Here is a 225,701-nt window from a genome sequence, read left to right on the forward strand (position 1 = left end):
AGGCGGTGGCCGACTACCTGAACTTCAATGACCCGGCCAATTTCCGTCGCTCGTTCAAGCGCTGGACCGGCAGCACCCCGACCTTGATCCGGCAGTTGCTGGGCAGCGGCTGAAACGTTTAATCTCAAACCGCCAGCCACCGCACCCCGATCCCCCGCCAGGGCTGATCCGGGCCCCTCGCGCCCTGGCGCCAGACGCAAAAACCACTAAAGCGCCGGGCCATTCAGGCGTATAAACCCTGGAGCGATGTCGCCACCTGTCATCCGCGCCGGAGCCATTTCCAACACGGGGTAGAGTCATGACCACAGCCACGCTGCTCGACAACCTGTTTCCCGCCGCTGCCCAGATTCCCGAAGCCTATCGCCTGCCCGACCCGGTGCAGCAGCGCGACTACCTGGTGGACGGCGAACTGCGCACCTGGAACGGCCCCCTGGCCCAGGTCCGCAGCCCGATCTACCTGGACACCGCCGACGGCGACCAGCAAGTGATCCTCGGCAGCACCCCGCTGCTGGACGCCGACACCGCCCTCACCGCCCTGGACGCCGCGGTGCGCGCCTACGACCGTGGCCAGGGTGCCTGGCCAACCATGCGCGTGGCCGAACGCATCCAGCACGTGGAAGCCTTCCTGGCGCGCATGCGCGAGCAGCGCACGGCGGTGGTCAAGCTGCTGATGTGGGAGATCGGCAAGAACCTCAAGGACTCGGAAAAGGAATTCGACCGCACCTGCGACTACATCGTCGACACCATCGGCGCGCTGAAGGAGCTGGACCGGCGCTCCAGCCGCTTCGAACTGGAACAGGACACCCTCGGCCAGATCCGCCGCGTACCCCTGGGGGTGGCCCTGTGCATGGGCCCCTATAACTACCCGCTGAACGAGACCTTCACCACCCTGATCCCGGCGCTGATCATGGGCAACACCGTGGTGTTCAAGCCGGCCAAGCTCGGCGTGCTGCTGATCCGGCCGTTGCTCGAAGCCTTCCGCGACAGCTTCCCGGCCGGGGTGATCAACGTCATCTACGGCAGCGGCCGCGAGACCGTCAGCGCGCTGATGGCCAGCGGCAAGATCGACATCTTCGCCTTCATCGGCACCAACAAGGCCGCCAGCGACCTGAAGAAACTCCACCCCAAGCCGCACCGCCTGCGCGCGGCCCTGGGCCTGGACGCGAAGAACCCGGGGATCGTGCTGCCCGACGCCGACCTGGACAACGCGGTCAGCGAGGCCCTCACCGGCTCGCTGTCGTTCAACGGCCAGCGCTGCACGGCGCTGAAGATCCTGTTCGTCCATGAAAGCGTGGCCGAGCGCTTTATCCAGCAGTTCAACGCCAAGCTGCAGGCCCTCAAGCCGGGCATGCCCTGGGAGCCGGGGGTGGCCCTGACGCCGCTGCCGGAGAACACCAAGGTCGACTACCTGCATGCCCTGGTGGCCGACGCCCAGGCCCACGGCGCCAAGGTGGTGAACGCCCACGGCGGCGAGGCTCGGGCTTCGTTCTTCTACCCGGCGGTGCTGTACCCGGTGAACCCGCAGATGCGCGTCTACCACGAAGAGCAGTTCGGCCCGGTGGTGCCCATCGTGCCCTACCGCGACCTGGACACGGTGATCGACTATGTCCTGGATTCGGACTTCGGCCAGCAGTTGAGCCTGTTCGGCAGCGACCCGGCGCAGATCGGCCGGCTGGTGGACTGCTTTGCCAATCAGGTCGGGCGGATCAATATCAACGCCCAGTGCCAGCGCGGCCCGGACACCTTCCCCTTCAACGGCCGCAAGAACTCCGCCGAAGGCACGCTGTCGGTACATGACGCGCTGCGCACCTTCTCGATCCGCACCCTGGTGGCGACCAAGTTCCAGGAGCGCAACAAAGCGCTGATCAGTGACATCATCCGCAATCGCGAGTCGAGCTTCTTGACCACCGACTACATTTTCTAAGGCACATGCCACAGCACCCCGGCAGCCGCGCGACCCGCGGCTGCCAGTTGCCCCAAGGCCAACCGGAGGACCCGACCTGGACCTGTTCAAACCCCTGCGCAACCTCCACCTGCCGCCCTGGCTGCGGCGCCTGCTGCGCCCCGTGCTCGACCCCTACCGGCGCTACCGCCACGCCCGGCTGATCCATGCCGTGCGCGTCGCCCTGGGCCTGATCGCCACCATCCTCCTGACCACCGGGCTCAACCTGCCCCATGGCGAATGGGCCTCGGTGACCATGCTGGTGGTGATCGGCGGCCTGCAGCACCACGGCAACATCGGCAAGAAAGCCACCGAGCGGGCCATCGGCACCCTGGTGGGCGCCGGGGTCGGCCTGGTGCTGGTGGTGCAGCAAGCGTATTTCGGCCACCCCTGGATCACCTACCTGGCGATGTCGGCGGTCTGCGGCTACTTCTCCTACCACGCCATCGGCAAGGGCGGCTACACCGCGCTGCTGGCGGCGATCACCGTGTTCATCGTTGCCGGCCACGGCGACAACCAGATCAGCGACGGCCTGTGGCGCGCCGTGGACATCCTCATCGGCATCGCCCTGGCCCTGGCGTTTTCCTTCGCCATCCCGCTGTACGCGGTGTACTCCTGGCGCTACAACCTGGCCAGTGCCCTGCGTGACTGCGCGCAGTTGTACGGGCGGATCATCCGGGGCCAGTCGGTGACCGACGACGAGCACCTCAAGCTTCTGGGCCGGGTCAACAGTGCCATGCTGCAACTGCGCTCGCTGATGCCTTCGGTGTCCAAGGAAGTGCGCATCTCCATGACCGAACTGGACGCCATCCAGCGCAACCTGCGGATGTGCATCAGCACCCTGGAGATTCTCGGCAACACCCGTCCCGACGCCAGCGACCGACAAGCCATGGCGCAGATGCAACTGACGCTCAAGAGCGAGCACCGGCAGATCCGCGTGCAGTTGATCGGCATGGCGCGAGCCTTGCAGTCGGGGGTGACCCAGCGCCTGGACAAGCCCCTGGAAGGCGGCGCCGAGAACGCCCTGGAGGCACCGGTGTATTCCGCCCTGGACGGTTACCGGCTGCTGACCCGGCAACTGGCGGCCACCCTTGGGGAAATGCGCCAGCGCCTGGCCAAGAGCGCCCGCCACTGGCGGATCTGATATGACCGCAGCCCTCCAGCGTACTTGTCCAGAGTGAACTCTGGACAGTGCCTATAGAGTCACTCCCTCTGCCCCGCCCCCATCGTTTTCCAATCGTCATAGCGCCGACTATTCACACCCTGGAAAACAACTTAATAGCCTTATCCACACAAAATCCAATGATATATGAATAGCCTTCACTGCTCTAAGCGCAGGGTAGTCTTTGATAAATCTAAGAATTTTCCTATTTCCCCAAAGATGTGAAATAGCGATCATTATCGCGGAAACCTTAATGGCTCCCCAGCCACCAAAGTAACCTCGATAATTAAAACACTCTTCGCTCAACTCATTTTCAGCATGGAAGTAATCATGAAGCTTAAACACATCCTCATCGCCATGGGCTTGAGTGGTGCACTTATTGGCATGGCGCAGGCCGCACCCGCTTCGTCAAATACCGTTTCCAAGAAAATCACCCTCACCGCACAAATCAACGATGCCATGTTCGTTTCCAAGGCCGATGGTTCGACCTGGTATGAGACTGAAGAACTTGAGCCGGTGGATTACACCCAGAAAGCGTTCTCCAAGACCCTGCCAATTCGTGTCTGGACCAAGAACAGCGAGTTCAATGTTTCATTGGCACAACCGTTGAAACTGTCCAACGGCAGTTATGAAATGACCAACACTACCGTGAGTATTTCGCACTCCGGTGGCGAAGCTGCGGTGACCTTCGGCACCCCACTGAAAGTGACCCAGACCGTGGTCGCCAACGGCGGCTATGACGAAGTCCATAGCCTGAAGATAGGCGCCAAGGCACCGATCAAGACTGCAACCGGCCCTAGCACCAACGGCAGTTACAGTGGCGAGTTGGTGATGCTGTTCGAACCTGTTGCCGCAACTGGTACATAAGTAGCACCTGTCTCTCGAGCCCTCTTTGAGGGCTCTTCCCGGCTGTCACTGGAAACACTTAGGCATGCGCCCGCATCCCCCCTTCTTTCAACTACACAGATTGTTTGTGTGCGTCATTTCGCTTGTCTCGACCCAAGTACTCGCTCAAGTAAAGATTACCTACGGGGTTCCTGAAGGTTTTAGCGCGATTGAAATGGAAAACACTGCACGCTATGTCGCCAACTATAACGGCCAGACCTTGCCCGGCTTTATCAGTTATTCGATGGAACAGCGTGGCTTGGTATTCGATTCGGCCCAGTACAGGGAAAATGGCATCACACTTGAAGACCTGCAAACCATCAGGCGCGTATTGGCAGGAGTCAACTACAAACAATGCAGCAATGGCTGCGACCTGCGCGTTGCCGAGCATTATGTAACCCTCGATAAAACCCGGCGCACGCTGAACATACGCAGCGCCCAGGAAGACTATCTTGCACCGACAACTTCCTGGGGCTTGATCAACAATCAATCGTTGGACCTGCGCAGTTCTTCCGAGCGTTATCACGCCATGAACTTGAACGGTAATACCTGGCTCGGGCTACCGGGGCGCAGTTTTGGCTACATGAACTGGTATGCCAACCGCAGCAGTAGCGAGGGTCGGCGCAGCAGCGACCAGGGAATATCGTCCTACTACCTGCAAAAGAACTTTGCCGGCACCTATGTGCGTGCCGGCAAGCAGAACAGTATCGACTACAGCTCAAGCTCGGTCAGCACGGTGCTGTCGCCAAGCTTCGACCAGTTCTTCACGTTCGGCAGCCAGGGCAACCTGCGCACTCACCAGGACGCGGGGGCGCTGGTGCTGTTCTCCACGGCCGAAGGCAACTACGAGTTCTACCGCAACGGGCGGTTGGTGCTCAAACGCCCCGCTGCGCTGGGCCGCAACGAAATCAGCTTCCTTGATCTGCCCGGTGGCTACTACCCCATCGAGATTCGCCTGGTGGATCGCAACGGCAACCTGGTGACCCGGGAAACCCAGGACGTCAACAACCTCAACTTCACTGGCGAAGCGGCCAACGCCTGGCGCGTTACCGCAGGCAAGGACATGGAGGCAGGCGGACAACTGTTCGAAGCCGCCCTGAGCCGCAACCTCAGCCAGCTCTACTTGAATGCCGCCGCCGTGACCGGTGACCGTTCGGACTGGGCCTCGGAGGTCAATATCTCCCGGCCTTCCACCCTAGGCCCCCTGGACCTGTCGCCCACCCTGGGCGTATTGGCTGGTGAGCGCGGCTCAGGCGGCTATCTGAACCTGAACCTGAACAATGAAGTGCTGGGCAGCCTCATGCTCAGCCGCTATCAGAGCAACGAGGTCTCGCGTTTCTACTGGGGCATGCCAAGCACCAGCCTGTCGTACAGCAAGAACCTGGGCAACCTACTGTTTGCCTACAACTATCGAAGCTCCAGCCACGCAGAAACCCAACAAGCCGAAGTGCGCTGGAACTACCGGCCCAACGGGCTTTGGTCGACCTTTTCCCTGGGCGTGCAAAAAGGCGGTGCCACTGCGAGCAACAGCGATTACACCCTCTACCTGAACATGTCATGGATGCTCGACCGATCCCAGGCGAGTGTGCGGGCGGCCCAGTTTGGCGGCCAGACACAGGTGACCGGGGACTACCGCCAGACCTTCGAGGACAGCTATGGCACCACCACCGGCGGCGTGACCGTCAATCGCAGCAATGGCCTGAACAACCTCAATGCCTATGGCAGCCGCTCCGGTACACGTGGCGACGCCTCGCTGAACCTTGGTCACAGCGCCGACGCCAACAACCTCGATTTCAACTACCGCGGCATGCTCGCGGCCAATCGCCAGGGAATCGCCCTGGGACGCTACAGCAGCAGTGGCAGCGCCATGTTGCTGGAAACCCCCGACCTCCAGGGCACTCCCTACGGCTTCAGCGTGGAAGGCCACCCCGTGGCGGGCGGCAGCACCTACGCCGTGCCCCTGAACAGCTACGGGGATGTGCCGTTTGCCCGCGTGATCAGCGACAGCCAGGACATGGACATGAACATCGAGGTGCCGGCGAACATCATCCGCGCCCATCCCGGGCAGGTGTACAACGCCCAGGCCAAGGTCGATATCAACAGGGTCTACAGCGGCCTTTTGATGGACGCCAACGGCCGCCCGGTGGGCGGCAGGATCCTGGAGACCGGTGATACCGCCTACCCCAACGGCCTGTTCTCGATCGCCCACAAGACCCTGTTGACCCACATCACCGTGGAACAGCCGGGACGCCAATACCGCTGCGACCTCACCCGCGCCGTCAACGGCAGCTACTACCCGTGCCAGTGACGAAGCCCCCACTACAGGAACCCACCATGATATTGCGTACCACGCTGCTGGCACTGCTGAGCTGGACGGCACTGGCCCAGGCCGAAGGCGAATTGATGGTCATGCCCGCCAGCCTCAAGGTCTATAACAACCACGAGCATTCGGTGACCGTGAGAAACGTCGGCGATGCCCCCCTTTACCTGTCGATCAACCTGCTCAAGGTGATGAACCCGGGGCAGGAGCCGGAGCGCAAGCTGGCGCTGCAGGAGCTTGATCACCCCGGCATCCTCGCCAGCCCGGACAAGCTCACCCTGGGCCCGGGACAGAGCCGCGCCATCAGCCTCAAGTCCCTTGCCGAGCCTGCGGCCGAAGCGCTGTTTCGCCTGTACATCGTCCCGGTGCGATCAATGCAGGTTGAGCAGGCGTCGCCCGACAAGATCAGCGCCCCGATGTCGGTCGCGGTCGGCTACGGCGTGCTGGTGCGCCATATGCCGCCGCCGGCCAAACAGCACTCGGCCTGGGCAAAGCGCTGTGATGCCGCGGGCATGACCCTGGAGAACACCGGCAACGTGCGCACGGTGCTGTCGCAAGTCGAGGTGGCGCCAGGCGCGCCCAGGCTCAAGGTGGCCCTGTTCCCTGGAACACCCCAGCACTTCGACAGCAAGCGCCTGAGCCTGGTCGCCGATGATCAGCCTCAGACCCTGGAATGCCCCTGATGACCAGGACTCGACAGGGGCCGGCCCGGATCGCCCCGACCACCGCGATGCGCCGCAAGAGACGCTGCTGGACAGTTCCAGCCTCACTGTTGCTGGCCTACCTGACACTCGGCGCGGACGAGGCGTCTGCCTGGGTCCTGAAATACAGCAACCTGAGCAACGGCTACAGCAGTTGCAGCTTCAAGGACAACGGCAATGGCACCAGCACGCTCCAACTGACCATCGACTACAAGTCGAGCAGTGGTCACACCGACGGCTCATCGTTTAATTCACGGGGCATTCTGATCTACACCTATGACGCCAATGGCAAGCTGAAAACCAGCTCCAGCAGTGCCAAGAACCTGTCGATCAACGGAGTCAAATACTCGAATACCTTCGCGGGCGAGGGCTACGTGATGTATTACGGCAGCGCCAGCCCATGGAAAACCACCAGCGCCTTTACCGCTGCCGTTGAGTTCCAGGTCGACAACTCGAGCATTGCCGCCTGGCCTGCCGTGGGCATCCGCGCGGGTAACTTCACGGGGGGCAACGACGTGGGCGAGAGCACCGGGCTGGCCTACCTGTCCTCGACCACCAAGGGCGGTGCCTGTCGCGTACTGACCAACCCGGACCTTCCGCCGCCGCCCGTGGATACGACCATCACCATGACCGCACCGGACTGGGACCTGGGCGAACTGCTGCGGGGCGAGGAAACCCTGAAGACCTTCAGCGCCACCAACCAGCAACTCTGCTTCACCTATGACGGCTCGAAGTTCATCACCTATCAAAAGTTCATCATCAACGCGAGCAACGAAAATGGCCTCTCGGCCAACGGGCGCTACCAGCTCAAGCACCTCGAGGACAGCTCGCAGACGGTGCCCTACAGCCTGAGCCTGAACAGTGGCAGCACCCTGGTGCCCTTGCCCAACACTCAAAATGCCCTGTTGTCCCTGAGTTCGGATGGCCGCATGTGCTTTGTTCCAACCTTCCGGGCCCTGGCGCAAAAGTGGGCCAAGGGCGGCGCCTACAGCGATGTGCTGACCTTCACCATTGTGGCCAAGCCCTAGGAACACCTGCCCCGATGAACGATCCGATTGTCATGCTTCTGGCCTTGATCGCGCTCTGGTCACCTGCGGGCCTGGCTGCCGGGGTGTTGAAACTCTCGAGCACCGAGCTGCGCTTCGCCCCCGACCAGCCTCAAGGCGAACTCTATGCGCAGAACACCGGCGACAGCCCCTTGTACCTGGACGTGGCCCAGCAACTGGTGGTGGCCCCGGGGCAGCCCGATGAACACCTGGTGCCCATTCATGAGGTGCGGCGCCCCAGTTTGCTGGTTACCCCCAATCGCCTGGTACTGGCACCGGGACAGAAGTACCGGATGACCCTGAAAGCACTGCAGGTGCCTCTCCACAACCAGGTCTGGCGCATCACCTTCAGGCCCCGCGAGCGAGTGATCGTCGAAACCGGCCCGGCCGCCGGGCAGCCGGCGCCCCTGGCCGTGAGCGTGGGCTATGGGGTGGTGATCTATCAACGGGCGGCGCAGCAGCAGCCCCCTGCTCATCAGGAGTAGCACATGAACAAAACCGCACAGGCGTGCCTGCTGCTGGCCCTGGGGGCACTGCCGCCCCTGGTGTCGGCGGATGTGATCCTGCTGGGCAAGACCAGCAGCAAGATCAGCGCCTACCTCAAGCCCAACAACAATCTGTTCGTCACCGACGACACCGGTGGCTGGTTCGCCCAGGGCCTGGAAATGGCGCAACTGGGGGGGTGGGACACGCCCTATGAAGTGCGGGCGCGGTTGCGGATTGTCTCGTCCACCGGAGTCTTCCAGGTACGCCTGGATGAGCCGCTGCAGATGCGCAACGCCAGCAATGCCGCGCAGGTGTTCCGGCAACCCAGGGTGGACCTGGGGGCGGAAGGCGAAATGCCCAAGACCCTTGCCGTTGGCCAGGGCACCTCATTCAACAACCCGCCCCGACCGGCGCCCGGAGAAGACTCCACCGGCTATTACGGCCTGACGGTCTCGGCCTACCCGCCCGATGGCAGCTTCAAGGAAACCAGCGGCGCCTACAGCGGGGTCCTGTCGCTGACCTTCGAGCCGGTGATTACCGACCCATGATCCAGCCCGCTCGCGGCCATGCCTGCCCAGAGCCATCGGCCAGGTCCCACCCATCCCATGGAAAACTCATGACACGCCTCACCCTGCACACCCTCGCGCTGTCGTCGTGGCTGGCCGTGGCCTCGCCGGCCTTTGCCCTGATCGATGTCCAACCCAAGATCACCGAGGTGCGCGAGCGGCCGATGACCGTCGAAATCGCCAACCACGGCGATCGCCCGGAATACATCTCGATCTCCCTGTCGCATCTGAGCAACCCCGGGGTCGAGCTGGCCGAGGAACGCCTTGAGCCCATCACTCAAGCGCAACGGCCCAAGCTCTACGCCACGCCCTTTCGACTCGAGCTCGCGCCCGGCCAGAGCAAGACCGTCACCTTGAGGCCCCTGGAGCCGGTGCAGCAGGAACAGGTGTACCGCCTGGACATCAAGCCGGTGATGAACCTTTTGGACCCAAAGCAGGCGAACATCGCCGGCCACGTGGTGATCAATCTCGCCTTCAGTGCACTGGTACGCCAATTGCCGCCGCGGCAAGTATCGGCGCTTGAGGTGCGCTGCGAGGTCGGGGGCGCGCGCTTCATTGCGACCGGCAACACCCGCTATCTGGTTGAGAACGCCCGGGTGGACGGCACACTGAGCGAGCCGTTCAACGTGTACCCAGGTGTGCCGCTGCGGGTCGAAGGCGCGAAGATTCAAACACCCGGGCACCCTCCGTGCCCCGTTGCCGGCTAAGGCCAGGCGCTGCGCCTGGGCAGCGATGCGCAAGGCCCCGCAGCCGAGTTCACCGGCCTGCCCTTCTGCCACCGGCGCACCGGGCACCCTGGGCGCCGGCCAAGGGACATCACGCGCGGCAGCCCGCTCGTTGCGCCAGCGCCGATGAGGCCATCGATCAGCCGGATCAATCGACCATTCGACACCTGTGATTGGACGTCATCGAAGGACAATGAGATGGTTTGCGCCCCACAGTCTCCGTTGCGCCTGACCATGACCCCGACCCGACCCGCCACCGCCCTCTCCCTGCCCTGCTCGATCCTGCTGCTGGCGGGTGGCCGCGGCGCGCGCATGGGCGGGCGCGACAAGGGCCTGCTGCCCTGGCAGGGCCGGCCGCTGATTGCCCATGTGCACCAGGTGGTCCGGCCGTTCAGCGATGACCTGATCATTTCCTGCAACCGCAATGCCGAGCAGTACCAGGCCTATGCCGACCGTTTGGTGGAGGATTCTCAGCAGGGCTTTCCCGGTCCCCTGGCCGGGGTCCTCGCGGGCCTGGCAGCGGCCCGTCATCCCTGGTTGCTGGTATTGGCCTGCGATGCGCCGAAAATCGACAGCGCGCTGATCCAGGCCTTGCTGGCGGCACGAGCGAACCCGCCGGCGCCGCTGATGGTGCAACAGGCCGGGCAATGGCAACCCATGTTCAGCCTGCTTCCCACAACCCTGCTGGCCAGCCTGCACCAGGCCTGGGATGCCGGTGAGCGCAGCCTGCTGCGGGTCCTCGAGCGGCATGGGTTGACGCCTCTGCCGTGTGCCGTGGACGACCCGCGACTGAGCAACTTCAACACCCCTGAACGCCTGTCTGAAACGGACCTTGCCCCCTTGGCCCCGGTAGGCAACAAGCGCTGCGCAGACGCTCCCCCCGGGGAGTGACCCCCTTCACAGGGGCAGGACTGTTGCGTTAATACTGACCCGACCCTTTTCCGCCAGGTGCCGCTGTGGACATCAAGCAACTCAAGTTTCTGATCGCCCTGGAGCAGACCCGGCACTTCGGCCAGGCCGCCGTACGCTGCCACATCACCCAGCCGACCCTGTCCATGCGCCTGCGCAACCTCGAGGATGAACTGGACCTGGTCCTGGTGACGCGAAGCCAGCGCTTCGAAGGTTTCACCGAGGCCGGCGAGCGGGTGCTGGCCTGGGCCAAGACCCTGCTGGCGGCCCATGACGGCTTGTATGCCGAGGCCGCCGCGTGCCGCGGGCAACTGGTGGGCAAGCTGCGCCTGGGGCTGGTGCCCCTCAGTGGCTTCAACCCCATTCGCTACGTCCAGAACCTGTCCGCCAGCTTTCCCGAACTCCAGTTCAGCCTGTCGTCCATGAGCTCCGACCGGATCATCGAAGACATCGGCAATAACCAGCTGGACCTGGGGGTTTGCTACCTGGATCGGGTGAACGCCCACTACCTGGACTTCTTCGAGATCGGCCAGACCCAGGTCGGCCTGCTCTACGACACCCGGCACTTTCATTTCGAAGGCCCCGAGATGGGCTGGGAAGATGCCGCCCAACTGCCCCTGGGCATGCTCAGCAGCGGCATGCATTATCGCAAGTCCATCGACCTGAGTTTCCGCAGCCGTGGCCTGAACCCGACGCCGATCTTCGAGAGCGATTCCACCCACCAGCTGTACCAGGCGATCCACGCAGGCTTCTGCTGCTCCATCATGCCCCTGGACAGCGGCCTGGATTCGCCGATCGACACCCTGGCCTTCATCCGCCTGCCGGATGCCAGCGTGCTGGCGCCCCTGGGCCTGGTGATGCGCAAGACCGAACCGCGCTCGGTGATCGCCGAGCAGTGTTTTGCCGAAGCCAGGAAGCTGTTTGCAGGCAACAATGAATGAACGCCCAGCGGGCTTTTTCTACCACGCCCTGGCCCCATGGCCGGGAGCGAATTGAGTGTATCGAGGTATCGTCATGGTGTGCCGGATCGAACCAGCGGATCAACAGCCCGAGGCCAACGCCCCCGCTCCCGCGCCACAGCAGGTCAGCTACCGGGAATACGACGCCCGGGGCCAGGTGGCCCAGGCACCGCTGGCGGCGGAAATTGCCCTGGCCATTACCTACAACGGCCTGAGCCAGGCGGTGATGATGGTGTCTCCGGGCAATCTCGAGGATTTCATTCGCGGTTTCAGCATCACCAACGACATCGTCAGCGACCTCGATGAGATCTACGACATCCGCCTCAGCCATTTCCCCCAGGCCTGCCAGGCCGATGTGGAGATTTCCAGCCGCGCCTTCTGGGCCCTCAAGGACCACCGCCGGCAAATGGCCGGGACCAGCGGCTGCGGCCTGTGCGGCGTGGAGGCCCTGGACCAGGCATTGCCGCAGTTGCAGATCCTTGAGCCGACGCCACTGCCGCCGGCCGCACACCTGCAGGGCCTGCGCGACCGCATCGAACAGGCCCAGCACATGGCCCGCAGCAGCGGCGCGCTGCACGCCGCGCTGTACTTCGATGAGCAGGGTGAAGTGCGCCTGTGCCAGGAGGACATCGGTCGCCACAACGCCCTGGACAAGCTGATCGGCGCCCTGCTTCACGCCGGCATCGACGGCCGCCAAGGGTTCACCGTGGTCACCAGCCGCTGCAGCCTGGAGCTGATCCACAAGGCCGTGCGGGCCCGGCTCGGGACCCTGGTGAGCCTGTCTGCACCCACGGCGCTGACCGTGCAATGGGCCAACAAGCACCGCCTCAACCTGATCCACGTGCCCCAGCGCAATGCCCCGCGGATCTACAGCCCGGTGTAACCTCGACGCGGCCTCGCCACAACGGCAACAGCCGGTTCAACCACCGCTGCTGCGCGAATCCTCAGGCGCCCGTCGGTGCGGGCATGCCCGCGCCGCCAGCCGAACGTGGCTCGGGGGTCGGTATTGTCCCGGACCTCAGGGCTGCTGGGGCGAGCGCTCGGCCAACGCTTCCAGGAGGTCGGCCGAAGGCACGAAGAACAGGCCGCCGGTGACCGCGGTGCTGAAGTCCAGCAAGCGATCGTAGTTGCCCGCCGGGCGCCCGACGAACATGTTCTCCAGCATCTGTTCCACCGGCCGTGGCGAACGGGCGTAGCCGATGAAATAGGTGCCGAATTCCCCGGCGCCGGGGCGCCCGAACGGCATGTTGTCGCGCAGGATCTTCACCTCCTCGCCGTTCTCTTCCAGGGTGGTCAGGGAGCTGTGGGAGCAGCTGGGCTTCACCGAGTCGTCCAGCTCGATGTCCGCCAGCTTGGTGCGGCCGATGATGCGTTCCTGGGCCTCCACGGTCAGTGCGTTCCAGGCATCCATCTTGTGCAGGTACTTCTGCACCAGCACATAGCCGCCGTTGACGAATGCCGGATCCTCGCTGCCCACCAGGGTGAAATCCAGCGCCTCGCGGCCCACCGGGTTTTCGGTGCCGTCGACAAAGCCGACCATGCTGCGCATGTCGAAATAGCGAAAGCCCTGGACCTCGTCCACCACCTGGACCGCCTGCCCCAGGGGCTTGAGCAGTTGGGTGGCCAACTCGAAGCACAGGTCCATCTGCTCGGCGCGGATGTGCAGCAGCAGGTCACCGGGGGTGGACGGCGCCAGGCGCCCTGCCACGCCGACTTCGCGAAACTCGTGCAGGGAGGCCGGGCGCGGTCCGCCGAACAGCCGGTCCCAGGCACTGGAGCCGAAACCGCAGACACAAGACAGGTTGCCCGCCGGCACCCGCTTGCCCACCGAACGGGTCAGGGCCGCGACATCGGCGCACCAGTTGCGCAGGGTGTCGGCGGCCGCGGCGCCAGGGGCCAGGGTGGCGACGATAAAGATGGCACTGCCGGTGATGGGGCTGCAGATGGCTTGCGGCTCGGGTCGCTGCTCGGCCATGGAGGGATAGGTGGTCATGATGGGTTCCACAGGCTGCGGGAGAAAAAACACAGAGCGGAAATTAGCAGATTATGCCGCGCAAGCGGCACTGCCAGTCACCTTCGACCCGCCAGCCAAGGCTGGGCTGCCGAGGCTGGAGCAGGCGGTCTCGTCCGGGCCTGGGCGTTCGACGCTTCGATGCGCAGCCGGCCCAGGCGCCTCACACCCGCCCCGCCGGCGGCCCGGGACGATCGCCATTGCCGCCTGCAGCGGTTATTGCAAGGTCGAGCGTACCACCCGCACCGGCACCGACTTGTAGGACGGCGTGCCGCTGTCGACGTCCAGGTAATCCAGGGGCACCAGGCAATTGGCCTCGGGGTAGTAGGCGCCCACGGTGCCCGGGGCGATCTTGTACTCGATGGCGGTGATGCGTTCGTAGCGCAGGCGGCGCTCGCCGATCACCGTCTCGATGTCCACCAGGTCGCCGTGGGCCAGGCCCCGGGCATCCAGGTCGGCCTGGCTGATGAACAGCACGTCGCGCCGGCCGAACACCCCGCGATAGCGGTCGTCCAGGGCGTAGATGGTGGTGTTGTACTGGTCATGGCTGCGCAAGGTGATCAACCGCAGCACCTCGGCGCCGTCCACTTCCTTGTCTTCGTGCAGCCCGGGAAAGACGAAGAATTCGGCCTTGCCCGAAGGCGTCAGCCACTGGCGTTCGGTCGCCGCCAGCGGCATGCGGAAACCGCCGGGAACACGGATCCGCGCGTTGTAGTCGTCAAACCCGGGCACGGTCCGCTCGATCAGTTCGCGAATCTTGTCGTAGTCGGCCACCAGTTCCAGCCAGGGCACGCGGCTGTCCGGCAGCGTGGCCCGGGCCATGCCGGCAACGATGGCCGGCTCGGAAAGCAGGGCCTGCGAGGCCGGGGCCAGCTTGCCGGCGGAGGCATGCACCATGGACATCGAGTCTTCGACGGTGATTGCCTGGCGCAGGCCGTCCTGCACATCCAGTTCCGTGCGCCCCAGGCAGGGAAACAGGTAGGTTTCCCGGGCCACCAGCAGGTGGCTGCGGTTGAGCTTGGTGGCCACGTGCACGCTCAGGTCGAGCTTGCCCATGGCCGCAAAACACTGGCCCGGATCAGGCAGGGCCACGGCAAAATTGCCCCCCAGGCACAGCAGCGCCTTGGCACTGCCGGCGATCATCGCCTGCATGGCCTGTACCGCATCGTGGCCATGGGCCGAGGGCGGTTTGAAACCGAACACCTGTTCCAGCCGGGCGAGAAAGGCCGGCGAAGGTTTTTCGGTGATGCCCACGGTGCGGTTGCCTTGCACATTGGAATGCCCGCGCAACGGGCAGATGCCGGCCCCCGGTTTGCCCAGGTTGCCGCGCAGCATCAGCAGGTCGCAGATCAGCCGGACATTGGCCGTGCCCTCGTTGTGCTGGGTGATGCCCATGCCATAGGTGACGATGGTGGCGTTGGACTTGGCATAGGCCGCCGCGACCATCTCCAGGTCCGCCTGGTGCAGGCCGCTGGCCTGTTCGATGTCTGCCCACAAGGTGGCGTGCAGGTCCGCCATCAGGGCCTCGATGCCGCGGGTGTGCTCGGCAATAAAGGCATGGTCGAGAACTTGCCCCAGGCTGTCCTCCAGGGCCAGCAACGCCTTCATCACGCCCTTGAGCGCCGCGGCGTCGCCACCGGCCTTGACCTGGAAGTACGACGAGGCGATGCGAGTGGAACCGTAGGTGGCCATTTCCACCATGTTCTGCGGGTCGGCGAAACGCTCCAGGGCCCGCTCGCGCAGGGGGTTGAAGACCATGATCGGCACCTTGCGCCGTGACGCTTCATGCAGGGTCCCCATCATCCGCGGGTGGTTGGTACCCGGGTTGTGGCCGATGGAGATGATCAGCTCGCAGACGTCGAAATCCTCCAGGGACACCGTGCCCTTGCCGATCCCGATGGACCGCGGCAAGCCGACGCTGGTGGGTTCGTGGCACATGTTCGAGCAGTCGGGAAAGTTGTTGCAGCCGTACTCCCGGGCGAACAACTGGTACAGGTAGGCGGCTTCGTTGGAGGCCCGGCCGGAGGTGTAGAACTCCACCTGCTCGGGCGCCAGGCCACGGAGGATTTCGCCGATGCGGGCGAAGGCCGCCTGCCACTCCACGGGCTTGAAGGTGTCACTGGCACGGTCATAGACCAGCGGCTCGGTGAGGCGGCCGAGGTCTTCGAGCTGATAGTCCGAACGCTGCAGCAGGGAACTCACCGGGTGCTGGGCGAAGAACTCCGGGGTCACCCGCTTGTTGGTGGCTTCCCAGGTCACCGCCTTGGCGCCGTTCTCACAGAACTGGAAGGTCGACTTGTGCTCCTTGTCCGGCCAGGCACAGCCCGGGCAATCGAAGCCGTCGGGCTGGTTGGTGCGCATCAGGGTCAGCGGCGCCTTGAGGGTGTCCATCTGTTCGCGCACGGCCGTCGCCGTGGCCTTGAGCGCCCCCCAACCGCCGGCGGGCCCCTCGTAGTTGCGGATGCCGGGAACCTTGCGTCGAGTGCTCATGATCGCTCCAGGGCCGGTTCGGCCCTGCACGGCGCGAGTCGGCGGTTGCAGATGATCGACCGCCGAGGCGGCATCGGAAAAACCGCGCAGCCCGGGATGACTCAAGGGCCGGATGGGCGGGCTGCCAGGTGCTCGAGCCAGTGGCAAAGCTGCAGCGCAAAGCCTGAGGCGCATGCTGAAATCTAGCGCTGCGCCTTGGCCTGTCAAGGCCAGGCGCCGACCGGTAGAGCCACGCTACGGCGCCTCAAGTCCAGGCCCTGGCGCCTTGCCAACGGCCGCCTGCGCTCACTGCAGGACGCTGCGCCGGCGCTTCAGGGTCCAGCCCTGTTGCATGCCGGCGGCCGCCAGCAGGATTGCCCCGACACCCAGCCATTGCAGGAGCTCGAGGCGATGCCCGAAGGCCAGCCAGTCGACGAAGATCGCCGCGATCGGGTAGATGAAGGACAAGGCGCCAGTCAGGGCTGTGGGCAATTTCTGGATCGCCCCGTACAGAAACACGTACATCAGCCCGGTGTGGACGATGCCCAGGGTCAGCAGGCTGGCCCAGGCGCCGGCCTGCTGGGGCGGCTCGCCGAGGTTGGCCCAGGGTGCCAGCAACAGCACGCCAGTGCAGACCTGGATCAGGGCGATCAAGTGCGGCGGAGTCCCGCTCAGGCGCTTGATCAGCAAGGCGGCGAAGGCATAGAGCGCGGCGGCCCCCAGGGCCAGGGCGATGCCGCTCAGGTAGTCGCCACCGGCCTCGCCCCGGGAGCCGTGGGCACTGACGATGGCCAGCATTCCGGCAAACGCCAGGCACAGCCAGAACAGTTTCTGCGGGGTGATCTTCTCCCCCAGGAACAACGCGCCCAACGCCACCAGGATAAACGGCTGCACGTTGTACACCGCCGTGCCGATGGCGATCGAAGCACGGGAGTAGGAGGCGAACAGCAGCACCCAGTTGCCGACGATCGCCACGCCACTGAGGACCGCCAGAAGCAGCACGCGCCTGGTCAGAATGTTCTTACGCAAGAAACCGAATACGCCGCAAATCAGCAGCAGGGTCGCGGCACCGAACAGGCAACGCCAGAACACCACATCCAGCACCGGTTGCCCGGACACCAGGACGAACCAGCCAATGGTTCCGGAAATCAGCATCGCGACGGTCATTTCCAGCGATCCGCGACGGGTCAGCGCATCCATGATTCAGCTCCTCTGCAAGTGGCCAAATTATGCCGAGGGAGCACCCGCCATCGCCAGTTCATAACCTAGGCTAGAATCAATCCAGACCTTTTTTATCAAGGCAAAAAAGCCAATCCACCTATCGAGAACAGCATGCTTGATGCCATCGACCAGGCGCTGATCAGCGCCCTGATGCAAGACTCCCGACGCTCCCTCAAGGCCCTGGCGCAGATCAGCGGGCTGTCCGCCCCCAGCGTGGCCGAGCGTCTGCGCCGCCTCGAAGATCGCGGCGTGATCAGCGCCTATACCCTGGAGGTCGACGCCAGGCTGCTGGGTTACCAGTTGCAGGCCATCGTGCGGATTCGCCCGTTGCCGGGCAAATTGCAGGAAGTCGAACGACAGATCCTGGCCATTGCCGAGTTCACCGAGTGCGACAAGGTCACCGGCGACGACTGCTTTATCGCTCGCCTCCAGGTGCGCTCCATGGAACAACTGGACACCCTGCTGGACCGCCTCAATCACTTCGCCGAGACCAACACCGCGATCGTCAAGAAATCGCCGATCAAGCGGCGTTTGCCGCCCCTGGAATGAGCGCGTGATGCAGGGGCGTTCCGAGGTGCCGAGCGGGGAAAAAAACCGCCATCAAACGCCTCGAGAACGCCTGACCTAGAGGTATTTTCACAAGAAAGAAGCCAATATCCTTACAACATTTAAGGATTTTTCTCACATGGCATAAGACAATTCTTAAAGTGGCCAGGGGCGGCTTTTTGGCGCCAATTTCAGTGCTACCCTGCGAATCTTCTGACGAACCCACAAGCAAAATACCTGCTCCTTTGAAGGAAGCCGCGCATTGCAGTGCGCTACTGCCTGTCAAAAACCCGAGTAATAAAGACGATGCCGATCCGCGTCCAGATAGCCGATGACCATCCCCTGACCCTGATTGGGATACACACCCTGCTGGAGAACCACGCCGACCTGGAGGTCGTTGCCCAAGCCCACAGTGTGGAAATCCTCCTGGAGAACCTGCAGCGCCAGCCCTGTGACCTGCTGTTGACCGACCTGATGATGCCCGGTGGCGACCAGGTCGACGGGATTCGCCTGATCCGTCGCCTGCGTGGGCTGTATCCGCAATTGGCGATCGTGGTGATCACCATGCTCGACAACCCGGCGTTGATCAGCAGTGTGCTCAAGCTCGGGGTCCAGGGCCTGGTGAGCAAGCGCGGCCTGCTCAACGACCTGCCCAAGGCGGTGGCCGCCAGCGCCCGTGCGCCCTTCGTCTCGTCATCGATCCAGCACCTGCTGGACACCAGCACCGCGCTGCACGGCAAGCCACTGTTGCAGCCCGAGCAGCTGTCCGCGCGGGAGATCGAAGTGCTGCGCCTGTACGGCAGCGGCATGAGCATCGGTGCCATTGCCCTGCACCTGTGCCGCAGCAAGCAGACCATCAGCACGCAAAAAAGCAGCGCCATGCGCAAACTCGGCCTGGACACCTCGGCCAGCCTGTTTCTCTACATCCAGGAACATGGCCTTTCCTGAGTCGCCGAGTGCGGCAGATCCCGGAGCTTCCCCCTTATGCCCCTGATTTCGCTTTCCTTCGTGCGCCGGAGGATGCAGCGCTTTTGCCTGCTGATCATTCCCCTGGCCAGCCTCGGCCTGGCGCCAACCTCCGACGCCGATGAGCGCGCCTCGGCAACGGACTGCAACCTGCCCCTGAACAAGCTGCTGTCGATGCGCAACAGCCTGCCCCGCAAGACCCTCAAAGTGGCCCGCATCGTCCCCCCCGAACGCCCCCTGGAAAGCGCCGGCAACCAGGTCCTGAAGTCGATCTCCGATGAATACCTGAAGCTGATCGGCGAACAGCTCGACCTGCATTTCCAGAACGTCGAGGTGCCCTCCCCCCAGGCCGCCATCGATGCCCTGCGCGAACACCGGGTCGACCTGCTGTCACGCGCCAGTGACTTCGAGGCGGCCAACCCGGACCTGCGCCTGAGCCAGCCCTATCTGCGCAACCAATCGATCATCGTCGGCCGCATCAACGATCAGAGCCTGCCCCTGGACCTCAAGGGCAAGCAGGTCCTGGTCCTGGACAACTACCTGCAAGCCGATCGGGTCCGCGCGGCGTACCCCCAGGCGACGGTACGCCGGGTGCGCACCACGGCGCTGGGCTTCGAGCAACTGGCCCAGGGCGAGGCGGATGCCTTCATCGGCGATCAGTTCCGCTCCAATCTCTACCTTCGTGCGCGCCCGGACCTGGCCCTGCACAACAAGTTTTCCGCACTCCTGCCCAACACCGGCTTCGGCTTTGCCGTACGCAGCGACCAGGCCACCCTGCTGGCCCTGCTCAACCATGTGCTGCACACCGTGCCCGAAGCGCAGAAGCTCAAGGTCCAGCAACAGGCCAGCCACGGCCCGTTTCCCTATTCGCCCACCGATGCCTTCATGCTCAGCCCCCAGGAGACCGCCTGGCTCAAGGACCACCCGCAGATCAACCTGCTGGCCCACGAGGCCCCGCCGTACCTGTACCGCAGCGGCGACGGCCAGTGGGCCGGGCTGAGCATCGACCTGCTGCAAACCCTGGCCGATGCCTTTCGCCTGAAACTGAGCATTCAGCCGAGCCTGTCGCGCACCAACGACCTGGAACAACTGAGCAAAGGCAGCGCCGACCTGAGCAGCCGTGCCCTGGGGATCGGCGAAGGCGCGCGCAGGGTGCTGCTCAGCCAGCCCTACGGCACCCGCAACTGGACCTTCATCATCCGTAATGGCGACAGCTCCCCCAGCTCCCTGGAGGCCATGGAAGGCCGGCGCCTGGCCCTGTCGCGCTTTCATCCGCTGTACGAGCATCTGCGCACGCGCTACCCGCGGATCCAGCTGCTGCTCACCGAGAACTACCAACAATCCCTGGACCTGGTGCTCCAGCGCCAGGTCGATGCCACCCTGGACAGCCCCAGTGCCGGCCAGACCCAACCCGGGCCGGGCCTGAAATACGGCCTGTCGATCAAGGCCACGCCTACCCCCCATCAGTTTTCCGTGAGCGCCGATGCCGGCGAACTGCTGAGTATTCTCGACAAGCTGCTGGACTCGCTGTCGCGCACGCCCCAGAGCGACATCCAGGTGATCGCCGAGCGCCCCCGGGACAACTTCTGGAAATGGGCCGCCGAGCAGGCCTGGCATGTCGGCGTGGTGGTGCTGGTGATCTTCGGCCTGTCCCTGGTGTGGAACTGGCGGTTGAAGATCCAGGTCAAGGAGCGGCTCATCGCCCAGACCCGGCTGCAGGACCGCCTGGCGTTCCAGTTTTCCCTGCTCAACGGTCTGCCGACCCCGTTGTACGTGTGCGACCTGGCGGGGCGATTGAGCACCTGCAACCGCGCCTATGAAGAGTTCTTCACCACTTCCGAGGACCAGGTTACTGGCTGCCTGCCCACCGAGCAGCTCAACATGCCCGCGGAATTCGCGCGGATCCTGCAGGACGAACACCAGCAACTCTTGCACAACCACCGGCCGCGTTTTCTCGATACCAGCTTGATGATCAAGGGCGAGCAGCACTACCTGTATCAGTGGCTGGTGCCGTTCTACAGCGCCCGCGGCCAGTTGCAGGGCCTGCTGGGGGGCTGGCTGGACATCTCCGAACGCAAGCACCTGGAAATCAAGCTGCGCGAAGCCAAGCAGGTCGCGCTCAAGGCCAGCGCCGCCAAAAGCGAGTTCCTCGCCTCCATGAGCCACGAGCTGCGCACCCCGCTCAATGCCCTGGTGGGGCTGCTGGAACTGGAAACCAGCGGCCGCAGCACGCCTTCGCACAACCTGAGGGTGGCCCAGCAGTCGGCGACCTCGATGATCGACCTGGTCGGCAATATCCTCGACATGGACAAGATCGAGAGCGGCCTGATGCAGCTGGCCCCTCACCCCACCGCGCTGGAACCGCTGCTCAACAACAGCCTCGGCCTGTTCGCCGTCCAGGCTCGGGAAAAGAACCTGCAGTTGCATTTCGACTACCAGGCCGACCGCCAGCGGGTGTACTGGGTCGACTCGCTGCGCCTGCAGCAGATTTTCCACAACCTGATCAGCAACGCGCTGAAATTCACCGACCAGGGCAGCATACACGCTCGGGTCAAGGAAACTGCCCTGCGCGAAGGCGTCAGCCTGCTGACCCTGACGGTCCGCGACAGCGGCATCGGCATCCCCCAGGCCCTGCAGCCGTTGATCTTCGAGCCCTATCGCCAGGCCAGCGCGCGCACCGCCCACCTGTACGGCGGCTCCGGCCTGGGGCTGAGCATCTGCAGCCAGCTGACCCAGTTGATGGATGGCCATATCTGGCTGGAAAGCGAGCCCGGCCAGGGCTGCAGCGTGCATGTGGAACTGCCCCTGAGCTGGCAGTTGCCGCTGGTGCAGGCACCCGAGCCCCTGGCGCCGGAGCAGCAGGCGGCCAAGGCCCTGCGGGTCCTGGTGGTGGACGATGTGTCCACCAACGGCCTGGTGCTGACCCTGCAACTGGCCCGCCTGGGCCACCAGGCGCAACACGTGTGCAGCGGCGAAGAGGCACTGCTGGCCTTGGCCGAAGAACCGTATGACGTGCTGATCAGCGACTGCAACATGCCGGAGATGGACGGCTACGCCCTGACCCGTGCCGTTCGCGAAGACGAGCAGCGCCGGGGCTGCACGCCGCGCTTGATCATCGGCTACACCGCCAGCGCCCTGAGCAACGAGGCCACCCAGTGCTCCAACGCCGGGATGAACGACCTGATGATCAAGCCGGTGACCCTGGCACGCCTGCAGGAAGTCCTGAGCAACCCGCTGGCGCCAGAGGAAGAACCGGAGCAGGACCGTGCGTTCAGCCTCGACCACCTGGACGAAGTGGGCCGTAACAGCTCGATCCTGCGGCGGCGAATTCTGCTGGAACTGACCAAGAACCTGCAGCAGGAAATCCAGCAGCTGCGCGAGGCCGACCTGGTCGCCGCCTCCCACACCCTCGGCGACCTGAGCCATCGCCTGAGCGGCGTGGCCTGCCTGATCGATGCCGGCGAAATGGCTGCCGCCTGCCACGGATTGCGTCAGGTCAACGTGCTCCAGCCAGAGGCCATTCGCCGCTGCCAGGCCACCTTGCTGGCCGCCATGGAGCGGATCTTCGAGCAGGCCAAGGCCGACCTCGCCGCCTTGCGCCAGCCGCTCAAGCCCTGGTCGCGAGGCATCGCCCGGGCCCCGCTGCTGCACTCTCGTACTGGTCCGATGTGATCCACAGGCGGTTCTTCCTACTCTGGCGCCTGCTTTCGGGGGGCGCCAGACAGGGATGCCAGTCTCAACTTGAGCCATGACCTCCTTCCCCACGATCGCCTGTTGAATCCAATAATTTCCAACTAAGGATCAATCGATGATCACGTTGCACCGAGCCCGTTCATTCCTCAAACTTCCGGCGGCCATGGCGATTGGCATGGCCGCGCTTGCTGCCCAGCAAGCCAGCGCCCACGGCTACATCGAAAGCCCGAAAGCCCGTTCGTTCATGTGCAGCTCAGGCGGTGGCGGCCAGAACGCCAACTGCGGCCCGGTCATGTACGAACCGCAGAGCGTCGAATACTTCGGCACCCCTGGCGGTGGCCGCGAGCACTTCCCCAGCAATGCCCAGGCCTGCACCGGCGACTTTCGTGTCTGTGGCCCGGCCAATGGCACCATCGCCGCCGGCGGCATGATCGGCTTCGCCAAGCTCAACGAGCAGTCCAGCACCCGCTGGGCCAAGAACACCATCAAGCCCGGCCTGCAGACCTTCACCTGGAAATACACCGCCGGGCACGCCACTCGTTACTGGCAGTTCTACATCACCAAGAAAGACTGGAACCCGAACCAGCCGCTGACCCGCGACTCCTTCGAGATGACCCCGCTGCTGGATGAGAAGTGGAACGGCAGCATGCCGGCCAAGGGTGGCGAGACCACCAAGCACCAGGTCAACATTCCGGCCGACCGCAGCGGCTACCACGTGCTGCTGGCCACCTGGAAGGTCCACGACAACTCCAACACCTTCTACTCGGTGGTCGACCTGAACATCGACAACGCCAATGCCGTGCCATCGCAATGGAACGACATCGGCGCCGTGCAGCCCGAGCCATTGAAGGTCGGCGACAAGGTCATGACCCGGGTCTTCACCAGCTCCGAGCAGAGCGCCAAGCAGGTAGTGCTGAGCATCGATTCGCCCGAGCTGGCCAACGAAAACGTCTGGCCGTTCGAACTGGCGAAGAAGGTCAACGCCGCCAAGCTCGGCTATCAGATGGGCATCCTCGACGACCAGGACCAGATCAAGCCCAACCTGGGCAAGAACAGCATCTTCGTCAAGAAAGGCAGTGACATCAGTAACGTGATCATCGCCAAGGAACTGGCCGGCCAGCCAAGCGAACTCAGCGTCACCGGCCTGCAGCCCGAATACACCGCGAACAACGGCCAGGTCGATCTGCACTTCAATGCCATCGTCAAGGCCAACGACCCGAAAGACGAGTTCATGGTCTACGCCAAGGTGTTCGACAGCGCCGGCCAGACCCTGGCCTACGAGCACGCGCCGGTCGGCAACCTGACCCCGCATTTCTCGATTTCGCTCAAAGGCATCAAGTCCGGCAAGTACGACCTGGTGGTGGTCTCCAGCTCGAAGAAAGGCCAATTGATGCAGCAGACCCACAGCTTCTCCGTCAAGGTCGAAGGCAACACCGGTGGCGGCACCCCGCCGGGCGAAGGCGGCGGCAAGCCGGGCGAAGGCGCCAAGTACGACCACGTGTTCCCCGAGGGCCTGAGCAGCTACAAGGCCGGCACCCTGGTGCTGCAACCCAAGGACGGCAAGACCTACAAGTGCAAGCCCTTCCCCTACGGCGGCTACTGCCTGCAGTGGAAAGCCGGAGCGACCCAGTACGAGCCCGGCACCGGCAGCCACTGGACCATGGCCTGGGATCGCCAATGACCACTAGCACCCAGGCTTGACCCTTGAGCGTGGCACGCAAGTGCCACGCTTTTTTTTGCCTGGCAATCCCCGGCCCCGGCGTGCCGCACGGCTCCCTCGAAGGCTGTCGTGCAATGACCTGAAACATCTGCTCCATCGGACTCTAGTACTCGTCCGATGGGCCCCCTGCACCCCGCCACGTAGCCTGTGATTGTTCCCGGGGATGTGCGGGCAAGGATGCCAGCGCTGTACATCGGCCCCCCGTCCCCCCCTGGGATCTTTTGTATCTTTTTAATTGCTCAAGGCTTTTTCAATGATCAACACCACACAAGCCCGCTCGTTCCTCAAACTGCCCCTGGTCCTGGCCATGAGCGTTGCCGGCCTCGCCGCGCAACAGGCATCCGCTCACGGCTACATCGAGAGCCCGAAATCCCGCGCCTTCATGTGCCACTCCGATGGCGGCAAGCTGAACGCCAACTGCGGCGCGGTAACCTACGAACCGCAAAGCACCGAGTACATCGGTCGTCCGGGCGAAGGCGCCATCTCCCACTACCCGAGCAGCGCCCAGGCCTGCACCGGTGACTTCACCAAGTGCGGCCCGGCCAACGGCACCATTCCTGCCGGTGGCCTGGCGCGTTTCTCCGAACTCAACGAACAGTCGGCCACACGCTGGACCAAAAACACCATCAAGCCGGGCCCACAGACGTTCACCTGGCTCTACAAGGCCGGTCACGCCACCCGCTACTGGCAGTTCTACATCACCAAGAAAGACTGGAACCCGAACCAGCCCCTGACCCGTGATTCCTTCGAAAAGACCCCACTGCTCGACGAGCCATGGCCAGCCCTGAACGTCCCTGCGCCAGCCGGTGGCCGCACCCAGCACACCGTGAACATCCCGTCTGACCGCAGCGGTTATCACGTCCTGCTGGCGACCTGGAAAGTCCACGACACCGACGCAACCTTCTACCAGGTGGTCGACCTGAACATCGACAACGGCGCGGTGATTCCTTCGACCTGGACCACCGTCGGCGCGGTACAGCCCGAAGCCCTGAGCATCGGCGACAAGGTCAAGACCCGGGTGTTCAACGCCCAGGGCGAGATCAACGCCAAGCAAGTGGTGCTGGAGATCAACTCCGCCGAGCTGGCCAAGGCCGATGTCTGGCCGCACGAACTGGCGAAGAAGGTCAACGCCGCCAAGCAGGGCTACCAGATGGGCCTGCTCAACGACAAGGACGAAGTGGTGCCGAACTTCGGCAAGAACGACATCCTGGTCAAGAAGGGCAGCGACATCAACAACGTGATGATCGACAAGGAACAGGCCGCCAAGCCAGGCGAGCTGACCATCACCGGCATGCAGCCCGAGTACACCCTGAAGGATGGCAAGGCCGACCTGCACTTCAACGCCATCGCCAAGGGCGGCGACTACACCGTGAAGGCCACGGTGTTCAACGCCAAGGGTGAAAGCGTCGCCTTCCAGCAAGCGCCTCCGGACAACACCCCGCACTTCTCCATGCCCCTCATCGGTCAGAGCGCCGGCAAGTACGACCTGACCGTCGTGGCCACCTCGAAGAAAGGCGAGCTGCTGCAACAAGGCGCCAGCTTCCTGCTCAAGGATGAAGACACCGGTGGTGGCGAAGGCAAGTACGACTACGTGTTCCCCAACGGACTGAAAGCCTACAAGGCCGGCACCGTGGTGCTGCAACCCAAGACCGGCAAGACCTACGAGTGCAAACCCCACCCGTACAGCGGTTGGTGCACCCAGTGGACCAGCGCCAACAACGCCTATGAGCCCGGTGTAGGTTGGGCATGGGACAACGCCTGGATCGCCAAGTAAGTCTCGACCTCGTCAACCCGAACGTGGCGCTCCGGCGCCACGTTCCCTTTGCCGGAACAGCCCCCATGAGTTCAATCACTTACTCGAAGCTTCAGGTACTGCTGCACTGGACGTTCGCCGCCATCATTCTCTGGGCGACGGTCACCGGTTTCGGCAACGCCCTGCTCACCCTGCCCACCGCCATCGCCGAAGGCCTCAACTTCATCAACGTGTCGTTGACCTTCCTGCTGATTCCGCTGTTCGGCCTGCGAATTCTCTGTGCCCTGGATCGTCACCCGCCGGCCCAGGCCCACCGGATCCTCGGCCTGCTGGCCAAGGCCGGCCACCTGGCACTCTACGTCATGACCGGCCTGGTGCTGGTCACCGGGGTGCTGATGATGGAGCGACCGATCAATGTCTTCGGCCTCATGCACCTGCCCCAACCGCTGCAGGAACCGCTGCTCACCGATTTTTTCAACAGGGTGCACAAATACGCCTGCGTCGCCCTGGCCCTGCTGGTGATCGGCCATGTCGCCGCCGTGGCCGTGCATCATTGGCGCGGTGAAAAGCTGCTGCAGCGCATGTCGCTGTGAACCGCTTGCGCCTTCCTCCACGCGCCGGCCTCTGGGCCGGCGCTTTGCTGCTCCTGGCCGGCTGGTTCGGCTGGCTGGGCCATGGCACCTGGCAGTTCAGCCAACGCCTGCACAGCGTCCAGCAACCAATGCCGGTGCAGACGCCCACGGCGCCTCCCGCGGTGCTGGACAGCGCCGCCATCGCCCGCCTGTTCGGGGTACTGCCGGCCGAGGCCAGCGGCAACCAGCCGCGGGTGCCCCTGAACCTGTTGGCCAGCCTGGTGGAGCGCCACCCCGAGCAATCCCGGGCCTTGATCGAGTCGCCTGAAGGCAGCCGTTTCTACCGGATCGGCGAAGCCCTTCCGGGGGGCGGCAGCCTGCGCCGGATCGGCCCCCAGGAAGTCTCGATCCAGCGTTTCGGTGAAGAGCAGTCACTGTCGCTGGCCCCCACTTCGACCTTGCTGGTCCCCCTGCCGCCGGACGGCCGCGACCCGACGAGCCGTACCGCCAATGCCGGCGGCGCTCTCCAATCCCCCTCATCCTTGTGAACCCTGACCCCATGAAACGAGCATTTATCGCCGGCTCCCTGCTGGCCCTCGGCACCTTGATCAGCCCCTTGCAGGCGGCGGAAAAGAACACTGCCGAGCAGCAGTGGACCTTGAACATGAAAGACGCCGAGCTGCGCGACCTGGTCAACGAGGTGGGCCAGATCACCGGCAAGACGATGATTCTCGACCCGCGCCTGAGCGGCAAGGTCACGGTGCAATCGAGCACCGCGATGGACCAGAAGGGCATCTACTCGCTGTTCCTCACCGCCCTGCGCAGCCAGGGCTATGCGGCCATGGACCAGGGCGACCGGGTGCTGATCCTGCCGGTGGCCGAGGCCAAGACCAAGGCCCATGCCGAACCCAGCGGTGGCAGCGATGAGTTCGTCACCCAGGTCATCGAACTGAGCAACTCCAATGCCAGCGAAGTGGCGGCGGCCGTGCGCCCGCTGGTGGCCGCGGACGCCTACATGGCGCCGTCCACCACCGCCAACGCGCTGGTGGTGTCCGACAGCGCCAACAACGTGCAGCGGGTGCGCCAGGTGATCCAGGAACTGGATAACGCCGGTGGCCGCCAGTTCAATATCCTCCAGCTCAAGCACGCCTGGGCTGGCGACGTGGCCAAGACCCTGAGCGACAGCCTGACCGACAACAACGGCGCCATGAGCAGTGCCAAGGCCATCGGCGATGCCCGCAGCAACCGTCTGATCCTGGTGGGCCCGGCGCCGGTCCGCCTGCAGATGCAACGCCTGGCCCAGAGCCTGGATGTGCCGAACAATGCCGGCGAGAACGCCCGGGTGCGGCGCATCAACCACGGCGACGCGAAGAAGCTCGAAGAGCTGCTCAGCGGCATCGGCAAGCGCATGGAATCCGGTGGTCGCAGTGACGGCCAGAAGCAGGAGAACCCGGTGCTGGTCAGCGCCGACGAAAGCCAGAACGCCCTGGTGCTGATGGCTTCCCCGGCGCAGCTGGCGACCTTCGAAAGCATCATCGACGAACTCGACCAACCCCGCGCCCAGGTGCTGGTGGAAGCGGCCATCGTCGAAGTCAGCGGCGACATCAACCAGGCCCTCGGCGTGCAGTGGGCCGGGGCTCGGGGCAACTGGGCCGGGGCCAGCAACTTCAACAGCGCCGCAATGTCCATCGGCACCCTGCTGGGCAATCTGGAGGACGGCAAGAGCCCGACCCTGCCGGACGGCGCGATCATCGGCATCGGCAGCCGCAACTTCGGTGCGCTGATCACCGCCCTGTCCAGCGACTCCAACAACAACCTGCTGTCGACCCCCAGCCTGCTGACCCTGGACAACGAACAGGCGGAGATCCTGGTGGGCCAGAACGTGCCGTTCCAGACCGGCTCCTACACCACCGACACCGCCGGCGCCAGCAACCCCTTCACCACCGTGGAGCGCAAGGATGTGGGGATCACCCTCAAGGTCACCCCGCACATCAACGAGGGCAACTTCCTGCGCCTCAAGGTCGAGCAGGAAAGCTCCGAGCTGGCCGCCGCGCCACCGGGCATCAGCACCAGCGACGTGATCACCAACAAGCGCTCGGTCAAGAGCACCATCCTGGCCAACGACGGGCAGATCATCGTCCTCGGCGGCCTGATCAAGGACAACGTCAAGGTGCAGGTGAGCAAGGTGCCATTGCTGGGGGATATCCCCTGGGTCGGCAAGCTGTTCAGCAGCAGCAAGGAGGTCAACGAGAAGACCAACCTGATGGTGTTCCTGCGCCCTACCCTGCTGCGCAATACGGCCAACGCCGACAAGCTCAGCACCCAGAAGTACAACAACCTGCGTTCGCTGCGCACCCTGGACGGCAAGCCCCGCGGCCAGCTACCGCAGAACCCGCACCAGCTGTTCGACGCCAACAGCGAGGGCGACCAGGGCCTGATCGACATGCGCACCGGCGCCGCGCAGCCATGATCACGCCAGTCGCCAGCCCGCGCCTGGCCTTTGCCTATGCCCGGCGCCACGGCGTGGTGCTGGAGCACCAGGCCCAGGGCCCGGTGCTGTATTGCCGGGTCGATACCCCCTGGTCGGTGATTGCCGAGGTGCGCCGTTTCAACGGTGCGCCGTTGCGCAGCGAAGTGCTCGACGAGCAGGCGTTCGCCCAGCGCATGGCGGCCCACTACCGCGATGGCCAGGACGGCGCCAAGCAGGTGGCCGACGGCCTGGGCGAGCAGTTCGATGAGGAGTTCGACCTCTGCAGCCTGGCCGACCAGTTGCCGAAAACAACCGACCTGTTGGAGCAGGAAGACGACGCGCCAATCATCCGCCTGATCAACGCGATCCTCAGCGAGGCGGTGAAGAGCAAGGCTTCCGACGTGCACCTGGAAGCCTTCGAGGAACACCTCTCGGTGCGCCTGCGGGTCGACGGCCTGCTGCGTGAAGTGCTGCGCCCGCGGCGCGAACTGGCGACCCTGCTGGTGTCGCGGATCAAGGTCATGGCCAAGCTCGACATCGCCGAGAAACGCATCCCCCAGGACGGCCGCATCGCCTTGCGCATCGCCGGCCACGAAGTGGACGTGCGGGTCTCGACCCTGCCTTCGAGCCACGGTGAACGGGTGGTGATGCGCCTGTTGGACAAACAGGCCGGACGCCTGGACCTGGGTCACCTGGGGATGAACCCGGTGCTGCGCCAGCGCCTGGAAACGGCCTTGCACAAACCCCACGGCATTCTCCTGGTGACCGGCCCTACCGGCTCCGGCAAGACCACCACGCTGTACGCCGGCCTGGCCAGCCTGAACAGCCTGGAACGCAACATCCTGACCATCGAGGACCCGGTGGAATACCACCTCACCGGGATCGGCCAGACCCAGGTCAACGCCAAGGTCGACATGACCTTCGCCCGTGGCCTGCGGGCGATCCTGCGCCAGGACCCGGACGTGGTCATGGTGGGCGAGATCCGCGACCGCGAGACCGCGGAAATCGCCGTGCAGGCCTCCCTCACCGGGCACCTGGTGCTCTCGACCCTGCACACCAACAGCGCCATCGGCGCGGTGACCCGCCTGGTGGACATGGGCATCGAGCCGTTCCTGCTCTGCACCTCGTTGCTGGGGGTGCTGGCCCAGCGCCTGGTGCGCCTGCTGTGCATCGACTGCAAGGAAGCCCACAGCGCCGATGCCACCGCCTGCGAGCGCCTGGGCCTGGGCCCGGACGCCGCGCCGCTGCTGTACCGGCCAGTGGGCTGCCCGGCCTGCCAGCAGTCGGGCTACCGCGGCCGCCAGGGGATCTACGAGCTGGTGCTGTTCGACGACACCCTGCGCCAGTTGATCCATACCGGCGCCGGCGAACACCAACTGCTGGGCCATGCCCGCCTGCACAGCCCGAGCCTGTTCGATGACGGCCAGGCCATGGTGCTGCAGGGGCTGACCAGCCTGGAAGAACTGCTACGGGTTACCCAGAGGGACTGAACATGGCCGCCTACGAATACCTGGCCATGTGCGCCGCCGGGAAAAAATCCAGCGGCGTGCTGGAAGCCGACAGCCCGCGCCAGGCCCGGCAACTGTTGCGCGAACGCCAGTTGATCGCCCTGAAGGTCAGCGCCAGCCACGGCAAGCGCAAGCCTGGCGCAGGGGCCAGCCAGACCTTCGGCGGCAGCCTGAGCAGTGCCGAGCTGGCCTTGATGACCCGCCAGCTGGCGACCCTGGTGCAGGCCTCGCTGCCCCTGGAGGAAGTGCTCGCGGCGGTGGCCGCCCAGTGCGCCAAGCAGCGCCTGAAAAGCATGCTGCTGGCGATCCGGGCCCGGGTCCTGGAAGGCTACAGCCTGGCGGTGGCCCTGGGCGGCTACCCTCGGGCCTTTCCCGATCTGTACCGGGCCACGGTGGCCGCCGGCGAGCGTTCCGGGCACCTGGACCAGGTGTTGATGAACCTCGCCGACTACACCGAGGCCAGCCAGGCGGCGCGCCAGCAGATCCAGCTGGCCATGCTCTACCCAAGCATCCTCATGGTGGCGGCCATCAGCATCGTCGGTTTTCTCCTGGGGTTCGTGGTGCCGGATGTGATCAAGGTGTTCATCGACAGCGGCCAGGAACTGCCCCTGCTGACCCGGGGCCTGATCGCCAGCAGCGGCGTGCTGCGCGACTACGGCCTGGCGTTGCTGATCCTGATCGGCATCGCTGTAGCGGGGTCACGGGCGGCCTTGCGCCAACCGGCCAACCGCGAGCGCTGGCACGCCCTGGTGCTGCGCCTGCCATTGATCGGCGGGCTGGTACGGGCCAGCAACTGCACGCGCTTCGTCAGCACCCTGGCGATTCTCGGGCGCAGCGGCGTGCCGCTGCTGGATGCCCTGGGCATTGCCAGCGAAGTGGTGGCCAACCAGAAAATTCGTACCGGTCTGAAAGACATCGTCCGTGGCGTGCGCGAAGGTATCAGCTTGACCCGGGCACTTGAGCTCAACGGCAGTTTCCCTCCGATGATGCTGTACATGATCGCCAGCGGTGAACGCTCCGGCGAGCTGGACAGCATGCTCGAACGCGCCTCCAGGCAGCAGGAAGAACAACTGGCCAACCGCATCGCCTTGCTGGTGGGCCTGTTCGAGCCGGCGATGCTGGTGTTCATGGGTGCGTCCGTGCTGGTCATCGTGCTGGCGATCCTCATGCCGATCCTCAGCCTGAACCAATTGATTACTTGAATGTGGAATCCCCCGACGTGCACACAGCGAACAAACAACGCGGTTTTACCCTGATCGAAATCATGGTGGTGGTGGTCATCCTCGGCGTCCTCGCCGCCCTGGTGGTGCCGCAGATCATGAGCCGCCCCGACCAGGCCAAGGCCTCCGCCGCGCAAAGCGACATCAAGGCGATCGCCATGGCCCTGGACATCTACAAGCTCGACAACCACCAATACCCCAGCAGCCAGCAAGGCCTGCAGGCCCTGGTGAGCAAGCCCAGCGGCAACCCGCCAGCGCGCAACTGGAACCCCGACGGCTACCTCAAGCGCCTGCCGATCGACCCCTGGGGCAACGGCTACCAGTTCCGCGCGCCGGGTTCCCGGGGGGGCGCCTACGACCTGTTTTCCTTCGGTGCCGACGGCAAGCCCGGCGGCGAAGGCCTGAACGCCGAGATCGGCAACTGGGACCGCTAAGCGGTGCAACGACGCCAGGCCCGGGGCTTCACTCTGCTGGAGCTGTTGGTGGTGATCTTGCTGATCGCCCTGACGGCCGGCCTGGTGGGCCTGGTCAACCCCGACTCCGGCCCGCGCCAGGCGCGCCAGGAAGCCCAGCGCCTGCTGGGCCTGTTGCAGTTGCTGCGCCAGGAAGCCGTGCTCGGCTACCAGGACTTTGGCCTGCGCATCGAGCCTGACGGCTACGAGGTGCTGCGCCTGGATGACCGGGGCCGCTGGATCGCGGCCAGGGATTTTCGCACTCACCGCTTGCCCGAGACGCTGCGCCTGCGCCTGGAAGTCCCCGAGGCCGGCCCGGCCCTGGGCGCCAGCGGCAACCGCAACGGCCTGCCGCAGTTGCTGCTGCTCTCCAGTGATGAAACCAGCGCCTACACCCTGTGGATCGACTACCGCCAGCAGGCGCTGCTGAGCCTTTCCAGCGACGGCATACAGGATGCGCAACTTGAAACCCAGGACTGATCAGGGCTTCACCCTGCTGGAAGTGATGGTCGCCCTGGCGATCTTCGCCACCTTGTCCATCGCCCTGTTCAGCGCGGTGCAGCATATCGCGCTGAACAGCGCCAACCTCGCCGAGCGCACCCAGGCACTGTGGATCGCCGACAACCGGATGAATGAACTGCGGGCCGGAATGCGTGAAGCCGACTTGCGGCGCACCGAGGAGCGCATCGAATTCGGCGGCCGCAGTTGGTGGCTGTTCAGCGAGATTGAAAGCGCTCCGGACCCTCGCCTGCTGAAGATCCAGCTACGGGTCTCCGCCGAGTCCAACCTGCAACGCGCCCGCCAATACAGTCGCGCGCAATTGCTCGGCTACCTGGAGGCTAGCCCATGAAGCAGCGCGGTTTCACCCTGCTCGAGGTGGTGATAGCCATCGCCATCTTCAGCCTGCTGGGACTGGCCACCTATCAGTTGCTCGACCGGGTGCTGCGCAGCGACCAGCGCATCGGCCTGCATGAACAGCAACTGCGGGCGCTGCAGCGGGCCATGAGTGTGCTCGAACGCGACCTGGTCCAGGCCCGTCGCCAGCCGCTGGTGGACGACCCCAGCCATAGCCAGGCGCTGATCAGCCAGCCCGACGGCATCCGCCTGGTGCGCGGCGGCTGGAACAACCCCCTGGAATATCCACGCAGCAACCTGCTGCAAGTCAGCCACCGCTGGCAGGACGGCACCTGGCTGCGGGAAACCCGTGCCCTGTCCCAGCCCCCGGCCGACCCGGACGCCCGGCAGCGCCCCATCGGTCCCAGCAGCCAGCAACAGCAACTGCTCACGGGGGTGCAACTGACCCGCCTGCGCTTGATCGACGGCCTCGGCCAGGCCCATGAATCCTGGCCAGTGGGCAGCGAAAGCCTGAGCCTGCCGGCGGCGCTGGAGATCGAACTGGACGCGCCGGGCTACCCGCAGGTGCGCCGGGTGATCCTGCTGCCCGGCGGCATTGAACCAGAGGCGCAGCCCGGCAATGAGTAACCCCGGCCGGCAACGGGGCGTGGCCCTGCTCAGCGTGCTGCTGATCACCGCGCTGGTGACCCTGGTGGTGAGCAACATGCTCGCCCGCCAGCGCCTGAGCCTGCACAGCAGCAGCAACCTGGTGCAACAGCAGCAACTTTGGCAACTGGCCCTGAGCGGTGAAAGCTGGGCCCGCCGGCAACTGCTGGAGGATGCCCGCAGCGAAGGCGGCCTGCTGGTGACCCATCTGGGGCAGCACTGGGCGCAACCGGCGCCGGTGTTCGAGCTCGATGGCGCGCGCATCCACATTCAGTTGGAAGACCTCAGCGCCCGGCTCAATCTCAACAGCCTGCGCCAGGGCAACAACCTCAACCTGCGGGCCCGCTACCAGCGCCTGCTGGCCCTGCAAGGCATCAAGGCCCATGACCCGGCGCGGCTGATCGGCCAGAACAATCGCGAGGGCGTGCCGTTGCCCTTGAGCGACCTCAGCCAGCTGCGCCAACTGCCCGAAGTGGACAGCCAGGGGCTGCGCCAGCTCGAACCGCTGGTGGGGGCGTTCGACAACAGCACGATCAACGTCAACACCACCCGCGCCGAAGTACTGGCCAGCGTCGAAGGTATCGACCTGCCCACTGCCCGCACCCTGGTCGACTCGCGCCCGGCCAAGGGCTACCCCAACCTGGCCGCCTTTCTCTCCAACCCGATGCTCCAGGGCCGAGACATCAACCCCCAGGGCCTGGGGGTCAGCAGCCGGCAGTTTCGCGCCACCATCGATGTCGAACAGGGCTCGCGACGGCTGCGCCTGGTCAGCGACCTGCGGCTGATGGACACCAAGAAAGTCCGGGTGCAGCAGCGCACGTTGCTGCCCAGCCCGCCCCCCGATCAATCGAAAACCGAGTGAACCGACATGAGCCAGTGGCTTTACCTTTCCCCTCACGCCAGCGGCGCGGCGCCCTGGCGCTGCTGCTGGTGGCAAGCGGGTGGCCCGTTGCACCAGGGCGACCTGCAACAGGCCGCGGCCGAGCTCGGCCCGCAGCCGCTGACCCTGCTGCTGCCCATGGAAATGGCCAGCCATCACCAGGTCAGCGTGCCGGCGCGCAGCGGCCGCTGGCTGCGCCAGGCGCTGCACAGTGCCCTGGAAGAACAGCTGATCGATGAACTGGAGAGCCTGCACCTGGCCCACGGTCCGCTCAAGGACAAGCGCCATTGCCCAGTCCTGGTGCTCAATCGCCAACGCCTGAGCCACTGCCTGGGGCAGTTGGCGGAGCTGGGCTTGCACCCCTCGCGCATTCATGTCGACGCCGACTGCCTGCCCCAGGATCAGCCTCGGGCCCTGGCCTGGGATGGCCGCTGGCTGCTGGGGGGCAGCGCGCCCCTGCGCCTGGCCCTCGCCGTGGACGAGTTGGGAGCACTGGGCCCAAGACTGCCGGCCGAGCTGATCTGGCAGGGGCCACAACCGCCAGCGCTGGAACGCGCTGGCGCCCTTCACTGGCAAGCCGAAGAACGCCCCTGGGACTGCCTGAGCCAGGGCTCGCAACAGGCCATCGACCTGTGCCAGGGTGAATTCCAGCGGCGCCCCCGGCAGGCCTCGCCCTGGCGCCTGGCCCTGGTGGTCCTGCTGCTGGCCGGGGGCGCGCAGTTGCTGCAGAACGTTGGCCATCGCTGGTACCTGGAACACCAGAGCGAGCAGCTCCAGGCCCGCAGCCTGGCGCTGTGGCAGCAACGTTTTGCCGATGAGGGCCCGGTCACCGACCTGGCGGCGCAGATCCACGCCAAGCAACAGCAGGAGGTGGAGGAACAACCCGGCAGCGCCCACAAACTCTCGCGGCTGGCCGAGCAGTGGAGCCTCAGCCACGGCGCCCTGGCCCTGGTCCACCGCCTGGACTACCAAGCGGGTGAAGGCTGGAGCCTGCAAGTCAGCGCGCCGGCCTTCGCCGACCTTCAACAACTGCGCGAAGGCCTGATTGCCCAGGGCCTGGACGCCAGCACCGACTCCTCCGTACGCGACACCGCCGGGGTCAGCGCACGGTTGCAGATCAAGGAGTGAGGCATGACCCCGCCCGCACTGAAAAGACCTTCCCTGTCCACCCTGCTGGGCCTTGGCCGGCTGCACTGGCAGCGCCTGGCCAAACGCGAACAACGGGCCCTGCAGGGCCTTGGCCTGTTCGGCCTGGTCACCACGTTCTATCTACTGCTCTGGCAACCGCAACTTCAAGCCTTGAAGGATGCCGAGCAACGCTTTATCGAGGTCACGCATTTGTACCAGCAACTTCAGCAACTGCCCGCCATCAGCGCCTCCAGCCCGGCGCCGGCGATTTCCATCGAAGCCTTGCCCGGGCTCCTGGCCCGTTCCAGCAGCCAGGCAGGCCTGAACCTGGAGCGCATGGACCATGAGGCTCCGGGGCGAGTGAGCCTGGCCCTGGAAGGACCGCTGGGCGGCCTGATCGGTTGGGTCGATCAACTGGAGCAGAAGCAGGTGGAGGTGCTGTCGTTTTCCATCGAGGTCAACCAGGACGCCGTGGCCACGGCGCAATTGCAGGTCCAGACCCGCTGAAGCCGGGGCCATCAGCCGAAACCCACGCAACAAAAAGCCCGCCGAAGCGGGCTTTTCTACAGGGGGTTTAATCCCTGTGATCAGTCATCACGACCCAAGATGCCGAACAGCTGCAACAGGCTGACGAACAGGTTGTAGATCGATACATACAGGCTGATGGTCGCCATGATGTAGTTGCGCTCGCCGCCGTGGATGATGGCGCTGGTCTGGAACAGGATGCACACCGAGGAGAACAGCACGAAACCTGCGCTGATCGCCAATTGCAGGCCGCTGATCTGGAAGAACAAGCTGGCCAGCACCGCACCCATCAGGACAAAGAAGCCGGCGGTGATGAAGCCACCGAGGAAGCTCATGTCCTTGCGCGTGATCAGCACGTAGGCCGAGAGGCCGCCGAACACCAGGGCGGTCATGGCGAAGGCCGAACTGACCACTTCGGCGCCGCCCTGCATGCCCAGGTAGCGGTTGAGGATCGGGCCGAGCAAGAAGCCCATGAAGCCGGTCAGGGCGAAAGCCGACACCAGGCCCCAGGCCGAGTCACGGAGTTTGTTGGTGAGGAAGAACAGACCGTAGAAGCCGATCAGCACCACGAAGATGTTCGGATAGCCGACGCGCATCTGCTGCGCGACATAGGCCATCACACCGCTGAACGCGAGGGTAAGGGCCAGCAGGCCGTAAGTGTTGCGCAGGACGCGGCTAACCTCTAGCTGCTCGGCCTGCACGCCGTTGTTAACTGCGTAATCCTGTTCGCGCATGGCGACACTCCTGTTGGGGGAAACATTTAGTGGCAAGGATGATAACAGAGGCTCTGTAAGTCGCGACGCAGAGAGTTTGACAGTGTGTTTCATTCGGGTATTATGGCGCCCGCAACGCGATCTGGAGGTGTGGCCGAGTGGTTTAAGGCAGCGGTCTTGAAAACCGCCGACTGTAACAGGTCCTAGAGTTCGAATCTCTACGCCTCCGCCAAATCTCAACGAGAAAGCCCTGATTTTTCAGGGCTTTTTTGTGTCTGGGGTATTTTTCAGGAAGCACTCCACAAGCGTCGTTACAAAACCATTTAACAACCGTTATAAAACTTCCTTCCTTTGGCGTCCTGCCGAACGAACAACCACCCTCCCCACATACAGTTCGTCGGCTTCCGCTAGCCGGAGCACTCAATCGAAATACTGTATGCACACAGAACGATCTCCCCGCTTTCCCTTAATCAATGCGTAACAGACGATTGACTTGCGCCCACTGGACAGAATAATCAGTCCGCTATAGTTTTGCGCTCCCACCAAGGAGGAAGCAAATGGCCATCGAAATTGGAGCAGCTGCACTCGAGGCACTCAAGATCTTCAATAGCCCCACCGGATACCTCATTGACGCATTCGAAAAATCGGTGAGTGATCGCCTTGAGCCAGTTGAGATCGAGGAGCTGCGCATCGAGGCCGAGCGCAGGGAGCTAGAAATGCGCATGTCCGAGGCTGAGGCGCGAGTAGCCCAAGAGCTGGCTATCGCGCGGCGTATCGAAACAGCCCATGAAGTGGAAATGACAGAATATTTCGATTATTCGGGCAAGGGTCACGCCGGGGTGAGAGCCGACGGAGAAGGCTTCAGCGCCGGAATAGGAGCCTCTGGCCGAAAAGTGAGCAAACGCAAATTCGTTTTCAAAGGCGGCCCAGCATTTGCTGAAGTTGAAAAAAATCTCGAGCAGACTCAGGTTACTGCGGACGCTTAGACTCGCGCGTCTTTGAAAAACAAGCTCCAGTAATGCAGCAGTAGCGTTCAAATCAACCTAAGGGCCGTGCAATCAGCGGCCTTCTCCTAAAATTTCGTCTAATACAGTTCATCGAGCTCCGTCCATAAAGACAGGAAGCTTTCGAGCAGTATCAGCCCCCCATACTCCATACATCTCGTCGCCTCAAATCGCAGGCCTGCGAAACCTCGATTACTGTATGTACATACAGCACTGGATTTGAGGTAGTACCGTGCACACCGAAGACGACACAGCCGATTGGCTGGGCATCCCCACGCCCCTGGAAACCTGCAAACAGCACATCCTGCTGCTGGAAAATGAAGTGGCGGAACTGAACCTGCAGTTGCGCGTCGCTCGGGAAAACATTTTCAAGCTAGTCAACATGCAGGCGCAGACAGAGAAAGACCGCGACGAGGCCCTAGCCCGGCTGCGGGAAAAGGCCGGAGAAGCTGCAAGGTTACGAAAGCAAGTCAGCGACCTTGAACTGAGTGTTCGGAGCAAGGACCTAACAAATGAGGATCTTCGTCGACAGATCCCCCACGAAGGCCGTAGAAAGCTAAGCTCAGAGCAACCGAGGACAAAGCCATGTGCGGAAGACTTTCACAATACCGCGGCATCCATGACTTCGTCGTAGCCCTGAGCATGCCCGGGGCTCTAATCAATAACGCAGGCGATCAGCCCCTGGGGCGCTACAACGCTGCGCCGACAATGCAGCTAGCCCTCTTCCACGTCGCCGACAACACACTGACGCCGTGCGCTGGGGATGGAGGCCGCATGGGCCACTGATCGCGCCGCGCCGATCAATGGCCGGGTCGAGAAAGTCGCGCACGGGCCCTTCTTCCGCCAGATCTGGCCGCACCGGGCCATATGCCCGATCGACAACTGGTTTGGGTGGGCAGATGAAGGCGGCCCAAAAAGCAGCCCTATCTGATCCGCCACCGCGACGGCGACGGCTCTCCGATTCTCTGCGCTTCGATCGGAGAGCTTCCGGCCCCAGACCGGAGTGAACACGACGGCTTTGTGATTATCACCGCTGACGCACAGGGCGGCATGGTCGATATTCACGACTGCCGCCCGGTGGTCCTGGCGCCGGACCTGACCCGGGAATGGCTCGACCCTACGACGCCGAAGGAGCGCGCCGAGCAGATTGCTTTGCACCAAGGAAAGCCCGCCGATGCCTTTGAGTGGTTCAGGGTTAACGCCGCCGTCGGGAATGTAAGGAATCAGACAGCAGAACTGATCGAGCCCGCGCGGCAATAATGACAGGTTAACATCCAAAGCGGATACGGGTTTTCTATAACATACACCCTAATTAATATACTGCATCTACAGGGTAGTTCCTTAGTCGCTTAGACACATAGCAAGCAGTAATTTCGAAACCATGTTTCAATTATACAATTGCTCCCGGCCAAGCTTTCGATATAGTAAGAATTTCATCTCTGGCTTTTGAGAATTGCTTGGACTCTTCAAAGGCACGAGCAAACAAAACTAGCTTATCTTTAGCACCAAGGATAAGTGGTCCGGTTTGCGCCACAAACTCTGGGCAGGATTCCGGATAGATCTTCACAACCAACCCCTGCATATAAAGACGATAATATGCAATTTTTATTCTCCCTCCAGCCAGTGGAACCTCATCCTCATCATAGGTTGGAGAATAATTGTGAGTCACCCCAGAGTCACTCATTTGATCAAGTATCATCGGATGATAATCAAAACTACCCGAATCCCCATTTAATATCATCTGACCGATCCGATCCAAATCCACTCCTTCGCGAGGCAGAAATGCAAACTCTTTAATTTTACTTTTCAAGCACCTCCACAGTATGCTCAAGAAAAAGAGCCTTAGCGCCTTAGAGTCAACACCTTCAAGCCCTCGAAAACCAAAGCCAGATCCAGACAGAGGTGGAATATCATAGTCTGAAGCTTCAAGACTCGGAAGACCATTCCATCCACTCCATACCAACTTATGCTTTCTCAACTCATCGATTCCACGAGTGTCAATTCTCGAAAGAATTGACTCACCATCATCAATAACCATTTGGTGATCAAACCAGCTCGTGAATCTTCTAATTGGCCTTTGACCTCGCCCCGCCTCTATAAACCTATCTCCTTTCTTATCAGGAGAAGTCAACGCGAGTGGTATAAGATGAGACTTTGCGAATTTACCTTCAACTCCCAACAGAGCACATACACCTGTTTTGGGTACTGGATTGGCACGCTGGTGTTTGCGTTTTTTACTGGCCATAAACTTCTCCATGTCATGATGGCCGTAGCATAAAATGCGCCCCCTCAAAAACGCTAGTCCCCTCTTTCACAGCAGTACTCATATTTCGCCGCCAGCTTTCGCCACCTCACTTTTCTAGAGTGCCATATACCTGCTCACACATCATTCCTCTGTTCCGGCGTTGATCAGCATCTGCTGCCAAGTCTCCCACTCGTTGGTCAGAGCGCTTGAACAGGTCGGCAAGCACCAAGACTGTGCGGGTTGCTGCCTGGCTTGCGGCGGCAGTGCAGGAGTTACTGCGGCCCTGGGCAGCGAGACGACTGGCGAGGTCGTCGACTGTACGCTGCAAGCTCCCAGCAGCAGCGCGAGCGATAACAGCGTCAGCGATTGCACTATCGATTTTCCGTTGTCCATCTTGTACCGCCTTATTGATTGAGTTCTGCCTGGCCAGCTCCTTGCCGCGCTCCTCAGCTTCAGCCAGGCCCCAGGCCTGTTGGTCGCCAGCATTCCGGTTGCTCCAGCGCATTTGCCATTCGGCACCCTTCACCGCCTTGCCGTGGTCGTAGGCGCGGAACAGAGCCCAGGCTTCCAGACCGGCCAGCAGTAAGGCAGCCAGAGCAATTCCGCCAATCTTCAGCGCCAGGGTGTTCATGCCAACACTTTCAGCGCCAGGTCATAGAGGGCCTTGCGATCAGCCGCGCCATTCGGCACCCGGCCCGGCTGCCCGGTGTTGATGATGCTGGCGATATCCTGGTTTCGGCCGGCGTCGGCCAGTTCGTTCAGGCCATGGGTGACCACCACCAGGCTGCGGACTGGCCAGCAGCGCGGTAGTTGTCACGACCGGTGAGCTGGATCAGGCCACGACCACGAAACCGCCAGCCATCACCTAGCTGCAGGTTGCCATTCCGGCCGGCATAGGCGTCGTTTGCAATTGCTTCTGGCTTCCTAGCCAGGGCAATGGCCTTGGCATTCGGCTTTCCGTCGGTACCGCGGTATCGACTCTTTCAGGTGTTCGCCATGGCCTCGGCGCTGTAGTTCAGGTTCTCGACCATCCGCGTCAACTGACCCGATTCATGCCCGACCTGGGCGATGAACGCAGCCCTCCGCACCGGGGAGTTGATCTTGAAGCGCGTCATTGCTGCATTTAGCGCAGGTACAAAAAAGCCCGCGACTTGGCGGGCTTGGGGGAGGTTCTGCAGCAGTAGCTGTTCTGTGAATGGCATGGAGTTTCCTCAGGCAAAAAACCCGCTCGGCGGCGTGTGGTTACTCGCTCTTGGGTGCTGGCGGTGCAGGCGGCTCATCAACTTTCGGCATGTTCAAGCGCACGTCGATCCAGCTATTGAGAGGAACATCCAGCGGAACCCAGCGACCGAGGATCACTTCGCCGTCATCAGAAAGGGCCCAGCGTTGCTTGAAAAGCTTCACCGTGATAACGCCGTGCTCGTCCTGCTCACTTACAGCTCCAACTTATCGACCATACGGGGTTTTATACGCTTACCCAGGCCAAAGCGGTTTTCAGTGCAGATGCCGTAGGTAATTCAGGCTGGGTTGTTGGTCCAGGCCTGTTTCATCGTCCCATCCCAGATTCTCGAGTAGGTCCTGGTCACCGGGTCGTAGTTGCTGGGCGCCTGCCACTTGCGAGCCCTACATCTCACCGTTACAGCAGGAATGTTGCTGAACTAGTTGGTGTTCTGATTCGGGGGAATGCGGCGTACTCGAATCTGCCAACCTGACGATGCAGGCGGCAGGCCAATTCGCCGAGAACGCTCGTGGCATATAGGAGTCTTGCCGCTCACAGCCTTGACCAAGATTTGCTGATAGGCGCCGCCATCGGTGGCTACATCGATCGTGCACTCAATTCGATAGCCGTTGACGTTACCTTCGTTATCCTGAGCCTGCAGCGCCGGCCAGGCCATGCGCGCCCGTACCGCGGATAGCTGAGTGTTGTTGATCGACAGCACCCAGGGTGCACCGCTGCGCAGTTCGATGTTCAGCGAGGTTTAATTCTCAACTGATGGGATACCTGGTAAGTAGTCCTGATCAGCAGTCCCCGGCCGCCATTCCCACTTCACGGTGGTGAAGTTGTAGGAGCGGCTGGCATCCTGGATTGGTGTGTTATCCAAGTAGATGTCGCGTGCTGTTGGCGTGCCTTCGAACTCGCCCTCACCTACTGCAATTAGTATCTTGGCCAGGTTGGTCGAGCGCGGCCTGTCAGCAGCCTCATAAGACATTTTCGGCTTTTTCTGGTCGCCCTTGGCGCCATGAATTTCGATGGTTTGTACTGCACCCATACTTTCCTCCAGGCAAAAAAAAGCCCGCGGATGCGGGCTTAACGATTGACTGTACGTGAGTCTGGTCGTGAACAATAAGTATGAAAGTATTTCGAAAAATTGAGCGTGAAGACAGAAATATCCAATGCCGCTTGGTCCCCAAAAGTCAACGCAAGATCACCTGCGAGATCTGCATCACGAAGCAGAGTGCGCTTCGTAACTGAACAGGAGATATCCCGTTCGCTTTCGACTACTAAGCCCTCGATTTCCAGAAGACTGTCGATGATGAATGTCCCTTCCCTATCCGTTAGAAGCACCACAAAACGGCAGTCACGAGCCTCTTTTGCACTCAAAATTTGACTCTTTAGCTGCCAGTTTTCTAGTTGAGAATCGATTTCTGGAGACTTGCGAACATAGAATGCGCGCTCAAACAACTGATTTGGCATGATGACCCTCCGAGTAAGAGTCTATCTAAACGCCCCGAGCCTAAGCATTCAAGCCTTATCTTCCGCATAGATCGATGCCGAGATGATCGCCCCACCCCACCGGCGCTCACTGACTCAGATCGGGACCGGATTACCGCTGGCCGTGGTGTTCTTAGCGCTGCCGAAGGCGTAGGAAGGAATGTTCTCAGGAGAGGCACGTTGCTTGAGACCGCCCTGCTGGGGGCTAAGCATCTGGATTACGCCGCCAGCGATAAGTCCAATGCCGGCCAGGGTCAGATAAAGCGCAGTGCCCGGGAATACGTAGGAGATTGCCAGCAACACCACACCCACCGCGGTCTGCAAGACACCGCCACGCTTACTTCCTTCGACAACTGGGACTATTCGAATCTCACGAGTGCCACCCGGATCAAAACCTTCCTCGCCATCATTTTTGCGATTGCGGAACACTGCAAAGCGCATACCCAAGGCTGTGGGGCGCTTACGGCGATGAGCTGCTAAAGGCTATCTGGGCGAAATCTTTTCCTGAGGCACCACTGCCTATCGCCCTCTCTCCAGAGGAGTATTCTAAGAGGTTTGGCGGCACCGACACTTAATCTGCATTGAAATTACAGCATCTTTGACTGCATGAGCGGAGATAAAGATGTTGCCATCCAGCGCCATCACCCAGAGTGGTAATCCGTTTTTATCGTTTGCGTCACTACAAATCGCTTTATTCATAACTTTTTCCTGCGGCCCTGCCGCGCCATGTTGATTACTGTGCATCTTTGTGCCGGAGGACCAAGCACACTCGGTCCAGCCAAGGCCCGCCGAACAAGATGATCTCACTCGGGCGCCCGTACAAATGGTGCAGCAGGAAAGGTCCAGGGCCAAACACCTCCGCACCCTCGTCCGGTAGCGCTGGATCTGTGCCGAGGTAAATCCCGGCATGATTCGGGCGTGCAGTCCGGTCCACAGCCATAACCATCATGCCCCTGCGTTGAGGCTAGTCCACTCGGTAAAAAACGGCTGCCTCATAGGCCCGCTCGTAGAGGCTGGGCCCGTCAGCCTTCTCCCACCAGCCGCCCTCCCGCTTGAAAGCTTCGAACTCAAGCCCCCCATTCCCGCTTGTACCAGTCGGCACAGACCTGCCAGCAATCCCAGGCACCGTGCACAAATGGCCGGCCCAGCAGAGGCGTTCAGCACCATCCGTAAGTCGCCCTCAGGCCATGACAGGATGTGCCACGGCAAGCCCATGGCCTCGCACATAGCCAGATCCCGCGGGGTCGACCTACAAGCTCACCGGGCAGCTTGCCGAACTTGAAGCGATGCTCGACACCGACGATGAAAGCTTCAAGAAGGCTCTGCACAACACAATTGGTGCGATCCAGGGAGAGTTTGGAATAAAGGCCGAAGGCATAGTGAAGCGTCGGCGAAACGTGGAAAGCGACATCCCCGCAATCGACGCCGAGATCGATCGTCTAAACGAACTAAAGCGGATCAAAAACAACAAGGTCGAGACACTGAATGAACTGCTGCGTCGAAACATGGAGGCCGCCGAAATCAAATCAATTAAGTGGCCGCTGTTCACCATTACGCTCGCCTTGGCACCAGAAAAGGTAATCATGGATAAGGAAGAAGATATTCCACACGACTTCCTCAGTACTAAGACGGTATTCACGCCGGACAAGAAAGCCATTGCTGCCAGCCTCAAGGATATCCGCGATCACAACGAGGTCGTACGCAAGCGAATAGCCGCCGGCGAGGGCGCAGTGGCGGAACTCCTGGAAGAACCAATCTGGTCCCACTTGGAGCGCGGCGAAAGCTCCATACGCATCAAGTGAGCCTCCACAGCTCTGTAGGAAAAGTGGCGATATGGCGGCGGCCATACGCATCGGGCCAGTTCAGCCCGCACTCAAGCACGCACTTCACTTAAGGATGAGCATCATGAACGATGATTTGAAGCAGTCAGGCTCTACTACAACCTCTCAGACCACCACCTCGCTGGAGCAGGTGAAAACCGGAAGGGTCTTGGATTTCACCTGGGCACCTAACGCCAACACCACGACCACCACAGTTTCGGCGGATTTTATCGACTACCGGGTCGATACCGCCCAGGGCAGTCCCACGGGAGACAGCCACTCCATTGCGCGCTTTACCTATGTCCAGGGCAAAGGTGGCGGCCAGATCAGCCAGCTGTTTCTCGAGGAGATGCGTGCCGGTGTACGGGCCAACACCCAGATCGGGCTGATGGTCGGACGCAAGTGGGTTCTGGACCCCAACGGCGAGGTCTCGGGCAGCATCGGCACCTATGTGGTCGAACAATTCGATGACATGCGCGCCAGTGTCAATTATGTCGGTTCCTTCGCCCGGGTCTTCGCCGACCCCAGGATGGTCAGCTACCACGCCGGGGGCCATGTGCACCCCAATGTTTCGATCACCGGCAGCAGGCCTCTGACCATGGCGGATTCAGGCAAGTCGATCCTGGTCATTAGTGACACCGACGTCACGCTGACGATTGGTGACGATGTGACTGAAGGGTTCAAGGCCACGCTAATCCAGGCCGCCGCCGGCAAGATCAACATCGCGGTGTCGAGCAGCCACATGATCTACAGCAACGCAGGGGGCCGCACGCGCACGCTCAACCCCCTGGATGAATTGGAAGTCAGCACCTTCCCATTCGGCCCGGTGTACCTGGCCTTTCGTGTCAGACCTACTGCATAACGATCTGTCGCGCGCCGGCTGAGCCTTCACTCAATGCCGGCGTCGTACTCACATCCGAGCCACCGACAAACCTGGTCGACGATACCGGCCAGCTGCATCGAAGATTCTAGGCCATGGCCAAGACCAACGCGGAATTGCAACAGCAGAAACGCGCCAAGGAGAGGGCGTTGCTCGAGCGGATCGGCGCTAAGCAGCCTACAGCAACGACTGAGCAGCCGAGGTAGCAGAGGTAGTGGATGAATTCGATAACGCTCCACGGTTGCCACTAGCAACACTGCCAAGATCAGCCATAGGCGCCAAGCAAGTGTTGTGGGCCACAACACTTCCCCAGGACCGGAATCTGCTGAGCGCTCCGGCTTCGAGATAACTACGTCTATTGACAGGTACCGAAGTAGTTCTTGTTGCCCTGTTTCTTATATGAGAAAGCGTGGCATGACTTAGAGGGCCTCGCGTTGGTGGGTTTATCATAAATATAAACAGTCACATGCACATCCTCCGAAAAAGGAACTGAACCCCCTTTATGCCATAGGTCTTTCTTGAGGTAGAGATTTTTACCTTTCGGATCCTTAGTCTTGTAAGCACTGGAAATTTCTGTCTTTACTGAGTTCTCCAGGGTCGCCTTAATAGTGGTTTTATTGCTATCTGGAGACTTTATATTACGTTGATCTTCTGTGAGTGGAGTCGGCTCCCAAGTATTACAAGGATCGGATGTACAAAGGTATACATCCGCTAGAGCATAACTAGAAAGAACAGATAGACTCAGCACCGAGGCAAGTGGAATCAAACAGGCTCGTAGTTTTTTCATTGGTATCCCTCCCAATGGGAATTTGCTAGATATAACTGTGAAAAGTGGCCAATTCCTACCCTGCACTGAATGCCTCCTGGCACGCTGAAGTAAGAACTGAGATAGACCTTAGACCGGCCAGGGGAATTAGCAAGCTAGCAATCGCAGCGTCCACGGTAGTGGCCTAATAAAACTGGACACCTGCAACCTGAACCTATTTCACTGCCCGCCAGCATTTCCAGGGGGCAACTAACTCCCTTTAGTTATCCCTTCTTACCAGAAGGAACTGAGAGAGCACGCTGAGCGAGCGCTGAAGGCAGGTGTCCCCCCGGCTTCTGCCGTATGCCCCCCCGGAGCTCGGCATCGATACTGGCAATATCAAGACCAATGCCACTACCACCTTGCCCATTATCAGCAGTAAGGTGTTGCCCCTCTCAAAGCCAAGGAGCGGTGATGTCAATCAGAAGCCTCAGGAAAAACCTTCCCGCTGACCCAGACAACAACGGCTGGGTACTCGGCTGGGCAGTGATGAGGGACGCACCCGGATCATGGCAATTCGTCGCTATCTACGCCGATAAACCTACCGCCGAAGCGCAGGCTAGACGTCTTGGTGGGTGGTATGTCGTCGAATACGGTGCCCATCAGCCTGGTACTGAAAAATTCATTGGCGGCTCTGCACCTCCGCAATAGCGGGCCGATTTTCCTCGGCCAATCCCCTGCGGCACGGACCCGGCCCCGGCTCAAGTGAGCCCGGATTTTTCCCCTTTGTGCCGCCAATCAGCGCCCCGGATCTCGCGCCCGCATCCCCCCTGTATGCCGTGTTTACGGTCCCTATCCTGCAGGTGGTGCATCTGCATCAGCCGTGCAACGGCGCACTGACGCGCTGCAAGCCTGTCGTGCCCGCTGCTTCGGGTGCAGGTTCGCGCTCTGCCCCGCCAGCCATCCTTTTGCTCGGGGATAGTGCATGCCGAATTGATCACCGCGCAGGTAGTTACGCCCCGCAAGACGTCTAGCAGTAGAGAGGCTCACCCTCTATAACCACCAACAGCTTGATTGCTAAAAACATCCTGTTTTTATCGTATTCCCGAATGCCCCGTTTAATAGGGACAACTATTAAACCCAACTCAAAACTACATCCACATTAAAAATATGCTTGCTACAGTGTAAGTAGCCAAAGCGCAGCAACCGCCATTCAACCTTTACATAAAAGTGAATCACCCTATCGGCAACAACGCTCGTTGCTGCAGTGATATTTGGCCCGCGACAGCTGTTGCAATTGTTTCAACAAGCTTCACCCCAAACCACGAAAATAGACCCAGCATCAAGCAACATCGATTGGCATGCCACACAACCCACAGGCCATTCAACAGCACTAAGGAAAGCAGACAAGAATAATTGCTTGATATATCCCTAGTTCATTACTTGTCGAACAAAATACAAGACATCCACCCGCCAATGGTGGATATCGAATTATCTTGATTGAAAACTTTTACCCTAACAGGAGATTACTATGAGACCGGTCCAGAAAATCACCGTTAACAACAAAGGCGGCTACGTATTCAACTTCTCGGTCCAATGGCTGGGCAGCGACGGCAGGTGGGTGACCTCCGAGTGGAATAGCGGCAACTATCCCGTGGCGACCTCGCGGACAACTCCCGACCTCAACACCATTGGGGTTCCGGCCAATGCGTTGGCGGTCACGGTCTATGGACACGCCGTGGCCGGGACTTCCGGTCAGGGAACGCCGTTTGTCGCGTTCGCGGCTAACGGTCAGATCGCCACCTATGACGCTGTCGGTACCACGTTCATTGGCTTTGCAATCAACTTGATCGAGTAGACCGCAACCTTGTCCCGATGATGCCTGGTGCCAATGCTCCATGGAGGGTTGGCGCCAGCGCATTTCATCGACCGCATGTTTCATGCCGCCATCCCCCAACTGGACATCACCATGAGAAAAGTCGAGCGCATTGGCTGCCTCAACAATGGCATCTTCATCATGAACTTTTCGATTCAGTGGTTTGATTCGAAGGGAAGCTGGCATACCTCGGCCTGGAACAGCGGCAACTTCAACAACGGCCTGTACAAGGTAAGCCCGACACTTTCGTCGCTCGGAGTTCCAGCCGATGCGATCGGGGTGGCCCCTTATGTTTGTGCAGTGCTTGGAACAAGCAATCGAGGGACGCCCCTGGTGCAGTCGGCAGATAACGGCAGGCTGGCAGCTTACGAAGTGACAGGAACGACCCTGGACTTCAAGGTCCAGCCTCTGCCGTGGAGGAACTGGGCACAGAACATCGTTCATACAATGTCGATCGATGGGGAATATTACTTCTCACCGACGAACCTGGTTGAACTCCAGGCCATCGTCAGCCAAGCCGTACTGGCTGGCGCGACTGTCCGCGTTTCCGGCCAGCGGCACGCGCAGCCGGCCCTGGTGGCCGAAGACAATCGCCTCGCGCCGAACCCGGCGCGCTGGCTGATCGACCTCTCCTGCTACAAGGACCTGGGGCCCGAGGGCAATCAGTCCATCGTCCTGCACCCCTCCGAAACCAGGGTCACGGTGAACACCGGTGTGCGCGAGGATGCGCTGGATGCGTTTCTGACGGGCCACGACATGATGCTCAAGACCGTGACCGCCGGCGGTTTTTTCAGCCTTGGCGGGATGACCGCGGTGGACGTGCACGGTGCCACCATCAACGCGCCGATCTTCGCGGAAACGGTCTCGGCGTTCAGCATCATGGGCCCGGATGGCCAGGTAAGGACCCTCGACACACAGACTCCGGCGGTGGATGGCTGGTCGCCCCTGCAGTTCGCCCGCGTCTCTCTGGGGGCCCTGGGAATCGTCACCTCGGTCACCGTGGAGGTGATGCCACGCCCCTGGGCCACGACCTTGAAATCGGGCAAGGAGGGCAACATCACCTGTACCGATCAGCAGGCGTTCATTGCTCAATTCAAGACCCTGCTCGCCAGCCATGACCGCGTTGAGTCCTTCGTCAATCCGTACACCCACAACTTCCTCATCCTGTGGTGGGACCTGGTTTCGTCCCCAGCGACGAAGATTCCGAACCTGCAGGCAAGCGTTCCCGATGCCTGCGCCATGGCGCAAGAAAACATCTTCGGCGCGCCCTACTTGATACCGATGGAGCCGATCCTCGAACCGCCCCTGATTGCGGCGCAGTATCTTGGAAACAAAAAGGCGGCCAACGCGATCATCGATGCGGGCTACCTCACCATCGAAACGCTCTTCGATCAGGCTGCGGCTGTCTACTCCGACTTGTGGCTGACCCGGGCGTCGCGGGTGATCTTCATGTCTTATTTCATCGAACTCCCGGCACTCGATGATTCAGGGCTGGGCAAGGCCTGGCAGGGTCTTGACGCGGTCATGGAGCGCCTCAAGCGTTCCAGCGACTTCCTGCTGGTTGCCCCCATGGAGTTCCGCTTCGTCCGTGGTGGCGACAGCGCACTGGCCGGAACCTACACCGAAACCCCCAGCGCGACCTTCGTCAATCTGGACCTTATCGGTTACGTACCGGCCGTTGCGGGGGCTGAATACCCCCAGCTCCTGCTGCACTTCTTCGCCGACATCGAGCGCGCCTGGGTGGCCCTGGGAGGAATGCCGCACACCGGCAAGATGTTCGGTTTCTACGACCCGAGCCGCCCCGCTGGAACATTTTCGCCACCGTTCAATCCGGCGTTCCTCAAGGATCTGGCGACGCGGCGCGGTGCCAGAATCAAGGCCTTCGATTCCTACCGCAGAAGCTGCGATCCACAGGGTGTGTTCCACAACCGTTTCGTAGCGGCGCTGTTGGGCGACACGCCCCAGTAGAGCAGCCCCGCCAAGGAAAGCGTCCGGTGCCTGATCTACAGTTGAAGCAGGCATTGAGGACATGACCATGTGCGGGCGCCTTTCCCAGTACCGTGGCATTCATGATTTCGTGGCGGCCTTGAGCATGCCCGGGGCCCTGGTCAACAACCTGGGCGAGCAGCCCCTGGGACACTACAACGGCGCACCGAGCATGCAACTTGCCCTGTTCCATGTCACCGCTGGCAGGCTTTACGCCGACCCGGTGCGTTGGGGCTGGAAGCCGCACTGGGCCAAGGATCGAGCCCCACCGATCAATGCCAGGGCCGAGAACGTGGCCCACGGCCCGTTCTTCCGGCAGATCTGGCCACACCGGGCCATCTGCCCCATCGACAGCTGGTTCGAATGGGTCGACGAAGGTGGCCCGAAGAAGCAACCCTATCTGATCAAGCACCGCGACGGTTCGCCCATCCTCTGCGCATCCATTGCACAGCTGCCCGACCCGGACCAGGGCCGCGGCGAGCACGACGGCTTTGTGCTCATCACTGCCGCCAGCACCGGCGGCATGGTGGACATTCACGACCGGCGACCAGTCGTCCTGGAACCCCGGCTCGCCCGGCAATGGCTAGACCTGAGCACCTCGAAACAGCAGGCCGAGCAGATGGCCTTGTCCCTGGGTGAGTCAGTCGAGCGTTTCCAGTGGTTCAGGGTGAGCCCCGCAGTGGGCAACGTGAAGAACCAAGATCCCGGGCTGATTGCCCCCCTGGAGGCCTGAGCGGTCAGCGTCCACTGCCGCCGCCCCGCCCTCCTCTACACCTTCAGTACAGCGAGCGGCCGCCATTGGTCCGCGGGCTCCGGCTTGGGAATTTTCTGACAAGCTGCTCGGCCTCTCCTCAAAGACTGAAAGTTAATGTCAATGTAATATTTTCACCAGAAACCAGACACTTAATACCTCAACAAAACCACATCAAGTGCAATGTTCTCCTCACCCCAGCCTTCGAATCCGCGACACAAAGTCAGTTCCTACCAGCAGCAAGGCCAGCCACGATGAACCGCACAACTTCCCCCTCAAGTGCCCTTGCATTTGTTGCATCGATCTATATGTATTGCCTCACTGCACAAGCCGTTACTATTACAGCGACCGGCAGTGAATATGAGCCGGCAGGTATTCGTTACTTCTTTACCGTCGATGACTGGAACAGTTTCAGCTCAGGTGAAAGTTGGTGCCGCTATCAATCCCCTGACATAAATAATTGCAGCTTACATATTTATGGATTGAGATCACCTGGAAGCAGCTCCTACATGGTCTCAAGCTTATATTCTTGGTATTACATGCCAACGACCTCCAGGACCATGGGCCAACTTTATAACCAAATGAACAGCAAAGGCTTTTCCACCCCATTCAAGGGGTCGATACTGGTCCCAAAAAATATAAATCCTCCGATCACAAACCCCATCTGCATCAGCTTCGCCAGATCTTTTACCGGCCCCAATCTCGGCGGAGCCATTGGGCCTGTAGGGCCCTGCGCCCGAGTCATTCCCCCACCACTCAAATGTGAAATCCATGGCAACAGCACGATCGACCACGGAACCCTGAGCGACGATAAGGTCGATGGGCACACCGCCTCCACTCAGCTGGTTGTCGAGTGCACAGGCATCAGCAGCATCAATATTTCGCTGGCCGATGTCGGCGTGAATGGCATTCGCCTGAGGGACGACCGCAGCCTCTATTCGATGATAAGCATCAACAACAAGACCGTGGATGCCCACGGCGCATTGTTCGCTATCGATAACAACCTCCTGCTCAATGTGTCCTCCCAGCTTTCAAAGAAAGGCGAGCTGGCCCCAGGCACTTTTTCAGGGGCTGCAGTCCTCAGGGTAAGCCCGCCCTGAAGGCTCGCCCGAACCAGCACTGGCGCATTGGGCACCACAAGCATCGGGGGACGGGCGAAAAAAAACCGGCGAGTCATCGCCGGTTTCATTCACAGCCGCTCGGCAGCACAGGGAAGCACCTTGTTCCCCGGCCCGCCGCCAGGCTCAGTGCGCCGCGTTCAGGGTCAGGCGCATCTGGCGGTTCACATCCTTGTACAGCAGGTAGCGGAAGCGACCCGGGCCACCGGAGTAGCAGGCCTGCGGGCAGAAGGCGCGCAGCCACATGAAGTCGCCAGCCTCGACCTCGACCCAGTCCTGGTTCAGGCGATACACCGCCTTGCCTTCCAGCACGTAGAGGCCGTGCTCCATGACGTGGGTTTCGGCAAACGGAATCACGCCACCGGGTTCGAAGTTGACGATGTTGACGTGCATGTCATGACGCATGTCACTCATGTCGACGAAGCGCGTGGTGCTCCAGCGGCCTTCGGTATCGGGCATGATCCGTGGCTCGATGTCCTGCTCGTTGGTCACGAACGCGTCCGGGTACGGCACGCCATCAACCTTCTGGTAGTGCTTGCGGATCCAGTGGAAACGCGCCTCGGTGCCGCTGGTGTTGCGCAGTTTCCAGTCGGCGGCCGGCGGGATAAAAGCATAGCCACCGGGCTTGAGGACGTGAACCTGGCCCTGCAGGGTCAGGTTGATCTCGCCTTCGACCACGAACAGCACCGCTTCGGCGTTCGGATCTTGCTCGGGCTTGTCGCTGCCGCCATTGGCGCCGACTTCGACGATGTACTGGGAGAAGGTTTCGGCAAAGCCGGACAGCGGCCGGGCCAGGACCCACATGCGCATGTTGTCCCAGTGCGGCAAGTGGCTGGTGACGATGTCACGCATCACGCCCTTGGGAATCACCGCGTAGGCTTCGGTGAACATCGCGCGGTCGGTCAGCAACTCGGTCTGCGCCGGGTGGCCGCCGTGGGGCGCGTAATAGGTGGTTTTGGACATGGAGACTCTCCTCATTGTTGTTTTGCTGCCCGGCGTACGAGCGGCGCCGGGGTAAACAAAGCTGCAGGTCGAGGCGCCCGGGCAAGGCGCGAACCGCTACTGGCGACCACGATATCCAGCCGCGCCTGCATGCACAAATTAAATGTTGGAATCCGTATTATTCATTTATTGAATGCGAGATACCTCTCAGCCAGCGGTCTCCTGGGCCAGGACCTGGGACAGCACCCGCGCCAGGGCCTTGACCATCGGGTCCGCCACGGGGCGATGCAGCAAGGCCACCTCAAAGGCATCCACCGACGGCAGCACGGTGTTCTTGGGCAACACCCGATGCTCCGCGGTCACCGCCCGCAGCGGCAACAGGCCGATGCCCATGCCGTCGGCGATTGCCGATTGCAGGCTGGTGAGGCTGGAACTGGTGAAACTGATGTGCCAGCGCCGGCCAACGGACTCCAGGGCACTGATCATTTCGTCACGGTACACCCCCCGTGGCGGAAAGGTGACGATGGGCAACGGGTCAAGATTGATGCAGGGGTTCCTGGCGCTGTCCACCCAGCAGGTCCTTTCTGGCCAGCAGACCAGCGCCTCACGGCTGTTCTGGCGTTGTTTGAGCAATACCAGGTCGAGTTCGCCCCGGTCGTAGCTGGCACTCAGGTCACGGCTCAGGCCGCTGGTGACTTCCAGCTTGACCTGGGGATAGCGCCGGTTGAAGGCCGCCAGTTGCTCGGTGGTACGTCCGGCTGCAAAGTCATCGGGAACGCCGATGCGCACCGTCAGCACCACCGTGGCGCCGGACAGCGCCTCAGCCATTTCGTCATGCAACGCCAACAGGCGCCGTGCATACCCCAATAGCGTCTCGCCGGCATCGGTGGGCAATACATCGCGGTTGCCACGCTCCAGCAGGCGATGCCCGACCATGTCCTCTAGACGGCGAATCTTCTGGCTGATGGTGGACTGGGTGGAATGCAGGCGGCTTGCAGCGGTGGTGAAGCTGCCGCAGTCGGCCACGGTGACGATGGCCCGCAACAGGTCGAGGTCGAACAGGCGACCATTGGGTTTCTCAATATCACTCATGGGGCTATCTGTTTTCTGAATGCACCTGAGCTTTCTACCGGTTCTTGCCCCAGCTGACAAACTGCCGCTCGACAACCGCTGCTTCGGCTCGCCTCTCCTCACTGACAGTGATTTCGAACAGCCCCCCAAGCTCGAGAGAAAAGTTTCCATGGCCCGCAGATGGGTGATGTGTATCAAGATATGACGGAGTAGGATGAGGCTCCACTTTCCTCGATCCTGGGCCCAGGTCTGGAGCTGCTGAACATGAAGTTGCACTGCATCAGAGTTTTCTTGATAAGCACCGCCCTGCTACTGAGCGCCTGCTCGGGAACCCCACCCACGACTCACTCCTGCTACTCGGACAACTGCCGCCTTGGCGGCGGTATGACCAAGCTCAACGTCAATGGCGGCAACTCCTTGAGCAACAGCTTCAACCAGTACGGCGACAGCCTGCTGCACGATTGACCCGCGTGTGTTGCAGGCAGCGCCTGATCCTCGGCGATCAGGCGCTTGCGCCTGGGCCTGCAAATCACGCCTCGCTGAAGCGCTCAGGCCAGCACCTGCCGGTGACCATCGGCTCATCCCTTGTTCTTGTTTTTCGCCCCGCCCTGGCGCGCCTTGAAGCGTGGATTGGACTTGCAGATCACGTAGATCCGCCCGCGCCGTTTGACGATCTGGCAGTCACGGTGACGGTTCTTGGCTTCCTTGAGGGATGACAGGACTTTCATGGGGCACTACTCCTGGAGGGCGATCAACAATGTAATAACATATCTTATTCCCAGATAAGAATAATTATCAACTGAAGATTGCGCAGCCCGCCTGATGCGTTGTCCGGCTTGCCCTTCTTCCTGCACCGCGAACACCGACGGGAAGCCAACGCGAACAGCAACACCTCAGGAGCCCAGCGGAAAAACCGCGCCTCATGGGCTGGCGCACGACCACCGGGGCTGCAGCGACCGGTGAGTCCGGACAACCCGCCGGCGCGGCAATCGCCTGGCACGGCCCAGCCCTGGGGGAAGATTCACCCAGGCCATTCAGGCCATCCGTCACTCTAAAGCCAGGGGAAAAACAGCCGTTACAGTTAATTCCACCCCCACTCAAGGATGCAGTGACATGGAAATCAACAATCGCCCCTTGCCCCCACTGACCAGCGGCGGCAACCACCCTCCCATCACCCTTCCCGTCTCTGATACGCCACCGCCGCCCCTCACCCAAGAGCAGAAAGACGCCCTGGAAAAACTCCGGGACCAGCTCAAGGCACAGCCCCCAGTGGCAGCCACACCGACAAAAACCTCATTGATCGACGAAGTGGTCTGATCCACCAGCACCGGCGGTCACGGCTGTGCAGCAGTCGGGCCGCCGGGTGCCAACAGGCAAACAGCTCACCAACTGCCCGAAGCACCGCCCCCTCCGCTGGATCCGCCGCCCCCGGAAAAACCACTGCCTGAACTGGAACTGGAGCGCGAGCCACTGCTGCCGCTGCTGCCACCCCCGCTGCTCCAGCGAAAGCCACTGCTGCCGGCAAACAGCAGCAGGGCGAGAAAATAAGTGAAGGGCAAAACCGTCAGCCAGCGCAGCCCATCACTCCAGGCGCCCACTGCCGAGCCCAACAGCAGAAGCAGCACCAGCAGCACGCCCAGCCGCCACAGGAACCCCCGGGAACTCTTTCTCCAGGTGTTGCGCATCATTCGGAACAACAGCCAATGAGCGCCCAGCACCAGCAGCACGCTGGCCGGCGCAGCCAGGCCGTAAAGAAAGGTCGCGCTGCCCTGGTAGCGACTGATCAGGGTCAGCAGGGCGATGTACAACAGCAGGCCCAGCACGCCATAAAACACCCGGCGCGCCTGCCAGAGGCCGGCAAAGGTCGCCCCTCCCACCAGCATGCACAGCGGCACCACCAATGATTGCACCAGCCACTCGCGCCCACCCACGCCGGCCACCAGCAATACCGCGGCCAGCAACAGCCCGGCCAGGACTCGGCGCCACCGCCAGCCAGCGGCCAGCATCACCCCGGCCACCGAGCCGAAGACAAACGCCAGCAACAGGGCATAGGCCTCTGGCGGCACCGATAGCGGCGCCGCAGCCGAAGATGCCGCCGGTTGCGGCAAGGTTCCACCGTCAATCAGCAGGATCAGGTCATCCAGGGCGCGGTCGATGCCGCCGGCAAAGTCGCCCTGGCGAAAGGCCGGGGTCAGGTCCCGGGCGATGATCTGCCCGGCCAGCAGGTCGGTGACCTGCCCTTCCAGGCCATAGCCGACCTCGATCCGCACCTGGTGGTCATTCTTCGCCACCAGCAGCAGGATGCCGTCATCAACCCCCTTGCGCCCCAGCTTCCAGGCACGAAACAGCTGGTTGCTCAGGGCCTCGATGCTCTGCTGGCCCAGGTTGGGCACCAGCATCACGGCCATCTGCGTGCCGCGCCGCTGCTCCAGGGCCGCAAGCTTGTGTTCCAGCCGTTCCTGGGTAACGGCATCGAGGGTACCGCTCAGGTCGATGACCCGACGATCCAGGGCGACCTTCACCAGCCCTGGCGGCGCAGGGTCGGCGAACACCTGCGCCGGCAACAGCAGCCCCAGGAACAGCGCCAGCCACAGGCCGCGCCCTTGTTGCCACATTCGCTTGATCATCCGCCCGCTACCCGTGTCGCTCGTCCTGAAGGGGCGAACTTTACCACCGCCGGTGCCAGGCCCCAGGTGCCGCAGTCAACAGTCAATACAAAAACACCGGGCCGCCTATCCGCCCAGCCCGGTTCCCGCCAGGCTGCCGTCGCAGCACGGCAGGCCTCACGCCAGGCGGCTCACGCCGAGGATTGTGGAAGTGCCTGCCGCTGTTCCGGCGCAACACGCTCCTTGCACGCCAGCCCCCAGGCTTGCCAAGCTTGCACTCGCCTGATCGAGCCCCCGACATGACAAGGAACGGCAATGAACCGCACCGAGCACCTGTGCCTGATGGCCCGCTACAACCAGTGGATGAACAGCAAGCTGTACAGCGCCGCCATGGGCCTGTCCGATGCGCAACTGGCTCTGGACCGGCAGGCCTTTTTCGGCTCGATCCTCGGCACCCTCAATCATTTGCTGGCCGGCGACACCATCTGGCTCAAGCGGTTTGCCCAGCACCCGGCGCAGTTTGCGGCCCTGGCGCCGCTGCAGCAGGTGGCCCTGCCAGGGGACCTCAAGAGCCTGCTGTTCCCTAACCTGGGCGGGCTCTGGCAGCAGCGTCAGTGGCTGGACCAGTTGATTCTCGATTTCAGCCAGTCCCTGAACGACATCGACCTGGACAGCAGCCTGCATTACGCCAACACCCGCGGCGTGGTCGCCGAGCGTGATTTCTATAGCCTGCTGGTGCATTTCTTCAACCACCAGACCCACCACCGCGGCCAGGCCAGCACCCTGCTGACCCAGGCCGGGGTGGATGTCGGCGATACCGACCTGCTTATGCTGATACCCAGCGCAATCTGATCAGGCTTGAGCCCAACGGGCGCGCAACAGGGGCAGGCCGCGCTCGTGCCAGAAGCCCATGGAAATCCCGCCGCTGGACATGCCGCCATGGGCAAAGGCCTCGACGAAGAAATGCCCTGCCGTGCTCCAGGCCCTGCCGGTCAGTTGCTCGAAGGCCTGGACGATCAGCGCTTCCAACTGCTGCGCCGTGGCCGGCCAGGGCCTGTGGGCCAGATGCATGGCCATGGCTCGCCACAGATAGGGGTCACCCCGCAGCCCCCAGGACAGCGGCTCCTCGGCGAACAGCCGTGCGACGCTGCGCTCCTCCTTCATCGACCCCTCCCGGCACTGCGCCCAGTATTTATTCAGCGCCCAATCTAGCCTCTGCACCGGGCTTCTGCGACCATGCGCGCGGAAAAATCCGCTTGCTAAGGAATGGCGCCATCAAAGCCCTCAATGCTCTGCTCGTTGTGTCCCTGCTGTCCCTGGTGGGCTGCGGCACCCTGATCGCCCGCACCCCCAACTCCCATACCAGCTACGACTACTACAAAGGCACCCAGGCCAATATCGAACTGCTGACCATGCGTGGCGCCAGCGGTTACGACGGCTATGCCACGATCTTCTGCTGGATGAGCATCGTCTGCCCGGTAGTGGCCATCGTCAGCCTGCCGGTGGACGCCGTGGCCGACACCGCGCTGCTGCCCTATGACGCGATCAATCGCTGACTCTCGCCCCCCCCTGTTTCGACCCTGTGTGGAAGCCTGATCATCCGAAGCATCCTTTGCCTGTTGCTCAATACTCTGCTGCTAAGCGGTTGCGGCACCTACGTGGTTCGTAGCGGCCATGATTGGCGCGACGATCGCTATTACCGCGGCACAACCATGAACGCGCAGATACTCACCGGCTACGACATGGGCCACGCACGCATGATCACTGGCGCCTGCTGGGTCACGGTGGTGTGTCCGATCCTGATGATCGCCAGCCTGCCCCTGGACGCCACCGTCGACACCGTGCTGCTGCCCTACGACGCGATGAAGCCCTGAGCCTCGCCCCCTGCCACTGCCCTGAATGGAAGCCCGATCATCCGAATCATCAATTACCTGTTGCTGCTCAACACCCTGCTGCTGTCCGGCTGCGGCACCTACATGACTCGCGGCAATGCCCTGGACTTTCGCGACGACCGCTACTACCGCAGCGTCAAGACCAACGCCCAAGTGCTCACCGGCTATGACATGGGCTACGCCCGCATGATCACTGGCGGCTGCTGGGTGATGGTGGTGTGCCCGATCCTGATGATCGCCAGCCTGCCCCTGGACGCGGCGCTCGACACCGTGCTGCTGCCCTACGACGCACTCCAGCCGGAGCGGCCCAAGCGCAACATGCACGTGAACATGAAAGACATTGCCGAGGAAGACCTGCCGGCATTGCCCATCAGTGCCGAGGTGCAAGACCCGACGGCCCACACCCCGCCCATCACCCCGCAGGCTGATTGACCTCCTTCAGGCGGGCAGACGCCGTGCCCTGGCGCAACCGGGCTACACCTGATCTGACGCGCACAGCTGGGGCACCCGCTGCGCCAGGCGGCAACGTCGCCCCAGGCGATCCACCTGGGGGCGGCCGAACAGGTAGCCCTGCCCCCACTCACCACCACAGGCCGTGGCCAGCCCCTGGTCGGTGGGTAGCTCCACGCCCTCGATGATCACGCAGGGCGCCAGGGTCTTGCACAGTTGCACCAGGTGGCTGAGGGTCTGGGCACTGTTGAGTTCGCCCCGGGCGCGCTGGATATAACCCTTGTCGATCTTGACGATGTCCGGCCGGGTCTGGCGGATGAACTCCAGGGTCCCCAGGCCCGCACCGAAATCATCGATGGCCACCCGGCACCCCAGTTCCCGCAGGCACAGCACGAACTCGCTGGCCGCCTCGATGCTCGGCGGCGTGGCACTTTCGGTGATCTCGATCACCAATCGCGCGGCCAGCGAGGGTGCATCGCGCAACGCATCGAGGATGCCGTACCAATGGGCATCGATGATCGCGCTCTGGGCCGAGATGTTGCAGCCCAGGCGCAGGCGCTGGTCGCGACGCAGGCAATCGATGACGCTGAGCACCACACTGTGGTCCAGTTCGCGCATCACCTGGTGCTTTTCCAGCAGCGCCAGCGGATAGGCATCGCCACCCTGGGCATCGACATGGCGCAGCAAGCCTTCGTGGTACAGCACCCGGCTGCTGTCCGGCAGCCACACCACCGGCTGGAACGCCAGCATCAGGCGGCCCTCGGCCAGTTCGCGATAAAAGTCTTTGATGCTTTGCATGACAGATCCATAGGCAAGACAAGCGCACCCCCTTGCAAGCGTGCCGCGACGCAGTGGCCGTCGCTGGCACCCAAGGGTCCCTGCCCGATCATGATCGACCCTGCCTGGCCCCTCAGGAAGTGTTCCCGGGCACCTTTCGCTTGTCCTCGGAAGCCCCGCTCCGCGCTTAATCGTCTGCGGCCTTTTGTTTATTGCAATCATGCCCAAGGCCCCATCGATATCATTTAGCCACTAGTCCAGGAAGACCTATGCATAGAATGACCAGCGCCAGCTTTCGGGTGCTTGCCGATGTCATGAGAGAGGGTGGCGCCGATGTCGACGCCCTGCTCGAACAATTCGGCAGCAGCGCCCAGGACGTTGATGAGAACCCCAAGGGCGTAAGGCTGGAACTGGTCTATCAGGTGATGCGCGAAGCGGCCCGGCGCACCGGCAATCCCGACCTCGGGCTGCTGGCCTACGGCAAGGCCCACCCGGCCAATCTCAAGGCCCTGGGGTACGCGGTGATGTCCTGCGCGACCCTGGGCGCGGCCTTGCAACGCCTGGTGGACTATCACGCACTGATCAGCAACGGTTTCTGCATGTGCCTGGAGCGCAAGCCCCAGGCGCTCAAGCTGATCGGCTTCGACGTCACCGCCGAGCCCTCGCTGATGCCGCGGGCGCTGATCGATGCCGGCGCCGCCCAGACCCTCGGCCTGCTGCACTGGCTGCTGCCCCAGCACAAACCCAGGCCGCTGACGGCAGCCTTCACCTACCCGGAACCGGCAGACACCCAGGCCCTGCGGCGCCTGCTGGGGGACAACCTGCAGTTCTGCGCGCCCCACAACAGCCTGACCTTCAGCAACCAGGATTGCGCCATAGCCCTGCCCACCGCCGACCCGGCCCTGGACGTGCTGCACATGGAATACGCCCGCGCCCGGCTCAATGTGCTGCTCAGCGGCTCGATGACCGCGCGGGTCCGCCGAGCCCTGGCGGAGTGCCTGGCCCGAGGTGCCCCCAGCGACCTGCCGCACATTGCCGAGGTGGTCGGGGTCAGCGCCCGCAGCCTGCAACGGCGCCTGAGCCGAGAAGACGTGCACTTCTCGGCCCTGCAGGACGAAGCCCGGCTGATGCTCGCCCACAGTTTTCTGCGCAACTCCATGCGCAGCGTGAAGTACATCGGCGCGCTGCTGGGGTTTCGCGATCAGAGCAGTTTTCACAAGGCCTGCATGCGCTGGTTCGGCATGACCCCGGGGCGCTATCGAGAGCAGGCCTGAACGACGATGCCGGGCATCCGCCCGGCACCCAGATCCGCGCCTGAATCAGTGAGCCGCCTGCAACTGCGGCTGTACCTGAGGCATGGCCGAGGAATGGTGGTTGAGGATCTTCCACTGTCCGTCGATGCGCTCGTAGAGGAAGGTGTAGCGGGCCTGGACCTGCTGTTTCTGGCCGTCGGCGGCGGTCAGGCTGAAGGTATAGACGCCGCTGTCCAGGGCCGCATCCGGGCCCAGGTGGCGGATCTCCCGGTAGTTGATCTGCCCCACCGGCTGCGTCGCCAGGAAATGCTCGAAGTAATCCTGGATCTGCGCGTGGGTGCTGCGCACCTGGTTGGAGACCGTCGGCTGCAGCACCGCATTGGCCGCGTAGAGGCTGACCACCGCCTGCGGATTGCCGGTCTGCAAGGCGCTGTTCCAGCGATCGAACAGGCTGGCGATTTCCCGATCCTGCAGGTTCTGCGGCTGCTCGGCCACGCTGCGGTAGACGTAAGGGGTCGCTTCCAGGGCCTGAGCCAGCGGCGCACTGAGGACGAAGAACAGGGCCAGGGCGGTGGTTTTCAGTTTCATTGGGTGACTCCAGTGGGTTTCAATGCACCTCACTGTGCCAAGGGCCCCGGCCCTCGCCATCGGCCAACCGGTGCCCGCGGCCTATGCCATTTGGCAGATAGGCGCATCGCGGGCCAGCAGGTCTAATGCTCTGCCACCGCGCCACCGCCCTGCCCGCGCCGCTACCCTGGAGCTCCAACATGCCCACCCCGCCCCTCGACCCCGGCAGCGCCCTGGCCCTGCGCAGCCAGTACCGGCAATCGCAAAGCCGTGCCGCGCGCCTGCGCCTGCTGGTGGATACCGGCCAGGAGCTGCTGCAACTGCCGCCGCCGCACATGCGCCAGCGGGTGGTGCAGCGGGCCTGCGCCTTTGTCGCCATGGACCAGGGGCTGCTGCTGGAGTGGAACGCCGCAGGTGCCGTGCAGGCGACTGCCGAACAGGGCAGCGGCGAACCCCTGCAGGCCCTGCGCGCCCTGGCCGAACAGCCGCACTGGCTGGAGCAGCCGCCGGCGGGCGAGACGCCGATCCTGCGCATCCTCCTGCACCGCGCCGACGGCCAGGCCTTCGGCGCCCTGCTGCTGGCCAACAGTGTGCCCATCAGCGCACCGGACAGCGAAGACCTGGAGTCCCTGCAACTCTTGGCCACACTCCTGGCTGCGCACCTGGAAAACCAGCGCCTGCTGGGCGACCTGCAAGCCCGGGAGCGCAGCATGTCGGAACTGGTGCAGCGCCTGTTCAGCGCCCAGGAAGACGAGCGCAAACGCGTCGCCTACGACCTGCACGACGGCCTGGCGCAAACCCTGGCCGGCCTGCACCAGCGCTTGCAGGGCTTCGCCGGGCGCTGCCCGCCCCTGCCCCCGGAGCTGGACAGCGAATTGCAGACCATCCTGCAACTGGCCCAGGGCTGCGTCGGCGAAGGCCGGCAACTGATCGGTGGCCTGCGCCCCCATGTGCTCGACGACTTCGGCCTGCTGCGGGCCATCGACCGCGAGGCCGACCGCCTGCGCGACGCCGGGCTCGCGGTGCACTGGCTGCAGCGCTGCCCGGAGCGCTTGCCCGGGGCACTGGAAACGGCCCTGTTCCGCATCGCCCAGGAAGCCATCAACAACATCCTCAAGCATGCCCGCGCCGCCCGGGTGACCCTGAGCCTGGCGGTGCAAGCCGGGCAGGCAACGCTCGATATCCAGGACGACGGCTGCGGCTTTACCAGCCCCTGCGCCCAGGGCGCCGAGCAGTTGGGCCAGGTGGCCATGCAAGAGCGCGCCCACCTTCTGGGCGGCCATTTCAGCTGCACCAGCCAGCCCGGCGGCGGCACCCGGATCCAGGCCAGTACCCCTCTCCCCACGTTGGAGCAACGCCCATGAGTGCGCTGATACGCCTGGTCCTGGCAGACGATCACGAAGTCACCCGCACCGGCTTCGTTGCCCTGCTGGCGGGCAATCCGGAATTCGCCGTGGTGGGCCAGGCCCGTGACGGCGAAGAGGCCCTGGCCCTGTGCGAACAGCTGCGCCCGGACATTGCCATCCTCGATATCCGCATGCCGCGGCTTAACGGCCTGGGCGCCGCGCGCCTGCTGCAACAGCGCCAGCCCGAGGTCAAGGTGGTGGTCTTCACCATGGACGACAGCCCCGATCACCTGGAAGCCGCCATGGCCGCCGGGGCCATGGGCTACCTGCTCAAGGACGCCAGCCGTGCCGAGGTGATCGATGCCCTGCAGCGGGTGGCCCGGGGTGAAGAAGCCCTGAACAGCGCGGTCAGCGCTCGGCTGCTGCGGCGCATGAGCGAACGCGGCAACGGCCAGGCGCCCCAGGCCCAGCCCCTGACCGCCCGCGAGCGCCAGGTGCTGGGCCTGGTGGCCAGCGGCTTCAGCAACCGGGAGATCGGTGAAAAGCTCGGCATCACCACCGGCACCGCCAAGGCCCACGTCGAGCGAGTGATCGGCAAGCTCGGCGCCGCCGACCGCACCCAGGCCGCGGTGCGCGGTATCGCCCTGGGGCTGGTGGCGCAACCCGCCGGGCAATGGCCATGAACCTGCTCAGCGCCCGGCGCTGGGCCGACCTGCCGCTGCGGGGCAAGGCGCTGGTGGTGATCTCCCTGCCCCTGGTGATCCTGCTGCTGTCTCTGGTCCTGATCTACAGCACCGAACGCCAGACCGCCCGCGCCGAAGAGGACGTGCGCCGGGTGCTGCTGGTGCAGGGCGACATCCAGGCGGTGCACACCCTGCTGGCCGAAGCCGCCGCCAGCGTGCGCGGTTACCTGCTGACCCGGCGCGAGGACTTCCTGCCCGCCTACCTCCAGGCCCGGCCGCAGATCGAAGCGGCGCTGCAGCGCCTGGACCACAACGTGCGCGACGCGCGGATGCGCGAGCATCTGCAGGTCATCACCCCGCTGATCCGCACCAAGCTCGACGGCCTGGTAGCCCTGCGCAACGGCAGCCGTGACGACGACGCCACGGTGACCGCGATCCTGATCGACAACAAGCAGGTGCTGGACGTGCTGCGCGAGCAGATCAGCGCCATGCGCGTACGCGAGGACGCCCTGCTGGCCGAGCGCACCGGCGCCGCCGCGGCGACCCGCATGCGCCTGCTGTTCGCCACCCTGCTGGCCGCCGGCTGCGGGCTGTTCGGCGCCATCATCGCGGTGCTGTTGCTGTCCCGCGGTATCGTCACCCGGGTGCAGCAGGTACAGGGCAATGCCCAGCGCCTGGCCCTGGGCCAACCCTTACTGCCACAGGCACCGGAGCTGGACGAGATCGGCCAGCTGGGCACCCGCCTGGTGGAGGCCGGGCAACTGCTGGCCGAGCGCGAACGGGCCCTGCGCGACAACGAGGAACGCCTGCGGCTGATCATCGACGGGGTCAAGGACTACGGGATCTTCGCCCTGGACACCGATGGCCGGGTCACCACCTGGAACGTCGGCGCCGAGCGGATCAAGGGCTACCGTGAGCAGGAAATCATCGGTCGCCACTTCTCGCTGTTCTATCTGCCGGAAGAATGCCCGCAGCACCCGGACATGGCCCTGCGCGAGGCCACGGCCCACGGCCACTACATGGAAGAAGCCTGGCGCTGCCGCAAGGACGGCAGCCGCTTCTGGGCCAGTGTGGTGATCACCGCGCAGTACGACAGCAGCGGCGCCCTGCGCGGGTTCTCCAAGATCACCCGGGACATCACCGACCGCCGGGCCGCCGAAATTGCCCTGGGCACCGCCCGCGAAGAAGCCGAGCGCGCCAGCCGCGCCAAGAGCGAATTCCTCTCGCGCATGAGCCACGAACTGCGCACCCCGTTGAACGCCATCCTCGGATTCGCGCAACTGCTGGACATGGACTCCAGCGCCGGCCAACGGCCTCAGGTCGGGCATATCCTGCGGGCCGGCCAGCACCTGCTGGGGCTGATCAACGAGGTGCTGGACATCGCCCGCATCGAGGCCGGGCGCCTGCCGCTGAACCTCGAACCCCTGGCCCTGAACGCCGTGCTGCACGAAGCCCTGACCCTGGTGTCACCGATGGCCGCCGATGCCGGCATTCGCCTCGCGCCCTTGCCGGCGCTGCCGGCGGACAGCGGGGTGATCGCCGACCATCAGCGCTTGATCCAGGTGCTGCTCAACCTGCTGTCCAACGCCATCAAGTACAACCGCGCGGACGGCGAGGTCAGCCTCGAAGTGGCCAGCGACGCGGCGCGCCTGCGCCTGAGCGTGATCGACACCGGCGCCGGGATAGCCGCCGAGCATCTGCAGCGCCTGTTCAAGCCCTTCGAGCGCCTGGACGCCGACCCCAGGGTCGAGGGCACCGGCCTGGGGCTGGCCCTGAGCAAGAGCCTGCTGGAAATGATGGACGGCAGCCTCAGCGTGCACAGCACCCCGGGCAGCGGCTGCCGCTTCACCCTGGAACTGCCCTTTGTGCGCCTGCCCGAAGCGCCCGCCGTGGCGCCCTTTGCCGCCCCGGCCCTGAACCCGCCGAGCACGCAACGGGCGCCGCGCTACCAGGGCAAGGTGCTGTACATCGAGGACAACCTGCAAAGCCTGGCGCTGATCGAGACCCTGTTGCAGCGCCGCCCCGGCGTCCAGTTGCTGACCAGCATGCAGGGGCAGATCGGCCTCGACCTGGCCCGCCAGCACGCACCGCAGCTGATCCTGCTGGACGTCAACCTGCCGGACCTGCAAGGCCTGGAAGTGCTGCAACGGCTGCGGGCCTCCAGCGCCACCGCCAGCACGCCGATCCTGATGATCACCGCTGACGCCAGCGAGCCGACCCGGCGCGCCCTGAGCGAAGCCGGGGCCACGGCGATCCTGACCAAGCCGATCCCGATCCCGGCCTTTCTCGCCCACCTTCAGACCTACCTCCCGGAGCCTGCATGAGCAGCGATTTACGCATCCTGATCGTCGACGACCAGCGCCCCAACCTGGAACTCATGGAGCAGTTGCTGGCCCGTGAGGGCCTGCACAACGTGCTCGGCAGCACCCAGCCGCTGCGCACCCTGGAGCTGTTCAACAGCTTCGAACCGGACCTGGTGATCCTCGACCTGCACATGCCCGAGTTCGACGGCTTTGCCGTGCTCGAACAACTCAACCGGCGGATCCCGGCCAACGATTACCTGCCGGTGCTGGTGCTGACCGCCGACGCCACCCGCGAAACCCGCCTGCGGGCCCTGGCCCTGGGGGCCCGGGATTTCATCAGCAAGCCCCTGGATGCTCTGGAAACGATGCTGCGGATCTGGAACCTGCTGGAGACCCGCGCCCTGTACAAGACCCTGCGCACCCTGCTGCCGCCGGAGCAGATCGAACTGCTGCGCCATCCGCGCGCCTGAGGCACCTGGACGCGGTACGCCTTGCCCAGCCCGTCGTTGCAGGCACACACGGCGAGCCAGGCATCTCGTCCCTCGCCTACAGGCTGCGGAAAAACTCCCCTGGAGTGGCATCGAACTGCTGGCGAAAGGCGGCGATAAAGGCCGAGGTCGAATCGTAGCCGCAGGCCAGCGCCACATCGGTGACCCGCTCGCCCTGCTCCAGCGGCGTCAGCGCGCCCAGCAAACGCAGGCGCTGGCGCCAGGCGCGAAAGGTCAGCCCGGTGTCCTTGAGAAACAAGCGGCTGAGGGTCTTCTCCGTCACTCCCAGTTTGTCGCCCCACTGGCCCAGGGTGGTGGCTTGCTCCGGGTGCGCCTGCAGGCTGCGGTAGATCGAGCGCAGGCGCGCGTCATGGGGCAACGGCAGCATCAGGTCCAACTGCGGCGCGGCGGCCAGCTGGTCCAGCAGCACCTGGGCCAGGCGGCCATCGGCGCTGTCCTCGACATATTCCACCGGCAGTTCGCTGAAGCTGCGGATCAACTCCCGCAGCAGGCTGCTGACCGCCAGCACCTGGCAGTTCTCGCCCGGCGCCCAGGTGGTGACGCTGCAATCGAGGTACAGGCTGCGCATCTCGGTGCGTGGCGAGCTGAACACTCGGTGCGGCACCCCGGCGGGAATCCACACTGCCCGTTGCGGTGGCGCGACAAAGCGCCCGCCGCTGGTCTGGATCTCCAGCACCCCGGCAATCGCGTAGGACAATTGCACCCAGGGGTGGCTGTGACGCCGGGTCAGGGCGCGGTTGGGCAAGGATTCGGTGCGTCCGTAGATCGGTCGCGGCAGGCTCGGCAGACCGGGAATACTGCGCCGGACGAGTTTTTCATGTCCTTTAGGCGGCATTAACTGGCTCATTGGCGTTAGTCGGTAAACAGCGACCACGTTAGAGTCGCCCCATCGCACTTGGCAACCCCCGGATGATCCCCTTATGACTCGCTCGCGTCTCTTGCCCGACAATTTCACCCTGACCCTGATCGGCGTGGTGCTGCTGGCCAGCCTGCTGCCCGCCAGCGGCCAGGTGGCGGTCGGTTTCGGCTGGCTGACCAATATCGCCATCGGCCTGCTGTTCTTCCTCCACGGCGCCAAGCTGTCGCGCGAGGCGATCATCGCCGGTGCCGGCCACTGGCGCCTGCACCTGCTGGTGTTCGGCCTGACCTTCGTGCTGTTCCCGCTGCTGGGCCTGGCCCTCAAGCCGCTACTGTCGCCGCTGGTGGGCAATGACCTGTACATGGGCATGCTGTATCTGTGCGCACTGCCGGCCACGGTGCAATCGGCGATTGCCTTCACCTCCCTGGCCCGGGGCAACATCCCCGCGGCCATCTGCAGCGCCGCGGCGTCCAGCCTGTTCGGGATCTTCCTCACCCCGCTGCTGGTGACCCTGCTGCTGAACGTGCACGGCGATGGCGGCTCGACCCTGGATGCGATCCTCAAGATCAGCGTGCAACTGCTGCTGCCGTTCATTGCCGGGCAGATCGCCCGGCGCTGGATCGGCGCCTGGGTCGGGCGCAACAAGAACTGGCTGCGCTTCGTGGACCAGGGCTCGATCCTGCTGGTGGTCTACGGCGCCTTCAGCGAGGCGGTGATCGAAGGCATCTGGCACCAGATCCCGCTGTGGGAACTGGCCGGGCTGGTGGTCGCCTGCTGCATCCTCCTGGCCCTGGTGCTGCTGGCCTCGAGCGTTCTGGGCAAGCTGTTCGGCTTCGATCAGGAAGACCGCATCACCATTCTCTTCTGCGGCTCGAAAAAGAGCCTGGCCACCGGCGTGCCCATGGCCCAGGTGCTGTTCGCCGGCAGCACCATGGGCGTGCTGATCCTGCCATTGATGCTGTTCCACCAGATCCAGTTGATGGTCTGCGCGGTGCTGGCCCAGCGTTACGCCAAGCGCCCGGAATCGGTGGCGGAACTCATGGCCCAGGTGGACCCTTAAGCCGGCAAGCCCCGTCGAACCGCAGCGGCCCGCAGCACCACCGGGCCGCCTGCACATGGCGACCCAGAGCGGGCGATGGCATGATGCGGCAGCGACAATCACCCAGGACCGCGGATGTTTCCCCATCGAATACAAGCCCCCGACCAGGCCGGGCTGGACCAGCAAGTCAGCGCCCGGCTGGAGGCCGACCCGCAGGCCCGGGTGATCGTCCAGTTCGCCAACGCCGAGCAGTACGATACCGAGCTGCTCCAGGCCATCGATGCCCTCTGCGCCCGCTTCGGCCAGCGCCTCAACCTGCGCTTCTACAGCCACTATCCCGGCAGCGCCTTTGATGGCCGGACCTTGTCCGCCCTGCCCCACGTGCAGTCCCTGAGCCTGGATTGCCTGGATCAGTTGCAGCACCACGAGATCCTGGGCGAGTTGCCGCAGCTCAAGGATTTTGCCCTGCAGGTGATCAGCGCCCACCTGCCCGACCTGCTGGCCCTGCCCAACTTCAGGCAACTGCAGCAACTGCGCCTCTCCCAGGACAAGGGCGCGGCCATCGATCTGGCGCCGCTGGCGCAGATGCCCGAGCTGCACAACCTGTCCATCAGCGTGCAGAGCCGCAACCTCGACGCCCTCGCCCAGTGCCCGAATATCAGCGCTTTATCCCTGCACCGCATGCCGGCCAAGACCAGCCTGGGCATGGTCGCCGCCATGGCGGGGCTGCGCAGTCTTGCGGTCACTTTCGGCAGCCGCGACGCCATGCCGGAGCTGCACCACGCGCAGCTCACCGAGCTGGAGATCCTGCGGGTACGTGGCCTGAACCAGCTCGACCTGGGCGGTTTCCCCCAGCTGGAAATCCTCAAGATCGAGGACCAGGCACAATTGAGCTGCCTGGATCTGGCCGCGGCTCCCCACCTGCGCATGATGCGCCTGGCTAACCTCAAGGCCCTGAGCCAGCTCAAGGCGCTCAAGGCTTCGAACATCACCGACCTGCGGATCATCAACGCACCGGCGCTGGACGTGCTGGCGCTGTTCGAGCAGCAGCTTCCCCCCGGCCTGGAACAGCTGAAGTTGCTGGGTGGCAAGCGTTCCCTGGACCAGCAGATCGAAGCCCGGCAATTGCAGCTGGGTATCCCCGTGCCCCAAGGGCCTTTCTGAAGGGCGCCAGCTGGGGCTGGGTGCTGTTCAGCAGCGATAGACCGGGCGATCACTCAGCACCTATACAATGCTCGGCCTTGAGTGCGCCGAATCGGACCTGGAACAAGGCGGTGTTCGCCAAGCCCTCTATGCTGCCTGCGGCTAGCTCAGCTGAGCCGCAACCCTTTTTGACCTGATACGGAGATCTCATGTCCTTTGTCCCCGCCTTTACCGATGAATTGCTGGCTCACCTGCAACAGGACGACCGCCAGCGCGTTCTCAAATCCATCATCGTCGCCTCCGCCCCCGAGCTGTGGCTGAGCCTGGAGTCGGCGGCGCTGCTGGATATCCAGCGCGACAAGTTCGGCCTGGGCGGCCAGCTGGATGAACGCACGGAGTACCGCCTCCACAGCGAACTGCCGGCCCGCAGCAACGTCCCCCGCTGGTTGATCGCCGCCGAGCGACGCAAGGTGGATATCTGGGTCGAAGACAGCTACGCCGAGAAGCCTTCCACCGCCATCGAGTTCAAGGTGGTGCACAACAACAAGAACGCCTTCCACAAGATCTGGGAAATCCGCAAGGACCTGCTCAAGCCGATTCCCCGGTCCGCGCCCAAGGAGCGCATCGAACGCTGGGGCATCGTGCTGCTGACCTACTCGCGGTTCTACAGGGACCAGCAAGGCGGCTTCACCTACGGCAAGTTCGACAGTTGCGAGGACTTTCTCCACGCCTTCAAGCAAGGGTTGAACGACAACGATGAATGGTACGACGGCGCGCCCGAGCTGGAGCTGGTCAAGGGACCGGAGCGGGTCATCGATCTGGAGGGGGCTCATTACATCGAGCCGGAGAAAAACGCCGGGGTCTATCTGGCCCTGGTCAAATGCAAGGCCTGAACCCTGGTTGAGCACGCCGCCGGGCAAGCGGATTCAACCGCGCCGTGACCGGCCCTGGTGCGGTTCACCTGACCCGGCCGGCGCCCTCCAGGGCGGCACGCAGGTGGCGCACCACCTCGAACTCCACCGGCCCTTCTGCGCCTCCCGCACTGAACACCGCGCAGGTTGCGGTGTTCTGGCCGTCCTGGCTGCGATAGACCGCCACCACACTGCCCGGCCCCACGCCCGTATGCCCGCACAAGGTCAGGCCAGTGCCGACCTCGCCCTGCATCAAGCCAAGGCCATAGCCGGGCGCGCTCCAGGGCCGACCGGGAATGGCTCCGCCCAGGCGCAGGGCCGCCTGCATCTGGGCCAGCAATGGGCCCCGGATCAGGTGCCCGTCCAGCAATAGGTCCAGCAACAGGCAGGCCTGCTCCAGCGGCCCCACCAGCAGGCCGTGATAGACCCAGCCGGGGTCGTAGGTCGAGGCCGCGCCCATGACGGCCTGCTGCAGGTCTTGCGGGGTCTTTGCCAGGCGTACCCGGGTCAACCCCAAGGGCGCCAATACACGCTGGCGCAGTGCATCCTCAAGGCTCAGGCCGGTCACCCGCTCCAGCAGTCTGGCCACGTACAGGTAGCCCAGGTTGGAATAGCCCCAGCCTGCGCCGGGGGCATAGCGCAACCTGGACGCGTCGAGGCGTTGCAGCATCTCCTCCGGCGCCCAGGGCGCGTCGCCCCTGGCCACCGCGGTGTGGTAGTCGGCCAGTGCGCTGTAGTCCGCCAGGCCGGCTTGGTGACGCAACAATTGCCGCAGCGTGAACGGGCCTTCCACAACCGGTTCATCCAGCTCGACCCGGCCCTCCTCCACCAATGTCAGCGCGGCGGCGGCAAGTACCGTCTTGGTGAAGCTCCACCAGGGAATCAGCGCCTCGGACGTATCGAATGTGCGCAGCTGGTTGTTGGCAACGAGGGAATAGCGCATCGGTGGCTGGCTCTGAAGCAAAGGGCCGTTCGGGGTCGGCATTGGGTGGAGAATTTCAGCCCAGGGGCAAGGCGCCGCAGGGCGCCTGTATCGTCAGGCGCTTTTGGCGCAGGCCAGATGATGGGCCACCAAGGCATTGGCGTGGCCATGGCCCAGGCCGTGCTCGGTCTTGAGCAGGGCCACCAGCTCCATGTGTTTTTGGCCGCCCTGGGAGGCGAGCAAGTTCAACCAGTGTGCGATGGGCTGTCCATACTTTTTCTCGATCGAAGGAAAGTACGACGCCGGGCCTTTGGTTTTTGTGTCGTCGGTCATGCTGCAGACTCCATGGTGGATGAGAGTGATTCACTGAAATCGCCCAGGGGAAAACCCCGCAGTGCTCCTGGCAATGGGCGCGCTTCAATCTAGACGAAATCCCCATGGCCATTACCTGGATTGCGCGCCGTTGCACTGCTTCGGGCGAATCGGCAATGGCCGCTGCGCCAGCTCGTCACTGCTTGACGTACTGCCACTTATTGCCGTCGAAGCGATAGCGGGTGCTGTCCGCATCACCGAGCGCCCGGGTCTTGTCCGGTCCATCGATGGTGGTGCCACTGAGCTTGACCTGCACCAGCGGCATCGGGCCGTCCCCCGGCACAAAGCTCAGCTCACCGTCGCTGCCGATACAAGGCATGACCGTGCCGTCGTCACAGGCCGCCGAGTTGTCCTCGCCGGTGAACACCGGGCCAAGGTAGGCCCAGACCCCGCCGTCGGCATAAGACCTCGGGTTCGGATTGAACACGAACAGCGAGTAGCCCTTGATGCTGACGCCACTGTCGAAGGTTTCGGTGGGCACCGCCAGCACCAGGCGCGAATCGGCGGTGCGGTACTCCAGCGGCGGGCGGGAGCTGTCCACTTCCTCCGGCTGCTCGCTGCCGCCCATGAAACCGATCTTGTGCTCGAGGTAGGTGAAGGAATAGGCCGGTGTCTTGCCCGGATCGGTGCGCTCGAAGGTCACCTGCGCCAGGCGCACCTGGACATCGGGGGCGACAAAGTCCTCGTTCTTCCTGGCCTCGCGATCCCGGGTGTGCCAGACAAAGGCGGTGTAGTAGTGCTTGCCGGCCAGGTCGAATTCCTGACCGTACCAGAAGGTCGCGACCACGCCGTTGTCCAGCTCCAGGGTGTCTTTGTCGGCGTCCACAGGGACGTTGTGAATCGCCCCGAGCACCGCGCCGTGCGGTGGCGGCCGATCCTCAGCCTGGGCCTGCGCGGGCGCCGCCAGCAGCATCGAGGCCAACAGCACCCCGGTCAGGGCCCTGCCCAGGGCACCTGGTTTGTTCGGAACTGCCTTGATCTTGGTTTTCATCGCTGGAACATCCCTGTAGAGCGTTGGAGAACATCAAACCCGTGCCTTGCCCAGCCGGACAGACAGGTGCAGGCCACTGGCATCGGTTGTGCGGCGCCCAGCCTCATCCACCGCGGCGAGCCTGGCGCGCCGATCATATAGGCAGTTTTTCAAGGCTGACAAGATACCGGCACATGGCTAGTGCCGGTCCCTCGGGAGGTCGCCGGGCCGGCTGGCCAGCCCCACAAAACAAGGGGCTTTGGCCATGCCGACCCGCCAAGGGACAGGGCGAACGCAGGCTCATCTGTGGCGAGGGCCCTTGCTCTCGCTGGGGCGCGCAGCCGCCCCCCGTGGCCACCACCGAGCACCGGCCAGAAACCCCGCCCCCCGGGGCTACCGGAGCAGTGCCCGGTAACCCCGGCCAGAGCAGGTTCTCTTGCCACCTGTCACCCCGTGGGCCCTTAGCCCTTGAGGTACTTTTCCATCAGGGTTGTGACCGAGTTCAAGCTTTCGCCTTGGCCCGTGCGCTGTGGAGCTTCTTGTAGCTGTCGATCAAGCGCAGGTGCCGGTCGAGCCCTTCCAACTTCATGCTGGTGGGGGTCAGGCCGAAGAAGCGCACGCTGCCGTCCACCGAGCCCACCGCCGCGTCCATCCGCTCGTTGCCGAACATCCGGCGGAAGTTGGCCTCGTAGTCGGCCAGTTCCAGGTCCTCGTCCAGTTGCACTTCCAGCACCACATTCACCGCCTGGTAGAACAGGCCGCGTTCCACGGTGTTGTCGTTGTACTGCAGGAAGGCCTCCACCAGCTCCTTGGCCTCGTCGTACATCTTCAACGCCAGGCAGATCAGCAACTTCAATTCGAGAATGGTCAACTGGCCCCAGGCGGTGTTGTCGTCGAACTCGATGCCGATCAGGGTGGTGATGTCGGTGTAGTCATCCAGCTCGCTGTTGTCCAGGCGCTTGAGCAAGGCCCGCAGGTGGCGCGCCTCCAGGCGGTGCAGGTTGAGGATGTCTTCGCGAAACAGCAGGGCCTTGTTGGTGTTGTCCCAGATCAGGTCCTCGATCGGGTAGATCTCCGAGTAGTCCGGCACCAGGATGCGGCAGGCCGTGGCCCCCAGGTGCTCGTACACCGCCATGTAGGCTTCCTTGCCCAGCCCTTCGAGGATGCCGAACAGCGTGGCGGCCTCGTCGGCGTTGGAGTTTTCGCCCTGGCCGGAGAAGTCCCACTCGACGAACTCGAAGTCGGCCTTGGCACTGAAGAAACGCCACGACACCACACCGCTGGAATCGATGAAGTGCTCGACGAAGTTGTTCGGCTCGGTCACCGCGTGGCCTTCGAAGGTCGGCTGCGGCAGGTCGTTCAGGCCTTCGAAGCTGCGGCCCTGGAGCAGCTCGGTGAGGCTGCGTTCCAGCGCCACTTCAAGGCTTGGGTGAGCACCGAAGGAGGCGAACACGCCGCCGGTGCGCGGGTTCATCAGGGTCACGCACATGACCGGGAATTCGCCGCCCAGGGACGCATCCTTCACCAGCACCGGGAAGCCCTGCTCCTCCAGGCCCTGGATGCCCGCCAGGATGCCGGGGTACTTGGCCAGCACTTCCTCGGGCACATCCGGCAGGGCCAGCTCGCCTTCGAGGATCTCGCGCTTCACCGCGCGCTCGAAGATTTCCGACAGGCACTGCACCTGGGCTTCGGCCAGGGTGTTGCCGGCGCTCATGCCGTTGCTGAGGTAGAGGTTCTCGATCAGGTTGGAAGGGAAATACACCACCTCGCCATCGGACTGGCGCACGAACGGCAGCGAACAGATGCCGCGCTCCACATTGCCCGAGTTGGTGTCGTACAGGTGCGAGCCCAGCAGTTCGCCCTCGGGGTTGTAGATCGCCAGGCAGTGGGCGTCGAGGATCTCCTCCGGCAGCGCATCTTTGCGGCCGGGCTTGAACCAGCGCTCTTGCGGGTAATGCACGAAGTCCGCGTTGGCGATCTCCTCGCCCCAGAACTGATCGTTGTAGAAGAAGTTGCAGTTCAGGCGCTCGATGAACTCGCCCAGGGCCGAGGCCAGCGCGGCCTCCTTGGTCGCGCCCTTGCCGTTGGTGAAACACATCGGCGAGTGGGCATCGCGGATATGCAGCGACCAGACGTTGGGCACGATGTTGCGCCAGGAGGCGATTTCAATCTTCATGCCCAGGCCGGCGAGGATCCCCGACATGTTGGCGATGGTCTGCTCCAGCGGCAGGTCCTTGCCCGGCACATAGGTGCGGGTCTGGGAGGCGGTGTCGAGCATCAGCAGGGCCTGGGCATCGGCGTCGAGGTTGTCCACTTCCTCGATGACGAACTCGGGCCCGGTCTGCACCACTTTCTTGACCGTGCAACGGTCGATGGAACGCAGGATGCCCTGGCGGTCCTTGGCGCTGATATCCGCCGGCAGCTCGACCTGGATCTTGAAGATCTGGTTGTAGCGGTTTTCCGGGTCGACGATGTTGTTCTGCGACAGGCGGATATTGTCGGTGGGGATGTTGCGCGTCTCGCAGTACAGCTTCACGAAGTACGCGGCGCACAGGGCCGATGAGGCCAGGAAGTAGTCGAAGGGGCCCGGTGCCGAGCCATCGCCCTTGTAGCGGATAGGTTGATCGGCCACCACGGTGAAGTCATCGAACTTGGCTTCAAGTCGAAGGTTGTCGAGAAAGTTAACCTTGATTTCCATGGGGGATCACCAGCATCACGAGCAAAAAATTGGCCGGTATTATCCGGCTTTTGCGCGGGAAGTCTCGTGCTTTTCGGCGCTGGCCGCCGACTGGTGCCGGGCGCCGTCTCGGCCGCTTGCCGCGAGCGCCGGGGTTGATCGGGGCCCGCCAAGGCCAAGCGGACCGGGCGCACCCAGTCCGCCCCCCGCATCAGCTTTGGCAGAAGCGGATCCGATTGCCGAACGGATCGTAGACTTCCAGCACCTGGCCCCAGCCCTGCTGGACAATATCCGGCCGCCCATAGCCGTAGCGCTTGCCCTGCAACTCGTCCCGTAACAACTCAATATTGTGCATCGGTACGAAGATCGTCGAACCCGGGCTGGCATCGCCGTGGTGCTCCGACAGATGCAACTGCAGACCACCGCGGCTGATGCCCAGGTACAAGGGCAGATCGGCCTCGAAGCGATGCTCGAAGTCGACGGCAAAACCGAGGAAATCCAGGTAGAACTCCCGGGCCTTGGCTTCGTCGAACATCCGCAGGATCGGGATCGGCCGCTCGAAGCTGATGCTCGCTTCGGCGTCTGGCCGGGGCAGCGAGGCCGCTGCGGTGTTCCAGTCCTTGTAGCCCATCTGCCGGGCCACCAGCTCCAGGGCCGTGGCATGGGACACCTGCTGGTTGCCGGCGGCCAGCGCGCTGCGCAGGCGCTTGGCCATCTGTTTGGCTTGCTCGATTGAAAACATCATTCCTCCTCGGGTCGAGGGCGCTGGGTGCTCGCATTGCCAAACCTCGACCATCAAGAGAAACGACAGGGTCTGGAACCGACAGCAATGCTTTCACCTTTCCCAAGGGGAGCGAGCGGCGGGCAGCATCGGCCCGCTGCGATCATACACAGGCGCTTTGACCGGCGAAAGATTGTTGCGGCGCCTCTGCAGCGGCGTTTTTCATAGCGCCGATGGGCAGCGCCGCTTGCAGGCCTGCGGCCTCGGGAGCAGCCTCGGCAGGTCAGGATGCCGGGTTCTTCCGGCCGCTAGTCGAGCCTGTTACTGTGCGCGAACTCCAGTTCTGGAACATGCTCCGATGTCCATCGCCGACACGCTCCTGGCCTTTACCTTGGCCGCCACCCTGCTGACCCTGACCCCGGGCCTGGACACCGCCCTGGTGCTGCGCACCGCCACCGTGGAAGGCCGGCAACAGGCGCTGCGCGCCGCCCTCGGGGTCAATGCCGGCTGCCTGATCTGGGGCGCCGCCGTGGCATTTGGCCTGGGCGCGCTGCTTGCGCTTTCGGAACTGGCCTTCAGCCTGCTCAAGTACTGCGGCGCGGCCTACCTCGCCTGGCTGGGCCTGAACATGCTGTTGCGCCCGCGGCGCTCATTCTCTGCCGCGGGTACGGGCGACAAACCCGGAACCCACTGGTTTGTCAAAGGCATGCTGGGCAACGTGCTCAACCCCAAGGTGGGGATTTTCTACGTATCCTTTCTTCCCCAGTTCATCCCCCAGGGCCAGCCGCTGGTGGCCTGGACCTTTGGCCTGGTGAGCATTCACGTGGTGATCGGCCTGGCCTGGTCTCTGCTGCTGATCGGCGCCACCCGGCCCCTGGCCGGGATGCTGCAACGGCAACAGGTGATCCAGTGGATGGACCGCACCACCGGCATGATCTTCGTGCTGTTCGCCGCGCGACTGGCGTTGAGCAAGCGCTGAGGACAAGCCCGGGCCGCCCAGGTTTCAGCGGGCGTTGCGCCGCACATTTCGGAGCCGCTTTAAATGCGTACCGCCTTTGCAATCCTGCTGTTGTTGGCCAGCACCTGGGCCGTGGCCGGCTACGACGTGCACATCACCCGCAAGCCCTTCTGGGCGGATGAGTCCGGGCCGGAAATCACCATTGAACAGTGGCAGGCTTACCTGAGGCTCGACCGCCAAGTCGCCCCGGATGCGACCAACAGCAGCGAGGACTTCCTGGTTGCCCTGCCGGGCCAATCCTTTCCCCTCTGGTACAACCCGCAACTGGGTGAGCTCTATACCAAGAACCCGACGCCGCAAGCCATCCGCAAACTGCAAGCCATTGCACAGGCGCTGGACGCCAGGGTGCAGGGCGATGACGGTGAGTTCTATCCAGCGCGCCCCTGATTCCCGCCATCGCTGACCAGCCCTCGCCCTTTCAAGCCTGCGCCAGTACCGCCCCCCGCTCCTCCAGCAACTTCACGAACATGCTCAGGCTCTGGGACACCGTGCCGCGCCGCCAGACCAGCCAGGTCTGGAGGAAACGAAAGCGCGGCGACAACGGCCAGACACTCACCGTGGCGCAACCGGGCATGCTTTCCAGCATGCTGCGGGGCATCAGCGCCAGGCCGGCACCGGCGCTGACGCAGGCCAGCATGCCGTGGTAGGACTCCATTTCATGGATCTTGCCCGGCACGGCCGCGTCCTGGGTGAACCAGCTCTCGAAGTGATGGCGGTAGGAGCAGTTGGCCCGGAAGGCGTAGATGCTTTCGCCATTGACCTCCCGCGCGCGGTTGATGGAGGCGTGCCCCAGGGGGGCGATCAGGACCATTTCTTCTTCGAACACCGGCAGCCCTTCCAGGGCCGGGTGGCGCACCGGGCCGTCAACAAACGCCGCCACCAGGCGCCCCGACAGCACGCCTTCGATCATGGTGCCCGAAGGGCCGGTGGACAGGTCCAGCTCGACCTTGGCGTATTGCTGGTTGTAGGCCGCCAACAGGGCCGGAATGCGCACCGCCGCGGTGCTTTCCAGGGAGCCCAGGGCAAAGGGCCCCTGGGGTTCTTCGCCGGCCACGGTCAGCCGCGCCTCCGCCACCAGGTCGAGAATCCGCCGCGCGTAGTCGAGGAAGTTCCAGCCGGCAGGCGACAGGCGCATGCGGCTCTTCTCGCGGATGAACAACTCCACCCCGAGGTCCTGCTCCAGTTGCTTGATCCGCGTGGTCAGGTTCGACGGCACCCGATGGATCAATTGCGCGGCAGCGCTGATGCTGCCCTGCTCGGCAACGGCCTTGAAGATTTCCAGCTGGACCAGATCCACAGCATTCTCCAAACATGAATGACTTGCTCAATATTATTCAGTTTTCAGCAAAGAACCAGCCCCGTAATCTGCCGTCAATCCCACCCGTGCAGGACGGTGCCATGACCCTTGTCTCCAACCACACCCACGCTTTGTCGATCAACCCCGCCACCGGCGAGCAGATCGGTGCCTACCCCTATGAATCCGACGCGGTGCTGGACGCTGCCCTGGGCCGCGCGGCAAGCGGCTTCGGCCAGTGGAAGCGCCAACCCGTCGGCGCCCGCGCCCAGTGGCTCCAGGCGCTGGCCCAGGCCCTGCGGGACAACAGCGAGGCCATGGCGCGGATGATCACCGAGGAAATGGGCAAGCCATTGCCCCAGGCCCGGGGCGAGATCGAAAAATGCGCCCAGCTGTGCCTGTGGTACGCCGAGCACGGCCCGGCCATGCTCGCCCCCGAAGCGACCCTGGTGGAGAACGACAAGGCGCGCATCGAATACCGCCCCCTGGGGCCGATCCTCGCGGTCATGCCGTGGAACTTCCCGATCTGGCAGGTGCTGCGCGGCGCAGTGCCGGCGCTGCTGGCCGGCAACACCTATGTGCTCAAGCACGCGCCGAATGTCATGGGCAGCGCCTACCTGCTGCTGGAGGCATTCAAGCGCGCCGGCTTCCCTGAGGGCGTGTTCGAGCTGATCAACGTCACCCCGGACGGCGTGTCCCGGGCCATCGTCGACCGCCGTATCGCCGCCGTGACCCTGACCGGCAGCGTGCGCGCCGGCATGGCCATCGGCGCCCAGGCCGGCGCGGCGCTGAAGAAGTGCGTGCTGGAACTGGGGGGCTCCGATCCCTTTATCGTCCTCAACGATGCCGATCTGGATGAGGCGGTCAAAGCCGCGGTCATTGGCCGCTACCAGAACACTGGCCAGGTCTGCGCCGCCGCCAAGCGCCTGATCATCGAGCAAGGCGTGGTGGAGGCCTTCACCCGCCAGTTCGTCGAGGCCACCCGCGCCCTGGTGGTGGGCGACCCACTGGCAGGCGACACCTACATCGGCCCCATGGCCCGCTTCGACCTGCGTGACGAGCTCGACCAACAGGTCCAGGCCACCCTGGCCGAGGGGGCAACCCTGCTGCTGGGCGGGCACAAGGCCTCAGGCACCGGCAACTACTACCCACCCACGGTGCTGGCCGACGTCACCGACCAGATGACCTCGTTCAAGCAGGAACTGTTCGGCCCGGTGGCCTCGATCATCACTGCCCGGGATGCCCGTCACGCCCTGGAACTGGCCAACGACAGCGAGTTCGGCCTGACCGCAACCGTCTACACCCGGGACCTGGAACTGGCCCGGTACTTCACCGACGAGCTGGAAACCGGCGGTGTGTTCATCAACGGCTACAGCGCCAGCGACCCGCGGGTGACCTTTGGCGGGGTGAAGAAAAGCGGCTTTGGTCGCGAGCTGTCGCACTTTGGCGTGCGCGAGTTCTGCAACGCCCAGACGGTGTGGCTGGATCGGCGCTGATGCAATGATCCGCCTGGGCCGCTGAGTGCAGGGACAGGCAAACCAACCGGATACAGCTTTCAAGGTTCTGTGCGATCTAGGGGGGGTGAAGGCGCTTGCTCTCCCTCGGGCGGCCGGTGCTCCGGGGCGCAACGCTCGTTAGCCCGGAGTGCGGGGTTTGCGGTCAAGGCTGGGCGGGCTAGCCATTGGCGCCGCTACGCCCCCCAGCGGGCGCAAGCGCCCTCGCCACGCTGGGTGTTGGCGCTTGCGTGATGGCCAAGCACTGGATGCCAGCCCGTATCGGCCAGGCACCTGGGCAGGCCTGGAGGGTCAGACGGTGTCCAGCACGAAGTACAGCAGCACCGCCGCGATCATCACCAGCCCTTCATGGTGATGGGCCAGGCCATACCCCGCCAGGCAGACCAGCACGATACTGATAACCGCCAGGAGCGAAGCACACACCTGCATCCTGAACATGAAGCGCGCCGGCGGCTGCGGGCACCAATCGGCCCCGGTCGGATCAGGCATCAACGGGCTGTGGGTGGTTTGCCCGAGTACATAATCGACAATCTGCGCCTGGTTCGGCCGTTGCAGGGCCTTGCCGTGGTTACCGTTGAACCAGCGGGTCTGTGTGCTGTAGGGATTGCCCTCCAGGTCATCGAAACCGTCGACGCCGCCCGTCCCCACATCGCTGAAACCGATCCGCTGCAAGCCTCGGCACAAGCCACCCACCGGCCAATCCTCGGAGCTGCACTGGTTGACCAGCGTGGCGACCCGATCGGGGAGCATCGCCTGCCAGGCAAACTCCCGCGGCAGCACGCAGCCGGCCAGGTACACCCGTTCAAATTTCAGGGACGACACTTGCAGCAGGCTGGTGCCGAGGATGTAGGTGCCATTGCTGTGGCCAATGAAATGGAACTGCACATCGGGGTTGCGCGCCATGTGATAGCTGTAGCGATCGAGGAACCAGGGCAGGTTGCTGCGCCGTACCCAGGGCAAGGCGAACTTGATCGCCGAGAACCAGCCGTAGGTGGAACGGTCGACGAGCACCGGCGGCTCCATGAAAGTCCCATCCGCCCCCTCGATGTTTTCCAGCTGCCGCCTGTTGATCTCCTGGTCCTTGCAGCGCTGCTCTATGGCCTCGGTCAGGTCGGTGACCCAGCCTGAATTGCCATCGCGAATGCCATGCAGCACGAACACCACCAGCCTGGGCCCGCTGACCTCCAGCGTCTGCGCTTGCGCGGGGTTGCGCGCCTGCGGATCGGGGTTCTGGAACACCTGCAATATCTGGGTAAACCCCTCAGCCGCTGGAGGCGCGTGCGGATCGAAGAGGTTGTTGTGGTCGGCCCCCTTGATGGTGACCGTGTAGGAGTTGGCAAACGCCTCGGTATCACGCACATCTTCACGGGCGACCACACCATCGATATCCCCCAGAAACTGCACGACAAAAGGCCGATGCTCCTGCCCCCGACGATGAAAGTGGCGCATCCAGGCCAAACGCAGGTCGGTGACGAAAAACGAGCCCTTCTCCAACTCCATGAGCCAGCCCAGGGCAAAACTGAACGGCGGCGTGAGAAACAGCCACTGCAGGGTCACCAGCTTCATCAGCGCCAGGCCCAAGGCCCAGGAAGCGCTGGCGTAGGGCCGGTAGCCCCGATTGAGGGAAGCGAACAACAGCACCGCCTCGACCTTGTCCCACCACTCGAGCCGCTGCGAATCATCGGCGTAGGCGCCTGCCGCCACCAGGTAAGCGTCGCGCACGACCATGCCGCCGGCACTGTGCCCCACCAGGATGATGCGCCTGCGGTCCTTGGCCAGGTGGTTGATCTTCGCGATCAGCGCCAGGGAGAGGTCGCGCACCCGGGCTCCGCGAAAGAGATTCTGCGGGCTGCGGGTATCGTGAAAATGCCAGTCACCGGCGAACCCCTGCTTACGCAGCCGCGCCTCGAGCCGCTTCCAGGCCCCGTCGAAATGGCCAAGGCCACCGACCACGATGATCAACGGTTGTTCGCCCATGGAGCACCTCCTTGTGGGTTGCCTGGCGATGCCCCGCAGCGATGCTGGCGTCGCGCCACATTAGGTATAGGTACTTTTGCGCAAACCGTGACTCGGCCAGGGTTTTTTTTCCGTTGAGCGCCGCCGCTGTCTCTCGGCGCCGGGCCCTTGAGGCGTTTTCTCGGCTCGGGCTGGAAGCCGGATTACATCGAGCGAGAAATATGCCGGGTATTTGCGCTCCCGATATGGCTGATTTTCAGAATTTTCCTGCATTAACCGAGGGAGTGACCTCCCTATGATGTCATTTTAGAAATAACGCTAGAGGTCCCGCATGCACTTACCCGCCCAGAAGTTCATTGTTCGTCTTCCGGATGATCTTCACGCACAAGTCAAGAGCATTGCCAAAGTACAGAACCGCAGCATGAACAATGAAATCGTCAACCGCCTGGAAAAGTCCCTGGCCGACGACACGGCTTATGAACTGTCTGAAAAGCTCCTGACGCTGCTGCTGAAGAAAGTCGAGTCACTGGAAAAGCAGATCGAATGCCTGCAACCGGAAAGCCAGGAGACTGGCCAGTAACCAGGCCTTTGCGGCGCCGGCCGGCACTGCACCCGGCCTTTGGCGGCGGCCGCCCCAACTGGCCCTTGAACCACCTTTACCCCTTCACCACAGCTTGTATGATGGCGCCTGTTTCAAGCGCACCCCGACGCCTGCCAGCTGCCATCATGCACCGGCCTGACACCCTCAGGACGTCCCCGTTGCTCGCCGATTCACGCGCAGGTTGCCCACCGCCAGCCGTGCCAGGCCATCGCCTGCGCACAGGGTGGCCCTCAAGGAATGTTCATGAACCGGATTGACCAGACTTCCCGCCTGGAAGCCTGCACCACAGGATTGACCTTCAACCGCCTGACCCTGGGCCTGCTGCTGGCCGGCAGCGCCTCGGTGGCCCAGGCCACGGGCACCGAACTGCCGACCCAGACCGTGACCGGGCAAGCGCACCAGGACTATCAGGCGGAAACTGCATCGGTGGCCGGCTTCGAGGAAGCACCGCTGCTCGACACCCCGGCCTCCATCAGCGTGTTCAATGAAGCCCTGATCAAGGACCAGCAGGCGCGCCTGCTCAGCGAGGTGCTGAGCAATGATGCGTCGGTGGGCCAGAGCTATGCACCGGTGGGCTACTACGAGAATTTCATGGTCCGCGGCTTTGCGCTGAACGCCGCCAACAGCTACCGGATCAATGGCCGCAGCATTGCCGGGGAACAGAACGTCGGCCTGGAAAACAAGCAAAGGGTGGAAGTGCTCAAGGGCCTGTCCGGCCTGGAAAGCGGCATCGGCGAACCCGGCGGGCTGATCAACTACCTGACCAAGCGCCCCACCGATGTGCGCTCGGTCACGGTGTCCACCGACGACCGTGGCAGCGGTTATGTGGCCACCGATGTCGGCGGCTGGTTCGGCAGCGAGCAGCAGTTCGGCCTGCGGGCCAACCTGGCCCATGAAGACCTGCACTCCTACGTGGAGCACACCAATGGCCAGCGGGATTTCGCCTCCCTGGCCTTTGACTGGAACATCAGCCCCGATGCCTTGCTGCAACTGGACCTGGAATACCAGACCAAGGAACAACGCTCGGCGCCGGGTTACCAGTTGCTGGGCGGCAGCGCCCTGCCCCATCACGCCTCGCCGAAAAAACTCCTCGGCCACCAGAGTGGCAGCAAGCCGGTGAGCAGCGAGGCCCTGAATTTCAACGGCAACTTCGAGTACCGCTTCAGTGATGACTGGAAGGGCAATGTCAGTGCATCACGTAGTCGGGTGGTGATTGATGATTACAGCTCGTTTGCATGGGGTTGCTATGGCTGCGGTGTTCCCGGCCCGGAAAACACTTTCGGCCCCGATGGGACCTATGACATCTACGACTTCCGCAGCCCCGACGATACCCGGCGCAATGACGAGGTTCAGGCAGTGCTCAGCGGGCGTTTCGACACCGGTCGCCTCGGCCATGAACTGAGTGTCGGGACCAGTGCATTCCGGCGGGTGGTGGACAAGCGCGAGTCGATCAACGAGTGGATCGGCACCGGCAATATCAACAGCGAACCCGAGAACCACCCGCGCTACGATGGTTCGCTCAAAGACTCCCACCGACGCCTGGACAGTCGCCAGTACGGGCTGTTCTTCAATGATCGGATCCGTTTCAACGAGCAGTGGCAGACCGTGCTTGGCGGGCGCGAAGTGCGTCTCGATGAAGAGAGTTTCGACCAGAATGGCAATAGCGCCCGCCATACCCAGCGCTATGTGTTTTTGCCTCAAGCGGCACTGATCTATAAACCCCTGGCCAACCTGGCGCTGTATACCCGCTATAGCAAGGGCCTGGCCCTGGGTGGTGAGGCGCCGTGGTTCGCCACCAACAAGAGTGAAATTCTCGAACCAAGTACTTCGCGCCAGATCGAGGCCGGCCTCAAGTACGACTGGCAACGCATGAACTTCGCCGCCGCGCTGTTCCAGATGCGCCAGGCCAACCAGTACTCGCGCCCCAATGCCAACGGCACGCTCACCTACATCCAGCAAGGCCAGCAGAAAAACACCGGCCTGGAACTCTCGGCCAACGGCTGGGCCAGCGAGCGCCTGCAGATCGCCGCCAGCGTCGCGGCGATCCGCTCGCGGGTCAGCGGCACCGACACCCCGGCCTACGAAGGCCACCAGGCCCTCAACGTGCCCAAGCTGCGCGCCAGCCTGCAGGGCGACTACGCCCTGCCCTGGCTCGATGGCCTGGCGCTGCTGGGAGGCGTGCAATACAGCGCCAGCAAATACGCCGACCGGGTGGGCAATGTCGAGGCCGGCAGCTACGCGGTGTTCAATATCGGCAGCCGCTACAGCACGCGCATCGATGGCTACGACACAGTGCTGCGCCTGACCGTGGACAACCTGTTCGACAAGCGCTACTGGCGCGACGTGGGCGAATACCTGGGGGACGACTACCTGTTCCAGGGCCCGCCGCTGACCGCACGCTTGAGTGCATCGATCAACTTCTGACCGCCGCTCAGCGCTTCACGCAACCGCGTCATTGGGCCGGTTGCTTGCTCGCGGTCGGCTTGGTGACCGTGGCGCCATCGGGCAAGCCCGGGTGGCGCTGCTGCATGAACGCCTGCAAACACATGGCCTGATCCCTGGCACGCGGAAACCACGCCCCCCCGCCTTGTTGCCTGACCTCAAGGCCCCCACTGCCTTGCTGCCACGAAAACCCGAGCCACTCGCGGTCACTCAGCGGCCTCCCTTCAGCCAGCACTGGCAACCCGGCTCCCCAGGGTTCGGCCCCTTCGGCGCCGGGTGATCAACTCTGCCGATCGATATCGCGCCGCAGCACCACCGCGGTGGTGATGTCTTCGACGGTTTCGTGGCTCGCGACCCGGTCTCTCACCCGATTCAGGTCATCGATGGTCCGCGATTCCACCTCGATGACCAGATCGAGCTGGCCACTGACGGAAGAGACGCGTCGCACCTGGGAGTTCTGCGCCAGCAGGTCCAGCAGGCTGATTGCGGGCGTACGCTTGAGGCTCACCAGCAAGATGGCCCGAATCACATTGGCATCGATCTCGCCGATATCCGCGCGGTAGCCCCGGATCACCCCGCTGCGTTCAAGATTGATCACCCGCTCGCTGGTCGCGCTCCTGGAAAGGCCGATCCTCGCCGCCAAGGTCTTCAGTGCAACTCGCGCCTCTTTCGACAGTATTTCGAGTATTTCGCGATCTTTCGCGTCCAGGTCGCGCATCAGCACCCCTCCATTCTGCTACCGAAATTATGCCGGTCGATTCCGACCATATGCCGGCCAAAGCCGACCCCATACCTACTGTCTTCGAGGATTCCCCATGCCAAGCTAACTGAAATATCGCTCGGAAAATAATAACGATGACAAATCTTTCCCACCCCGCGCCCTCGTTCTCGACAGCAGATGCCGAAAAGCTGGGTGAGCAGCTGTTCAACGTGATCGGCAGCGCCACGCCGCTGGATGGCGAGCGCGACCGCAACTACCGATTGACCACCGGAACCGCGGCCGAGTGGATTCTCAAAGTCGTCAACGCCTCCGAGCCACGGATCGAAAGCGAGTTCCAGGCGGCCATTCTCAGCCACCTGGCGAACCACACTCCCGAGCTGACCGTGCCCTTTCTCAAGAAGAGCCTGGCGGGCGATTTTCTCGCCTCTGCGGTTGCGCCCACTGGCGAAACCCATGCGGTGCGGCTGGTCAGCTGGTTGCCCGGCACGCCGCTGGCAGAGGTCGATCGCAGCGTCGAATTGATGCGCAACCTGGGCCGGTCGTTCGGTGAGATCGACCGGGCGCTGCAGGGCTTCATGCACCCGGGGGCGGTACGGGATCTGGACTGGGACCTGCGTCACGCCGGGCGTTCGCGCTCGCGCTTGCACTTCATCAAGGACCCGGACAGAAGGGCCATTCTGCTGCGCTTCATCGAGGCTTTCGAACTCAACGTACAGCCGCGGCTTTCCCGCCTGCGCGCGCAGATCATTCACAACGACGGCAATGACTGGAACATCCTCGTCGACGCCCAGGACCACCAGCAAGTCTCGGGCATCATCGATTTCGGCGATGCGCTGCACACGATCCTGATTGCCGAAGTCGCCATCACCTGCGCCTACTCCATCCTCGACATGGACGACCCGATTGGCGCCGCTGCCGCCCTGGCGGCCGGCTTCCACGAGCAATACCCGCTGCACCCCGAAGAGCTGGACGTGCTGTTCAACCTCATCGCCATGCGCCTGGTCACCAGCGTGACCTTGTCCGCATCGCGACATGCACAGACCCAGGACAACCCCTACCTGGCCATCAGCGAAGCCCCAGCCTGGCGCCTCCTGGAAAAGATGGACCGCATGAGCCCGCGACTGGCGACGGCGATCCTGCGCAAGGCCTGCGGCTTCGATGCGATCGAAGGCGCGGGGGCGATCCGAAGCTGGGTGGCCGAGCACCGCCAGTCCTTCGCGGACATCGTGCGACCCGGCGCGGCGACTCTGAACAAGATGATCGCGCCGTTCGGCGATGCCACCCATGTGATGACGATCGCCTCGGCCGAGCAGCGCCCAGCGCAAGCGACGGCATGGTGGAAGGCGTTTTCAACGGAACACCACGTAAAGCTCGGCGTCGGCCCCTGGGGCGAGGTCAGGACCATCTACACCGACAGCGCATTCGAATCGCGTTTTATCACCGGGCAGCGGCGGGTCCTGCACGTTGGTATCGACTTGATCATGCCCGCCGCAACGCCGCTGTATACCCCGGTGGCCGGTGTGGTGCGCAGCGTCGAGGTCGAGCACGAGCCCCTGGGCTATGGCGGCCTGATCATGCTTGAGCATGCACCTGAAGGTTGCCCGCCATTCCTGACCCTGTGGGGCCACATGGCTCAGGAAGCGCTGGCGCGCCTCAAGCCTGGCGACCATCTGGAGGCTGGCGCACTGGTCGGCTACATGGGAACCGATCAGGAAAATGGTGGATGGATTCCGCATTTGCATTTGCAGATGTCCACCGACACCGGGTTGCAGGCCAGCGAGTTTATCGGCGTCGGTGAACAGGCCTATCTGCAGGTCTGGGCCGACCTGTTCCCCGACGCCTCCGCCCTCGCGGGCATTCCCCCGGAAACCTACAGCCAGGAGGGGCGCAGCAAGGCAGAGATCGTGGCAAAACGCAAAGAACTGCTGCTGCCGAACCTGTCGATTTCCTATTCGGACCCGATCAAGTTCGTGCGCGGTGACGGGGTGTGGTTGATCGACAATTTTGGCAGGGCCTACCTGGACTGCTTCAACAACGTCTGCCACCTCGGGCACTGCCACCCCGATGTGGTGGAGGCTCTTGCACGCCAGGCCGCGCGCCTGAATACCAACACCCGTTACCTGCACGACCACCTCGTGGAGTACGCCGAGCGGCTCACCGCGACCTTGCCCCAAGGCCTGGCGGTGGCTTCCTTCGGCTGCTCCGGCAGCGAAGCCAACAGCCTCATGCTGCGCATGGCGCGCAATCACACCGGGCGCGACGATGCCATCGTGCTGGATTGGGCCTACCACGGCACCACCCAGGAACTGATCGACCTCAGCCCCTACAAGTACAAGCGCAAGGCCGGCAAAGGCCGCGCCGCGCACGTGTTCGAAGCCAGCGTCCCGGATGCCTACCGAGCCCCTGAAGACTGGCCGTTCGAGGATCTGGGCAAGCGCTACGCCGAAAGCATCGCGCAGCAGATTGATGACATGCGCAAACAGGGCCGATCCCCGGCGTTCTTCTTGGCCGAGTCGATACCCAGCGTCGCCGGGCAACTGTTCTTCCCGGAAAACTACCTGCAAGAAGTCTATGCCCTGGTGCGTGCAGAGGGCGGACTGTGCCTGGCCGACGAGGTCCAGGTCGGCTTTGGTCGCGTCGGCAGCCACTGGTGGGCGTTCGAAACCCAGGGCGTGGTGCCCGATGCGGTGTCCATGGGCAAGCCCATTGGCAATGGCCACCCCCTGTCCGCGGTGGTGACCACCCGGGAGATCGCCGACAGCTTCAACAACGGCATGGAGTACTTCAACACCTTTGCCGGCAGCCCGGTTTCATGCGCTGTTGGCCTGTCGGTACTGGAGGTGATCGAGCGCGACAAGCTGAAGCTCAATGCCCTGACCATAGGCAACTACCTGCTCGAAGGCTTGCGCAAACTGCAGCAGCGATACGATGCAATCGGTGATGTGCGGGGGCTTGGGCTGTTCCTTGGGGTCGAGCTTGTGACCGATCGCCAAACGAAAATCCCGGCCACAGGCCTGGCCAAAAAAGTCGCCGACGGGGCCCGGGAGCGAGGCATTCTGATCGGCACAGAAGGCCCCCATGACAATGTGCTGAAAATGCGTCCGTCGATGATTTTCAGTCAAGCCAACGCGGACTTTTTACTGGAGGTGCTGGACGAGAGCTTCCAGGCCGCCCTGGCATAGATCGCCGCTGACAGGGCAGGCAAGCACAGGCCGGGGAGCGCCTGGTGCCCCGCCGTCGGCGCTGCACAACCGCTCGAAGCCCCGTGCTTTGAGCGGGCACCGAGACCTACCGGACAGAGTGCCGGCCAACTCCGGCAATCTGCCAGGCTGGCTGTCACATTGCCTGGTGCTTTCCCAAAACGCCTGTGCAAGACTTTTCCTGACGGCTGGGTGAATAGCCCAAAAAACCAAATAATAATATGTCTAAGGTGCTATCGAATGTTCACTAAAAAGCTCAAGGGCCTGGTGGTTGCCTGCGCCGTAACCGCCGCGACGTTCCTCTCCTGCACCGCTGTCCACGCCGATGAACTGCAGTCGATCGAGCAATCCAAAGAGATCCGTATTGCCATGAGCGGCCAATACGCGCCCTTCAGCTTCGCCAACGAACAGAACCAGATTGTCGGCTTCGACGCGTCCATCAGCGAAGCCATTGCGCAGCAGATGGGGGTCAAGGTGACGATCATCACCACCCCGTTCGACGGCATCATTGCCGGCCTTCTGGCGAAGAAATACGACGCCATCATCGCCTCTATGTCCATTACCCCGGAGCGCCAGAAGGCCGTGGACTTCGTGGGCCCCTATTACCACGCCGGCCGGACGATCGTGGTGAAGGACAGCTCTGCGATCAAAAACTTTGCTGACCTGAAGGATGTGTCGGTCGGGGTGACGCTCGGCGATATCCACGACAAATGGGCCCGGGCCCGGGGCAACCTGAAGGTCAGAAGCTACAAGGGCCTTCCCGAAATGCTCGTGGACCTGGACGCCGGGCGCCTCGATGCACTGGTGATGGACAGCATTCCGGTGATGGTCGCGGTCAAGGAGACGGGACAGCAGGTCCGCCTCATCAGCACCCCTGAAGACCAGGGAGGCACCGAAGGCCTGGGCATAGCCCTGCGCAAGAACAACCCTGAACTCAAGGCGGCGATGCAGAAGGCATTGGACACCATCCTCGCCGATGGCACCTACGAAAAGATCTCGATGCAGTGGATTGGCCGCGACATCCGCTGATTGATCCCGAGTACGGCTCGACCTGGCGTCGGGCCAAGCCATCTGACTGTTCTAGGTGCCCCTATGGATCTGACACTGATACAGCGCATATTGCCGTTTTTCCTGGAGGCGGCCTGGATTACCCTGCAGATCAGCGTACTGGCACTGCTCCTGGGCTTGCTGGTCTCGATCGTGCTGGTGGCCGGACGCCTGTCCAGCGTCTTCATCTTCAGGGGCCTGGCCAGGCTCTACATCAGCGTGTTTCGCGGCACGCCCTGTTTGGTCCAGCTGTTCATCCTCTACTTCGGCGGCCCACAGATCGGGCTGGAACTGGAACCCTTCGCTGCCGGGGTGATTGGCCTGGGCCTCAACATCGCGGCCTACATGGCGGAATCCATTCGAGGCGCCATCAGCAACGTCGACCCGGGCCAGGAAGAGGCGGCGCGTTCCATCGGCTTCGGCCGCCGGCAAACCCTGTGGTTCATCACCCTGCCACAAGCGGCCAAGTTGATGATCAGACCGCTGGGGGTCAACGCGGTCGCGCTGATCAAGGGTTCGGCCCTGGTCTCGACCATTTCTGTGGTTGAACTCTCCTACACCGCGCAGCGCTTTATCAGTTCAACCTACAAGCCTTTCGAGATCTTCGCGGTATCGGCCCTGCTCTACATGGTGATGGTCTATTCGGTCAGGTTCTTGATTGACTACCTCGATAATCGCTTCGCGGCACGGTGAGCGTATTCCCATGCACAGCCTGGACTTCAATATCGTCGCGCCCTACTACGAACTGCTCATGACCGGTCTCTGGTGGACCCTGGTGATGTTCTTCAGCGCCAGCGTCTTGAGCTTGATCGCCGGAATAGCCTTTACCCTGATCCTGCTCTATGCGCCCAGAATAGTGGCGCTGCCGATCCGCTTCATCACCTGGCTGTTGATGGGAACGCCCCTGCTGCTGCAGCTGTACGTGATTTATTACGGGCTGGTGCAAGTGGGGATAGATATTCCTGCCCTTGGCGCGGGCATCATCGGCCTCAGCCTGCATTTCGCCGTCTACAACGCCGACGTGATTCGCGCCGGCGTGCTGGCGGTAGACCCAGGGCAGATTGAAGGCGCGCGCTCCATCGGCCTCAGCCGTGGCCAGACCCAGCGCTACATCATCGTGCCGCAAGCCCTGCGCAGCACCCTTGCGCCGCTGGGCAACAACCTGATTGTGTTGCTCAAGGACACCTCCCTGGTGTCCATCATTGGGATTGCCGAGTTGGTCTACAGCGCACAACTGGCGGTGAGCGACACCTACAGCCCCTTTGAGTTTTATCTGACTGTTGCGGTTATTTACTATGCAGCCAATCTTCTGCTCGAGGGCGGCCTGCACCTTCTTGAAAAAAAGGTAGAGAGGTCACGATGACCAGCGAAAAGTTCATGGTTGAGGTAAAGGGTGCCCGCAAGGCCTACGGAGCCCTGGAAGTACTCAAGGGCATCGACCTCTCGGTCTCTCGCGGACAAATCATCGCCATCATCGGCCCCAGCGGATCGGGCAAGAGCACGCTCCTGCGCTCGATCAATCACCTGGAAGTGCTCAACGATGGCGAAATCTGGCTGGACGGTGACCAGGTCAATCGCCCCTTGAAAGGCCGCGCGTTCGAACAGCACATCAATGCCGTGCGCCAGCAGATGGGCATGGTGTTCCAGCACTTCAACCTGTTCCCGCATTTGACCGTGCAGGAAAACATCGCCATTGGCCCGATAAAACTCAAGGGGCTGAGCAAAAAGGCCGCCCGTGAACTGGCACTGGAATACCTGCTGAAAGTGGGCCTGGAGCACAAGGCCGACGAATACCCTTCGCGCCTGTCGGGCGGACAGAAACAACGCGTGGCGATTGCCCGGGCGCTGGCGATGCAGCCCAAGGTCATGCTGTTCGACGAGGCCACCTCGGCCCTTGACCCGGAGCTGGTGGAAGAGGTCAACCTGGTGATGAAGCAACTGGCGGCGGAGCACATGACCATGCTGATCGTCACCCACGAAATGCGCTTTGCCGGCGAAGTGGCCGACCGCATTGTGTTTATGGATGGCGGGGTTGTGGTGGAGCAAGGACTGCCCCAGGAGATCCTGCAACAGCCGGTTCAGGAGCGAACCCGATCGTTCCTGAAAAAGCATTTGCACGATAGGTAGCATCCGCGCCCATCTCTTGAGTACCGCCTCCGCAACCAGTGACAGACACAGGCAAGCGGCTCCTTCGCCATGGCCTGCAGGGGGATCCGGGGTGGGCCCTGGCGCCTTACCTGAAGGCTGAAAGCCGCGAGCCAGCGATTACCCGGCATCGCAGCGGGCTGTCCCACGGCGCTATCTGCCCTGGCGATAGCGCCATCTCCAATCTGCACGACCGACCCTCTGCGTATGCAGTTACGATATGGGCAACTCCCCCACCCCGGCCTGACCTTCCGTGCGGTGCGCACAACAAACCGGAGATTGCCCGATGCTGCCCCCTGCCCTCGATACTGCCGACATCCAGCCCTTGCCCGCCGCCCTGGTGGATGAACTGACGGCCCTGCTGGGCCAGCGCTTCAGCACCTCCGCCAGCGTTCGCGAGCACCACGGCCGGGACATCTCCGCCCTCGATCCGCTGCCGCCGCAAGGGGTGGCCTTCGTCAATCACCTCGACGAAATCATCGCCGTGCAGCAGGCCTGCCATCGCCATCGGGTGCCGATCATTCCCTACGGCAGCGGCAGTTCCCTGGAAGGCTGGCTGCACGCGGTCCACGGCGGGGTGTGCATCGATGTGGCGGCGATGAACCAGATTCTGGAGATCCGCGTCGACGACATGGACGTCACCGTGCAACCCGGGGTAACCCGCAAGCAGCTCAACGCCGCGCTGCACGGCACCGGCCTGTTCTTCCCCATCGACCCCGGCGCCGACGCCTCCCTGGGCGGCATGGCCGCGACCCGGGCCTCGGGCACCAATGCCGTGCGCTACGGCACCATGCGCGAAAACGTCCTGGCCCTGACCGCGGTACTGGCCGACGGCCGCGTGCTGCACACCGGCGGCCGGGCGCGCAAATCCTCCTCGGGTTATGACCTCACCCACCTGCTGGTGGGCTCCGGCGGCACCCTGGCCACAGTGGCGGAGCTGACGGTGAAACTGCACCCGATTCCCGAGGCGATTTCCGCCGCGGTGTGCAATTTCCCCAGTGTCGATCAAGCGGTGCAAACGGTGATCCAGGCCATCCAGCTGGGGGTGCCGATTGCCCGTATCGAACTGATCGACGCCCTCACCGTGCGCGCCCTGAACGCCTACAGCAAAACCCAGTTGAACGAAGCGCCATCACTGTTCTTCGAGCTGCACGGCTCGGAGTCCTCGGTCAAGGAACAGGTGGAAACCATCCGCCTGCTGGCCGATGAACACGGCGGCCAGGACTTCGAATGGGCGGTGCACCCGGAAGACCGCAGCCGCCTGTGGCAGGCGCGGCACGATGGCTACTTCGCCGCCGTGGCCCTGCGCCCCGGCTGCCGCGCCCTGACCACCGACGCCGTGGTGCCGATCTCGCGCCTGGCCGAATGCATCGAAGCCACCGCCGCCGACCTGCAACAGCAAGGCTTGCTGGCGCCGATTTTCGGCCATGTCGGCGACGGCAATTTCCACGCGGTGATTCTGGTCAACCCCGACGACCCCGAGGAAGTGCGGCGCGCCGACGGCGTGGCCCAGCGCCTGGCGGAACGGGCCATCGCCCTGCAGGGTTCCTGCACCGGCGAGCACGGCGTCGGCCTGACCAAGCAGGCCTACATGAGCCTGGAGCACGGGCAGAACGCGGTGGACGTGATGGCCGCGATCAAGGCCGCCCTCGACCCGCGACAACTGATGAACCCGGGCAAGATCTTCCCCCGCGGCCCGGCCGTCGACTGAGGCAGCGGCCTGCCAAGGAGCCCCCATGGAAATCCGCCAGCTGAAATACTTCGTCGCCGTGGTCGATGCCGGCAGCCTGTCCCGCGCCGCCCGGGACGTGCACGTGGCGCAATCGGCCCTGAGCAAGCAGATGTCGGCCCTGGAAGCCGACCTCGGCGCGCAACTCTTCCATCGCAGCAACAGTGGCATCCGCGTCAACGACGCCGGCAAGCTGTTCTACGAATACGCCCAGGGCCTGCTCAAGCACCTGCAGGATGCCCGCGCCGCAATCAGCAGCGAACCCGGCGCGCTAAGCGGCTCCATCGTCGTCGCCCTGCCCCAGAGCGTGGCCAGCACCGTGGCCCTGCCGCTGATCCAGGCCGTGGCCCGCACCTACCCCAAGGTCGAGTTGCACCTCAATGAAGAACTCACCGGCAACCTGGTGGACCAACTGGTGCGGGGCCGGGTCGACATTGCCCTGTTCACCCCCATCGGCCTGCCGCCGCAGGTCAGCTTCAGCCCGCTGCTGGAAGAAGACTTCTACCTGATCCACCGCGCCGACGACCGCCACGCGCCGCCAGCGGGCGAGGTAACCCTGGCCGAAGCCGTGGCCCGACCGCTGGTATTTCCCAGCCGCGCCCATAGCCACAGCACCCGGGCCTGCGTCGACCAGGCCCTGGAACGCCTGCACTTGCCACCGGCCCAGGTAGCCATGGAAGTCAACTCGGTGCACATCCTCAAGAGCGCGGTGGAGGCCGGCATCGGCCCCAGCATCATGCCGCTGAACCTGGCCCTGCGCGAAGTCGCCGAAGGCCGGCTGGTGGCCCACGCCATCCAGCCCCGGGAAGTCTTCCGCACCCTGGGCATCTGCGTCTGCGAGGCCCTGCCCGGCAGCAACCTGCGCAGCGCCATTGCCAACCTGATCGCCCAGGTGGTGCGCGACATGAGCCGCTCCGGCGAATGGCCCGCCACCCGCCTACTGCCCGAGGCCTGAACCGCTGTTTCATCCATTGCTTCGACAACAAGAATAAAGAGGCTAGACATGAACCGACCTTCCCCGCCGCCTGCGGCCCTCGACGACGCGGCCCTGCACTCGGCCTACCGCAAGACCGCCTGGCGCATCATCCCGCTGCTGATTTTGTGTTACCTGGTGGCCTACCTGGACCGGGTCAACGTCGGCTTCGCCAAATTGCAGATGCTCGACGACCTGAAGTTCAGCGAAGCGGTGTACGGCCTCGGCGCCGGGATCTTCTTCGTCGGCTACCTGCTGTTCGAGATCCCCAGCAACATCGCCCTGCACCGCTTCGGCGCGCGGCGCTGGATCGCGCGGATCATGGTCACCTGGGGCCTGCTGTCGGCGGCCATGATGTTCATCGAAACGCCCATGACTTTCTACGTCTTGCGGCTGCTGATCGGCATTGCCGAAGCCGGCTTCTTCCCCGGCATCATCTTCTATCTCACCACCTGGTTTCCCAGCCAGCGCCGAGGGGTGATGACCGCCCTGTTCATCATGGCCCTGCCGATTTCCAGCCTGTTCGGCTCACTGATTTCCGGGCTGATCCTGCAACACCTCAACGGCGTGTCCGGCTACGCCGGCTGGCAATGGCTGTTCGTCATCGAAGGCCTGCCCGCTGTGGCCCTCGGCGCCGCGGTATTCTTCCTCCTGCGCGACCGCATCGCCGACGCCCACTGGCTCACCCCGGAAGAACGCCACGGCATGCAAGCCGCCATCGACCGCGAAGCCGCAAACAAACAGAGCCACCGCCTGCGCGACGGGCTGCTCAACCCACAGATCTGGCTGCTGGGCGCGGTGTACTTCTGCCTGGTGCTGGGCCAATACGTCATCAGCTTCTGGCTGCCCACCATCATCCGCAACAGCGGCGTGCAGCAGCCCTGGGCCATCGGCGTACTCACCGCCCTGCCCTACGCCGCCGCAGCTGTGACCATGGTGCTGGTGGGCCGCAGCTCGGACCGCCACGGCGAGTACCGCTGGCACCTGGCAGTCTGCGCCGGAATTGGCGCGCTAGGCGTGGCCTTCGGCACCTTCTTCGGCGACAACCTGGTATTGGCCATGCTCGGCCTGATCATCGGCACCGCCGCCATGATCAGCAGCCTGCCGGTGTTCTGGGGCCTGCCCACCGCCGTAGTGGGCGGCGCCGCAGCCGCGGCAGGCGTGGCATTGATCAACACCCTGGGCAACGTGGCCGGATTCTTCAGCACCATCGTGGTGGGCTGGCTGACCCAGGTGACAGGCAACACCCAGGCCGCAATGTACTTCATGGCCGCCATCCTGCTGATTGGCGGCGGGCTGGGACTGATGGTCAACCACGTGCGCAGGACAGCACGACTACAAACTGCCTGACGCCGCCCCTGACATTCCCACGCTTGGCGTGGGAATTACCGCCCCCAAGACCGCTAGCTATTCACCCGAGCTACCAAATTGGTTTTTATTTGTCAGCCACATCATTCCTTGTGCAGTCGCTCGGTATTTCTGTACCGGGCTGCGGGGCGATTCGGGATGAGTCATTTCAATCAACCCAGCGGCTAATGCCGGGTTCAAATAGTTGTTGCGGAAGGTGGGGCGATGGACCAATCGCAAGTGCTGCATCAACTCCCCGGCTTTAAAAGCAATACCGCCTTCGAGAACCTGAAGCAGTCGTGCTACTTGGTCGCTTACTTGGTCGTTTTCGCTGGCATCAAGCAAGGCCTGGTACAACGCTTGCAACATGAACTCCACAAACGGCGTGGCCTCGCCGTGTTGGTCCGCAGCGCTAAGGGCTGCGTAATAGGCATCCTGCCGCTCGCGTATCACCGTCTCCACCGGCAACCAGGCCAGCACTGGACGCCACAGGCTCAGTATCAGCGTTTGCCACAAACGCCCCATCCGCCCATTGCCATCTGCAAACGGATGAATGAATTCAAACTCGTAATGAAATACACAACTGGCAAGCAGCGGGTGCAGGTCAGTACTGGATAGCCAATTGAGCAGGTCGTCCACCGAGGCAAGCACACGGCTGGCCGGTGGTGCCATATGCACCAGCTTGTGTTCTCGGTAGATGTCGACTCCTGAACGTCGCAACTGTCCGCAATCGTCAATAAGCCCATGCATCAGAACCCCGTGAGCCTCCAACAAATGCGCACGAGAGGCTGGCTGCCAAATGGCCATGGCCTCATAGGCCGCAAAGGCATTGCGCACTTCCTGAATCTCGCGTGGCAGCCCCAACACCCGACGGCCATCCAGCACAGCCGTGACCTGCTCGACACTCAGCGTGTTGTTCTCAATGGCCAGAGAGGCCTGGATGCTGCGAATGCGATTACCCCGACGCAACTGAGGTGTCAGAGTCGACTCCTGCTGGGCCGACAGCCGCCCGACCACCTCACTGATTTGTGCGACCAGAGTGAGCATGGCCGGTGTCAGAGTTAGTGGCGGCTGATAGCGACTCACGGGGCCACCTGCTGCCAGGGGAGTGGCTTGCACTGGCTCAAGAAAAACTCTCCCGCTCCCTGGCAGTAGACAAGCCTGCTGGCGGCCTTTTGATCCGTCATGGACAAACTCCGGCATTCGACACAATGGAATTGCGCAATAAGAATTGAGAACTCGACGGCCAAGCGAAGGCAATGATGGGGGCATGATACCGGGCTGATGTTTTTTCGTCAGAACCTTGGACTATATCCATCAACCGTGCCACGCAAGCAGCAGGCAAACTGTCCCGAACCATAAACACGGTCGTGATGTACTGCCATCAACCTTCCAACCACCAGTTCAACAGCGTCTCGTCTTCATCGTCATCGAGGTTTTTATAGACGTTCGCGTAGTACCACTGGATCCCGGTCTTTTCGCGAAAGCCATCGAAAAACCTATTGATGTTCTCCATCCCGTTTTTTGCCGGGACCGCCAACGCTAGCGTCCCCCCGCACACCCCATCCAGAGTCCCATTCAGCTCACGAATGACGCCGCTTTCCAGTGCCGTAATCACTGCCGGATCAATGTAATCGGCATAGATCTGAATGCAGAAATTCCCGCCCCGCTTCAGCACTTGCGCCGGAGCATCGGGATTGCGGATGGAAACGATATCGCCCCGCGCTAGGTTCTGCGCCAGCCCCGGCGAGGACAGCAACTCATAAATATCCTCATCGATCTGCCGCGCCAGCAGCTCCTCGCGAACGGCGCCATCATCATCGGCCATGTACACCTGAATCAGCACAGGGGATTGCTTGTCATCCATACGATGGCTCCACGGTTTCCAGGTTCAACACCAGACTCATCCAATCCACTAGCCGCCACGTCGCACAAGGGCGCCAATCAACGGGCCTCAAGGCAACGGCGCAAAGCTCCCACCGCCCTCATTCCAGCGAAACCCCGGAAACTTGCAGTCCTTGAAAGCAATCCGCAGTTGCTCCCCTTCACCCTGCAACTGCAAGGTATCCACCCCCTGATTCGGACACCCCGGTGCCGCGATCGCCAGGCTTACCAGCAACTTGCCGGTGGCCTTGTCCATCACCTCCACCGCCGTGATCCTTTGATCATTGCCCTGCATCGGTACCTGAAAATACCAGCGCTTGGTGGACGCACTCTGCAACAGCCGGGTGACCGGCTGCGGCCACGAACGATCCGAATCCACCAGGCCCACCAACCTCAGCGCAATCGGCAAGGTCTTGCCCGTGCGATAACTGGTCCAGGTGCCGCGCACCTGTTCCTGCTGGCGGTAGTTCATCAAGTCATTGAACTGCAGACGCGCCACCGGCAAGCCCTGCTCGTCCAGCTCATCCATGGCCAGCGTCTTGTTGCTGTAACTGAAGGTCGGCTTGAGGCGGATCGGCGTGCGATAGCGCTGATAGGCATAGGTGCCCTGGTACACCGCATTCTGGCTGCCCAGGGTCAAGACAATCGCCTGCTTGCCCAAGGTCCCCTCATACACCCCATGGGACGCCTGCGCCGGCAACAGCCACAACGCCAACACCAGCACCGCCAACCCCCGAGCAACATCAAACCCGCGCATCAGAAACGCTCCTCGCCCGACGACAGAAACTGCAACCGATCAGGGCTGATCACCCGGTAATAATCCCAACGCCGAGTGCGCTGGTCGTAATTGATGAAGTCCTGCTTGCTGAACTCCACCTGGCCACTGGGGGAAAAGCGCAACGTACCGTCCACCGCGAACTGCTCCAACTGCGCATGGCGCAGATACTCCCTGCCTTCACGGTTGTACAGATAATACTGAGTGGGCGAGCACCACAGCCGGCCATCCTCCTCGGCCACGCGATAGCTCTGGGCCTGGAAATCGATCCGCGCCTCATCCTGAAAATGCCCGAAGGTCAGGGTCTTGGTCCCCACCGAAGATAGGCACCACTGGCCACTGATCTCCTGCACTCGCCGGCCGGTAACCCGACTCATCACCCGGATACTGTCCACCCGCGCCACCTCCTCCCCGGCCTTGCGCGCGGCATGCACACTGAAATAGAAATCCCGATCGAACACCGGCTGCAACAACTCCCCCTCAAACGCCTCCCGCTGACTGCCACCAAAGCGCGTCACCCGCTGCAACTGCAACGGCTGCTGCGTGCCCGTGCGCAGATCCACCAGACTGCCCTGCAGCGCCTCCGCGCCCTCGGCGAACGGCTGCAACGACACCGCTGCCGCAGGCAGGGTCGGGTTGTCCATGATGTTGATCAAGAGCGCGGAGCCGGGATGGAAAGGGGTGGATTCCAAGGCCATGGGCAAGCGCTCGGAGTCGGAGAACCAGTAACCGGACATACCGCCGCCGTATTGGGAATCGTAGGTTAGGGCCAGTTCAACCGGGGTGGAGCCGAGGGTGCCGCGGTAGGTGGTGGTGGGGTTGGCTTGGGCGGTTGGGGTGAGTAGCCCAAGGCCGAGCAAGAGTGCTGGGGTCAGGCGGAAAAGGAGGTGTAGCAGGTGACGCTGTTGGCCAGCCCTTGTTTGTGGACTGCTGCCTATGGGCCGGGTCATGCCTGCGCTCCTTGCGATGGGGAAAAGGGGACGCAGGATAGCAAAATCGATTGAAGGTCAGATGGCTTTGCCAAGACCTGGCCCGATTCTGAGATGGTCCAACAGGCTATTGGACAATTGCCGTGGCGCCACAATCTGCTGCTGATCACCAAGCTGAAAGGCCCATACAGCCAGTGTCAGGCACAGCGGATGTGAACTCTCTGGAGAGTTCAGCCAGTCCTTACTCGCAATAGAGACCGTTCCTACAGAAGCGCCATTGTCCCGGACCTGCCGTGTCCCTATAGTTTTCTCGTCCGTTGAATGTTGTCAGCGACAGGGTTTCGCAGCCCAACAGAAAGATTCAAGCAACACAGTCACTGCCAACTCAGGCGAACTTCGCTGGCCTGAGGCTATGGGCTTTTTTATGGAAGTGCTGTGTGACATGTGATCATGGGGCCCCCTGAATCGCCCCGGATTCTCTAGACACCTTGCAAGCTCATTGCGTAACGCTTTTCAAACTCTACCGGCGACAGCTGATTGTTGAAACCATGGCGGCGTTTCGCGTTGTAGAACATCTCGATGTAATCAAATACATCACTACGAGCATCTTGCCGCGAGGTGTAGATTTTCCGCTTGATCCGTTCCCGTTTCAGAAGCTGGAAAAAGCTCTCGGCCACGGCGTTGTCATGACAGTTGCCTCGGCGACTCATGCTGGCAATCAAATTATTTGCCTTCAAAAAGCTGCGCCAATCGGAGCTGCTGTACTGGCTACCTTGGTCGGAATGAACCATCACCTCTTGCTTCGGCTTACGCCTCCAAATCGCCATCAACAACGCATCAATAGCCAGATCACTGGTCATCTGCGACTTCATTGACCAGCCAACGACCTGACGAGAAAACAGATCCAGCACCACCGCCAAATACAACCAGCCTTCATACGTACGAATGTAGGTGATGTCGGTGACCCAAACCTTGTTGGGCTCCACGACATCGAACTGGCGCTTCAGCAAATTAGGTGAGGCGACCGCTGGCTTGCCGCCATACTTTCCAGGGCGGCGTCGATACCCTGTCTGAGAGCGCAGCCCTTCAAGACGCATCAGCCTTGCCACACGATGACGACCACAATCTTCACCGACCTCGCGCAGATCGTCATGGATTTTGCGATAGCCATAAACGCCGCCGCTCTCCAACCATGCATGCTTGATCAAACCCAGCAGTCGCTGGTCGTCTTTAGCGCGTGCAGATTGCGGCTCAGACAACCAGGCGTAATAACCGCTGGGATGGATTTTCAGCGTCAGGCATAGCCGTCGAATGGAATAGTCGCCGGCTCGCTGCTTGATGAAGGCGTACTTCAACCGCACTCCTTGGCAAAGTACGCGGCGGCCTTTTTTAAGATGTCTCGCTCTTCAGTGACCCGCTTGAGTTCTGCTCGCAGACGACGCAGTTCAGCGTGCTGATCATCGTCCTGCTGCCGTTCTTCTTGAGGTTTGCTGTAGCGCTTTATCCAGGCATAGAGGCTATGCGTCGACACGCCGAGACGGGCCGCTACCTCAGCAACGGGTAGCTTCTTTTCGGTCACGTGATTGACTGCTTGGATTTTGAATTCTTCGGGATAACGTGGGTTGCTCATGGCACCTCCTGATTGGCCTCAGTTTAAGGCATGGAGGTGTCTACAAAATCCGGGGCGATTCACTGTACCTCTACCCCTAGCTGACCAGGCGAGCAGTTTGTGGATCGTAAACCACTTCGGTAATAGACCCATTACGAATACGCTCAACTGCCTCATCAATCACATGGAGTGGAACTAGGAACCACTCTCTCGGCCTAACCGGATTCCCGAACCGATCCTCTATGGTCAGATCAAGCTGCACTGCACCAAATAAGCGGTGAAATATATTCTCTAGCCTAGTCCGATTGAGATTGTGAAGCTTATAGGCAGCTACGATCTCCACACCGGCCAGCATATAGGTCGCGTCTTTTTCCGCACCTGCTATACGGGCCTCCACTTTGCCACCAGTCACGCCGATCTTGTGAATCAGATCGCGATGATCTGCCACGAATGGGTGCTCGGATAAACTCCTCAGCACATAGATAGTCCCGCTCTCGATGTCGTCAGGCTCTGGTGCTTCGCCAAACAACGGCCCCATATCCGGGTCGGTTAGTCGGCGGCCGGTGTCGTCCTTATAAAGAGCCCGTTGCAACGAGCGGCGCAACAAATTGCTTTCTGTGCCGTTGGCGTAAATGACACGTAAACGTGCATCGCTCTCGCCATTTGGAGCCTTGATGGTTTCTCCAATTTCGGCCACATACGCTAGCTGACCACCAACGATGAAGTAGTTTCCGGCTTCAACGCTGGTATCGCGTCCAAAACGCAGGGTTTTGCGAACGCCAGATTTCAGCTCCCTCTCAGCCAGCTCGAATAGTGGTTGGAACTTGTCAAAATCCGCACAGGGAGCACGGTCGGCGATTTCCTCCGCTGCACGCTTTTCAGTGCTCGAACGCACGTGGCGCAGAACCGTGATGTCGTCCTGATCGGAGGACTCGGCGCCGATACCCAGCTCGGCCAGCAACGCATCTTCGTCCAGTTCATCCACATCCACCGAAGCCATTAAGGCACCGGAGAGCAGGCCGGGAACATCCAACTCAGCCAGCAGGGTTTGTGCCTCCGGCAACTTGCGCAGCTGATCCAGGCGCACGGCATACAATCGCTCGAAGATGTCGCGGTCTTCACCATGCACTGGTGGGTGGCCGTGAATCTGATAAAAACGCAGGATGTCCTCGAAACCGGCGATGATGCGCTCTTCACGTGGGTTTCGGTTTGTCGCCTTGAGCGGAGCGACTTCTATGCCAAGCGCATCTAGCAATTCGTCATCGTTCATATCAGCCATTGTCGGATTCTCTCAGAGCCTGTGCTGCCTTGGCCTGCGCACGGAAACGCGCTAGCACAGCCACTCCTTCCGCCATACGCTTTTCCCACGAATCGGCTGAGTTGATGTCTGGCAGGCGACCACGTTCATTCTTGAACTGCAAGGCGCGCTTTGCCAGCTCGCGAGCTTCGTCTTCGGGGATACTCAACTTCTTGGCGGCAATGCTGGCCTGTACCTGGCGTAGTGATTTCTCATCCATCGCTTTCGCCAGCACCGCATAAGCGGCATCAAAGGGGTTGATGCGGTCGATCAGGTCAATATCCAGTTCGCGTACGTTAACGAACTTACGTACGCCATCCAGCAGCGCTGTACTTCCTTGTACGGTATCACCACTGTTTGCATCGCCCCCCAAAGCCAACTTGGCCTGCTGGGTAATGTTCATGGCAGCGACGGCGTGCTGGCGGATAGCTTCCTGATCGATGTCGCTCAAGTCTGGGTAACGCTCACGCACGATCTTTCCCATGTGCAACTGGGTCAGCTCTTCGGGAAGGGTGTTTTCCTTGTCGAACAAGCCACGCTCTAACACAGTTTTGTCCTGCAGGAAGCTGGTCACTACTTCGTTCAAATCTTCTTTGCAAATGCGAGTAGCTTCAGCACTTTGCGGCGTGGTCAGGCCGTTGATCTCGACATGGTATTGACCTGTGGCTTCATTCACTCCCAGGTTCATGCCGCCTGGCTGATAGCCATCGAGCCCATAATTGAAACCCTCTTTCGGCCCTGTATCTTTAGGGGTGAACTCATAGCGTGGGGCTAGCACCTGTTCCATCAATAAGCTGGCAGAAATAGCCTTGAGCATATCGTTCACAGCCTCGGCAACAGCGGCTTGATCCGCTGTGGGTTCGGCGATCAGGTTGGTGAAGCGTGAGCGCTCCTTGCCCTCCGCATCACGTGTTGCGCGGCCAATGATCTGCACAATTTCCGTTAAGCTCGAACGGTAGCCAATGGTCAGCGCATGCTCGCACCAGATCCAGTCAAAGCCTTCCTTCGCCATCCCCAGAGCAATGATCACATCCACATTCTCTCGGTTGTTTTTCTGCTCAGGGTCTTTCAACGCGGCGAGCACTTTTGAGCGTCTAGCCGCATCGCTGTCATCCACCAGATCGGCTAGTTTCAGCGTACGACCGTCGTTTGTCTTAATCAGGTGGAAGCCGGTAGCTGGATCGACTCCCTGCCAATCCCCCAGAGCACTCATTATTTCGTTGACCTCGCGCTCCTTGTCCTTGAGGCTTTCGCGGGCATTCACATTGGGGATGTGGATGATCGTTTTCAACTTCGGATCAAGCACCTTGGCTACGGCATCCACATATTTGCCAGTGTAGAAAAAGTAACCGATATCCAGTGACTTGAGCCAACGATAGCCGTTGAGCTGCTCGTAGTAGGTGTAAGTAACCGTCTCAAACTTAGCCTCTTCCGCAGGGGCAAGCACTGCCTCACTGTCTCCGCGGAAATAAGAGCCTGTCATGGCTACCAGATGCACTTTATCGCGACTGATAAACGCACTAAGTTGGCCGCCCAGCTTATTGTCTGGGTTGGCGGAAACGTGGTGGAACTCGTCAATGGAGATCAGGCGATTGTCGAAAGCTTCGATGCCCAACTCTTCTACCGCAAAGCGGAAGGTGGCATGGGTACAAACCAGCACTTTATCAGCGCTTTCCAAAAACTTGCCTACCGCGCCCACCTTGGATTTGGCTACACGTGGCTCGTCGATGCCAGGTGCATTGCACAGGTTCCACTGCGGAGAAACCTGCCAATCCCAATAAAAGCCAAATTTGCTTAGAGGTTCATCCGCAAAGCTGCCACCAATGGAGCGCTCTGGAACCACGACAATTGCCTGGTGCAGGCCCTGGTTGTGGAGCTTGTCCAGCGCGATAAACATCAGCGCACGGGATTTACCCGACGCCGGCGGTGATTTGATCAGCAAGTACTGCTCACCGCGTTTGGCATAGGCGCGCTCCTGCATAGCGCGCATGCCAATCGAGTTGGCCTTGCTAGATGCGCCGGTCCGCGCCGTGGTGATTGAAACTGATGGCACGGTGTAGGCATTAGTCGGGTTGCTGGATGGCTCCATCACGCATTCATTCCCTTTTTTGTTTTGAGTGCAGCATTGGCCACACCTGTCGTCATCTTTGTGTAAAGGTCAAACAATTTTTCAAGCCGCTCGGTGTCGTTTTTGAAACGGCGACCGATGTAAATACGCTCCAACACTTCGTCGTTGCGCTCATGGGCCCGTCGCAGGTTGTCCGGCATGGTGTCTGGGGCATACAAGTCGGCGATGGTGGCGGGGAAATGCGCCTCGCGCGCTAGCAAAATGTCTTCGGCGCAGCGGGTCAGGTCGATCTTGTTTTGCTCGGTGAGCAGCGGTATCGGGAAGGTGTTCCAGCCGAGAGTGTTGGAGTAACGAAAATCTGTTTTCATTTTCCCGCACACAGTGCCAATCCAGACCAAATGGACTCGTGACGCAATCAAAGCCATATTCCAAAGAGGCGCGTCATAGAGAGCCAATGCAAGATTGCTAATTATCGTACCCGTCGGCATGTAGCCAACAGGAAGATAATCTCGTGACTCAGATGAAACACTTGGCACAATCATCACTGACTCAGCACCGGACTGGCGGATTTCACCAAATCTGTGTGGTGCTTTTGAAAGCGCAACTGTTGCTGCTTTCGTGCTGTCCAACCGCATATTCTCAACTGCCTTAAGCCTTGCAGAAATGGACGCGATGGCACCGGCCTCAGCTGCATCCTTATCCCGAATCCAAAGACAGTAGCGTTCAAGGCCACGAATGAACTCAGCAGATCCATAGATACGACGAATGAATTTTTCTGACTGATATGCGGTGAGGTCAAGCGCATCAACTTCATCAGAGGTAAGTAGTAAATAGCCACCATCCGTGGGCTGGTTGCCCTTGGTCATCTCGGCCAAGCCCTTAAAAGGCTTTGGGCGTTTCTCAATGACGACATCTGCGCCTGGCACTAGATATGCGTTTATGTGCTCCACATCCTTTGCAGAAAGTTCACCTTCCCTATTGAGGGAAAAAATTCTACGAGCTTTCTCGGGCCTACTGGAAATTCCAACGATTACAACTGTTACCCCTGCATTGTGACTTGCCAGATTCGTCCACTTGAACGACGTGTGCGCAAAGGAAATTTGATGACCACTGGCAAAAATCAGGGGCCAGAGGATCGGCACCTGCGATCCTTGACAGATGGAGTTCGTAGACACAAATGCTGCGCTGGATTTGGTCTTGGTGCCGTAATCGGCAGCCTTCATGAACCAGCCCGCCACATAGTCCAATGACTTCCAGCTCTTGGCCCGTTTAGTGAAGATGGACTCTAAGTCCGCTTTCTGCTGATCAGTCTGCCAGGTGGAACCCAAGTAGGGCGGGTTGCCACAAATGTAAGTCTCACCACCTTCGTTTTCGAAGTCGATTTCTGTCTGATTGAGCGGTGTACCGAACAAATCATCGGCCATCACTTTCACACCCGTGCCTGTAGGCGGGCAGATACTTAACCAATCCAGCCGCAGCGCATTGCCACAAACAATCCAATTCTGCGCATTCAACGGTAGAAACTCCGCCAAGGCATCCTTCTGCCCGCGATACAGCACGTCGCACTGAAACTCGGCAATGATCAGCGCTAGGCGTGCAATATCTGCCGGAAAGTCGCGCAACTCGATGCCTCGGAAGTTCGTTAGAGGAATCTCGCTGCCAAGATGAGGCTCTCCTCGACGAAGGTTAATTTCCGCCTCGATTTCGCGTAGCTGCTTGTAGGCGATGACTAAGAAGTTGCCCGAACCGCAGGCCGGATCGAACACACGGATGCGAGCCATGCGCTTGCGAAGGTTCAGCAGCTTGCGCTCGTTATCACAGGCTTCAGCCAACTGCACCCGCAGGTCATCTAAGAATAAGGGGTTCAACACCTTCAGAATATTGGGCACGCTGGTGTAGTGCATGCCCAATGCACCGCGCTCTTCATCATCAGCTACAGCCTGGATCATGCTGCCAAAGATATCCGGATTAATCTTCTTCCAGTTCAGATTTCCGGCATGCAGTAGGTAAGTGCGTGCCATTTGGGTGAAACGCGGCACTTCGGTACTACCCGAGAACAGACCTCCATTCACATAGGGAAAGCCGTTTGCCCAATTCGGCAAGCGAGGCTGGACACTGGTGCGCTCGTCAATCTTGATGTTCATGGAGCGGAATATTTCGGACAGGACCAGATGGGTATTGGAGCCATCGCGCTCGCTGTACCGTTCCACGGTTCTGGTGAACAAGCTCTCACCATTAAAAATGTCGGTATCTTCGGCAAAGAAGCAGAACACTAACCGGGCCATAAAGTGGTTCATGTCGGCGCGGCGCTCGTCCTTAGCCCATTCCGGATTGTCGCTCAGTAGTTCGACGTACAGCTTGTTCAAGCGGCTTGTGGCGCGCACGTCGATGGGGTTGTCTTTGATCTCCTTGATGGTGGAGATTCCGGCCAAAGGCAAGAGGAAACCAAAGTGGTTAGGGAGATCCGAGTATGCGCAGGTGATGGTTTCTCCGCTGACAAGCTCTTCGGCCTCAAGCGTTTGGCCATCGGTGGCGAGGATGAACTTGGCTTTGGCTTTTGAGGTGGCCGGACTGGTGCGCAATGCCTTGAGGGTCTCACCCACGGCGTCGGCGTCGCATGCGGCAATATGGATGTTGTTACGCAGCAACACGGCACCGGACACATCAGATGCATTGTTATTCCCTGCTCGCAGGCGCTTGAGGGCCGTATCCTTGCTGCCGAAGGCGGCGAGAAATGCGAACGGAAACTCCGCTACGTCGAAGGGGTGGAGGACCAGCTCCGAGATTGCGGACTCAATTTCTACTGCGTTCATAGTTTACCACTGTCCAAATCACTCATAAGCGAGTGGGGGGCGACTTCAACCGTTAATTTTAATGGTTATGGCTAGGCGGAGGGCATCTGCGTCAACCACGGCCGATCTGTATCACCCCGACAATCTCAAACGAGGTGGTATCGCGTACAACGAGACCGACCAAAGCGGTTGACAGCGGCAATGACCGCATCGCAATAGGGTCAAAATGCATCGATTCTATGTCGAGGCGCCACTAGGAGTGACAGAAGAAAAATCAGCCTATACCCGGAGTCTTCAACCACTACACGGCGCCACGGATTGTAAAGGAAGGCTCTTCCTAACGGTAAACAACCGTGCCCACCGAATTAACGTGCAGAGCGCCTGGGAGATCATATAAAAAGGGCTGCTGAGCAATCGGCCCCTTCTCTCGCCCCTCCTCTGCTACTGCCTCCGCTGATTTGGCCTTCGTGTGTATCCGGCGATGGCTAAAGGTAGGGGTCGTAGTCTCTAGCCATCCTAGACACAGTTGAACGAACAACCATCGGCTCCAGGAGGTTGATTTTTCATTCGGCGTTGACGCACACATCGGAAATAAGCGAATACTCATCGCAGAGGTGTATGCCTAGCCACTGCCTGCACGGGACCAGTGCCACACGATGGTTTTTGCTAGCATAGATTACTAGGCTTCAATGCTTAGAATTCACTCACCCACAGAGTGGGGGGGACAAAATCTTAATGCGCCATAAAACCCAGCAAAATAAGGCTAAAACTCAAAAATAATGCCGCCCACAAGCCGGCTTTTTCTAACCCATCAAATCTCTTCCGACAGCGCCGCCGTCCAAACCCGCTTCAACGGCAACTCTGATTTGATCCCCTCATCCAGCCGGTCGTAATACATAAACAGCTGTTCGAGCAGATCGTCCTGGTTCCACAAGCGCAGGCGGAAGAAGCTCGACGCCAGCTCCTTTTGCACATTCGCGCGATAACCACCCCACGCCACAAATAACCCCTGACCAGCATTGAACTTACTCATCGCACCGAGCAGTTTGTCGACAGTTGGCCGATCTACCAAACCTGTGCCCGACTTCACTTCAACGCAGATGGCTTGCCCGCCAAAGCCCATCACGCCGTTACTGGCCAAAATATCAACGCCACCATCAGCGCCTTCGGGGCTTTGCCAGACGCTGAAGCCTTGTGCACGCAGTATCGCCGCCACCAGGGTGGTCAGCCGGTGCCCTTTAAAACGTCGCTCAATCAGTCGAACAATATGGTCTTTACCGGTGCGTTCTAGATCCGTTTCGGCTTCTTCAACAGCCACCTCATCAGATGCAGTAGCAGTGTCACACACCAACTGCTGCAACGTCTCGGGCTGCCAATTGTGGCTGGCCATGGAACGAATGCGTTCTTCTGCGTTATTACGCTGAATACGGCAGATGGTCATAAATGCACCGAAGCTGTAGAGCAGGTCTTGGGAGAAGTTGGAACGAGGGATTGCTTCGCCAATCCACTCAACCGCTCGCCAATGAAAGAATGGATCAGGGCCGGCGCTGGAGAACTGATAGCCCTCGACAAGTTTGCCGATATAAACCACTGGCTGGGTTTTGAGCGGCAGTACGACCAAATCTCCAGCTTGCATACGCTGAGCGAAGGGCCAAATCTGACTGCTCCAATTCTGTAGCGTTTTCGGCTTCGCTTCTGGGTAACGTACCGACAACTCTGCCTGAACTTGTTCGCGATTCTTGAGGGTACTCAAGTCGACATTCAGTCCATCCCACGTCACATAGACGCGGCGCTCACTGATGAACTTATCCTCAAACTCCCCTGCAGACCCTGCCCGAACCAGCCATACGGCCATTGGTGTTTCTCCCTGTTTGTTGTTCAGAGCCACTATCGAACTGGTTCTTGCAAGCGCAACTAGCCGATACGTATGTGCTCTTTGAGTCATCTAACTCGGCGGATGACATTTGGTGCGTAGAGCTGATACCCGACGATTGGATCAAGTGCAAGGGTTGGATGGCGTTTTGTTGTTGCTCAATGGCGATTCCTCGGTTTGACTCAAATCGACTGGCACAAGGTCACCGCCCAATTCACAACCCCTTGTAAGGCTAACCCCTTTCAGCCCCCCCCCGAACACGATATCGACACCCAACGCATTCGCTTGGCCTTGGCGGCGCATGGCGCTGAAACCTCGATCCTCAACAATCTGAAAGACACCGTACCTACGTCCGTAGGTCATCAATCCATGTTCAGTGTCCGCCCCGGCATCAATGCCGAAGAAGCCTTGGTGCATGTGTCATTGCTGCTGGACTGTGCGGTACAGGTCAGTGATGAAATCAACGAACGCGCCAGCGGTGTCGAGCGTGGGTTGATTTGGTCGATGATCCATTCGGTGGAGATGGCGAGAGCAGTGGTGGATTCGTTGCTGGATGCCAATAGACCGGCAGAAAACATTCAGCAAAGCTGAGGAAGGAGAAAACGGGGTAAGACGTGACTTACCCCGTTGCCATCTGACTGAAGCGCTAAACAGCTGCGACTAAAACTCAGTAACCGGCTTCTTTCTGATGCCGAAAGGCAAGTATGTAAACAGCATCGTCCGCACGCTCATACCGATAAAGTGCGACATAACCCGATTCACCGAACTCGATGATCAGCTCGCGCAGCTCCGGCAGTTCTGGAAAGGGACGACCGATTTCTGGGTCTTCCTCCAGTCGAGCGATTTGACGCTCAATCACTTGGGCAGCTCGTTGAGCGATCAGCGGGCCTTTCTCGACTAGAAACTGGCGACAATGCTCCAATCCTTGCGCAGCACCTTCGGTGAGAATCAATCGTGGCACTTAGGCAGCTCCGCCTCAGCCTCGGTACCCCAGGTGTTGAGCCAAGCCCGAGTTTCTTCGCCGGTCAGATGCCGACCCGTTTCCTGATACGCCGCCCAAGACGCCAAGGCTTCTTGTTTAAAGCCCTCACGGGCTTCCTCGCGCTCGACGTACTGCGCTATTGCTTCGCGCATAATCCAGTGGGACGAACGTTGACGCAGTCCCGCCAGATGCTGAATGCGTTTTTTCAGCTCGTCATCAATCTTGATAGAAGTGGCCATAGCCGAACCCTTGTTATCTAAAGGTATTACCTTTCGATAAGGTATCAGGCACTCAACGCAGCTGTCCATGCACCGAAGGCGCGGATAATGTCACGCAGCACTGGCCTGGGAGGACACGTGGGGAGACAGATATGTATTTAAAAATAAGCCTGATTTACCCCGTCCCCATCTAACTTCTGCTGCTCGCAAGAACAGGCTGTTCGACGAACAGGCGCTTGATATAGCGCTCAAACGCCTAGCCACCAGTAGCTTTAGTCCTGAACTGGCTGCCTGTTAAATAGAGCTCAGGCGGTCTTGCGGCCGCCTGAGCTGGCAAGCCAGCTCCTACACGGGCCGGCGTCAACCGATGGCTATGCGGTGTCAGCGCACGTTGCGATACAACATCAACCGCGCCCCCTCATGCATCCCCCGCGTCAACTCCAGCAACCGTTCAAACTCCTGCGGATGCTCCTGCGCCACATCCTCCCGCGGGGTGTTTGACGCTAGGTCATGCAAGGTCGCGCCACTGCCGTCGTGCTGCATCTGCAGCAGAAAATCCTGGGTCACGCCGCCAATCACCGGAAAGGTCCCTTCCCTTAATACCAGCGGCACCACGCGCTCGCCCTCCGGCGCGGGTTGTTGAATGTCCCGCCCCATGGCGCCATTGGTGAACGGCATCCCGGCCATGCCGGCTACGGTGGGCAGCAGGTCGGCGAGGCCGACGGCTTCTTCGATCACTCTGGGCTGCAACATCCCAGGGGCATGAATCAGCAGCGGTACGTTGTTGCTTTCCAGCCCTAGCTGTTCAAACGCGGGGGCCATGTGGGGGATCTGGCTGATGCGGGTGTTGTGGTCGCCGAAGAATACGAAAATCGTGTTGTCGTAGTAGCCGCCCGCCTTAGCGATCTCCATTAGCCGGCCGATGTTGAAGTCCAGCAGGCGTACGGCGTTGTATTGCGCAAGGCTGCGCGAACCCGCGGCCTGGACTTGTTCCAGGGGCAGGTTCTGAGTTTGGAAGCCGTCGTTGTCCTTGGGGATGGTGAACGGGCGGTGGTTGCCGGAGGTTTGCAGGTAGGCGAAGAAGGGTTGGTCCTGGGGGATGGCGCGCAGCAGGCGGTCGCTTTCCTTGAACAGGTCGAGGTCGGAGATGCCCCAGACGTCCACCAGGGGCGATTGCCAGTGGCTTTCGTCGTATAGGCGCACGTTGTCGATGCTTTGGCGGATCAGGCCGTTGATGTTGGCCCAGCCGGCGTTGCCGCCGATCAGGTAGAGCCTGTGGTAGTCGCTGAAGGCGTTGATCAGGCTGTGTTGGCGGGTGATCAGGGGCTGGCGGGTGGCGGTCTCTTGGCGGGTGACGTCGGGCACGCCGGTGATGCTGGCCCACACGGTTTTGGCGGTGCCGGTGACCGGGACGTAGAAGTGTTTGAAGAACCAGCTCTGGCTGGCCAGGCGGTCGAGGTTGGGGGTGGGGTTGAGCGGGTTGCCGTAGGCGCCCACGGCGCTGGTGCCGAGGGATTCGAGCATGACGAAGACGACGTTGGGCGGCCGCGGGCGGTCGATGCGGTACGGCTGAATGCCTTGTTGGCGGGTGAAGCTGAGGCTGTGCGGGTCTGGATGGTCGACGCCAAGGTAGCGGGCCAGGGCCGGGTAGTGTTGGCGCACTTGGGCTTCGTCGTACTGGGCTTGGCCGGCCTTGAGGGTGTCGTAGAAGAACAGCACGGGGTTGAGGCCCAGGGCAGCGATCTGACTGTTGCCGGAGAAGTAGGCGTCGCTCCAGCGCAGGGGCACGGGGTTTTCCAGGTTGAGGTTTTCTACCCGGCCCAGCAGGCCGAGGAACACGGCGGCGATGCCCAGGGCGCTGACGCTGGCCAGGGGCAGCCGGCCCATGGCTTGGGCCGGGCGGTCGAGGGTCAGGCGCTCCAGGCGCAGCAAGGCGTAGCAGCTCAGGGCCAGGGCGCTGCCCCAGGCGAGGACGATCCACAGCACCGGGTAGCTTTCCCAGAGCATTTGCCGGGATATCTGTGCGTCGTCGAGGTAGCGCAGCACGGTGGCGTTGATGCGCACGCCGAGGTAGGCGTAGTGGCCGAAGTCGATGATGTACAGCAGCCCTACCCCGCCCAGTACCAGCAGCAGGTAGGCCCGGGCTAGCCAGCGCAGGGCTGGTTGGCGCAGCAGGTTGTAGCGCGGCAGCCAGGCCAGCAGGGCCAAGGGCAGCAGGAGCAGCAGGGTCAGGCGCAGGTCGAAGCGCAGGCCGATGCCGAGGGTCTGGAGGATGGCCTCGCGCTCATTGGCGGCGCTCAGGTCGACCCCGGAAAAACCCACGGCGAACAGCAGCCGCAGCAGTGCCAGCAAGCCGAATACCAGCCCTATCGCGCCCACGCCGTAGCGCAGGCGGCGTGATTGCAAGCCGCCCATCATTGACCTCTGTGTAGTGTTGTCGAAGGCCGCGGCGCGGCCTGTTGGTTTAGCCGGCAAGGGGCTGCCGGCGGCTGCGCTGGACGAAACGGCGCCACAGCCACAACAGCAGTGCGCCGCTGCCGGCGATCAGGCAGTAGCCCGCCAGCAATGGGTCCAGCAGGTAGTCCCAGTAGTTTTCCGAAGGCTTCAGGCGCAGGACAAAGGCCAGGGTGCCGACCGCCAGCATCAGCACCCCCAGCAGGTTGCGCTGCCACAGCAGCACCAGCGCCGCCAGGCCCATGAGCACGATCATCGGCCGTGGGTTGTAGCCCCAGCGATAGGGGTCGAAATAGGTCAGGCCCAGGGTCGCGGGGTACAGGCTCAGGGTCAGGCCGATAAACAGCAGCAGGACCTGTACTCGGTGTTTGCCGGGCAGCGGCGCAACCACCCCCAAGCGCCGCAGGCTGACCCAGCCCAGCAGCACCAGGGTGCTGATGGCCAGGTCATCGGTGAAGCTGCGCACATAGGCCGCCAGCGGCAACTGGTTCAGCGGGATAAAGCTGACCAGGGCCAGCACGGGCAGCAGCCAGGGGCGCCAGGGCGTGGTCACTCGCAGGCTGCCGAGCAGCACGAAACCCAGGAGGATAAAACTCAGGTGGGCTTGCCACAGGGACATCATCACAAGCGCTCCGCCAGCCACGCCGCGTTGAAGCTGACGTGCTTGATAAAGGTGTTGTTCCAGGAATAGACCAGGTGGTACATGCCGTCCGCCCCGCGGCTGAAGTAGGGGTATTCGTACTCGAAGTCGCAGCCCTGGGGCTTGCATACCCGGTAGTCGAGGTTGCTCAAAAAGCGCTGTTCCAGGGGCAGGCGCCGGGCGCCGCTGGAGGCGCGGAAGCCTGCGCCGATGATGTCCTTGTAGGCCTCGTGGGAAAACGGCTGGCCCAGGGGATCAGGGGACTGGTCCAGTTCCACCAGCGGCCGCCATTGGCTGAGGCCGGCATCGGTGCCGTACAGGCTGAGTTTGAAGCGCCCGTCCTGCAGGTCGTTGAGGGCCACCAGCAGGCCCTGGTCGTCGGTGCCCACCGCCGCCAGGGACGAGTTGGGGTTGGACGGTTGCAGCGGATAGGGTTCGCTCCAGGTCTGCCCGGCGTCTTCGGTGCGGCTGGCCAGGACCTTGTGGTGGGTGTCGCCGGCGTAGCGCAGCATGGCCACGGCGCGGCGTTCGTCCAGGGGCACGATGGTCGGTTGCAGGGAGTGCTTGCCACGGCTGATGCGGAATTTGTCGATCACCGCGCCATCGGCACTGAGGTACAGGTACTCGGCGAACTTGCCCATGAACTCGTGGTACACCGGCAGGCCGATGGCGCCGTCGGCATGGAACACCGGCGCGGCGCGCACCAGGGTGCTGATGTTGAAGAACGGCGAGGTCACCAGTTGCCGTGGCGCCGACCAGCTGCGCCCAAGGTCGTCGGAGACCATCAGGTTGATGGCGCTGGTGGCCCAGCCGCCCACCGACACCGAAACGTAGAACATCCACAGGCGCTGGTCCGGGCCGAGGGCGATCACCGGGTTGCCGAGTTTGCGGATGTAGCGCCCGGTGCCGGCACGGGTCGATTCCCGGGTGGCCAGTACTTGCTCGGCGCCCCACTCGCCGCTCTGGGCATCAAAACGTGCGCTGCGTACCTGGACATCGGCGGCGCCTTCCCGGGAGCCGGCGAACCACACGGCCATCAGGTCGCCGCCGGGCAAGGCAGTCACCGAGGAGGAATGCACGAAGTCATCCAGTTCCGAGGAGACGAAGCGGCTGGTGTATTGCGGTGTGCTGTTGGCCGTCGCCCCGTCGCTGCTGACGGCGGTTTGGGCGAACGGCGCCAGTTGGTGAGGTGGATGGCTGCGCCAGGCGGCGATAAAGACTGCGGCCAACAGCAGGCTGCCGCAGAGAAAGATCAGGCGAAAGGACAGCGCACGCATACAGGAACCCGTGGCAAATACAGGGTGGGAACAAGGAAAAAAACCATTAGCGCTTAGCACTGCCCGGCAAGGGCCGGCGGCGGCCGGTGAGCATCGACAACGGCAGGTTGTCGCGCACCTGGACGCTTTCAAATATCGCTGCGCAGACGTGCAGCAGCACCAGCCCCAACAGCACATCCGCACTGGTTTCGTGCACTTGCAGCGGCCAGTCGGCGCCCCACAGGGCATCGACCTCTTCCATCAGAAAACCGCTGATGCCGATCAGCAACAAGGCCAGCAGCATCAGCAACATCACTAAAGCCCCGAGGGGCGAATGCCCCAGGCGATGCTCGGGGCGCCCGGCCAGCAGCGAGCGCAGATGCCCCGCCAGCCGGACCCGGGTCGGCCAGAAGTCGGACCAGCGCGCACTGCGCGGCCCGACAAAACCCCACAGCGTGCGCAACAGCAACCAGGCCATGGCGTAGTAGCCGAGCCAGACGTGCCAGTCATCACCGGCCTCATTGAAGAAGTAGTTGCCGATAAAGACCCCGGCGATGGACAGGTGAAACAGTCGCACCAACGGGTCCCACAGCCGCAGGGAAGCTTCTGGCATCAGCCTTTGATCTCGGTCTTCACGGCCTTGCCGGTGACCGGGTCGTGGTAGATCTCGACCTTGCGCTGGTCCTTGTCGAAGCCGTAGATCTCGTAGCAGTTGCCATCGGTGACCTTGAACTTGCTGATCTGGTAGCCCTGGGCCTTGAGCTGTTCCTGGAAGGCTGTCTGATCCTGCCATTGCGAGCGTTCGGCGGTGGTGCATTGCGGGCCGGCAATGGCCAGGGGGCTGGCGAGAACAAGGGACAGCAGCAGGACTTTGCGCATGGAGAAACGCTCCGTTGATAAAGGGAGCCTGCACTGTGCAAAACCAAGCTTAATGAAAGCTTAGTTGGCAACGCGCGGTAACATTTCCCCGGGAAAAACCCCTGCCGGCGGACCCTGGCCGGCGTCATCATGCGCCCCTTCCCTGCCCCTCGCCCTACCGAGAACCGCCCATGCGCCTGCTGCTTGTCGAAGATGATCGTGCCCTCGGCCAGGGCATCCGCGTGGCCCTGGGCGCCGAAGGCTATACCTTGGACTGGCTGCAGGATGGCATCAGCGCCCTGCACGCCCTGCGCAGTGAAAGCTTCGACCTGTTGCTGCTGGACCTGGGCCTGCCGCGGCTCGACGGCCTGGCGCTGCTGCAGCAACTGCGGGCCGAACAACAGGAGCTGCCGGTGCTGATCCTCACCGCCCGCGATGGCACCGCCGAGCGCATTGCCGGGCTGGATGCCGGGGCCGACGACTACCTGGTCAAACCGTTCGATGTCGAAGAGCTCAAGGCCCGGGTCCGCGCCCTGCTGCGCCGTAGCCAGGGCCGGGCCCAGCCGCTGCTGGAGCACGCCGGGATCCGTCTCGACCCGGCCACCCAGCAGGTGCATTGGCAGCACAGCGAAGTGCTGCTGACTCCCATGGAATATCAGCTGCTGCACCAGTTGCTGGTGCGTCCGGGCAAGGTGGTGACCCGCGAGCGCCTGTCCCGGGCGCTGTACGGCTGGCAGGACCGAGTCGAAAGCAACACTCTGGAAGTGCTGATCCACAACCTGCGCAAGAAGCTCTGCAGCGAACTGATCCGCACCGTGCGCGGCGTCGGCTATGTGCTGGAGCTCAAGCCATGAATTCGGTACGCACGCGGATCCTGTTGCCGGTGCTGGTGCTGGTACTGCTGGGGGACTTGCTGATCAGTTGGCTGGTACTGCGCGACAGCCACCATGAAATCGAGGAAGTCTACGACGCCCAGCTGGCCCAGAGCGCACGGTTGCTGCAAGGGGTGCTGCGCCAGCGCGACCCGGCTCAGAAGCCGGACGCAGCGGACTGGGAACGCCTGCACCAGGCCTTCGACCAGGCCATGAGCCGGGTCGGCGTGGAGGGCGCGGCCCACCCCTATGAAACCCGCCTGACGTTCCAGGTCTGGCGCGACGACGGCCAGTTGCTGATGCGCTCCGCCGAGGCCCCGATATTGGCGGCACCGCCTGCAACCCTGGGGGCCCACGATCTGTTGGAAAACGGCAAGGACTGGTGCGCCTTTCTCCTCGCCGACCCGCAGCAGGGCTTGCTGATCTGGGTTGGTGAGCGCGACGACATCCGCCAGGACCTGATCCAGCGCATCATGCGCCACACCTTGTGGCCGACCCTGATCGGCGTGCCATTGCTCAGCGTCCTGATCTGGCTGGCCATCGGCTGGGGCTTCAAGCCGTTGCGGGCCATGGCCCAGGGCATTCGCGGGCGCAGCAGCGAGACCCTGCAACCCCTGCAGCTCAAGCCTCTGCCCCGGGACCTGGAGCCGATGCAGACTGCCCTCAACCAGTTGCTGGGGCAGATCGACAGCCTGCTGGAGCGCGAGCGGCGCTTTATTGCCGACGCCGCCCATGAACTGCGCACACCGTTGGCGATCCTGCGGATTCATGCGCAGAACGCCCAGCACGCGGCCACCCCGGAACAGCGCCAGGAAGCCCTGGACTTTTTGCGCAACGGCGTCGACCGGGCCACGCGCCTGGCCAGCCAGTTGCTGACCCTGGCCCGCATCGAACCGCCCTCGATGCCTGTGCAGCACAGCCCCGTGGCCCTCACCGCCCTGGTGCGCGAAGAGCTGGCGGAGTTGGCGCCCCTGGCCCTGGACAAGGACGTTGAACTGGTACTGGAGGGTGACGAAGACTGCCGGATCGACACCGATCCCCTGGCCCTGGCGATCGCCCTGCAGAACCTGGTGGCCAATGCCCTGAACTTTGCGCCGCCGGGCAGCGAAGTGCAGGTGCGGGTCCAGCCCCTGGACGATGCCAGCGTGCGCTTGAGCATCGAGGACGCCGGCCCCGGCGTCGATGAAGCGCAACGCCCGCGGCTGCTGGAGCGTTTCTACAGCCAGGGCACGGCCAACGGCGCCGGGCTCGGGCTGGCCATTGTCCAGGCCATTGCCGGGCGGATCGGCAGCCGCCTGGAACTGCACAACCGCCCCGAAGGCGGCCTGTGCGCCGTGCTCCTGCTTCCCCGATCGCCCCGGCTTGAGCCCGCGAGCTCAGCGCCCGACCCCGTAAGGTTGGTATAAGATGCGTGCCCCTGGCGACGCGCACCTGCGTCGGCCAGCCGGCTGTAGCAATAACCAGACAGGAGCCAGAACATGGCCATCCCGGATCGGCTGAAACCCCTGCGCCCAACGCCGAAAAAACGTGCCTTGATGAAGGCGCTGCTGAGCGAAATCCTGGAAAAAGTCTGCGACAACCAGGAACAGGAAAGCCCCGAAATCGATGCCCTGATCCAGCAGTGGAACAGCCATTGCGTCAACCCGTTCGAGTTCCACGAATTTCGCGACATGTACAGCTACACCGATGCGCAGAACTTTATCCGCACGGCATTTCACCAGGAAAAGTACGTCGCCGACCTGAGCTTCGACGAGGCCTGCGCATTGCTGCAGTTCATCCGCAAATGCGAGGGCAAGGAGTCGGATATTCACTACGCCCTCAGCCTGCTGGAAACCAACTTCCCACAGGCCAACGCCTCGGACCTGATCTTCTGGCCCAACCATTGGTTTGGCGATGAGGCGCTGGTGCAGGTGGAACTGAGCACGGAGCAGATCATCGGGTATCTGATGCAGCAGTCATCACGACCATTGCCGGATGCGCCGCCCATCAGCCTGCCCCATGCCCTGCCCCCACGGACCTGACAAGCGGCCGTGCTGGCCGCTGCCCCGAAATATCAGCGTCGATCACCGCCCCCCGGGCCTCCGCCCGGTCCGCCTCGCTCGCCGCCCTCATAGCCGCCGTGACCACCGCCATGGCCGCCACCCGGGGGGAAGAACATCCAGCAACCGGACAGGGAGGACAGCAGGGCCACCAGCGCTGCCATTCGGGTCATTTGCTTCAACAACATAGGCTCACTCTCATTCATGATCAGGAGGTATTTTCCTGGCCGTTCAGACAGCCGCCACGGCCGTTTGCGCAGGGCTTCAAGGTAAAGAATGGGTAAGGGTTGTATCCGCGATGATGCACTTTCCCGCGCCCGTCGCCCCGCTTCAGGCACAGGTGCAATTGCTGCCGGCCCGCCCCGCTGGTGCCACGGGCCACAGGCCGCGTCAGAGAGTCGAGTATCCATGGCGCTACAGGCTTTCCAGCCCGAGCGGTCGGCCATGGAGGCAGCTCTGGCGCAGCCGTGGTTTGCACGCCGCGGTTTCTCTCTGCAGGGCTCGCCTCGCTCCGGGCCAGGAGACCCAGCCGCGCGCCTCGCGGCGCCAGTGCTTCGCGCCGGAGCGCTGATCCTGCGCTGCTGGCGCGGCCCTTGTCGGCGCCTCGAAGGTTTGCATAACGCCTCTCCTGCAGCCGGCGCCAGGGCGCGCTGAAACTGTGCTGCTTTCGTCAAAATTTACCTCCATTTCGATCAAGCGCCGCCCCTCCTTTGCGCTCATTCTGAGGCCTGCCTACTTGGCTGAGTGGAGGTTCGAAAGATGCCCGCCAGGCTGCTCGACGCCCTCGCTGAATGTGCTGATCACCGCGCAGCCGCCCGCGGCGGCCCCTGCACTGTTTGCAGCGCCCAATGACTTGTTTAAGGAGAGACCACCATGAGCGATAACATCTTCACCGGCTGCATACCCGCGCTGATGACCCCTTGCACGGCTGCACGCAAACCGGATTTCGACGCCTTGGTCGCCAAGGGCCGCGAGCTGATCGATATCGGCATGAGTGCGGTGGTGTACTGCGGCTCCATGGGCGACTGGCCGCTGCTGACCGAGGCCGAACGCCAGGAAGGCGTGGCGCGCCTGATCGCTGCGGGGGTCCCGACCATTGTCGGCACCGGTGCGGTGAATACCCGCGAGGCAGTGTCCCACGCCACCCATGCGGCCAAGGTCGGGGCCCAGGGGTTGATGGTCATTCCGCGTCTGTTGTCCCGTGGCACTTCGGTGGCCGCGCAGAAGGCGCACTTCAGTGCCATTCTCAAGGCCACGCCAACGCTGCCATCGGTCATCTACAACAGCCCGCACTATGGCTTTTCCACCCGCGCCGATCTGTTCTTCGAACTGCGCCGCGACTACCCGAACCTGATCGGTTTCAAGGAGTTCGGCGGCGCCGCCGACCTGCGCTACGCCGCCGAGCACATCACCTCCAAGGATGACGACGTGACCCTGATGGTGGGGGTCGATACCCATGTGGTCTACGGCTTCGTCAACTGCAACGCCACCGGCGCCATCACCGGCATCGGCAACGTGCTTCCCCGGGAAGTGCTGCAACTGGTGGCGCTGAGCAAGGCCGCCGCCAAGGGCGACCCCAAGGCCCGTCGCCAGGCCGGCGAGCTGGAGACGGCCCTGGCGGTGCTGTCTTCGTTCGACGAAGGCACCGACCTGGTGCTGTATTACAAGTACCTGATGGTGCTCAACGGCGACCGCGAATACACCCTGCACTTCAACGAAACCGATGCCCTCAGCGATGCCCAGCGCAACTACGCGCAGACCCAGTACGCGATGTTCCGCCAGTGGTACGCGACCTGGTCGGTCGAGCAAGGCTTCGCCTGACCCGACGCCCATGGCCGCTCATGGGCCTGGCGCCCTGAGCGCGCCACGCCCACTGCGCCACAGGGTGCCGCCACGGCGGGCAGCCTGTGGCCCTCATTGCGCTTGCTGTTCCTGGGCGCGCCCTGCTCTGGCCGGCGGCACGCCGAGCACGAGACACCGGCACCGCGCCCACGACTCACAATCCTTCCGCGCCCCGTGCGCCCCGGCGCATGGCCGCGCCGTGTATTCGATGGCCAGACAGAGGTCCTGCATCATGCCGAACAGCGTTTCCAATGCCCCCCAGAACACGCCGGACATCGCCATTGTCGGCGCGGGCATCATCGGCGTGGCCTGCGCCCTGCAGTTGGCGCGCCAGGGGCTGCGGGTGGTATTGCTGGACCAGCAGCCGCCCGGCCTGGGCGCATCGTTCGGCAATGCCGGGCACATGGCCACCGAGCAGGTATTCCCCATCGCCGACCTGTCGATCCTCATGCGTTTGCCCGCCATGCTCATGGACCCCATGGGGCCGTTGCGCCTGGACTGGAAATACCTGCCCCGGGCCCTGCCGTGGTTCGCCCGGCTGTTGCTCAACCTGCGCCCGGCGCCATTCCAGCGCAGCGTGGCCGGCATCCGCGCGCTCAATGAAAGCAGCCTGGGCGCCTGGCAACGTCTGCTCGCGTCCATTGACCGTGCGGCGCTGTTCAAGCACCAGGGCTCGTTGCTGGTATTCGAACGCGGCGAATCCCGCCGCGCCATCGACGCACTCCAGGCACGCATGGGCCAGCAGGCGGTGGCGCTTGACTACTGGTCGGCCGAGGCGGTGCGCGAGGCCGCGCCGCAATTGAGCGAGCAGATCAAGGGCGGGCTGTTCTTCCCGGCCACGGGGCACTTTCTTGACCCCTACCAGGTGGTCGGTGAACTGATGGCGGCGGCCCAGGCTTTAGGCACAGCGTTTATCCAGCGCCGGGTGCTGGGGGGCTGGCTGCATGAGCGCGGTGTCTCATTGCTCACCGATCAGGGGCCGGTCGAGGCACGCCGGGTGCTGATTGCCTGCGGTGCCCATTCCGCCCAACTGACCGCAGCCTTGACCGGCAAGCAGGTGCCCCTGGACACCGAGCGTGGCTACCACCTGATGCTGCCTCATGAGCCGCAACGCTTGCCGTTCCCCGTGACCTCGCTGGAACGCAAGTTCATCATGACCCCCATGAGCGGGGGGCTGAGGCTGGCGGGCACGGTCGAGTTCGCCGGCCTTGAGCGCCCGGCGAACATGGCCCGGGCCTGGCAGTTGCATCAATTGAGCAAAGGCCTGTTCCGCCAGAACTTGAACCTCGACGACGCCACGCCCTGGATGGGGTTTCGCCCTTCCCTGCCGGACTCACTGCCAGTGATCGACCAGGCAGCGGACGGCCGGGTGCTGCTGGCTTTCGGGCACCAGCACCTGGGCTTGACCCAGGCGGCGGTGACCGCCGAACTGGTCGGCCGCCTGGCGATGCCGACAGCGCTCAGCGCCTCAGGGCCACTTCCGGATCTGCAACCCTACCGTCTGGATCGGTTCTGAAAAGGGCCGCGGCCGAGCATCGCCAGCAAGGCCGCGGCGCCATTGTGCAACTCAGTGGCGTGGTCGCAACGGCTGGCTGCCCCTGGCCCCGGAGCGACGCACCGACACCCGCAGCAGCCCATGGGCCAGCAGGCCGAAGATCAGCCCCCAGAACGCCGCCGACAGCCCGAACAGCGACATGCCCGAGGCCGTGACCAGAAAGGTGATCAGCGCCGCCTCACGGTCCTCCGGCACCCCCATGGCGTTGCTCAGGGCACTGCCAATCGCACCGAACAGCGCCAGCCCGGCCAGGGCCGCGATCAGCGCCGGGGGAAAGGCGCTGAACAGCGAGACCAGGGTGGCGCCGAAGATTCCCAGCAGCAGGTAGAACACCCCACCCATGACCCCGGCGACATAGCGCTTGGCGGGGTCGGCGTGGGCCTCGCGGCCGGTGCAGATGGCGGCAGTGATGGCAGCCAGGTTCAGGCCGTGGCAGCCGAACGGCGCCAGCAACACCCCGACCAGGCCGCTGCTGGCAAGGATCGGGCTGGCCGGGGTGCGGTAGCCGTCATTGCGCAGCACCGCGATGCCGGGCACGAATTGCCCGGTCAGGGCCACCACCACCAGCGGCAGCGCGACATTGAGCAGCGCCGAGAAACTGAAGGCCGGGGTGATCCAGTGGGGCGTGGCCAGGCCGATCACCAGGGCCGACGGGTTGATGTCGCCGCTCCCCAGGGCCATCCCGCAGCCCACCAGCAACACCGCCAGCACCGCATAGCGCGGCAGCAGGCGCTTGCCCAGCAGGTAGGCGCAGAACATTGCCCCCACCAGCAGCGGCTTGTCGGCCATGGAGCGAAACAGCCCGGTGCCGAAACTGAACAGGATGCCCGCCAGCATCGCCGCGGAAATCGCCGCCGGCAGCTTGCCGACTATCCGGTCGAAAATCCCCCACAGCCCCACCAGCAAAATCAGCCCGTTGGCCACCAGGTAGGCGCCCACCGCCTGGTCGAGGCTGACGCCCGGCAACAGCGCCACCAGCAGCGCCGAGCCCGGCGCCGACCAGGCGATCACCAGCGGCACCCGAAAGCGCAGGCTGAGGACGATGCCCAGCACCCCGCTGCCGATGGAGATGGCCCAGACCCAGGACGACAGCACGGCTTCTGGCAACCCGGCGGCCTTGGCCGCCTGGAAGATGATCACCAGGGGCCCGGCATAGGAAATCAGCGTGGCGATGAACCCGGCCACCAGCGCCGAGAGGGAAAAGTCCTTGAACAGGGTATTCATGCAGGCTCCACAAAACGGGGGCAGCGCGCTCTGCCGCGGTGCCGATGCCATAGGCGGTGGTTTCTCACACGGTGCGGCGAGCGCAGGCCGAACCAGCAACGGTCGGGGCGGGGTCCCGCGCAGGGTGACTCATCCATTCCCCTCTGCGCCGCCAGGCTCGCGTAACGCCGCAACGGCTGGTAGGGCAACAGCGTCCATCCCCTGCCTGTTGCCCAACAGCCCCTAGACCCCGGCTTCGGCCAGGGGCAACGCCCCGGCCCGGCGCGGATATACAAAGCACATGGCCAGGGCCGCCACTGCCCCGGGCAAGGCAAAGGCCATGAAGTTGTAATGCAACGGCAACTCCACGGCCACCAGCGCTCCGCCCAGCAGCGGCCCGACAATCGCCCCGCTGCGGCCAATGCCCGAGGCCCAGCCAAGGCCCGTGGAACGCATGGCCATGGGGTAGAACTGGGCGACACAGGCGTAGGCCAGGATCTGCGTGCCGATGGTACTGGCGCCGGCGATGGCGATCAGGGCGTAGAGCAGCGGGCTCGGGCTCTTGAACCCCAGCAGGCTGATGGACAGCGCCGCCATGACGAAGAACCCCACCAGCACCTTGGGCAGGGACAGCCGATCACCGATCCAGCCACCGCCCACGGCGCCGAAGATCGCGCCGAAGTTCAGCACCAGCAGGAACATCAGGCTCGAGCCCAGGCCGTAGCCGGCGCTGGTCATCAGCTTGGGCAGCCAGGAGTTCAGGGCGTAGACCATCAGCAGGCAACAGAAGAACGCCAGCCACAGCATCAGCGTGCTCAGCGCCCGGCCTTGACGAAACAGCTGCAGCACCGGTGCACCGGCGGCGGCCGGCAGCGCCTGGACAAAGCGGTCCCCGGCCTGCGGGACAAACCCCGGCTCCACCTGCTGCAGCACCTCCCGGGCTTCCTGCTCGCGGCCCTGGCGCAGCATGAAGCCCACCGACTCCGGCAAATGCTTGAGAATCAGCGGCAACAGCAGCAGGGGAATCGCCGCCACATAGAACACCGACTGCCAGCCGAACGCCGGCAACAGGACAATGCCCAGCCCTGCCGAAAGCATGCCGCCCACCGAATAGCCGCTGAACATGATCGCCACCAGGGTGCTGCGGATCTTCTTCGGCGCGTACTCACTCATCAACGCCACCACATTGGGCATCACCCCACCGATGCCCAGGCCGGCGACAAAGCGGCACAGGCCGAACTCCGTGGGGTTGCGGGCGAAGCCGTTGAGCACGGTGACCCCGCTGAACAGGATCACGCACACGGCAATGACCTTCTTGCGCCCGATACGATCCGACAGCGAACCGAAGAACAGCGCGCCGAGCATCATGCCGAACAGCGCGTAGCTGCCCAGGGCCCCGGCCTGCAGCGGGGTCAGGCCCCACTCGCGCATCAGCACCGGCAGCACCACGCCGTAGATCACCAGGTCATAGCCGTCGAAGATGATGATCAGCGCACACCAGAACAGCACGCGCCAGTGGAAAGGGTTGAAGCGGGCCTCATCGATCAAGGCATTGCAATCGAGGTTACGCATGGCATCGGACTCTTATTGTTGTTTTGGAAACCGCGTCAACGAAGCGCACCGCAGGGGGAAGACCTCAGCGGATTGCCCCGGGATGTTGGGGGTCAGGCCGTGTGCTGCAGCCTCTTCCTGCCGCCAGGAGTTCAAGGCTCAGTGTGCGCCGCCGGCCCCTGCAGCAGCGCCTGGCGGCCGGGGCGTTGTGTGCTTCAGCCCTGATCCCCTCCGCCCACCGGCATCACCATGCCAGTGATGTAGGAAGCCTCATCGGAGGCCAGGAACAGAATGGCCGCAGCCTGCTCGTCAACGCTGCCGTAGCGTTTCATCAAGCTGCTGTCGAGGGTCTGGTCGACGATCTGCTGGTACCAGACTTTTTCTTCCGGGCTCTGCTCGGCGCTGTTGCGCGGGATGCGCCGCGGTGGTGCTTCAGTGCCACCGGGGGCGGTGGCGTTGACCCGCACCCCGCGCCCGGCGGTTTCAAACGCCAGGCAGGCGGTCAGTGCGTTGACCCCGCCCTTGGCCGCGCCGTAGGGCACGCGGTTGATGCTGCGGGTGGCGATCGAGGAAACGTTGACGATGGCGCCGCTGCCCTGCTCCAGCATGTAGGGCAAGGCGGCGTGGCAACACCACAGGGTAGGGAACAGCGAGCGGCGCACTTCGGCTTCGATCTGCTCGGCCTCGTAGTGCTCGAAGGGCTTGGCCCAAATGGTGCCGCCGACGTTGTTCACCAGCACATCGAGGCGACCAAAACGCTGTACCGCCGCGGCCATCACCCGGCTGCATTCGGCATGGGACTCCAGGTCGGCGGTAAGGGCCAGCACCGGGTATTGGGGCGCCAGTTCGGCTTGCAGTTCGAAGACCAGCTCCGAGCGGTCCACCAGCACCACCCGGGCGCCCTCTTCGGCCAGGCGTTCGGCAACGCGACGGCCGATGCCCTGGGCGGCGCCGGTGACCAGAGCGACTTTGTTATGGAAGCGGTTCATGCAGACCTCGTGAGTGCAAAAAGATGGAGAGAACACCAACCGACGTAGGAGCCGGCTTGCCGGCGAAGGGGCCCTTGAGCCTTGCAGCGCCCTTGGGAACGCCTTCGCTGGCAAGCCAGCTCCTACAACGCTATGCCTTGCCGTGTGGAATTCCGTAGGAGCTGGCTTGCCGGCGAAGGGGCCCTTGGGTCTTGCAGCGCTCTTAGGAACGCCTTCGCTGGCAAGCCAGCTCCTACAACGCTATGCCTTGCCGTGTGGAATTCCGTAGGAGCCGGCTTGCCGGCGAAGAGGCCCTTGAGCCTTGCAGCGCCCTTGGGGACGCCTTCGTTGGCAAGCCAGCTCCTACACAACGCTATGCCTTGCCGTGTGGAATTCCGTAGGAGCCGGCTTGCCGGCGAAGGGGCCCTTGAGCCTTGCAGCGCTCTTGGGGACGCCTTCGCTGGCAAGCCAGCTCCTACGGCGGTGAGGCGTTCTTCAGGCGGCGCTGGCGGCGAATTTTTCGAAGTAGAAATTCGCCGGGACGATGCCCTGCTCGCGGATGTACTGGCTCACCGCTTCGACCATCGGCGGCGGGCCGCACAGGTACACGTCCACATCACCCTGGTTCAGGTGTACCGGTTCGATGTGCTGGGTCACATAACCTTTGCGCGGGTACTGGCTCTCGGGGCTGGCCACGCAGGCGCTGAAGCTGAACTGCGGGATGCGCGCGGCAAAGTCTTCCAGGCGATCCAGTTCCACCAGGTCGAAATCGTTGGTCACCCCGTAGATCAGATGCAGCGGGTACGCGCTGCCCTGCTCGGCGATTTTCTCCAGCATCGCGGTGAACGGCGCCAGCCCGGTGCCGCCCGCCAACAGCAGCAAGGGACGACGAATCTCGCGCAAGTAGAAGCTGCCCAGGGGGCCGGCCAGGGTCAGGCAGTCACCAGCCGAGGCCGGCCCGGTGAGAAAGCTGCTCATCAGGCCGCCAGGCACATTGCGGATCAGGAAGCTGACCTCGCCATCGCGCTGCAGGGAGCTGAAGGAATAGGCCCGGGTCTGCGCGCTGCCCGGCACCCCGAGGTTGACGTACTGCCCCGGCAGGAACGCCAGCCGGCTCAGGGCCTCGCTTTTGACCGACAGGGCAATGGTGCTGTCGGACAGCTGCTGCAGGCGGCTGATCTGTGCGTCGAAACTGGCCTGCCCGGCACGACACACCGCCGAGGACGCCGGCACCCGCACCACGCAATCGCTCAAGGCGCGCATCTGGCAGGTAAGGACAAAACCCTGCTCGGCTTCGGCGGCGCTCAGGGCGTCTTCGATGTAGTCCTCGCCCAGCTCGTAGCGCCCGGCTTCGGCCTGGCACTTGCAGGTGCCGCAGGCGCCGTCGCGGCAGTCCAGGGGAATATTGATGCCCTGGCGGTAGGCGGCATCGGCCACGGTTTCTCCGGCGTTGGCGCTGACGAAACGGGTCACGCCGTCTTCGAAATTGAGTGCGATTTGGTGGGTCATGGCAGTCGCCTCAGAGGTGGTAGATGTCGACGACCTGGCGAACGTAGTCGTTCTTCAGGATGACTTTCTTGGCCAGGATCAGCGGGTTTTCGCCTCGTAAATCGAGGGTGTAGAAGCTGCTGCCGAAGTAGCTGTCCACGGTCTTGTAGCGAAAGCTCAGGGTGTGCCAGTTGAAGCGCACCTTGCACAGGCCGTCGGCCTGCTCCAGCAGCTCGATATTGCTCAGGTTGTGGGAGGTGCGGGTGTCGGGGATGCTGGCGCTGGAGCGCTCGGTCTTGATCCGGAACACCCGGTCTTCCAGGCCGCTGCGGTTGCCGTACCAGATCAGCGAGATCTCCCGCTGCGGGTCTTCAGTGAGCTGGTCGCTGTCGTCCCAGGAGGGCATCCAGAAGGTCGCGTCGGCGGCGTAGAGCTCCAGCCAGCTGTCCCAGTCCTTGTCGTCCAGGTAGCGGGCTTCGCGGTACAGGAAATCGCGCACGGCATCATAGGCAATGTTCATTGCACGGCCTCCACGGCGATCTGGCGTGACTCTTCAACAGCCAGGGCGGCGAGCATGGTCTGCTGCCAGTACTTGTGCTGCATCACGAACAGGCCCTCGTCCTCGGTGCGCACGCCGCTGAGGATCGGGTGCAGGTCGATTTCCCTGGCCGCCTCGTCGGCGCCCTCGACCCAGTGCTCGGCCCCGCGGGACATGTCGTTCCAGGCCGTGGTGCTGCCTTGGTAGCCCATCTGGCAGGAGCGAAATTCCTCCAGGTCGTCGGGGGTGGCCATGCCGCTGACGTTGAAGAAGTCCTCGTACTGGCGGATGCGCCGGGCTCGGGCTTCATCGCTTTCACCCTTGGGGGCGATGCAGTAGATGGTGATTTCCGTGCGGTCCACGGAAATCGGCCGGGCAATGCGGATCTGCGAGCTGAACTGGTCCATCAGGTAGACGTTGGGGTACAGGCACAGGTTGCGCGAGTTCTCGATCATCCAGTCGGCGCGGGCCTGGCCGAAGTCCCGGGCCAGCTCGTCACGGCGCTCGTACAGCGGTCGGTCCTCGGGGTTGGCCCAGCGGGTCCAGAGCAGCATGTGGCCCTTGTCGAAGGAGTAGAAGCCGCCGCCCTGCTTGGCCCAGCTGCCGGCGCTCATGGTGCGGATGTCTTCGCCGGCCTCACGCTGCTTGCGCTGGTTCTGGGTGGCGGCGTAGTTCCAGTGCACCGAGCTGACGTGGTAGCCGTCGGCGCCGTTCTCGGCGGTGAGTTTCCAGTTGCCTTCGTAGATGTAGCTGGAGGAACCGCGCAGCACTTCGAGGCCGTCGGCGGACTGGTCGACGATCATGTCGATGATCTTCGCCGACTCTCCCAGGTGCTCCACCAGGGGCAGCACCTCGGGGTTGAGGCTGGCGAACAGAAAGCCGCGGTAGGACTCGAAGCGCGCGACGCGGGTCAAGTCGTGGGAGCCTTCGCAGTTGAAGCTCGCCGGATAGCCGGCGGCGGCCGGGTCCTTGACCTTGAGCAGCTTGCCGGAGTTGTTGAAGGTCCAGCCGTGGAACGGGCAGGTGAAGGAAGCCTTGTTGCCGGTCTTGTGCCGGCAGAGCATGGCCCCGCGATGGCTGCAGGCGTTGATGAAGGCGTTGAGCTCACCGTTCTTGTTGCGGGCGATAAACACCGATTGCCGGCCCATGGTGGTGCTGTAGTAGTCGTTGGGGTTGGGGATCTGGCTTTCATGGGCCAGGTACAGCCAGTTGCCCTCGAAGATGTGCTGCATCTCCAGGTCGAACAGCCGGGGGTCGGTGAACATCTCGCGCTTGCAGCGGTAGACGCCCTGGTCGCGGTCTTCTTCAAGCAGGGCGTGCAGGTATTCGGGTCGCAGGGTCATGGCCACCGCCTCCATTGTTTTTGTTCAGGCAGCCCCATGCTAGGACGGGGGTTGGGTGGGCAATAGCCGTTGCGTGCAGACCTGTATCCGTTTTCTGCAAAGGGCCTGGCGATGGGCTGTGCAGGAGCCGGCTTGCCGGCGAAGCGGCCCTCAAGCCTTGCATCGCCCTCACGCGCGCCTTCGCTGGCAAGCCAGCTCCTACGGGCCGGATCTGAAAGGGCCGTGTGTAGGAGCCGGCTTGCCGGCGAAGAGGCCCTCAAGCCTTGCATCGCCCTCACGCCCCCCTTCGCTGGCAAGCCAGCTCCTACGGGCCGGATCTGAAAGGGTCGTGTGTAGGAGCCGGCTTGCCGGCGAAGAAGCCCTCAAGCCTTGCATCGCCCTCACGCGCGCCTTCGCTGGGAAGCCAGCTCCTACGGGCCGGATCTGAAAGGGTCGTGTGTAGGAGCCGGCTTGCCGGCGAAGAAGCCCTCAAGCCTTGCATCGCCCTCACGCGCGCCTTCGCTGGCAAGCCAGCTCCTACGGGCCGGATCTGAAAGGGTCGTGTGTAGGAGCCGGCTTGCCGGCGAAGAAGCCCTCAAGCCTTGCATCGCCCCACGCGCGCCTTCGCTGGCAAGCCAGTTCCTACGGGCCGGATCTGAAAGGGTCGTGTGTAGGAGCCGGCTTGCCGGCGAAGAGGCTCTCAAGCCTTGCATCGCCCTCACGCGCGCCTTCGCTGGCAAGCCAGCTCCTACGGGCCGGATCTGAAAGGGTCGTGTGTAGGAGCCGGCTTGCCGGCGAAGCGGCCCTCAAGCCTTGCATCGCCCTCACGCGCGCCTTCGCTGGCAAGCCAGCTCCTACCAGGGGCCGATGCCTGGGATCAGTGGCGGCGCTTGAGGGTGTCGGAAGGCAGTTCGCCGTAGTGCTGGCGGTAGCTCTGGGCAAACCGGCCCAGGTGCAGGAAGCCGAAGTCCAGGGCCAGTTCGGTGACGTTGCGCACCGGGCTCTCGGGATCATTGAGGCAGGCGTGAACCCGTTGCAGTTTCTTCTGCCGAATGTAGTTCTTCGGGGTAGTGCCGGCGTTGCGTTCGAACAGGCCGTACAGCGAGCGCAGGCTCATGCGCGCCTGCTGCGCCAGTTCTGCGCAACCGATGTCTTGCTTGAGGTTGCGTTCGATGTAGTCGGCGATGCGTTCGAAGGTCGCCGCCGAGGCTCCCAGGGCGCCGCGCTGGACGTTGGTCTGCATCAGCCCCAGCAGCTTGCCCACCAGGATCTGTGCATAGTGCTCCTGGACCTTGGGCATGCATTCCCGGGCTTCGGCTTCGCCGCAAAGCAGGCTCAGCAAGGGGATGAAACCTTCCAGGTCCTGCAACTGGTAGCGCTGCTGGAGAAAGCGCACGCCCTGCCCCGGGTACTGCCAGCGCTGTTCCTGGCAGGCGGCTTCCAGCAGGCGCGTGGGAATCTTGATGATGAATTTTTCGCAATCGTCGGAATAGGTCAGGTCCACCGGATCGTCGGGGTTGATCAGCAGCAGTTCGCCGGGGGCGAAGTAGTGTTCTTCACCCGGGCCGCGCCACAGGCAATGGCCCCGCAGCAGCACTTGCAGGTGGTAGATGCTTTCCAGGGCCGGCGAGGTGACGCGCACGCTGCCGCCGTAGCTGAGGCTGCACAGGTCGAGGCTGGCCAGGGAGCGGTGGTGGAGGCTGGCCTGGGGGCTGCCGGCCCGTGGCAGGCGGATGCAGTGGCTGCCCACGTGCTGGTTGACGTAGCCGGACACGGCATAGGGATCGGCTTGGACAAACACGCTACTGCGCTCAGTCAACAGATGCATTTGCATAACCGGGTCACTCTGATTGTTCTTATAGGGGGTGCATTGCGCGGCACTGGTACCGCCCATGCAGGCAGATCACGCAAGGCACACTCGCACACAACGGCAAAAGCCACGAGCCCCGAAGGGAGCCCGTGGCTCGGTCCTGCACGATCGGGCTCAGGCCTCCAGGGCGCGCACCCGCTCGTGGCGCTGCTGCTCTTGTGGTTGCGCCGAAGACTGCAGGGTGAAGTCGAAGTCGATCTCGGCAAAGCGTCCGCTGACCCCCAGGGCCTTGGCCCGGGCCTGGTCTTCGCTGAAGGTGATCTTGGCGATCAGTTCGTCGCGGGTGGCGTAGGCGAAGTCGTCGTGCAGGTACTGGTCACCGTCCAGGTTGATCTGGGTGGTCAGGTGGCGATGGTCGTCCGCCGAGATGAAGAAGTGGATGTGCGCTGGGCGCTGGCCATGCCGGCCCAGTTGGTCGAGCAACTGCTGGGTCGGGCCATCCGGCGGGCAGCCGTAGCCGGACGGCACGATGCTGCGAAAGCGATAGCGACCCTCGGCGTCGGTGACGATGCGCCGGCGCAGGTTGAATTCCGACTGGCTGCCGTCGAAGTAGGAATAGGTGCCGCCGGTGTTGGCGTGCCAGACGTCGACGATGGCCCCGGCCAGGGGTTGGCCCGCGGTGTTGGTGACCTGGCCCTGCATGAACAGCACCACGCCCGGGTCGACGCCGTCGTCAAGCCGCGCCTCACCCTGGGACAGCGGCGCACCGGCCACGTACAACGGGCCTTCGATGGTACGCGGGGTGCCGCCGGTCTTGCCGGCCTGTTCGTCGGCGGCGTCCATCAGCAGGTCCAGGTAGTGCTCCAGGCCCAGGCCGGCAGCCAGCAGCCCGGCTTCCTGACGGGCACCGAGGACGTTGAGGTAGTTGACCGCTTTCCAGAACTCTTCCGGGGTCACCTCCAGGTCTTCGATGATGTTCACCGAGTCCCGCAGGATGCGGTAGATGATGGCCTTGGCCCGTGGGTTACCGCCCTCGGTGAACTGCCCGCTGGCTTCTTCGAGAAACTGCTGGGCGCTGGCAGTGTGGGAAATACGCACGTTCATGATCGATCCTCATCTTGTATTTATTAGAGTGGCTAACGCTCTGGCAACGGACTCAGCGGTCATCCTCATGAATCGAGGAAGGATGCCTGCACATGGCGTCGACTTCGATAGCCATGTACGGATACAGCGGCAACTGCATCAGGGTGTCGTGCAGTTCCTGCACGCTGTCGACGTCGAACACGCTGTAGTTGGCGTACAGCCCGGCAATGCGCCACAGGTGGCGCCACTTGCCCTCGGCCTGCAGGCGCTGGGCCAGGGCTTTCTCGTCGGCCTTGAGCTGCGCGGCGCGCTCGGGGTTCATGTCGACCGGCAGGTTCACGGTCATTTTCACGTGGAATAGCATGGAGCCCTCCTCAGGTGTGATGCAGCACGGGGGTGGTCTTGTCGCGGCGGAAGAACGCCAGGCGCTCTTCGTCCAGGCTCAGGCCGAGGCCCGGTGCCCGGGAGACATGCAGCTGGAAATCCCGATACAGCGGCGGCTCGGCGAGAATGTCCTCGGTCAGCAGCAGCGGGCCGAACAGCTCGGTGTCCCAGCTCAATTTGTTCAGGGTCAGGAACGCGTGGGCCGAAGCCAAGGTGCCGATGCCGCCTTCGAGCATAGTGCCGCCATACAGGCCGATGCCCGCCGCCTCGGCAATCGCCGCGGTGCGCAGGGTGGCGCGAGGGCCGCCGTTCTTGGCGATCTTCAGGGCGAACACCGAGGCCGCGCCTTCCCGGGCCAGGTTGAAGGCATCTTCCACGCACTCGATGGATTCGTCGGCCATGATCGGCGCCGGACTCACGGCATTCAGGCGCACCATGCCGGCGCGGTTGTTGCGCGAGATCGGCTGCTCGATCAGGTCGATGCCATTGCCGCCGAGGATGCGGCAAGCGCGCAAGGCCACGGCTTCGTCCCAGGCCTGGTTGACGTCGACCCGCACGCTGGCGCGGTCGCCCAAGGCCTTCTTGATCGCGATCACGTGGGCCAGGTCACGGTCCACTTCGCCGGCGCCGATCTTCAGCTTGAAGATCCGGTGGCGGCGCAGGTCGAGCATCTGTTCGGCTTCGGCGATGTCCTTGGCGGTATCGCCGCTGGCCAGGGTCCAGGCCACCGGCAGCGCATCGCGCACCCGGCCGCCCAACAGTTCGCTGACCGGCAGGCCAAGGCGCTTGCCCTGGGCGTCGAGCAAGGCACTTTCGATGCCCGACTTGGCGAAGGTGTTGCCGCGGATGCTCTGCTCCAGGCGCAGCATGGCGGCGTTGATGTTGCTGGCGTCCTGGCCGATCAACAGCGGGCTGAAGAAGCGGTCGATATTGGTCTTGATGCTGTCCGGGCTTTCATTGCCATAGGCCAGGCCGCCGATGGTGGTGGATTCCCCCAGGCCTTCGATGCCGTCGGCGCAGCGCAGGCGGATCAGCACCAGGGTCTGGTTCTGCATGGTGTGCATGGCCAGCTTGTGAGGGCGGATGGTCGGCAGATCGACGATGATCGTCTCGATCGATTCAATGGCAGAAGCGTGCATTTCCATACCCGTCAGGTTCTTGAAGTTCTGCCAACGATTCTGTCCCGGCTTTTTCCGGGGGGCCAATATAGAATTGGTCTGGTTCGATACCTTTAAGGTATTCAAGCATCACCATCGGAGGCCCCATGGAACTGCGTCACCTGCGTTATTTCCAGGTGCTGGGAGAAACCCTGAATTTCACCCGCGCCGCCGAACGCCTGCACATCGCCCAGCCGCCCTTGAGCCGGCAGATCCAGCAACTGGAAGACGAACTCGGGGTGTTGCTGCTGGAGCGTGGTCGGCCCTTGCGCCTGACCGCCGCCGGACGGTTTTTCTATGAACACTCCAACCGGGTGCTGGAGCAGTTGGGCAAGGTCTGCGACAACACCCGGCGCATTGGCCTGGGGCACAAGACCTGGCTGGGCATCGGCTTTGCCCCTTCAACCTTGTATGGCGTGCTGCCGCAACTGATTCGCCGCCTGCGCGGCAACGAGGCCCTGGAGCTGGAGCTGGGGCTGTCGGAGATGACCACCCTGCAACAGGTGGAAGCCTTGAAGGCCGGGCGCATCGACATCGGCTTCGGGCGTATTCACATCGACGATCCGGCCATCGTCCAGCGCGTGCTCACCGAGGATCGCCTGGTGGCCGCCCTGCCCGCCGGGCATCCCTTGCTCGGGCAACCATTGAGCCTGCAGCAACTGGCCGCCGAGCCGTTCGTGCTCTACCCCGCCAACCCGCGCCCAAGCTACGCCGACCATGTGATTGCACTGTTCGCCGGCCACGGCCTGCAATTGAAAGTGGCCCAGTGGACCAACGAACTGCAGACCGCCATCGGCCTGGTGGGCGCCGGCCTCGGCATCACCCTGGTGCCGGCCTCGGTGCAGGTGCTGCATCGTGACGACATCGGCTTCTGCCCGTTGCTGGAACCCAAGGCCACCTCGCCGATCATCCTCAGCCGCCGGGTCGGCGAGCCGTCGCCGGGCCTCACCCACTGCCTGCATCTGATTGCCCAGTTGCGGGCCGAAATCGGTCGCGAAGAACCTTCCATCGGCTGAAAACACCAGCGCCGGCCCCATCGAAAGACGGGGCCGGCGGCTAATGCCAGTCAGTTGAGGGCAAGCGCTGCACTGGTGGCGAGGCAGATTGCTCGCGCGGGGGCGCGCAGCAGGGGTAAAAATGGGACTGCGACACAGTCCAGCAGGAGCTAGCTCCCTCGCTTCAGGTTATTTTTCGTTCGCTCTAGCGCTCAACTGATCGGCATTAGGCACCGGCGGCTCTCTTGCCGTTTGCAACGGGCTGCGGCTCTTAGAAGGTCAGGCCAACCTTGAAGCCATACTCGTTACGCTTGAGCCGGGTGTTGTCGGCCACCGGGGTGTCTTCGTCCAGCTTGTATTCGGTGCGGGTGTAGTAGACCCCGGCCATCACCGGCAGCGAGCCGTTCTGGTTCATCAGGAAATTCACCTCGGCATAAGGGTTGGTGCGGTCCTTGAGGTCCACGGTGTCGCTGCCGACATCGTCGACCTTGAGCCGGGCCTTGCCGTTGATGGTGTGGCGAGCCCCCAGTTCAACGCGCATGGTGACGTCGTCGAACTGATGGTTGTAGCCCAGGGCCGCCTTGGCAAATGGCGACTTGTTGGTGAGCTTCATGTCGTAGTCGCCGGTGTCCGGCTCGTAGCGGGTCCAGCTGTAGCCGGCGCCCACCAGCACGTCGACGAAATTGCGCGCATCCAGCGCCGCACGCCAGCCCAGGTCCAGGTCGGCCTGGCCTTCCTTGAGCTTGTTGTCGCTCTTCTTGCCGAACTTGGCTTCGACCCCGGCCTGGTAGATCAGCCCCGATTCGGCGGTCATCTTGTTGCCGAAGTTGTAGAACACACCCCCTTCACCCAAATGCTCCTTGTCGCTGTCGCTACCGCCTTCGAGCTTGAAGTCGTTGTAGCTGCCCAGGATCCCCAGGGTGGAAATCGGCCCGGTGTCCGGTGCGGCCATGGCGTTGCCGGACAGTACCAGCAGAGCGGCGGCAGAGGTGCTGACTAGAAGGGTTGCATAGACATTTGGCATTGCGGGTAAATCTCCCTGTATAAAAAAGACCAATGACTCAGGAGCCTTTTCGAGGGAGATGAAAAGCAAAAGGTTCTGATTATTTTTCACCTTTTTTTCACATCGTAATGGCGCCTCGCCACGTGCCAGGGCTTTAGGCCTTACAATACCGGGCTCAATACACGACGTAGTCTTGGGGCAATGCATGGAAGTATCGAGAACCAGCCTGCTCATCCGGCGCATCCTGGCCTATCTGCTGGACAGCGCCCTGACGGTGCTGCTGTGGCTGGCCTTGAGCCTCGCCGTGGGCGGTTTCTACCACACCGACCTGGCGCTGATGGCGATCTGGAACCTGTATTTTGTGCTCTGCGAATACCTGTTGCACGGCCGTACCCCGGGCAAGGCCCTGTGCGGCCTGCAGGTGATCAACGGCGTCGGCCAGGCCCCTTCGCTGATGCAAGTGCTGATCCGCTCGGCCACGAGGCAGTTCGAAGCGGCACTCAGCCTGGTCACCTTGCTGGTGTGTGCCAACTCGGGCCGCTGCCAGCGCATTGGCGATATGCTGGCGCGTACCTACGTCATCCCGCGCAAGGACCTGGTGCAGTTGCGCGGTTTGCCAGTCGGGCCTTGAGCGCTGGCAACACCTCTATCATCGCGCCCTGCTGCATCGGCGCTTTTTCCGGGAGTCTCAATGGCAATCAACGAACAGCCCCATGAACTGGCCTTGCGCAGGTTCCTCGAGCAACGCCCCGACTTGAATCAACAACTCGACCACCTCAATCCCCTGGAAGCCCGGGCCCGCGGTGAAACCCCGGAGCAGTACCGCGCAGAACGCCTGCACGAGGCCTTCGAAGCGGAAGCCGAGCGCCAGGGCTTGTTCGCCTGGGAGCTGAGTCTGCAACTGACGACTGCCAGCACTGATGAGTACCGGCAGCGACGCCTGGCAGTGCACAAGGAGGTGGCAGAAATGGCCGGCATGCCGTGGCCGGAGTATTGCGCGCTCCACGGCATCGTCCCTGATGCCTGAATCTTGCAGCGCCCCGCACACGTCCCCGCGCAGTCCCTGAACAGGAGAACCTGACGATGCTGCCTTCCACCCTCGGCCATCACGGCGACCCCGCCCTGCAACGCGCACAAAAGTGGCGCGGTCGGATCGGCCTGGCCCTGGTGGCCGCCCTTTCGGTACTGGCAGGCATGACCGATGCCATCGGCTTCATGGCCACCGGGGATTTCGTTTCATTCATGAGCGGCAACACCACGCGCCTGGCAGTGGCCATCAGCGACGGCGATGTCGGCCTGATCCTGCGCCTGAGCCTGCTGGTGGCGACCTTTGTCGCAGGTAACGCACTGGGGGTGATGGTCAGCCGCCTGGGTGGCCATCGCGCCCTGCCCTTGCTGCTGTGTATCGGCGCGTTGCTGTGCATTGCCGCCAGTTGGCCCGGCAATAACAGCCCATTGCCGGCGATACTCGCGGCCATCATCGCCATGGGCATGCTCAACGCCGCCGTAGAGGAAGTGAACGGCCTGCCCATCGGCCTGACCTACGTGACCGGCGCCCTGTCGCGCTTCGGCCGCGGCTTCGGACGCTGGCTGCTGGGCGAACGACGCAATGGCTGGCGGGTGCAACTGGTGCCCTGGACCGGGATGTTCGCCGGTGCCGTGCTGGGAGCCCTGCTGGAACAGCGCCTGGGCTTGCAGGCGCTGTATGTCAGTGCCGTGATCTCGGCCTTGCTGGGGCTGCTGTCACTGCGCATTCCCCGGCGCTGGCAACGCAAGTACATCGGCCGCTGAGGCGCTCGGCATCAACTGAACAGGCCACCGTCATCGGTGTCGATGACGATCGACGACAGGCTGATGTGCCGTGGCCGGGTCAGGGCAAAGATCACCGCCTCCACCACATCGCGGTTGGTGCCCTTCTGGCCCTTCTGGCGCTCGGGCACCTGCTGCCATTGCTCATCCAGGGGCGAGATGTCTTCCAGGTACGGCGGGTGCACGCACAGAGAACGCACCGGAGTGCCCTTGAGCATCTGGCGCAGGCCGTCGGCCAGGGCCAGTTGCCCGTGCTTGGCCGCGTAGAACGGCAGCGACACGCTGTGCAGCGGTGCATTGGGCAAGCCGCTGATGGAGCCGATGGTGACGATGTCCGGGCGCGTCGATGCCTTGAGCACCGGCAGCAGGCCCTGGGTCAGCAGGTAGGTGCCGCTGAGCGCCGCATCGATTACCCCCAGCACCTCGCCCGCACTGTGGGGCTGCTCGCTGGCTTCCAGCCACATGGCGCCGTTGTTGATCAGGATGTCGACCTGGGGCTGGCGCACGTGGATCTCGGCCAGGGCCGCCTTGACGCTGTCCATGTTGGCCAGGTCCACCACCACCTGTTCGGCCGTGGTGCCGGTACGTTCGAGGATCTGCGCAGCGACATCCGCCAGGGCCGCCCCATTGCGACCACAGAGGATCAGCTTGCAACCCAGGTCCGCCAGGCTGATGGCCAGGGCCGCCCCCAGGCCGCGACCGGCACCGGTGACCACCACAACTGCTGATTTGAGGTCCAACATCCCTTGCTCCTTGTCCGAGATAGATTGAGGCCGTGAGTCTATCCCCGGGCACCGGCCGAAGGGCCGGACAAGCGTTACCCGATATGTCCCGCCAGCCCGGCAACAGCCAGTACGCAAAGGGGTTTAGCCGCGGCGACGCTAAAGCTTTATCATGGCGCCCAGGTTTGCCCGAAGAGTCCGTCATGAAGTTCGCCATCGTCCTGTTCTCCGCCGCCCATGCGCCCTCCTCACGCCGCGCCCTGCTGTTCGCCCAGGCGGCGCTGGCGGGCGGGCATGAGATTGTCCGGCTGTTTTTCTACCAGGACGGCGTGCACAACGCCTCGAACAGCATCGTCACGCCCCAGGACGAGCAGGACCTGCCCCGCCAGTGGCGCGAATTCGTCAGCCAGCACCAATTGGACGGCGTGGTGTGCATCGCCGCGGCCTTGCGCCGCGGGGTGTTGAACGCCGATGAAGCCAAGCGCTACCAGCGCGGAGCGGTGAATGTCGAGGCGCCCTGGGAGCTGTCCGGGCTCGGCCAGTTGCACGACGGGGTGCAGGCCGCCGACCGCCTGATCTGCTTTGGAGGGGCGTGAAATGGCCAAGTCTCTGTTGTTGATCAGCCGCCAGGCTCCCTGGTCCGGCCCCGGCGCCCGGGAAGCACTGGACATCGTGCTCGCCGGCGGCGCCTTCGACCTGCCCATCGGCGTGCTGTTTCTCGATGACGGCGTGCTGCAGTTGGCCCCCGGGCAGCAACCCGCAGCGCTGCAGCTCAAGGACCTGGGGGCCAACCTCCAGGCGCTGTCTCTGTTCGGCGTGGACGAGCTGTTTGCCTGCCACGTGAGCCTGGCCCAGCGCGGCCTCGACCCGGCCGCCCTGAACCTCGATGAGGTAGAGCTGTTGAGTGCCCCGCAACTGGCCGGGATCATTGACCGTTATGACCAGGTGATCACCCTCTGATGTCGACCTTGCATGTGTTGTCCCACTCCCCCTTCACCGATACGCGCCTGGACAGTTGCCTGCGCCTATTGGGCACCGCCGATGCGTTGCTGCTATGCGGCGATGCGGCCTACGCCCTGCAGCCCGGCACCGCCGCCTGCAACGAGTTGAGCGCCCGCCGTGGCCTGAACCTCTACGTCCTTGACGAAGACCTCCAGGCCCGCGGCCTGGCATTGCCGGACTGGGCCAGGGCCGTGGACTATCCGGGTTTTGTCGAGCTGTCGATCCAGCATGACAAGGTCAATACCTGGCTATGAGCACCTTGACTGTCGGCCCCCGGGCCATCGAACTGGACAAGGACGGCTACCTGGTCAACCTGGAGGACTGGTCCGCCGAGGTGGCCGAGGCCCTGGCCACGGCGGAAGCACTGCAGCTCAGCGCCGAACACTGGGAGGTCCTCGACCTGCTGCGGGGCTTCTATCAGGAGTTCCAGCTGTCTCCGGCCACCCGCCCGCTGATCAAGTACTGCGCCCTCAAGCTGGGCCCGGACAAGGGCAACAGCCTGCACCTGAATCGCCTGTTCAAGGGCACCCCCGCCAAACTTGCCGCCAAGCTGGCGGGCCTGCCGAGGCCGACCAATTGTCTATGACCGAATTCACTCCCCTGCTCACCCAAACCCCTGCCGAGCATCCCTTCGCCCAGTTCGTGCGGATCCTGGGCAAAGGCAAGCGCGGGGCGCGCAACCTGACCCGGGAAGAAGCCCGGGAAGCCATGGGCATGCTGCTGGACGAGCAGGTCGAGGACACCCAGCTGGGGGCCTTCCTCATGCTCCTGCGGCACAAGGAAGAGAGCCCGGAGGAACTGGCAGGCTTCACCGAGGCCCTGCGCCAGCGCCTAAATGCCCCGCCCATCGCCCTGGACCTGGACTGGCCGACCTACGCCGGCAAGAAGCGCCACCTGCCCTGGTACCTGCTGGCGGCCAAGTGCCTGGCGCAGAATGGCGTGCGCATCCTGCTGCATGGCGGCGGCGCTCACACCGCCGGGCGCCTGTACACCGAACAGTTGCTGGAGCCCCTGGGGATTCCCCTGTGCCGTACCTGGCAAGCGGTCGGCAACGCCCTGGACCAAGGCAACCTGGCCTTCATGCCCCTGGGGGACTGGGCACCGCAGTTGCAACGGATGATCGACCTGCGCAACACCCTGGGCCTGCGCTCGCCGATCCACTCCCTGGCGCGGCTGCTCAACCCCCTGGGTGCCCGCTGCGGCCTGCAGAGCATCTTCCACCCCGGTTACCAGGCCGTGCACCGCGACGCCAGCGGCCTGCTGGGGGACAACGTGATTGTGATCAAGGGCGACGGCGGCGAGATCGAGATCAACCCGGACGCCGACAGCCACCTGTATGGCAGCACCGGCGGCATCAGTTGGGACGAAGAGTGGCCGATGCTGTCAGCCCAGCGGCACGTCAAGCCGGCCAGCCTTGACCCCGAACACCTCAAGGCGCTGTGGCGCGGCGAAGTCGAAGACAGCTATCCGCAGCTTGCCCTGTTGGCGACCATGGCCCTGGCCTTGCGCGGCCTGGGCACGCCCCGGGAGCAGGCCTTCGAGTTGGCGCAGCAGTATTGGGATGCCCGGGACCGATCGATTTAATCGATCCTGACTGCCCAGTTTTTGCGCTTTTTGTTCGAACCCACAGGAATAGACTGCACTCCAACCCATATTGGCCGAGGAGCATTCCATGGGACTGCTGATCGAAGGACGCTGGCATGACCAGTGGTATGAAAGCAGCAAAGACGGTGCCTTCCAGCGCGAACAGGCGCAGCGGCGCAACTGGGTCACCGCCGATGGCCGGCCCGGGCCCAGTGGCGAAGGCGGTTTTGCCGCCGAGGCCGGGCGCTACCATCTGTACGTGTCCCTGGCCTGCCCCTGGGCCCACCGCACCCTGATCATGCGCAAGCTCAAGGGCCTGGAAAGCCTGATCGAGGTGTCGGTGGTCAGCTGGCTGATGGGCGAGAATGGCTGGACCTTCGACAAGAGTCACGGCTCCAGCGGCGATGCCCTGGATCAGTTGGACTTCATGCACCAGCGCTACACCGCCGATACCGCCGACTACACCGGCCGCGTCACGGTGCCGGTGCTCTGGGACAAACAGCAGAAACGCATCGTCAGCAATGAGTCGGCGGAAATCATCCGCATGTTCAACAGTGCCTTCGACGGCCTCACCGGCAACACCCTGGATTTTTATCCGCAGCCCCTGCGCAGCGAGATCGATGCCCTCAACGAGCGCATCTATCCGGCAGTGAACAATGGCGTGTACCGCGCCGGGTTTGCCACGTCACAACAAGCCTATGAGTCGGCTTTCGATGATGTCTTCGCCGAACTGGACCGCCTGGAGCAGCACCTGGGTACCCATCGCTACCTGGCAGGCGAGTACTTGACCGAGGCCGATGTGCGGCTGTTCACCACGCTGATTCGCTTCGATGCGGTGTACTACAGCCACTTCAAGTGCAACCTGCGGCGAATTGCCGACTACCCCAACCTGGCGAACTGGCTGCGGGAGCTGTACCAGTGGCCGGGGATTGCCGAGACCGTGGACTTTACCCACATCAAGGGGCACTACTACGCCAGCCACACCACCATCAATCCGACGAGGATTGTGCCCAAGGGGCCGCAGCAGGATTTCAGCCGCGGCCATGATCGGCAACGGTTGAGTGGACTAGGGGTTTGGTGCAGGGATTGAGGACGCTTTCGCTGGCAAGCCAGCTCCTACATCGATCCTGTAGGAGCCGGCTTGCCGGCGAAGCTTTTCAGACCTCGGACTGGGCGCCTTCGAACCAGGCCAGCTTGTCCCGCAGTTGCACCACTTCACCCACTATCACCAGGGTCGGCGCATGCACTTCATGCTCCGCCACCAGTTGCGGCAGGTTGGCCAGGGTGCCGGTGAACACCCGCTGGTTGACCGTGGTGCCCTGCTGGATCAGCGCCGCCGGGGTATCCGCGCCGCGACCGTGCTTGATCAACTGCTCGCAGATCACCGGCAGCCCCACCAGGCCCATGTAGAACACCAGGGTCTGGGCCGGGCCCACCAGATCGTGCCAAGGCAGGTTGGTGCTGCCGTCCTTGAGGTGACCGGTGACAAAACGCACGGATTGCGCGTAGTCGCGGTGAGTCAAGGGAATGCCGGCATAGGCCGAGCAGCCGCTGGCCGCGGTAATCCCCGGCACCACCTGGAAGGGAATGCCATGGGCCGCCAGTTCCTCGATCTCTTCACCACCACGACCGAAGATGAACGGGTCGCCGCCCTTGAGCCGCACCACCCGCTTGCCTTGCCGGGCCAGGTCCACCAATTGCTGGTTGATCTGGTCCTGAGGCACTGCGTGATCGGCGCGGCGCTTGCCGACATAGATGCGTTCGGCATCACGCCGGCACAGTTCGAGAATCGCCGGCGCCACCAGACGGTCGTAGAGCACCACATCCGCTTGCTGCATCAGGCGCAGGGCACGGAAGGTCAGCAGGTCCGGATCGCCCGGGCCTGCCCCCACCAGATACACCTCACCCGTTGCCTCGGCCGCCTGCCCGTCCACCTTGGCCTGCAGCAGACGCTCGGCTTCGGCGCCCTGCCCGGCCAGTTGACGATCGGCGATCGGCCCCTGGAACACATCTTCCCAGAAGGCCCGACGCTGCTGCACGTTGGGCAACAGTTGCTTCACCTGAGTACGGAAACGCGCGGCCAGGCCGGCCAGTTGGCCGTAGGTGGCGGGAATCCAGGTTTCCAGCTTGGCCCGGATCAAGCGCGCCAGCACCGGCGCATCGCCGCCACTGGAGACCGCGATCACCAAAGGTGAACGGTCGACGATAGCCGGGAAGATCACGCTGCACAGGGCCGGGGCATCCACCACATTGACCGGCACGCAACGCCGATGGGCATCGGCCGAGACCTGGGCATTGAGGGCCTGGTCGTCAGTCGCTGCAATGATCAGGGTGCAACCGTCCAGATCCGCCTCGACATAGCCGCGCAGCAGCGACTCACCGCCACTGGCGACGATCAGTTGCTGCAATTGCGCTTCTATTTCAGGTGCAACCACCCGCAGCTGCGCACCGGCATCGGCCAGCAGGCGGGACTTGCGCAAAGCAATCTCCCCGCCGCCGACCACCAACACACGACTGCCGCGAAGCGTGTGAAACAGCGGCAGATATTCCATTTAGCCGATGACCTCAAGGCCAGCCATGTAAGGCTTCAGCACGTCCGGCACGCGGATCGAGCCGTCGGCCTGCTGGTAGTTTTCCAGCACGGCCACCAGGGTGCGGCCCACGGCCAGGCCGGAACCGTTGAGGGTGTGCACCAGCTCCGGCTTGCCGGTTTCCGGGTTGCGGAAACGCGCCTGCATGCGCCGGGCCTGGAAATCGCCACAGTTGGAGCACGAGGAAATCTCGCGGTACTTGTCCTGGCTCGGCACCCAGACTTCCAGATCGTAGGTCTTGACCGCGCTGAAGCCCATGTCACCGGTGCACAGGGCCAGTACCCGGTACGGCAGTTGCAGCAGTTGCAGGACCTTCTCGGCGTTGGCGGTCAGGCCTTCCAAGGCTTCCATGGAGGTCGACGGCTCGACCACCTGGACCATCTCGACCTTGTCGAACTGGTGCTGGCGGATCATCCCGCGGGTGTCGCGGCCCGAGGCACCGGCTTCACTGCGGAAGCACGGGGTGTGGGCGACGAACTTCAGCGGCAGTTGCTTGGGATCGAGAATCTCGCCGGCGACGATGTTGGTCAGGGACACTTCAGCGGTCGGGATCAGGTACAGATCGGCCTCGCCTTCGCGAGTGATCTTGAACAGGTCCTCCTCGAACTTCGGCAGCTGGCTGGTGCCCACCAGCGCCGGAGCCTGCACCAGGTACGGGGTGTAGGCCTCTTCGTAGCCGTGCTCGCCGGTGTGCAGGTTGATCATGAACTGCGCCAGGGCGCGGTGCAGACGGGCGATCGGGCCGCGCAACAGGGCAAAACGTGCACCGGACAGCTTGGCCGCGGTTTCAAAGTCCAGCCAGCCGTGGGTTTCACCCAGGGCCACATGGTCCTTGATCGGGAAATCGAAGGCCGTCGGCGTACCCCAGCGGCGCACTTCGACGTTGCCGTCTTCGTCTTCGCCGACCGGCACCGATTCGTGCGGCAGGTTGGGAATGCCCAGCAGGATCGAATCCAGCTCGCCCTGGATGGTTTCCAGGTCGGCCTTGCCGGAGGTCAGCTCGTTCCCCATGCGCTCGACGTCAGCCATCAACGGGGCGATGTCTTCGCCACGCTGCTTGGCCTGGCCAATGGACTTGGAGCGCGCGTTACGTTCAGCCTGCAGTTGTTCGGTGCGGGTCTGCACGGTCTTGCGCTGTTCTTCCAGCGCTTCGATGCGTGCCACATCCAGGGCAAAGCCGCGGGATGCCAGACGATCCGCTACGTCCTGGAGGTTGCTACGTAACAGTTTGGAATCGAGCATGTCGTTCTCTCGTTTATCAAAGTTTGGTCAAGGACAGGCCGGCCCAGGTAGCAAGCAGCCCGCCGAATACACTCAGTGCCGCATAGCCCAGGGCCAGCGCCACTTGTCCGCTTTCCAGCAGACGCACGGTATCCAGTGAAAAGGATGAAAAAGTCGTCAGGCCACCGAGGAAGCCCACTATCAATCCGGCACGCACTTCGATCGGCACTTCCGGACGGACCAGGAACAGCCCGTACAACACGCCGATCAGCAGGCAGCCCACGATATTAACGGCCAGCGTCGCGGTATAGAAGTGCCGCGGCCAATTGGCGTTGATCCAGTTGCCGGTGGCAAAGCGCAACAGGGTGCCGGCCACGCCGCCGGCGGAGACGGCAAGGATCAATGGGATCACGGTTTTCTCCGCTGCAGGGGGCTGGCTCGGTCTAGGGCCGCCAGGTGCTTGAGCTTCTCGCCGATCTTCAGTTCCAGGCCACGAGGCACCGGCTGGTAGAGCGGCAAGGGTTCGAGTTCTTCGGGGAAATAGTCTTCACCGGCGGCGTAGGCATCCGGCTCGTCGTGGGCGTAGCGGTATTCATCGCCATAACCCAATTGCTTCATCAGTTTGGTCGGGGCATTGCGCAGGTGGATCGGCACTTCCAGGGAACCGTGCTCGGCGGCGGCGCGCATGGCGGCCTTGAAGCCCATGTACACGGCGTTGCTTTTCGGCGCGCAGGCCAGGTAGGTGATGGCCTGGGCCACTGCCAGCTCGCCTTCGGGGCTGCCCAGGCGCTCCTGCACATCCCAGGCCGCCAGGCACAGGCTCAGGGCGCGGGGGTCGGCGTTGCCGATGTCCTCGCTGGCCATGCGCACCACGCGCCGGGCCAGGTACAGCGGGTCGCAGCCGCCGTCGAGCATGCGCGCAAACCAGTACAGGGCGCCGTCGGGGTTGGAGCCGCGCACGGATTTGTGCAACGCGGAAATCTGGTCGTAGAACGCCTCGCCGCCCTTGTCGAAACGCCGACGGGTATCCCCCAGCAGGCTCTGCAACAGGTCGACACTGATTTCGCCACCGTCTTCCGCCAGGTCCGAGGCATTTTCCAGCAGGTTGAGCATGCGCCGGCCATCGCCATCGGCCGCCGACAGCAGCATCTGGAAACCCTCATCGCTGAGGCTCAGCTGGCGCTTGCCCAGGCCTCGCTCTTCGCTCAGGGCGCGCTGCACCAGGCTGCCCAGGGCCGCTTCATCCAGGCTCTTGAGCACATAGACCCGAGCGCGGGAGAGCAAGGCGTTGTTCAGTTCGAACGAGGGGTTTTCCGTGGTGGCGCCGATGAAGATCAGCGTGCCGTCTTCCACATAGGGCAGGAAGGCGTCCTGTTGCGACTTGTTGAAGCGATGCACTTCATCGACGAAGAGAATGGTCCGCCGACCGTACTGCCCGGCCTGCTGCTTGGCGATCTCCACCGCCTGGCGGATCTCCTTGACCCCGGCCAGCACCGCCGAGACGGTTTCGAAGTGGGCGTCCGAGACTTCCGCCAGCAGCCGCGCCAGGGTGGTCTTGCCGACCCCCGGCGGGCCCCAGAAGATCATCGAATGCAGGGCGCCCTGTTCCAGGGCCTCGCGCAGCGGCTTGCCCCGGGCCAGCAGGTGCTGCTGGCCGACGTACTCGTCCAGGTTGGTGGCACGCAAGCGTGCAGCCAGGGGCTGGGCGATCGGGGCACTACGAAACAGGTCCATGGACTACCTTCGAAACCTCGCGGTTGCGGCTGCTTACTCTTGGATCACATCGGCACCCTTGGGGATGTCGAACTTGAACTTGGACGCCGGGATCGATTCGTTGGCCTTGACCCCGGTGAACAGGATATTGGTGCGCTGGCCAACGCTGTCAATCAGTTGCATGTCGTTGATCATGCCGTTGCGAAACGACAGGCGCAGGCTGTCGAACAGCGTGTCCTTGGTTTTCGGCTTGAGGGTGAAGTCCATCACGCCACCGGCCTCCTTGGAGGTGATGTCGAAGCTTTCGCTGATCTTCGACACATCACCGGACAGCAGCAGCGCCGGAGTCTGGGTCAAGCGCTGGTCGAGCTTCTTGATGGTCACCTGCTCCAGGTCCGGGTCCCACAGGGAAACTTTCTGGCCATCGGAGACCATCAGTTGTTCTTGCGGTGCATCGGTGTGCCAGTAGAACAGGCCCGGACGCTGCAGGGACATCTCACCGGCGGTTTCCTGCAACTGGATGCCGCTGCCATCCAGGGTCAGCTGGGAAAAGCGCGCGGTCAGGGTCTGGGACTTTTCCAGCAACTGGGTCAGGCGCGCCACGTCTTTCGGATCGGCGTGGGCCGACAACGTGGTCACGGCCAATACCGGCAGCAGCAACATGCGAATCAGGCGCATGGAATTCCTCATAAATGGATGGGTAGGCGAGCGGCGTGAGGTCACGCCGCGGGTGTCAAAACAGGGATCAGTCGCGCATCGGACCCGGCGCCAGCACTTCGCGTGAGCCGTTGGTGTTCATCGCGGTGACCACACCGGCCATTTCCATGGCCTCGATCATCCGCGCGGCGCGGTTGTAGCCGATCTTTAGCTTGCGCTGCACCGCCGAAATCGAAGCCCGGCGGCTTTCCAGGACGAACTGCACGGCTTCATCGTAGAGCGCGTCGGCTTCCGGATCATCGCCGTCGCCACCGCCGCTGCTGCCTTCGAAGCCGCTGCCGGCCTCTTCGACGCCGTTGAGGATGTCGTCGTTGTATTCCGGCGCGCCGCGCAGCTTCCAGGCTTCCACCACCCGGTGCACTTCATCGTCGGAGACAAAGGCGCCGTGGACACGGATCGGCAGGCTGGTGCCCGGCGGCATGTAGAGCATGTCACCGTGGCCCAGCAGTTGCTCGGCGCCCCCCTGGTCGATGATGGTCCGCGAGTCGATCTTGCTCGACACCTGGAACGCCATGCGGGTCGGGATGTTGGCCTTGATCAGGCCGGTGATCACGTCCACCGACGGCCGCTGGGTCGCGAGGATCAGGTGGATACCGGCGGCCCGGGCCTTCTGTGCGATACGGGCGATCAGCTCTTCGACTTTCTTGCCGACGATCATCATCATGTCGGCGAATTCGTCCACCACCACCACGATGGTCGGCAGCTTGCTCAGCAGCGGCGCTTCGTCATGAATGCTCTCGCGGTTGTACAGCGGGTCGGTCAGCGGCGTGCCGGCGTCGATGGCTTCCTTGACCTTGGCGTTGAAACCCGAAAGGTTGCGCACGCCCATCTTGGCCATCAGTTTGTAGCGCCGCTCCATCTCCGCCACGCTCCAGCGCAGGGCGTTGGCCGCGTCCTTCATGTCGGTCACGACCGGGCACAGCAGGTGTGGAATGCCTTCGTAGATCGACAGTTCGAGCATCTTCGGGTCGATCATGATCAGCTTGGCGTCTTCCGGGCCGGACTTGAACAGGATCGACAGGATCATGGCGTTGACTCCCACCGACTTACCGGAACCGGTGGTACCGGCCACCAGCAGGTGCGGCATCTTCGCCAGGTCGGTGATGACCGGCCGGCCACCGATGTCATGGCCCAGGGCCAAGGTCACCGGAGACTTGAAGTTGTCGTATTCCGGGGTCGAGAGAACCTCGGAGAAGCGCACGATCTGCCGGTCTTCGTTGGGAATCTCGATGCCCACGGTGGTCTTGCCGGGAATCACTTCCACGACCCGTACGCTGGTCACGGCCAGGGAGCGGGCCAGGTCCTTGGCCAGGTTGGCGATACGGCTGACCTTGACCCCGGCCGCCGGCTGGATCTCGTAGCGGGTAATCACCGGGCCCGGGTGGATGGAGTCCACCGAAACCTCGACACCGAACTCCTTGAGCTTGATCTCCAGCAAGTGGCCGACAGCCGCCAGGGATTCGGGGGAATAGTTGAGCTGCTTCTTTTCTGCCGGGTCGAGGATCGAGATCGGCGGCAAGGTGCCTTCCACGGCGCTGTCGATGAACAACGGCACCTGCTTCTCTTTCTGCACGCGCTTGCTCGGCTCCGGCGCCTTGGTGGCGATCGGGGTGATCACCGGCGGCACCTGCTTCTCGCGCTCAGACATGTGCTTGCTCAGGGCCTGTTCGCGCTCGATGAGGCGTTCCTTGACCTTGGCCTGCTCACGCTTGTCGGCGACGTTAGGGGTCACCACCTCATCGACCCGGGCATCCACTTCACGCAGTTGCGCCACCAGTTGCTTGCGCTCCACGCGAGCGTCCCACCAGCGATTGGCGGCGCCCTGGAACAGTTCGAACAGGTCGAGGGTGATCTTGCCGGTGATGTCCATCACCTTGAACCAGGACAGGTCGGTGAACACCGTCAGGCCGAACAGGAACAGGGCAATGAACATCAGGGTGCTGCCCTGCACGTTCAAGGCATTCTTGGCCAGGTCGCCCAGGCTTTCGCCGAGGGCACCGCCAGCACCCGCCGGCAGCCCGGTGGCGGCATGGAAATGGATATGGGCCAGCGCAGCACCGGACAGCACCAGGAACACCAGGCCGATCAGCCGCCAGGAAAACAGCCAGCCGCTCCACTGCCAGGGCTCATGGCGCTGACGGAAGATCTGGTAGGTCTTGATCGCCAGCAGCAACGGGAAGATATAGGCGAAGTAACCCAACACCATAAACAGGATATCGGCGCTGTAGGAACCGGCGGGACCGCCGAAGTTCTGCACGTCTTCAATCTTGCTGTTATGACTCCAGCCCGGATCATCTTTCCCGTAGGTCAGAAGTGCCATCATCAGAAACAGGCACAGGGCTCCAATGGCAATCAACGCACCTTCCTTGAGTCGGTAGTGCAATTGTTGACGCCAGAGCGGAACAACAGGTTTAGGTGCTGCGGTGGATTTCTTCAAAACGCGTCTTTTCCTGCGCCATGGGCGCGTCCAACGGGTGATTGACTACAAGATACTGCTCAATCCGAGCAGGTAAATAAAGTTGACCGGCGTAACTGGGGCTACTTTTAACACTCTGCCCCTTGCTTCTGAAACAGTGCAATTCTGAATAAGCCTGGTACAGCGTCGTATTGTACGGGTTTGTTCAGGCCATGCCACTTCGCGACCGTTTGCCAAGCATAGTCAATTGCGCTGTACGGACTGTTCAATTGGAGCATGCATTCTCTTTTGTGACAAAGGCTTATGAGGTGTTTTTATGAACCAAGCGAAGCATTCACGCCTGATCATTCTGGGCTCCGGCCCTGCCGGTTACAGCGCTGCCGTTTATGCCGCTCGCGCCAACCTCAAACCGACGGTCATCACCGGCCTGCAGGCCGGCGGGCAATTGACCACCACCACTGAAGTCGACAACTGGCCCGGCGATGTCGAAGGCCTGACCGGCCCGGTGCTGATGGAGCGCATGCAAAAGCACGCCGAGCGTTTTGACACCGAGATCGCCTATGACCACATCCACACCGCACAGTTGCAGCAACGGCCGTTTGTCCTGATCGGCGACAGCGGCACTTATAGCTGCGACGCATTGATCATCGCCACCGGTGCTTCCGCCCAATACCTGGGCCTGCCCTCCGAGGAAGCCTTTGCCGGCAAGGGCGTCTCCGCCTGCGCCACCTGCGACGGTTTCTTCTATCGCAATCAAGTGGTGGCGGTGGTCGGTGGCGGCAACACCGCCGTGGAAGAAGCCCTGTACCTGTCCAATATCGCCAGGGAAGTGCACCTGGTGCACCGTCGTGACAAGCTGCGGGCAGAGAAGATTCTCCAGGACAAACTGTTCGACAAGGCCGCCAACGGCAATATCCGCCTGCACTGGAACCAGCATCTGGATGAAGTGCTCGGGGATGCCAGCGGCGTCACCGGTGCCCGTCTCAAGGACAGCCACACTGGCGCGACCACGGAGCTGGCCCTGGCCGGGGTGTTTATCGCCATCGGCCACAAACCCAATACCGACCTGTTCCAGGGCCAACTGCAGATGCGCGACGGCTACCTGCTGGTCAAGGGCGGCAGCGAAGGCAATGCCACGGCCACCGGGATCGAAGGAGTGTTTGCCGCCGGCGACGTGGCCGACCACGTCTACCGCCAGGCCATCACTTCAGCCGGCGCCGGCTGCATGGCCGCCCTGGACGCGGAAAAATTCCTCGACGACCACTGATCTCACGCCCTAGGCTTGTGGCGGGCCGCAATGCAAAGGCCTGCCACCGCCCTCCCCTGCCGTAAGTCTGGATGCCATGCTGACCTGGTTACAACGCAACTCCCTGGATTTCCCGCCACTGGAAAAAGCCATGCGCGTGCCCAATGGCCTGCTGGCCGCCGGCGGCGATCTTTCCGCCGATCGCCTGATCCGGGCCTACCGCCACGGCTGTTTCCCCTGGTTCTCCGAAGGCCAGCCGATCCTCTGGTGGTCCCCCGACCCTCGCACCGTGCTGTTTCCCGACGAACTGCACATTTCACGCAGCCTGAACAAATTGCTGCGCCAGCAACGCTACCAGGTCACCTTCGACCAGGATTTCGCTGCGGTCATCAGCGCCTGCGCGGCCCCTCGGGCCTATGCCGATGGCACCTGGATCACCGAAGCCATGCAGCAGGCCTACCTGCAATTGCATCAACGCGGCCTCGCCCATTCGGTGGAGGTCTGGGACCAGGGCACGCTGGTGGGTGGACTGTACGGCTTGGCCATGGGCCAACTGTTTTTCGGCGAGTCGATGTTCAGTCGCGCCGACAACGCCTCGAAATTCGGTTTCGCCACCCTGGTGCAACAGCTGCGTGACTGGGGTTTCGTGCTGATTGACTGCCAGATGCCCACCGAGCATTTGCACAGCCTGGGCGCTCGCTCCATCCCGCGCCCGGAATTTGCCGGTTACCTGGAGCGCCACCTGGACCAGCCGAGCCGCGCCATATGGGTTTCCTAGGCGGGTTTCACCGCTGTGGCTTACACTTAAACCCAAAGCTTATTCCGAGGGTTGACTCATGACCGAGTTGGCGCGCCTGAAGTTTTATGCCACTCAACCCCACGCTTGCAGCTACCTGCCCGACGAACAGGCGACCACCCTGTTTCTCGATCCTAGCCAGCCCATGGACGTGCATGTCTACGCTGATCTGTCGGAAATGGGGTTTCGTCGCAGTGGCGATCACCTGTATCGCCCCCACTGCCAGAACTGCAACGCTTGCGTCCCGGCGCGCATTCCGGCGGCGCAGTTCATCCCCAATCGCCAGCAAAAACGCATCCTCAAGCGCAACAGCGACCTGACGGTGCAGGCCGCCAAGCCTGGTTTCAGCGAAGAGTACTTCGACCTGTACCAGCGCTATATCGAGCAGCGTCACGCCGATGGCGACATGTTCCCCCCCAGCCGCGACCAGTTTTCCACCTTTCTGGTGCGCGACCTGCCGTTTTCGCGCTTCTACGAGTTCCGCCTGCACGGGCGCCTGCTGGCGGTGGCGGTCACCGACCTGCTGCCCAATGGGATTTCGGCGGTCTACACCTTCTATGAACCGGACGAAGAACGCCGCAGCCTGGGACGCTTTGCGATCCTCTGGCAGATCGGCGAGACCCTGCGCCTGGGCCTGGATGCGGTCTACCTCGGCTATTGGATCAAAAACTGCAAAAAAATGAATTACAAGACCCAATATCGCCCCATTGAGCTGCTGATAAACCAGAGATGGGTGATCCTCAACTAGAAGGCCTTGGCTTGAACCCCACTTTTCGGGCACAATGCACGCCGCTTTTGCCTGGCGCAGTTGCACCGGGCCATTCATTGGACACCGAGGGCTTTACTGCATGTCGAAAGAAGACAGCTTCGAAATGGAAGGCACTGTCGTCGACACCCTGCCCAACACCATGTTTCGCGTGGAGTTGGAAAATGGGCACGTCGTAACCGCGCATATTTCCGGCAAGATGCGCAAGAACTACATTCGTATTCTTACCGGTGACAAAGTGCGCGTCGAGCTGACGCCCTATGACTTGAGCAAAGGGCGCATCACTTACCGCGCTCGCTAAGCAAGTCAATACAAGACGCCCGGTTATGCCGGGCGTTTTTGTTCGCCTGGAGAAAAGCCGCAGCAGCTGGTTTGCCAGCGACTTCAAGCTCAAGAACGGTGCAGGGCGTGAAGGCCTGTTCGCCGGCAAGCCGGCTCCTGCAATCCGCCCCCTCCCTGCAAAGGTGCAAGGCTCGCAAGCCGAGCAAACCCCAGACAGCACAAAGGCACCCTCCGGTGCCTTTGGCGGTACTGCTGCGTTACGCGGCTATCAAGCCATCTCCGCCGTGGTTTCGAAATCGAAGGTCAGTTCGCCGTCCTTGATGTCGATGTGCACCACACCGCCATGGTCGGACAACTCGCCAAACAGGATCTCTTCGGCCAATGGACGCTTGATCTTGTCCTGGATCAAGCGTGCCATCGGACGCGCGCCCATGGTCACGTCGTAACCACCGGCGGCCAGCCAGCTGCGAGCGGCATCGGTCACTTCCAGCTGCACGCGCTTGTCTTCCAACTGCGCCTGAAGCTCGGTAAGGAACTTGTCCACCACGCTCTTGATCACTTCGTGGCTCAGGCGACCGAACTGGATAATGGTGTCCAGGCGGTTGCGGAACTCCGGAGTGAAACTCTTCTTGATCACTTCCATGGCATCGGAAGAGTGATCCTGATGAGTGAAACCGATGGAGGCTCGCGCCGCGGTTTCAGCACCGGCGTTGGTGGTCATGATGACGATCACGTTGCGAAAATCCGCCTTGCGCCCGTTGTTGTCGGTCAGGGTACCGTGGTCCATCACCTGCAGCAGCAGGTTGAAGACTTCCGGGTGGGCCTTCTCGATCTCATCGAGCAACAGCACACAGTGCGGCTGCTTGGTGATGGCCTCGGTCAGCAGGCCGCCCTGGTCGAAACCGACATAGCCGGGAGGCGCACCGATCAGGCGCGAAACGGTGTGCCGCTCCATGTACTCGGACATGTCGAAGCGCACCAGCTCGATCCCCATGGCCTTGGCCAGTTGCCGCGCCGCCTCGGTCTTGCCGACACCGGTGGGACCGGCGAACAGGAAGGAGCCGACCGGTTTGTCCGGCGACTTGAGCCCGGCGCGAGACAGCTTGATCGCCGTCGACAGCGAATCGATCGCCGCGTCCTGACCAAACACCGTCAGCTTGAGGTCGCGCTCAAGGTTGCGCAGCAGCTCCTTGTCGGAACTGGTGACGTGCTTCGGTGGAATACGCGCGATCTTCGCCACGATGTCCTCGACCTGAGCCACCTCGATGCGCTTCACGCGCTTCTCGGCCGGTTGCAGACGCTGGTAGGCACCCGCCTCGTCGATGACGTCGATGGCCTTGTCCGGCATATGCCGGTCATTGATATAGCGCGAAGCCAGTTCCGCCGCAGCGCGCAGCGCCTCATCACTGTATTCGATGTTGTGATGGGCCTCGAAACGCCCCTTGAGTCCGCGCAGGATACCGATGGTGTCCTCGACCGAAGGTTCGGACACGTCGACTTTCTGGAAGCGTCGAGCCAGGGCCCGATCCTTCTCGAAAATGCCACGGAATTCCTGGAACGTGGTCGAACCGATGCAACGGATATCACCCGAGGACAGCAGCGGCTTGAGCAGGTTCGAGGCATCCATCACGCCACCGGAAGCCGCACCGGCGCCGATGATGGTATGGATTTCATCGATGAACAGGATTGCCTGAGGGCGCTTCTTCAATTCGCCCAGCAGCGCCTTGAAGCGCTTCTCGAAGTCGCCGCGGTACTTGGTACCCGCCAGCAAGGCACCGAGATCCAGCGAATACACGACACTGCTGCTCAACAGGTCGGGCACCTGGTTGTCGACGATACGCTTGGCCAGGCCTTCGGCAATAGCCGTCTTGCCTACGCCCGCCTCACCCACCAGCAGCGGGTTGTTCTTGCGCCGACGAGCGAGGATCTGCGCTACGCGCTCAACCTCCTGCTCGCGCCCGACCAGCGGATCAATGCGCCCCTGACGGGCCAGTTCATTGAGGTTGCTGGCGTAGGCATCCAGTGGATTGCTCGAAGAAGACGATTCGCCGCCCTCTTCATCCTGCATATCCTGCTCACCTTCGGAATGATCACCATGCCCCGGCACCTTGGAGATGCCATGGGCGATGTAATTGACCACGTCGATACGGGCAACGCTCTGCTGTTTCAGCAGGAACACCGCCTGGCTCTCTTGCTCACTGAAGATGGCTACCAGCACATTGGCGCCGGTGACTTCACGCTTGCCCGAGCTCTGTACATGAAAGACAGCACGTTGCAGTACACGCTGGAAACCCAGGGTTGGCTGAGTCTCGCGATCTTCGTCATGAACGGGGATCAATGGCGTGGTGGAGTCGATGAACTCCTGCAGGTCGTGCTTGAGTTTGTCGAGGTTGGCTCCGCAGGCACGTAAAACAGTGGCGGCGGCCTCATTATCCAAAAGAGCCAACAGGAGGTGCTCGACAGTCATGAATTCATGACGCTTCGAGCGGGCCTCCTTGAAGGCGAGATTGAGGGTGACTTCGAGCTCGCGGTTTAACATAGCTTCACCTCATACCCAAGTGGTCGGCGTTAACCGTCCTTCTCGATTTCACAGAGTAGCGGATGCTGGCTTTCCCGGGCGTACTGGTTGACCTGCATGGCCTTGGTCTCGGCGATGTCGCGGGTAAACAATCCACACACTGCCCGCCCTTCGGTATGGACGGCCAGCATGACCTTGGTCGCCAGCTCGCGATTCAGGTTAAAAAACATCTCGAGCACTTCGACGACGAAATCCATCGGGGTGTAGTCATCGTTGAACAAAACCACCTTGTACATTGGCGGTGCCTGTAACGCAGGCTTGGCCTCCTGTACCGCCAAACCAGCGGAATCGTCGTCGTGCAAGTCCGGGCGATCCTGATTGAATGTTAGTCGAATCTGGCTGATTGCATGCATGGAAAGAAAGGTTCGTCAGTTGTGCAAATACAGTGGTGGGGGCGCCCTGGAAGGAATTCAACTCCGACCGCCGGGTCACCTTGACTATCGGCAAAACGGTGTTACAACCAATAGGGCCCACATTGGGTAATAAACGTCCGCGGCGTCAACCTTTTTACCAAGTTTGTCGGCGGATGAACTGGATGATACTCCAGTGATGGAGTCAGTTGCAGAGGGATATGAGTATGGCTAGCGGTAAGGTCAAGTGGTTCAACAATGCCAAGGGGTACGGCTTTATTAATGAGGAGGGCAAAAGCGATGATCTGTTTGCCCATTACTCGGCCATCGAAATGGATGGCTACAAGACCTTGAAAGCCGGACAGGCTGTGAGCTTCGAGATCATCCAGGGCCCCAAGGGCCTGCACGCGGTCAACATCAGCGCCTTGAAGGTTCCCGGCGAAATCGTGACTGCCGAGGTACAGCCTGAGGGCGCCTTGAGCTGATTGACCCAACATCCAGTCATTAAAAAACCGGCCGACTCAAGGGATTGAGTCGGCCGGTTTGCTTTGTGCGTGAATCAACCGCTTACATGTGCGAGATCAGCGCATCGCCGAACGCCGACGACGACAACAGGGTCGCACCCTGCATCAGGCGCTCGAAGTCATAGGTCACGGTCTTGGCCGAGATCGCGCCGTTGGTGCCCTTGATGATCAGGTCCGCGGCTTCGGTCCAGCCCATGTGACGCAGCATCATCTCGGCCGAGAGGATCAGCGACCCCGGGTTCACCTGGTCCTTGCCTGCGTACTTCGGCGCGGTGCCGTGGGTGGCCTCGAACATGGCCACGGTGTCGGACAGGTTGGCACCCGGCGCGATACCGATGCCGCCCACTTCCGCCGCCAGGGCGTCGGACAGGTAGTCACCGTTGAGGTTGAGGGTGGCGATCACATCGTATTCGGCCGGGCGCAGCAGGATCTGCTGGAGCATGGCGTCGGCGATGGCGTCCTTGACGATGACGTTCTTGCCGGTTCTCGGGTTCTTGAACTGCATCCACGGACCGCCATCCAGCAGGGTCGCACCGAACTCTTCGGCCGCCACTTCATAGGCCCATTCCTTGAAGGCACCTTCGGTGAACTTCATGATGTTGCCTTTGTGCACGATGGTCAGCGAGTCACGGTCGTTGTCCACTACATATTGCAGCGCCTTGCGCGCCAGACGCTTGGTGCCCTGCAGGGAAACCGGCTTGACGCCGATACCGCAGTTCTCGTCGAAACGGATCTTGGTGACGCCCATTTCTTCTTTAAGGAACTTGATGACCTTGGTCGCTTCCGCCGAGCCGGCTTTCCACTCGATGCCAGCGTAAATGTCTTCGGAGTTTTCACGGAAGATGGTCATGTCCACGTCGCCAGGCTTCTTCACCGGGCTGGGCACGCCTTCGAACCAGCGCACCGGGCGCAGGCACACATAGAGATCCAGCTGCTGACGCAGGGCCACGTTGAGGGAACGGATGCCGCCACCGACCGGAGTGGTCAGCGGGCCCTTGATCGAAACCACGTAATCCTTCACTGCGTCCAGGGTTTCCTGAGGAAGCCAGGTGTCCTGGTCGTACACTTGAGTCGCCTTTTCCCCGGCATACACTTCCATCCAGGAAATCTTGCGTTCGCCGCCGTAAGCCTTCTTAACCGCAGCATCGACAACCTTGATCATGACCGGGCTGATATCAACGCCAATACCGTCGCCTTCGATGAAAGGGATAATCGGATTGTTAGGAACATTGAGAGAATGGTCTGCGTTGACGGTGATTTTGTCGCCGACTGCTGGAACCTGAATCTTCTTGTATCCCATGCTGAACTCCGTTGTGTGGATTGAACATCTGGCTGCGTTCGAGCGTAACCCAGTTGAATCTGGACGGGAACCTCATGTTCCACTCATCGACCGCAAAGCTGCGCAGTTCGCGGCCTACAAGCCTGAAAGCAAAGGGAAAAGTGCCAAAATCGAGCACCTCGAACGACTCTACGCCTGCCCCCTGCCTGCGACCTTTAGACCAATGGACGAGAACCGGTGCCCATGAAGCATCGGCGTTTTGCTAGCTACCTATGTATAATGCCGCCGCTGACCACAGAGTCACGACGGCCGAACCGCTCTGCTACCGAAAAAACTAGCCGAGACTGGCCGCCCAAAGCCGGGCTGCTACCACAGCCCACCCGCTTGACGCTCGACTGATGCACCCAACATCACCGCGAAGAAACCTCGACATTCGGCTCATGGACGACCTTTGAACGAAAGCGCTTACCCGGCGCACCTCGAGTTTCTGCGCACGCTTTAGCAAAGAAGAGAGTTAATCCGAATATGCCCACCCGCTCGAAGATCATCTATACCTTCACCGACGAAGCCCCGGCCCTCGCCACCTATTCCCTGCTGCCTATCGTAGAAGCCTTCACCGCTTCGGCTGATATCGCCGTGGAAACCCGTGACATCTCCCTGGCCGGGCGCATCCTCGCCAGCTTCCCCGAGCAGTTGGGTGCCAAAGCGGTGCCGGACCACCTCGCCGAACTGGGCGAGCTGGCGGTCACCCCAGAAGCCAACATCATCAAGCTGCCGAACATCAGCGCCTCGGTCCCACAACTGCAAGCCGCGATCAAAGAGCTGCAGGCCCTGGGCTACGCCCTGCCGGACTACCCGGAAACCGTTACCAGCGATGCCGACAAGGACGCCAAGGCGCGTTACGACAAGGTCAAGGGCAGCGCCGTGAACCCGGTCCTGCGTGAAGGCAACTCCGACCGCCGCGCTCCGCTGTCGGTGAAGAACTATGCGCGCAAGCACCCGCACAAGATGGGCGCCTGGGCCAAGGACTCCAAGTCGCACATTGCCCACATGAACAATGGCGACTTCTACGGCAGCGAGAAAGCTGCCCTGATCGACGCCGCTGACAGCGTCAAGATCGAGCTGATCGCTCAAGACGGCACTGCCACCGTCCTGAAGGAAAAGACCGCCGTGCAAGCCGGCGAGATCCTCGATTGCGCCGTGATGAGCAAAAAGGCCCTGCGCGCCTTCATCGCCGCTGAAATCGAAAGCGCCAAGCAACAAGGCGTGCTGCTGTCGGTACACCTCAAAGCCACCATGATGAAGGTTTCCGACCCGATCATGTTCGGCCAGATCGTTGCCGAGTTCTATCAGGACGCCCTGACCAAGCACGCTGCCGTGCTCAAGGAAATCGGCTTCAACCTGAACAACGGCATCGGCGACCTGTACGCCCGCATCAAGGCCCTGCCGGCCGACCAGCAAGCTGCCATCGAAGCCGACATCCAGGCCGTCTACGCTGCCCGCCCGGCCCTGGCCATGGTCAACTCCGACAAAGGCATCACCAACCTGCACGTGCCGAGCGACGTGATCGTCGACGCCTCGATGCCAGCCATGATCCGTGACTCCGGCAAGATGTGGGGCACCGACGGCCAGCTGCACGACACCAAGGCGGTGATCCCGGACCGTTGCTACGCCACCATCTACCAGGCAGTGATCGAAGACTGCAAAGCCAATGGCGCCTTCGATCCAACCACCATGGGCAGCGTGCCGAACGTTGGCCTGATGGCCAAGAAAGCCGAAGAGTACGGCTCCCACGACAAGACTTTCGAAATCAAGGCTGACGGCGTGGTTCGCGTCACCGACAGCAAAGGCAGCCTGCTGCTGGAGCAGAAAGTCGAAGCCGGCGACATCTTCCGCATGTGCCAGACCAAAGACGCGCCGATCCAGGACTGGGTCAAGCTGGCCGTCAACCGTGCTCGCGCCAGCAGCACCCCGGCGATCTTCTGGCTGGACCCGATGCGCGCCCATGACGGCGTGATGATCGAGAAAGTCCAGGCCTACCTGAAGGATCACGACACCAGCGGCCTGGACATCCGCATCATGTCTCCGGTCGACGCCATGAAGTTCACCCTGGCCCGCACCCGCGAAGGCAAGGACACCATCTCGGTGACCGGCAACGTCCTGCGCGACTACCTGACCGACCTGTTCCCGATCATGGAACTGGGCACCAGCGCCAAGATGCTGTCGATCGTGCCGCTGATGAACGGTGGCGGCCTGTTCGAAACCGGCGCCGGCGGTTCGGCTCCGAAGCACGTGCAGCAGCTGCTGGAAGAGAACTTCCTGCGCTGGGACTCCCTGGGTGAGTTCCTGGCCCTGGCCGCTTCCCTGGAGCACCTGGGCAACACCTACAACAACGCCAAGGCCCTGGTACTGGCCAAGACCCTGGACCAGGCCACCGGCCAGTTCCTCGACAACAACAAGTCGCCATCGCGCAAGGTCGGCAACATCGACAACCGCGGCAGCCACTTCTACCTGGCACTGTACTGGGCCCAGGCCCTGGCCGCCCAGACCGAGGACGCTGCCCTGCAAGCGCAGTTCAGCACCCTGGCCAAGACCCTGACCGAGAACGAGGCGACCATCGTTGCCGAGCTCAACGCCGTACAGGGCAAGCCCGTGGACATCGGTGGCTACTACAGCGCCAACCCCGAGCTGGTGAGCCAGGCCATGCGCCCGAGCGCCACCCTCAACGCAGCCATCGCTGCGCTGGCGTAAGCACCACCGAACACACAAACCCCGGCCCCGCGCCGGGGTTTGTGCTTATAGAGCCTGTAGCAGCCGGCTTGCCGGCGAATGCCCCCACGCCCAATATGCGGCGCTCGCTTCGCCGGCAAGCCGGCTCCTACAATGCTCTTCCTTTATAAAGGAGTGCCTTTATGGAATGGCAACCTCACATCACCGTCGCCACCATCGTCGAGGACCAGGGTCGCTTCCTGTTCGTCGAGGAGTATCAGGGCGAACAAGCCGTGCTCAACCAGCCCGCCGGGCACCTGGATGCCAATGAAAGCCTGCTTCAGGCGGCCGTGCGTGAAACCCTGGAAGAAACCGGCTGGGACGTGGAATTGACCGGCGTGGTCGGCATCTACCTCTACACCGCCCCGAGCAATGGCGTCACCTACCAGCGCGTGTGCTTTGCCGCCAAGCCATTGCGCCAGCGTCCGGACTATCAACTGGATGACGGCATCATCGGCCCGCGCTGGTTGAGCCGTGAACAACTGCTGGAGCAGCGAGCCAACTGGCGCAGCGAGTTGATCCTGCAGTGCCTGGACGATTACCTGGACGGCCAACTGCACAGCCTGGCGCTGATCCGTCCGTCGCTTTAACCGCAGTTTTAGCCTTGCGGGCCTCAGCCTGTTAGAATCGCGTCCTTTTTCAAGACACCCATTGAATTCCTATGCGTGATCCAGCCCCTTCTGACACCCAAAAGAAGCGCGTCATTGTCGGCATGTCCGGCGGCGTGGATTCTTCCGTTTCCGCCCTCCTGCTGATGGAGCAGGGATACCAGGTGGAAGGCCTGTTCATGAAGAACTGGGAGGAAGACGACGGAACGGAATACTGCACCGCCATGGACGACCTGGCGGACGCCCAGGCTGTGTGCGACAAGATCGGCATCAAGCTGCACACTGCCAACTTTGCCGCCGAGTACTGGGACAACGTGTTCGAGCACTTCCTGGCTGAATACAAGGCCGGGCGCACGCCGAACCCGGACATCCTGTGCAACCGCGAAATCAAGTTCAAGGCGTTCCTCGACTACGCCCTGATGCTCGGCGCCGACCTGATCGCCACCGGCCACTACGTGCGCCGCCGCGACATCGATGGCCGCACCGAACTGCTCAAGGGCCTGGACCCGAACAAGGACCAGAGCTACTTCCTGCACGCCGTTGGTGGCGAACAGATCGCCAAGACCCTGTTCCCCGTCGGCGAACTGGAAAAGCCCGAGGTGCGTGCCATCGCCGAGAAGTACGAACTGGCCACCGCGAAGAAAAAGGACTCCACCGGCATCTGCTTTATCGGTGAGCGGCGCTTCAGCGACTTCCTCAAGCAGTACCTGCCGGCCCAGCCTGGCGAGATCAAGACCACTGAAGGTGAAGTCATCGGCCGCCACCACGGCCTGATGTACCACACCATCGGCCAGCGCCAGGGCCTGGGCATCGGCGGCCTGAAGGACGCCAGCGACGAGCCGTGGTACGTGCTGATCAAGGACCTGGAGCACAACGAGCTGATCGTTGGCCAAGGCAATGATCACCCCTGGCTGTTCTCCCGCGCCCTGCTGGCTTCGGAAATCTACTGGGTCAACCCGATCGACCTCGACCAGCCACGCCGCCTGACCGCCAAGGTGCGCTACCGCCAGAGCGACCAGCCCTGCACCCTGGAACGGACCGCCAGCGGCTACCGCGCCACCTTCGACGACCCGCAGCGGGCGGTGACCCCCGGCCAGTCCGTGGTGTTCTACGACGGCGAAGTCTGTCTCGGCGGCGGCGTGATCGAAGTGGCCGAGCCCTGGAGCAGCAAGGACGTGCGTCCATGAGCCCGATTCAGGAGCAACTGACGGCGCTGGGGGGGGTATTTTTGGCCGCAGTCCTGGTGGACCGCATCGCCAAGACCGGCCAGGTCAGCGAGGCAGCCCTGAGCTGCATGCTCGGCAGCCTGCTGATCCGCGATCCGAAGGACACCCTGGAAGTCTACGGCGGTGACGACATCAACCTGCGCGAAGGCTACCGGGCCCTGATCGGCGCCCTGGAGCGCGACCCCAGCACCCTGCAACGCGAGCCACTGCGCTACGCCCTGTCGATGCTCGGCCTGGAGCGCCAACTGGCCAAGCGCGAAGACCTGCTGGAGACCATCGGCAAGCGCCTGCCGCAGATCCAATCCCAGGTGGAACACTTCGGCCCCGCCCATGAAAATGTGATCGCGGCCTGTGGCGGCCTATACCAGGACACCCTGAGCACTCTGCGCCAGCGCATCCAGGTGCACGGCGACATGCGCAACCTGCAGCAGCCGAGCAACGCCTCGAAGATCCGCGCCCTGCTCTTGGCCGGCATCCGCTCGGCACGCCTGTGGCGCCAGCTGGGCGGGCATCGCTGGCAACTGGTGATCAGCCGGCGCAAATTGCTCAAAGAACTCTATCCATTGATGCGCAGCAGCTGAGCTGCGCTGGCTCTACCTGCTTTTTTCAAGAGCTGCGCGTAAGACGCTGGTCAGTTGGCAACGGACCGGCGGATATTTTCATGTATGATACGCGCCCCATTTCGTTGCCCGACTGTCCGAGAACACCCCATGCAGCTCTCTTCGCTCACTGCGGTTTCCCCTGTTGACGGCCGCTACGCCGGCAAAACCCAGGCCCTGCGCCCTATTTTCAGCGAGTACGGCCTGATCCGTGCCCGCGTTCTGGTTGAAGTGCGCTGGCTCCAGCGCCTGGCCGCCCACAGCGCCATCAGCGAAGTGCCGGCGTTTTCCGCCGAAGCCAACGCCGTCCTCAATGCCCTGGCGGAGAACTTCTCCCTGGAGCACGCCGAGCGCGTCAAAGAGATCGAGCGCACCACCAACCACGACGTCAAGGCCATCGAGTATCTGCTCAAGGAACAAGCTGCCAAGCTGCCTGAGCTGGCCAACGTCAGTGAATTCATCCACTTTGCCTGCACCAGCGAGGACATCAACAACCTGTCCCACGCCCTGATGCTGCGCGAAGGCCGTGATGAGGTGATGCTGCCCCTGATGCGCCAGACCGCCAACGCCATCCGCGAACTGGCGATCCGCTTCGCCGAAGTGCCGATGCTCTCGCGCACCCACGGCCAGCCGGCTTCGCCGACCACCCTGGGCAAAGAGCTGGCCAACGTGGTTTATCGTCTTGAGCGCCAGATCGCCCAGGTGGCCGCCGTGCCGCTGCTGGGCAAGATCAACGGTGCCGTGGGCAACTACAACGCCCACCTGTCGGCCTACCCGCAGATCGACTGGGAAGCCAACGCCCGCGCCTTCATCGAAGACGAGCTGGGCCTGGCCTTCAACCCCTACACCACCCAGATCGAACCTCACGACTACATCGCCGAGCTGTTCGATGCCATCGCCCGCTTCAACACCATCCTGATCGACTTCGATCGCGATATCTGGGGCTACATCTCCCTGGGCTATTTCAAGCAGCGCACCATTGCCGGCGAGATCGGTTCCTCGACCATGCCGCACAAGGTCAACCCGATCGACTTCGAAAACTCCGAAGGCAACCTGGGTATCGCCAACGCGCTGTTCCAGCACCTGGCGAGCAAACTGCCGATTTCCCGCTGGCAGCGCGACCTGACCGACTCCACCGTGCTGCGCAATCTGGGCGTTGGTTTCGCCCACAGCGTCATCGCCTACGAGGCCAGCCTCAAGGGCATCAGCAAGCTGGAACTGAACGAGCAGAAGATCGCTGCCGACCTGGACGCCTGCTGGGAAGTGCTGGCCGAGCCGATCCAGACCGTGATGCGCCGCTACAACATCGAAAACCCCTACGAGAAACTCAAGGAACTGACCCGCGGCAAGGGCATCAGCCCTGAAGCGCTGCAGACTTTCATCGACGGGCTGGACATGCCTGCCGAGGCCAAGGCCGAGCTCAAGCAACTGACCCCGGCCAGCTACATCGGCAACGCCGTGGCCCAGGCCAAGCGCATCTGACCGATTGCTCGACCTTTTGACGCCCGGCCGCGCCGGGCGTTTTTATTCCTGCTAGAAAAGTACACTTTTTCAATAGGTTACACATGAATCCTGATACTCCTCTGCAACTTCTGGGTGGCCTCACCGCGCGAGAATTCCTGCGTGACTATTGGCAGAAGAAACCCTTGCTGGTCCGCCAGGCGATGCCCGACTTCGAAAGCCCGATCGATGCCGACGAACTGGCCGGCCTGGCCCTGGAAGAAGAAGTCGAATCACGCCTGGTGATCGAGAACGGTGAACGCCCCTGGGAGCTGCGCCGCGGCCCGTTCGCCGAGGACGAGTTCAGCAAGCTGCCGGAACGCGACTGGACCCTGCTGGTGCAGGCCGTGGACCAGTTCGTCCCGGAAGTCGCCGAGCTGCTGGAGCACTTCCGCTTCCTGCCGAGCTGGCGCGTCGACGATGTGATGATCAGCTTCGCCGCCCCTGGTGGCAGCGTCGGCCCGCACTTCGACAACTACGACGTGTTCCTGCTGCAGGGCCATGGCAAGCGCAACTGGAAGATCGGCCAGATGTGCGATTCCGAGAGCCCGCTGCTGCAGCACGCGGACCTGCGCATTCTCGCCGAGTTCGAAGAAACCGAAGGCTGGGTCCTGGAGCCGGGTGACATGCTCTACCTGCCTCCGCGCCTGGCCCACTGTGGCGTTGCGGTTAACGACTGCATGACTTACTCGGTGGGCTTCCGTGCCCCAAGCGCCTCTGAGGTGCTGACCCACTTCACCGACTTCCTCAGCCAGTTCCTGTCCGACGAAGAGCGCTACACCGACGCCGACGCCCAGCCGGTCAGCGATCCGCACCAGATCCAGCACGATGCCCTGGACCGCCTCAAGGCTCTGCTGGCCGAGCACATGAGCGACGAGCGCCTGCTGCTGACCTGGTTTGGCCAGTTCATGACCGAGCCGCGCTACCCGGAGCTGGTGGTAGGGCCGGAACTGGAAGAGGAAGACCTGCTGGCCGGCCTGGAACAGGGTGCGGTGCTGATCCGCAACCCGAGCGCGCGCCTGGCCTGGTCCGAGGTCGATGACGACCTGTTGCTGTTCGCCAGCGGCCAAAGTCGCCTGCTTCCCGGTAAACTGCGTGAACTGTTGAAAATGGTTTGCGCGGCCGATGCCCTGCATGTCGACAACCTCGGCTCCTGGCTGGCGGATGACGATGGGCGCAGCCTGCTGTGTGAACTGGTCAAGCAAGGGAGCCTGGGGTTTGCCGATGAATAAGATTCGCGTACGTGTCGCAGACTGGCAAAAGGACAACGCCGAGATCCGGCGCATTCGTGAAGCGGTGTTCATTGCCGAGCAGGCAGTACCGCCCGAACTGGAATGGGATGCCGACGACGACAGCGCCGTGCACTTCCTGGCCTTCGAGGGTGATTTCCCTATCGGTACCGCGCGCCTGCTGCCCGACGGGCATATCGGCCGGGTCTCGGTACTCAAGGACTGGCGCGGCCTCAAGGTTGGCGACGCACTGATGCGTGCGGTGATCGACGAAGCGGAGAAGCGCGGCCTGCAGCAACAGATGCTCAGCGCCCAGGTTCAGGCCACGCCGTTCTACGAGCGCCTGGGCTTCTCGATTGTCAGCCAGGAATTCCTCGAAGCCGGGATTCCTCACGTCGACATGGTGCGCGGCGCCTGACCCGAGTGCCCGAGCCACGCGCTGGATAAAACGCCCCGGCGCCCTGGACCTCAGCCAACTAGGCTGGAGTTCAGGGCGCTGGGGCGTTTTGCCATCCGCCATTCAACTTGCCCCACTGCGCGCCGACAAAGTGTCAAACTCAAGGCTTTACCCCAGCTATTCGCGGAGATAACGGATATGTCCCTACGCACCTTGCTCACGACGCTGCTGCTGACTTTCAGCTGCTCGGTCATGGCCGCCACCGAGATCGTGCCCCTCAACAACCGTACCAGTGCCGATCTGCTGCCGGTGGCGCAGAACTTCCTTGGCAAGGACGGCAAGGTCAGCGCCTACGGCAACCAACTGATCGTCAACGCCGAACCGGAGAAGATCGCCGAACTGCGAGCCTTCATCGCCCAGCTGGACACCGCCGCCAAACGCCTGCTGATCACTGTCGACACCAATGAAAACAATTTCCAGGACAACCAGGGCTACTCGGTCAATGGCGCGCCTCAGACCCGCATCATCAATCGCAGCACCGAAAGCCGCGACGGCGGCATTCAGCAGATCCAGGCCAGCGAGGGCGTGCCGGCACTGATCCAGGTCGGCCAGAGCGTGCCGCTCACCACCACCCAGACCGATCCCTACGGGCGGCTGCAGAACCAGACCCAGTACCGCAACGTCACCCAGGGCTTCTACGTCACTGCCAGCGTGACCGGCGAGACCGTGCACCTGAGCATCAGTACCAACCGTGACCGGATGAGCCAGGAACGTCCCGATGTAGTGAACGTGCAAAGCACCGACACAAGCGTCAGCGGCCGCCTCGGCGAGTGGATTACCCTGGCCGGTGTCAATCGCCAGACCCAGGCCGATAAACAGGGGCTTGGCCGCAGTTACTCGACCCAGGGCCGGGATGACATGACCTTGCGGGTCAAGGTCGACACCCTGGACTAAAGCACCAAAAACTGACTGATAAGTCGTATTAGACCAAAGATGTAGTGCTGCAAAAAAAGCACTACAAAACATTTGACGAGCCAAAAAACCGCGGGCATGATGGCCTCGCTCCCGCTAATCAGGGGCCCTGGCAAGGGCCTTCGGATCGCGCTCTAACCTACCCGCCTGAGCCGATTCGTGTCTGTACCGCCCACAAGGTGTGTTTGACGAGATTGCGACTGGAACGAAGTTGTCCCGAGGGACGGAAGCGTAATTAGGTCGATCGGCAACACACTGATGGAACGTATGAAGGCCCACGACGCCGGAATGCGCCCGCAGCTCGCCTTCACCTGCTCACTCTCCTCCTCGAGCCCATCGTTCACCCGTCGCCATCCCCGCCAAACCCGACTTGGCCGCCTAAGCTTCCTGGTCAGCGAGCAGCCTTCTACGCACTTTTCACCTGCGTAAGTGGCGAGCCGGAATTTTCCGCCCAAGAACGACTTTTTACACAAGACGCGACGAGGTTTATCTCCATGGCACTGACACGCGAACAGCAAATTGCAGCCCTTGAAAAAGACTGGGCTGAAAACCCGCGCTGGAAAGGCGTGACTCGCACTTATTCCGCTGCCGACGTGGTTCGTCTGCGTGGCTCGGTTCAGCCCGAGCACACCCTGGCACGCATGGGCGCCGAGAAGCTCTGGAACCTGGTCACCCAAGGCGCCAAGCCGTCCTTCCGTCCTGAGAAAGACTTCGTCAACTGCATGGGCGCCCTGACCGGCGGCCAGGCTGTGCAACAGGTCAAAGCCGGCATCCAGGCAATCTACCTGTCCGGCTGGCAAGTGGCTGCGGACAACAACTCCGCCGAATCCATGTACCCAGACCAGTCGCTGTACCCGGTGGACTCGGTTCCAACCGTGGTCAAGCGCATCAACAACTCGTTCCGTCGCGCCGACCAGATCCAGTGGAAAGCCGGCAAGAACCCGGGCGACGACGGCTACATCGATTACTTCGCGCCAATCGTGGCTGACGCCGAAGCCGGCTTCGGCGGCGTGTTGAACGCCTACGAGCTGATGAAGAGCATGATCGAGGCAGGTGCCGCCGGCGTTCACTTCGAAGACCAACTGGCTTCGGTGAAAAAATGCGGCCACATGGGCGGCAAGGTACTGGTTCCGACCCAGGAAGCCGTACAGAAGCTCACCGCTGCTCGTCTGGCGGCCGACGTTGCCGGTGTACCGACCATCATCCTGGCCCGTACCGACGCCAACGCTGCCGACCTGCTGACTTCCGACTGCGACCCGTACGACCAGCCATTCGTGACTGGCACCCGTACCCAGGAAGGCTTCTACAAAGTCAAAGCCGGCCTGGACCAGGCAATTGCCCGCGGCCTGGCTTACGCTCCGTACGCCGACCTGATCTGGTGCGAAACCGCCAAGCCGGACCTGGACGAAGCCCGTCGCTTTGCCGAAGCGATCAAGAAGGAATACCCGGACCAGATCCTGTCGTACAACTGCTCGCCTTCCTTCAACTGGAAGAAGAACCTGGACGACGCGACCATCGCCAAGTTCCAGCGCGAACTGTCCGCCATGGGCTACAAGCACCAGTTCATCACCCTGGCCGGCATCCACAACATGTGGCACAGCATGTTCAACCTGGCGCACGACTACGCCCGCAACGACATGACCGCCTACGTGAAGCTGCAGGAGCAGGAGTTCGCTGACGCCGCCAAGGGCTACACCTTCGTGGCTCACCAGCAGGAAGTGGGCACCGGCTACTTCGACGACATGACCACCGTGATCCAGGGTGGTTCGTCCTCGGTAACCGCCCTGACCGGCTCCACCGAAGAAGAGCAGTTCCATTGATTCCAGGCCTCGCGCCTTGATCGAGCGGCCAATGCAGACCCGGTAAAAACAACTGCATTGCTGTAAAGCTGACGCCCCGACTGGTTCGGGGCGTTTTTTTTGCCCTACCCCACCCCATCGACGGGATCGACCTACCAACAACCCGACAGCCCCCCCCTCGCGCAGCACAAACGGACGCCTGGCAGCCGGTACCTGCAGAAAATCGGCAAAACATTGATCCAGGGCGGTGTCATCGAAGACCAAACCGGTTAAAAGGTGCGCCCCTGCTACTTGCAGTAACAGCCATGTAAGAAGCAACTTTCCCACTTACCAGAGGAAAGCAGTTTAAAAAGCCGTCCAAACAATATTGATTATCATTTAGCTAATGTAACTTTCGTTACAGCCGCAACAAAACATAATTAACAAAACCCTCGCTAATGCCCGCAGGCCGCGGCTTACGGGGCTGAGCAGGTGAGCTATGTCCTTATTACGATAAACAATTTCGCTTTAGAAATTTTACTTGCCCGGTGTTTAGCCATAAAATCAGCGCGATTGATTGCGCTGCGACATATCGTCACTGCTTTATTTCTTTATCAAGCTCAGAGACTCTTGCTCTCTGTTAAGGATTACCAGCATGCCCGAAGCGACAGGACTCATGGCCCACAACTGGGGCTTTGCCATTTTCCTTCTGGGTGTTGTCGGCCTTTGCGCCTTCATGCTCGGCGTCTCCAGCCTCCTCGGGTCAAAAGCCTGGGGCCGCAGCAAAAACGAACCGTTCGAGTCCGGCATGCTACCTACCGGTGGCGCCCGCTTGCGGCTCTCAGCCAAATTCTATCTGGTCGCGATGCTCTTCGTGATCTTCGATATCGAAGCCCTCTTTCTCTTTGCCTGGTCTGTGTCCGTCCGCGAAAGCGGCTGGACCGGATTCGTCGAAGCTCTCGTTTTCATAGCAATTCTGTTGGCAGGTCTTGTCTACCTTTGGCGAGTGGGGGCTCTTGATTGGGCTCCGGAAGGTCGTCGTAAGCGGCAGGCGAAGCTAAAACAATGAGGCTTTGGCGATGCAATACAATCTCACCAGGATCGACCCCGATGCTCCTAACGATCAGTACCCGATCGGCGAACGGGAAACCGTTTCCGATCCGTTAGAGGATCAGGTCCACAAAAACATCTTCATGGGCAAGCTCGAAGACGTGCTGAGCGGCGCGGTCAACTGGGGGCGTAAGAACTCCCTGTGGCCGTACAACTTCGGCCTGTCCTGCTGCTACGTGGAAATGACCACTGCCTTCACGGCGCCCCACGACATCGCGCGCTTCGGCGCCGAGGTGATCCGGGCATCGCCGCGTCAGGCAGACTTCATGGTTATTGCCGGTACCTGCTTCATCAAGATGGCGCCGATCATCCAGCGTCTCTACGAGCAAATGCTCGAGCCCAAGTGGGTCATCTCCATGGGTTCGTGCGCCAACTCCGGCGGCATGTACGACATCTACTCCGTGGTTCAGGGGGTGGACAAGTTCCTGCCCGTGGACGTCTACGTACCTGGCTGCCCGCCCCGCCCTGAAGCGTTCCTGCAAGGCCTGATGCTTTTGCAGGAGTCGATTGGCAAGGAGCGTCGCCCACTTTCCTGGGTCGTCGGTGATCAAGGCGTGTATCGCGCCGAGATGCCGTCGCAAAAGGAGGCGCGCCGCGAACAGCGAATTCAGGTCACCAACCTGCGCAGCCCTGACGAAGTCTGATCCAGCTCCGTTCTCGAAACGACACTGGCTTCACTCTTTACGTTGACCGAAAGCGATAAAAAATCATGACTACAGGCAGTGCTCTGTACATCCCGCCTTATAAGGCTGACGACCAGGATGTGGTTGTCGAACTCAATAACCGTTTTGGCCCTGAGGCGTTCACCGCCCAGGCCACCCGCACCGGCATGCCGGTGCTTTGGGTTACCCGCGCCAAACTTGTCGAAGTCCTGACCTTCCTGCGCAACCTGCCCAAGCCGTACGTCATGCTCTATGACCTGCACGGTGTGGACGAGCGCCTGCGCACCAAGCGCCAGGGCCTGCCAGGTGCCGACTTCAGCGTCTTCTATCACCTGCTGTCGATCGAACGTAACAGCGACGTGATGATCAAGGTTGCATTGTCCGAAGGTGATCTCAGCCTGCCGACCGTGACCGGTATCTGGCCCAACGCCAACTGGTACGAGCGTGAAGTCTGGGACATGTTCGGCATCGACTTTGCCGGCCACCCTCACCTGTCGCGCATCATGATGCCGCCGACCTGGGAAGGTCACCCGCTGCGCAAGGACTTCCCGGCCCGTGCCACGGAATTCGATCCGTTCACCCTGAGCCTGGCCAAGCAACAGCTGGAAGAAGAAGCCGCGCGCTTCCGTCCGGAAGACTGGGGCATGAAGCGTTCCGGCGCCAACGAGGACTACATGTTCCTCAACCTGGGTCCGAACCACCCTTCGGCTCACGGTGCGTTCCGTATCGTCATGCAGCTGGACGGTGAAGAGATCGTCGACTGCGTCCCGGACATCGGTTACCACCACCGTGGCGCCGAGAAGATGGCCGAGCGTCAGTCGTGGCACAGCTTCATTCCCTACACCGACCGTATCGACTACCTCGGCGGGGTGATGAACAACCTGCCGTACGTGCTCTCGGTCGAGAAGCTGGCGGGCATCAAGGTGCCGGAGAAGGTCGACGTCATCCGCATCATGATGGCCGAGTTCTTCCGGATCACCAGCCACCTGCTGTTCCTGGGTACCTACATCCAGGACGTCGGCGCCATGACCCCGGTGTTCTTCACCTTCACCGACCGCCAGAAGGCCTACACGGTGATCGAAGCCATCACCGGTTTCCGCCTGCACCCGGCCTGGTACCGCATCGGTGGCGTCGCCCACGACCTGCCACGGGGCTGGGACAAGCTGGTCAAGGACTTCGTCGAATGGCTGCCCAAGCGCCTCGACGAATACACCAAAGCTGCCCTGCAGAACAGCATCCTCAAGGGACGTACCATCGGCGTCGCGGCCTACAACACCAAGGAAGCCCTGGAATGGGGCGTCACCGGTGCCGGCCTGCGTTCTACCGGTTGCGATTTCGACCTGCGCAAGGCCCGCCCGTACTCCGGCTATGAGAACTTCGAGTTCGAAGTGCCGCTGGCGGCCAATGGCGATGCCTACGACCGTTGCATGGTTCGCGTCGAAGAAATGCGCCAGAGCATCAAGATCATCGACCAGTGCCTGCGCAACATGCCGGAAGGCCCGTACAAGGCGGATCACCCGCTGACCACGCCGCCGCCGAAAGAGCGCACCCTGCAGCACATCGAGACCTTGATCACGCACTTCCTGCAGGTTTCGTGGGGCCCGGTCATGCCGGCCAACGAATCCTTCCAGATGATCGAAGCGACCAAGGGCATCAACAGTTATTACCTGACGAGCGATGGCGGCACCATGAGCTACCGCACCCGGATCCGCACTCCAAGCTTCGCCCACCTGCAGCAGATCCCTTCGGTGATCCGTGGCAGCATGGTCGCGGACTTGATCGCGTACCTGGGTAGTATCGACTTCGTTATGGCCGACGTGGACCGCTAAGCATGAACAGCACGCTTATCCAGACAGACCGTTTCGCCCTGAGCGAAACCGAGCGCTCGGCCATCGAGCACGAGATGCATCACTACGAAGACCCGCGCGCGGCGTCGATCGAGGCCCTGAAGATCGTCCAGAAGGAACGTGGCTGGGTGCCTGACGGCGCGGTCTACGCCATCGGCGAGATCCTCGGCATCCCCGCCAGCGACGTGGAAGGCGTGGCGACGTTCTACAGCCAGATCTTCCGCCAGCCCGTGGGCCGCCACATCATTCGCGTCTGCGACAGCATGGTCTGCTACATCGGCGGCCATGAGTCCGTGGTCAGCCAGATCCAGAGCGAGCTGGGCATCGGCCTCGGCCAGACCACCGCCGACGGCCGCTTCACCCTGCTGCCGGTGTGCTGCCTGGGCAACTGCGACAAGGCCCCGGCGCTGATGATCGACGACGACACTTTCGGCGACGTGCAGCCTGCTGGCGTGGCCAAACTGTTGGAGGGCTACGTATGACCCTGACCTCTTTCGGTCCTGCAAACCGCATCCAGCGCAGCGCAGAAACCCACCCCCTGACCTGGCGCCTGCGCGACGACGGCGAGCCGGTATGGCTCGACGAGTACCAGGCCAAGAACGGCTACGCGGCAGCCCGCAAGGCTTTCGCCGACCTGTCCCAGGACGACATCGTGCAGACCGTCAAGGATGCCGGCCTCAAGGGTCGCGGCGGTGCGGGCTTCCCCACCGGCGTGAAGTGGGGCCTGATGCCCAAAGACGAATCCATGAACATCCGCTACCTGCTGTGCAACGCGGATGAAATGGAGCCCAACACCTGGAAAGACCGCATGCTGATGGAGCAACTGCCCCATCTGCTGATCGAAGGCATGCTGATCAGTGCCCGTGCACTGAAGACCTACCGTGGCTACATCTTCCTGCGGGGCGAGTACACCACCGCTGCCAAGCACCTGCGCCGGGCCGTGGAAGAAGCCAAGGCCGCCGGCCTGCTGGGCAAGAACATCCTGGGCAGCGGCTTCGATTTCGAGCTGTTCGTCCACACCGGTGCCGGGCGTTACATCTGCGGTGAAGAAACCGCGCTGATCAACTCCCTGGAAGGCCGTCGCGCCAACCCGCGCTCCAAGCCGCCCTTCCCTGCCGCCGTGGGCGTGTGGGGCAAGCCGACCTGCGTGAACAACGTCGAGACCCTGTGCAACGTGCCGGCGATCATCGGCGACGGCGTGGAGTGGTACAAATCCCTGGCCCGCGAAGGCAGCGAGGACCACGGCACCAAGCTGATGGGCTTCTCCGGCAAGGTGAAGAACCCTGGCCTGTGGGAACTGCCCTTCGGCGTGACCGCCCGTGAGCTGTTCGAGGACTACGCCGGCGGCATGCGCGACGGCTACAAGCTCAAGTGCTGGCAACCAGGCGGCGCCGGCACCGGCTTCCTGCTGCCGGAGCACCTGGACGCCCAGATGTATGCCGGCGGCATCGCCAAAGTGGGCACCCGCATGGGTACCGGCCTGGCCATGGCGGTGGACGACAGCATCAACATGGTGTCGCTGCTGCGCAACATGGAGCAGTTCTTCGCCCGTGAGTCCTGCGGTTTCTGCACCCCGTGCCGTGACGGTCTGCCCTGGAGCGTCAAGCTGCTGATGGCGATCGAAAAAGGTCAAGGCCAGCCCGGCGACATCGAGACCCTGTTGGGTCTGGTGGGTTTCCTCGGCCCAGGCAAGACCTTCTGTGCTCACGCACCGGGCGCCGTGGAACCATTGGGCAGTGCCATCAAGTATTTCCGTCCAGAGTTCGAAGCCGGCATCGCGCCCATCAGCGCCGCCGTCCCGCCTCTGGCGCGTCCGATCGTAGTCGGCGCGTAACACCGATAAAGGCGCCGGGCCCGTGCCCTGCGCCTGACGTGCGATGACGCCGTGAACGGCTGTGTTGACTCGTACGGATAACAAGATTCCATTAGCCACGCCCGCTGACACCGGGCCAACGAAGAACTTTGAACCATGGCCACTATCCACGTAGACGGCAAAGCGCTCGAAGTCGATGGGGCGGACAACCTGTTACAGGCATGTCTGTCACTAGGCCTCGACATCCCGTATTTCTGCTGGCACCCCGCTCTCGGTAGCGTCGGTGCCTGTCGCCAGTGCGCGGTCAAGCAGTACACCGACGAGAACGACACCCGTGGTCGCATCGTCATGTCCTGCATGACCCCAGCCACCGACAACACCTGGATCTCCATCGACGATGAAGAGTCCAAGGCCTTCCGTGCCAGTGTTGTGGAATGGCTGATGACCAACCACCCCCACGACTGCCCGGTCTGTGAGGAAGGCGGTCACTGCCACCTGCAAGACATGACGGTGATGACCGGCCACAACGAGCGCCGTTATCGCTTCACCAAGCGTACCCACCAGAACCAGGACCTCGGCCCGTTCATCTCCCACGAGATGAACCGCTGCATCGCCTGCTATCGCTGCGTGCGCTTCTACAAGGACTACGCCGGCGGCACCGACCTGGGCGTCTACGGCGCCCACGACAACGTGTACTTCGGTCGCGTTGAAGACGGCACCCTGGAAAGCGAGTTCTCCGGCAACCTCACCGAGGTCTGCCCGACCGGTGTGTTCACCGACAAGACTCACTCCGAGCGCTACAACCGCAAGTGGGACATGCAGTTCTCGCCGAGCATCTGCCATGGCTGCTCCAGCGGTTGCAACATCTCCCCGGGCGAGCGCTACGGCGAGCTGCGCCGCATCGAGAACCGCTACAACGGCTCGGTCAACCAGTACTTCCTCTGCGACCGTGGCCGCTTCGGTTATGGCTACGTCAACCGCGAAGACCGTCCACGCCAGCCACTGCTCAACGACGGCACCAAGCTGAGCCTGGACCAGGCGCTGGACAATGCTGCCGACCTGCTGCGCGGACGCAACATCGTCGGTATCGGTTCGCCTCGCGCGAGCCTCGAAAGCAACCACGCGCTGCGTGAACTGGTCGGCGCCGAGCACTTCTACTCGGGGATCGAAGCCTCCGAACTCGAGCGTATCCGCCTGGTGCTGCAAGTACTCAAGGACAGCCCGCTGCCCGTACCGACCATGCGTGACATCGAAGACCACGATGCGGTCTTCGTCCTCGGTGAAGACCTGACCCAAACTGCTGCACGCATGGCCCTGGCCCTGCGCCAGTCGGTCAAGGGCAAGGCCGAGGAAATGGCCGATGCCATGCGCGTTCAGCCGTGGCTCGACGCTGCAGTGAAGAACATCGGCCAGCACGCGCTGAACCCGCTGTTCATTGCCAGCCTGGCTGAAACCAAGCTCGACGACGTTGCCGAGGAGTGTGTACACGCCGCTCCCGACGACCTGGCACGCATCGGCTTCGCCGTGGCCCACGCCATCGACGCCAGCGCACCCGCCGTCGAAGGCCTGGACAGCGAAGCCCTGGAGCTGGCCAAGCGCATCGCCGATGCCCTGGTTGCCGCCAAGCGCCCACTGGTGATCGCCGGCACGTCCCTGGGTTCCAAGGCCCTGATCGAAGCCGCGGCGAACATTGCCAAGGCCCTGAAGCTGCGCGAAAAGAACGGCTCCATCAGCCTGATCGTGCCGGAAGCCAACAGCCTCGGCCTGGCCATGCTCGGCGGCGAGTCCCTGGACGCTGCCCTGCAAGCGGTGACCGACGGCCGCGCCGACGCCATCGTGGTGCTGGAAAACGATCTGTACACCCGCACTGATGCCGCCAAGGTCGATGCGGCCCTGAACACCGCGAAAGTGGTGATCGTTGCCGACCATCAGAAGACCGCCACCAGCGAACGCGCCCACCTGGTTCTGCCAGCGGCCAGCTTCGCCGAAGGCGACGGCACCCTGGTCAGCCAGGAAGGCCGCGCCCAGCGCTTCTTCCAGGTCTTCGACCCGCAGTACCTGGACGCCAGCATCCTGGTTCACGAAGGCTGGCGCTGGCTGCACGCCCTGCGCGCGACCTTGCTGAACAAGCCGGTGGACTGGACCCAACTGGACCACGTGACCGCCGCTTGCGCCGCCAGCAACCCGCAGTTGGCCGCCATCGTCGATGCCGCCCCGTCCGCCGCGTTCCGCATCAAAGGCCTGAAACTGGCTCGCGAACCGCTGCGCTACAGTGGCCGTACCGCCATGCGCGCCAATATCAGCGTGCACGAACCGCGTACCCCGCAAGACAAGGACACCGCGTTCTCCTTCTCCATGGAAGGCTACTCGGGCTCTGCCGAACCGCGTTCGCAAGTGCCGTTTGCCTGGTCGCCAGGCTGGAACTCGCCGCAGGCCTGGAACAAGTTCCAGGACGAAGTCGGTGGTCACCTGCGTGCCGGCGATCCGGGCGCCCGCCTGATCGAAAGCCAGGGCGACCGGCTCGGCTGGTTCGCCAGCGTTCCCCGCGCCTTCTCCCCTGCTCAAGGAACCTGGCAGGCCGTGCCGTTCTACCACCTGTTCGGCAGCGAGGAGAACTCCTCCAAGGCTGGCCCGGTACAGGAGCGCATCCCGGCGGCCTATGTGGCCCTGGCCAAGTCCGAAGCCGATCGCCTGGGTGTCAACGAGGGCGCCCTGCTCGCGGTGAGCCTGGCCGGCCAGACCCTGCGTCTGCCGCTGCGCATCAACGAAGAACTGGGTGCCGGCCTGGTAGGCCTGCCTGCTGGCCTGGCCGGTATTCCTCCGGTGTTCGCAGGCTTTTCCGTTGACGGTCTGCAGGAGGCGGCGCAATGAGTTGGTTTACCCCTGAAGTGATCGACGTGATCCTGACAGTCGTCAAGGCCATCGTCATCCTCCTGGCCGTGGTGATCGCCGGCGCTCTCTTGAGCTTCGTCGAACGTCGCCTGCTGGGCTGGTGGCAGGACCGTTACGGTCCGAACCGCGTTGGCCCGTTCGGCATGTTCCAGATCGCCGCCGACATGCTGAAGATGTTCTTCAAGGAAGACTGGACCCCGCCGTTCGCCGACAAGGTGATCTTCACCCTGGCGCCGGTGGTGGCCATGAGTGCCTTGCTGATCGCCTTCGCGATCATCCCGATCACCCCGACCTGGGGCGTGGCGGACCTGAACATCGGCCTGCTGTTCTTCTTCGCCATGGCTGGCCTGTCGGTGTATGCGGTGCTGTTCGCCGGCTGGTCGAGCAACAACAAGTTCGCCCTGCTGGGTGCCCTGCGGGCTTCGGCCCAGACCGTGTCCTATGAAGTGTTCATGGGCCTGGCGCTGATGGGCATCGTGGTGCAGGTCGGTTCGTTCAACATGCGCGACATCGTCGAGTACCAGGCGCAGAACCTGTGGTTCATCATTCCGCAGTTCTTCGGCTTCTGTACCTTCTTCATCGCTGGCGTGGCCGTGACTCACCGTCACCCCTTCGACCAGCCGGAAGCGGAACAGGAACTGGCCGACGGTTACCACATTGAATACGCCGGCATGAAATGGGGCATGTTCTTCGTTGGCGAGTACATCGGCATCATCCTGATCTCGGCACTGCTGGTCACCCTGTTCTTCGGTGGCTGGCACGGTCCGTTCGGCATCCTGCCGCAACTGTCCTTTGTCTGGTTCGCCCTGAAGACCGCGTTCTTCATCATGCTGTTCATCCTGCTGCGTGCCTCCATCCCGCGCCCGCGCTATGACCAGGTGATGGACTTCAGCTGGAAATTCTGCCTGCCGCTGACCCTGATCAATTTGCTGGTGACCGCTGCGGTTGTGTTGTTGAACACGCCTGCGGGCGCGGTTCAGTGAGGATTTGACCCATGTTCAAATATATTGGCGACATCGTTAAGGGTACTGGTACCCAGTTGCGCAGCCTGGTGATGGTCTTCGGCCATGGCTTTCGCAAGCGCGACACCCTGCAATACCCCGAAGAGCCGGTGTACCTGCCACCGCGCTACCGTGGCCGCATCGTGCTGACCCGCGACCCCGATGGCGAAGAGCGTTGCGTAGCCTGCAACCTGTGCGCCGTAGCCTGCCCCGTAGGCTGCATTTCGCTGCAGAAAGCTGAAACCGAAGACGGTCGCTGGTACCCGGACTTCTTCCGCATCAACTTCTCGCGCTGCATTTTCTGCGGCCTCTGCGAGGAAGCCTGCCCGACCACCGCGATCCAGCTGACACCGGATTTCGAGATGGCCGAGTTCAAACGTCAGGACCTGGTTTACGAGAAAGAGGATCTGTTGATCTCCGGTCCCGGAAAGAACCCTGACTACAACTTCTATCGTGTTGCAGGTATGGCCATTGCCGGTAAGCCGAAGGGCTCCGCGCAGAACGAAGCCGAGCCGATCAACGTGAAGAGCTTGCTGCCTTAAGGAAGAACGATGGAATTCGCTTTCTATTTCGCGTCAGGTGTTGCGGTGGTCTCCACGCTTCGAGTGGTCACCAATACCAACCCTGTGCACGCCCTGCTCTACCTGATCATTTCGCTGATCGCCGTGGCGATGACCTTCTTCAGCCTCGGCGCACCGTTCGCCGGTGCCCTGGAAGTGATCGCCTACGCCGGCGCCATCATGGTGCTGTTCGTGTTCGTGGTGATGATGCTGAACCTGGGTCCTGCCGCCGTCCAGCAAGAGCGCATCTGGCTCAAGCCGGGCATCTGGATCGGCCCGGTGATTCTCGGCGCCCTGCTGCTGGTTGAACTGCTGTACGTACTGTTCAGCCATCAGAGCGGTGCCGGCATCGGTCAAACCACCGTCAGCGCCAAGGCCGTGGGCATCAGCCTGTTCGGCCCTTACCTGCTGGTGGTCGAACTCGCCTCGATGCTGCTGCTCGCTGCAGCCGTCACGGCGTTCCACCTGGGCCGCAACGAGGCGAAGGAGTAACCCCATGCCTGATATCTCTCTGGGTACTATCCCAATGGAACATGGCCTGGCAGTTGCCGGCATCCTGTTCTGCCTCGGTCTGGTCGGCCTGATGGTCCGCCGCAACATTCTCTTCGTATTGATGAGCCTGGAAGTGATGATGAACGCCGCAGCGCTGGCGTTCATCGTTGCAGGCGCCCGCTGGGCGCAGCCGGATGGACAAGTGATGTTCATCCTGGTGATCAGCCTGGCAGCCGCCGAGGCCAGTATTGGCCTGGCAATCCTGCTGCAGCTGTATCGCCGCTTCCACACTCTCGATATCGACGCTGCCAGCGAGATGCGCGGATGAACCTTATCTTTCTGACCTTCGTGTTTCCCCTGATCGGTTTCCTGCTGCTGTCGTTCTCCCGTGGACGCCTCTCGGAAAACCTCTCGGCCCTGATCGGCGTCGGCTCCATTGGCCTGTCGGCCATCGTGGCGGCCTACGTGATCTGGCAATTCAACGTCGCACCGCCTGAAGGCGGCCACTACACCCTGGTGCTGTGGCAGTGGATGGCGGTAGAAGGCTTCACTCCCAACTTCGCCCTGTACATCGACGGCCTGTCGATCACTATGCTGGGCGTCGTGGTCGGTGTCGGCTTCCTGATCCACCTGTTCGCGTCCTGGTACATGCGCGGTGAAGCCGGCTATTCGCGGTTCTTCTCCTACACCAACCTGTTTATCGCCAGCATGCTGTTCCTGGTCCTGGGCGATAACCTGTTGTTCCTGTACTTCGGCTGGGAAGGCGTGGGCCTGTGCTCCTACCTGTTGATCGGTTTCTACTACAGCAACCGCAACAACGGTAACGCCGCGCTCAAGGCCTTTATCGTCACCCGTATCGGCGACGTGTTCATGGCCATCGGCCTGTTCATCCTGTTCCAACAACTGGGCACGCTGAACATCCAGGAACTGCTGGTGCTGGCACCGCAGAAATTCCAGGCCGGCGACTTCTGGATCACCCTGGCGACCCTGATGCTGCTGGGCGGCGCTGTCGGTAAATCCGCGCAACTGCCACTGCAGACCTGGCTGGCGGACGCCATGGCCGGTCCGACCCCGGTATCGGCATTGATCCACGCCGCCACCATGGTCACCGCCGGTGTCTACCTGATCGCCCGTACCCACGGCCTGTTCACCCTGGCGCCGGAAATCCTCCACCTGGTGGGCCTGGTCGGCGGCGTGACCCTGGTACTGGCCGGCTTTGCCGCGCTGGTGCAGACCGACATCAAGCGGATCCTCGCCTACTCCACCATGAGCCAGATCGGCTACATGTTCCTGGCCTTGGGCGTTGGCGCCTGGGATGGCGCGATCTTCCACCTGATGACCCACGCCTTCTTCAAGGCCCTGCTGTTCCTTGCGTCCGGTGCGGTGATCGTTGCCTGCCACCACGAGCAGAACATCTTCAAGATGGGCGGCCTGTGGAAGAAGCTGCCACTGGCCTACGCCAGCTTCATCGTCGGTGGTGCGGCCCTGGCGGCCCTGCCGCTGGTGACCGCGGGCTTCTACTCCAAGGACGAGATCCTCTGGGAAGCCTTCGCCAGCGGCAACCATGGCCTGCTGTACGCCGGCCTGGTGGGTGCGTTCATGACCTCGCTGTACACCTTCCGCCTGATCTTCATCACCTTCCACGGTGAAGCCAAGACTGAAGCCCACGCCGGTCACGGGATTTCCCACTGGCTGCCCCTGTCGGTGCTGATCATCCTCTCCACCGCCATCGGCGCCATGATCACCCCACCGCTGCACGGCGTACTGCCGCAAAGCATTGGGCATGCCGGTGGCGAAGCCAAGCACAGCCTGGAAATCGCCTCGGGTGCCATCGCCCTGGCCGGTATCCTGCTGGCAGCCCTGTTGTTCCTTGGCAAGCGTCGCTTCGTGACCGCCATCGCCAACAGCGGCATCGGGCGTCTGCTCTCGGCCTGGTGGTTCGCCGCCTGGGGCTTCGACTGGATCTACGACAAACTGTTCGTCAAGCCATACCTGGCCATCAGCCATGTACTGCGCAAGGACCCGCTCGATCAGACCATCGGTTTGATCCCGCGTATGGCCAAAGGGGGCCACAACTCCCTGAGCCGTACCGAGACCGGTCAACTGCGTTGGTACGCCGCCTCGATGGCAGCCGGTGCCGTGCTGGTCATCGGCGCCATTGTGCTGGTAGCGGTCTGATATGAACCTTGCGAACTTGCGAAAGGAATTGAGCCCGTCATGATTCTGCCTTGGCTAATCCTGATCCCCTTCATCGGCGGCCTGCTGTGCTGGCTGGGTGAGCGCTTCGGCGCCACCCTGCCACGCTGGATTGCGCTGTTGACCATGACCCTGGAACTCGCTCTCGGCCTCTGGCTGTGGGCCCACGGTAACTATTCATTTGCTCCGGCGCCCGGCGCCGATCCAACTTGGGCCATCGAGTTCAAGCATGTCTGGATCGAGCGCTTCGGCATCAACGTGCACCTGGCCCTCGACGGCCTGTCGCTGTTGATGATCCTGCTGACCGGCTTGCTGGGTATCCTCTCGGTACTCTGCTCCTGGAAAGAGATCCAGCGCCACGTGGGCTTCTTCCACCTGAACCTGATGTGGATCCTGGGCGGCGTGGTCGGCGTGTTCCTCGCCCTCGACCTGTTCATGTTCTTCTTCTTCTGGGAAATGATGCTGGTGCCGATGTACTTCCTCATCGCGCTCTGGGGTCACAGTTCGGCAGACGGCAAGAAAACCCGGATCTACGCGGCAACCAAGTTCTTCATCTTCACTCAGGCTTCCGGCCTGATCATGCTGGTGGCGATCCTTGGCCTGGTGCTGGTGAACTTCAACAACACTGGGGTCATCACCTTCGATTACGCCCAGTTGCTGAAGACCAAGATGTCCACCACCACCGAGTACATCCTGATGCTCGGCTTCTTCATCGCCTTCGCGGTGAAGCTGCCCGTGGTGCCGTTCCACTCCTGGCTGCCTGACGCTCACGCCCAGGCACCGACTGCCGGTTCCGTGGACCTGGCGGGCATCCTGTTGAAGACTGCGGCCTACGGCCTGCTGCGTTTCGCCCTGCCGCTGTTCCCCAATGCCTCGGCAGAGTTCGCACCGATCGCCATGACCCTGGGCCTGATCGGGATCTTCTACGGTGCCTTCCTGGCGTTCGCCCAGACCGACATCAAGCGCCTGATCGCCTTCTCCAGCGTGTCCCACATGGGCTTCGTGCTGATCGGCATCTACTCCGGCAGCCAACTGGCCCTGCAGGGCGCCGTGATCCAGATGCTGGCGCACGGTGTTTCGGCAGCCGCGCTGTTTATCCTCAGCGGCCAGCTGTACGAACGCACCCATACCCGTGACATGCGGGAAATGGGCGGCCTGTGGTCGAAGATCGCCTACCTGCCGGCCATCAGCCTGTTCTTCGCGGCCGCGTCTCTGGGCCTGCCGGGCACCGGCAACTTCGTCGGCGAGTTCCTGATCCTGATCGGCACCTTCGCCAGCGCGCCATGGATCACTGCGATCGCCACCTCTGGTCTGGTGTTCGGTTCGGTCTACTCGCTGATCATGATCCACCGTGCCTACTTCGGCCCGTCCAAGTCGGACGCGGTGCTGCACGGCATGGATGCTCGCGAACTGATCATGGTGCTGGGACTGGCGGTACTGCTGATCTACATCGGCGTGTACCCGCAACCGTTCCTCGATACCTCTGCCGCCACCATGCATGGCGTGCAGCAATGGCTCGGCACCGCCTTCACTCAACTCGCTTCGGCCCGGTAAGAGCGCTATGGACTTTACCATTCAACACTTTATCGCCCTGGCGCCGCTGTTGATCACCAGCGCCACCCTTGTGGTGGTGATGTTGGCGATCGCCTGGCGTCGCAACCACGCCCAGACCTTCCTGCTTTCGGTGGCGGGTCTGAACCTGGCATTGCTGTCGATCTTCCCAGTCCTGAAAGTCGCCCCCCTGGCGGTGACTCCCCTGCTGCAGATCGACCAGTTCGCCTGCCTCTACATGGCCCTGATCCTGGTGGCCACCCTGGCCTGCGTTACCCTGGCCCACGCCTACCTGGGCGACGGCAGCAGCGGTTATCCGGGCAACCGGGAAGAGCTGTACCTGCTGATCCTGCTGGCCGCCGCCGGTGGCCTGGTACTGGTCAGCGCGCAGAACCTGGCCGGCCTGTTCATCGGCCTGGAACTGCTCTCGGTACCGGTCTATGGCCTGGTGGCCTATGCCTTCTTCAACAAGCGCTCCCTGGAAGCCGGCATCAAGTACATGGTGCTGTCGGCCGCCGGTTCGGGCTTCCTGTTGTTCGGCATGGCCCTGCTCTACGCCGAGGCCGGCAGCCTGAGCTTCAGCGGCATCGGCCACGCCCTGGCCGCCACCGGCCTGCCAAGCCCCCTGGCGCAATTGGGCCTGGGCATGATGCTGATCGGCCTGGCGTTCAAGCTGTCGCTGGTGCCCTTCCACCTCTGGACCCCGGACGTCTACGAGGGCGCTCCTGCTCCTGTAGCCGCCTTCCTGGCCACCGCCAGCAAGGTAGCCGTGTTCGCGGTGCTGGTGCGTCTGTTCCAGCTGTCGCCAGTGGCCAGCAGCGGTGTCCTGAGCAACGTGCTGACGGTCATTGCCATCGCCTCGATCCTGGTGGGCAACCTGTTGGCGCTGACCCAGAGCAACCTCAAGCGTCTGCTGGGTTACTCGTCCATCGCCCACTTCGGTTACCTGCTGATCGCCCTGGTGGCGAGCAAGGGCCTGGCCATGGAAGCCATCGGCGTGTATCTGGTCACCTACGTGATCACCAGCCTGGGCGCCTTTGGCGTGATCACCCTGATGTCCTCGCCTTACAAAGGCCGTGACGCCGACGCCCTGTACGAGTACCGCGGCCTGTTCTGGCGCCGTCCGTACCTGACCGCCGTGCTCACCGTGATGATGCTGTCCCTGGCCGGTATCCCGCTGACCGCGGGCTTCATCGGCAAGTTCTACATCATCGCCACCGGTGTCGAAGCGCACCAATGGTGGTTGGTGGGCTCGCTGGTCATGGGTAGCGCCATCGGCGTGTTCTACTACCTGCGGGTGATGGTGACCCTGTACCTGATCGAGCCGAACCTGCGTCGCGTCGATGCCCAATTGCACTGGGAACAGAAAGCCGGTGGCGTGATGCTGCTGGCCATTGCGGTCCTGGCGTTCTTCCTCGGCGTCTACCCGCAGCCGCTGCTGACCCTGGTCCAGCACTCGGGCCTGGCCGGTTGATGGCTTAGGCTTCAACGCAACAAACACAACGGCACCTTCGGGTGCCGTTTTGCATTTCAGGGCCCCGCCCTCCCCTCTTCCCGCTACAACTCGGAATTGCCCTTCCTGTCGCTGCGGCCTGGTCCGACATTCAGCCAGAGGCTGGCGGCATAAACTGTTGCCAGATCAAACGCAGCGCTCAACGGGACTTGACCACAGCTGCGGCGCCCTCCAATGTATACGCAGGAAGCGTAGGATATGCATGCTCTGTTTATTGAACTGCCGGCATTTCAGCGATACCGAAAGGACTTCCTTGATGACGAGCTGTTCTGCGAACTGCAGATCGAGTTGCTGCAACACCCCCATGCAGGTGTCCTCATTCAAGGCACCGGTGGCTTGCGCAAGATGCGTTTCGTCGATGAGCGACGCAACAAGGGCAAGCGTGGCGGGCTGAGGGTGATTTATTACTGGTGGTCCGGAGGAGCGCAGTTCTGGCTCTTTACCTTGTTCGACAAGGACCAGCTGGACGACCTGCTAGCACCGCAGCGACAACAGCTCAAACAACTGCTGGAACGTGAAATCGAGGCCAGAAGACATGACCAAACGTGACATCTTTTCCGAACTGGTAGAAGGCGTCGACGCCCTCACCCAGGAACGCCAGGGCAAGATCACCCTGCGCAGCCATAAAGTGAAGCTCGACAAGCTGCCGCCCATCACCGCCGCCGAGGTGATGAACATCCGCCAGCAACTCAACCTCTCGCGGTCGGTGTTCGCCATGTACCTGCGAACCAACACCCGCACCCTGGAAAACTGGGAACAGGGCCGGGCCACGCCCAACGCCCAGGCTACCACCCTGATCCGCCTGGTGGAGCGCTTCCCCGATACCGTAGAGCGCCTCGCCTCACTGGCCTGAGCCCCCCCCCTTTTCCATGGGCAACAAAAAACCCGCACCAGGCGGGTTTCTTGTTGCAACGAACCCAGGCTCAGTCAGCCAGGCGCCAGGTCGTACCGCCCTTGCCGTCTTCCAGGATCACGCCCATGGCAGTGATCTGGTCGCGGATCCGGTCGGACTCGGCCCAGTCCTTGTTGGCACGGGCCGCCAGGCGCGCCTGTATCAGCGCATCCACTTGTGCCGCATCCACCCGACCTTCAGCACCCGCCTGGAGGAAATCTTCGGCTTCCAGCTGCAGCACGCCCAGCACGTTGGCCAACTCCCTCAGGCGCGCCGCCAGACCGGCCGCTGCGTCGAGATCGCTCTCACGCAGGCGGTTGATCTCGCGCACCATCTCGAACAGCACGGCACAGGCTTCCGGGGTACCGAAGTCGTCGTTCATCACCTGGGTGAAGCGCTCGACAAAGACTTCGCCACCGGCCGGGGCAACTTTCGGCAAGCCCTTGAGGGCGTGATAGAAACGCTCCAGGGCGCCCTTGGCGTCCTTGAGGTTGTCTTCCGAGTAGTTGATCGCGCTGCGGTAGTGGCTGGCCACCAGCAGGTAGCGCACCACTTCCGGATGGTACTTGTCGAGCACGTCGCGAATGGTGAAGAAGTTGTTCAAGGACTTGGACATCTTCTCGCCATTGATGCGAATCATGCCGCAGTGCATCCAGGCATTGGCGTAGGTCTTGCCAGTGGCCGCCTCGCTCTGGGCGATCTCGTTCTCATGGTGCGGGAACTCGAGGTCGCTGCCGCCGCCATGAATGTCGAAGGTCTCGCCCAGGCAGCAGGTGGACATCACCGAGCACTCGATGTGCCAGCCCGGACGCCCAGCGCCCCACGGCGACTCCCAGCTCGGCTCGCCCGGCTTGGTGGCCTTCCACAGCACGAAGTCCAGCGGGTCCTGCTTGGACTCGTCGACCTCGATCCGCGCTCCGATGCGCAGGTCTTCGATCTTCTTGCGCGACAGCTTGCCGTAGCCCATGAACTTGGCGACGCGGTAGTAGACGTCGCCATTGCCTGGCGCATAGGCATAGCCCTTGTCGATCAGGGTCTGGATCATGCTCAACATGCCCGGGATGTGATCCGTGGCGCGCGGCTCCATATCCGGCTTGAGGATATTGAGGCGTGCCTCGTCCTCATGCATCGCCGTGATCATGCGCTCGGTCAACGCGTCGAACGGCTCGCCGTTCTCCTTGGCCCGATTGATGATCTTGTCTTCGATGTCGGTGATGTTGCGCACATAGGTGAGGTTATAGCCGCTGAACCGCAACCAGCGGGTCACCAGGTCAAACGCCACCATGCTGCGGCCATGGCCAATGTGGCAGTAGTCGTACACGGTCATTCCGCAGACGTACATGCGCACATTGTTGCCATCGAGCGGTTTGAAGACTTCTTTGCTCTTGGTGAGCGTGTTGTAGATCGTAAGCACGTTAGTTCCTTGACTGAATCACTGACCCCAGGAGTCGCGCAGGGTCACGGTACGGTTGAATACCGGCTGACCTGGTTTCGAGTCCTTGAGATCCGCGCAGAAGTAGCCTTCGCGCTCGAACTGGAAACGGTCTTCCGGCTGTGCGTTGCCCAGGGAGGGTTCGGCACGACAACCAGTGAGCACTTGCAGGGAGTCAGGGTTGATGTTGTCCAGGAAACTGGCGCTGTCTTCGGCTTTCTCAGGGTTCGGCGAACGGAACAGGCGATCGTACAGGCGTACTTCGCACTCGACGCTGGCAGCCGCCGGCACCCAGTGGATTACGCCCTTGACCTTGCGCCCTTCAGGGTTCTTGCCCAGGGTGTCCGGGTCGTAGGAGCAGCGCAGCTCGACGATGTTGCCGTCGGCGTCCTTGATCGCTTCGTCGGCACGGATCACGTAGCTGCCGCGCAGGCGCACTTCACCGGCCGGCTCCAGGCGCTTGTAGCCTTTTGGCGGCTCTTCCATGAAGTCTTCACGGTCGATGTAGATTTCGCGAGCGAACGGCAGCACCCGCACGCCCATGTCTTCTTTCGGGTGACGCGGCAGTTCGAGGTTCTCGACCTGGCCTTCCGGATAGTTAGTGATCACCACCTTGAGCGGACGCAGCACGCACATGGCGCGCGGGGCACTGTGGTCCAGGTCGTCACGGATGCTGAATTCGAGCATGCCGAAGTCCACCACGCCGTCGGAACGGTTGGTGCCGACCATTTCGCAGAAGTTGCGGATGGACTTGGGGGTGTAGCCACGACGCCGGAAGCCCGACAGGGTCGACATGCGCGGGTCATCCCAGCCATTCACGTGCTTCTCATCCACCAATTGCTTGAGCTTGCGCTTGCTGGTGATGGTGTAGTTCAGGTTCAGGCGGCTGAATTCGTACTGGCGCGGGTGCGCCGGCACCGGCAGGTGCTCGAGGAACCATTCGTACAGCGGACGATGGCTTTCGAACTCCAGGGTGCAGATCGAATGGGTGATGCCTTCGATGGCATCCGACTGACCGTGGGTGAAGTCGTAGTTGGGGTAGATGCACCACTTGTCACCGGTCTGGTGGTGATGAGCGTGGCGGATGCGGTACATGATCGGGTCGCGCAGGTTCATGTTCGGCGAAGCCATGTCGATCTTGGCCCGCAGCACCCGTGCGCCGTCCGGGAACTCGCCGGCCTTCATGCGTGCGAACAGGTCCAGGCTCTCTTCCACAGCGCGTTCGCGGAACGGGCTGTTCTTGCCCGGCTCGGTCAGGCTGCCACGGTACTCCTTGGCTTGCTCAGGGGTCAGGTCGCAGACATAGGCCTTGCCCGCCTTGATCAGTTCCACTGCCCAGTCGTGCAGTTGGTCGAAGTATTGCGAGGCATAGCGCACTTCGCCGGACCATTGGAAGCCCAGCCACTTGATGTCGCGCTCGATAGCGTCGATGTATTCCTGGTCTTCCTTGGCCGGGTTGGTGTCGTCGAAGCGCAGGTGGGTAACGCCACCGAATTCCTGGGCCAGACCAAAGTTCACACAGATCGACTTGGCGTGACCGATGTGCAGGTAGCCGTTGGGCTCCGGCGGGAAGCGGGTCACGATCTGCGTGTGCTTACCCGAGTCCAGGTCCGCCTGGATAATCGGGCGCAGGAAGTTGACCGGAACGGCCGGTCCAGTCTTGGAATTCGAGGTAGGGTCGACAGTGGGCTTGCTCATAGGATCCTTGAACGTACAAGTGCGCGGCCGGGTGCGGCCTGACAAATCAAAACGGATATCATAGCCGATGCTGTCAAGTGCCTGACAGAGCGGAACTTTAAAACTGCGGCTATTAATAGCAGGCAAGTGAAAAAACAGCCTCGAATTTCGTGGCTGTCACGCTAAACTGCGCACCTTGGCTGTTGGATGGCCAAACCGGCCCGGGCCGCTTGCCAGCCCCCGAGCCCGAAGTTTTTCTTGAAAACGCTTTTCCTTATATAGAGTACCGACCATGACCCAAGTCAAACTGACCACCAACCACGGCGAGATCGTGCTGGAACTGAACGCCGAGAAAGCCCCGTTGACCGTGGCCAACTTCGTCGAATACGTGAAAGCCGGTCACTATGAAAACACCGTATTTCACCGCGTCATCGGTAACTTCATGATCCAGGGCGGCGGCTTCGAACCTGGCATGAAAGAAAAGAAAGACAAGCGTCCAAGCATCCAGAACGAAGCTGACAACGGCCTTTCCAACGACAAGTACACCGTCGCCATGGCCCGCACCATGGAGCCGCATTCTGCGTCCGCGCAGTTCTTCATCAACGTTGCCGACAACAGCTTCCTCAACCACAGCGGCAAGACCGTGCAAGGCTGGGGCTACGCAGTATTCGGCAAGGTGATCGCCGGCACTGAAATCGTCGACAAGATCAAAGGCGTGGCCACCACCATGAAGTCCGGCCACCAGGACGTACCTGCGGAAGACGTGATCATCGAGAAAGCCGAGATCATTGAGTGATACTGCTGATTTCAGATCTGCATCTGGAAGAAGAACGCCCGGACATTACCCGGGCGTTTCTGGATTTACTCGGTGGGCGCGCCCGCGCCGCCGAGGCGCTGTACATCCTCGGGGATTTCTTCGAGGTATGGATCGGCGACGATGCCATGACCCCCTACCAGCTTTCCATTTGCCAGGCATTGCGCACGCTCAGCGACAGCGGTACTCAGGTTTTCCTGATGCATGGCAATCGCGACTTCATGCTCGGCCAGGCCTTCTGCAAGGCGGCCGGTGCCACCCTGCTCAAAGACCCCAGCGTCGTCGACTTCTATGGCGAGCCGGTGCTGCTGATGCACGGTGACAGCCTGTGCACCCGCGATGAAGCCTACATGCGCATGCGCCGTTACCTGCGTAACCCGCTGAGCCTGTGGATCCTTCGCCACCTGCCCTTGCGCACCCGGCGCAAGCTCGCGCGCAAACTGCGCAACGAGAGCCGCGCTCAGACCCGCATGAAAGCCAACGACATTGTCGACGTGACCCCGGACGAAGTGCCACGGGTGATGCAGGAACACGGGGTGCATACCCTGGTTCACGGTCATACCCACCGTCCGGCGATCCACAAGCTGCAGATTGGCGAACAAGCCACCAAGCGCATCGTGCTGGGGGATTGGGACCGTCAGGGATGGGTATTGCAGGTGGATGAGCAAGGCTTCCAGCTGACGGCATTCGATTTCGTACCGACGCAACTGGCGTTACCCAGTTCGCCCTGAACGGACGTCTTCCCTACCGTAGGAGCCGGCTTGCCGGCGAAGGGGCCAGCAAGCCTTGCATTGCCCGGGCGGACGCCTTCGCTGGCAAGCCAGCTCCTACAACAAATTCCCGACCGTAGGAGCCGGCTTGCCGGCGAAGGGGCCAGCAATTCTTGCATTGCCCGGGCGCACGCCTTCGCTGGCAAGCCAGCTCCTACAACAGACTCCCGACCGTAGGAGCCGGCTTGCCGGCGAAGGGGCCAGCAAGCCTTGCATTGCCCGGGCGGACGCCTTCGCTGGCAAGCCAGCTCCTACAACAGATTCCCGACCGTAGGAGCCGGCTTGCCGGCGAAGGGGCCAGTAAGCCTTGCATTGCCCGGGCGGACGCCTTCGCTGGCAAGCCAGCTCCTACAACAGACTCCCGACCGTAGGAGCCGGCTTGCCGGCGAAGGGGCCAGTAAGCCTTACGCTGCCCAGTCGCACGCCAGCGCCTGCGACGAAGACTATCAATGCCCTGCCGACGCCGGCCCGGCCTTGGCGGCGAACGGCGGCTTGGCCAGCCAGACCAGCAGAATCAGCCCCATGAACACCCAGCCGAGCAAGGTGAAATAGTCCACCGTCGAGAGCATGTACGCCTGGCTGGTCAGGACCTGGTCCAGCTGCGCGTAGGCCTTGGTGCTGGCACCACCGAGGTTGTTCAACGCCTCCCGGGTGACCGGATCAAAGGTGCTCATGCTTTCGCTCATGTAGGCATGATGCTGATCCGCCCGGCGAATCCAGATCCAAGTGGTCAGGGAGGCCGCGAAGCTGCCCCCCAGGGTCCGCAGGAAGGTGGCAAGGCCCGCACCATCGGCAATCTGGTGCGGCGGCAAGTCGGACATCAGGATGCTCAGGGTCGGCATGAAGAACAGCGCCACGCCGATCCCCATGAACAGCTGCACCAGGGCAATGTGCTGGAAATCCACTTCATTGGTAAAGCCGGCACGCATGAAGCAGCTCAGGCCAATGGCCAGGAACGCCAGGCCGGCCAGCAGCCGCAGGTCGAACTTGTGGGCGTACTTGCCGACAAAGGGCGACATCAGCACCGGCAGGATACCGATCGGCGCCACTGCCAATCCGGCCCAGGTGGCGGTGTAGCCCATCTGGGTCTGCAGCCATTGCGGCAGGATCAGGTTGATCCCGAAGAATCCGGCGTAGCCGCCCACCAGCACGATGGTGCCGATGCGGAAGTTGCGGTGGGCGAACAGCCGCAGGTTGACCACCGGATGACGGTCGGTCATTTCCCAGATCACGAACACCGCCAGGGCGATCACCGAGATCAGGGTGCCGATGACGATGAAGTTGGATTCGAACCAGTCCAGGTCATTGCCCTTGTCGAGGACGATCTGCAACGCTCCGACGCCGACGATCAGGCTCAGCAGGCCGATGTAGTCCATGGGCTGGCGACTGGTCACCACCGGACGCGCCTTCAACTGTTGACGCACCACCCAGGCGGCGAACACCCCGATGGGCACGTTGATGAAGAAGATCCACGGCCAGCTGTAGCTGTCGGTAATCCAGCCGCCGAGGATCGGCCCGGCAATCGGCGCCACCACCGTGACCATCGCCAGCAATGCCAGGGCCATGCCCCGCTTCGCCGGTGGATAGACGGCGATCAGCAAGGTCTGGGTCATCGGGTACAGCGGGCCAGCCACCACCCCTTGCAGCACCCGGAAGCCCACCAGCTCCGGCATCGAGGTGGAGATACCACAGAGAAACGAGGCCAGCACGAACAGCAGGGTGGCCCAGATGAACAACTTGACCTCGCCGAAGCGCCGGCTCAGCCAGCCGGTCAGGGGCAAGGCGATGGCGTTGCTCACGGCGAACGAGGTGATGACCCAGGTGCCCTGCTCCGAACTCACCCCGAGATTGCCGGAAATGGTCGGCAGCGCCACGTTGGCGATGGTGGTGTCGAGCACCTGCATGAAGGTCGCCAGGGACAGGCCAATGGTGCTCAGCAGTAGGCTGGGGGGCGTGAAAGACGCGTTATTGCTCATCGCGAATCCTTTGGAACAGAGCTGGCACTCCGGCCTCTAGAGGAGGCCGGAGTTGACGGATTGGCGAATCAGCGCTGGGCGGTCTTGCCGATGGCAGCACTGTTGTCATGGATCAGCCGCGCGATCAGGGCATCGGCCTCACCCAACTGACGGTCATAGACATTGGTACTGAAAGAGGCCTTTTGCGGCGGCTGCTGGGCCAGTACCGGACCACTCTGGTCCCGCAGGTTGACGTTGACCACCGTCGACAGGCCGACCCGCAGTGGGTGCTTGGCCAGCTCTTCGGCATTGACGTGGATGCGCACCGGTACCCGCTGCACGATCTTGATCCAGTTACCCGTGGCGTTCTGCGCCGGCAACAGGGCGAAAGCGCTGCCGGTGCCGGCGCCGAGGCTGTCAACGGTACCGCTGAACTTCACGCCGCTGCCGTAGATGTCCGCCTCGATGTCCACCGGCTGGCCGATGCGCATGTCCCGCAGTTGGGTTTCCTTGAAGTTGGCGTCGATCCACAGCTGATCCAGGGGGATCACCGCCATCAGCGCAGTGCCCGGCTGGACCCGCTGGCCCAGTTGCACGGTGCGCTTGGCCACGTAACCGGTCACCGGGGCGATCAGGGTGCTACGGGCATTGGTCAGGTAGGCCTGGCGCAGTTGGGCAGCGGAAGCCTGCACATCCGGATGATTGGAAACCACGGTGTCGTCCACCAGGGCATTGGTGGTGTTGAGCTGCTGCTGGGCGTTGGCCAGGGCGTTCTGCGCCGAGGTCAGGTCATCCCGGGCATGGGACAGCTCCTCCTGGGAAATTGCCCCGCTGGCCGCCAGGTTCTTGCGTCGGTTGAAGTTGTCCAGCGCCTTCTGCACCTCGGCCTTCTGCGCCGCCACCTGGGCACGCATGCCATCGACATTGCTGTACAAGCCGCGCACCTGACGCACGGTACGCGCCAGATTGGCCTCGGCACTTTGCAGGCCGACCTGGGCATCGTTGGGGTCGAAATTGATCAGTACCTGGCCTTCATGCACCAGATCACCGTCATCGGCGCCGATGCTGACCACGGTACCGGTGACCAGCGGGGTGATTTCCACCACGTTGCCGTTCACATAGGCATCGTCGGTGTTTTCATTCCAGCGCCCATAGAGTTCGTGCCAGGCAAACACGCCCAGGCCGCCCAGGACGACAATCGCCGTCAGCCCCAGCAGCATGACTTTGCGCTTGCGGGAGTTACTGGCGTCCGGGGTGTTTTGTGTTGCTTGAGTGTCGGCAGTGGCCATGACAAATACCTCGAATTATTGGGGCTGCGGGGCTGGGGACGGGGTGGCCGAAGCCAGGTTCTGGGCATTGAAGCCGCCCCCCAGGGCCTGCATCAGTTGGATCGACAGGTCAATCTGCTGAGCATTCAGCGTGGCCAGCTGGCGCTGGGCCTGCAGCAGTTGCTGCTCGATGCTCAACACATCCAGGTAATTGCCGATACCCGAACCGAACCGCTGGACCACCGTGTTGTAGGAGTCCTGGGCGATGTCGGTGGCATGCTGCTGGGCGGTGATCTGCCGGCCGATATCACGCAGTTGGGAAATGCTGTCGCTGACGTCCCCCAGGGCTGTCACCAGCGTCTTGTTGTACTGCGCCACGGCCAGGTCATAGTCGGCGTCTCGCGCATCCAGATTGGCCCGCAGGCGACCGCCGTCGAAGATCGGCAAGGAAATCGTCGGTGCAATGCTGAAGAAGCGGCTGGCGGAGCCGAACATCGCATCCCCCAGCAACGACTCGGCACCCGCGCTGGCACTCAGGTTGAGGTTGGGGTAGAAGCGGGTCTTGCTGGCATCGATGTCCTTGCTCGCGGCCTCGACCCGCCAGCGTGCGGCGATCAGGTCCGGGCGCCGGCCCAGGAGCTCGGCAGGCAGGGTCGACGGCAAGGCCACCGCGCTGGCTTGCAGCACCTTGGGCCGGGGCAGATCGAGGGTCCGATCCGGCCCTTTGCCCAGCAACACCGCAAGGGCGATCTTGGCGCTCTGCAGTTGCTTTTCAGCGTCGATCAGGCTGGCCTGGGCAGTGGCGTCGAGGCTTTCGGTCTGTTGGTACTGGTACTGGCTGTCGATCCCCGAGTTCAAGCGGCGCTGGCTCAGGTCGAGCATCTGCCGGGTGCGCTTGAGGTCTTCGGCCGCCAGATCATGGACGATGTGTGCCCGTCCCAGATCGCTGTAGGCTCGCGCCACATCGGCGGCCAGGGTCAGGCTGGCAGCCTGGCGATCGACTTCCGCCGCCCGCGCCTGGCCCAGCGCCGCTTCCCAGGCGGCACGCTGGCCGCCCCAGAGGTCGAAGTTGTAATTGAAGCTGGCGCCGATATTGCGCACGGTGGCGTAGGTTCCACCGACGCCCGAAGGGTCCTGGTCACGGGCCAGGCGCGAACGGCTGATGCCGGCGCTGGCATCCAGGGTCGGCATCCGCTGCGCATCGGCGGCATAGGCCGCGGCGCTGGCCTGGTGGGCACGGGCGCTGGCAATCTGCATGTCCGGGCTGTCATGCAGGGCTTCCTGAATCAGCCCGTCGAGCTGTGGATCACCCAGGCTTTTCCACCAATCGCTTTGCGGCCAGGCCGCCGGTGACAGGCTCACCCCCGTAAGGGATTGTCCGGCCTGGAGGCTTTTCGCCTCCAGGCTGACGCCCTCGGTATTCAGACCGCTGTAGTTGGCACATCCGGCCAGGGTCATGGCCAGCAGCACCAGACTGGTCCGCGCACGCAAGGTTTTACTGCTCATTTATCACCTACCCGCAAGACGGTGATCGGGTCACCGGCTGCCAGCAAAATTTTCTTGAGAATGTGTTCCAGGGTCCGCAGTTCCTGGGGAGTAATCGCCCCGGCCAGCTCGTTCATCGCATCGGCGCCGATCTGCGGCAAGCGATCGGCGAGCTTCTGCCCTTCTTCCGTCAACACCAGTTGCACCTGGCGGCGGTCACCTTCGGAACGGCGACGGGCGAGAAAATCCTTTTGCTCCAGGCGGTCGAGCATGCGGGTCATCGAGCCACTGTCCAGGGACAGGTGGCGGCACAGTTCGGCCGGGGTGTCGACGCCGAACTGGGCCATGATGATCAACACCTTGAACTGCGCGGCAGTGATGCCGTGAGGTTCCATGTGGGTGTCGATGATCCGGTCCTTGAGCAAGGCCGCACGGCCCAGCAGCAGGCCGAGATGGCAATTGTGAAAGTCGTCCGGTTCGAAGTGTTTCATCTGACCACCAATTAGCTGCCTAGGCAGAGAGAGTGTGTCGAGATGTTACTGCCTAGGCAGCGAATGTCAAAGTAATAATTAGCATGCTCTTTATTTTGACGATCAAAGGTCCGGCGCCGCAGGGCTGCAGCCGAAGGAGGTCGTGCTCGAGAAAGGAAAGCCTGATGCTCAGGGCCGTGGCCGGCCTCGCGGGCGCTGATTGGCAGTGCCGCAGCGACACCCACCAGGACCTCGAAGCCTTTTCAGGGCGAGCCCGCCGCGACTGCAGGCGGCGGGCGGCGGGCGGCGGGCGGCGGTGTATTTCACCCCCCATGTGCTGGGGTCAGAAATCGCGCTTGTAGAAGATGTCCAGGGAACTGGCGAAACCGCTGGCGGCTTCCAGGTAGACCTTCTTGCTCAGCTTGTAACGCAAGGCGATGGTGCTGGCCGGTTCGAAGACCCCAACGCCATAGCGCAGGCTGAGCTTTTCGGAAATCGCCCCGCTGGCCACCACACTGGTGTTGTTGCCACTGCCCTGGGTGTCCAGCTGGAAGTCCTGGATGCCCAGGTTCTTGGCGATGCCGCCCGTGAGTTCCGCACTGCCCATCAGCCCCAGGCCAAGCGCCGCCTGGGCCAGCATGTTGTTGTCCTCGCCGGTGGAACTCAGCGGCCGCCCCAGCACCAGGTAGGACAAGGCCTGTTCCTGACTCATGGCCGGCTCGGAGAAGATCTGCGTCGCCGGTTGCTCGGCGCTGCCGCTCAGGCGGATGCCGGCAATCACGTCATCGGTCTGGCGCACCGCCTCGATGTCCAGGTACGGCTGGTCGATCGGGCCGGCGAACAGCAGCCGCGCACGACGCACGGTCAGTCGCTGGCCGTAGGCCCGGTAACGGCCATCGTTGAGCCACAGCTCTCCACGGGTGTCCATGTTGTCGCCGATGTGCACATGCCCCTGCAGGTTGGCGGTCAGGCCGAACCCGGCAAAGCCGAGCTTGTCCTGGCCTACCTCCACGTCGATGTTCATCGCCATGGCCATGGGAGGTTTGCCCTCGTCAGTCTGCTGGCCGACGATGACCGTGTCATCGGACACCTTGACCGTCGACGGCGGCAATTCACGCACGGTGATCTGGCCCTTGGGAATCAACACTTTACCGGCAATCGCCAGTTTGTCGTCCTGCAATGAAATCTTCAGGTCCGGCGCAACTTCCAGCGCCGCATAAGGTTCGACCGTAACCGGCAACTGCGTGCCCTTGAGGCTGAGATCCACCAGCAAGGCGCGGCCCCAGGCGATGTGGCCGTTGAGGCTGCCCTGCCCGGCCTTGCCACTTTTCCAGCCGCCGTTGAGCTGCACGCTCTCGCCGGCAATCTGCGCGGTCAGTTGCAGGTCTTCAAGGCTGATGGGCAACTCGGAACCGGAGACCTGTCCACCACTGAGCTGCAGGTTGCCGTTGACCTGGGGCGCCAGCAAGCCGCCAGACAAGCGACCACTGCCGTTCAGGCTGCCCGTGAGTTTTTCCACCATGGGCACGAATGGCCGTGCAACCGACAGATCAAGACCGCTGAGGCGGAACTCGCCGGACAGCGGTTTGCTTTTCGGCAGCGGATTGATCTGCGCCTGGACCATCAGTTCCCCCAGCTTGCCGCCGTCGAACTGCAGTTGGCTGTCGATGCGCCGCGGGTTGAGGCTGGTGCTGAGTTTCAGGGTCTGATAGGGGAAATCCAGCCACTGCTCCTTCTCCTTGACCCGCAAGGTGCCGCCGCTGACATCCAGCATGATCTGCCCCTTGGGGCCGCTGGCCGGAAGATCCAGTTGCACATCGGCATTGAGCATGCCCTTCCAGGCGAAATCCTTGGGCAGCCACTGGGCCAGGCTTTCCATGGGGAAACGCTTGAGGTGATAGCGCAGTTTCGGATCGGGCATCAGCCGCTGGTCCTCGCCACACAGGCTGGCATCGCCGCTGGCCCAGCAATGGGCGGCAAAGTTCAGCGTGCCATTGGCCAGGCGCTCCAGCTTCGCCGGGTTCTGCAGTTTCCAGTCCTGGCCTCCGCTCTGTACCTCGCCGCTCACCAGGCGCCCACGCCAGTTGCCCTGGTCCAGGGCGCCATCGAGGGCCAGAGCCAGCTTCACCAGCGGCCCTTGCAGGTCCAGTTGCAGCGCCTGCTTCTTGATATCGCCCTGGCCGGCCAGGGTCAGGGTGCCCAACTGGGTGTCGCCCAGTTGAATCCCGCTGCCCTTGAGGTCCACCTGGCCCTTTTGTGCGCCATCCAGGGTGGCATCCAGCTTGAGGTTCTGCAGGCGATTTTCGGCAAAGGCCAATTGCTGCCCGGCAAGGTCCAGCTTGCCCTGTGGCGCCTTGAGGCTGCCGGCCAGGTCGAGCCGACCATTGAGCTGGCCGCGCAACTCGGGCCAGAGTTGGCCCAGCCGCGGCATCTTGATCTCCAGCTGGCCGGCGATCTTCTGTTGCAGGCTGCCGGCACCGCTGATCCGGTTGTCCCCCAGGCGGATATCCAGCGCACTCAGGTTCCACTGCTCACCCGCGCCATCGGCCTTGGCCTGGAGTACCGCCGGTTGCCCGCGCAGACGCCCCTTGAGGTCGAGGTTGGCATTGAGCTTGAGTTGCTGGTTCTTCATTTCACCCTGGCTGCGCAAGGGGCCGGCCAGGGTGCCGGGCAACTCCGCCAGCCAATAGGCCGGGTTGATGGCCGAGAGGTCCAGGGCCGTGTCCCAGGCAATGCCGTCGGCAAACTGCAGGTTCAGGTGGCCTTCGGCCTTGCCCTGGCCCGCGGCCAGCTTGAACTGGGGCAGGAAGATTTTCGTCAGGTCGCCGCTGAAGGGGCTGCTCAGGCTGAACGCACCGGCCGGGCCGTCCAGGTCACCCTTGAAGTTGCCCAGGTAGTTGCCGTCGCGGTACGCCACTTCGGCATTGAAACTGCGGACCTTGACCGCCGGTTCCTCGATCAGCGGATACAGGCGATGCCAGGGAAAGTCCAGCCAGGCCAGCTTGGCCTCGGCCGCGAATCCGTCACTCCAGTCCAGCTGCCCACTGAGCTTGAGGCTCTGCTGGTCGCTGGCACTCAGGTCCAGGGCGGCAATCTGCGCGCCCTTGGCGTCGACCTTGCCTTGCAGCAGCAGGGCCACAGGCCCCTGCTCCGCCGGCAGGCTGGCCTTGCCCTTGAGCTGATAGCCGTTTTTCAGGTCACCCTTGCCGGTGAGTTCCAACTGATCCAGTTGCAGGGTGTCCGGCAGATCGGCGCTGGCCTTGAAGCCATCGGCCGTGATGCGCACCTGGGCTGGCAGGTTCTCCACCAGGGGCTGCAACTGGCCACTGAGTTGTCCTTGCAGATAGCCACTGCTGTCGGCGTGCAGCTTCAGGGTCTTGAGCAAATCACCCTCGACCTTCAGCGCCAAGGACCAGGGGCCGCCGCCCGGGGCCGGCAAGCCGAGGTTGCCCTGGGCCGTCAGGGGCCAGTCACCACCGGGCTGCAACAGACCGGACAGCGCCAGACTCAGGTCGTCCCGCTGCAGTTGCAGCGCATCGATCTGCAGACCCTGGGCGGTCCAGTGCGCCGCCAGTTGCAAGCCCTTGAGCTCTTCGCTGCCGTTGAACAGCAGGCTACCGACACGCACCTGCCCCAGTTCGATGGCCACGGGCAGCTTGAGGTCCGGCAGGCTGATCGGGCCGCTGCTATCTTGCGCCTCGGCACTGGGTGGGAACAGCAGGCTGACCTGCTCGGCTTCCAGTTGTTCGATGCACAGGGTCATGCGCAGCAGGCAAGCGGGCGACCAGGCGAACTTCACGGCATCGAGTTCGACCCGGTTGCCCTCCTGCTGCCAGAGCAGATGATCGGCACTCCACTGCCCGCCCAGGCGGCCATCGAAATTGTCCAGGGTCAGCCCCGGCACCAGGCCCAGCGCCCAGCGACTGCCGGCCTGGGTCCCCAGGACCGTCGTCACAGCCAGAATGATCAGGATCACCAGCGCAAGGATCGCCAGCAGCGTTATTTTCAAACCGCGCTTCAAAGCTCTGGCCCCATGGAAAAGTGCAAACGAATACCGCCGTCATCATTCATCGCGTGGGCCAGGTCGACCCGGATCGGGCCCACCGGCGATACCCAGCGCACCCCCATCCCGACCCCGGTCTTGAGGTTCGGCAGTTCCAGCTTGTTGAAGGAGTTGCCCTGGTCGACGAAGGTCGCGATCCGCCATTTCTCGGCGATGGAGTACTGATACTCGACACTGCCGGCCACCATGTAGCGCCCGCCGATACGGTCGCCTTCGGAGTTTTCCGGGGACAGGGTCTGATAGTCGTAACCGCGAACGCTCTGATCACCACCGGCGAAAAAGCGCAGGGAGGGCGGGATGGATTTATAACCGTTGGTGGCGCTGCCACCGAACTGCACGCGCCCGAGGAAGCGGTGGTTGTCCCAGACCGTGGTCAAGCCCTTGAGCAGGACAGTGCCATACAGCAGGTTGGTGTCGGAGCCCACGCCCTCCTTGGCCAGCTTGGTGTCGAACTGAATGCGATAACCGTTGTGCGGATCGATACGGTTGTCACTACGCAGGTAGGAATAGGTCAGGCCGGGCATCAGCAGGTTACTCAGGCCGGAGTCATCCCCAAGCCGATACTCTTCGCGCTGGTACTTCAGCGACACTACCCGCTGCCACCCGCTGGGCAACTTGCTGTGCCACTCGGGTCCGATGGTGAGCAGCTTGCTCAAGGTGTCGGTGCCGGCAAGTTCTTCGTTCTGGTAGCCACCGGCAAAGCGCAGCTTGTCGGTCAGCGGCGGGTCCAGGGGAATGTCGTACCACAAGCCGACGTTCTGCCGTGGCTGCGAGACTTCCGCTTCCCAGCCGTAACTGTGGCCTTGGGGGTTGACCCAGTGGCGGGTCCAGTTGGCCTTGACCCGGGGCCCCACGTCAGTGGAGTACCCCAGGCCAAGCCCCATGGTCCGGGGCTTGCGGGTTTCCAACTGGACCGCCACCGGAATGACCTCGTGCTCGGCGGCGGTGGGGGCGGCGTCCACCCGCACGCCTTCGAAATAGCCACTGGATTGCAGGGCCTGGTTGAGTTCGGCGATCAGTTCGGAATCATAGGGAGCACCGGTCTTGAACGGCACCATGCGCCGCAGCAGGTCTTCGTCGAACAACGAATCGCCGGTAAAGCTGACCTTGCCCAGGGCATAACGCGGACCGCTGTCATAGACCAGCTCGATATCCGCTACGCCGGCCTGGGGATCCACCGCCAGCTGCTGGCGGGTGAAGCGCCCGCTGAAGAAACCATAGCGTGAGGCCTGGTTCTGGATCAGGCGCTTGGCGTCTTCATAGTGGCCATGATTGAGCACCGCGCCGGGCTTGAGCTGGTCGCTGCTGGGGGTGCGAAAGGACTTGAGGGAGGCAGCCGGGCCTTCGACCCGGATCGTCACATTGCGCAGGTGCACCGGCTCGCCGGGATCGATGCGCAGCAGCAATCGGGGCTTCTCGCCACCGCGCACTTCGCTTTCGATATGGGCCTGGTAATAGCCCAGGGCCTGGGCAGCTTTCTTCGCCTGCTCTTCAGCTCCCCGGCTGAACCGCAGCAGGGCCTCTTCATTGCGATCACCGACACCGCCAATGTAACCCTCCACATTGGCCTTCAGCTCGTCATTGGCGGGTTTTACCCTGACATCCAATTCGCTCTGCGCCAGCGCCGCACAGCTTGTGAACAACAGCAAAAAACCGCTGGTAAATCTTCCTGGAAACTTCATAGGCGCGGATGCTATCACGAGCTTGAGAGGGCGATAGAGCGCTCATGCACAGAGAAAGTTCTATATCAGGCTGTTGCACTTTGTAAGAGCTGCGGATTCGGATGAAAAAAAACGTGTTCGCGCACTGGCCCTACCGCAATCTCACCGATCTCCTCATAACCCTGGCGTTTATAGAACTCCAGATAACGCGGATTGCCAGTGTCCAGCACCACCCCCTGGGAATGCTCGTCCACTGCGCACCAGTTGTGGACGGCCTCGAGCAACTGCTCGCCAAAGTGCTGGCCCTGGAACTGCGGGTGCACCCCCAGCAGCGGCAACACGTGCACCGCATCGCTAGGCAAGCAGGCCTGCACCGCTGCGTGGTATTCCAGGTAGCGCCGGGTGCAGCGCAAACCGGCACTCAGGACCATCCGCAGCCGCCAGGCCCAGCTTTCGGTGATTCCCAGGCGCCGTTGCGGCGGTGCGATCAGGGCGATGCCGATCAATCGATCGTTGACCAGCAAGCCGATGGCCGGCAGTTCCTGCAGAAAATGCTGTTTCACCAGTTCACGCACCGTGGCCCGCACCCGCTGTTCGTAACCGCTGCGCTCGGACTCGAAGATGAAACCGAAGGTCGGCTCATGGCGATAAGCCTGGTAGAGCAGCGACCGCGCCTCGCGGGAATAGCCGCTGTCGAGCCTGTGGATATCGGCGATGGCGTTGGAGGTATCAGGCATGGTGGTCACTCTCCCCTGGACCCGGCTCAAATGGCCGCGTTCTTGTTAGTACGAGCCCTGCGCGCCGCTGATCGTTCCCGCGCCCAAGGGACATTAGCAGTGCATCGCCAGTGCCGCCACGCTGGTCGACCCGGGCGTAGTCAGCTAGCATCGCAGTTTTGCCAGGACCGCCGACCATGAAGATCGTCTCGTTCAATATCAACGGGCTGCGCGCCCGCCCCCATCAGTTGGCGGCACTGATCGACAAACACCAGCCGGACGTCATCGGCCTGCAGGAAACCAAAGTCTCCGACGAACAGTTCCCCCTCGCCGACATCGAGGCCCTGGGCTACCACGTGCATTACCACGGCCAGAAAGGCCATTACGGTGTCGCCCTGCTTTCGCGCCAGGCGCCGCTGGCCCTGCACAAAGGCTTCGAAGGTGACGACGAAGACGCCCAGCGACGGTTTATCTGGGGCACCTTCGCCGACGCCCATGGCACGCCGGTGACCATCATGAACGGCTATTTCCCCCAGGGTGAAAGCCGCGACCACCCGACCAAGTTCCCGGCCAAGGAACGCTTCTACAGCGATTTGCAGCACCTGCTGGAAAGCCGCTTCAGCAATGATCAGCCCCTGGTGGTCATGGGCGACGTGAACATTTCCCCGGAAGACTGCGACATTGGCATCGGCGCCGAGAACGCCAAGCGCTGGCTGAAGACCGGCAAGTGCAGCTTCCTGCCGGAAGAGCGCGAGTGGATGGCCCGCCTGAAGAACTGGGGCCTGGTGGACAGCTTCCGCCACCTCAACCCTGAGGTGAACGACCGCTTCAGCTGGTTCGACTACCGCAGCCGCGGCTTCGAGGATGAGCCCAAGCGCGGCCTGCGCATCGACCTGATCATGGCTTCCCAGGGGCTGCTGCCACGGGTCAAGGACGCCGGGGTCGACTATGAACTGCGGGGCATGGAAAAGCCTTCCGACCATGCGCCGATCTGGCTCGAACTGAGCTGATCGACAGGCACAAAAAAGCCCATCTGCCGATGGGCTTTTTTTGTCGCGGTTACAGCTGCACGTGCTCGACCCGGTCCGTGGTACCGGCACCGACGATGGCGCTGATGGCGCTGTCGAGGGTGGCTTCCGAATCGTACAAGTGGCTGACCAGAATCACTTCCTTACCGGACTTGAGCTTGAAAAAAGGTTTGCCGCCCGACGAAATTTTCTTGACGTAGCGTTCCGGGGAGGCGCAGTGTGCGCGGAACAGACCGAGAGCAGCCTCGGCACTGTCCCGGCAAGGGTAGCGGTCGCTTTGAAGCATGGTCTGCGCCTCCTTTGTCTTCAGCAAGAATCTGCATGCACCACTGCCATACTGCTTCAGCTCGAACCAGGCACTCATTTGTAACTCCTTTGCACACTACGAAATAGCAGCTCAACACTGCCGAGGCATCCGTGGGGGATGACGCGTTGGCAGTCGCCCCAATCCCCGCCAGACAAAGTTGCCCACTCTACGCGCCGTTCCGAGGCCGGTCTTTAGGATAAATCTCAAAAAATCTAGAGAAAACAGCTATTTATGGTGTAGGACTTTCGCCATTTATAGTCAGAAAGCTCCTAGCGTCACATCCCTGTCACCTCCCTGACTTAATCTCGCCAGCACTTACTTCTTCCCTCTATATAGAAGGCCAGTGCCGCCATGCCCCGCGCTTCCACCGTCAGCGAACGAGATCTCTGGTGCCGGACCATCAGCCTGTTTCTGATCGGCTTCGTTTGCTATGCCCTGCCCTGGTCGGTGTTCGCCGCCCTGCCCCTTACCCCGGACAACAGCGCCGTGCTGCGCATTCAGGGCTCCAACACCATCGGTGCCCAGCTCGGTCCGGCCCTGGTCAAGGGCTTGATGGAGCAACAAGGGTTGCATGACGTGCGGATCGAGGCCGGTGGCAAGGTCAACGAACAGCAGGTCGTGGGGCAGACCGCCCAGGGCCGGGAGGTTCGAGTGGAGGTTGCGGCCCATGGATCGAGCACCGGCTTCGCCGCCCTGAAAAATGCCCAGGCCGACCTTGCCGCCGCCTCGCGCCCGATCAAGGACAACGAGCTGGTGGAACTTGAAAACCTGGGGGATTTGAAGAGCCCGGACGCCGAGCAGGTGATTGCCATCGATGGCTTGGCAATCATCCTCCATCCGCACAACCCACTGAGCCAGCTGAGCACCGAACAATTGGCCAGGCTGTTCAGCGGCGAGATCAGGAACTGGGAGGAGCTGGGGGGCATGGAAGGTCCCGTGCACCTGTATGCCCGGGACGATCAGTCCGGCACCTATGACACCTTCAAGGAACTGGTCCTCAGCCGCCGCGGCAAGCCCTTGAGCCCCACGGCCCAGCGCTTCGAGTCCAGCGAGCAGTTGTCCGATGCCGTCAGCCGGGACCCTCAGGGCATCGGCTTTATCGGCCTGCCCTACGTGCGCCAGGCCAAGGCACTGGCCATCGTCGACGGCGACTCGCAACCCATGCTACCGCTCAACAGCCTGATAGCCACCGAGGACTATCCGCTGTCGCGGCGCCTGTACCTGTACCTCCCTCCCAACGGACAGAACCCCTGGGCCGACGCCCTGGTGAGCTTTGCCCAGAGCGCCAAGGGCCAGGGCATCGTTGCCGCCAATGGCTTCATCGCCCAGACCCTGCAAGCCATGCGGGTGCTACCAGGCCCGCAGATGCCTACGGACTACCAGGCCTTGACCCGCCAGGCCCAACGCCTGACGGTGAACTTCCGCTTTGAAGAAGGCAGCGCCAACCTGGACAACAAGGCCCGCCAGGACCTGAACCGGGTACTGGACTACCTTCGCCAGCACGGCAAGATGGACCGGAAAGTGACCCTGGCCGGATTCGGTGACGCCAAGAACGACCCTGCACGCGCCGCCCTGTTATCCAAGCTGCGGGCCATGGCCGTGCGCCGGGAACTGGTGAAGAGCGGTGTGGTGTTTCGCGATATCCGTGGCTTTGGCGCCGAACTGCCTGTGGCCGCCAACAACGCCGACGAAGGCCGGATCAAGAACCGGCGGGTGGAAGTCTGGGTGTATTGAACATCACACCGCCAGCCTGCCCGGAATATCCCCCGGCAGGCCGACGGCGTGACCATCAGTGGCCGCTGCGCAATAATTCCTTGGGCACGTACTTGCCGATCTCGTACTTGCCGATGGCTGCCCGATGCACTTCATCCGGGCCATCGGCCAGGCGCAGGGTCCGCTGCATCGCGTACATGTAGGCCAGCGGGAAGTCGTTGCAAACCCCGGCGCCACCGTGCATCTGAATCGCCCGGTCGATCACCCGCAAGGCCACGTTGGGCGCAACCACCTTGATCTGGGCAATCTCGCTTTTCGCGACCTTGTTACCCACGGTGTCCATCATGTAGGCGGCCTTGAGCGTCAACAGCCGGGCCATGTCGATCTCCATCCGCGAGTCGGCGATCTTGTCGATATTGCCGCCCAGGCGTGCCAGCGGCTTGCCGAAGGCGGTGCGATTCACCGAGCGCTTGCACATCAGTTCCAGCGCACGCTCGGCCATGCCGACCGAGCGCATGCAGTGGTGAATCCGTCCCGGGCCCAGGCGGCCCTGGGCGATCTCGAAACCGCGCCCCTCTCCCAGCAGCACGTTCTCGTAGGGCACGCGGACGTTGTCGAACAGCACCTCGGCGTGGCCGTGGGGCGCATCGTCGTAGCCGAACACCGGCAGCGGCCGCACGATCTTCACCCCGGGGGTGTCCACCGGCACCAGGATCATCGAATGCTGCTGGTGACGCGGGGCGTCGGGGTTGCTCAAGCCCATGAAGATCAGAATCTTGCAGCGCGGGTCACAGGCACCCGAGGTCCACCACTTCTTGCCGTTGATCACCCACTGGTCACCATCACGCACCGCCCGGGCGGCCATGTTGGTGGCATCGGACGAGGCCACGTCCGGCTCGGTCATGGCGAACGCGGAACGGATCTCGCCCCGCAGCAGCGGCTCCAGCCAGCGCTGTTTCTGCTCGTCACTGGCATAGCGCACCAGCACTTCCATGTTCCCGGTGTCCGGTGCCGAGCAGTTGAACGGCTCGGGCCCCAGCAGCGAGCGCCCCATGATTTCGGCCAGCGGAGCGTATTCGAGGTTGGTCAAGCCGGCACCCAGCTCCGACTCAGGTAGAAACAAATTCCACAGGCCTTCGGCCTTGGCCTTGAGTTTGAGCTCTTCCATGATGGCGGTCGGCTGCCAGCGATCGCCCTCGGCAACCTGACGCTCGAATACCGCTTCGGCTGGATAAACATAGGTGTCCATGAACGCGGTGACGCGCTCACGCAGCTCCTGAACCTTGGGGGAATAGGCAAATTCCATGGGCAGCTCTACCTTTTTGAAGATCGGGTGTTTGGGGACTGAAATTGATGCTAGATCAGCTACGAAAATTTACCTAGCCTATTCTCGGCGTGTATTAACATTCATCACCGATATATGATCGGTTGATTTCACAGGCTTTCCAGCCCCTCCCTCACAGGCCCTAACAACACCTTCACAGGTCTTGAAAACAAGAGTGCAGCGCCATGAATCTGAGCAAGGTCGACCTCAACCTCTTCATCGTTTTCGACGCGATCTACACCGAAGCCAACCTGACCCGCGCCGGGCAGATCGTCGGCATCACACAGCCGGCGGTGTCCAACGCCCTGGCGCGTCTGCGTGAAACGTTCAACGACCCGCTGTTCGTCAGGACCGCCCAGGGCATGGTCCCCACCCCCATGGCGCAGAACATCATCGGCCCGGTGCGCAATGCACTGTCGCTGCTCAGGGTGTCGGTGCAGGAAAGCCGGATCTTCAACCCGCTGCAGGCGGTCAAGACCTACCGCATCAGCATGACCGACCTCACCGAGGCAGTGATCCTGCCCCCACTGTTCCAGCGCCTGCGCCGCCTGGCGCCTTCGGTGATCATCGAGAGTTTCCTGTCCAAGCGCCGCGAGACCACCAAGGAACTGGCGGCCGGACGCCTGGACTTTGCCGTCGACGCCCCGCTCAACACCGACCCGCAGGTGCGCCACGTCAAGCTCATGGAAGACCGTTACGTCTGCGCCATGCGCAAGGGCCATCCCCTGGCGGGCAAGGAAAAGTTCACCCTCGACGACTACCTGTCCCTGACCCACATCCACATCTCCAGCCGGCGCAGCGGCCTGGGGCATGTCGATCTGGCCCTGGGCAAGATGGGCATCCAGCGCAAGATCGCCCTGCGCTCCCAGCATTACCTGATGGCCTCGCAAGTGCTGCAACAGACCGACATGGTGATGACCGTGCCGGAGCGCTTCGCCCGTCGCCATGAACTGCACGCCTTCAACTTGCCCGTCAACGATGTGCCGCCAGTGGAAACCCATCTCTACTGGCACGAAAGCACCGACCAGGACCCGGCCAACCGCTGGATGCGCGAACAGATGATCGAGCTCTGCCAGCAGGTCACCGCCCATGAGAAGAAGCTCGACCAGCAAGCCGGTTGACTGCTTTCACCGGCAAGCCGCTTGCTGCCGCTCCCTGCGGGAGCCGGTTTGCCGGCAACAGTGACAGCTGCAGATTGCTTGACGTATACGTCAACCTGCCATTAGCTTAGCGCCAAGCCCCTTCTTGAGCGCCTCCATGAGCAGCCAGACCTACAGTATTTCCGACCTTGCCCGCGAGCTCGACATCACCACTCGGGCCATACGTTTCTATGAGGAACAGGGCCTGCTGTCACCTGAGCGTCGAGGTCAGGAACGCATTTATTCCCCCCGCGACAAGGTCAGCCTGAAACTGATCCTGCGGGGCAAGCGCATCGGTTTTTCCCTGGCCGAGTGCCGCGAGCTGATCGAGCTCTATGACCCCACCAGCGGCAACCTGAAGCAACTGCACAGCATGCTGGCGAAAATCGCCGAACGTCGCGAACAGCTCGAACAGCAGCTACTCGATATCGAACAAATGAAGCTGGAACTGGACACTGCCGAGGAACGTTGCAGCCAGGCGCTGGAGCAAACCATCCAGAGTCAGAAACACATCGCCCAATAACACAGGTCGCCGGGCAACTCGCGCCGGCATCTGCCATCACTCATAGAAGGTGAAGCTGAATGTCCCTCCCAAGTCATGTACGCCTGACCGAAGTCGGCCCGCGCGACGGCCTGCAGAACGAAGCCCAGCCCATCAGCGTCGAGGACAAGGTGCAATTGGTGGACGCCCTGACAGCGGCGGGCCTGGGCTATATAGAAGTCGGCAGTTTCGTATCGCCCAAGTGGGTGCCGCAGATGGCCGGCTCGGCAGAAGTCTTCGCCCGCATCCAGCGCAAACCCGGAGTGGTCTATGGCGCCCTGGCACCAAACCTGAGGGGGTTCGAAGATGCGGTGGCCGCCGGGGTCAAGGAGGTCGCGGTGTTTGCCGCCGCCTCAGAGGCGTTCTCGCAGCGCAACATCAATTGCTCCATCAGTGAAAGCCTGGAGCGCTTCGTGCCCATCATGGACGCCGCCAAGCAGCACGGCATCAGCGTGCGCGGTTACGTGTCCTGCGTGCTGGGCTGTCCCTATGAAGGTGATGTAGCTCCCGAGCAGGTCGCCGTGGTGGCTCGCGAGCTGTACGCCATGGGCTGCTATGAAGTCTCGCTGGGCGACACCATCGGCACCGGCACCGCCGGGGCCACCCGCAAGATGTTCGAGGTGGTGGGCGCCCAGGTGCCACGGGAGAAACTTGCCGGGCACTTCCACGACACCTATGGCCAGGCCCTGGCCAACGTCTACGCCAGCCTGCTGGAAGGCATCGCGGTGTTCGACAGCTCCATCGCCGGGCTCGGCGGCTGCCCCTATGCCAAGGGCGCCAGCGGTAACGTCGCCACCGAGGATGTGCTGTACCTGCTCAACGGCCTGGGCATCCACACCGGCATCGACATGGACCGCCTGATCGATGCCGGCCGGCAGATCTGCAGCGTCCTCGGGCGCCCCAGTGGCTCACGGGTAGCAAAGGCACGTAACGCCGGCTGACCCTCGTGTGCGGCCGGGTGTTACCGGCCGCTCTGATCTGAGGCACGAACGAGTAACACGGAAACAGTTTGTCGATTTTCTTGCGGTACAGATTGTCCTACAAAACCATCAAGCCATTGATTTTAAAAGGATTTAAAAAGTTGGCACGGCTCCTGCTATCTCTATGGCATAACAAGAATAAAAAGCAGCAAACCTAATAAAAATAAGACGTAACGACTCTGACATAACAAGAACAACACGGCAGAGACGCAGCTAACAGATTTTTTTGGAGAGGATGCAGTGTGCAGGAAGGCTTGCAAGAGCCACCCGCAATCAGTCAGAGAACAATAAAACTACCTTCAGGTAGCTCCCGAACTGGTTGGATCGCCCTGGCGACACATTGAATCAGCGCTCAAAAAAATACGTTTGCTCTTGATCCCGGATGGGGATCGCCAAAAACAGCGGTAAAGGGCAACGGTTGCCAAAAACAACAATAGACCGCCCCTCAATAATAAAAAAAGAGCACGCAACGACAAATTAAAGGGGAGCTTCGGCTCCCCTTTGTGCTTTCTGTGATTCACCTTTCCTGCCCTTTTGCGCCCCTCAAGCGTGCACCCGTGACGATGCACGCCTCATCAGGGTTCAGCGTTCGCGCAACTCCTCGATGCTGATTTCACGCATGCGGAACTTCTGGATCTTGCCAGTCACCGTCATCGGAAACTCTTCGACAAACCTGAAGTAGCGCGGCGTCTTGAAGTGCGCGATGCGCTCCTTGCACCAGGTCTGCAATTCCAGTTCGTTGGCCGAATGCCCGGGGTGGAATTTGATCCAGGCGACGATCTCCTCACCGTACCTGGCGCAGGGAATGCCGATCACCTGTACATCGGCCACGGCGGGATGGGTGAAGAAGAATTCTTCCAGCTCACGCGGGTAAATGTTCTCGCCACCGCGGATGATCATGTCCTTGTTGCGCCCGGCGATGCACACATAACCCTGCTCATTCATGGTGGCCAGGTCTCCGGTGTGCATCCAGCCGGCCTGATCGATGGCCTCGCTGGTGCCCTGCGGGTTGTTCCAGTAACCGAGCATGACGCTGTAGCCCCGGGTACAGAGTTCGCCGGTGGTGCCCCGCGGGACCACATTGCCAGCCTCGTCGATGATCTTGCTTTCCAGGTGCGGCTGGGTTCGCCCCACGGTGGTAACCCGCAACTCCAGGTCATCGTCGGGGCCGGTCTGCAAGGACACCGGGCTGGTCTCCGTCATGCCATAGGCGATCTGCACCTCGCTCATGTGCATTTCATTGATCACCCGGCGCATCACTTCGATCGGGCAGGTAGCACCGGCCATGATTCCGGTACGCAGGCTCGACAGGTCGAACTCGCCCCGTCGCGGCTGATCGAGCATGGCGATGAACATGGTGGGCACGCCATACAGCCCGGTCGCCCGCTCCTCGGCCACGGCACTCAAGGTCAGCAGCGGGTCGAAGGCATCGCTGGGATAGATCATGGTGGTGCCATGGGTGATGCACCCCAGGTTGCCCATGACCATGCCGAAGCAGTGATACAGCGGCACCGGGATCACCAGGCGATCACCTGCCGTCAGGCCGAGGCTCTCTCCCACCATGTAACCGTTGTTGAGAATGTTGTGGTGGCTCAGGGTCGCCCCCTTGGGGAACCCCGTGGTGCCGGAGGTGTACTGGATGTTCACTGGCTGGTCGAAGTCCAGGCTGTCCTGGCGCGCTTGCAGTTGTTCGACCGAGGCGCCAGCGGCAAGGGCGGTCAGCTGCGACCAGGGCAGAAAGCCGGACGGCGGCTGCCCATCCAGGCTGATGACTCCGCGCAACTCTGGCAGGCGCTCGCTGCACAATTGGCCAATGGATTGCTCCGCCAGCTCCGGGATCAGCCCCTGGAGCATGCCGTGATAATCGGAAGTCTTGAAGGCACCGGCACAGACCAGCCACTGGCAACCGGATTGCTTGAGCACATATTCCAGTTCGGAACTGCGGTAGGCCGGATTGATGTTCACCAGGATCACGCCGATCTTGGCGCTGGCGAACTGGATGATGCACCACTGGGCACAGTTGGGCGCCCAGATCCCCAGGCGATCACCGGTCTTCAGACCCAGGGCAAGCAGCGCCCTGGCATGCAGGTCGACGGCTTCGCGCAATTGCTGCCAGGTGTAGCGCAACTGCTGATGACGCACTACCAGGGCCTCACCCTGGGGGTAGGCGACGACCGTGTTGTCGAAGGCCTGGCCGATAGTCAGGGCGAGCAAGGCCCGGTCTTGCGTACCACGGGTGTAACTGCGATCCGGCTGGAAACCCGAGTGTTCCATGACGACCCCTATTGTCTTTATTAGTGGGTGTTCAAGAGCCTGGCCGATGGTGCGATAACGCCTGGCTCCAATCGAAAGCCTCGCTACTCTGGCGCAAGTTGACGTTTACGTAAAGGGTGATTGACAGCCTCCTGTCGCAGGCTTACGTTAACGTAAAGGTGAGAGCCAGGCAGCGCCGCGCTCCCCGCAAGATTCCCTCAATAAAAACAAGTTTGAAGGTGCCCCGCCATGAGTTACCCGACCCTGAACTTCGCCCTCGGTGAAACCATCGACATGCTGCGCCATCAGGTCCAGGCCTTCGTCAAGGCAGAGCTGGCACCGCGGGCCGCGCAGATCGATGTCGACAACCTGTTCCCTGCCGATATGTGGCGCAAGTTCGGTGACATGGGCCTCCTGGGCATCACTGTCCCCGAGGAGTACGGCGGCGCCGGCCTGGGCTACCTGGCCCATGTGGTGGCCATGGAGGAGATCAGCCGCGGCTCGGCCTCGGTGGCCCTGTCCTACGGTGCCCACTCCAACCTCTGCGTGAACCAGATCAATCGCAACGGCACCCATAACCAGAAGAGCCAGTACCTGCCCAAACTGATCAGCGGCGAGCATATCGGCGCCCTGGCCATGAGCGAGCCCAATGCCGGCTCCGACGTGGTGTCGATGAAGCTGCGCGCCGACAAGCGTGGCGACCATTATGTGCTCAACGGCAGCAAGACCTGGATCACCAACGGTCCCGACGCCAACACCTACGTGATCTACGCCAAGACCGACCTGGAAAAGGGCCCCCACGGCATCACCGCGTTCATTGTCGAGCGCGACTGGAAAGGCTTCAGCCGCAGCAACAAGTTCGACAAGCTGGGCATGCGCGGTTCGAACACCTGCGAGCTGTTCTTCGACGACGTTGAGGTACCGCAAGAAAACATCCTCGGCGTACTCAATGGCGGGGTCAAGGTACTGATGAGCGGCCTGGACTACGAGCGCGTGGTGCTCTCCGGCGGCCCTACCGGGATCATGCAGGCCTGCATGGACCTGATCGTGCCCTATATCCACGGTCGCAAGCAGTTCGGCCAGAGCATTGGCGAGTTCCAGCTGATCCAGGGCAAGGTCGCCGACATGTACACCCAGCTCAACGCCAGCCGTGCCTATCTGTACGCCGTGGCCCAGGCCTGCGAGCGTGGCGAGACCACCCGCAAGGACGCCGCCGGGGTCATTCTCTACAGCGCCGAACGCGCCACCCAGATGGCCCTCGACGCCATCCAGATTCTGGGGGGCAACGGCTACATCAACGAATTCCCCGCAGGCCGCCTACTGCGTGACGCCAAGCTCTACGAGATCGGCGCCGGCACCAGCGAAATCCGCCGCATGCTGATCGGTCGCGAACTCTTCAACGAGACCAAGTAAGAGCAGCGCAAGTTGCGAGCTACAAGCGGCAAGCCATAGCTGCCGTAACGCCGATTTACTCTTGCAGCTTGAAGCTTGTCGCTTCGAGCTGCGCTGGGAGCCCCAATGATTCTGAAGTCTCAGTTAAACCCAAGATCGCCGGAATTCGCGCAGAACGCCGCCAGCATGCTGGCCCAGGTCGACGCCTTGCACACCCTGCTCGCCCAGGTCCAGCAGGGTGGCGGCGCCAAGGCCCAGGAACGCCACACCTCCCGGGGCAAGCTGCTGCCGCGCGAGCGCATCAACCGCCTGCTCGATGCGGGCTCGCCGTTTCTTGAAATCAGCCCCCTGGCCGCCCATGCGGTGTACGGCGAGGATGTACCTGCCGCCGGGGTCATTGCCGGCATCGGTCGGGTAGAAGGCATCGAGTGCATGATCGTGGCCAATGACGCCACGGTGAAAGGCGGCTCCTACTACCCGCTGACCGTGAAAAAGCACCTGCGGGCGCAGACCATCGCCCAGCAGAACCGCCTGCCCTGCATCTACCTGGTGGACTCCGGCGGCGCCAACCTGCCGCGCCAGGATGAAGTGTTTCCCGATCGCGAGCACTTCGGGCGGATCTTCTTCAACCAGGCCAACATGAGCGCCCAGGGCATCCCGCAGATCGCCGTAGTCATGGGTTCCTGCACCGCTGGCGGTGCCTACGTGCCGGCCATGGCCGACGAAGCAATCATGGTCCGTGAACAGGCCACCATCTTCCTCGCCGGCCCGCCGCTGGTGAAAGCCGCCACCGGTGAAGTGGTGAGTGCCGAAGACCTCGGCGGCGCCGACGTGCACTGCAAGATCTCCGGAGTCGCCGACCACTACGCCGACAACGACGAACACGCCCTGGCGCTGGCCCGGCGCAGTGTCGCCAACCTCAACTGGCACAAGCAGGGCCAGTTGCAGAGCCGCACCCCGATTGCCCCGCTGTACCCCCGGGATGAGCTGTATGGCGTGGTTCCAGCCGATCCCAAGCAGCCTTTCGATGTTCGCGAAGTCATCGCCCGGCTGGTGGATGGCTCGGTCTTCGATGAGTTCAAGGCCCTGTTCGGCACCACCCTGGTCTGCGGCTTCGCCCATTTGCACGGCTATCCCGTCGCCATCCTCGCCAACAACGGCATCCTCTTCGCCGAAGCCGCGCAGAAAGGCGCGCACTTCATCGAACTGGCCTGCCAGCGCGGGATTCCCCTGGTGTTTCTGCAGAACATCACCGGCTTCATGGTCGGCCAGAAATATGAAGCCGGCGGCATCGCCAAGCACGGCGCCAAGCTGGTGACGGCAGTGGCCTGCGCCCAGGTGCCGAAGTTCACGGTGATCATCGGCGGCAGTTTCGGTGCCGGTAACTACGGCATGTGTGGCCGTGCCTATGACCCGCGCTTCCTGTGGATGTGGCCCAACGCGCGCATCGGTGTGATGGGGGCCGAGCAAGCCGCCGGGGTGCTGGTGCAGGTCAAGCGCGAACAGGCCGAACGCGGCGGGCAAAGCTTCGACGCCGCCCAGGAAGCGCAGATCAAGCAGCCGATCCTCGACCAGTACGAATGCCAGGGCCACCCCTACTACTCCAGCGCCCGGCTGTGGGACGACGGCGTCATCGACCCGGCGCAAACCCGTGATGTACTGGCCCTGGCGCTGTCCGCGGCCCTCAACGCCCCCATCGAACAGAGCCGCTTCGGCGTGTTCCGCATGTAATCCTGCGCGAGAAGAACATGAGCGACTTCAATACCCTGGAACTGCTGCGTGACCCTCGTGGTTTTGCCACCCTGTGGCTCAGCCGCGAAGCCAAGAACAATGCGTTCAACGCCGAAATGATCCGTGAACTGATCCTGGCCCTGGATCAGGTCCAAGGCGACCCCAACCTGCGCTTCCTGCTGTTGCGCGGCCGCGGCAAGCATTTCAGCGCCGGCGCCGACCTGGCCTGGATGCAGCAATCGGCCGAACTCGACTATCACACCAACCTCGACGACGCCCGGGAACTGGCGGAGCTGATGTACAACCTGGCGAAGCTGAAGATCCCGACCCTGGCGGTGATCCAGGGCGCAGCGTTCGGTGGCGCCCTGGGCCTGATCAGTTGTTGCGACATGGCGATAGCCGCCGATGACGCACAATTCTGCCTGTCGGAAGTGCGCATCGGCCTGGCCCCGGCAGTCATCAGTCCATTCGTGGTGCAGGCCATCGGCGAGCGTGCGGCCCGCCGCTATGCCCTGACCGCCGAGCGCTTCGGCGGCCAGCGTGCCCGGGAAATCGGCCTGTTGGCGGAGAGCTATCCGGCCGCCGAACTGGAGCAGCAGGTGACCCACTGGGTCGACAACCTGCTGCTCAACAGCCCCCAGGCCATGCGCGCCAGCAAGGACTTGCTGCGGGAAGTGGGCAATGGCGCACTGACCACCGCCCTGCGCCGTTACTGCGAAAATGCCATTGCGCGGATTCGCGTCAGTGCCGAAGGTCAGGAAGGCCTGCGGGCCTTTCTGGAAAAACGTCCGCCCAGCTGGCAGACCGAGACCACGACCAAGGAGTCCCGCTGATGAGCACGCCCGTTCTAGACACCCTGCTGGTGGCCAACCGCGGCGAGATCGCCTGCCGCGTCATGCGTACCGCCAAGGCCCTGGGGCTGACCACCGTGGCCGTGCACAGCGCCACTGACCGCGACGCCCGGCACAGCCGGGAAGCGGATATTCGCGTGGACCTGGGCGGCAGCAAGGCCGCCGACAGTTACCTGCAGATCGACAAGCTGATTGCCGCCGCCCAAGCCAGCGGCGCCCAAGCCATCCACCCCGGTTATGGGTTTCTCTCGGAGAACGCCGGTTTTGCCCGGGCTATCGAAGCCGCCGGGCTGATTTTCCTCGGCCCGCCCGCCTCGGCCATCGACGCCATGGGCAGCAAGTCGGCCGCCAAGGCGCTGATGGAAACCGCCGGGGTCCCCCTGGTGCCGGGCTATCACGGCGAAGCCCAGGACCTGGAAACCTTCCGCAATGCTGCCGAGCGTATCGGCTACCCGGTGCTGCTCAAGGCCACTGCCGGCGGTGGTGGCAAGGGCATGAAGGTGGTCGAAGAGGTCAGCCAACTGGCCGAGGCCCTGGCGTCTGCCCAGCGTGAAGCCCAATCGTCCTTCGGCGACTCGCGGATGTTGGTGGAAAAGTACCTGCTCAAGCCGCGTCATGTGGAGATCCAGGTGTTTGCCGACCAGCACGGCAATTGCCTGTACCTCAACGAACGCGACTGCTCGATCCAGCGCCGCCACCAGAAGGTGGTCGAGGAAGCCCCGGCCCCGGGCCTGAGCGCCGAGTTGCGCAAGGCCATGGGCGAAGCTGCGGTACGCGCGGCCCAGGCCATCGGCTACGTGGGCGCCGGCACCGTCGAGTTTCTCCTCGATGCCCGCGGCGAATTCTTCTTTATGGAGATGAACACCCGGTTGCAGGTAGAGCACCCGGTCACCGAGGCCATCACCGGCCTGGACCTGGTGGCCTGGCAGATCCGCGTGGCCCGCGGCGAAGCCCTGCCCATCAGCCAGGAGCAGGTGCCGCTGCGCGGGCATGCGATCGAGGTGCGCCTGTACGCCGAAGACCCGGCCAACGATTTTCTACCGGCCACCGGGCACCTGGAGCTCTATCGCGAATCCGCCGCCGGCCCGGGTCGGCGCGTGGACAGCGGCGTCGAGGAAGGCGATAGCGTTTCGCCCTTCTACGACCCGATGCTGGGCAAGCTGATTGCCTGGGGCGAAGATCGCGAGCAGGCACGCCTGCGCCTGCTGAGCATGCTCGATGAATTTGTCATCGGTGGCCTGAAGACCAACCTGGCCTTCCTGCGGCGCATCATTGCCCATCCGGCATTTGCCGAGGCGCAACTGGATACCGGCTTCATTCCTCGCTATCAGGAGCAGTTGCTGCCAGCCGCGAGCGAGCTTGGCGCTGATTTCTGGCAGGCTGCCGCCCACGCCTTCAATCAGAGCCAGCCGCAACGGACCCGCAGCGATGATCCCGATTCGCCCTGGTCTGCCGTCAACGGCTGGCGCAACGGCCTGCCGGCCCAGATCAGCCTGCACCTGAGCTGCGCCGGCCAGGACCAGGCCATCAGCCTCGGCGCCCGGACAACGGCCTTTGATCTGCAAGGTGAACACCTACGGATAGAGCAGCAGGGGCTGCGCCGCGAGCATCGGGCTATTCGTCGTGGCGATACCCTGTATCTGCACTGGCAGGGCGACACCCATGGCATCACCGCCCATGACCCGATTACCGCAGCGGCAGCCAGCCACAGCCAGCAAGGCGGCCTGACTGCGCCGATGAATGGCAGCATCGTCCGGGTATTGGTCAGCCCGGGGCAAAGTGTCGAGGCCGGCGCGCAACTGGTGGTGCTGGAGGCGATGAAGATGGAGCACAGCATTCGTGCGCCCCAGGCGGGGATCATCAAGGCGCTGTATTGCCAGGAAGGCGAGATGGTCAGCGAAGGCAGTGCATTGGTGGAGTTGGAATAAACACTGGAAAAACAGATGCCCTCTCCGGCCCTTTTCGGGCCCGGAGAGTGCTCTGCCACAGTGGTTTCAAGAGCAAGCCAAGCTAAGCCAGCGTTGGCCGCGCCAATGATCGTGCCAATCGGAAACCCAGGTCTTCGATACGGAAAGTCGGATGACTGCGGCGGCGGTTGGAGGCCAGGCAACCGCGACTCTGATCACTCCAGCCTCCCCCGCGAAAAACTCGATAGCTGCCGTAGACCTGCGGATCATATTGATCCCAGCACCATTCCCAGACGTTCCCCAGCATGTCGTGCAAGCCAAAACCATTGGGCGCCTTCAGCCCCACTGGATGAGTGCGCTCGCCGGCATTCTGCGCATACCAGGCAATCTGGCCCAAGTCACCGTATTGCACAGGACCGTCCCCGGCACGGCAGGCGTACTCCCACTCGGCATCGGTTGGCAGTCGAAATCCGCAACGCTGCCGATCCCAGTGCACAGACTCGTCAGCCCACTGAATGTCGTACACCGGCTCAAGACCCAACAGGCTGGATAAATGATTGCAGAACACCACCGCATCAAACCAGGAAACGCATTCCACCGGGGCGTCCTGGTGCTCAAAGCACGCAGGCGATGCGTGCATGACCTCAAGGTAGAGCGCCTGGGTGGTGGGAAACCGACAGAGCTGGAATCCCGCGACTTCACTGTTCCATTGGCTTTTTTTCCGGTCATCTCGCTGATGGATTCGACCGGCGGGCAGCGTAAGCATCGAGCCAAGCAGGTGCTGGACGCTCAGGCGTGGCTCCTCAATGTCAATGAACATGCATTCGACCTGATAAAAAGGAGCAGGGACACAGGCATAAAACCTGCGCCATGCATCGACAGAAGGGGGATTGCTGCATTGGTTTAATCTGCCGCCTTTCCTACATAGGTTGTAAGAAAGAGCGTGGCAGTTAGTTAAAATTTCGCAGTTGCTTGTACGACTACACCAATAATCCGGCACTCGTCGCTGTAGAGCATCTTCGGATAGGTAGGATTGAGCGGGATCAAGTAACGCAAACCGCCCTCTTGCACCAACTTGCGGAAGATCGCCTCGTCACTGCCGGGACACTGTACGACCACCAACTTACCGGGTTCGGCGGCAATCGCCGGATCCACCAGGATCAGCATGTCCTGGCCGATGCTCAAACCGCTGGGCGCGATCATCGCGTCGCCAACCACCACCAGCCAGAATGCCGCGCCCCGAGCCTGATAGTCGGAAAGCTCGTAGCGCTCCGGCACGTAGACCGGCTGGCCGTCTTCGCGAACTTCGCCGGCCACCCGCCAATCGCTTACCGGGTAACGGAAGTACGGGTTGTACTTGTTGAGCAGCGCAGGCCCGTCTGCCAGAGGCTCGCCGTCGTCACCGACCAGCGGTTTCTCGCGGACCACCAGAGCCACTTCGAGAAAGCCCATGCCGATCTCTTCCAGCACGCGGTTCATGTCTTCGATCTTCGGTTGGCGGCGCTTGCTCAACCAGTGACCGATACCGCCTTGAGACATGCCCAGACGCTCGGCGAGCTTTTCCTGTGTGACCTTGCGGCCTTTCATGTTGGCTTTGACCAACTCGATCCATTTGTCCATGGGCCGAACAATACGTTGTGTATTTCCGCCCTCAACACACAACTTGTAGTATTTGAAATCTCGTCACAATTACAATACGTATTAATATTGTTCCACCCCTCTTTCCTTTCTCCGACAGGGCAGAACACTCCATGAACACAAGCAGCAAGGACGTGCCGGAACTCGATACAGAAACCACATTAAGCGCGCTCAAAGACAGCCAAGCCGCCCGACGCGCAATGGACTACTACCTGAAGCCGGCCATTACCGAATCAGACAAGGAAGAGAAGTTCTTCGAGATCAGGCGCAGCCTCAGCAGAGAGGAAGCCATGATTCATGCTTCCGACCTGCTGCGCTGTGCGGCGGCCACTGCCTACGACGCCGCGAACAACCTGCGGGGGGCCAATCGCGACCTGGCGTTTTCGGTGGTGCACATGATCGACATGGCCAAGGCCCTGGTGGACAGGTCCCTTGAAAGCCAGCGTTATGAGGCGAGTTGAAGCACCGCACACGGCTGGGCGGGAAATCAACGACGGAAAAAAACGGAAGTGGAAAAAAAATTTCCAAAAGGCGGGGAAAAACATTTGACTTGCAAATGATAATGATTATTATTGCAAGCAACTGGTCGCGAGATCAGTCGATAGCCCAAAGGACCTTAGGTCGGACCTTTGGATTATCTCCTCATCAGGCTAATCACGGTTTTTGACCCGGCTTTTTGCCGGGTCTTTTTTTTGCCAGTTTTTCTGGCTTGGCTTCAGGCTAATGAAGACTGTAGGTGCCGCTAAAAATAATGGCGGCGATGATAGCAAAAGAATGTCCTTTTGCAAGAGAACGCCCGTCGTAAAAGCCTCGGAAAGCAAAAAGTAGCGCTTGAGAATCAATCGCATAGCCACTAAGCTTCGTCTGCGTCAAGGACGACGCCCCCCCTTCTTTTACCCCCCCTTCTGTGTAGAGTAGCGCTCATAACAATCCTGATAAGGAATCGATTATGACCGTGGGCAATCACACCTCTTTTCAAATTTCCGCCGATTTCGACAGTGGCAACATCGACGTACTGGACATCAGCAACCCCTTGCAGGCACTGCTGGCGATCCGCCCGGATAGCCAGAGCCCGCACTTCCAGTGGTTTCACTTCAAGGTCAGCGGCCTGCATGTCGGCCAGGAACACTGGTTTCGCCTGACCAACGCCAGCCAGTCCTCCTACAACAAGGCCTGGACCGGCTATCAGGCCGTTGCTTCCTACGACCATGTGAACTGGTTTCGCGTACCGACCATCTTCGAAGGCGACGCCCTGCGCTTCAACCTGGAAGCCACCCAGACCCACGCCTGGTTCGCCTACTTCGAGCCCTACAGCCGCGGCCGCCACGACTGGCTGATCGACCAGGCCCTGACCAAGGCCGGCACCGAGTTGCTGGCGGTGGGCAAAAGCGTCGAAGGCCGGGACATCCAGTTGCTGCGCAAAGGCAGTGGCGCGTCGGGCCAACGCAAGATCTGGATCATCGCCCAGCAGCATCCCGGCGAGCATATGGCCGAATGGTTCATGGAGGGCGTGATCGAGCGCTTGTTCCATCGCGATGACCCGGAACTCAACGCGCTACTGGCCAAGGCCGACCTGTACCTGGTGCCGAACGTGAACCCGGACGGCGCATTCCATGGCCACCTGCGCACCAACGCCAAGGGCCAGGACCTGAATCGTGCCTGGCAGAGCGCTAACCAGGAGCTCAGCCCGGAAGTGCTGTTCGTCCAGCAGCAGATGGAAAAATACGGCGTCGACCTGTTTCTCGATGTGCACGGCGATGAAGAGATTCCCCACGTGTTCACCGCCGGCTGCGAAGGCAATCCGGGCTACACCCCGCGCCTGGAGAAGCTCGAGGAACATTTTCGCAGCCACCTGAAACGCCAGACCCGGGATTTCCAGACCACCCACGGCTACACCCGTGACAACCCCGGCCAAGCCAACATGACCCTGGCCTGCAACGCAGTCGGGGAAAAGTACGATTGCCTGGCGCTGACCCTGGAAATGCCGTTCAAGGACCACGACGACAACCCCAACCCGGTCACCGGCTGGTCCGGCAAGCGCTCCATGCAACTGGGCAAGGATGTCCTGAGCACCCTGGCCGACCTGGTGGATCACCTGCGCTGAACCCCACTGACGGCTGCGCAACCCTTTGCCCAGCCGTCACTCCTCCTCCCCGGCCGGCACTCGCCGGCAATCATCCGGCCCCAGCAAGCGGCCATCCGCCGAGCGCAGCTCCAATGCGCGTAACGGCTGCCCGGTTTCCCGGTCGACCATCCGTGAATGGGCTTCTCCCTCCTGGTAGAAAAACGCCTCGCCCCATTGGCGCAAGCCGATGATCAGGGGAAACAGCCCCCTGCCCTTTTCCGTCAGCACGTACTCCTGGTAGGCACTGCCATCAGAGGCCGGGACGACCTCCAATACCCCATGTTCCACCAGGGTACGCAGGCGCGTGGCGAGGATGTTCTTGGCCATGCCGAGGTTGCGCTGGAACTCGCCAAAACGGCGGATCCCGTCAAAGGCATCCCGCACGATCAGCAACGACCACCAGTCGCCAATGGCGTCCAGTGAACGGGCAACCGGGCACTCGGCATCTTGCAGGCTGGTGCGTTTAACCATGTTGGGCATTCTCCGATCGGGCCGCAGGAAAGTGGTTGCAATATAAAACCACGATCTTTACCGTACAACTGGTTTCATTATGAAACCTAACTCCGGAGCCCAACATGCCACACCCTTGCGCCCCACACGCGGCACCCACCCTTCCAACAAAAGTGGTGCTGCTGTTCGCCATCGCCTGCGGCCTGGCGGTGGGTAATGTCTACTACGCCCAGCCACTGCTGGATGCCATGGCCCACACCTTCGGCCTGGCGCCAGCTACCGTGGGGATCGTCATCACCCTGACTCAGGTCGGCTATGGCCTGGGCTTGCTGTTGCTGGTGCCCCTGGGAGACCTGCTCGACCGTCGACGGCTGATCGTGACCCAGACCCTGCTTTCGGTACTGGCCCTGCTCACCGTGGCCCTGGCCCCCAGCAGCGCCTGGCTGCTGCTGGGCATGGCCTGCACCGGGCTGCTGGCGGTGGTGACCCAGGTACTGGTGGCCTATGCCGCCAACCTGGCCCCGGCAGAGCAGCGCGGCCGCACGGTGGGCATGGTCACCAGCGGCGTGGTGATAGGCATCCTGCTGGCCCGCACCGTGGCCGGCACCATGGCCGACCTGGCGGGCTGGCGTTCGGTCTACCTGCTGTCCGCCGGGCTGACCCTGCTGGTGGCCCTGGCGCTGTGGAAAACCCTGCCAGCCGTCGAACACCCCCGGGCCACCCAGGGTTACGGGCAATTGCTCGGTTCGTTGCTGCAGTTGTTCAAGGAGGAAAAGATACTGCGGGACCGGGCCGTGCTGGCGATGCTGATCTTCGCCGCCGGCACTGTGCTGTGGACCCCACTGGTGTTGCCGTTGAGCGCCCCGCCGCTGTCCTTGTCCCATACCGAGATCGGCCTGTTCGGCCTCGCCGGCGCGGCGGGCGCCCTGGGCGCGGCACGGGCCGGGCACCTGGCCGACCGCGGCCTGGCGCAGTGGACCAGCGGCCTGGCCCTGGGCCTGATGCTGCTGTCCTGGCTGCCCATCGCCTTTACCCAATCGTCCCTGTGGGCCCTGCTGTTCGGGGTGATCAGCTTCGACCTGGGTCTGCAGGCCGTGCACGTCACCAGCCAGAGCCTGATCTACAGCGTGCGCCCCGAGGCCCAGAGCCGCCTGGCCGCCGGCTACATGCTGTTCTATTCCCTGGGCAGCGCCCTCGGCTCCATCGCCGCCACCGCCACCTACGCCTGGGCTGGCTGGACTGGGGTCTGCCTGCTAGGTGCCGGGATCAACGGCGTGGCGCTGCTTTACTGGCTGTGGAGCCTGGCCCCGGGCAAAGCCGCGGCCAGGGTTCGTTGCGCCACTTGAGCCCGGCGGCGCAGGCGTCACTCAACTGCGGCCACGCAACATGCTCTGCAGCACACCATCGCGGCGCACCCAGCCATGGAACAGCGCCGCGGCCAGATGCAGCAGCACAGTGAGAAACAGCAGGTACGCCAGGTAACCGTGAGCCTTGCGCAGCAGGGCAAACAGCGTGGCATTGGCCGGCAGGATGGCCGGCAGTTGCAACGCGCTGCCGAGCATCACCGGGTCGCCGGCCGCCGAGATCATCCCCCAGCCCAGCAGCGGCAGGCTCAGCATCAAGGCGTACAGCAGCCCATGGGAGGCCTTGGCCGCCAGCGCCTGCCAGCCCGGCAGGTCTGCCGGCAGTGGCGGTTGCCGGGTGGAGAAGCGCACCCACAGGCGCACCAGCACCAACAGCAGGATGGCGATCCCCAGGGGCTTGTGCAGGTTGATCAGCCATTCATGACGCGCGGAAACCGAGGCCACCATGCCGGCGCCGATAAACAGCATGGCGATGATCATCAGCGCCATCAGCCAGTGCAGCAGGCGCGCCAGGGGCGCGAAGTGTCGGGGTTGGCTGTTCATGGACGTGGCTCCTGGGCGCCGGGCAATTGGCTGACTTCGCTGGTACGACGCAGATAGGAACTGGCGTAGGCCGCAGAGCGCGCCGCCAGCAGGGGGTCGTCGGACGCCTGGATGCCGCTGGGCAGGATCAGCGGGTCGTAGTTGATGTCCCGACACTCGCCGCTGTTCTGCGCCTGGGTGCTTTGCAGCACCAGGGTCCCGGCGTTGATTACCGGGCGTTCTGCCGGCCAGGCTTTGCTGGCGTCGTTGGTCGGGTCGCCGGGCGCCGCCAGGGTAAGCTGCAGACGCCAGCGCAGAGGCCCGTCTGCCAGCCGTCGGGTCAGGTCCTGCTGCAGGTAGTCGGCGCCTTGCGGAGCACCGCCTGCGCCTGGCGCATCGCGGCTCTCGGGCACTACCCCCCAGCGCACCGCCTGGCGCTTGCCGTTGCCATCCACCAGGTAGAAAGCATTGATGCCGTTGTAGCTTTCGCTGGCATAGCTGGCCGAAGGCTTGGCGCCCTTGACCCATTGCAGGAACGGCGCCGCCTCGGGATGGCTGGCGAAGAATGCCGGCACTTTGCTCGGGTCCGGCTTGCCGGTGGCCGGATCGGGAGAGCCGGCCTGCTGCAACTGATAAAAGGCCTCGGGGGTGCCCACCGGGAACACCGGCATGCTGTTCATCCCGGTTCGCCACTGCTGGCCGTTGGCCTGGAGAAAGCGCAACGCCAGGCTGCGGATCGGCACGCTGCTGTCCGGCGCGTAAGGGTTACCGCTGGGCAAGGCGAAGCGCCCCACCACCGGCGTGCGTGCCTCGTTGAATACCTGCGCCGTGGAATAGGCTCGGGCCTCGCCGCTGCTCTCGAAGTAGCCGATGACGCATACCCCCTTGGCGTGGTTGCGACGGAACCCCGGGTGCACACCGTTATTGGTTTCCAGCACATCCACCAGGGCCTTGGGGGTCAGGCGCTGGGGATCGAGGCTGCCCTGCACATAGGCCATGGCCGCTGCGGCAGCGGCCACCACCAGGGCAATCGCCCCCAGGCGCAGGGTCAGGCTGGCGGCGCTCAGAGGTGGGCGGTCGGGCGTTGATGAAGGATCAACCATGGGACATCTCCAGTACGCATAGCCATGAGGGCAAGGACCTGTCAGACGCAGCCCGACCAAGGTTATTCCACGGCCGGTATTTATTTTCCCGAGGCTGGAATAACCTGCACTGCGGCGCGTCTTCCTAGCCTCAAGCCTAGTGACTGGCCCAGCATCCGCAGGATTTCATGAACGATCTCGACCAACAGCTACGCCTGCTGATTCCAAGGCTCCGGCGTTTTGCCCTGTCCCTGACGCGCCAGCCCAGCAGCGCCGACGACCTGGTGCAGGCCTGCCTGGAACGCGCCCTCGGCGGCTGGGCCGAGAAACGCCCGGAAGGCGACCTGCGGGCCTGGCTGTTCGCCATTCTCTACCGGCAGTTCCTCGACGCCCACCGACGCTCCCGACGCTACGCGCGGATGCTGGAGTTCTTCACCGGCCGCGACGACAGCCAGCCCTCGGTGGAACGCACGGTGATGGCGCAATCGACCCTGCAAGCCTTCGACCGCCTGAACCCCGAACAGCGCGCCTTGCTGCTCTGGGTGTCAGTGGAAGGCCTGAGCTACAAGGACATCGCCGCAATTCTCCAGGTGCCCACCGGCACCGTGATGTCGCGTCTGTCCCGGGCCCGCCAGGCTCTGCGCCAACTCAGCGACGGCGAAATCAGCAGCCCTTCTCTACGGATACTCAAATGATCAGCCTGCCCCCCAGCGACAGCGACCTGCACGCCTATGTCGATCACCAGCTCAGTGAAGAGGACCGCCGGCTGCTGGAGCACTACCTGGCCAGCCACCCGCAGGCGGCGGCCCGGGTCCAGGCCTGGCAACAGGATGCCCAGCACCTGCGGGCCGCCCTGGGGGGCGCCCTGCTGCTGCCGGCCAACCCGGCGCTGGACCCGGCGCAGATCCGCACACGCCTGAAGCAACGAAGCCTGCGCCGCCTGGCCAGTGCCGCAGTGCTGCTGATGGCCGTCGGCGTGGGCGGCCTGAGCGGCTGGCAGGCGCGGGAGCTGACCCTGGCCGGCAGCAGCGTGCTGCCCATGACCGATGCGCTGCAGGCCTATCGCCTGTTTGCCGAGCAAGGCATGCTCCCGGCGGACTTCAAGGTGCAGGACAACCGGGCCATGCAGGCCTGGCTGGATCGCTACTTCACCCAGGCCAGCCCAATGCCGGACTTGCAGGGTGCCGGGTTCAAGGCCGTCAGCGGGCGCCTGCTGAGCACCGAGCAAGGGCCGGCGGCCATGGTCCTGTATGAAGACCCTGAGGGGCGCAAGGTCAGTTTCTACATTCGCCCGCCAGGCCCGCAGAACAAGCTGTTGCCCCGAGGTATCCGCCACGATGGTGCATTACAGGCGCAATACTGGTCCGACCAGGGCTACAACTACGCCATGGTCGGCCCGTCGGAAATTCCTCTGTAGCCGTCAGAAACCCACGTCCAGCACCACGTTGTCGATGTAGGTACCGGCCGGCGGAGTGCTCTGGTCGGTGTAGATCTTGGCGTTGTAATTGAAGATCTGGCTCCCGGTGCCCAGGCCGTTGCCGGGGTTGACCTCCGCATCGGTGCTGGAGCGCCGGGCGCTGCCGACACTGCCCCAGCGGGTGCTGCCGGCGCTCTTGAAGATGTCGTAGGCCAGGTAGTTGCTGCCGGAAATCATCTGCCGTCGCCCCCCCGTGCTCACCGGGTGCTGGCCATCGCTCAGGCCCACGGTGTAGGCACTGCCCTTGGTACAGGCCAGATTGATGGTCTGCCCGGTCACCGTGGCAAAGGCGCTGATCACCGGAGCGCTGCCGAAGCTGATGTTCGGCGCGGTGATCAGGCAGTCGTTGGACACCGTCATGTTCACGGTCAGGCTCTGGGTGCCGCTGCCGATGTCCCGGCCCAGGCAGATCCCCAGGGCACCGATGCCGGAGCAATAGTTCCAGCTCCAGAGAATGCTCAGGTTTTCGGTGTAGACCCCTGCTGCGACGTTGCTGCCGGTGAGGGTGCCGAGGTAGATCGGCACGGTCTTGGCCACGGTTGGGCTGCCCAGCAGGCCCAGCAGGTCGATGATGGAATTGCGCGCGAAGTCGAACTGCACCCCCCGGGTGATCGGGTAGCTGGTGCTGTTGTTGGCGTACAGGGTGTAGCTGATGACATCGCCGGTGGGGCCCACCATGCCGCTGGTGGTGGAGGTGATGGTGGCGTAGAAATGGTCGTTGCTGGCCAGAAT

The 225,701-nt window shown here is 62.6% G+C and carries 208 protein-coding genes, 1 tRNA gene and 5 pseudogenes (2 of these 214 running past the window's edge); 128 read left to right on the forward strand and 86 right to left on the reverse strand.

Translation table 11 applies throughout. The annotated features are described in order from the left end of the window. From ACZ5BO_RS22185 to fdhD, 13 genes are all read left to right on the forward strand, one after another. On the forward strand, window positions 1-113 hold the end of the coding sequence (locus ACZ5BO_RS22185) for an AraC family transcriptional regulator (RefSeq protein ID WP_025126724.1). It extends 925 nt beyond the left edge of the window; the window shows 113 of its 1,038 coding nt (coding positions 926-1,038); the start codon falls outside the window, past its left edge; its stop codon occupies window positions 111-113. Window positions 114-298: 185 nt separating this feature from the next. Continuing rightward, on the forward strand, window positions 299-1,924 hold the full coding sequence (locus ACZ5BO_RS22190) for an NADP-dependent glyceraldehyde-3-phosphate dehydrogenase (RefSeq protein ID WP_025126723.1): 1,626 nt from the start codon (window positions 299-301) through the stop codon (window positions 1,922-1,924). A 121-nt stretch (window positions 1,925-2,045) separates the two neighbouring features. After that, window positions 2,046-3,086 (forward strand): FUSC family protein, encoded by a 1,041-nt coding sequence (locus ACZ5BO_RS22195; RefSeq protein WP_464701345.1) that lies wholly within the window; start codon window positions 2,046-2,048, stop codon window positions 3,084-3,086. Window positions 3,087-3,434: 348 nt separating this feature from the next. Further along, entirely contained in the window at window positions 3,435-3,971 is a 537-nt protein-coding gene (locus ACZ5BO_RS22200; RefSeq protein ID WP_025126721.1) for a CS1 type fimbrial major subunit, read from the forward strand. A 193-nt stretch (window positions 3,972-4,164) separates the two neighbouring features. Then, the gene (locus ACZ5BO_RS22205) at window positions 4,165-6,297 is read left to right on the forward strand and encodes a TcfC E-set like domain-containing protein (RefSeq protein WP_464696482.1); all 2,133 of its coding nucleotides are present in this window, start codon (window positions 4,165-4,167) and stop codon (window positions 6,295-6,297) included. Between the two features lie 26 nt (window positions 6,298-6,323). Further along, on the forward strand, window positions 6,324-6,992 hold the full coding sequence (locus tag ACZ5BO_RS22210; protein WP_025126719.1) for a pilus assembly protein: 669 nt from the start codon (window positions 6,324-6,326) through the stop codon (window positions 6,990-6,992). Beyond that, entirely contained in the window at window positions 6,992-8,038 is a 1,047-nt protein-coding gene (locus tag ACZ5BO_RS22215; protein WP_464696483.1) for a hypothetical protein, read from the forward strand. Before ACZ5BO_RS22210 ends, ACZ5BO_RS22215 begins: the two co-directional genes overlap by 1 nt. A gap of 14 nt (window positions 8,039-8,052) precedes the next feature. After that, entirely contained in the window at window positions 8,053-8,541 is a 489-nt protein-coding gene (locus ACZ5BO_RS22220) for a hypothetical protein (RefSeq protein ID WP_025126717.1), read from the forward strand. Between the two features lie 3 nt (window positions 8,542-8,544). Then, the gene (locus tag ACZ5BO_RS22225) at window positions 8,545-9,090 is read left to right on the forward strand and encodes a hypothetical protein (RefSeq protein ID WP_025126716.1); all 546 of its coding nucleotides are present in this window, start codon (window positions 8,545-8,547) and stop codon (window positions 9,088-9,090) included. A 68-nt stretch (window positions 9,091-9,158) separates the two neighbouring features. Beyond that, complete coding sequence (locus ACZ5BO_RS22230) at window positions 9,159-9,815, forward strand: hypothetical protein (protein ID WP_029978081.1); 657 nt, start codon at window positions 9,159-9,161, stop codon at window positions 9,813-9,815. A 252-nt stretch (window positions 9,816-10,067) separates the two neighbouring features. Then, complete coding sequence (mobA, locus tag ACZ5BO_RS22235) at window positions 10,068-10,724, forward strand: molybdenum cofactor guanylyltransferase MobA (protein ID WP_464701347.1); 657 nt, start codon at window positions 10,068-10,070, stop codon at window positions 10,722-10,724. A gap of 65 nt (window positions 10,725-10,789) precedes the next feature. Further along, window positions 10,790-11,683, forward strand: a complete 894-nt coding sequence (locus ACZ5BO_RS22240) for a LysR family transcriptional regulator (RefSeq protein ID WP_464696484.1) — start codon at window positions 10,790-10,792, stop codon at window positions 11,681-11,683. Window positions 11,684-11,756: 73 nt separating this feature from the next. After that, complete coding sequence (gene fdhD / locus ACZ5BO_RS22245; protein WP_025126714.1) at window positions 11,757-12,584, forward strand: formate dehydrogenase accessory sulfurtransferase FdhD; 828 nt, start codon at window positions 11,757-11,759, stop codon at window positions 12,582-12,584. Window positions 12,585-12,719: 135 nt separating this feature from the next. Here the strand turns inward: fdhD and ACZ5BO_RS22250 are convergent, their stop codons facing one another. The 3 genes from ACZ5BO_RS22250 to ACZ5BO_RS22260 all read right to left on the reverse strand — a co-directional run bounded on the left by ACZ5BO_RS22250 (window position 12,720) and on the right by ACZ5BO_RS22260 (window position 17,381). Continuing rightward, complete coding sequence (locus tag ACZ5BO_RS22250; RefSeq protein WP_025126713.1) at window positions 12,720-13,694, reverse strand: Dyp-type peroxidase; 975 nt, start codon at window positions 13,692-13,694, stop codon at window positions 12,720-12,722. A 234-nt stretch (window positions 13,695-13,928) separates the two neighbouring features. Further along, window positions 13,929-16,202 carry an FdhF/YdeP family oxidoreductase gene (locus ACZ5BO_RS22255; RefSeq protein WP_025126712.1) on the reverse strand — a complete coding sequence of 758 codons (2,274 nt, stop codon included), beginning with the start codon at window positions 16,200-16,202 and terminating at the stop codon, window positions 13,929-13,931. A gap of 285 nt (window positions 16,203-16,487) precedes the next feature. Next, entirely contained in the window at window positions 16,488-17,381 is an 894-nt protein-coding gene (locus ACZ5BO_RS22260) for a DMT family transporter (RefSeq protein WP_464696485.1), read from the reverse strand. Window positions 17,382-17,513: 132 nt separating this feature from the next. Here ACZ5BO_RS22260 and ACZ5BO_RS22265 point away from each other — a divergent pair, with 132 nt between their 5' ends. The 17 genes from ACZ5BO_RS22265 (at window position 17,514) to gspM (ending at window position 36,317) form a co-directional block, all read left to right on the forward strand. Beyond that, window positions 17,514-17,951, forward strand: a complete 438-nt coding sequence (locus ACZ5BO_RS22265; protein WP_025126710.1) for an Lrp/AsnC family transcriptional regulator — start codon at window positions 17,514-17,516, stop codon at window positions 17,949-17,951. A gap of 303 nt (window positions 17,952-18,254) precedes the next feature. Continuing rightward, a complete protein-coding gene (locus tag ACZ5BO_RS22270) occupies window positions 18,255-18,896 on the forward strand; it encodes a response regulator (RefSeq protein ID WP_025126709.1) in 642 nt (213 codons plus the stop codon). Window positions 18,897-18,932: 36 nt separating this feature from the next. Beyond that, window positions 18,933-22,586 (forward strand): ATP-binding protein, encoded by a 3,654-nt coding sequence (locus tag ACZ5BO_RS22275; RefSeq protein WP_464696486.1) that lies wholly within the window; start codon window positions 18,933-18,935, stop codon window positions 22,584-22,586. 136 nt (window positions 22,587-22,722) lie between these two features. Continuing rightward, complete coding sequence (gbpA, locus tag ACZ5BO_RS22280) at window positions 22,723-24,288, forward strand: N-acetylglucosamine-binding protein GbpA (protein WP_464696488.1); 1,566 nt, start codon at window positions 22,723-22,725, stop codon at window positions 24,286-24,288. A gap of 292 nt (window positions 24,289-24,580) precedes the next feature. Then, entirely contained in the window at window positions 24,581-26,101 is a 1,521-nt protein-coding gene (gene gbpA, locus ACZ5BO_RS22285; protein ID WP_464696489.1) for an N-acetylglucosamine-binding protein GbpA, read from the forward strand. A gap of 65 nt (window positions 26,102-26,166) precedes the next feature. Beyond that, window positions 26,167-26,673 (forward strand): cytochrome b, encoded by a 507-nt coding sequence (locus ACZ5BO_RS22290; RefSeq protein WP_025126705.1) that lies wholly within the window; start codon window positions 26,167-26,169, stop codon window positions 26,671-26,673. 5 nt (window positions 26,674-26,678) lie between these two features. Further along, a complete protein-coding gene (locus ACZ5BO_RS22295; RefSeq protein ID WP_157838054.1) occupies window positions 26,679-27,200 on the forward strand; it encodes a type II secretion system protein N in 522 nt (173 codons plus the stop codon). A gap of 11 nt (window positions 27,201-27,211) precedes the next feature. Next, window positions 27,212-29,122, forward strand: coding sequence for a type II secretion system secretin GspD (gene gspD, locus ACZ5BO_RS22300; protein WP_464696490.1), 1,911 nt, complete (start codon window positions 27,212-27,214; stop codon window positions 29,120-29,122). Then, window positions 29,119-30,612: a type II secretion system ATPase GspE gene (gspE, locus tag ACZ5BO_RS22305; RefSeq protein ID WP_464696492.1), complete on the forward strand. Its 1,494-nt coding sequence runs from the start codon at window positions 29,119-29,121 to the stop codon at window positions 30,610-30,612. Before gspD ends, gspE begins: the two co-directional genes overlap by 4 nt. Before the next feature lie 2 nt (window positions 30,613-30,614). Then, on the forward strand, window positions 30,615-31,832 hold the full coding sequence (gene gspF / locus ACZ5BO_RS22310; protein WP_464696493.1) for a type II secretion system inner membrane protein GspF: 1,218 nt from the start codon (window positions 30,615-30,617) through the stop codon (window positions 31,830-31,832). A gap of 17 nt (window positions 31,833-31,849) precedes the next feature. Continuing rightward, a complete protein-coding gene (gene gspG / locus ACZ5BO_RS22315) occupies window positions 31,850-32,284 on the forward strand; it encodes a type II secretion system major pseudopilin GspG (protein ID WP_025126700.1) in 435 nt (144 codons plus the stop codon). 3 nt (window positions 32,285-32,287) lie between these two features. Further along, a complete protein-coding gene (gene gspH, locus ACZ5BO_RS22320) occupies window positions 32,288-32,782 on the forward strand; it encodes a type II secretion system minor pseudopilin GspH (RefSeq protein WP_464696494.1) in 495 nt (164 codons plus the stop codon). Next, on the forward strand, window positions 32,757-33,152 hold the full coding sequence (gene gspI, locus ACZ5BO_RS22325; protein ID WP_464696495.1) for a type II secretion system minor pseudopilin GspI: 396 nt from the start codon (window positions 32,757-32,759) through the stop codon (window positions 33,150-33,152). The genes gspH and gspI overlap by 26 nt, the downstream gene beginning before the upstream one ends. Beyond that, entirely contained in the window at window positions 33,149-33,784 is a 636-nt protein-coding gene (gene gspJ / locus ACZ5BO_RS22330) for a type II secretion system minor pseudopilin GspJ (RefSeq protein WP_464696496.1), read from the forward strand. Before gspI ends, gspJ begins: the two co-directional genes overlap by 4 nt. Further along, window positions 33,777-34,664 carry a type II secretion system minor pseudopilin GspK gene (gene gspK, locus ACZ5BO_RS22335; protein WP_464696498.1) on the forward strand — a complete coding sequence of 296 codons (888 nt, stop codon included), beginning with the start codon at window positions 33,777-33,779 and terminating at the stop codon, window positions 34,662-34,664. Before gspJ ends, gspK begins: the two co-directional genes overlap by 8 nt. A gap of 6 nt (window positions 34,665-34,670) precedes the next feature. Beyond that, window positions 34,671-35,810 carry a type II secretion system protein GspL gene (gene gspL / locus ACZ5BO_RS22340; RefSeq protein ID WP_464696499.1) on the forward strand — a complete coding sequence of 380 codons (1,140 nt, stop codon included), beginning with the start codon at window positions 34,671-34,673 and terminating at the stop codon, window positions 35,808-35,810. A gap of 3 nt (window positions 35,811-35,813) precedes the next feature. Further along, window positions 35,814-36,317 (forward strand): type II secretion system protein GspM, encoded by a 504-nt coding sequence (gene gspM / locus ACZ5BO_RS22345; RefSeq protein WP_464696500.1) that lies wholly within the window; start codon window positions 35,814-35,816, stop codon window positions 36,315-36,317. Window positions 36,318-36,397: 80 nt separating this feature from the next. Here the strand turns inward: gspM and ACZ5BO_RS22350 are convergent, their stop codons facing one another. Further along, on the reverse strand, window positions 36,398-37,069 hold the full coding sequence (locus tag ACZ5BO_RS22350; RefSeq protein ID WP_025126693.1) for a Bax inhibitor-1/YccA family protein: 672 nt from the start codon (window positions 37,067-37,069) through the stop codon (window positions 36,398-36,400). 123 nt (window positions 37,070-37,192) lie between these two features. On the opposite strand from ACZ5BO_RS22350, the gene ACZ5BO_RS22355 reads away from it, so the two are divergent. From ACZ5BO_RS22355 to ACZ5BO_RS22370, 4 genes and pseudogenes are all read left to right on the forward strand, one after another. Continuing rightward, window positions 37,193-37,280: transfer RNA gene (locus tag ACZ5BO_RS22355), tRNA-Ser, on the forward strand. A gap of 325 nt (window positions 37,281-37,605) precedes the next feature. Then, window positions 37,606-38,034 (forward strand): hypothetical protein, encoded by a 429-nt coding sequence (locus ACZ5BO_RS22360; RefSeq protein WP_464696501.1) that lies wholly within the window; start codon window positions 37,606-37,608, stop codon window positions 38,032-38,034. A gap of 250 nt (window positions 38,035-38,284) precedes the next feature. Continuing rightward, window positions 38,285-38,686: a hypothetical protein gene (locus ACZ5BO_RS22365; RefSeq protein ID WP_464696502.1), complete on the forward strand. Its 402-nt coding sequence runs from the start codon at window positions 38,285-38,287 to the stop codon at window positions 38,684-38,686. After that, window positions 38,638-39,312 (forward strand): annotated as a pseudogene (locus ACZ5BO_RS22370) (SOS response-associated peptidase family protein). Before ACZ5BO_RS22365 ends, ACZ5BO_RS22370 begins: the two are co-directional and overlap by 49 nt. A 130-nt stretch (window positions 39,313-39,442) precedes the next feature. On the opposite strand, the gene ACZ5BO_RS22375 reads toward ACZ5BO_RS22370, so the two are convergent. The 9 genes and pseudogenes from ACZ5BO_RS22375 to ACZ5BO_RS22415 all read right to left on the reverse strand — a co-directional run. Beyond that, window positions 39,443-40,297 carry a hypothetical protein gene (locus ACZ5BO_RS22375; protein WP_464696503.1) on the reverse strand — a complete coding sequence of 285 codons (855 nt, stop codon included), beginning with the start codon at window positions 40,295-40,297 and terminating at the stop codon, window positions 39,443-39,445. A gap of 106 nt (window positions 40,298-40,403) precedes the next feature. After that, window positions 40,404-40,928, reverse strand: coding sequence for a DUF2514 family protein (locus ACZ5BO_RS22380; protein WP_464696504.1), 525 nt, complete (start codon window positions 40,926-40,928; stop codon window positions 40,404-40,406). Next, a pseudogene (locus tag ACZ5BO_RS22385) lies at window positions 40,925-41,499 on the reverse strand (glycoside hydrolase family 19 protein). The gene ACZ5BO_RS22380 and the pseudogene ACZ5BO_RS22385 overlap by 4 nt, the downstream one beginning before the upstream one ends. 40 nt (window positions 41,500-41,539) lie before the next feature. Next, window positions 41,540-41,701 carry a hypothetical protein gene (locus ACZ5BO_RS22390; protein ID WP_464696505.1) on the reverse strand — a complete coding sequence of 54 codons (162 nt, stop codon included), beginning with the start codon at window positions 41,699-41,701 and terminating at the stop codon, window positions 41,540-41,542. A 32-nt stretch (window positions 41,702-41,733) separates the two neighbouring features. Continuing rightward, window positions 41,734-42,567, reverse strand: a pseudogene (gene gpJ, locus ACZ5BO_RS22395) (TipJ family phage tail tip protein); the annotation flags it as partial. Window positions 42,568-42,605: 38 nt separating this feature from the next. Then, window positions 42,606-42,992 (reverse strand): hypothetical protein, encoded by a 387-nt coding sequence (locus ACZ5BO_RS22400; RefSeq protein ID WP_464696506.1) that lies wholly within the window; start codon window positions 42,990-42,992, stop codon window positions 42,606-42,608. A gap of 48 nt (window positions 42,993-43,040) precedes the next feature. Beyond that, a pseudogene (locus tag ACZ5BO_RS22405) lies at window positions 43,041-43,472 on the reverse strand (tail assembly protein); the annotation flags it as partial. Between the two features lie 84 nt (window positions 43,473-43,556). After that, the gene (locus ACZ5BO_RS22410; protein WP_464696508.1) at window positions 43,557-43,709 is read right to left on the reverse strand and encodes a hypothetical protein; all 153 of its coding nucleotides are present in this window, start codon (window positions 43,707-43,709) and stop codon (window positions 43,557-43,559) included. A 34-nt stretch (window positions 43,710-43,743) separates the two neighbouring features. Continuing rightward, window positions 43,744-44,261, reverse strand: a pseudogene (locus tag ACZ5BO_RS22415) (NlpC/P60 family protein); the annotation flags it as partial. Window positions 44,262-44,296: 35 nt separating this feature from the next. Between ACZ5BO_RS22415 and ACZ5BO_RS22420 the strand changes: the two are divergent. From ACZ5BO_RS22420 to ACZ5BO_RS22445, 6 genes are all read left to right on the forward strand, one after another. Continuing rightward, a complete protein-coding gene (locus ACZ5BO_RS22420) occupies window positions 44,297-44,812 on the forward strand; it encodes a siphovirus Gp157 family protein (protein WP_464696509.1) in 516 nt (171 codons plus the stop codon). Between the two features lie 103 nt (window positions 44,813-44,915). Then, on the forward strand, window positions 44,916-45,692 hold the full coding sequence (locus ACZ5BO_RS22425; RefSeq protein WP_464696511.1) for a hypothetical protein: 777 nt from the start codon (window positions 44,916-44,918) through the stop codon (window positions 45,690-45,692). Window positions 45,693-47,986: 2,294 nt separating this feature from the next. Next, entirely contained in the window at window positions 47,987-48,313 is a 327-nt protein-coding gene (locus ACZ5BO_RS22430) for a hypothetical protein (RefSeq protein ID WP_015636211.1), read from the forward strand. 111 nt (window positions 48,314-48,424) lie between these two features. Further along, on the forward strand, window positions 48,425-50,299 hold the full coding sequence (locus ACZ5BO_RS22435) for a D-arabinono-1,4-lactone oxidase (protein ID WP_464696512.1): 1,875 nt from the start codon (window positions 48,425-48,427) through the stop codon (window positions 50,297-50,299). Window positions 50,300-50,366: 67 nt separating this feature from the next. Continuing rightward, window positions 50,367-51,050, forward strand: a complete 684-nt coding sequence (locus ACZ5BO_RS22440) for an SOS response-associated peptidase family protein (protein ID WP_025126691.1) — start codon at window positions 50,367-50,369, stop codon at window positions 51,048-51,050. Window positions 51,051-51,322: 272 nt separating this feature from the next. After that, complete coding sequence (locus tag ACZ5BO_RS22445) at window positions 51,323-52,168, forward strand: MrpH family fimbial adhesin (protein WP_464696513.1); 846 nt, start codon at window positions 51,323-51,325, stop codon at window positions 52,166-52,168. Window positions 52,169-52,312: 144 nt separating this feature from the next. Here ACZ5BO_RS22445 and ACZ5BO_RS22450 read toward each other — a convergent pair whose 3' ends face one another. After that, the gene (locus ACZ5BO_RS22450; protein WP_025126689.1) at window positions 52,313-53,149 is read right to left on the reverse strand and encodes a bifunctional allantoicase/(S)-ureidoglycine aminohydrolase; all 837 of its coding nucleotides are present in this window, start codon (window positions 53,147-53,149) and stop codon (window positions 52,313-52,315) included. A 186-nt stretch (window positions 53,150-53,335) separates the two neighbouring features. Then, window positions 53,336-54,220, reverse strand: a complete 885-nt coding sequence (locus ACZ5BO_RS22455) for a LysR family transcriptional regulator (protein ID WP_464696514.1) — start codon at window positions 54,218-54,220, stop codon at window positions 53,336-53,338. A gap of 270 nt (window positions 54,221-54,490) precedes the next feature. On the opposite strand from ACZ5BO_RS22455, the gene ACZ5BO_RS22460 reads away from it, so the two are divergent. Further along, the gene (locus ACZ5BO_RS22460; RefSeq protein ID WP_256244253.1) at window positions 54,491-54,664 is read left to right on the forward strand and encodes a hypothetical protein; all 174 of its coding nucleotides are present in this window, start codon (window positions 54,491-54,493) and stop codon (window positions 54,662-54,664) included. A 113-nt stretch (window positions 54,665-54,777) separates the two neighbouring features. On the opposite strand, the gene ykgO is transcribed toward ACZ5BO_RS22460, so the two are convergent. Next, window positions 54,778-54,927 (reverse strand): type B 50S ribosomal protein L36, encoded by a 150-nt coding sequence (ykgO, locus tag ACZ5BO_RS22465; RefSeq protein WP_020297337.1) that lies wholly within the window; start codon window positions 54,925-54,927, stop codon window positions 54,778-54,780. A 385-nt stretch (window positions 54,928-55,312) separates the two neighbouring features. Here ykgO and ACZ5BO_RS22470 point away from each other — a divergent pair, with 385 nt between their 5' ends. Further along, a complete protein-coding gene (locus tag ACZ5BO_RS22470; protein ID WP_025126686.1) occupies window positions 55,313-55,516 on the forward strand; it encodes a hypothetical protein in 204 nt (67 codons plus the stop codon). Between the two features lie 65 nt (window positions 55,517-55,581). Here the strand turns inward: ACZ5BO_RS22470 and ACZ5BO_RS22475 are convergent, their stop codons facing one another. Continuing rightward, entirely contained in the window at window positions 55,582-56,826 is a 1,245-nt protein-coding gene (locus ACZ5BO_RS22475) for a TPM domain-containing protein (RefSeq protein ID WP_464696515.1), read from the reverse strand. A gap of 294 nt (window positions 56,827-57,120) precedes the next feature. Between ACZ5BO_RS22475 and ACZ5BO_RS22480 the strand changes: the two genes are divergently transcribed. Continuing rightward, window positions 57,121-57,657: a DinB family protein gene (locus tag ACZ5BO_RS22480; protein ID WP_464696516.1), complete on the forward strand. Its 537-nt coding sequence runs from the start codon at window positions 57,121-57,123 to the stop codon at window positions 57,655-57,657. Here the strand turns inward: ACZ5BO_RS22480 and ACZ5BO_RS22485 are convergent, their stop codons facing one another. Further along, entirely contained in the window at window positions 57,658-57,969 is a 312-nt protein-coding gene (locus ACZ5BO_RS22485; RefSeq protein WP_464696517.1) for a hypothetical protein, read from the reverse strand. Between the two features lie 92 nt (window positions 57,970-58,061). Here ACZ5BO_RS22485 and ACZ5BO_RS22490 point away from each other — a divergent pair, with 92 nt between their 5' ends. The 3 genes from ACZ5BO_RS22490 to ACZ5BO_RS22500 all read left to right on the forward strand — a co-directional run bounded on the left by ACZ5BO_RS22490 (window position 58,062) and on the right by ACZ5BO_RS22500 (window position 59,129). Next, window positions 58,062-58,361: a YceK/YidQ family lipoprotein gene (locus tag ACZ5BO_RS22490; protein ID WP_464696518.1), complete on the forward strand. Its 300-nt coding sequence runs from the start codon at window positions 58,062-58,064 to the stop codon at window positions 58,359-58,361. A 63-nt stretch (window positions 58,362-58,424) separates the two neighbouring features. Further along, entirely contained in the window at window positions 58,425-58,679 is a 255-nt protein-coding gene (locus ACZ5BO_RS22495) for a YceK/YidQ family lipoprotein (protein ID WP_464696519.1), read from the forward strand. Window positions 58,680-58,739: 60 nt separating this feature from the next. Then, window positions 58,740-59,129 (forward strand): YceK/YidQ family lipoprotein, encoded by a 390-nt coding sequence (locus ACZ5BO_RS22500; protein WP_025126680.1) that lies wholly within the window; start codon window positions 58,740-58,742, stop codon window positions 59,127-59,129. Window positions 59,130-59,171: 42 nt separating this feature from the next. Here ACZ5BO_RS22500 and ACZ5BO_RS22505 read toward each other — a convergent pair whose 3' ends face one another. Further along, complete coding sequence (locus ACZ5BO_RS22505; RefSeq protein ID WP_464696520.1) at window positions 59,172-59,945, reverse strand: EAL domain-containing protein; 774 nt, start codon at window positions 59,943-59,945, stop codon at window positions 59,172-59,174. Window positions 59,946-60,193: 248 nt separating this feature from the next. Between ACZ5BO_RS22505 and ACZ5BO_RS22510 the strand changes: the two genes are divergently transcribed. Beyond that, window positions 60,194-61,198 carry an AraC family transcriptional regulator gene (locus tag ACZ5BO_RS22510; RefSeq protein WP_025126678.1) on the forward strand — a complete coding sequence of 335 codons (1,005 nt, stop codon included), beginning with the start codon at window positions 60,194-60,196 and terminating at the stop codon, window positions 61,196-61,198. Window positions 61,199-61,243: 45 nt separating this feature from the next. Here ACZ5BO_RS22510 and ACZ5BO_RS22515 read toward each other — a convergent pair whose 3' ends face one another. Then, window positions 61,244-61,765 (reverse strand): SgcJ/EcaC family oxidoreductase, encoded by a 522-nt coding sequence (locus tag ACZ5BO_RS22515; RefSeq protein ID WP_025126677.1) that lies wholly within the window; start codon window positions 61,763-61,765, stop codon window positions 61,244-61,246. A 179-nt stretch (window positions 61,766-61,944) separates the two neighbouring features. Here ACZ5BO_RS22515 and ACZ5BO_RS22520 point away from each other — a divergent pair, with 179 nt between their 5' ends. From ACZ5BO_RS22520 to ACZ5BO_RS22535, 4 genes are read left to right on the forward strand one after another with little or no spacing between them, the layout of a single operon-like run. Next, window positions 61,945-63,108, forward strand: coding sequence for a sensor histidine kinase (locus ACZ5BO_RS22520; RefSeq protein ID WP_464696521.1), 1,164 nt, complete (start codon window positions 61,945-61,947; stop codon window positions 63,106-63,108). After that, window positions 63,105-63,773: a response regulator gene (locus tag ACZ5BO_RS22525; RefSeq protein WP_025126675.1), complete on the forward strand. Its 669-nt coding sequence runs from the start codon at window positions 63,105-63,107 to the stop codon at window positions 63,771-63,773. The genes ACZ5BO_RS22520 and ACZ5BO_RS22525 overlap by 4 nt, the downstream gene beginning before the upstream one ends. Next, window positions 63,770-66,097 carry an ATP-binding protein gene (locus tag ACZ5BO_RS22530; RefSeq protein WP_464696522.1) on the forward strand — a complete coding sequence of 776 codons (2,328 nt, stop codon included), beginning with the start codon at window positions 63,770-63,772 and terminating at the stop codon, window positions 66,095-66,097. Before ACZ5BO_RS22525 ends, ACZ5BO_RS22530 begins: the two co-directional genes overlap by 4 nt. Continuing rightward, complete coding sequence (locus ACZ5BO_RS22535; RefSeq protein ID WP_464696523.1) at window positions 66,094-66,546, forward strand: response regulator; 453 nt, start codon at window positions 66,094-66,096, stop codon at window positions 66,544-66,546. Before ACZ5BO_RS22530 ends, ACZ5BO_RS22535 begins: the two co-directional genes overlap by 4 nt. 76 nt (window positions 66,547-66,622) lie before the next feature. On the opposite strand, the gene ACZ5BO_RS22540 is transcribed toward ACZ5BO_RS22535, so the two are convergent. After that, entirely contained in the window at window positions 66,623-67,420 is a 798-nt protein-coding gene (locus ACZ5BO_RS22540; RefSeq protein WP_464696524.1) for an AraC family transcriptional regulator, read from the reverse strand. Between the two features lie 85 nt (window positions 67,421-67,505). Between ACZ5BO_RS22540 and ACZ5BO_RS22545 the strand changes: the two genes are divergently transcribed. From ACZ5BO_RS22545 to ACZ5BO_RS22555, 3 genes are all read left to right on the forward strand, one after another. After that, window positions 67,506-68,504 (forward strand): bile acid:sodium symporter family protein, encoded by a 999-nt coding sequence (locus ACZ5BO_RS22545; RefSeq protein WP_025126671.1) that lies wholly within the window; start codon window positions 67,506-67,508, stop codon window positions 68,502-68,504. A 114-nt stretch (window positions 68,505-68,618) separates the two neighbouring features. After that, entirely contained in the window at window positions 68,619-69,647 is a 1,029-nt protein-coding gene (locus ACZ5BO_RS22550; protein ID WP_464696525.1) for a leucine-rich repeat domain-containing protein, read from the forward strand. Window positions 69,648-69,835: 188 nt separating this feature from the next. Continuing rightward, window positions 69,836-70,519 (forward strand): hypothetical protein, encoded by a 684-nt coding sequence (locus tag ACZ5BO_RS22555; protein WP_025126669.1) that lies wholly within the window; start codon window positions 69,836-69,838, stop codon window positions 70,517-70,519. 64 nt (window positions 70,520-70,583) lie between these two features. On the opposite strand, the gene ACZ5BO_RS22560 is transcribed toward ACZ5BO_RS22555, so the two are convergent. The 5 genes from ACZ5BO_RS22560 to ACZ5BO_RS22580 form a co-directional block, all read right to left on the reverse strand. Continuing rightward, entirely contained in the window at window positions 70,584-71,480 is an 897-nt protein-coding gene (locus ACZ5BO_RS22560; RefSeq protein WP_464696526.1) for a serine hydrolase domain-containing protein, read from the reverse strand. A 93-nt stretch (window positions 71,481-71,573) separates the two neighbouring features. Next, a complete protein-coding gene (locus ACZ5BO_RS22565) occupies window positions 71,574-71,792 on the reverse strand; it encodes a DUF4287 domain-containing protein (protein WP_464696527.1) in 219 nt (72 codons plus the stop codon). 175 nt (window positions 71,793-71,967) lie between these two features. Further along, the gene (locus tag ACZ5BO_RS22570) at window positions 71,968-72,822 is read right to left on the reverse strand and encodes a hypothetical protein (protein WP_025126667.1); all 855 of its coding nucleotides are present in this window, start codon (window positions 72,820-72,822) and stop codon (window positions 71,968-71,970) included. 481 nt (window positions 72,823-73,303) lie between these two features. Next, window positions 73,304-75,499, reverse strand: a complete 2,196-nt coding sequence (locus tag ACZ5BO_RS22575) for an OsmC domain/YcaO domain-containing protein (protein ID WP_025126666.1) — start codon at window positions 75,497-75,499, stop codon at window positions 73,304-73,306. 190 nt (window positions 75,500-75,689) lie between these two features. Further along, the gene (locus ACZ5BO_RS22580; RefSeq protein WP_464701349.1) at window positions 75,690-76,220 is read right to left on the reverse strand and encodes a glyoxalase superfamily protein; all 531 of its coding nucleotides are present in this window, start codon (window positions 76,218-76,220) and stop codon (window positions 75,690-75,692) included. A 337-nt stretch (window positions 76,221-76,557) separates the two neighbouring features. Between ACZ5BO_RS22580 and ACZ5BO_RS22585 the strand changes: the two genes are divergently transcribed. Both ACZ5BO_RS22585 and ACZ5BO_RS22590 read left to right on the forward strand, forming a co-directional pair. Continuing rightward, window positions 76,558-77,178: a LysE family translocator gene (locus ACZ5BO_RS22585; RefSeq protein ID WP_464696528.1), complete on the forward strand. Its 621-nt coding sequence runs from the start codon at window positions 76,558-76,560 to the stop codon at window positions 77,176-77,178. A gap of 63 nt (window positions 77,179-77,241) precedes the next feature. After that, window positions 77,242-77,604, forward strand: a complete 363-nt coding sequence (locus ACZ5BO_RS22590) for a hypothetical protein (protein WP_464696529.1) — start codon at window positions 77,242-77,244, stop codon at window positions 77,602-77,604. Window positions 77,605-77,635: 31 nt separating this feature from the next. On the opposite strand, the gene ptrR is transcribed toward ACZ5BO_RS22590, so the two are convergent. After that, complete coding sequence (ptrR, locus tag ACZ5BO_RS22595) at window positions 77,636-78,514, reverse strand: putrescine utilization regulator PtrR (protein WP_464696530.1); 879 nt, start codon at window positions 78,512-78,514, stop codon at window positions 77,636-77,638. A gap of 101 nt (window positions 78,515-78,615) precedes the next feature. Here ptrR and ACZ5BO_RS22600 point away from each other — a divergent pair, with 101 nt between their 5' ends. Further along, window positions 78,616-80,007, forward strand: a complete 1,392-nt coding sequence (locus ACZ5BO_RS22600; RefSeq protein WP_464696531.1) for an aldehyde dehydrogenase family protein — start codon at window positions 78,616-78,618, stop codon at window positions 80,005-80,007. A 309-nt stretch (window positions 80,008-80,316) separates the two neighbouring features. On the opposite strand, the gene ACZ5BO_RS22605 is transcribed toward ACZ5BO_RS22600, so the two are convergent. After that, a complete protein-coding gene (locus tag ACZ5BO_RS22605) occupies window positions 80,317-82,002 on the reverse strand; it encodes an alpha/beta hydrolase (protein ID WP_464696532.1) in 1,686 nt (561 codons plus the stop codon). A gap of 310 nt (window positions 82,003-82,312) precedes the next feature. On the opposite strand from ACZ5BO_RS22605, the gene ACZ5BO_RS22610 reads away from it, so the two are divergent. Further along, a complete protein-coding gene (locus ACZ5BO_RS22610) occupies window positions 82,313-82,561 on the forward strand; it encodes an Arc family DNA-binding protein (RefSeq protein ID WP_025126660.1) in 249 nt (82 codons plus the stop codon). A gap of 264 nt (window positions 82,562-82,825) precedes the next feature. Then, entirely contained in the window at window positions 82,826-85,006 is a 2,181-nt protein-coding gene (locus ACZ5BO_RS22615) for a TonB-dependent siderophore receptor (RefSeq protein ID WP_464696533.1), read from the forward strand. Between the two features lie 298 nt (window positions 85,007-85,304). Here the strand turns inward: ACZ5BO_RS22615 and ACZ5BO_RS22620 are convergent, their stop codons facing one another. Next, window positions 85,305-85,742 carry an Lrp/AsnC family transcriptional regulator gene (locus ACZ5BO_RS22620; protein ID WP_025126658.1) on the reverse strand — a complete coding sequence of 146 codons (438 nt, stop codon included), beginning with the start codon at window positions 85,740-85,742 and terminating at the stop codon, window positions 85,305-85,307. 137 nt (window positions 85,743-85,879) lie between these two features. Between ACZ5BO_RS22620 and ACZ5BO_RS22625 the strand changes: the two genes are divergently transcribed. From ACZ5BO_RS22625 to ACZ5BO_RS22660, 8 genes are all read left to right on the forward strand, one after another. Continuing rightward, window positions 85,880-88,927, forward strand: coding sequence for an aminotransferase class III-fold pyridoxal phosphate-dependent enzyme (locus tag ACZ5BO_RS22625; protein ID WP_464696534.1), 3,048 nt, complete (start codon window positions 85,880-85,882; stop codon window positions 88,925-88,927). A gap of 258 nt (window positions 88,928-89,185) precedes the next feature. Continuing rightward, window positions 89,186-89,974, forward strand: a complete 789-nt coding sequence (locus ACZ5BO_RS22630; RefSeq protein WP_464696535.1) for an ABC transporter substrate-binding protein — start codon at window positions 89,186-89,188, stop codon at window positions 89,972-89,974. Between the two features lie 63 nt (window positions 89,975-90,037). Next, on the forward strand, window positions 90,038-90,685 hold the full coding sequence (locus ACZ5BO_RS22635) for an amino acid ABC transporter permease (protein ID WP_025126655.1): 648 nt from the start codon (window positions 90,038-90,040) through the stop codon (window positions 90,683-90,685). After that, entirely contained in the window at window positions 90,651-91,355 is a 705-nt protein-coding gene (locus ACZ5BO_RS22640) for an amino acid ABC transporter permease (RefSeq protein WP_256244250.1), read from the forward strand. Before ACZ5BO_RS22635 ends, ACZ5BO_RS22640 begins: the two co-directional genes overlap by 35 nt. Next, window positions 91,352-92,119 (forward strand): amino acid ABC transporter ATP-binding protein, encoded by a 768-nt coding sequence (locus ACZ5BO_RS22645; RefSeq protein WP_025126653.1) that lies wholly within the window; start codon window positions 91,352-91,354, stop codon window positions 92,117-92,119. The genes ACZ5BO_RS22640 and ACZ5BO_RS22645 overlap by 4 nt, the downstream gene beginning before the upstream one ends. A 304-nt stretch (window positions 92,120-92,423) precedes the next feature. After that, window positions 92,424-93,848 carry an FAD-binding oxidoreductase gene (locus ACZ5BO_RS22650; RefSeq protein WP_464696536.1) on the forward strand — a complete coding sequence of 475 codons (1,425 nt, stop codon included), beginning with the start codon at window positions 92,424-92,426 and terminating at the stop codon, window positions 93,846-93,848. Window positions 93,849-93,873: 25 nt separating this feature from the next. Then, window positions 93,874-94,821: a LysR family transcriptional regulator gene (locus ACZ5BO_RS22655; protein WP_464696537.1), complete on the forward strand. Its 948-nt coding sequence runs from the start codon at window positions 93,874-93,876 to the stop codon at window positions 94,819-94,821. Window positions 94,822-94,869: 48 nt separating this feature from the next. Further along, entirely contained in the window at window positions 94,870-96,189 is a 1,320-nt protein-coding gene (locus ACZ5BO_RS22660; protein ID WP_464696538.1) for an MFS transporter, read from the forward strand. 57 nt (window positions 96,190-96,246) lie between these two features. On the opposite strand, the gene ACZ5BO_RS22665 is transcribed toward ACZ5BO_RS22660, so the two are convergent. From ACZ5BO_RS22665 to ACZ5BO_RS22705, 9 genes are all read right to left on the reverse strand, one after another. After that, window positions 96,247-97,272, reverse strand: coding sequence for a Fic family protein (locus ACZ5BO_RS22665; protein WP_464696539.1), 1,026 nt, complete (start codon window positions 97,270-97,272; stop codon window positions 96,247-96,249). Window positions 97,273-97,570: 298 nt separating this feature from the next. Beyond that, on the reverse strand, window positions 97,571-98,053 hold the full coding sequence (locus ACZ5BO_RS22670; RefSeq protein ID WP_464696540.1) for a DUF4265 domain-containing protein: 483 nt from the start codon (window positions 98,051-98,053) through the stop codon (window positions 97,571-97,573). Window positions 98,054-98,140: 87 nt separating this feature from the next. Further along, window positions 98,141-98,827, reverse strand: a complete 687-nt coding sequence (locus ACZ5BO_RS22675; RefSeq protein WP_464696541.1) for a hypothetical protein — start codon at window positions 98,825-98,827, stop codon at window positions 98,141-98,143. Then, window positions 98,827-99,795, reverse strand: coding sequence for a hypothetical protein (locus ACZ5BO_RS22680; RefSeq protein ID WP_464696542.1), 969 nt, complete (start codon window positions 99,793-99,795; stop codon window positions 98,827-98,829). The genes ACZ5BO_RS22675 and ACZ5BO_RS22680 overlap by 1 nt, the downstream gene beginning before the upstream one ends. A 458-nt stretch (window positions 99,796-100,253) precedes the next feature. Further along, window positions 100,254-101,404 (reverse strand): IS3 family transposase gene (locus ACZ5BO_RS22685; protein WP_464695795.1). Its coding sequence is split into 2 segments (ribosomal slippage): window positions 100,254-101,161 and window positions 101,161-101,404, totalling 1,152 coding nucleotides; the frame shifts between segments, so codons are not numbered across the junction. A 76-nt stretch (window positions 101,405-101,480) separates the two neighbouring features. Then, window positions 101,481-102,662: a GIY-YIG nuclease family protein gene (locus ACZ5BO_RS22690; protein ID WP_464696543.1), complete on the reverse strand. Its 1,182-nt coding sequence runs from the start codon at window positions 102,660-102,662 to the stop codon at window positions 101,481-101,483. After that, window positions 102,655-104,769 (reverse strand): DEAD/DEAH box helicase, encoded by a 2,115-nt coding sequence (locus ACZ5BO_RS22695; RefSeq protein ID WP_464696544.1) that lies wholly within the window; start codon window positions 104,767-104,769, stop codon window positions 102,655-102,657. The genes ACZ5BO_RS22690 and ACZ5BO_RS22695 overlap by 8 nt, the downstream gene beginning before the upstream one ends. Continuing rightward, window positions 104,769-107,561, reverse strand: coding sequence for a class I SAM-dependent DNA methyltransferase (locus tag ACZ5BO_RS22700; protein ID WP_464696545.1), 2,793 nt, complete (start codon window positions 107,559-107,561; stop codon window positions 104,769-104,771). Before ACZ5BO_RS22700 ends, ACZ5BO_RS22695 begins: the two co-directional genes overlap by 1 nt. A 790-nt stretch (window positions 107,562-108,351) precedes the next feature. Next, the gene (locus tag ACZ5BO_RS22705; RefSeq protein ID WP_464696546.1) at window positions 108,352-109,395 is read right to left on the reverse strand and encodes a restriction endonuclease; all 1,044 of its coding nucleotides are present in this window, start codon (window positions 109,393-109,395) and stop codon (window positions 108,352-108,354) included. A gap of 282 nt (window positions 109,396-109,677) precedes the next feature. Between ACZ5BO_RS22705 and ACZ5BO_RS22710 the strand changes: the two genes are divergently transcribed. Beyond that, window positions 109,678-110,004 carry a DUF6124 family protein gene (locus ACZ5BO_RS22710; RefSeq protein ID WP_464701351.1) on the forward strand — a complete coding sequence of 109 codons (327 nt, stop codon included), beginning with the start codon at window positions 109,678-109,680 and terminating at the stop codon, window positions 110,002-110,004. Between the two features lie 76 nt (window positions 110,005-110,080). Here ACZ5BO_RS22710 and ACZ5BO_RS22715 read toward each other — a convergent pair whose 3' ends face one another. The 7 genes from ACZ5BO_RS22715 to ACZ5BO_RS22745 form a co-directional block, all read right to left on the reverse strand. Next, the gene (locus ACZ5BO_RS22715; protein WP_464696547.1) at window positions 110,081-110,374 is read right to left on the reverse strand and encodes a type II toxin-antitoxin system RelE/ParE family toxin; all 294 of its coding nucleotides are present in this window, start codon (window positions 110,372-110,374) and stop codon (window positions 110,081-110,083) included. After that, the gene (locus tag ACZ5BO_RS22720) at window positions 110,362-110,634 is read right to left on the reverse strand and encodes a CopG family ribbon-helix-helix protein (protein ID WP_102864761.1); all 273 of its coding nucleotides are present in this window, start codon (window positions 110,632-110,634) and stop codon (window positions 110,362-110,364) included. The genes ACZ5BO_RS22715 and ACZ5BO_RS22720 overlap by 13 nt, the downstream gene beginning before the upstream one ends. 360 nt (window positions 110,635-110,994) lie before the next feature. Further along, window positions 110,995-113,028 (reverse strand): LTA synthase family protein, encoded by a 2,034-nt coding sequence (locus tag ACZ5BO_RS22725; protein WP_464696548.1) that lies wholly within the window; start codon window positions 113,026-113,028, stop codon window positions 110,995-110,997. 49 nt (window positions 113,029-113,077) lie between these two features. Beyond that, window positions 113,078-113,689 carry a hypothetical protein gene (locus ACZ5BO_RS22730; protein ID WP_464696549.1) on the reverse strand — a complete coding sequence of 204 codons (612 nt, stop codon included), beginning with the start codon at window positions 113,687-113,689 and terminating at the stop codon, window positions 113,078-113,080. Continuing rightward, a complete protein-coding gene (locus ACZ5BO_RS22735; protein ID WP_464696550.1) occupies window positions 113,689-114,984 on the reverse strand; it encodes a sialidase family protein in 1,296 nt (431 codons plus the stop codon). The genes ACZ5BO_RS22730 and ACZ5BO_RS22735 overlap by 1 nt, the downstream gene beginning before the upstream one ends. Window positions 114,985-115,030: 46 nt before the next feature. Beyond that, window positions 115,031-115,576 carry a cytochrome b/b6 domain-containing protein gene (locus ACZ5BO_RS22740; RefSeq protein ID WP_464696551.1) on the reverse strand — a complete coding sequence of 182 codons (546 nt, stop codon included), beginning with the start codon at window positions 115,574-115,576 and terminating at the stop codon, window positions 115,031-115,033. Continuing rightward, window positions 115,576-115,842 (reverse strand): PepSY domain-containing protein, encoded by a 267-nt coding sequence (locus tag ACZ5BO_RS22745; RefSeq protein ID WP_464696552.1) that lies wholly within the window; start codon window positions 115,840-115,842, stop codon window positions 115,576-115,578. Before ACZ5BO_RS22745 ends, ACZ5BO_RS22740 begins: the two co-directional genes overlap by 1 nt. 170 nt (window positions 115,843-116,012) lie before the next feature. Here ACZ5BO_RS22745 and ACZ5BO_RS22750 point away from each other — a divergent pair, with 170 nt between their 5' ends. From ACZ5BO_RS22750 to ACZ5BO_RS22760, 3 genes are all read left to right on the forward strand, one after another. Further along, window positions 116,013-116,675, forward strand: coding sequence for a response regulator (locus ACZ5BO_RS22750; RefSeq protein WP_025126635.1), 663 nt, complete (start codon window positions 116,013-116,015; stop codon window positions 116,673-116,675). Next, entirely contained in the window at window positions 116,672-118,099 is a 1,428-nt protein-coding gene (locus ACZ5BO_RS22755; protein WP_464696553.1) for an ATP-binding protein, read from the forward strand. Before ACZ5BO_RS22750 ends, ACZ5BO_RS22755 begins: the two co-directional genes overlap by 4 nt. Before the next feature lie 72 nt (window positions 118,100-118,171). Beyond that, the gene (locus ACZ5BO_RS22760; protein WP_464696554.1) at window positions 118,172-118,714 is read left to right on the forward strand and encodes a hypothetical protein; all 543 of its coding nucleotides are present in this window, start codon (window positions 118,172-118,174) and stop codon (window positions 118,712-118,714) included. A 32-nt stretch (window positions 118,715-118,746) separates the two neighbouring features. Here the strand turns inward: ACZ5BO_RS22760 and ACZ5BO_RS22765 are convergent, their stop codons facing one another. Further along, a complete protein-coding gene (locus ACZ5BO_RS22765; RefSeq protein WP_464696555.1) occupies window positions 118,747-118,920 on the reverse strand; it encodes a hypothetical protein in 174 nt (57 codons plus the stop codon). Between the two features lie 685 nt (window positions 118,921-119,605). Here ACZ5BO_RS22765 and ACZ5BO_RS22770 point away from each other — a divergent pair. Both ACZ5BO_RS22770 and ACZ5BO_RS22775 read left to right on the forward strand, forming a co-directional pair. Next, window positions 119,606-120,553 (forward strand): dihydrodipicolinate synthase family protein, encoded by a 948-nt coding sequence (locus ACZ5BO_RS22770; protein ID WP_025126631.1) that lies wholly within the window; start codon window positions 119,606-119,608, stop codon window positions 120,551-120,553. 253 nt (window positions 120,554-120,806) lie between these two features. Continuing rightward, window positions 120,807-122,090 (forward strand): NAD(P)/FAD-dependent oxidoreductase, encoded by a 1,284-nt coding sequence (locus ACZ5BO_RS22775; protein ID WP_464696556.1) that lies wholly within the window; start codon window positions 120,807-120,809, stop codon window positions 122,088-122,090. Between the two features lie 51 nt (window positions 122,091-122,141). Here ACZ5BO_RS22775 and ACZ5BO_RS22780 read toward each other — a convergent pair whose 3' ends face one another. From ACZ5BO_RS22780 to ACZ5BO_RS22825, 10 genes are all read right to left on the reverse strand, one after another. Beyond that, window positions 122,142-123,353 (reverse strand): benzoate/H(+) symporter BenE family transporter, encoded by a 1,212-nt coding sequence (locus ACZ5BO_RS22780; RefSeq protein ID WP_464696557.1) that lies wholly within the window; start codon window positions 123,351-123,353, stop codon window positions 122,142-122,144. A 222-nt stretch (window positions 123,354-123,575) separates the two neighbouring features. After that, window positions 123,576-124,904, reverse strand: coding sequence for an MFS transporter (locus ACZ5BO_RS22785; RefSeq protein ID WP_464696558.1), 1,329 nt, complete (start codon window positions 124,902-124,904; stop codon window positions 123,576-123,578). Window positions 124,905-125,098: 194 nt separating this feature from the next. After that, window positions 125,099-125,872 carry a 1,6-dihydroxycyclohexa-2,4-diene-1-carboxylate dehydrogenase gene (locus ACZ5BO_RS22790; RefSeq protein ID WP_464696559.1) on the reverse strand — a complete coding sequence of 258 codons (774 nt, stop codon included), beginning with the start codon at window positions 125,870-125,872 and terminating at the stop codon, window positions 125,099-125,101. A 474-nt stretch (window positions 125,873-126,346) separates the two neighbouring features. Next, entirely contained in the window at window positions 126,347-127,360 is a 1,014-nt protein-coding gene (gene benC, locus ACZ5BO_RS22795; RefSeq protein WP_464696560.1) for a benzoate 1,2-dioxygenase electron transfer component BenC, read from the reverse strand. Between the two features lie 10 nt (window positions 127,361-127,370). Then, entirely contained in the window at window positions 127,371-127,859 is a 489-nt protein-coding gene (gene benB / locus ACZ5BO_RS22800) for a benzoate 1,2-dioxygenase small subunit (RefSeq protein WP_025126625.1), read from the reverse strand. Further along, entirely contained in the window at window positions 127,856-129,220 is a 1,365-nt protein-coding gene (gene benA, locus ACZ5BO_RS22805) for a benzoate 1,2-dioxygenase large subunit (RefSeq protein ID WP_464696561.1), read from the reverse strand. Before benA ends, benB begins: the two co-directional genes overlap by 4 nt. An 856-nt stretch (window positions 129,221-130,076) precedes the next feature. Beyond that, complete coding sequence (locus tag ACZ5BO_RS22810; RefSeq protein ID WP_464696562.1) at window positions 130,077-131,033, reverse strand: AraC family transcriptional regulator; 957 nt, start codon at window positions 131,031-131,033, stop codon at window positions 130,077-130,079. A gap of 150 nt (window positions 131,034-131,183) precedes the next feature. After that, a complete protein-coding gene (gene catA / locus ACZ5BO_RS22815) occupies window positions 131,184-132,113 on the reverse strand; it encodes a catechol 1,2-dioxygenase (RefSeq protein WP_025126622.1) in 930 nt (309 codons plus the stop codon). 52 nt (window positions 132,114-132,165) lie between these two features. Next, entirely contained in the window at window positions 132,166-132,456 is a 291-nt protein-coding gene (gene catC / locus ACZ5BO_RS22820; RefSeq protein WP_011062149.1) for a muconolactone Delta-isomerase, read from the reverse strand. 10 nt (window positions 132,457-132,466) lie between these two features. Next, window positions 132,467-133,615, reverse strand: coding sequence for a muconate cycloisomerase family protein (locus ACZ5BO_RS22825; protein WP_464701353.1), 1,149 nt, complete (start codon window positions 133,613-133,615; stop codon window positions 132,467-132,469). A 125-nt stretch (window positions 133,616-133,740) separates the two neighbouring features. Between ACZ5BO_RS22825 and ACZ5BO_RS22830 the strand changes: the two genes are divergently transcribed. Beyond that, complete coding sequence (locus tag ACZ5BO_RS22830; protein ID WP_464696563.1) at window positions 133,741-134,649, forward strand: LysR family transcriptional regulator; 909 nt, start codon at window positions 133,741-133,743, stop codon at window positions 134,647-134,649. Between the two features lie 250 nt (window positions 134,650-134,899). Here the strand turns inward: ACZ5BO_RS22830 and ACZ5BO_RS22835 are convergent, their stop codons facing one another. After that, window positions 134,900-135,652, reverse strand: coding sequence for an outer membrane beta-barrel protein (locus ACZ5BO_RS22835; RefSeq protein ID WP_464696564.1), 753 nt, complete (start codon window positions 135,650-135,652; stop codon window positions 134,900-134,902). A 184-nt stretch (window positions 135,653-135,836) separates the two neighbouring features. On the opposite strand from ACZ5BO_RS22835, the gene ACZ5BO_RS22840 reads away from it, so the two are divergent. The 3 genes from ACZ5BO_RS22840 to ACZ5BO_RS22850 are packed head-to-tail and all read left to right on the forward strand — an operon-like array spanning window position 135,837 to window position 137,422. Next, window positions 135,837-136,262, forward strand: coding sequence for an RDD family protein (locus ACZ5BO_RS22840; RefSeq protein WP_025126618.1), 426 nt, complete (start codon window positions 135,837-135,839; stop codon window positions 136,260-136,262). Between the two features lie 60 nt (window positions 136,263-136,322). Continuing rightward, window positions 136,323-136,658, forward strand: a complete 336-nt coding sequence (locus tag ACZ5BO_RS22845; RefSeq protein WP_025126617.1) for a DUF6388 family protein — start codon at window positions 136,323-136,325, stop codon at window positions 136,656-136,658. 56 nt (window positions 136,659-136,714) lie between these two features. Then, a complete protein-coding gene (locus tag ACZ5BO_RS22850; protein ID WP_464696565.1) occupies window positions 136,715-137,422 on the forward strand; it encodes a YoaK family protein in 708 nt (235 codons plus the stop codon). A gap of 11 nt (window positions 137,423-137,433) precedes the next feature. Here ACZ5BO_RS22850 and ACZ5BO_RS22855 read toward each other — a convergent pair whose 3' ends face one another. After that, the gene (locus ACZ5BO_RS22855) at window positions 137,434-138,183 is read right to left on the reverse strand and encodes an SDR family oxidoreductase (protein ID WP_025126615.1); all 750 of its coding nucleotides are present in this window, start codon (window positions 138,181-138,183) and stop codon (window positions 137,434-137,436) included. 182 nt (window positions 138,184-138,365) lie between these two features. Between ACZ5BO_RS22855 and tusD the strand changes: the two genes are divergently transcribed. The 6 genes from tusD (at window position 138,366) to ACZ5BO_RS22885 (ending at window position 141,838) form a co-directional block, all read left to right on the forward strand. Then, complete coding sequence (gene tusD / locus ACZ5BO_RS22860; RefSeq protein WP_464696566.1) at window positions 138,366-138,758, forward strand: sulfurtransferase complex subunit TusD; 393 nt, start codon at window positions 138,366-138,368, stop codon at window positions 138,756-138,758. 1 nt (window position 138,759) lies between these two features. Further along, the gene (gene tusC / locus ACZ5BO_RS22865) at window positions 138,760-139,122 is read left to right on the forward strand and encodes a sulfurtransferase complex subunit TusC (RefSeq protein WP_464696567.1); all 363 of its coding nucleotides are present in this window, start codon (window positions 138,760-138,762) and stop codon (window positions 139,120-139,122) included. Then, window positions 139,122-139,418, forward strand: coding sequence for a sulfurtransferase complex subunit TusB (gene tusB / locus ACZ5BO_RS22870; RefSeq protein WP_025126612.1), 297 nt, complete (start codon window positions 139,122-139,124; stop codon window positions 139,416-139,418). The genes tusC and tusB overlap by 1 nt, the downstream gene beginning before the upstream one ends. Next, window positions 139,415-139,750, forward strand: coding sequence for a TusE/DsrC/DsvC family sulfur relay protein (locus tag ACZ5BO_RS22875; protein ID WP_464696568.1), 336 nt, complete (start codon window positions 139,415-139,417; stop codon window positions 139,748-139,750). The genes tusB and ACZ5BO_RS22875 overlap by 4 nt, the downstream gene beginning before the upstream one ends. Next, the gene (locus ACZ5BO_RS22880) at window positions 139,747-140,748 is read left to right on the forward strand and encodes a glycosyl transferase family protein (protein ID WP_464696569.1); all 1,002 of its coding nucleotides are present in this window, start codon (window positions 139,747-139,749) and stop codon (window positions 140,746-140,748) included. Before ACZ5BO_RS22875 ends, ACZ5BO_RS22880 begins: the two co-directional genes overlap by 4 nt. A gap of 88 nt (window positions 140,749-140,836) precedes the next feature. Continuing rightward, window positions 140,837-141,838, forward strand: coding sequence for a glutathione S-transferase family protein (locus ACZ5BO_RS22885; RefSeq protein WP_025126609.1), 1,002 nt, complete (start codon window positions 140,837-140,839; stop codon window positions 141,836-141,838). A 67-nt stretch (window positions 141,839-141,905) separates the two neighbouring features. Here ACZ5BO_RS22885 and cysG read toward each other — a convergent pair whose 3' ends face one another. The 6 genes from cysG to ACZ5BO_RS22915 form a co-directional block, all read right to left on the reverse strand. Next, window positions 141,906-143,300: a siroheme synthase CysG gene (gene cysG, locus ACZ5BO_RS22890; RefSeq protein WP_025126608.1), complete on the reverse strand. Its 1,395-nt coding sequence runs from the start codon at window positions 143,298-143,300 to the stop codon at window positions 141,906-141,908. Continuing rightward, window positions 143,301-144,581: a serine--tRNA ligase gene (serS, locus tag ACZ5BO_RS22895; RefSeq protein ID WP_464696570.1), complete on the reverse strand. Its 1,281-nt coding sequence runs from the start codon at window positions 144,579-144,581 to the stop codon at window positions 143,301-143,303. It lies immediately after the preceding gene. A gap of 16 nt (window positions 144,582-144,597) precedes the next feature. Then, window positions 144,598-144,972, reverse strand: coding sequence for a fluoride efflux transporter CrcB (crcB, locus tag ACZ5BO_RS22900; RefSeq protein WP_011062165.1), 375 nt, complete (start codon window positions 144,970-144,972; stop codon window positions 144,598-144,600). Beyond that, window positions 144,969-146,294 (reverse strand): replication-associated recombination protein A, encoded by a 1,326-nt coding sequence (locus tag ACZ5BO_RS22905; protein WP_464696571.1) that lies wholly within the window; start codon window positions 146,292-146,294, stop codon window positions 144,969-144,971. Before ACZ5BO_RS22905 ends, crcB begins: the two co-directional genes overlap by 4 nt. 33 nt (window positions 146,295-146,327) lie before the next feature. Further along, entirely contained in the window at window positions 146,328-146,951 is a 624-nt protein-coding gene (gene lolA, locus ACZ5BO_RS22910; protein WP_464696572.1) for an outer membrane lipoprotein periplasmic chaperone LolA, read from the reverse strand. 67 nt (window positions 146,952-147,018) lie between these two features. Beyond that, window positions 147,019-149,427, reverse strand: a complete 2,409-nt coding sequence (locus ACZ5BO_RS22915; protein WP_025126604.1) for a DNA translocase FtsK — start codon at window positions 149,425-149,427, stop codon at window positions 147,019-147,021. A gap of 295 nt (window positions 149,428-149,722) precedes the next feature. On the opposite strand from ACZ5BO_RS22915, the gene trxB reads away from it, so the two are divergent. The 4 genes from trxB to infA all read left to right on the forward strand — a co-directional run bounded on the left by trxB (window position 149,723) and on the right by infA (window position 152,515). Next, entirely contained in the window at window positions 149,723-150,673 is a 951-nt protein-coding gene (trxB, locus tag ACZ5BO_RS22920; protein ID WP_025126603.1) for a thioredoxin-disulfide reductase, read from the forward strand. A gap of 76 nt (window positions 150,674-150,749) precedes the next feature. After that, the gene (gene aat, locus ACZ5BO_RS22925; protein ID WP_025126602.1) at window positions 150,750-151,430 is read left to right on the forward strand and encodes a leucyl/phenylalanyl-tRNA--protein transferase; all 681 of its coding nucleotides are present in this window, start codon (window positions 150,750-150,752) and stop codon (window positions 151,428-151,430) included. 58 nt (window positions 151,431-151,488) lie between these two features. After that, entirely contained in the window at window positions 151,489-152,196 is a 708-nt protein-coding gene (locus tag ACZ5BO_RS22930; RefSeq protein ID WP_025126601.1) for an arginyltransferase, read from the forward strand. 100 nt (window positions 152,197-152,296) lie between these two features. After that, window positions 152,297-152,515, forward strand: coding sequence for a translation initiation factor IF-1 (infA, locus tag ACZ5BO_RS22935; RefSeq protein ID WP_002553999.1), 219 nt, complete (start codon window positions 152,297-152,299; stop codon window positions 152,513-152,515). 249 nt (window positions 152,516-152,764) lie between these two features. Here infA and clpA read toward each other — a convergent pair whose 3' ends face one another. Both clpA and clpS read right to left on the reverse strand, forming a co-directional pair. Then, window positions 152,765-155,035, reverse strand: a complete 2,271-nt coding sequence (clpA, locus tag ACZ5BO_RS22940; protein WP_464696573.1) for an ATP-dependent Clp protease ATP-binding subunit ClpA — start codon at window positions 155,033-155,035, stop codon at window positions 152,765-152,767. Window positions 155,036-155,064: 29 nt separating this feature from the next. After that, window positions 155,065-155,427: an ATP-dependent Clp protease adapter ClpS gene (gene clpS, locus ACZ5BO_RS22945; protein WP_011062173.1), complete on the reverse strand. Its 363-nt coding sequence runs from the start codon at window positions 155,425-155,427 to the stop codon at window positions 155,065-155,067. Window positions 155,428-155,651: 224 nt separating this feature from the next. Between clpS and cspD the strand changes: the two genes are divergently transcribed. Continuing rightward, window positions 155,652-155,909 carry a cold shock domain-containing protein CspD gene (gene cspD / locus ACZ5BO_RS22950; protein WP_043274457.1) on the forward strand — a complete coding sequence of 86 codons (258 nt, stop codon included), beginning with the start codon at window positions 155,652-155,654 and terminating at the stop codon, window positions 155,907-155,909. An 82-nt stretch (window positions 155,910-155,991) separates the two neighbouring features. On the opposite strand, the gene icd is transcribed toward cspD, so the two are convergent. After that, complete coding sequence (gene icd, locus ACZ5BO_RS22955; protein WP_025126598.1) at window positions 155,992-157,248, reverse strand: NADP-dependent isocitrate dehydrogenase; 1,257 nt, start codon at window positions 157,246-157,248, stop codon at window positions 155,992-155,994. Window positions 157,249-157,752: 504 nt separating this feature from the next. Between icd and ACZ5BO_RS22960 the strand changes: the two genes are divergently transcribed. The 24 genes from ACZ5BO_RS22960 to ACZ5BO_RS23075 all read left to right on the forward strand — a co-directional run bounded on the left by ACZ5BO_RS22960 (window position 157,753) and on the right by ACZ5BO_RS23075 (window position 184,795). After that, window positions 157,753-159,978 carry an NADP-dependent isocitrate dehydrogenase gene (locus tag ACZ5BO_RS22960; protein WP_464696574.1) on the forward strand — a complete coding sequence of 742 codons (2,226 nt, stop codon included), beginning with the start codon at window positions 157,753-157,755 and terminating at the stop codon, window positions 159,976-159,978. A gap of 161 nt (window positions 159,979-160,139) precedes the next feature. Continuing rightward, window positions 160,140-160,586, forward strand: coding sequence for an NUDIX hydrolase (locus ACZ5BO_RS22965; protein ID WP_464696575.1), 447 nt, complete (start codon window positions 160,140-160,142; stop codon window positions 160,584-160,586). A gap of 71 nt (window positions 160,587-160,657) precedes the next feature. Further along, window positions 160,658-161,791, forward strand: coding sequence for a tRNA 2-thiouridine(34) synthase MnmA (mnmA, locus tag ACZ5BO_RS22970; RefSeq protein WP_025126595.1), 1,134 nt, complete (start codon window positions 160,658-160,660; stop codon window positions 161,789-161,791). Continuing rightward, window positions 161,788-162,411 carry a high frequency lysogenization protein HflD gene (gene hflD / locus ACZ5BO_RS22975; protein WP_025126594.1) on the forward strand — a complete coding sequence of 208 codons (624 nt, stop codon included), beginning with the start codon at window positions 161,788-161,790 and terminating at the stop codon, window positions 162,409-162,411. Before mnmA ends, hflD begins: the two co-directional genes overlap by 4 nt. 129 nt (window positions 162,412-162,540) lie before the next feature. Next, on the forward strand, window positions 162,541-163,911 hold the full coding sequence (purB, locus tag ACZ5BO_RS22980; RefSeq protein ID WP_025126593.1) for an adenylosuccinate lyase: 1,371 nt from the start codon (window positions 162,541-162,543) through the stop codon (window positions 163,909-163,911). An 83-nt stretch (window positions 163,912-163,994) separates the two neighbouring features. Next, window positions 163,995-165,161, forward strand: coding sequence for a ribosomal protein uL16 3-hydroxylase (locus ACZ5BO_RS22985; protein WP_025126592.1), 1,167 nt, complete (start codon window positions 163,995-163,997; stop codon window positions 165,159-165,161). Beyond that, window positions 165,154-165,576 (forward strand): GNAT family N-acetyltransferase, encoded by a 423-nt coding sequence (locus ACZ5BO_RS22990; protein ID WP_025126591.1) that lies wholly within the window; start codon window positions 165,154-165,156, stop codon window positions 165,574-165,576. Before ACZ5BO_RS22985 ends, ACZ5BO_RS22990 begins: the two co-directional genes overlap by 8 nt. A 177-nt stretch (window positions 165,577-165,753) precedes the next feature. Beyond that, window positions 165,754-166,509: a secretin N-terminal domain-containing protein gene (locus ACZ5BO_RS22995; RefSeq protein ID WP_464696576.1), complete on the forward strand. Its 756-nt coding sequence runs from the start codon at window positions 165,754-165,756 to the stop codon at window positions 166,507-166,509. A gap of 512 nt (window positions 166,510-167,021) precedes the next feature. Further along, window positions 167,022-168,347: an isocitrate lyase gene (aceA, locus tag ACZ5BO_RS23000; protein WP_025126589.1), complete on the forward strand. Its 1,326-nt coding sequence runs from the start codon at window positions 167,022-167,024 to the stop codon at window positions 168,345-168,347. A gap of 613 nt (window positions 168,348-168,960) precedes the next feature. After that, window positions 168,961-169,374 carry an NADH-quinone oxidoreductase subunit A gene (locus tag ACZ5BO_RS23005; protein ID WP_011062185.1) on the forward strand — a complete coding sequence of 138 codons (414 nt, stop codon included), beginning with the start codon at window positions 168,961-168,963 and terminating at the stop codon, window positions 169,372-169,374. Window positions 169,375-169,384: 10 nt separating this feature from the next. Next, complete coding sequence (locus tag ACZ5BO_RS23010) at window positions 169,385-170,059, forward strand: NuoB/complex I 20 kDa subunit family protein (RefSeq protein WP_025126588.1); 675 nt, start codon at window positions 169,385-169,387, stop codon at window positions 170,057-170,059. Window positions 170,060-170,124: 65 nt separating this feature from the next. Further along, a complete protein-coding gene (nuoC, locus tag ACZ5BO_RS23015; RefSeq protein ID WP_025126587.1) occupies window positions 170,125-171,906 on the forward strand; it encodes an NADH-quinone oxidoreductase subunit C/D in 1,782 nt (593 codons plus the stop codon). 2 nt (window positions 171,907-171,908) lie between these two features. Then, window positions 171,909-172,406 carry an NADH-quinone oxidoreductase subunit NuoE gene (nuoE, locus tag ACZ5BO_RS23020; protein WP_011062188.1) on the forward strand — a complete coding sequence of 166 codons (498 nt, stop codon included), beginning with the start codon at window positions 171,909-171,911 and terminating at the stop codon, window positions 172,404-172,406. Further along, the gene (gene nuoF / locus ACZ5BO_RS23025; protein ID WP_025126586.1) at window positions 172,403-173,758 is read left to right on the forward strand and encodes an NADH-quinone oxidoreductase subunit NuoF; all 1,356 of its coding nucleotides are present in this window, start codon (window positions 172,403-172,405) and stop codon (window positions 173,756-173,758) included. The genes nuoE and nuoF overlap by 4 nt, the downstream gene beginning before the upstream one ends. Window positions 173,759-173,893: 135 nt before the next feature. After that, on the forward strand, window positions 173,894-176,608 hold the full coding sequence (gene nuoG / locus ACZ5BO_RS23030; RefSeq protein WP_025126585.1) for an NADH-quinone oxidoreductase subunit NuoG: 2,715 nt from the start codon (window positions 173,894-173,896) through the stop codon (window positions 176,606-176,608). Next, window positions 176,605-177,612, forward strand: coding sequence for an NADH-quinone oxidoreductase subunit NuoH (nuoH, locus tag ACZ5BO_RS23035; RefSeq protein ID WP_025126584.1), 1,008 nt, complete (start codon window positions 176,605-176,607; stop codon window positions 177,610-177,612). The genes nuoG and nuoH overlap by 4 nt, the downstream gene beginning before the upstream one ends. A gap of 11 nt (window positions 177,613-177,623) precedes the next feature. Beyond that, on the forward strand, window positions 177,624-178,172 hold the full coding sequence (gene nuoI, locus ACZ5BO_RS23040) for an NADH-quinone oxidoreductase subunit NuoI (RefSeq protein ID WP_003223795.1): 549 nt from the start codon (window positions 177,624-177,626) through the stop codon (window positions 178,170-178,172). Window positions 178,173-178,181: 9 nt separating this feature from the next. After that, complete coding sequence (gene nuoJ, locus ACZ5BO_RS23045) at window positions 178,182-178,682, forward strand: NADH-quinone oxidoreductase subunit J (protein WP_464696577.1); 501 nt, start codon at window positions 178,182-178,184, stop codon at window positions 178,680-178,682. Between the two features lie 19 nt (window positions 178,683-178,701). After that, window positions 178,702-179,010 (forward strand): NADH-quinone oxidoreductase subunit NuoK, encoded by a 309-nt coding sequence (nuoK, locus tag ACZ5BO_RS23050; RefSeq protein ID WP_025126582.1) that lies wholly within the window; start codon window positions 178,702-178,704, stop codon window positions 179,008-179,010. Then, the gene (gene nuoL, locus ACZ5BO_RS23055) at window positions 179,007-180,860 is read left to right on the forward strand and encodes an NADH-quinone oxidoreductase subunit L (protein WP_464696578.1); all 1,854 of its coding nucleotides are present in this window, start codon (window positions 179,007-179,009) and stop codon (window positions 180,858-180,860) included. The genes nuoK and nuoL overlap by 4 nt, the downstream gene beginning before the upstream one ends. Before the next feature lie 39 nt (window positions 180,861-180,899). Next, window positions 180,900-182,432 (forward strand): NADH-quinone oxidoreductase subunit M, encoded by a 1,533-nt coding sequence (nuoM, locus tag ACZ5BO_RS23060; RefSeq protein WP_025126580.1) that lies wholly within the window; start codon window positions 180,900-180,902, stop codon window positions 182,430-182,432. 7 nt (window positions 182,433-182,439) lie between these two features. Further along, window positions 182,440-183,903: an NADH-quinone oxidoreductase subunit NuoN gene (gene nuoN / locus ACZ5BO_RS23065; RefSeq protein ID WP_025126579.1), complete on the forward strand. Its 1,464-nt coding sequence runs from the start codon at window positions 182,440-182,442 to the stop codon at window positions 183,901-183,903. A 237-nt stretch (window positions 183,904-184,140) separates the two neighbouring features. Beyond that, complete coding sequence (locus ACZ5BO_RS23070; protein WP_464696579.1) at window positions 184,141-184,491, forward strand: toxin; 351 nt, start codon at window positions 184,141-184,143, stop codon at window positions 184,489-184,491. Further along, window positions 184,478-184,795, forward strand: a complete 318-nt coding sequence (locus ACZ5BO_RS23075; RefSeq protein ID WP_025126577.1) for a helix-turn-helix domain-containing protein — start codon at window positions 184,478-184,480, stop codon at window positions 184,793-184,795. The genes ACZ5BO_RS23070 and ACZ5BO_RS23075 overlap by 14 nt, the downstream gene beginning before the upstream one ends. Before the next feature lie 70 nt (window positions 184,796-184,865). Here the strand turns inward: ACZ5BO_RS23075 and cysS are convergent, their stop codons facing one another. Further along, window positions 184,866-186,248, reverse strand: a complete 1,383-nt coding sequence (gene cysS / locus ACZ5BO_RS23080) for a cysteine--tRNA ligase (RefSeq protein ID WP_025126573.1) — start codon at window positions 186,246-186,248, stop codon at window positions 184,866-184,868. Window positions 186,249-186,266: 18 nt separating this feature from the next. Continuing rightward, entirely contained in the window at window positions 186,267-187,964 is a 1,698-nt protein-coding gene (locus tag ACZ5BO_RS23085; protein WP_464696580.1) for a glutamine--tRNA ligase/YqeY domain fusion protein, read from the reverse strand. 271 nt (window positions 187,965-188,235) lie between these two features. On the opposite strand from ACZ5BO_RS23085, the gene ACZ5BO_RS23090 reads away from it, so the two are divergent. Both ACZ5BO_RS23090 and ACZ5BO_RS23095 read left to right on the forward strand, forming a co-directional pair. Further along, window positions 188,236-188,739 (forward strand): peptidylprolyl isomerase, encoded by a 504-nt coding sequence (locus tag ACZ5BO_RS23090; protein WP_025126571.1) that lies wholly within the window; start codon window positions 188,236-188,238, stop codon window positions 188,737-188,739. Next, window positions 188,736-189,488 carry a UDP-2,3-diacylglucosamine diphosphatase gene (locus ACZ5BO_RS23095; RefSeq protein ID WP_464696581.1) on the forward strand — a complete coding sequence of 251 codons (753 nt, stop codon included), beginning with the start codon at window positions 188,736-188,738 and terminating at the stop codon, window positions 189,486-189,488. Before ACZ5BO_RS23090 ends, ACZ5BO_RS23095 begins: the two co-directional genes overlap by 4 nt. Before the next feature lie 485 nt (window positions 189,489-189,973). Here ACZ5BO_RS23095 and ACZ5BO_RS23100 read toward each other — a convergent pair whose 3' ends face one another. From ACZ5BO_RS23100 to ACZ5BO_RS23130, 7 genes are all read right to left on the reverse strand, one after another. Next, entirely contained in the window at window positions 189,974-191,503 is a 1,530-nt protein-coding gene (locus tag ACZ5BO_RS23100; protein WP_025126569.1) for a DHA2 family efflux MFS transporter permease subunit, read from the reverse strand. Window positions 191,504-191,571: 68 nt separating this feature from the next. After that, entirely contained in the window at window positions 191,572-192,771 is a 1,200-nt protein-coding gene (locus ACZ5BO_RS23105; RefSeq protein WP_464696582.1) for an EmrA/EmrK family multidrug efflux transporter periplasmic adaptor subunit, read from the reverse strand. 15 nt (window positions 192,772-192,786) lie between these two features. After that, window positions 192,787-194,256, reverse strand: a complete 1,470-nt coding sequence (locus ACZ5BO_RS23110; protein ID WP_464696583.1) for an efflux transporter outer membrane subunit — start codon at window positions 194,254-194,256, stop codon at window positions 192,787-192,789. Further along, a complete protein-coding gene (locus tag ACZ5BO_RS23115; RefSeq protein ID WP_025126566.1) occupies window positions 194,253-194,726 on the reverse strand; it encodes a MarR family winged helix-turn-helix transcriptional regulator in 474 nt (157 codons plus the stop codon). Before ACZ5BO_RS23115 ends, ACZ5BO_RS23110 begins: the two co-directional genes overlap by 4 nt. A 322-nt stretch (window positions 194,727-195,048) precedes the next feature. Beyond that, window positions 195,049-198,726, reverse strand: coding sequence for a translocation/assembly module TamB domain-containing protein (locus ACZ5BO_RS23120; protein ID WP_464696584.1), 3,678 nt, complete (start codon window positions 198,724-198,726; stop codon window positions 195,049-195,051). Further along, window positions 198,723-200,450: an autotransporter assembly complex protein TamA gene (locus ACZ5BO_RS23125; protein ID WP_464696585.1), complete on the reverse strand. Its 1,728-nt coding sequence runs from the start codon at window positions 200,448-200,450 to the stop codon at window positions 198,723-198,725. Before ACZ5BO_RS23125 ends, ACZ5BO_RS23120 begins: the two co-directional genes overlap by 4 nt. A gap of 65 nt (window positions 200,451-200,515) precedes the next feature. Then, window positions 200,516-201,166 (reverse strand): GNAT family N-acetyltransferase, encoded by a 651-nt coding sequence (locus tag ACZ5BO_RS23130; RefSeq protein ID WP_464696586.1) that lies wholly within the window; start codon window positions 201,164-201,166, stop codon window positions 200,516-200,518. Window positions 201,167-201,342: 176 nt separating this feature from the next. Between ACZ5BO_RS23130 and xthA the strand changes: the two genes are divergently transcribed. Next, window positions 201,343-202,155, forward strand: a complete 813-nt coding sequence (gene xthA / locus ACZ5BO_RS23135) for an exodeoxyribonuclease III (RefSeq protein ID WP_025126562.1) — start codon at window positions 201,343-201,345, stop codon at window positions 202,153-202,155. 49 nt (window positions 202,156-202,204) lie between these two features. Here xthA and ACZ5BO_RS23140 read toward each other — a convergent pair whose 3' ends face one another. After that, entirely contained in the window at window positions 202,205-202,537 is a 333-nt protein-coding gene (locus tag ACZ5BO_RS23140) for a DUF1508 domain-containing protein (RefSeq protein WP_025126561.1), read from the reverse strand. A 294-nt stretch (window positions 202,538-202,831) separates the two neighbouring features. On the opposite strand from ACZ5BO_RS23140, the gene ACZ5BO_RS23145 reads away from it, so the two are divergent. Then, window positions 202,832-204,214 (forward strand): substrate-binding domain-containing protein, encoded by a 1,383-nt coding sequence (locus ACZ5BO_RS23145; protein WP_025126560.1) that lies wholly within the window; start codon window positions 202,832-202,834, stop codon window positions 204,212-204,214. A gap of 55 nt (window positions 204,215-204,269) precedes the next feature. Here ACZ5BO_RS23145 and ACZ5BO_RS23150 read toward each other — a convergent pair whose 3' ends face one another. Further along, window positions 204,270-205,499: an acyl-CoA dehydrogenase gene (locus tag ACZ5BO_RS23150; protein ID WP_464696587.1), complete on the reverse strand. Its 1,230-nt coding sequence runs from the start codon at window positions 205,497-205,499 to the stop codon at window positions 204,270-204,272. A 203-nt stretch (window positions 205,500-205,702) separates the two neighbouring features. Between ACZ5BO_RS23150 and ACZ5BO_RS23155 the strand changes: the two genes are divergently transcribed. The 3 genes from ACZ5BO_RS23155 (at window position 205,703) to ACZ5BO_RS23165 (ending at window position 208,138) form a co-directional block, all read left to right on the forward strand. Then, window positions 205,703-206,638, forward strand: a complete 936-nt coding sequence (locus ACZ5BO_RS23155) for a LysR family transcriptional regulator (RefSeq protein WP_025126558.1) — start codon at window positions 205,703-205,705, stop codon at window positions 206,636-206,638. Window positions 206,639-206,774: 136 nt separating this feature from the next. After that, on the forward strand, window positions 206,775-207,179 hold the full coding sequence (locus tag ACZ5BO_RS23160; RefSeq protein ID WP_025126557.1) for a MerR family transcriptional regulator: 405 nt from the start codon (window positions 206,775-206,777) through the stop codon (window positions 207,177-207,179). Window positions 207,180-207,238: 59 nt separating this feature from the next. Continuing rightward, entirely contained in the window at window positions 207,239-208,138 is a 900-nt protein-coding gene (locus ACZ5BO_RS23165; protein WP_464696588.1) for a hydroxymethylglutaryl-CoA lyase, read from the forward strand. A gap of 621 nt (window positions 208,139-208,759) precedes the next feature. Here the strand turns inward: ACZ5BO_RS23165 and ACZ5BO_RS23170 are convergent. Then, complete coding sequence (locus ACZ5BO_RS23170) at window positions 208,760-210,451, reverse strand: AMP-binding protein (protein WP_464696589.1); 1,692 nt, start codon at window positions 210,449-210,451, stop codon at window positions 208,760-208,762. Between the two features lie 228 nt (window positions 210,452-210,679). On the opposite strand from ACZ5BO_RS23170, the gene ACZ5BO_RS23175 reads away from it, so the two are divergent. The 4 genes from ACZ5BO_RS23175 (at window position 210,680) to ACZ5BO_RS23190 (ending at window position 216,332) form a co-directional block, all read left to right on the forward strand. Continuing rightward, window positions 210,680-211,843, forward strand: a complete 1,164-nt coding sequence (locus ACZ5BO_RS23175) for an isovaleryl-CoA dehydrogenase (protein WP_464696590.1) — start codon at window positions 210,680-210,682, stop codon at window positions 211,841-211,843. Window positions 211,844-211,948: 105 nt separating this feature from the next. Continuing rightward, the gene (locus tag ACZ5BO_RS23180; RefSeq protein ID WP_025126553.1) at window positions 211,949-213,553 is read left to right on the forward strand and encodes a carboxyl transferase domain-containing protein; all 1,605 of its coding nucleotides are present in this window, start codon (window positions 211,949-211,951) and stop codon (window positions 213,551-213,553) included. A 17-nt stretch (window positions 213,554-213,570) separates the two neighbouring features. Further along, complete coding sequence (locus ACZ5BO_RS23185) at window positions 213,571-214,386, forward strand: gamma-carboxygeranoyl-CoA hydratase (protein WP_464696591.1); 816 nt, start codon at window positions 213,571-213,573, stop codon at window positions 214,384-214,386. Next, on the forward strand, window positions 214,386-216,332 hold the full coding sequence (locus tag ACZ5BO_RS23190; protein WP_464696592.1) for an acetyl/propionyl/methylcrotonyl-CoA carboxylase subunit alpha: 1,947 nt from the start codon (window positions 214,386-214,388) through the stop codon (window positions 216,330-216,332). Before ACZ5BO_RS23185 ends, ACZ5BO_RS23190 begins: the two co-directional genes overlap by 1 nt. An 82-nt stretch (window positions 216,333-216,414) precedes the next feature. On the opposite strand, the gene ACZ5BO_RS23195 is transcribed toward ACZ5BO_RS23190, so the two are convergent. After that, window positions 216,415-217,131 carry a formylglycine-generating enzyme family protein gene (locus tag ACZ5BO_RS23195; RefSeq protein WP_464696593.1) on the reverse strand — a complete coding sequence of 239 codons (717 nt, stop codon included), beginning with the start codon at window positions 217,129-217,131 and terminating at the stop codon, window positions 216,415-216,417. A 134-nt stretch (window positions 217,132-217,265) separates the two neighbouring features. Then, window positions 217,266-217,931, reverse strand: a complete 666-nt coding sequence (locus tag ACZ5BO_RS23200) for a LexA family protein (protein WP_464696594.1) — start codon at window positions 217,929-217,931, stop codon at window positions 217,266-217,268. Between the two features lie 131 nt (window positions 217,932-218,062). Here ACZ5BO_RS23200 and ACZ5BO_RS23205 point away from each other — a divergent pair, with 131 nt between their 5' ends. Beyond that, entirely contained in the window at window positions 218,063-218,410 is a 348-nt protein-coding gene (locus tag ACZ5BO_RS23205; protein ID WP_025126548.1) for a DUF6124 family protein, read from the forward strand. A 189-nt stretch (window positions 218,411-218,599) separates the two neighbouring features. Here ACZ5BO_RS23205 and ACZ5BO_RS23210 read toward each other — a convergent pair whose 3' ends face one another. Next, window positions 218,600-218,797 carry a hypothetical protein gene (locus ACZ5BO_RS23210; protein WP_464696595.1) on the reverse strand — a complete coding sequence of 66 codons (198 nt, stop codon included), beginning with the start codon at window positions 218,795-218,797 and terminating at the stop codon, window positions 218,600-218,602. A 101-nt stretch (window positions 218,798-218,898) separates the two neighbouring features. On the opposite strand from ACZ5BO_RS23210, the gene ACZ5BO_RS23215 reads away from it, so the two are divergent. Beyond that, a complete protein-coding gene (locus ACZ5BO_RS23215) occupies window positions 218,899-220,053 on the forward strand; it encodes a M14 family metallopeptidase (RefSeq protein WP_464696596.1) in 1,155 nt (384 codons plus the stop codon). A gap of 36 nt (window positions 220,054-220,089) precedes the next feature. Here the strand turns inward: ACZ5BO_RS23215 and ACZ5BO_RS23220 are convergent, their stop codons facing one another. Then, a complete protein-coding gene (locus ACZ5BO_RS23220) occupies window positions 220,090-220,545 on the reverse strand; it encodes a winged helix-turn-helix transcriptional regulator (RefSeq protein ID WP_025126546.1) in 456 nt (151 codons plus the stop codon). 104 nt (window positions 220,546-220,649) lie between these two features. Between ACZ5BO_RS23220 and ACZ5BO_RS23225 the strand changes: the two genes are divergently transcribed. Continuing rightward, the gene (locus ACZ5BO_RS23225) at window positions 220,650-221,870 is read left to right on the forward strand and encodes an MFS transporter (protein ID WP_464696597.1); all 1,221 of its coding nucleotides are present in this window, start codon (window positions 220,650-220,652) and stop codon (window positions 221,868-221,870) included. A 21-nt stretch (window positions 221,871-221,891) separates the two neighbouring features. On the opposite strand, the gene ACZ5BO_RS23230 is transcribed toward ACZ5BO_RS23225, so the two are convergent. Both ACZ5BO_RS23230 and ACZ5BO_RS23235 read right to left on the reverse strand, forming a co-directional pair. Beyond that, on the reverse strand, window positions 221,892-222,431 hold the full coding sequence (locus ACZ5BO_RS23230) for a cytochrome b (protein WP_464696598.1): 540 nt from the start codon (window positions 222,429-222,431) through the stop codon (window positions 221,892-221,894). Continuing rightward, window positions 222,428-223,513 (reverse strand): catalase family peroxidase, encoded by a 1,086-nt coding sequence (locus tag ACZ5BO_RS23235; RefSeq protein WP_464696599.1) that lies wholly within the window; start codon window positions 223,511-223,513, stop codon window positions 222,428-222,430. Before ACZ5BO_RS23235 ends, ACZ5BO_RS23230 begins: the two co-directional genes overlap by 4 nt. A 167-nt stretch (window positions 223,514-223,680) precedes the next feature. Between ACZ5BO_RS23235 and ACZ5BO_RS23240 the strand changes: the two genes are divergently transcribed. Together ACZ5BO_RS23240 and ACZ5BO_RS23245 are read left to right on the forward strand one after the other, a co-directional pair. Next, on the forward strand, window positions 223,681-224,187 hold the full coding sequence (locus ACZ5BO_RS23240; RefSeq protein ID WP_464696600.1) for an RNA polymerase sigma factor: 507 nt from the start codon (window positions 223,681-223,683) through the stop codon (window positions 224,185-224,187). After that, a complete protein-coding gene (locus ACZ5BO_RS23245; protein WP_464696601.1) occupies window positions 224,184-224,909 on the forward strand; it encodes an anti-sigma factor family protein in 726 nt (241 codons plus the stop codon). The genes ACZ5BO_RS23240 and ACZ5BO_RS23245 overlap by 4 nt, the downstream gene beginning before the upstream one ends. A 3-nt stretch (window positions 224,910-224,912) precedes the next feature. Here ACZ5BO_RS23245 and ACZ5BO_RS23250 read toward each other — a convergent pair whose 3' ends face one another. Continuing rightward, on the reverse strand, window positions 224,913-225,701 hold the 3' portion of the coding sequence (locus ACZ5BO_RS23250; protein WP_025126540.1) for a Csu type fimbrial protein. The gene runs 201 nt beyond the window's last position; only the last 789 of its 990 coding nucleotides appear in the window; the start codon falls outside the window, past its right edge; it ends in the stop codon at window positions 224,913-224,915.

Source organism: Pseudomonas sp. FFPRI_1 (assembly GCF_055384485.1).

Excerpts from the sequence above, each read along its gene's own strand:
- ACZ5BO_RS22190 (WP_025126723.1), top strand. The coding sequence starts at position 299 with ATGACCACAGCCACGCTGCTCGACAACCTGTTTCCCGCCGCTGCCCAG.
- ACZ5BO_RS22200 (WP_025126721.1), top strand. The coding sequence starts at position 3,435 with ATGAAGCTTAAACACATCCTCATCGCCATGGGCTTGAGTGGTGCACTT.
- ACZ5BO_RS22205 (WP_464696482.1), top strand. The coding sequence starts at position 4,165 with ATGGAAAACACTGCACGCTATGTCGCCAACTATAACGGCCAGACCTTG.
- ACZ5BO_RS22210 (WP_025126719.1), top strand. The coding sequence starts at position 6,324 with ATGATATTGCGTACCACGCTGCTGGCACTGCTGAGCTGGACGGCACTG.
- ACZ5BO_RS22215 (WP_464696483.1), top strand. The coding sequence starts at position 6,992 with ATGACCAGGACTCGACAGGGGCCGGCCCGGATCGCCCCGACCACCGCG.
- ACZ5BO_RS22220 (WP_025126717.1), top strand. The coding sequence starts at position 8,053 with ATGAACGATCCGATTGTCATGCTTCTGGCCTTGATCGCGCTCTGGTCA.
- ACZ5BO_RS22225 (WP_025126716.1), top strand. The coding sequence starts at position 8,545 with ATGAACAAAACCGCACAGGCGTGCCTGCTGCTGGCCCTGGGGGCACTG.
- ACZ5BO_RS22230 (WP_029978081.1), top strand. The coding sequence starts at position 9,159 with ATGACACGCCTCACCCTGCACACCCTCGCGCTGTCGTCGTGGCTGGCC.
- mobA (WP_464701347.1), top strand. The coding sequence starts at position 10,068 with ATGACCCCGACCCGACCCGCCACCGCCCTCTCCCTGCCCTGCTCGATC.
- fdhD (WP_025126714.1), top strand. The coding sequence starts at position 11,757 with ATGGTGTGCCGGATCGAACCAGCGGATCAACAGCCCGAGGCCAACGCC.
- ACZ5BO_RS22250 (WP_025126713.1), bottom strand. The coding sequence starts at position 13,694 with ATGACCACCTATCCCTCCATGGCCGAGCAGCGACCCGAGCCGCAAGCC.
- ACZ5BO_RS22255 (WP_025126712.1), bottom strand. The coding sequence starts at position 16,202 with ATGAGCACTCGACGCAAGGTTCCCGGCATCCGCAACTACGAGGGGCCC.
- ACZ5BO_RS22260 (WP_464696485.1), bottom strand. The coding sequence starts at position 17,381 with ATGGATGCGCTGACCCGTCGCGGATCGCTGGAAATGACCGTCGCGATG.
- ACZ5BO_RS22265 (WP_025126710.1), top strand. The coding sequence starts at position 17,514 with ATGCTTGATGCCATCGACCAGGCGCTGATCAGCGCCCTGATGCAAGAC.
- ACZ5BO_RS22270 (WP_025126709.1), top strand. The coding sequence starts at position 18,255 with ATGCCGATCCGCGTCCAGATAGCCGATGACCATCCCCTGACCCTGATT.
- ACZ5BO_RS22275 (WP_464696486.1), top strand. The coding sequence starts at position 18,933 with ATGCCCCTGATTTCGCTTTCCTTCGTGCGCCGGAGGATGCAGCGCTTT.
- gbpA (WP_464696488.1), top strand. The coding sequence starts at position 22,723 with ATGATCACGTTGCACCGAGCCCGTTCATTCCTCAAACTTCCGGCGGCC.
- gbpA (WP_464696489.1), top strand. The coding sequence starts at position 24,581 with ATGATCAACACCACACAAGCCCGCTCGTTCCTCAAACTGCCCCTGGTC.
- ACZ5BO_RS22290 (WP_025126705.1), top strand. The coding sequence starts at position 26,167 with ATGAGTTCAATCACTTACTCGAAGCTTCAGGTACTGCTGCACTGGACG.
- gspD (WP_464696490.1), top strand. The coding sequence starts at position 27,212 with ATGAAACGAGCATTTATCGCCGGCTCCCTGCTGGCCCTCGGCACCTTG.
- gspE (WP_464696492.1), top strand. The coding sequence starts at position 29,119 with ATGATCACGCCAGTCGCCAGCCCGCGCCTGGCCTTTGCCTATGCCCGG.
- gspF (WP_464696493.1), top strand. The coding sequence starts at position 30,615 with ATGGCCGCCTACGAATACCTGGCCATGTGCGCCGCCGGGAAAAAATCC.
- gspI (WP_464696495.1), top strand. The coding sequence starts at position 32,757 with ATGCGCAACTTGAAACCCAGGACTGATCAGGGCTTCACCCTGCTGGAA.
- gspJ (WP_464696496.1), top strand. The coding sequence starts at position 33,149 with ATGAAGCAGCGCGGTTTCACCCTGCTCGAGGTGGTGATAGCCATCGCC.
- gspK (WP_464696498.1), top strand. The coding sequence starts at position 33,777 with ATGAGTAACCCCGGCCGGCAACGGGGCGTGGCCCTGCTCAGCGTGCTG.
- gspL (WP_464696499.1), top strand. The coding sequence starts at position 34,671 with ATGAGCCAGTGGCTTTACCTTTCCCCTCACGCCAGCGGCGCGGCGCCC.
- gspM (WP_464696500.1), top strand. The coding sequence starts at position 35,814 with ATGACCCCGCCCGCACTGAAAAGACCTTCCCTGTCCACCCTGCTGGGC.
- ACZ5BO_RS22350 (WP_025126693.1), bottom strand. The coding sequence starts at position 37,069 with ATGCGCGAACAGGATTACGCAGTTAACAACGGCGTGCAGGCCGAGCAG.
- ACZ5BO_RS22360 (WP_464696501.1), top strand. The coding sequence starts at position 37,606 with ATGGCCATCGAAATTGGAGCAGCTGCACTCGAGGCACTCAAGATCTTC.
- ACZ5BO_RS22375 (WP_464696503.1), bottom strand. The coding sequence starts at position 40,297 with ATGGCCAGTAAAAAACGCAAACACCAGCGTGCCAATCCAGTACCCAAA.
- ACZ5BO_RS22380 (WP_464696504.1), bottom strand. The coding sequence starts at position 40,928 with ATGAACACCCTGGCGCTGAAGATTGGCGGAATTGCTCTGGCTGCCTTA.
- ACZ5BO_RS22400 (WP_464696506.1), bottom strand. The coding sequence starts at position 42,992 with ATGCCAAATCAGTTGTTTGAGCGCGCATTCTATGTTCGCAAGTCTCCA.
- ACZ5BO_RS22410 (WP_464696508.1), bottom strand. The coding sequence starts at position 43,709 with ATGAATAAAGCGATTTGTAGTGACGCAAACGATAAAAACGGATTACCA.
- ACZ5BO_RS22420 (WP_464696509.1), top strand. The coding sequence starts at position 44,297 with ATGCTCGACACCGACGATGAAAGCTTCAAGAAGGCTCTGCACAACACA.
- ACZ5BO_RS22425 (WP_464696511.1), top strand. The coding sequence starts at position 44,916 with ATGAACGATGATTTGAAGCAGTCAGGCTCTACTACAACCTCTCAGACC.
- ACZ5BO_RS22430 (WP_015636211.1), top strand. The coding sequence starts at position 47,987 with ATGAGACCGGTCCAGAAAATCACCGTTAACAACAAAGGCGGCTACGTA.
- ACZ5BO_RS22435 (WP_464696512.1), top strand. The coding sequence starts at position 48,425 with ATGAGAAAAGTCGAGCGCATTGGCTGCCTCAACAATGGCATCTTCATC.
- ACZ5BO_RS22440 (WP_025126691.1), top strand. The coding sequence starts at position 50,367 with ATGTGCGGGCGCCTTTCCCAGTACCGTGGCATTCATGATTTCGTGGCG.
- ACZ5BO_RS22445 (WP_464696513.1), top strand. The coding sequence starts at position 51,323 with ATGAACCGCACAACTTCCCCCTCAAGTGCCCTTGCATTTGTTGCATCG.
- ACZ5BO_RS22450 (WP_025126689.1), bottom strand. The coding sequence starts at position 53,149 with ATGTCCAAAACCACCTATTACGCGCCCCACGGCGGCCACCCGGCGCAG.
- ACZ5BO_RS22455 (WP_464696514.1), bottom strand. The coding sequence starts at position 54,220 with ATGAGTGATATTGAGAAACCCAATGGTCGCCTGTTCGACCTCGACCTG.
- ykgO (WP_020297337.1), bottom strand. The coding sequence starts at position 54,927 with ATGAAAGTCCTGTCATCCCTCAAGGAAGCCAAGAACCGTCACCGTGAC.
- ACZ5BO_RS22470 (WP_025126686.1), top strand. The coding sequence starts at position 55,313 with ATGGAAATCAACAATCGCCCCTTGCCCCCACTGACCAGCGGCGGCAAC.
- ACZ5BO_RS22475 (WP_464696515.1), bottom strand. The coding sequence starts at position 56,826 with ATGATCAAGCGAATGTGGCAACAAGGGCGCGGCCTGTGGCTGGCGCTG.
- ACZ5BO_RS22480 (WP_464696516.1), top strand. The coding sequence starts at position 57,121 with ATGAACCGCACCGAGCACCTGTGCCTGATGGCCCGCTACAACCAGTGG.
- ACZ5BO_RS22485 (WP_464696517.1), bottom strand. The coding sequence starts at position 57,969 with ATGAAGGAGGAGCGCAGCGTCGCACGGCTGTTCGCCGAGGAGCCGCTG.
- ACZ5BO_RS22505 (WP_464696520.1), bottom strand. The coding sequence starts at position 59,945 with ATGCAAAGCATCAAAGACTTTTATCGCGAACTGGCCGAGGGCCGCCTG.
- ACZ5BO_RS22510 (WP_025126678.1), top strand. The coding sequence starts at position 60,194 with ATGCATAGAATGACCAGCGCCAGCTTTCGGGTGCTTGCCGATGTCATG.
- ACZ5BO_RS22515 (WP_025126677.1), bottom strand. The coding sequence starts at position 61,765 with ATGAAACTGAAAACCACCGCCCTGGCCCTGTTCTTCGTCCTCAGTGCG.
- ACZ5BO_RS22520 (WP_464696521.1), top strand. The coding sequence starts at position 61,945 with ATGCCCACCCCGCCCCTCGACCCCGGCAGCGCCCTGGCCCTGCGCAGC.
- ACZ5BO_RS22525 (WP_025126675.1), top strand. The coding sequence starts at position 63,105 with ATGAGTGCGCTGATACGCCTGGTCCTGGCAGACGATCACGAAGTCACC.
- ACZ5BO_RS22530 (WP_464696522.1), top strand. The coding sequence starts at position 63,770 with ATGAACCTGCTCAGCGCCCGGCGCTGGGCCGACCTGCCGCTGCGGGGC.
- ACZ5BO_RS22535 (WP_464696523.1), top strand. The coding sequence starts at position 66,094 with ATGAGCAGCGATTTACGCATCCTGATCGTCGACGACCAGCGCCCCAAC.
- ACZ5BO_RS22540 (WP_464696524.1), bottom strand. The coding sequence starts at position 67,420 with ATGCCGCCTAAAGGACATGAAAAACTCGTCCGGCGCAGTATTCCCGGT.
- ACZ5BO_RS22545 (WP_025126671.1), top strand. The coding sequence starts at position 67,506 with ATGACTCGCTCGCGTCTCTTGCCCGACAATTTCACCCTGACCCTGATC.
- ACZ5BO_RS22550 (WP_464696525.1), top strand. The coding sequence starts at position 68,619 with ATGTTTCCCCATCGAATACAAGCCCCCGACCAGGCCGGGCTGGACCAG.
- ACZ5BO_RS22555 (WP_025126669.1), top strand. The coding sequence starts at position 69,836 with ATGTCCTTTGTCCCCGCCTTTACCGATGAATTGCTGGCTCACCTGCAA.
- ACZ5BO_RS22560 (WP_464696526.1), bottom strand. The coding sequence starts at position 71,480 with ATGCGCTATTCCCTCGTTGCCAACAACCAGCTGCGCACATTCGATACG.
- ACZ5BO_RS22565 (WP_464696527.1), bottom strand. The coding sequence starts at position 71,792 with ATGACCGACGACACAAAAACCAAAGGCCCGGCGTCGTACTTTCCTTCG.
- ACZ5BO_RS22570 (WP_025126667.1), bottom strand. The coding sequence starts at position 72,822 with ATGAAAACCAAGATCAAGGCAGTTCCGAACAAACCAGGTGCCCTGGGC.
- ACZ5BO_RS22575 (WP_025126666.1), bottom strand. The coding sequence starts at position 75,499 with ATGGAAATCAAGGTTAACTTTCTCGACAACCTTCGACTTGAAGCCAAG.
- ACZ5BO_RS22580 (WP_464701349.1), bottom strand. The coding sequence starts at position 76,220 with ATGTTTTCAATCGAGCAAGCCAAACAGATGGCCAAGCGCCTGCGCAGC.
- ACZ5BO_RS22585 (WP_464696528.1), top strand. The coding sequence starts at position 76,558 with ATGTCCATCGCCGACACGCTCCTGGCCTTTACCTTGGCCGCCACCCTG.
- ACZ5BO_RS22590 (WP_464696529.1), top strand. The coding sequence starts at position 77,242 with ATGCGTACCGCCTTTGCAATCCTGCTGTTGTTGGCCAGCACCTGGGCC.
- ACZ5BO_RS22600 (WP_464696531.1), top strand. The coding sequence starts at position 78,616 with ATGACCCTTGTCTCCAACCACACCCACGCTTTGTCGATCAACCCCGCC.
- ACZ5BO_RS22605 (WP_464696532.1), bottom strand. The coding sequence starts at position 82,002 with ATGGGCGAACAACCGTTGATCATCGTGGTCGGTGGCCTTGGCCATTTC.
- ACZ5BO_RS22610 (WP_025126660.1), top strand. The coding sequence starts at position 82,313 with ATGCACTTACCCGCCCAGAAGTTCATTGTTCGTCTTCCGGATGATCTT.
- ACZ5BO_RS22615 (WP_464696533.1), top strand. The coding sequence starts at position 82,826 with ATGAACCGGATTGACCAGACTTCCCGCCTGGAAGCCTGCACCACAGGA.
- ACZ5BO_RS22620 (WP_025126658.1), bottom strand. The coding sequence starts at position 85,742 with ATGCGCGACCTGGACGCGAAAGATCGCGAAATACTCGAAATACTGTCG.
- ACZ5BO_RS22625 (WP_464696534.1), top strand. The coding sequence starts at position 85,880 with ATGACAAATCTTTCCCACCCCGCGCCCTCGTTCTCGACAGCAGATGCC.
- ACZ5BO_RS22630 (WP_464696535.1), top strand. The coding sequence starts at position 89,186 with ATGTTCACTAAAAAGCTCAAGGGCCTGGTGGTTGCCTGCGCCGTAACC.
- ACZ5BO_RS22635 (WP_025126655.1), top strand. The coding sequence starts at position 90,038 with ATGGATCTGACACTGATACAGCGCATATTGCCGTTTTTCCTGGAGGCG.
- ACZ5BO_RS22645 (WP_025126653.1), top strand. The coding sequence starts at position 91,352 with ATGACCAGCGAAAAGTTCATGGTTGAGGTAAAGGGTGCCCGCAAGGCC.
- ACZ5BO_RS22650 (WP_464696536.1), top strand. The coding sequence starts at position 92,424 with ATGCTGCCCCCTGCCCTCGATACTGCCGACATCCAGCCCTTGCCCGCC.
- ACZ5BO_RS22655 (WP_464696537.1), top strand. The coding sequence starts at position 93,874 with ATGGAAATCCGCCAGCTGAAATACTTCGTCGCCGTGGTCGATGCCGGC.
- ACZ5BO_RS22660 (WP_464696538.1), top strand. The coding sequence starts at position 94,870 with ATGAACCGACCTTCCCCGCCGCCTGCGGCCCTCGACGACGCGGCCCTG.
- ACZ5BO_RS22670 (WP_464696540.1), bottom strand. The coding sequence starts at position 98,053 with ATGGATGACAAGCAATCCCCTGTGCTGATTCAGGTGTACATGGCCGAT.
- ACZ5BO_RS22675 (WP_464696541.1), bottom strand. The coding sequence starts at position 98,827 with ATGCGCGGGTTTGATGTTGCTCGGGGGTTGGCGGTGCTGGTGTTGGCG.
- ACZ5BO_RS22680 (WP_464696542.1), bottom strand. The coding sequence starts at position 99,795 with ATGACCCGGCCCATAGGCAGCAGTCCACAAACAAGGGCTGGCCAACAG.
- ACZ5BO_RS22690 (WP_464696543.1), bottom strand. The coding sequence starts at position 102,662 with ATGGCTGATATGAACGATGACGAATTGCTAGATGCGCTTGGCATAGAA.
- ACZ5BO_RS22695 (WP_464696544.1), bottom strand. The coding sequence starts at position 104,769 with ATGGAGCCATCCAGCAACCCGACTAATGCCTACACCGTGCCATCAGTT.
- ACZ5BO_RS22700 (WP_464696545.1), bottom strand. The coding sequence starts at position 107,561 with ATGAACGCAGTAGAAATTGAGTCCGCAATCTCGGAGCTGGTCCTCCAC.
- ACZ5BO_RS22705 (WP_464696546.1), bottom strand. The coding sequence starts at position 109,395 with ATGGCCGTATGGCTGGTTCGGGCAGGGTCTGCAGGGGAGTTTGAGGAT.
- ACZ5BO_RS22720 (WP_102864761.1), bottom strand. The coding sequence starts at position 110,634 with ATGGCCACTTCTATCAAGATTGATGACGAGCTGAAAAAACGCATTCAG.
- ACZ5BO_RS22725 (WP_464696548.1), bottom strand. The coding sequence starts at position 113,028 with ATGGGCGGCTTGCAATCACGCCGCCTGCGCTACGGCGTGGGCGCGATA.
- ACZ5BO_RS22730 (WP_464696549.1), bottom strand. The coding sequence starts at position 113,689 with ATGATGTCCCTGTGGCAAGCCCACCTGAGTTTTATCCTCCTGGGTTTC.
- ACZ5BO_RS22735 (WP_464696550.1), bottom strand. The coding sequence starts at position 114,984 with ATGCGTGCGCTGTCCTTTCGCCTGATCTTTCTCTGCGGCAGCCTGCTG.
- ACZ5BO_RS22740 (WP_464696551.1), bottom strand. The coding sequence starts at position 115,576 with ATGCCAGAAGCTTCCCTGCGGCTGTGGGACCCGTTGGTGCGACTGTTT.
- ACZ5BO_RS22745 (WP_464696552.1), bottom strand. The coding sequence starts at position 115,842 with ATGCGCAAAGTCCTGCTGCTGTCCCTTGTTCTCGCCAGCCCCCTGGCC.
- ACZ5BO_RS22750 (WP_025126635.1), top strand. The coding sequence starts at position 116,013 with ATGCGCCTGCTGCTTGTCGAAGATGATCGTGCCCTCGGCCAGGGCATC.
- ACZ5BO_RS22755 (WP_464696553.1), top strand. The coding sequence starts at position 116,672 with ATGAATTCGGTACGCACGCGGATCCTGTTGCCGGTGCTGGTGCTGGTA.
- ACZ5BO_RS22760 (WP_464696554.1), top strand. The coding sequence starts at position 118,172 with ATGGCCATCCCGGATCGGCTGAAACCCCTGCGCCCAACGCCGAAAAAA.
- ACZ5BO_RS22765 (WP_464696555.1), bottom strand. The coding sequence starts at position 118,920 with ATGTTGTTGAAGCAAATGACCCGAATGGCAGCGCTGGTGGCCCTGCTG.
- ACZ5BO_RS22770 (WP_025126631.1), top strand. The coding sequence starts at position 119,606 with ATGAGCGATAACATCTTCACCGGCTGCATACCCGCGCTGATGACCCCT.
- ACZ5BO_RS22775 (WP_464696556.1), top strand. The coding sequence starts at position 120,807 with ATGCCGAACAGCGTTTCCAATGCCCCCCAGAACACGCCGGACATCGCC.
- ACZ5BO_RS22780 (WP_464696557.1), bottom strand. The coding sequence starts at position 123,353 with ATGAATACCCTGTTCAAGGACTTTTCCCTCTCGGCGCTGGTGGCCGGG.
- ACZ5BO_RS22785 (WP_464696558.1), bottom strand. The coding sequence starts at position 124,904 with ATGCGTAACCTCGATTGCAATGCCTTGATCGATGAGGCCCGCTTCAAC.
- ACZ5BO_RS22790 (WP_464696559.1), bottom strand. The coding sequence starts at position 125,872 with ATGAACCGCTTCCATAACAAAGTCGCTCTGGTCACCGGCGCCGCCCAG.
- benC (WP_464696560.1), bottom strand. The coding sequence starts at position 127,360 with ATGACCCACCAAATCGCACTCAATTTCGAAGACGGCGTGACCCGTTTC.
- benB (WP_025126625.1), bottom strand. The coding sequence starts at position 127,859 with ATGAACATTGCCTATGATGCCGTGCGCGATTTCCTGTACCGCGAAGCC.
- benA (WP_464696561.1), bottom strand. The coding sequence starts at position 129,220 with ATGACCCTGCGACCCGAATACCTGCACGCCCTGCTTGAAGAAGACCGC.
- ACZ5BO_RS22810 (WP_464696562.1), bottom strand. The coding sequence starts at position 131,033 with ATGCAAATGCATCTGTTGACTGAGCGCAGTAGCGTGTTTGTCCAAGCC.
- catA (WP_025126622.1), bottom strand. The coding sequence starts at position 132,113 with ATGAACGTGCGTATTTCCCACACTGCCAGCGCCCAGCAGTTTCTCGAA.
- catC (WP_011062149.1), bottom strand. The coding sequence starts at position 132,456 with ATGCTATTCCACGTGAAAATGACCGTGAACCTGCCGGTCGACATGAAC.
- ACZ5BO_RS22825 (WP_464701353.1), bottom strand. The coding sequence starts at position 133,615 with ATGCACGCTTCTGCCATTGAATCGATCGAGACGATCATCGTCGATCTG.
- ACZ5BO_RS22830 (WP_464696563.1), top strand. The coding sequence starts at position 133,741 with ATGGAACTGCGTCACCTGCGTTATTTCCAGGTGCTGGGAGAAACCCTG.
- ACZ5BO_RS22835 (WP_464696564.1), bottom strand. The coding sequence starts at position 135,652 with ATGCCAAATGTCTATGCAACCCTTCTAGTCAGCACCTCTGCCGCCGCT.
- ACZ5BO_RS22840 (WP_025126618.1), top strand. The coding sequence starts at position 135,837 with ATGGAAGTATCGAGAACCAGCCTGCTCATCCGGCGCATCCTGGCCTAT.
- ACZ5BO_RS22845 (WP_025126617.1), top strand. The coding sequence starts at position 136,323 with ATGGCAATCAACGAACAGCCCCATGAACTGGCCTTGCGCAGGTTCCTC.
- ACZ5BO_RS22850 (WP_464696565.1), top strand. The coding sequence starts at position 136,715 with ATGCTGCCTTCCACCCTCGGCCATCACGGCGACCCCGCCCTGCAACGC.
- ACZ5BO_RS22855 (WP_025126615.1), bottom strand. The coding sequence starts at position 138,183 with ATGTTGGACCTCAAATCAGCAGTTGTGGTGGTCACCGGTGCCGGTCGC.
- tusD (WP_464696566.1), top strand. The coding sequence starts at position 138,366 with ATGAAGTTCGCCATCGTCCTGTTCTCCGCCGCCCATGCGCCCTCCTCA.
- tusC (WP_464696567.1), top strand. The coding sequence starts at position 138,760 with ATGGCCAAGTCTCTGTTGTTGATCAGCCGCCAGGCTCCCTGGTCCGGC.
- tusB (WP_025126612.1), top strand. The coding sequence starts at position 139,122 with ATGTCGACCTTGCATGTGTTGTCCCACTCCCCCTTCACCGATACGCGC.
- ACZ5BO_RS22875 (WP_464696568.1), top strand. The coding sequence starts at position 139,415 with ATGAGCACCTTGACTGTCGGCCCCCGGGCCATCGAACTGGACAAGGAC.
- ACZ5BO_RS22880 (WP_464696569.1), top strand. The coding sequence starts at position 139,747 with ATGACCGAATTCACTCCCCTGCTCACCCAAACCCCTGCCGAGCATCCC.
- ACZ5BO_RS22885 (WP_025126609.1), top strand. The coding sequence starts at position 140,837 with ATGGGACTGCTGATCGAAGGACGCTGGCATGACCAGTGGTATGAAAGC.
- cysG (WP_025126608.1), bottom strand. The coding sequence starts at position 143,300 with ATGGAATATCTGCCGCTGTTTCACACGCTTCGCGGCAGTCGTGTGTTG.
- serS (WP_464696570.1), bottom strand. The coding sequence starts at position 144,581 with ATGCTCGATTCCAAACTGTTACGTAGCAACCTCCAGGACGTAGCGGAT.
- ACZ5BO_RS22905 (WP_464696571.1), bottom strand. The coding sequence starts at position 146,294 with ATGGACCTGTTTCGTAGTGCCCCGATCGCCCAGCCCCTGGCTGCACGC.
- lolA (WP_464696572.1), bottom strand. The coding sequence starts at position 146,951 with ATGCGCCTGATTCGCATGTTGCTGCTGCCGGTATTGGCCGTGACCACG.
- trxB (WP_025126603.1), top strand. The coding sequence starts at position 149,723 with ATGAACCAAGCGAAGCATTCACGCCTGATCATTCTGGGCTCCGGCCCT.
- aat (WP_025126602.1), top strand. The coding sequence starts at position 150,750 with ATGCTGACCTGGTTACAACGCAACTCCCTGGATTTCCCGCCACTGGAA.
- ACZ5BO_RS22930 (WP_025126601.1), top strand. The coding sequence starts at position 151,489 with ATGACCGAGTTGGCGCGCCTGAAGTTTTATGCCACTCAACCCCACGCT.
- infA (WP_002553999.1), top strand. The coding sequence starts at position 152,297 with ATGTCGAAAGAAGACAGCTTCGAAATGGAAGGCACTGTCGTCGACACC.
- clpA (WP_464696573.1), bottom strand. The coding sequence starts at position 155,035 with ATGTTAAACCGCGAGCTCGAAGTCACCCTCAATCTCGCCTTCAAGGAG.
- clpS (WP_011062173.1), bottom strand. The coding sequence starts at position 155,427 with ATGCATGCAATCAGCCAGATTCGACTAACATTCAATCAGGATCGCCCG.
- cspD (WP_043274457.1), top strand. The coding sequence starts at position 155,652 with ATGGCTAGCGGTAAGGTCAAGTGGTTCAACAATGCCAAGGGGTACGGC.
- icd (WP_025126598.1), bottom strand. The coding sequence starts at position 157,248 with ATGGGATACAAGAAGATTCAGGTTCCAGCAGTCGGCGACAAAATCACC.
- ACZ5BO_RS22960 (WP_464696574.1), top strand. The coding sequence starts at position 157,753 with ATGCCCACCCGCTCGAAGATCATCTATACCTTCACCGACGAAGCCCCG.
- ACZ5BO_RS22965 (WP_464696575.1), top strand. The coding sequence starts at position 160,140 with ATGGAATGGCAACCTCACATCACCGTCGCCACCATCGTCGAGGACCAG.
- mnmA (WP_025126595.1), top strand. The coding sequence starts at position 160,658 with ATGCGTGATCCAGCCCCTTCTGACACCCAAAAGAAGCGCGTCATTGTC.
- hflD (WP_025126594.1), top strand. The coding sequence starts at position 161,788 with ATGAGCCCGATTCAGGAGCAACTGACGGCGCTGGGGGGGGTATTTTTG.
- purB (WP_025126593.1), top strand. The coding sequence starts at position 162,541 with ATGCAGCTCTCTTCGCTCACTGCGGTTTCCCCTGTTGACGGCCGCTAC.
- ACZ5BO_RS22985 (WP_025126592.1), top strand. The coding sequence starts at position 163,995 with ATGAATCCTGATACTCCTCTGCAACTTCTGGGTGGCCTCACCGCGCGA.
- ACZ5BO_RS22990 (WP_025126591.1), top strand. The coding sequence starts at position 165,154 with ATGAATAAGATTCGCGTACGTGTCGCAGACTGGCAAAAGGACAACGCC.
- ACZ5BO_RS22995 (WP_464696576.1), top strand. The coding sequence starts at position 165,754 with ATGTCCCTACGCACCTTGCTCACGACGCTGCTGCTGACTTTCAGCTGC.
- aceA (WP_025126589.1), top strand. The coding sequence starts at position 167,022 with ATGGCACTGACACGCGAACAGCAAATTGCAGCCCTTGAAAAAGACTGG.
- ACZ5BO_RS23005 (WP_011062185.1), top strand. The coding sequence starts at position 168,961 with ATGCCCGAAGCGACAGGACTCATGGCCCACAACTGGGGCTTTGCCATT.
- ACZ5BO_RS23010 (WP_025126588.1), top strand. The coding sequence starts at position 169,385 with ATGCAATACAATCTCACCAGGATCGACCCCGATGCTCCTAACGATCAG.
- nuoC (WP_025126587.1), top strand. The coding sequence starts at position 170,125 with ATGACTACAGGCAGTGCTCTGTACATCCCGCCTTATAAGGCTGACGAC.
- nuoE (WP_011062188.1), top strand. The coding sequence starts at position 171,909 with ATGAACAGCACGCTTATCCAGACAGACCGTTTCGCCCTGAGCGAAACC.
- nuoF (WP_025126586.1), top strand. The coding sequence starts at position 172,403 with ATGACCCTGACCTCTTTCGGTCCTGCAAACCGCATCCAGCGCAGCGCA.
- nuoG (WP_025126585.1), top strand. The coding sequence starts at position 173,894 with ATGGCCACTATCCACGTAGACGGCAAAGCGCTCGAAGTCGATGGGGCG.
- nuoH (WP_025126584.1), top strand. The coding sequence starts at position 176,605 with ATGAGTTGGTTTACCCCTGAAGTGATCGACGTGATCCTGACAGTCGTC.
- nuoI (WP_003223795.1), top strand. The coding sequence starts at position 177,624 with ATGTTCAAATATATTGGCGACATCGTTAAGGGTACTGGTACCCAGTTG.
- nuoJ (WP_464696577.1), top strand. The coding sequence starts at position 178,182 with ATGGAATTCGCTTTCTATTTCGCGTCAGGTGTTGCGGTGGTCTCCACG.
- nuoL (WP_464696578.1), top strand. The coding sequence starts at position 179,007 with ATGAACCTTATCTTTCTGACCTTCGTGTTTCCCCTGATCGGTTTCCTG.
- nuoM (WP_025126580.1), top strand. The coding sequence starts at position 180,900 with ATGATTCTGCCTTGGCTAATCCTGATCCCCTTCATCGGCGGCCTGCTG.
- nuoN (WP_025126579.1), top strand. The coding sequence starts at position 182,440 with ATGGACTTTACCATTCAACACTTTATCGCCCTGGCGCCGCTGTTGATC.
- ACZ5BO_RS23070 (WP_464696579.1), top strand. The coding sequence starts at position 184,141 with ATGCATGCTCTGTTTATTGAACTGCCGGCATTTCAGCGATACCGAAAG.
- ACZ5BO_RS23075 (WP_025126577.1), top strand. The coding sequence starts at position 184,478 with ATGACCAAACGTGACATCTTTTCCGAACTGGTAGAAGGCGTCGACGCC.
- ACZ5BO_RS23085 (WP_464696580.1), bottom strand. The coding sequence starts at position 187,964 with ATGAGCAAGCCCACTGTCGACCCTACCTCGAATTCCAAGACTGGACCG.
- ACZ5BO_RS23090 (WP_025126571.1), top strand. The coding sequence starts at position 188,236 with ATGACCCAAGTCAAACTGACCACCAACCACGGCGAGATCGTGCTGGAA.
- ACZ5BO_RS23100 (WP_025126569.1), bottom strand. The coding sequence starts at position 191,503 with ATGAGCAATAACGCGTCTTTCACGCCCCCCAGCCTACTGCTGAGCACC.
- ACZ5BO_RS23105 (WP_464696582.1), bottom strand. The coding sequence starts at position 192,771 with ATGGCCACTGCCGACACTCAAGCAACACAAAACACCCCGGACGCCAGT.
- ACZ5BO_RS23110 (WP_464696583.1), bottom strand. The coding sequence starts at position 194,256 with ATGAGCAGTAAAACCTTGCGTGCGCGGACCAGTCTGGTGCTGCTGGCC.
- ACZ5BO_RS23115 (WP_025126566.1), bottom strand. The coding sequence starts at position 194,726 with ATGAAACACTTCGAACCGGACGACTTTCACAATTGCCATCTCGGCCTG.
- ACZ5BO_RS23125 (WP_464696585.1), bottom strand. The coding sequence starts at position 200,450 with ATGAAGTTTCCAGGAAGATTTACCAGCGGTTTTTTGCTGTTGTTCACA.
- ACZ5BO_RS23130 (WP_464696586.1), bottom strand. The coding sequence starts at position 201,166 with ATGCCTGATACCTCCAACGCCATCGCCGATATCCACAGGCTCGACAGC.
- xthA (WP_025126562.1), top strand. The coding sequence starts at position 201,343 with ATGAAGATCGTCTCGTTCAATATCAACGGGCTGCGCGCCCGCCCCCAT.
- ACZ5BO_RS23140 (WP_025126561.1), bottom strand. The coding sequence starts at position 202,537 with ATGAGTGCCTGGTTCGAGCTGAAGCAGTATGGCAGTGGTGCATGCAGA.
- ACZ5BO_RS23145 (WP_025126560.1), top strand. The coding sequence starts at position 202,832 with ATGCCCCGCGCTTCCACCGTCAGCGAACGAGATCTCTGGTGCCGGACC.
- ACZ5BO_RS23150 (WP_464696587.1), bottom strand. The coding sequence starts at position 205,499 with ATGGAATTTGCCTATTCCCCCAAGGTTCAGGAGCTGCGTGAGCGCGTC.
- ACZ5BO_RS23155 (WP_025126558.1), top strand. The coding sequence starts at position 205,703 with ATGAATCTGAGCAAGGTCGACCTCAACCTCTTCATCGTTTTCGACGCG.
- ACZ5BO_RS23160 (WP_025126557.1), top strand. The coding sequence starts at position 206,775 with ATGAGCAGCCAGACCTACAGTATTTCCGACCTTGCCCGCGAGCTCGAC.
- ACZ5BO_RS23165 (WP_464696588.1), top strand. The coding sequence starts at position 207,239 with ATGTCCCTCCCAAGTCATGTACGCCTGACCGAAGTCGGCCCGCGCGAC.
- ACZ5BO_RS23170 (WP_464696589.1), bottom strand. The coding sequence starts at position 210,451 with ATGGAACACTCGGGTTTCCAGCCGGATCGCAGTTACACCCGTGGTACG.
- ACZ5BO_RS23175 (WP_464696590.1), top strand. The coding sequence starts at position 210,680 with ATGAGTTACCCGACCCTGAACTTCGCCCTCGGTGAAACCATCGACATG.
- ACZ5BO_RS23180 (WP_025126553.1), top strand. The coding sequence starts at position 211,949 with ATGATTCTGAAGTCTCAGTTAAACCCAAGATCGCCGGAATTCGCGCAG.
- ACZ5BO_RS23185 (WP_464696591.1), top strand. The coding sequence starts at position 213,571 with ATGAGCGACTTCAATACCCTGGAACTGCTGCGTGACCCTCGTGGTTTT.
- ACZ5BO_RS23190 (WP_464696592.1), top strand. The coding sequence starts at position 214,386 with ATGAGCACGCCCGTTCTAGACACCCTGCTGGTGGCCAACCGCGGCGAG.
- ACZ5BO_RS23195 (WP_464696593.1), bottom strand. The coding sequence starts at position 217,131 with ATGTTCATTGACATTGAGGAGCCACGCCTGAGCGTCCAGCACCTGCTT.
- ACZ5BO_RS23200 (WP_464696594.1), bottom strand. The coding sequence starts at position 217,931 with ATGGACAAATGGATCGAGTTGGTCAAAGCCAACATGAAAGGCCGCAAG.
- ACZ5BO_RS23205 (WP_025126548.1), top strand. The coding sequence starts at position 218,063 with ATGAACACAAGCAGCAAGGACGTGCCGGAACTCGATACAGAAACCACA.
- ACZ5BO_RS23210 (WP_464696595.1), bottom strand. The coding sequence starts at position 218,797 with ATGCGATTGATTCTCAAGCGCTACTTTTTGCTTTCCGAGGCTTTTACG.
- ACZ5BO_RS23215 (WP_464696596.1), top strand. The coding sequence starts at position 218,899 with ATGACCGTGGGCAATCACACCTCTTTTCAAATTTCCGCCGATTTCGAC.
- ACZ5BO_RS23220 (WP_025126546.1), bottom strand. The coding sequence starts at position 220,545 with ATGGTTAAACGCACCAGCCTGCAAGATGCCGAGTGCCCGGTTGCCCGT.
- ACZ5BO_RS23225 (WP_464696597.1), top strand. The coding sequence starts at position 220,650 with ATGCCACACCCTTGCGCCCCACACGCGGCACCCACCCTTCCAACAAAA.
- ACZ5BO_RS23230 (WP_464696598.1), bottom strand. The coding sequence starts at position 222,431 with ATGAACAGCCAACCCCGACACTTCGCGCCCCTGGCGCGCCTGCTGCAC.
- ACZ5BO_RS23235 (WP_464696599.1), bottom strand. The coding sequence starts at position 223,513 with ATGGTTGATCCTTCATCAACGCCCGACCGCCCACCTCTGAGCGCCGCC.
- ACZ5BO_RS23240 (WP_464696600.1), top strand. The coding sequence starts at position 223,681 with ATGAACGATCTCGACCAACAGCTACGCCTGCTGATTCCAAGGCTCCGG.
- ACZ5BO_RS23245 (WP_464696601.1), top strand. The coding sequence starts at position 224,184 with ATGATCAGCCTGCCCCCCAGCGACAGCGACCTGCACGCCTATGTCGAT.